Raw genomic sequence first — 189,989 nt, forward strand, 5'->3', positions numbered from 1 at the left:
ACGGCGGCAAGGCCGCCGATCTCGGCAAGAATGTCGGCGACGACTTCCGTGAAGGCAAGATCACCCTTCCCGTCATTCTCGCCTATCGCCGCGGCACTGAGAAGGAACGCGCCTTCTGGCGCGAGGCCATCGAGACCGGCAACAACAGCGACGAGAACCTGGAAAAGGCACTGGGTCTGATCACCAAATATGGCGCGCTCAACGACACGATTGCCCGCGCCGTTCACTACGGCACCATCGCCCGTGACGCGCTGGCGCCGCTTCCGGAAACGCCGTGGAAATCGGCACTCATGGAAGTGATCGATTTCTGCATCGAACGTGTGAACTGATCGGCAGCGGCCCGAATTTCTTGCACCGCCGCTTCAAAAAAGCCATCCTGTTGTGAATCAGTTGACACGAACGCTTTGTGTCGCCGGCGCCTTCGCTGGCAATCCCTTGATGAAAGGCATTCTAATGCGGCAGAGACTTGCCATCCGTTTCCTCTCGGGCGTAGCCTTGGCGGCGATCCTTTCGGTGTCGGCGCTGAATAGCGCGCGCGCGGAAGATGCTCCGGCAACGCCGGACATCAAGAACGAGGTGGTCTTCGACGCGGAAGCCGTCGACACCTTCGCGGGCGCCTTTCTCGCCGCCCGTACCGCCGACGTGGACCATGATTACGATACGGCGATCGCGCTCTACAGAAAGGCTTTGATGCTCGAGCCGGGCAATCTGGAAATCCGTCAGCGCCTGATGATCTCGTTGCTGCTCAACGGCAATCTCGAAGAGGGCGTGAAATACGCCAACGAACTGAAGAGCGACCCTTCCGTCGAGCGTGTCACCACGATCGTGCGCGGCATGGACGCCATCCGCCGGCACGAATACAAGACCGCGCAAGACATCCTCAAATATAACGGTCCGAACGATCTCGACCGGATGATGAACAATCTGCTGCTTGCCTGGGCACGCGCCGGCGCCGGTCGTGGCAAGGAAGCCATCGCTATGATCGACAAGATGAAGGGACCGGACTGGTTCAACATCTTCAAGAACTATCATGCAGGCGCCATTGCCATCACCATCGGCGACGTGAAATCGGCCCGTTCGCACCTGAACGACGCCATTCTCGACAAGGCAGGCGGTGCAACCGCCCCCGACACCTTCATGCGCGCGGTCATGGCGCTGGCACGCCTCGAAATCAAGGCTGGCGACAAGCAGAAGGCGCTGGACACGGTTTCGGTCGGCGACAACCTGATTAATAATTACGCGCCGTTGAACGCGCTGCGCGACAGCATCAACAAGGGCGAAAAGCCAGAGCAGCAGGTCACCGACGCCACGCAAGGCGCTGCGTCCGTGCTCTTTACCATCGGTGCGGCGCTGAACCGCGACGGCGCCGAAGATGTCGTTTCGCTCTATCTGCAGATCGCCAATACGCTCGATCCCAAGAGCGCCGATACGCTGGTTCTCCTCGGCGGGCTCGCCGAAAAACAGGAGCAGGTCGACCGCGCCATCGCCTTCTACAAAAAGGTGCCCGACAATTCGCCGATGGCCCGCATCTCCGAGCTGCAGCTCGGCCTCGCGCTCGCCCAGGCCGGCAAGGTCGACGATGCGCGCAAGCACCTGAAGGCGCTGATCGATTCCGACCCGAAGGATGTCCGCAGCTACCTGGCCTATGGCAGCGTTCTTTCCGACGCAAAGGACTTCCAGGGCATGGCCGACAATTACGACAAGGCCGTCGATGTCATCGGCCCCGTGCCGAAGCGCAGCGACTGGGCCGTGTTCTTCCAGCGCGGCATCGCCTATGAACGGCTGAAGAAGTGGCCGCAGGCCGAGCCGAACTTCAAGAAGGCGCTGGAGCTGAATCCCGACCAGCCGCAGGTGCTGAACTATCTCGGCTATTCCTGGGTCGACATGAACACCAACCTCGACCAGGGCCTGGACATGATCCGCAAGGCTGTCGATCTGAAGCCGGATGACGGCTACATCGTCGATTCGCTCGGCTGGGCCTATTTCCGCCTCAACCGTTTCGACGATGCGGTGACGGAACTGGAGCGCGCTGCGCAGCTGAAGGCTGGCGACCCCACGATCAACGACCATCTCGGCGACGCCTACTGGCGCGTCAACCGCAAGCTGGAAGCGGTCTATCAGTGGAACCGTGCGCTCGCCTCCAAGCCGGAGGAAGCGGATATTCCGAAGATCAAGGAAAAGGTCGAAAAAGGCCTGCCGGCGCTCGACACCGACCCTAAGACGGTCGACAAGAGCAAGCAGCCGGACCCGGCTCCGCCGCCGGCAACCGACCCCAATACGAATACTCCGCCCATCGATAAGAAATCCTAAGACCACCGATGACCATGATCTTAGCGGCGGGCGATTTCGACCTCACAGAGGAAGCGCCCGCCAAGATCAATCTGGCTCTGCATGTCACCGGCCAGCGGGCCGACGGATATCACCTGCTCGACATGCTGGTGACCTTCACGCAGCATGGTGACCGGCTTGGCTTCCGTGCCAGCGAGCGCGACGAATTCAGCCTTTCCGGACGTTTCTCCCCTCTTCTTGCCGCTGACGCGGATGCCGGCGGCAATCTGGTGCTGAAGGCGCGCGACCTGCTGCGCCGCGCCGCCCATAGTGCCGGGCTGGAAGCGCCACCGATGCATATCCATCTGGAAAAGAACCTGCCGATTGCCTCCGGCATCGGCGGTGGCTCGGCTGACGCGGCGGCGACCCTGCGCGGATTGGCGAGGCTCTGGAATCTTGCCTTGCCCCTGGACACGATGACGGCGCTGGCGCTGAAGCTTGGCGCCGATGTTCCGATGTGCCTTGCCAGCCGGCCGTTGATTGCGCGCGGCATCGGCGAGGCGATCGAATTGTTGCCGGATTTCCCGTCCTTCGCCATGGTCCTCGGCAATCCCCTGGTCGGCGTTTCGACGCCAGAGGTGTTTCGCCACCTTGCCCGCAAGGACAATCCACCTCTCGCACTCACCTCGCAAACGTCGGACGATCATGCGCCATGGATCGCGGCAATCGAAGGGTTGCGCAACGATCTGGAACCGCCGGCGCGGTCGCTCTGCCGCGAAATCGCCACGCTGTCGCAGATGATCGCCGACGAAGGAGCGCTTCTGACCCGCATGTCCGGCTCCGGCGCCACCTGTTTCGGCCTGTTTCATGATCTTGAGCAGGCAACTGCGGCGACCGCATCGCTTCACAGGCTGCGGCCGGACTGGTATTTCCAGGCGACGGAAACAATCAAGGGAGATGCATGATGGCTGGCCCAAGCGAAGCGAGACCCTTCATTCCCGTCGGCATCGCGGTGCTGACCGTTTCCGATACGCGCACGCTCGCCGACGATAAATCCGGCGACACGCTGGTCGCCCGCATCGCGGAGGCCGGCCACAGGCTGGCCGCCCGCGCCATCGTCCCTGACGACAAGGAGCGGATCCGCAGCCAGGTGGAAGCCTGGACGCGCGACAAGACCATCGACGTCGTGATCACCACCGGCGGCACCGGCTTTACCGGTCGCGACGTGACGCCCGAGGCGCTGGAGCCGCTGTTCGAAAAGCGGATGGACGGCTTTTCCGAAGTGTTCCATCGCATCTCCTACGACAAGATCGGTACGTCGACGATCCAGTCGCGGGCGACGGCCGGCGTCGCCAATGCCACCTTCATCTTCGTGCTCCCGGGATCACCCGGCGCCTGCAAGGATGCCTGGGACGGGATATTGAAGGCGCAGCTCGACTATCGGCACATGCCCTGCAATTTCGTGGAAATCATGCCGCGCCTCGACGAACATCTTAAGCGTGGCTCCGCCTCCAACTGAGATTGGCGTTTCGCTGAGATAACGCGGCCGGCCTTCTGGATTGCTATGCCTTCGGCCCGGGAAGAACAGGAATAGAATCCCAATTCTGACCAGTGAGAATGACGCAGCTGCGACCGGAGACATCGGTGATCATCATTGTCCAGCTGCCGCTTTCAGCGGCAAAGATTTCGACGATCGTCTTTGAATCGAGCTGACCGATGGCCGAGGGTTTCTCGGAATAGTGCCCATCAAGGAAAGCGACAATCTCGGCGCGCTTGGCGCAAGCGAGTGTCGCCTGTGCGGCGGCTTGATTGGGGAGAAGGATTGCCGTTGCCAAGACGGCCGTTCCGATAAGGCGGTTGAACATCGTGCGTTCCATGACGCACCTCCTTTCGCCGGAAATCCGGCAGAAGAGGAGAGTTCTGTTGACCTGTTCTGCCGCATACCGGCATCTTCATGGTCGACCGCCCGACGCGACACGCGAAAGGTGCCGCCACGAGAAAATTATGACAGCTATTCCAGTATTTACAAATGGAATCTGGATTGGCGGCAGGGCCAAGCCTACCGCGCCGCGCGCGCGACCCAGGAGGGGATGATCTCGCTCGACAGGCGGCGGCCCTTCTGTCCCTTGGCGAATTCGGCAAGCCTCATGCCTGATTTTGCGACTGCAATGGCCTGGCGCTTGGAGAGAAGCAACCCGAGCTCCAGCGGCGGCGAACTGCGGCCGATGCGCTGCAACAGGGGCCGGCGATAGCCGCGCGACGCCGTAAAGCGGGCCGGCACCTTGTTCAGCGAGACATATTCGGCGATCTCATCGATCCAGCCGGCTTGCGGTCGCGCGCCAGGCTCGACCAGAAGCAGCCACTCGCCCCGCGCCGAGCGCAATATGTCCTTGATATCCCACTGCGAATAAAAACGGCAGCCGGCGGCGTCGGCAACCCGCGAGGTGCCGTCGCGCGAGCCATGATCGAGCACAACGACATCGGAGACGAGCCCTTCGATCGCGCCCACCACCAATGCCGCCAATGTCTGTGCCAGCTCAGGTTCCTGGTCCTGGCATTCGATGATTACCGTCAACATTGCCCATTTATAGAGCGCCGCACAATTTATTGCCAGCGGCTAAGCCGAAAACCAGAGCGTTTAAGAAAAGAATCATATGCAACTTGGAAATTGCCATTCCGGCCTCCGCCCATCTCTCGAATGAGGGTAACTCTCTGCATTTTGTTCTTGCAATGTTCTCGTTTGTCAGATAGGAATTTAATCAGCCTAGACGCGGCATGCAATGTCATAAACCGCCCCCGGAGTTACCGATGAACGAGCAGTCCCTTGCAGGGCAGGCCGCGTTTGCGCCTGCCAATACGGCAGATATTGCCAATGCTTTGATCGCCGACACCGGTCTCAGGGTCGAGATCGACCGCCGGCGTGGCCGTGGCGCCGGGCTGAACCCGAGCGGCCGGTTCGAGCCGCAGCAGCGCGAGACATTCGATGACGGCTGGCAGACGCTTGAAGAGCTACCGCCCTTCAAGACAGAAGTGCAGATTGAAAAGCCGCGCACGGCAATCACCCGCAACGAATCCCCCGATATTCCCTTCGACCGCTCCATCAATCCCTATCGCGGTTGCGAGCATGGCTGCATCTATTGTTTCGCGCGGCCGACGCACGCCTATATGGGCCTGTCGGCGGGGCTCGATTTCGAAGCGAAGCTGTTTGCCAAGCCGGATGCAGCGAAACTGCTGGAACGGGAGCTGGCAAGGCCCGGCTACAAGCCGCGCGTCATCGCCATCGGCACCAATACCGACCCCTATCAGCCGATCGAGAAGGAATGGCGGATCATGCGCCAGATTCTCGAAGTGCTGAACAAGGCGAACCATCCCGTCGCGATCGTCACCAAGTCGGCGCTGGTCATGCGCGATATCGATATCCTGAAGGAAATGGCTGCCAAAAACCTGGTGCGGGTCGGTCTCTCGGTGACGACGCTCGACCGCAAGCTCGCCCGCACCATGGAGCCGCGCGCGGCGACGCCGCAGCGGCGGCTGGAGGCGATCCGGGCGCTCAGCGAGGCTGGCATCCAGACCGCAATCATGGTGGCGCCGATCATCCCTGCCCTCAACGACCATGAGATCGAGCGCATCCTCGATGCCGGCAAGGTGGCCGGCGCCATGGAGGCGAGCTATGTCATCCTGCGCCTGCCGCTGGAGGTCAGCCCGCTGTTTCGCGACTGGCTGCTGCAGCACTATCCGGATCGCTATCGCCACGTCATGTCGCTGATCCGCTCAATGCGCGGCGGCAAGGATTACGACGCCGATTTCGGCAAGCGCATGAAGGGCGCAGGCCCCTATGCCTGGCAGATCAGCCGCCGCTTCGAAATGGCGACCAGGCGGCTGGAACTCACGCGCCGCAATATCGCGCTGCGCGACGACCTGTTCGTGCCGCCGGATGGCAGCGGCGTGCAGCTCTCGCTGCTCTGACCCTTTCCTCGCGGGTTTCCCTGCCCGCTGGAAGAGCCCCCCGGTTCGCCGCCATGATCCACCGGGGGCTTGCAGGAGATCGGGTGGTGTGCGAGCGTTGCCGCATGCCACGCAGACCACCCGATTCTCCCATGCTTTTCGACGAAGGCCCGATCGTTCCGACCTTCGAACTGGAGCTGATTGCCCGACGTGCTGGACATTGGCCCGTTGCCGGTGCCGACGAGGCGGGGCGCGGCCCCCTGGCGGGGCCGGTCGTTGCCGCCGCCGTCATTCTCGATCCCGAACGTATCCCCCAAGGATTGAACGATTCCAAGCAGCTTTCCGCCGCCCGGCGCGAAGCGCTGTTTGCCGAGATCCTGGCGACAGCGACCGTCTCCATCGCCTCATCGAGCGCTGGCCGCATCGATGTCACCGATATCCGCAAGGCGAGCCTCGATGCCATGCGCCGTGCGATCTGCAGCCTTGCCATGCCGGCGAGCTACGTCTTGACGGACGGGCTGGATGTGCCAGCCGGACTTGCCTGCCCCGGAAAGGCCGTCGTCAAGGGCGATGCCCGCTCCTTTTCCATTGCAGCCGCCTCGATCGTCGCCAAGGTGACGCGTGACAGGATGATGGCGCGCGCTGGCATCGTCTTTCCCGCCTACGGTTTTGCCGCCCATGCCGGCTATGGAACGGCTCAGCATCGCGCCGGCATCGAGAAGCACGGCCCCTGCTCGCTGCATCGCATGAGCTTTCGGCCTCTTCGAAGGGATGAGGCCTGACGGCTGTCATCCGACAAGGCCGACGACGATCTTCTCCCGGTTCTCGCTGATATAGCCAATATCGTTTCGGTAAATGCGGTCATGGCCGTCCAGAAGATCGCGGCAGTATTTCTCGACGCCACGCGCCGCTTCGCTTTCCATGAAGCTAACGAGGGCATCCAGCCGTTCGATGATCATGTCAGGCAATGCCAGCCGTTGCGCCATCTCCAAGCCATAAGCGTCGAGGAAAATGCGGGCACGACCAATTTGCGTGTCCAGCCCGCCGAGGCTCTCCGCCGCAATACCGGTGGACAGAGGCGCCCAGCGATAGAGAGCATAGGCAAGATCCCAACCGCGCGGACCGGGATGGGCCGCTTCGAAATCGATGATGCCTGTTACGACGCCCTCATTCAGAACGACATTGTAGGGCGCGAAATCGCCGTGGCAGATGACTTCGATCGGCGCGCGAGGCGATAATTGCCATTGTTGCTGTGCTGCCATCTCCGGCAGAAACAGGGCCGTACAATCGTGATAGCACCGCAACAGGGACGCCGCCGACCGCAAAGCCGTCTCGGATCTCATAGCCTCGCTGTCATCCAGATCGCCGGTCATGCCGGGGAGAAAGCTCACCTTCTCCCAAACGGCGTCGTAACCGGCAGGCATCGGCGCATATGGAAAACCATGTCGATGAAGCGCCGCAAGCAATCCCTGCACGGCCGCCGTCCATGGACGAACGGGCCGGAGGATGAAATCGCCCCTACGAAACGGGCCGTCGCCCTCCTCCATCGTCAGCACCGTCTACTCCCCCGTTACCCCCCGCAATCTAGTTTCGATTGCCAGCCACCGTCAAATGCGGCGCGACAGGACCGCAAAAACAAAAAGCCCCGCTGAAGCGGGGCTCTTTAAACATCGATTGCTTAAACGCTTAGTTCAGCCGGGTCTTCACTTCGCTGACAGCATTGCTGAACAGCTCGGACTGGACCTTGCCGCCGGCCTTCTTGGCGAGCACGGATTCGGCAGCGGCGATGGCCAGATCGACGGCGGCGGAACGAACCGCCTTCATCGCATCGGCTTCCGCCTGCTTGATCTTCTGCTCGGAGAGTGCCGTACGGTTGGCGACGAATTCCTCCGTCTTCTTGCGGGCTTCCGTCGTCAGCATTTCGGCTTCACGCTCGGCAGCAGCGACGATGTTCGCCGCGTCCGCTTCGGCTTCCTTGCGCTTGCGCTGGTATTCGGCCAGCAGATGCTGGGCCTCTTCGCGCAGGCGCTTGGCTTCGGCCAACTCGTTGCGGATCTGATCGGCGCGGTCGTCGAGCGACTTCGCCATCATGCCCGGAACCTTCAGATAGACGACGAGACCGATGAACAGGAGCAGCGCAACGAAAGCAAAGAAAGTTTCGTCAAGAGCAAATGACATGATCAACCCTCCCGCTTGGCGGATGCTTCGGCAACGGCCGAAGCGACATCAGCCTTGCCAGCGACGTTGCCGACGAGCTGCTCGACGACGGCGGAAGCGGTTTCTTCCGCGATCGCGCCGACATCAGCAAAGGCTTTGGTCTTGATTTCACCGATGCGCGCTTCAGCGGTCTTCAGCTTCTGCGAAAGGCTGGCTTCGATCGCCTTGCGGTCTTCCTCAGCCTTGGCCTTGGCCGCATCGCGAGCGGTCGCACCGATCGTATTCGCCTTGGCGCGAGCAGCAGCCAATTCGCTTTCATAGGTCGCGACAGCCGCATCGGCCTCGGACTTCAGGCGCGAAGCTTCCTCGATATCCTGGGCGATACGGTCATGCCGGCTTTCCAGAATGCTACCGACACGCGGAATAACGATCTTCTGCATAGCCAGATAGAAGATGACGAAGGTGATCACCAGCCAAAGCAGCTGTGACGGATAGGTCGTATGGTCAAACGGCGGGAATACGCCTGCGTGATGGCCCTGTTCGGGCGCACCGGTTTCCGTATGCACCGCGCCGGCTGCCGGCGGTGCTTCGTCAGCGTAAGCCGGGGTCACAAACATGCTCACCTCCAGGTGGTCTGCAAATACAAAGAATCACGGCTCGCTGTCTCGCGAACCGTGATCTATTAAACGCCGCTGAATATCAGACGGCGAAGAGCAGGAGGAGAGCGATGAGCAGCGAGAAGATGCCCAGAGCTTCCGTAACGGCGAAACCGAATACCAGACGGCCGAACTGGCTGTCAGCGGCAGACGGATTGCGCAGTGCGCCGGACAAGTAGCTGCCGAAGATATTGCCGAGGCCGAGAGCCGTGCCGGCCATACCAAAGCAAGCCAAACCTGCGCCGATGAACTTTGCTGCTTCCGCGTCCATGTTGAACTCCTTTGAAATGGTTGTTGCGGTGAATGACTGACGCCCTGCAGACGCCAATGTCTTAATCCTTAGTGGCCGCCCGGATGGACCGCGTCGTTGAGGTACATGCAAGTCAGTACCGCAAAGACGTAGGCCTGAAGGAAGGCTACGAGGAACTCGAGACCGGTGAGGGCGACGGTCATAATCAGGGGAAGAATGGCGCCGCCGATACCAAGCGCGCCAAGGGTTCCGAGCGAGGCAACGAAGCCTGCGAACACCTTAAGCGTGATATGGCCAGCGAGCATGTTGGCGAAAAGACGAACGGAGAGCGAAATCGGCCGGGACAGGAAGGAGATGATTTCGATGATCACCACAAGCGGCAGAAGAATGCCGGGAACGCCCTGCGGCACGAAGAGCTTGAGGAAGCCGAAACCGTGCTTGATGAAGCCGTAAAGAATGACCGTCAGGATAACCAGAAGCGCCAGCGCGAAGGTGACGATGATCTGGCTGGTGACGGTGTAGAAATAGGGAACCATGCCGAGCAGGTTGGCCGTCAGCACGAACATGAAGAGCGAGAAGACCAGCGGGAAGAACTTCATCCCCTTGGTTCCCGCCCCTTCTTTCAGCATCGAGGCGATGAACTCGTAGGCCATTTCGGCCACGGACTGCGAGCGGCCCGGAATGACGCTGCGCGCCGAGGTCGCGAAATACAGGAAGCCGGCGGACAGCACTGCCGAAGCAACCATGAACAGCGAAGCATTGGTGAACGAAAAATCAATTCCGCCGATATCGATCGGGATAATCTTGAAGATCAGGAACTGATGGGTAGGACCGTTTGCCACCGCTTGTTCTCTTTCATTTTCCCGCTCGATCGAGCGGATGCCTCTCACCAGGAAACCGCGCCTCAGCGCCGCTTCCGCCTCATTTTTTATCAAGCCCGTGCTTCTCGAGCATGGGTGTCGCCACCTTGCCCGCGGAGCGCAGAACATTCAGCACGCCGGCACAGAATCCGAGAAGCAGCAAAATAATCATGCCCCACGGCGCCGTACCAACAAAACGGTCGAAAACATAGCCCAAAACAGCACCAACGATGATTGCAGCGATAAATTCACTGGAAAGCTTCATCGCCTGGGCATAGCCTTTGCGGCTGACCTCGGCGCGAACCTCCGCGCGTTCATCATCTTTCATCTCGGCACGCTTGCTCGCCAATTCGGCTCCCAAGTGCTCCCGTCGCTCTTCCAGACTTTCGTCGCGGTCGTCCGTCATGGTGATATCCTCCCCCTTTTCGCTGCGCGCAGTCCCATTTCCCCGGTCAACGCGTAAACGAACAGGAGGTTTCCCCACCTTTCGGCCCGTTTTGAAGTCGCGCGCAACATAGTTTTAGGAAAAAGCATAGTCAAGGCGTAGACGTCATCTGTCCAGCCATAAATTAGCCGAATTAAATCATAACCTTAGCGCGAATGTGCGGTACCGGGCGAAATCTGAGCCGAAGAATCCTCTTCAGGCCGTGCATTACCGCGGCTTTTTTGCCTGCCGCCCATCACCTGCGGTGGCGGACGCCCCGCTCCCAGCAACCACCCTCAGCTCCAGCCACCGCCATAGGTGCGATAGAAGATGTGCATGCCGATGCGACCGACCTTCACCATCTCGGCTGCCCATTTCGGCCTGACGTAGACGGCATGGTAATGCGTGGCGGATCCGACTTCCGGCAGCCAGATCTTGCCGGCGGTCACCGCCATGGCGACCTGACGGGCAATTCGCCAATGTTCCGGCGAGTTGACCCGCTCCTTGACGTTGTCGCAGGCGAAGGAGAACTGGCAGGCATTGCGCCAATCTTCGTTCTGGTAGACGACGCCGCAAATGGTTTTCGGATAGGCCGGATTGCGGACGCGGTTGAGGATGACCTGGGCGACGGCCGCCTGCCCCTTCACCGATTCCCCGCGCGCCTCGAAGTAGATGCCGGTCGCCAGGCATTGCTGCTCGTCGGAGGAAAAGACCGAGGGCGGCAGGACACTCGCGGCCCAGGCATGATCCTGTGGCCCGATCTGCGGCACGAAGCGGCCGTCATTGTCCTGATCCTTGGCGAGAATGGAATCGAAAGGTGAGACGCGGGCATAGTCCGGCGCCGGTGATGCATAGGCGGCGGCGAGAACGTCGGCATCCTGGCTGGTCACCAAGCTCGCCAGATAGGACGGCACGCTGTCGTCCGGCTTCGGCGGCTGCTTCTTATAGAACGCCGTGGCGATCTGGATTTCCTTGCCGCCAATCCTGGGTTTCAGGAAAGCGGTCCTGTCCTTGGTGTCCAATTCCGGACGGAGCAGCATGCTTTGGCGCTGCAGCACGGAACCGGCGGAGAAATCCTTCGGCGGCTGCATCGGCGCCACAGCGACCACCCGGCCCTTCTTGTCCTCACGATTGATGCGCTCTTCGTCCGGCTTGGGGTCGCTCCCCTTCTCTTCCGACAGGAAGGCGACGCGGCGGCCGTCAGGCAGGACGAGGCCACCATCGCCGATGGCGGCTGCTGTCGATGCATTCCCGAAGGCAAGCTCGGCCTGATGCGTAGATCCGGCCGGCGAATTGGTGATCACCATGCGCCAGTTGCTGCTGCCTCTATCAATGCCCGCCAAAAGGCCGGCAAGGTCGGCATAGGCCGCAGTCGACGGGAAGATCAGCCATGCGCAAAGTCCGAAGACGGCAGGAGACGTCCAGTTTTTCGGCAACAGGCCAAACTTGCGGAAAACACGACGCGGACGAAGCAATACCGGACTCCAAACGGCACTCGGGATTAGGAGCCGGAATAATCTCCCATTAACCTTGATGGATGGTTAATTCGGGCTTTTGCATGGCCGCGCGCACGTTCTGAAAATCCGCAAGCAAAAGGCCCGGCAGAAATCCACCGGGCCTCTTTTTTAAAACGATGCTCTGGTTCGCCTCAGATAATGACGTGCGAACCCAGTTCCACCACGCGGTTGGCCGGCAGGCGGAAGTAGTCGGAGGGATCGGTCGCGGCGTTGGCGAGCGCGATATAGAGCCGGTCCTGCCAGTGCGGCATACCGGACTTGGCGTCGGGCACGAGCTTGCGGCGGCCGAGATAGAAGGAGGTCGACATGATGTCGAACTTCAGGCCGGTCTTGCGCAGGGTCGCGAGCGCCTGCGAGACGTTCTGCGATTCCATGAAACCGAAGCGCAGCTCGACGCGCGAGAAGCGGTCGGAGACCTTCTCGACCGAGTAGCGGTCCTCCTGGGGGACACGCGGCTTGTTGGTGGTGCGGATCGTCAGGATAACGTTCTTGTCGTGCAGGACGTGATTGTGCTTCAGATTATGAAGCAGGGCCGCAGGCGCCGATTCCGGATCGCTGGTGAGGAAGATCGCCGTGCCCGGCACATGCGCCGGGGAGTGATCGCTCTTGCGCTCGATCGAGCTGACGAAGGACGATAGCGGGATATCCGTATGCCGCGTCTTCTCCATCAGGATCGCGCTGCCGCGACGCCAGGTCCACATGATCACCGTGAAGGCTGTGGCGATCAGCACCGGAACATAGCCGCCGTCGTGAATCTTCAGCAGGTTGGCGCCGAGGAAGACGAATTCCAGCAATAGCAGCGGCGTCAGTACGGCAATCGCCATCGGCAGCGTCCAGTTCCAGCGAACACGAACGAATTCGAAGGCCATGATCGAGGTGACGACCATGGCGCCGGTTACCGAGATACCGTAGGCCGTCGCCAGCGCATCCGAAGTCTTGAAGCTCAGCACCAGGAAGATGACGCCGAAGAAGAGTATGGCGTTGACCGACGGCAGGAAGATCTGGCCGGTATTGGTCTCGGAGGTAATGAGGATTTCCATGCGCGGCAGGAAGCCGAGATGGATGGCCTGGCGCGTCAGCGAGAAGGCTCCGGTGATGACCGCCTGGCTGGCGATGATCGTTGCCATGGTGGCGAGAATGACCACCGGCAGAAGCGCCCAATGCGGATACATCAGGAAGAACGGATCGGACATGGCGAGCGGCTCGCGCAGCACCAGCGCACCCTGGCCGAGATAGTTCAGCGTCAGCGACGGGAAGACCAGGACGAACCAGGCCCACTGGATCGGCCGCCGGCCGAAATGACCGAGGTCGGCATAAAGCGCTTCGGCGCCGGTGACGGTCAGGAAGACCGCGCCGAGCACGACGACGCCGAGAAAGCCCTCGTTCATCAGGAAGTTGACCGCATACCAGGGATTGAGAGCGGCCAGGATGCCGTAGTCATCCGCGATGTGCATGATGCCGGCAAGGCCCATGACGATGAACCAGATCGCCGTGATCGGGCCGAAGAAGCGGGCGACCGCGCCCGTTCCATGCGACTGGATGGCAAAGAGCAGCGCCAGGATCGCGACCGAGATCGGCACGATATAGTCCGACAGCGTCGGCGTGACCAGCTTCAGACCCTCGACGGCGGAAAGAACCGACAGGGCCGGCGTGATCATCGCATCGCCAAGAAACAGCGCCGCGCCCAGAAGTCCGAGCAGCATGAGAACGGCGGTGTGGCCGTTCGCCGTCTTCATCAGCAGCGCCAGAAGCGACAGCGTGCCGCCTTCGCCGTCATTGTCGGCGCGCAGCAGAAAAAGGACATATTTCATGGTGACGATGATCGTCAGCGCCCAGAACATCAGCGACACGAGGCTGATGACCTCGCCGCGCGTCAGACCATCGGCGGCCACCGGCTTCAGCGCCTCGCGAAAGGCGTAAAGCGGGCTCGTACCGATATCGCCATACACGACGCCGACGGACCCGACGGCGAGGTAGGACAGTTTGCGTATGCTCATTTTCCCGTCGGGAGAATGATGGGTTTCGTCAGACATTCAGGATCACTAGACTCTCAGAGCCAGCCTTTCCAGCGAAAAAAGAAAAACGGAACGATGGCGGACACCACCATCAGCAACAACGATGCCGGGTATCCGTAGGCAAAATGCAATTCCGGCATGAGCTCGAAGTTCATACCATAGACCGACGCCACAAGCGTCGGGGGCAGGAAAACCACGGAGGCGATCGAGAAAATCTTGATGATCGAGTTCTGCTCGATATTGATCAGGCCAAGCGACGCATCCAGGAGGAAGGTAATGTTGCCAGCCACGAAAGAGGCATGCTCGGATAGAGACTGCACATCCCGCGCGACGTTACGGCACAATTCCTTGGCCTCTTGATCCTGCTGCATGGCAGGTATGGTATTGAGGAAGACTAAAAGCCGCGACAATGAACTCAGGCTATCCCGCACCTTGCTGAGTGTACGATGGTAGCCTGCAATATCCTTCAGCTTCTCTTCCAGGTAGTTTGCCGGACGACGGATTTTCTTCACGCGGTCGCCAAATACATGCACCGACAATATATCGATGCCCGCAACCGTTTGTTCAAGAACCTCGGCCGTGCGATCGATAATTGTTTCGAGAAGTTTGGCCAGCAGCGAGGTGCCGGTCATCCGTTCGTTCGGAATCCGCTGCAGGGCAGCGATGAACAGCGCAAAGGATTTCGGCCGGGCATAGCGGATGGTAACTAGGCGGTCCCCTGTCAGGATGAAGGCGACGTCGGTCAGCATCGGTAGATTGGTATCGGCCTTCCACAGCAGCGAAGCCGTCAGAAAGACCGCGTCATTCTCGACATAGAGCCGGGCGGATGGCTCGATATCCTTCATATCCTCGCGGGTCGGAACCTCGAGCCCCAGCAGGCGCTCGATATTGGTTTCCTCTTCGCGAGACGGTTCGACCATGTCGATCCAGACGGCATTGTCCGGCAATTGGGCAAGGGTCGAAAGGTTTGTCAGTTCGAGCGAGGTACAGTCGGAACAGTAGGCCGTGATCAACGCATCGCTCCCGGCACGGCGCAGGCAAAGCTATAGCTAGGGCGCTTTATGCGCTCCGGCTGCGATCCTACCAATGGCCAATGAAGAAAACTCATAAAACTCCGGGCGTATCCCGCCAAACCGGCTGGGAATCCGTGTCCATGCTGATTGCGCTGCTGTACCAATTCTTCGCTCGTCATAAACAACGCCGATCGCTCGGGCGAGACGAAGACATCATGCGGCGGACGGCCATCATCCAATATGCCCGACCAAATTCACGCCGGCGGCGCATATGCAGCAAAGCGCGCAAAGAATCAAGCCACAACCCCTTCAATGCGCGTTTTCACCGCAGCTTTCCGATTTGCGAAGTCATAGCACATGATGCGGGCAAGGCAATCACGCCGATCGTCGCCGGCACGAACCTTCACGAATTATTCAAAGACGATGGAGGGTGCAGCGCGCAGAGGCGTGTTGCTGACCTGCGCCCAGACCTTGGCGGCGATATCGCGATAGATGCCGGCAACAATACCACTGGGGTCGGAGGCAACCAGCGGCGTGCCGGCATCGGACGTCTCGCGGATGCCCATGGTCAACGGCACCTCGCCGAGGAAGGGGACGCCAATGCGCTCGGCTTCCTTGCGCGCGCCGCCATGGCCGAAGATATCGTAACGGGCGCCGGTGTCCGGAGCGATGAAATAGCTCATGTTTTCAACGATACCGAGGAGCGGAACCTCGACCTTACGGAACATGTTGAGGCCCTTGCGGGCGTCGATCAGCGCCAGATCCTGCGGCGTCGAGACAATGACGGCGCCGGCCAGCGGCACCTGCTGCGCCATGGTCAGCTGCACATCGCCGGTGCCCGGCGGCATGTCGACCACGAGAACGTCGAGTTCGCCCCAGGCCACTTCGCGCAGCATCTGCAGCAGCGCCGATTGAACCATCGGCCCGCGCCAGATCATCGCCGTTTCCTCCTCCACGAGGAAGCCCATCGACATGACCTTGAGACCGTAATTCTCCATGGGAACGATGATGCGGCCATCGATCTGCGACGGCTTGCCGGAGATCTTCAGGAGGCGCGGCATGGACGGGCCGTAGATATCGGCGTCCAATATGCCGACGCGCAGGCCGTTGGCCAGCAATCCAAGCGCCAAATTGACCGCTGTGGTCGACTTGCCGACCCCGCCCTTGCCGGAAGCGACGGCGATAATGGCGCCAACACCGGGAACGCCGATCTTGCCGGCGCGGGGCTGCTGTTGCGGAGCAGGCGCGTACGAATGAGGATGAGCGTGCGACTGTGGTTGCGGTGGAGCGGGACGCGCAGTCGGTGCGCCGCCGGCCTTCTTGTCCGCGGTCAGCGCGACCATGGCACCCTTGACGCCGGGCATTTCCTTGATGACGCGCTCGGCCGCAAGGCGCATCGGTTCCAGATCCTTGGCGCGCTCGGCCGGAACGGTGATCGAGAAATACACCTTGGCGTCGGAGATGAAGACATCCGACACCATGCCGAGCTCAACGATATTGTGCTCCAGGTCCGGTCCGCGAACGGTCTTCAGCGTATCCAGAACCTGTTCCTTGGTGATGCCAGCCATTCCATCCTCACTGCGCGATTTCGATCCTCTGCGCGCCGCATCGGGCAAGCACTCCGGATCTCTCAGGCTTAGATAGTGGAGTGGCGGGGCTTCGCCAAACAAAATTCAGGGGGACGATCGACAAAAGTGGCTGAGTTCGTTGCGGCCGGCAGGTCCGCCGGGTTTTATAACCCTACCAGCCGCAACGCTCGCTTGGAGACGCAAAAGATTTGCGGGGGCCGAGATAAAGCAAAGTCTGGAAAGGAATAGGGCAAGTCGGCGAAAAATCGCTTCGCAATGTCCGTTGAACTCAAGGACGTGCCAAATAAGCAACAGCCGCCGTCAAGACCTGTCGCCGGGAGAAGCAACGACTATGGTATCGACGACGGCTGCCTGATCCGCGCACATTCATTGGCGCTGTTATCAAAGTCCCCTCTGGACCTCTGCATATCGCGATGCAGAAAGCATGCCAGTTTCGATGATTTTGAAAAATCATTCTTTTTCAAATGGTTGACCAGACGCTGGCAATTTCGGCCCATGGCGCGTCGCAAACAATGCAGGCAAATTTTATAGGCAGCGCACAAAATTCGCGCAGAAAACTGCCCGAATTCCGTCCGGCCTCATACTTGTTTGCATGCTATCTATTTTATCAACCCGACACGCAACGCCTTGGCGACCGCCTGGGTGCGGTTGACGGTATCCAGCTTCTTGGTTGCACGGTTCAGGTAATGATTGACCGTATGTTCCGAGAGCGTGAGGATTTCGGCGATTTCGGCGCTGGTCTTGCCGGCCGCCGTCCAGTTCAGGCAATCGAGCTCGCGGTCGGTCAGCGTATCGACGATACGGACGTCAAGGTTGCGGATTTCAGCGAGCCTGTCGAAGACATGGATCGCGATATAGCAGAGGTCCTTGGTCTCCTCAGCCGTGAAGGCTTCGCGATCGCCCGAGAGTATGACAGCGCCGCGAATGCCGGATGCGTCATGGGTCGGCAAACAGATGCTCCGCGCCATCCGAAAACGTTCGAACAAAGAAGCCCTGAGCTGAATCTTGCTGTCATCGCGATTGGTGTTTGCCGCGGTGTCGTAGACGAAGGGCAATGTCGAAACGCGCAGGCGCCGCGACACGGTGCTGTTGCGCAACAGCCCTTCCTGGTCATAGACCGTCAGCAGTTCGGCCGGCCAGTTGTTGATCACCGAATTGCTCTGCAGCTCGAATGACGTAAGCGACGGCAGGTTCACGACCATGAAAGCCCGGCAACGATAGGCATCGGTCACGCGCTTCATGAAGCGAAAAACGTCGAACTGAGTTTTCAGACCGGCGATTTCGTCAATGTAATCTTCACCACGAGGGGACCGTCCTACCTGCACCAATGCTGCCATCGTCAGTCTTCTTTACATAAAGGAGAGACAGGGGAAGAAGTTCGAACTCGCTGCCCCCACGCCTCCGGGCCATCACACAAACGTCGAAACATCGGCGCTTGATGAAATATAAATAAAGATCTCGCCCGCTGCGGCATTCTTTCCGACGGCGCCCGGTAAAGCATTTCGCCAAACTCCCCCCGAAGATGGCCCAGGTATTCGTCCAGAAGTACAGTTCATCGGCGCTTCTTTACAGAGAATACAGAATAAACGTGTAAACCGGCCAAGGTCCAGTGCACGTAAACGTAAAATCAATCGATTTCGCATGAGTATCGAGAAAAAGCGGCAAAACTAGCGCTTCGGACCCAAACGGCTGTGCATATCCTGCATGATCGAAGCCGCGGCAACCCTGACCAGAGGCGCCCATTCCTCCAACTTTTCGGGCGTGACGCGATAAGCAGGCCCGGTCACCGAGACGCCGGCCAGCATATTGCCGTCGTCCGAGCGAATCGGCGCGGCGACGCAGCATATGCCGCTCTCGTGTTCCTCGCGGTCAAAAGCGTAGCCGCGCACCCTGATGGCGGCGATATCCGCAAGAAGATCCGCCACGCCGCGATGGGTATGCTCGGTATAGGCGTGAAACTGAAGACCGGCGTGACTGGCCTCGATGGTGGCATCGTCCAGCACGGAAAGCGCCGCCTTGCCGACGCCGGTGCAATAGGCCGGCGAGGCGTTGCCGATCTGCGAATACATTCGCACGGATTGCCGTCCCTCGACCTTGTCGAGATAGATGACCTCGATGCCGCGCAGGACACCGAGATGCACGGTCTCGCCAGTCCGCTCCTGCAGAAGCCGCAGATGCGGCTCCGCAATGGTGCGGAATTCATTGCGCGCCCAGCTGCGCGAGGCGAGGCTCAAGAGCCGGATGCCGGGCAGATAACGCCCATCGCGATCGATCTCCAGCAACCCCTCCTCGACCAGGTGCGACAATTGCCGATGCAGCGTGCCACGCGGCTGGTCGGACAGCGATAAAATGTCGGTGAAGCGCATGGGATAATCAGCTAGCGCAACGAGGTCGAGCAGCGCCATAAGCTTGCCGAGCGTACCGGTCTCCCGGACGCGGCGGGCATTGCCCATAGTATCGTCCTGCTTCACATTCACGATCGCCTCATTGTGTCAGCGGCGCTCCGTCACGTCCTTGACATGGTCGAAGGGTAATCCGATAATTCCACATAGTCAAATCTGGTTCCGAATAATGGAACTATCAGCAAAGAAACACCAGAATCTATTACCGATCCAGGGAGGGAGAGGAATTTGACCGAGGCACAGGCACAATTTCCCGATCTGAAGGATCGCACCGTCCTGATCACCGGCGGTGGCTCCGGCATCGGCGCAGCACTTGTCGAGGCTTTCGCGCAACAGGGCGCCAAAGTCGCCTTCATCGACATTGCCGAGGAGCCGAGCAAGGCGCTTGCCGCCCGGCTGTCGGCGCAATCGGCGCATCCCGTCGCCTTCTATCATGCCGACCTGCGTGATGTCGGCAATATCAAAAGCACGGTTGCCGCCGTCGAATCCGATCTCGGCGCGATCGGCGTTCTTGTCAACAATGCCGCCTGGGACGACCGCCACGACTTCGACACGACGACCGAGGAATACTGGGACAACAGCCAGGCGATCAACCTCAAGCAGGTCTTCTTCGTCTCGCAGGCGGCGGCACCCGGCATGCGGGCTTCCGGCGGCGGGTCGATCATCAATTTCTCGTCGATCGTCATCAAGATGAACCAGCCGCAGCTTTCCTCCTATGCAACGGCCAAGGCAGGTGTCATTGGCCTGACCAAGAGCCTCGCCGGTCGTCTTGGCCCGGAAAACATCCGCGTCAATGCCATCCTGCCGGGCATGGTCGTCACCGAACGGCAGATGGAACTCTGGCTCACCGAGGAAGGCATCGCCAAGACAATCGAGCGCCAGTGCCTCAAGCATGTGCTTAAGGCCACCGATCTGGTCGGCCCTACTCTCTTTCTCGCATCCAACTGCTCGGGCAGCATCACCGCGCAGTCCATCATTGTCGACGGAGGCATATTCTAATGACAAGGCCCGCATATGTAGCGGTAGACTGGGGCACCAGCAGTTTTCGGCTGTGGCTGATCGGCGAGGACGATAGCATTCTCGGCGAGCGCCGCAGCGGCGAAGGCATGACATCGGCGGCGCAGACCGGCTTTGCCCAAGTGCTGCAATCGCATCTGACCGCCCTTTCCGCACCCGACAACCTTCCCGTTATCGTCTGCGGCATGGCCGGCGCGCGTCAGGGCTGGGTGGAAGCCGGCTATATCGATACGCCGACATCGCTTGCCGCCATCCTCACCGGCGCCGTCTCCGTGCCCGGTCAAGCGCGGGATGTCCGCATTCTGCCGGGCCTTGCGCAGCGCGCCAAGGATGTGCCGGACGTCATGCGCGGCGAGGAAACGCAATTGCTCGGCGCGATCCCGGCCGATGCCAAGGGCGAGCAGATCGTCTGCATGCCGGGAACGCATTCGAAATGGGTGCGCGTGGTCAATGGCCAGGTCATCGGCTTTTCGACCTTCATGACCGGCGAGCTGTTCGATGTCATCACCAAGCACAGCATCCTCTCGCACGCCGTTGCCGGCGCCGCCGAGCTGCCGGCCGATAGTGCCGCCTTCGAAACCGCGATTAAGGCTGCCTTCAAGAAGCCGTCGCTCGCCACCAACCTGCTCTTCACCGCCCGTGCCGGCCAGCTTCTGCATGGCCTGACGGCAGCCGGTGCGCAGGCGCTGATTTCCGGCACGCTGATCGGCGCCGAAATCGCCGGTGCGCTGTCATCCGCCGGCCAAGGGGCAACGATCACCCTTGTCGCCTCCGGACGCCTGCAGGCGCTCTATGAGGATGCCTTCCGCACCCTGTCCCTCACCTATACGACTGTCGACGCCGATGCCGCCGTCCGCCGCGGGCTTTCCGCCGCCGCCAAGGCAATCTGGCCGAACAACGAAAGAACACGCTGATGACGACCCGCGTCCCCTTCCCTTCCATGAAGCGCCCTCTCATTGCCATCCTCCGTGGCATCAAGCCGGAGGAGACCGCTGATATCGTCAGCGCGCTGATCGAGGCCGGCCTGACGGCAATCGAGATCCCGTTGAACTCGCCGGAGCCTTTCCGCTCGATCGAGATCGCCGCCAAGCTGGCGCCCGCCGATTGCCTGATCGGCGCCGGCACGGTGCTGACGGTCGAAGATGTCGATAGGCTGGATGCCGCCGGCGGCAAGCTGCTGGTGACGCCGAATGTCGAACCCGCCGTCATCAGCCGTGGTCGCGACAAGGGCATGGTCACGATGCCCGGCGTCTTCACCGCCACGGAAGCGCTAGCCGCGGCCCGCGCCGGCGCGACGGGCCTTAAATTTTTCCCGGCAGGCGTGCTCGGCGCCTCCGGCATCACCGCCATCCGCGCCGTGCTACCGCCGGAACTCGTGATCGCCGCTGTTGGCGGCGTTTCGGACAAGAATTTCGCCGATTACACCAAGGCCGGCATCCTCGCATTCGGTCTCGGCACCAGCCTCTACAAGCCGGGAATGACGACGGCAGAGGTTGCCGAACGCGCCAAGGTCACCATTTACGCCTATGACGCCGCCATAGGAGCTTGAGCATATGACCGCGATTCACGATTTCCAGGGCACCATTCTTTCCGACACCGCTTCGGTGCTGGGCGAAGGGCCGACCTATGATCCAGATACCGATACGGTCTGGTGGTTCAACATTCTCGGCAAGGAATTGCATGAGCTGCATCTTGCGACCGGCAAGAAGCAGGTGCACGAGCTGCCGATGATGGCGAGCGTGCTGGCCCGCATCGATGCCGGGCGGCAGTTGATCGCCACCGAAGAAGGTCTGTTTCTGCGCGACGTCGCAACCGGCGAGCTGACTTTTTATGCCGCCATCGAGGCGGACAAGCCGGAGAACCGCTCCAATGACGGGCGTACGCATATCTCCGGTTCGCTGTGGATCGGCACCATGGGCAAGCGCGCCGAAATGCAGGCGGGCGCCATCTATCACGTCGCCGGCGGCAAGGTGACGAAGATTTTCGATCAGATCAGCATTCCGAACTCGATCTGCTTTTCTCCCGACGGCACCATGGGCTACTTCACCGATACGCGCGTCAGCCAGCTGATGCGGGTAATGGTCGACCCTCTAACCGGGCTTCCGACGGGCGAGCCCATCGTTCTGGTTGACAGCATGGAGGATCCGGGTGGCATTGACGGCTCGGTCTGCGATGCCGACGGCTATATTTGGAACGCGCGCTGGGGTTCGGGTTTCGTCGATCGCTACAGCCCGGACGGCTTGCGCATCGAGCGCTATCGCGTGCCGGCCGCGCAACCCTCCTGCCCTGCCTTTGTCGGAAAGGATGCCGATCGCCTGGCGGTGACGACGGCCTGGGAAGGTCTCGATGAAGACGCCCGCTCGACACAACCACAGGCCGGAGCGCTTCTTGAGCTTGGCCCGGTGGTCAAAGGCGTTTTCGATCCGCCCTACAAGATCTGATCGAGTTTGCCGTCTCTCCAGCGGTCGCGATCACCGCGAGGACGGCACACTGGAAAACACAGGCCAGGGCGCTCGGATAGAGCCGCCCTGCGCCAGGAGCCGAAGCATCCCCGCCGCAACCGGCCTATCGGATCGCCTTCTTTTAGTTGCACCCATCCTTTCATAACAAATTGATTTTCCATTATATTTTTTCCGCCTCAGGGCAATGCAGTGCCGTTTTCTGCAACTTTTTCCGGAACCAAACCCCTCCTCGACCAGTTCCTCTACCGAACCGGCACGATGATGGTCAGCCAAAAAAGTGGCGCCGCCCGAGCCGGGGAGCATGCCCATCTGAATGAAAGGTAGGTTCACGATGACCGGCAAACTATTTACCTCCGTCGCTGTTGGCGCGGTCTTTGCCACAGCATCTGTCCTCTCACCCATGGCCTTCGCCCAGGCACAGCAACCGTCGACCGGCAACGACGCGCCGCTGACGCAGACTGCACCGGCAACGCCCGACACCACCAAGATGCCGCAGAACGATGCCCAGGCACCAGCCACGGCACCGGCAACCACGACGGCGCAGGCCGGTGGCTATCTGACCGAGCAGTCGGCGGATCAGATCAGCGCCAAGACCTATATCGGCCAGTCGGTCTATAATGGTCAGAATGAAAGCATCGGCAGCATCAACGACCTGGTCCTGCTGAAGCAGGGCGGTGTTGTCGCTGCAGTCGTCGGCGTCGGCGGTTTCCTTGGCATGGGCCAGAAGAACGTCGCCGTTCCCTTCGACAAGATCACGGCTACGCAGAATGTCGAGGACGGCAGCGTCAAGCTGACGACCACCGAAACAGCCGATGCGCTGAAGGCAGCGCCCGAGTTCAAGACGCTTGCCGCGCAGGCCTCCGAAAAGGCCGCACGCATGCCGGCGGCGGTACCCGGTACCGACAGCACGACGACCTCGTCGACGACCAATAAGTAACGCAGGTTCTCGCGCAACAGTGAAAAACGGCGGCCCTCATGGGCCGCCGTTTGGCCTTTAACGTCCCAACCTCTTATTGCGCGCCGCCAAGGTCTTCAATCGCAGCCCGTTGAGCTTGATGAAGCCCTCGGCATCGTGATGATCGTAGCTGCCCGAACCCTCCTCGAACGTTACGAGATCCATCGAATAGAGCGAATTGGAGGAGTTGCGCGCAATCACGCTGGCCGAGCCCTTATGGAGCTTTACCGTCACCTCCCCGGCAACATGGGTCTGGCTCCGGTCGATCAGCGCCTGCAGCATCTCCCGCTCCGGCGCATACCAGAAACCGTTGTAGATCAGCTCGGCATAGCGCGGCATGATCTCGTCCTTCAGGTGAGCCGCACCACGGTCGAGCGTGATCGATTCGATCCCACGATGCGCGGCGAGCAGGATCGTACCGCCAGGCGTCTCGTAAACCCCGCGCGATTTCATGCCGACAAACCGGTTCTCGACCAGATCGATCCGCCCCACCCCATGCCTGCCACCCAGTTCGTTGAGCCTGGTCAGCAGCGTCGCCGGTGATAGCTTGACGCCGTTGAGAGAAACCGCGTCACCCTTCTCGAAGCCGATGGTGATGATCTCGGGCACATTGGGCGCATCTACCGGATCGACCGTGCGCTGATAGACATAGTCCGGCGCGATATCGGCCGGGTCTTCCAGAACCTTGCCCTCGGACGAGGTGTGCAGCAAATTCGCGTCAATCGAGAATGGCGCCTCGCCGCGCTTGTCCGTGGGGACTGGAATCTGGTTCCGTTCGGCATAGTCGATGAGCTGGGTACGGGACTGAATGTTCCACTCGCGCCACGGCGCAATGACCTTGATGGACGGGTCGAGCGCGTTGACGGTCAATTCGAACCGGACCTGATCGTTGCCCTTGCCGGTGGCGCCATGGGAGATGGCATCGGCACCCACGTCCTGGGCGATCCTGACGAGATGCTTTGCGATAAGCGGACGGGCGATGGAGGAACCGAGCAGATACTGGCCTTCATACACGGTATTAGCGCGGAACATCGGGAAGACAAAGTCGCGCACGAATTCTTCACGTACATCCACGATGCGGATGTCCTTGATCGCGAGCATCTCAGCTTTCGCGCGCGCCGGCTCGAGCTCCTCGCCCTGCCCCAGATCGGCGGTGAAGGTCACAACCTCGCATTTGTAGGTCTCCTGCAGCCATTTGAGGATGATCGAGGTGTCCAGGCCGCCCGAATAGGAGAGCACGATCTTCTTGATATCTTTGATCATGAGTGATTTTCGTTCCCAGTGTTAGTATCTTGGAACGATAGGCCAAACGTTGCGCAATTGGCTTGCGAAGACAGCCTCAAGCTTGCATAATATTGGCATATTATAGCGTCTATATCGAATATAGGAGCAGATGATGCCAGTAGCGCTAGACGCCATCGACCGGCGCATACTTCGCGCGCTCCAGCGCAATGGGCGGATTCCGAATGTGGAACTGGCCAAGGAAGTAGGACTTTCACCCTCGCCATGCCTGCGCAGGGTACGGCTGCTGGAAGAATCGGGCGTCATCGATCGCTATGTTGCCGTACTCGATCCGGCAAAAGTCGGTATGGGTCTTACGGTGTTCGCGCGCGTTTGGTTCAAAACGCAGGACGCCGAGATTACCCATCAGTTTGCGGAGACGGTCAGAAAATTCCCCGAGGTCGTCGAATGCTACCTGACGACCGGTGAATGCGACGCCATCATGCGGATCGTGACCGCCGATCTCCACAGCTATTGGCGTTTTCAGGCCGACCATCTGACACGCATACCCAGCGTCCAGAGCGTCAAGACCGACGTTCCAATGGAAACAATCAAGCAGGTCCACGAACTGCCATTGCCATAGCTTCAAGACGCGCCGAGGTGCGGCACCGCTCGGCTTGTGATCAATTTCCGTGGAGATAGCGCAGGGTGGCGGTGCTATCGGCGGGCTTGCCGTAATAGTAGCCCTGCCCCATGGCGCAGCCGAGCGATTTGAGCTTTGCCGCCTCGGCGTGGTCCTCGATGCCTTCTGCGACGACTTCAAGGTCGAGCCCCTCGCACATGGCAAGGACCGCCTTGACGATGTGTTCGGAGGCGCGATCCGAATTGATGCGCGAAACGAAGGCGCGGTCGATCTTCACCTTGTCGAAGATGAATTCGCGCAGGCGGCCGAGGCTGGATTGACCGGTGCCGAAATCGTCCAGCGAAATGCGGACGCCGGCGGCCCTGAGGTCGGCAATGATGCGGTTTGCCGTTTCGGCCGAGCTCATGACGGCTGTCTCGGTGATCTCCAGCTCCAGGCGATGCGGATCGAGCCCGACGCGGCCGAGAATAGCAAGGATGCTGCTGCTCGTGCCGGGATCCATCAATTGTGCCGAGGACAGATTGAAGGAGAGGAACAGTTCGCGCGGCCAGGAGAGCGCCGCCTCGGCCGCCTTGCGCAGCAAGGTCTCGGAGAGAGCATCGATGAACCCGCGCTCCTCGGCGAGCGGCACGAAGACGGCGGGCGAGACAAAGCCGAGATCGGCGTCGTTCCAGCGCGCCAAGGCCTCGAAACCGAGAACTGCGCTGCTGGCAAGCGAGACGATCGGCTGGAAATGCACATCGATAGCGTCGGAAATGATGGCATTGCGCAGCGCCTGTTCGAGCTGCGTCGCGCGCTTCATCTCCTGGGCGATTTCCTTGGAATAGACGGTGATCTGACCACGGCCGCGGCGCTTGGAGCGATAGAGCGCGGTCTCGGTGTTTTTCAGCAGATCGTCGAATTCCTCGCCGGCGAAGGGATAGATGGCAAAGCCGAAAGAGGCGGACAGGCGAACGTTGCGATCGCCGAGATCATAGGGCGCCGACAGCACTTCTCGGATCATCTGCCCGAACTTTTCGGCACCGACACGCTCGAAGACCAGCGGCAGCACGAAGGCGAATTCGTCGCCATCATGGCGCGTCACGGTGGCGCCGTCGGGAATACAGGCCTTGAGGCGGTGGGCGACCTGACACAGGATTTCGTCGCCGGCCTCGACGCCGAAGAGATCGTTGATGGGCTTGAAGGAATCGAGGTTGACGATGCCGATGGTGAAGGGCGCGGGATCGCTGGCACGCTCGACCGAAAGCAGCCGTGCCCGATCGCGCATGCGGTGGCGATTACCCAAACCCGTCAGCGGGTCGGTATAAGCCATCGCCTGCAGCTCGTTCTGACTGACTGGCGCGAGCGGTATTTCAGCCGATTTCATGTTCAGTCCCGACATTTTCTCCACCCGCCAAAGAGCATGACAACGAAGTCTTAACAAAGGATGGCAAGACTTCGGTCATTCCATACGGGCGATATCTGTTCATTGGGGCTGGCAGTTATGAGACTTGCCTGGCCTGAGCTTTACGGCTGCCACGCATGTATTTCTGGAACACGGTTTCAAGAATATCCGGGCTGACGGGCTTCAGGATGACATCGTCCATGCCGGCATCGGCGCATTCCTTGCGGTCACGCTCGAAAGCCTGAGTCAATACGCCGATGATCGGCGTGTGTGTTCCGCTTTCCTTATCGCTGCGGCGGATCAGCCGCGCCGCCTCAAAACCATTCAGACCCGGCAGGGAAATATCCATCAGGACCAGCTCCGGGCGATGCTCGTTCCAGAGCCGCACGGCCTCATCACCGTTCGGCGCGATCATGTAGCGGTAACCGAGCCCCTCCAGGATCTGCGAGAAGACGATCTGGTTGATGTCGTTGTCCTCTGCGACCAGGATCTGCAAGCCGTGCTCTTCTCCGCCGGCCGCGATCTGCCAGTCCTCCACTCCGCCTTCAGCACTCTCCCCCGGCTTGCGGCGGATATTGCGGTTGAAGTGCCGCGCAATCAGGAAGGTGAGTTCGGAGGCGAGTTGCGAGCCGTCCAGCGACAGCGCCGGGATACTCTGACGCTCCGCCAGTTCGACGCCGCGATTGCCGAGCTGGTTGTCGACGATCACCAGGTCGATCTTGACCCCGAGAGAACTTGCGACATCCAGGAACGCCGCCTCCTCGTTTTCATTGTGGACCGAGCAGGTGTCGAAGCCGTATTTGGCGAGCATCTTCACCGCAGCCGTTTCGGCGGCGAGATCGCTGGTCACCACCAGGATCTTGCGGCCAGAGAAATTCTCGGGAACGAAGGTCTCCATGGCCGGAGGGCGGCGCGATAAGGTCTGAAGTGCTGCCATCGGCACATAGGCGCGCCGGTAGGAGCGATCGCTATTCTCCTTGATCTCCGAGGCGAGTGCGAATTCGTCGAAATCGGCTCCGTCCTTCAGCAGGTCCTGCATGGTGGCAATGAGGAAATAGCGGCCAGGCTTGCCGATGCGCTGCTTTCTGGTGACCACGTCGCGCTCGATGCCATCGCGGGAGATCTGCCGCTGATGCGTGATCGACATTTCGCCGGTCTCGATGACATGCCGGTCGCTTTCCTCGAAACGATTGGCGAGGTCGGTGGAGAAGAGATCGGCGCCCTTCCGGCCCAGCACCTCCTCCGGCGTGGTCTGGTATTTGTCGCTGAACGCCTTGTTGACTGCGACATAGACCATGTTGCAGTCCTTGACGAACAGCGGAAACGGCAGGTTATCGAGAATATCCTCGGTGAGCTGCACGCGCTCCATATCGATGCGCCACTGCTCCTCGCGTTTTTTTACCTCGGAAATGTCGGAGAGAATGCAGACGCCAAACCCCGATGGCAACCGGCGCTTGACGAAGCGGACCCAGCGATCCGCGCCGAGGCGCTCCGTCGTCTCGAACCGCTCGCGCCAATGGGAGGCAATGCGCTGCGAGATCCAATCGTCGCGCGTCACTGTCGATTTCGTCTGGCCGTTCGGATGCCGCACGCCGGTATCGAAAACCGCGCCGAGATAATCCCGCAGACGTGTCGACGGTTGCAGGAATTGCGGCGGGATCGGGAAGAAACTCAGGACGTGGCGGCTGGCAAACAGTAGCAGGTCGTTCTTGTCATAGACGAGGACGGCGCTGGAAAGCCCGTCGCAGACGGCATCGAACAGCGCCGCCTGCAGATTGCCGTCCGACGGCACATCTTCAGTCATCACTGCAAAGGCTGCCTTGCCAATCTCGGCAGTCATTCGTCCGCTTCCTACATCTATCCGATTACGGCACGCCAAAGCTTGAGAGCCGCGATAGCTCTCGAGATCAATTTGTGGAAACATCATGCTGGCATGGGTGCTTGAAACAGGCGGAAGCCGGCTCATGAAGAGATGACGGCCACCAACCTGCCGCCAAGAGCCGTATGCGCGCAAAAAGCGCGCCACCTGCAATCATTTCAAGTTTTCCAAGGGCAACCTGTCATCTTTCCCTTAATCATTGATTAAATTGGTGAACAAAGCCCCCAACCTGAATCGGGTGGATGACGAAAGGCTAATAGCGTTTTCTCTTTCCAGTTCGTCGCGAATCCACGAAAATGAAAAGATGACCATCAAACAACTCTCGGAAACCCTGATCAACCAGATCGCCGCCGGCGAAGTCATCGAGCGGCCGGCGAGCGCTGCCAAGGAACTGATCGAAAATGCCCTGGACGCCGGCGCGACCCGCATCGAAATCGCGACGGCCGGTGGCGGCAAGGCGCTGCTGAGGGTCAGCGACAACGGCTCCGGCATGGAACAGGCGGATCTTGAGCTTGCCATCAAGCGGCATTGCACCTCGAAGATTTCCGACACTCTGGACGATATCCGTACGCTCGGTTTCCGCGGCGAGGCCCTACCCTCCATCGGCTCGGTGGCGCGGCTGTCGATCGCCAGCCGCAGGGTCGGCAGCGCCGGCGGTGCCGAGATCGCGGTGGCGGGCGGCAAGGTGCTGCATCTGCGCCCGGCCGCGGCCAATCCGGGCACGATCGTCGAGGTGCGCGATCTGTTCTTTGCGACACCGGCGCGGCTGAAATTCCTGAAGACCGAAAAGGCTGAGGCAGCGGCGATCACCGAAGTCGTCAAGCGCATGGCGATCGCCTTTCCGCAGGTGCGCTTTGTCCTGTCGGGCAGCGACCGTTCGACACTGGAATTCCCCGCGACCGGCGACGACCGTCTCGCCCGCATGGCGCAGGTGCTCGGCAAGGACTTCAAGGACAATGCGATCGAGCTCGACGCCGAACGTGAAGATGTGCGCCTCACCGGCTTTGCCGGCGTGCCGACCTTCAATCGCGGCAACTCGGCGCATCAATATGCCTTCGTCAACGGCCGGCCGGTGCAGGACAAGCTGATCCTGTCGGCGATCCGCGGTGCCTATGCCGAGACCATCCCGTCTGGGCGCTATCCCATTGCCGTTCTGTCCATCACCCTCGATCCGGCCCTCCTCGACGTCAACGTGCATCCGGCGAAATCCGATGTCCGCTTCCGCGATCCGGGCCTGGTGCGCGGCCTGATCGTCGGCGCCATCCGCGAGGCTTTAGCGCGTGAGGGCGACCGCGCCGCCACGACAGGCGCCGACGGTATGCTGCGTGCCTTCACCTCCGGTTTCCAGCCGGGATGGCGGCCATCCGCTCCGAGCGCGCCCTGGACGCCCGAGGCTTCGCCATCGCGGCCCTATCAGCCGGCGGTGACCAACGGATATGGTTTCAGGGAACGGCCGCAAGCCGCCTTCGACGGCCTGACCATGCCGACCGCCCGCGCCGAGAGCACGCCATTCGTCGAGCCGACGCAGTCAGAAGAGCCGGCCCGCTTTCCGCTCGGTGCTGCCCGCGCCCAGTTGCATGAGAATTACATCGTCGCGCAGACCGATGACGGCCTCGTCATCGTCGATCAGCACGCGGCGCATGAGCGGTTGGTGTTCGAGGAGATGCGCAAGGCGCTGCATTCCAAGCGCCTGTCTTCACAGGTCCTGCTCATTCCCGAGATCGTCGATCTGCCGGAAGAGGATTGCGACCGGCTGATGGTGTTTGCCGATGAGCTGGGCGAGCTCGGCCTTGCCATCGAGCGCTTCGGCCCCGGCGCAATCGCCGTGCGCGAGACGCCGGCCATGCTCGGCGAAGTGGATGCGCAAGGGCTGATCCGGCAGTTGGCCGACGAGATCGCCGAGTGGGACACGGCCTCCGGTCTTGCCGCGAAGCTCGAATATGTCGCCGCCACCATGGCCTGCCACGGCTCGGTGCGCTCCGGCCGGCGGCTGAGGCCGGAGGAGATGAACGCGCTCCTGCGCCAGATGGAGGCAACGCCGGGCTCTGGCCAGTGCAATCACGGCCGGCCCACCTATATAGAGCTGAAGCTCTCGGACATCGAACGGCTGTTCGGACGAAGCTGAGCACCAGTATCGTCAAAAGAGCTGGAAAAGTCCGGCTTGGCGCGTTATGGCAAACAAGTGACCAATATTGAGGACGGCAGCAGATGAATCTTTTTGAGGGACATGGAAACCGCGAGGCGAAGGTTCGCTATCTCGACGGCGATTTCCAGATCCTCATGCCGGGGTCCTATGTCGTTTGCGCCATGACCGGCCAGCATATCGCGCTCGACGAGCTGCGCTACTGGAGCGTCGCCCGGCAGGAACCCTATGCCGACGTGATGTCGTCGCTCGAAGCCGACAAACGCGCCGGCGTGCTTCCGAACCAGAAGCGGTAGTCTCTACTTCTCCCCGCTGGGGAGAAGGGTTTTTCCAGTCCAACCTTCCCGCAGCCGGCGTTCCCGTGCCGCGGCGATCGCCCGGTCGATGATCAGCTCCGGCGCGTGAGGGTCATCGAAGACCATCGCGATTTCGATGACGCGGCAGCGTGCCAGGAGTTCATCGGCGCGACCGTGGTGGCCGATCAGACGGACATAGTCCTTGGAGGTGGTGACGATCTCGAGACCATCTCGATCTGCAACGTCGAGAATATCGGCGATCTCATCCTCTTCCAGATGCTCGTGATCGCCGAAAGAGCGGCGAACCGCGATACCGGCGCCCAGCGTCTCGACCGTGCGGAAGAATTTGGTGGGATCGGCAATGCCGGCGAAGGCGAGCACCTTACGCCCTTGCAGATCCTCCTGCCCCAGCGTCTTGATCGATGCGGAGAAGAATGGCTTCCCGGCTCTTGCCGCCAGCCGCACGATCCGGTCAGCGGCATTGCCATCGCCGACTTTCAATAGTCCCGAGGTGTAACCCAGCTGCGTCCGCAGCGGCGCGCGCACCGGACCGCCGGGGACGAGATGCCCGTTGCCGATGCCTCGCGTGGCGTCGATGACGACCAAGGCATAATCGATGGCGAGCTGTGCGCTCTGGAAACCGTCATCCATGATGATCAGATCGGCGCCTTCGCGCACCAGCCGCTCCGCGCCATCGGCACGGCGGCGCGCGATCACCGTCAGCGCCTCGCGAGCAAGCAGCAGCGGTTCGTCGCCGACGGCGGTCGCATGGTGATCATGGGGATCGACTACGGTCGTCACGTCGAGAGAACCGCCATAGCCGCGGCTGAGGAAGCCGGGCTTCAGCCCCTTGGTCTTGGCAGCGCGGGCAAGCGCCAGCGCCGTCGGCGTCTTGCCGGCGCCGCCAACCGTGAAATTGCCGACGCAGATAACCGGCACCGGAACGGAGGCGCGGCGGCCATGCACCATGCGATGGCCGGCCACGCGGCCGTACAGGAAGGAAAAGGGCGAAAGCCCCCAGGCCCGCCAATCCGGCTTCCGCCACCAGAACGGCGGTGCTTCCGATACCATGCTCTAATCCCGTCTCGCGTAGGCTGTTGCCCCATACGATCTCAGCAAGGCGGCAACAAAGGGCAGATCAGATGAAAAAGCAAGCCTGTGCCGAACTTACGCCGGCTGGGCGGCCGGCAACAGGCTTTCCAGCTCGGTGATGTCGTTCAGGCAATAATCGGAGGCGGCGGCCAGCGATTCGCGCGAGCCGGTGCCCGTCAACACGCCGACCTTCAGGCCCACTCCGGCATTGTGCCCCATGTGAAGATCATGATTGTTGTCACCGACGACGGCAATCTGCACGGGGGCAAGACCGGTCGCTTTCGCAAAACCGAGCACCATGCCTGGCTCCGGCTTGGTGCCGAAACCGCTATCGTAGCCGGCGATATAATCGACATAATCCAAGAAGCCGAAGCGGCGGGCCGTCTGGCGGATCGAGCGCTCATTGTCGCTGGAGGCGACGCCAAGCTTGTAGCCCCGCTCATGCAGCCGACGGAAGAACGCGGCGAGATCGGTGACTGGCGCGGAGAAATCGGCAGCATGGGAAAAGAGCGCATCGAGCTTTTCCGTCAGCTCCGCCACGTCCACCTTGGAACCAGCGGCAACGAGACCCTCCGAAATCTGGCGGGTATTGCCGGCGGCAAGCAGGCTGTCGGGCACGATATGACCGGTAACCGGATCCATGCCGCAGGCTGAAAGCAGATGATCGGCAAGCGCTGCGTCACCTTGAGCCGCGATGCGGGCAAGCTCGCGATTGACCGGCAACCAGCTCGCGTCATAATCGAGCAACGTGCCGTCCTTGTCGAACAGAATGCCCGCGATCGCCTCCAGCTTCACCGCTCCCATGGAATGCTCCCCTCTTACCCCTGCGCCATTGTCTTCGGCATCAGCCGCGCCTTCACGGTCAGCGGATTGATGTAGGGCTCCAACCCCTTGATGGTCGCGGCCAGCGCCCCGCGCATCTCATGCACCGCGATGAAGCCGGCATCGATCATGCCGCGCCGCGCCGCGTCGTTGGTCAAAAGATAGTGCACGCCGCGCGCCAGCATCTCGGTGTCGCGCACCATGCGGGCGCTGCCACGGCGGGCGAGCAATTGATAGGCGTCGCGAAAATTCTGGACATGGCCGCCCGTCAGGATGGCGCAACCGAGCATGGCCGGCTCCAGCGGGTTCTGCCCGCCTTCGTTCAAAAGCGACTTGCCCATGAAGGCAACGTCGGTCAGGCGCAGATAGAGGCCCATCTCGCCGATCGTGTCGCCGAGAAAAACATCGACATCCGGCGATAGCACATCGTTGCGGGTACGGCGGGCAACCTTCAGCCCCTGCTCGACGAGCATCGCCTCGATCGCGTCGCAGCGCTCGGGATGGCGCGGCACGATGATGGTGAGCTGGCCGTCATGCTCCGTCAGCGTCTTGTGGACGACGGCGGCGGCATTTTCCTCGCCCTCGAAGGTCGAGACGGCGGCCCAGGTCTTGCGGCTGCCGATCTGCTTCATATAGCGGGCGAGCGTCGGCGCATCATAGGGCGGCGCGTCGGTATCCACCTTGAGATTACCGGACTTGATGACCTGCAGTGCACCAAGATCGCGGAAGCGTTCGGCATCGAGATCGGATTGGGCAACGACCAGCGCGAGCTTTTCGAACAGCGCCTCGGAGAGTGACGGATGGCCGCTCCAGCGAGCAAAGGAGCGATCCGACATGCGGGCATTGACGAGGATCTGCGGAATGCGCCGGCGCTCGAGTTCCAGCACGGTTGCCGGCCAGATCTCGGATTCGGCGAAAATGGCGCAATCAGGCTGCCAGTATTCGAGGAAGCGGCTGACGGCCGGCTTCAGGTCCAGCGGCACATATTGGTGGATGACCTCGTCGCCAAGACGTTCCTTCGTCACCTTGGCCGACGTCATCGTTCCCGTGGTCAAAATGACGTGAATATCGCGGCGGCGGATTTCGCGGATCAACGGAACGACCGCCGAGGTTTCGCCGACACTTGCGGCATGGAACCAGACCAGCGGCCCCTGCGGGCGGTTGGCGCTGGCATAGCCGGATCGCTCCAGCCGGCGAGAGCTGTCTTCCTTGCCTTTGGCGGCGCGGAACGCGAGATAAGGTCCGATCAGCGGATAGATCGCAATGCCGCCAAAGCGGTAGGCACCCAAAGCGAGGCGCGCCCTGAGGCTGCTCATCTCGACTGCCTCCGATCCAAGCTGATCGTCATCGATGCCAAATCCCAATTGTTCAACGGCCGAAAGTTCGGCCGATTCTTGGTTCCGATTGCGTCAAAAATACCGTGTGATAACCGGATTGAAAGCAACAATGCCCCTCCGGACGGCAATATCAAATATTAAATGGAGCGAAACGCGGCTTTAGGATGCCTTGTCCGGATCAAGCAAACGATGCAGATGGACGATGAAATAACGCATATGAGCGTTGTCGACCGTCTGCTGCGCCTTCGACTTCCAGGCCGTCAGCGCGGTCGCATAGTCGGGATACATGCCGACAATGTCGAGCTCGTTCAGATTGCGGAACTGTACTTCTTCGAGATTTTCCAATTCCCCGCCGAATACGAGGTGCAGGAGCTGTTTTTTGTCGCTGGTAACAGTCATTTTCGTCTCTTTCTGCTGTCGTCCCCCTCCGCACTTCCTCTGCGGGATTTTGACCCAAACGTCAACTGTCTCGTCTGTGGGCAAGCTGGCGCAGGAGCTCCGACAAGTGGACAGCCGGTGCGCCGCAGAGTTCGCCGTGGGAGACATCGGCGCGGTTGTAATTGAGCGGTTGCCCTGAGAGGTCGACCAGCGCGCCACCCGCCCGTTCCAGGATAAGATCGGCGGCGGCCAAATCCCAATCGTGGGAGTTGCGCTTGACGATCGTCCCTTCAAGCCGGCCGTCGGCGACCATGGCAAGACGATAGGCGAGCGAGGGTACATGCTTCGCCCGCTCGATGGTCTTGCGAAAATCCGGGCTTACTCCGTGAAGTGCTTCTTCGGTGGTGGCCAGCCTATGAACGGCCTCCCCCGTCCGGTCGGAAACGGCGATAGGCTCGCCATTCTTCAGCGCCGGACCGTCCGTGGTTGCCACGAACAATTCGTTCAATGCCGGTGCGTAGAGCACGCCCGCGGTCGGTCGTCCATTGGTGACCACGGCGACGCTGACGCACCACAAATCAAGCCCAGACAGGAAGCCGCGCGTGCCGTCGATCGGATCGACGACGAAAACGGTCTCATGCGCCAACCGTTCGGCATCGTCGTCGGTCTCTTCGGAAAGCCAACCATAGCCGGGCCGCGCCGGGCGCAGGATGGAAGCCAGCGTCTCATTGGCAGCAAAATCGGCGGCGCTGACGGGCGACCGGCCCTCGTTCTTCCACCAGACCTCGGGCGACTGCCGAAAGAAGCCAAGAGCGACTTCGCCGGCCTGACGCGCCGCCTCGACGATCAGGTTCAGGTCGCTCAGAGCGTCACCTTTCCGGCTATCGTTCATTCCCAGATTCCAATCTCCGGCTTGCTATGTGCTGGCCATGATCCTGTCCGAAAACCACTGCGCGCTTTTCGGGATCACAGTCAACGCCCGGCCAGCGTCATGCCCTCAATGGCGAGTGTCGGCGCGGCAACGCTGAAATCGCGGTCGATATCGTTTGCCTGCGTCACGCGCATGAACATGTCCTTGAGGTTGGAGGCGATCGTCACCTCCGAAACCGCGAAAGTCAATTCACCGTTCTCGATCCAAAAGCCCGTGGCGCCGCGGCTGTACTCGCCGGTGAGCATGTTGACGCCCTGCCCGATCAGCTCGGTGACGTAGAAACCATTGCCGACATTGCGGATCAGCTCTTCCGGCGAGATGTCGCCCGGCTCCAGCGCCAGATTCGTAGAAGACGGAGACACCGAGGTACCGCCACGCGCGCCGCGACCGTTGGTCTTGAGACCACCGATTTCGCGGGCCGTCGAGGTGGACAGGAACCATTGCTTCAGCACGCCGTCCTCGATCATCACCAGCCGCTTGCCGGTTACACCTTCGCCATCGAAAGGACGCGAGGCGGAACCGCGCACGATCAGCGGATCGTCGGTGATCGACAGGCCGGCTTTCAGCACCTGTTGGCCCATCTTGTCGCGCAGGAAGCTGCTCTTGCGGGCAACGGACGCGCCGTTGATCGCGCCGGCGATATGCCCGACGAAGCCGCGCGCCACGCGCGGATCGAAAACGACGGTCACGTCCTTGCCGGTCGGAACCTGGCGCGGATTGACGCGCTTGATCACTCGTTCACCGGCGCGGCGGCCGATCTCCTCGGACGCATCCAGATCGGCAAAATAGAGGCGGCTGTCGAAATCATAATCCCGCTCCATGCCGGTGCCTTCGCCGGCAATGACGCTGACGGAGCGGCTGAACCGCGAGCCCATGTAGTGACCGGCAAAACCATGCGACGTGACAAGCACCATGCCGCCCATGCCGGCTGATGCACCCGAGCCGGAAGAATTGCTGACGCCAGGAACGGCAAGCGCCGCCTCTTCCATTGCAAGGGCCGCCTCGCGCAGCTCGGCCGACGAAACCTCGGTCGGATCGAACAGGTCGAGATCGGGATAGGTTTTGGCGAGATCAGTTTCGTCGGCGAGGCAGACGAAGGGATCTTCCGGCGAGACCGTGGCCATGGTGACGGCACGCTCGGCGAGCGCCTGCAGGTCGAAGCCGGGATTGGCCGAAACGCTGGCGACACGATTGCCGACGAACACTCTCAGCGAAAAATCATCGCTTTCGGAGGATTCGGTACCCTCGACCTTGCCGAGACGAACGCTGACGGATTGCGAACGCGAGCGTACGACGACCGCATCGGCCGCATCCGCCCCGGCTTTCCGGGCGAGGTCGATCAATTGGCTGGCGCGGGAAAGCAGAGTGGCGGAATCGATTTCTGAGGACATGATTTGGCCTTTCCTTCGCGTTCCATTTATTGTGCACTACATAAAGCTACAAGGGCGGCGAAGCCGATTCTTGTCCGAATGTCGTCACGCATGGTTGTTTCCGACGATCATGTACTGCAACACCGCCTGCCCCACAGAAAGAAACAGACGATGTCCGCGCCGAATGCCCTCTTTACCGAAACCCTTATGCTGCTCGGAGGCGCCGTCGTCACGGCGCCGATCTTCAAGAAATTGGGGCTCGGCACCGTGCTCGGCTATCTCGCCGCCGGCGTCGTCATCGGCCCGGTGCTGCACGGCATCGGTGACAGCGAAGCCGTGCTTGCGGTGGCGGAACTCGGCGTCGTCTTCCTGCTGTTCATCATCGGCCTCGAATTGAAGCCGTCGCGCCTGTGGCAGATGCGGCGCGACATTTTCGGCCTTGGCACCGCGCAGGTCGTACTCAGCGGACTGGCGCTGACGCTCGCCGCCTATCTCGCCAATATCACCGGCTGGCGTGGCAGTATCATCGTCGGCTTCGGCCTGGCGCTGTCGTCCACGGCATTCGCGATGCAGATCCTCGAACAGGAGGGCGACGTCAACACGAAATACGGCCAGCGCTCCTTCTCCATGCTCTTGCTGCAGGATCTGGCGATCGTGCCGCTGCTTGCCCTCGTCACCGTGCTCGACGGACCGAAGGAAGCTACCAATCCGATACCGGACCTTGCCATTGCCGTTGGCGCGGTCGCGGCGATGATCATTGCCGGCCGTTACCTTCTGACGCCGCTGTTCCAGGTCATCGCCCGCACCGGCGCGCGCGAGGCGATGATTGCGGCCGCCCTTTTGGTCGTCATGGGTTCGGCGACCCTGATGCAGATCGCCGGCCTCTCCATGGCCATGGGCGCTTTCCTTTCCGGCGTGATGCTGGCCGAATCCTCCTATCGCCACGAGCTGGAGGCGGATATCGAGCCCTTCCGCGGCGTGCTTCTCGCCATCTTCTTCATCGCCGTCGGCCTGTCGCTGAAGCTGGACGTCATTGTCGACAACTGGGTGCTGATCGTGCTTGCCGTGCCGGTCCTGATGGTCATCAAGGGCGTGGTCATCTACGTGCTCTGCCGCGTGACCGGCTCCTCGCACAACGACGCCATCCGCATCGCCTGCCTGCTACCGCAAGGCGGTGAATTCGGCTTCGTGCTGTTCAGCACGGCCAGCGCAAGCGGTGGGCTATTCTCGGCCAGCACAGCCTCGATGCTGATCGCAATCGTGACGCTCTCGATGGCGCTGACGCCGCTCGGCTCGGCGCTTTCCAAGCGCCTGCTCAGCGGCGATACGCATGAGGAATTGGACGAGGATTTCGAGGGTGCGGGCTCCGACGTGCTGATGATCGGCTTCTCGCGTTTCGGCCAGATCGCCGCACAAATCCTGCTGGCCGGTGGCCGTGACGTTACCGTCATCGACTTTTCCGCCGACCGTATCCGCCAGGCCTCCAACTTCGGCTTCCGCATCTATTTCGGCGATGGTACCCGCAAGGATGTGCTGCGCTCGGCCGGCATCGACCACGCCAAGATCGTCGTCGTCAGCACGCATCACCGCGAGATCACCGACAAGATCGTCGAACTGGTGCAGACGGACTATCCGCATGCACGCCTCTTCGTCCGCTCCTATGACCGCATCCACTCGATCGAACTGCGCAACAAGGGCGTCGATTACGAGCTGCGCGAGACGCTGGAATCCGGCCTGCTCTTCGGCCGCCGCACGCTGGAAGCCCTCGGCGTCAGTGAAGCCGAGGCCTTTGAGATCGGCGAGGATATCCGCAAGCGTGACGAACAGCGGCTGGTGCTGCAGGCAAGCGAAGGCCTGCAGGCAGGCCGCGACATGCTCTACTCACGGCCGGTCAAGCCGGAACCGCTCGTCAAACCCAAGCGCGCTACCGACGTCTTCAGCGACGACGACGATCTCTCGGCATTACCGGAGGAAGAGCCGGAACGGGCTTAATTCTTCGCGGTGATCACCCGGTCAAGGGCGAACTTCAACTCGTCCTTGACGCCGGCCGACATGGCGAGGATTTCGCGGGCCTTCAGGAAATCGAGCACGCCGGTGCGGCCGACGGACGGCCGCAGGAAGATTTGCGGGGCGAGCAGCCGCAGCTTCAAGGCGATGTTGGACTGCATGGTCAGCTGGCCTGCGCCGAACAGGCTCTCGATGCGGTTCGGAAACTGGGTGCCATCGCCTTCCGGTCCACCGACGACATCGATGCCGATGATGATATCGGCAAGCCCGGCCAGATGTTCGTAGGGAACCGGGTTCATGATGCCGCCGTCGATCATCACGCGCTCGCCGACCTTGACCGGCATGAAGACGGCGGGAATAGCCGCGGAGGCGGCCAGCACCGGGAAGAGCTCGCCCTTTTCGGTCACTACTTCAGTCTGGTCGTAATAATCCGTCGTCACCACCTTCAGCGGGATGTGCAGTTCGGAAAAATCCTCGGGAAAGGCCGGCGGCATGAAGGCGCGCAGGATGCGTTCGAGATTGAACTGGCCGAACCGGAATTTACGAACACTCGCCGGCCTGAGGCTCCAGATCTTGTTGAGCACGGCCGGGCGATTGCCGACGGTTGCGAGCGTATAATCGCGGATTTCCGCGCCGCTCATGCCGGCCGCCATCGCCGCGCCCATGATCGAGCCGATGGAGGCGCCGGCAATCGCAACCGGGCGAATGCCGAGTTCGTCCAGCGCCTCGATGATGTGGATATGGGCAAGACCACGCGCGCCGCCGCAACCGAAGGCGACCGCGACGCTCGGCGTGCTTGATGTCGCGAGCGTATGGTCGCTCCCGACAAAATCAGCATAATCGCCCATGGTCGTCTCCCTCCGCCGCTAGGCCTGCCGGGGCTGATAACGGAAGAAATGCATCTTGCTGTCGCCGAAGGTCCGCTCTTCGAGGAAGAGAAAATCCGGGGCGACGGTCACCGCGACATCGGCGCGTTCCTCGAGGATCGCGAGCGCCCCCGGCACCAGCCAGCGGCCGGCGGCAGCCGCCGCAAAGGCCTTCTCACCCAGCCCCTTGCCATAGGGCGGATCCGCGAAGAGAAAATCGAAAGGCTCGAGATTGCCGACGCTTCCAAGATCGGTGGCGTCGCGCCGCATCATGCGCGTGCGGCCATGAAGGCCGAGCGCATCGATATTTTCCCAGAGCAGGCCACGGCCCTCGACGCTGCTTTCGACGAAGAGGACATGACGGCAGCCGCGCGAGGCGGCTTCCAGGCCGACCGCGCCGGTGCCGGCAAAGATATCCATCATCCGGGTGCCATCGAGCGCCTCGGGATAGGCATGGGTCAGAATATTGAACAGGCTCTCGCGCGTGCGGTCCGCCGTCGGACGAATATCGTTCGACTTCGGAACCGCAAGCGACCGACCGCGAAACTCACCGCCGACGATCCGCACCGCGCGTTAACCCTTTCCGCCCTTGGGGCCGCCCTTGCCGGGGCCGCCACGGCTCGGACCACTCCGGCCAGCACCACCGGACGGACGTCCAGCGCCACCGGGCTTGCCCGAGAAGCCGCGTGCACCGCCGGGCTTTCCAGCCGGTTTGCCGCCACCAAAGGACTTGCCGCCGCCCGGCTTCTTGCCGAAAGACTTGCCGGCCGGCCGATCACCCTGCGGGCGGTCTCCACGCGGCGGCCGATCACCGAATGGGCGATCGCCGCGAGGACGTTCCGAGCGCTGCTCGCCATCGAAAGACCGGGCGCGTGGACGCTCGTCACCCTCGGCGCGCGGCCGACGGTCGCCAGTGGGACGATCGCTGAACGCACGATCGCCACGGGGCTTGTCGCCATAAGGGCGGTCACCGCGCGGCTTATCACCGAAGGGGCGATCGCCACGAGGACGTTCCGAGCGTGCTTCGCCCTGGAATGATTTCGCACGGGGGCGATCACTACCCTCTGGCCGCGAGCCGCGTTCGCCGCGCGAACGATCGCCAAATGCCTTATCTCCACGAGGTTTATCACCATAGGGGCGATCACCACGGGGCTTGTCGCCGAAAGGACGGTCGCCGCGCGGCGGGCGATCGCCACGGGGACGGTCGGAGCGCTTGCGGTCGAAACCGTCGTCATCGCCACGCCCCGTGCGCGGTGCTTCTTCGCTCGAGCGGATCCATTCCCCATCCGCCTCGGCAACGCGGTTGACGCGAACGCGCGGGCCTTCGCCCGGACGGTCGTAGCCGCTACGCTGTGGGCGCTCGGGCTCACCGCGCTTGGCGGCAGTCCTGGTATTCTTGGCCGCTTTCGCGGCAGCCTTCTCGCCGAGCGGACGGGCGCCGGGCGCCATCCAGACATTGGCGTTGCGGCGCGCGCCGAGCGGTGGCCGCTTCGGACGGTCGTCTTCCTTATGGCCGCCTTCGCGGCGTCCTTCGTCACGACGATCGTCGCGCTTGGTGTCGAGACGACCCAAGGCGCGTTCGCGCTTATCCTCGGGGCGCTCGCGGTCGCGCCTCGGGCGTTCCTCTTTCGCGGCACGCTCCGGCTTGGCCTCAGCTTCATCCTCGCCGGCGGGCGCCGAGGCGTTGTAGAGCGGCGCATCGAAATTCGCCTTGGCGTCTTCGACCAGACGGGGGCCGAGCTGATCGCGCAGCGTGCGGCCGCGCACTTCCAGCACCCGGCCTTCCGGCAAATCACCGAGCTGGAACGGGCCGTAGGAAATGCGGATCAGCCGGTTGACCTCGAGGCCGAGCGCGCCGAGCACGTTCTTGATTTCGCGGTTCTTGCCTTCGCGCAGACCCATGGTGATCCAGACGTTGGAGCCCTGCGTGCGGTCGAGCGTTGCTTCGATCGAGCCATAGAGCACGCCGTCAACGGCGATGCCTTCCTTCAACTTGTCGAGCGCGTCCTGATCGATCTCGCCGTGGGCGCGCACGCGATAGCGGCGCAGCCAGCCGGTGGTCGGCAGTTCCAGAACGCGGGCAAGGCCGCCGTCATTGGTGAGCAGCAGCAGGCCTTCGGTGTTGATGTCGAGACGGCCGATCGACATGACGCGCGGCAATTCTTCCGGCAGATTGTCGAAGACGGTCGGGCGTCCCTCGGGATCGGCATTGGTGGTCACCAGGCCGGCCGGCTTGTGGTAGAGCCACAGGCGCGTGCGCTCGATACCGCGGATCGGCATGCCATCCACTTCGATCTTGTCGGCGAGCGTCACGTTGACGACCGGGCTGTCCAGCAGTACGCCGTTCAGCCGCACACGGCCGTCCATGATCATGCGCTCGATGTCGCGGCGGGACGCCACGCCGGCGCGCGCCATCACCTTGGAAATGCGCTCGGCCTTTCCATCGCCGCCTTCGGTCTCAGCCGCCGCCTTGGCAGGCGCTGCCTTCAGCGGCTTGGCGTCGTCGCGTTTCATCGCCGGCTTCGTCTTGGTGTCGCGGGTAAAGGGTTTTGGCCCAGGCCGCTTGGGCTTGTCATTCATTGTCATTTGTTGTTTGCCTGAATTTTTAAGGCGTGTTCCTATCAGGTCACGCCCCTGCGGTTAAGTGGAAAATCTTAAATGGCGAATACAAATCACTTCATGAAGCTGGCGCTCGCCGAAGCACGCAGCGCCGGAGCGCGTGGTGAAGTGCCGATCGGTGCCGTCCTCGTGCTCGACAATGCCGTCATCGCCAAGGCTGGCAACCGCACCCGCGAGCTCAACGACGTCACCGCTCATGCCGAAATCGCCGCGATCCGCATCGCCTGCGAGGCGCTCGGCCAGGAGCGCCTGACGGGCGCCGATCTCTATGTGACGCTGGAGCCTTGTACCATGTGCGCGGCGGCCATCTCATTTGCCCGCATCCGCCGCCTCTACTACGGCGCGGAAGATCCGAAGGGTGGCGGAGTGGACAATGGCGTGCGCTTCTATCGCCAGCCGACCTGCCATCACGCGCCGGAGGTCTATTCGGGTATTGCCGAACGAGATGCGGCCGACATTCTCAGGGAATTCTTCCAACTGAAACGGCAGGAAGACTAAAAAAGCGGCGGTTCAGGCCGCCGCTTCATGCTCGGAAAGACTTATTGGAACGGCTTCCACCAGCTGCTGCTGTTGGACTGCTGCGCTGCCTCGGCGTCCTTCTTGCGCTGCTTTTCCTTCTTGCTTTCGGGCGTGCCGACATCGCTCAGCGCGGCCGGGTCGGAGACCTGGCGATACTGCTGCGGCGGATCGATCAGATAGCGGCGCTGATCGTAGGTGCCGGCCTGATCCTGACGCGCGGCACGATAGGCTGCCGTCTGCTCTACTTCCGTCTTGCGGTTGCGGCCGCTGTCGGCCTGAGCGAGCGGAGAGCGATAATTGACGTCATTCTTGTTCTGGTCGGCCTCTTCAGCCAGACGCTTGCGCGCGTCTTCCGGCGATTCGAGCCAAGCCGGGTTATCCTTGCTCGCCAGCGTCTGCTGCGGCGCGGTCAGCGCTTCCCTCTGGTTTGCAGCGGGCAGAACCAGACCGGGGCGGTTCGGGTAGGTCACGCCCTTGTCCTTCGGCGTGGCGGCCGAAACGGAGGCGATGTCGCCGAGGTCGTCGAGAAGCTGCACGCCGGCAGTCTTGTCCGTGCCGTAGCTCGGGCTGCTCAAGCAGCCGGACATCAAACCGCAGCCAACCACGAGTGCCGCCAAGCTGACGCCAACACGAACCCTATGCATCGCTCTCATGAAAACCCTTCCCAGCCATGCCGGTACATCTATAGCAGACCCCAATTCATGCCAACTGCCGCAAAAATCGGGCCATTTTCAGGCAGCTTTTACCGGATGAACGCCTCGAAGGCAATTCACCCGGCAATTTTCTTCAGTTGACGGCCGCGAGTTCACGCAGGGCCGCGGCATCGCGTGCCGAGACGTCGGGATATTCCGAATCGGACCCGACATCGGTGGTGATGCGCCAGGAACGGGCACATTTGCGACCTTCGGCCAATGCCGGCACGACGCTTACCTTGGCGGCATCATCCAGACGGAAGGCATCAGTAGGCCCTTCGCCACCATTGACGGTGATGCCGGAGGTGATGCAGATCTCGGCCAGATCCTGCCCTTCCAGCGCCTTCAGAAGCTCCTGATCGGCGACGTAGACAACAGGAGCAGCTTCCAGCGAGGAGCCGATACGCTTGTCCTTGCGCTCGATTTCCAGAGCACCGGTGACGACGCTGCGCACGGCGCGGATCTTCTTCCACTTCTCGGCCAGCGCCTCGTTCTTCCATTCGGCGGGAACGGCGGGGAACTGCTCGAGATGCACCGAGACCGCCGACAGATTGCGCGACAGCCAGGCCTCTTCCGTCGTGAACGGCAGCATCGGCGCAAGCCAGGTCACCATGCAATCGAAGATCGTGCGGATGACGGCAAGGGCCGCGCGGCGGCGCAGGCTCGACGGAGCATCGCAATAAAGCGCGTCCTTGCGGACATCGAAATAGAAGGCCGAAAGCTCGACATTCGAGAAATCGATGAGGGCGCGGGCGATGCGTTTGAAGTCGAAGGCGTCGTAGCTTTCGCGCACGAGCTCATCGAGCTCGGCCAGACGGTGCAGCATCAGCTGCTCCAGCTCCGGCATATCGGCGTAAGCGATCACCTCGCCCTTGTCGTGCGCCAGCGTGCCGAGCATCCAGCGGATGGTGTTGCGCAGCTTGCGATAGGCGTCGACATTGGTCTGGATGATGGCCTTGCCGACGCGCAGGTCTTCCGCGTAGTCCGAGGTCATGACCCAGAGGCGCAGGATATCGGCGCCGGCATCCTTCATCACCTCCTGGGGCGACGTGACGTTGCCCTTGGACTTCGACATCTTCTCGCCCTTCTCATCCATGGTGAAACCATGGGTGAGGACGGCATCGTAAGGTGCGCGACCGCGCGTCGCCGCACTTTCGAGCAGCGACGAGTGGAACCAGCCGCGATGCTGGTCGGAGCCTTCGAGATAAAGATCGGCCGGCCATTTCAGGTCCGGGCGGTCTTCCAGCGTGAAGGTATGGGTCGAGCCCGAGTCGAACCAGACGTCGAGGATATCCATGACCTGCGTCCACGGCTCGTTGGCCTTTTCGCCAAGGAAGCGCTCGCGCGCGCCTTCGGCAAACCAGGCGTCAGCCCCTTCCGCGTCGAAAGCTTCGAGGATGCGGGCGTTGACGGCATCGTCCTGCAGGATCTCGCCGTCATCGTCGACGAAGATCGCGATCGGCACGCCCCAGGCGCGCTGGCGCGAGAGCACCCAATCCGGGCGCTGCTCGATCATGGCGCGCAGGCGGTTCTGGCCAGTGGCGGGCACGAAGCGGGTATCGTCGATCGCCTTGAGCGCGCGCGAGCGCAGCGTCGTGCCGTCGGCAAGGTCCTTGTCCATATAGACGAACCATTGCGGCGTGTTGCGGAAGATGACCGGCTTCTTCGAGCGCCAGGAATGCGGATAGGAATGCTTCATGCGTCCGCGGGCGAAGAGCGTGTTCGTCTCGATCAGGGCCTTGATGACCAGATCGTTGGCATTGCCCTTCTTGCCGTTGTCGTCCATGACGCGGCCGCCGTCGAAGCCGGGGGCATCGGCGGTGTAGAAGCCGGCGTCATCGACCGGGAACGGGATACGTGGCGAGATTCCCCGGGCTTCCAGCGCGCGGGCATGGGCCATCCAGACGTCAAAGTCCTCGCGGCCGTGGCTCGGTGCGGTGTGCACGAAGCCGGTGCCGGCATCGTCGGTGACGTGATCGCCGTCGAGCAAGGGAACCTTAAAGTCGTAGCCGAGCGAGGCCAGCGGATGGGCGCAGATGATCGCACCGAAGTCCTCGGCGGTCACGTCGCCCAGACGCTTGTATTGCAGCTTTGCCTTGGTGAAGGCTTCCTCGGCGAGCTTGTCGGCGAAGACCAGCTTTTCGCCCGGACGCGGACCGAAATCATTGGCGGCTTCCGTCACTTCGTAGAGGCCATAAGAGACCCGCGACGAATAGGCGATCGCCCGGTTGCCGGGGATCGTCCAGGGGGTCGTGGTCCAGATGACGACGAAGGCGTCGGCAAGTGCTGCCGGACCTTCGACGACCGGGAACTTCACCCAGATCATGTCGCTCTCGACATCGGCATATTCGACTTCGGCTTCGGCCAGCGCCGTGCGCTCGACCACCGACCACATGACCGGCTTCGAACCACGATAGAGCTGACCGGTCTTGGCGATCTTCAGCAATTCACCGGCGATGCGGGATTCGGCGTGGAAGTTCATCGTCAGGTACGGATTGTCGAAATCGCCGACGATGCCGAGACGCTTGAACTCCTCGGACTGGATCTTGATCCAGCCGGCGGCGAAGTCACGGCATTCCTGGCGGAATTCGTTGACCGGAACCTCGTCCTTGTTCTTGCCCTTCTCGCGGTACTTTTCCTCGATCTTCCACTCGATCGGCAGGCCATGGCAATCCCAGCCCGGAACGTAGTTGCTGTCATAGCCGCGCATCTGGAACGAGCGGGTGATGACGTCCTTGAGAATCTTGTTCAGCGCGTGGCCGATGTGGATGTTACCGTTGGCATAGGGCGGGCCGTCATGCAGCACGAACTTCTCACGGCCGGCAGCCGACGCACGCAGCGCCTTGTAGAGATCCATCTCCTGCCAGCGCTTGACCAGCTGCGGCTCCTTCTGCGGCAGGCCCGCACGCATCGGGAAATCGGTCTCGGGCAAGTAGAGGGTCTTCGAATAGTCGAGTTTTTCAGCGGTATCGGTCATGGTTCAGACAATTGCCTCGGCGTCTCGGGCATATCGCGCCAAGAAGGCGCAGCCATAGGGGGATTTTTTCGGCGGCGGTAGCGCCTCGGGAACGGGCGCCAAGAACCCGGACCTTCCGGCAGCTTAAAGCGCGCGGAAGGCCGGGCCAATAATTCGTATCGATAGGCTCAGCCGAAATTGGGTCATAATGGGCGGTTCATAAGCGCTTTTTGAGCGGAAAGGAAGAGGAATCCACCGCCACAAGGCACAGAAAAGCCGCGGGCGTTTCCGCCCGCGGCCGATTGAGGAGCCGGTCCGATCAGGCGCGTGCGGTCGCCCGCGCCGGCATGACCGCATTGAGGATCACCGACACGACGATATTGGCGGCCAGCGCCAGCAGTCCCGTGTAGACGGTGAAGCTCGTATCTCCGAGGGAGACCATGTGCAGCGGCTTCCAGCCGGCATCCCAGACGAGATAGGTGCCGCCGAAGAAGCCGACGACCCAGCCGGCAAGCAGAGCCGGCGCGCGGAACCACTTGGTATAGAGGCCGAAGACCAGGGCCGGTAGCGTCTGCAGGATCCAGATGCCGCCGAGCAATTGCAGATCGAGCGCGAACTGCGTCGGCAGAAAGATGATGACGAGAAGCGCGCCGACCTTGACGACGAGCGAGGTCATTTTGGCGACCTTTGCCTCGCCGGCATCGGAAACCTGCGGATTGATGTAAGCCTTCCAGAAGTTGCGGGTGAAGAGATTGGCGGCGCCAATGCTCATCACGGCTGCCGGCACCAATGCACCAATCGCGATGGCGGCGAAGGCGAAACCGGCAAACCAGCTGGAGAACAGCGACTGGAACAGCGCTGGCACGACATCGTTGGGGCTATCCAACTTCAGGTTCGCCGCGTGGCCCATATAGCCGAGCAGGGCCAGCAGGCCGAGCAGCAGCGTGTAGGCCGGCAGCATCACCGCGTTCTTGCGGATGGTGTTGCCGCTGTTGGAGGCGAAAATGCCGGTCAGCGTATGCGGATACATGAAGGCCGCCAGTGCCGAGCCGAGCGCCAGCGTCGCATAGGCGACATACTGGTTGCCACCAAGCACCAGGCTGCCGGCCCCCTTGGCCTGGAAAGCGGCATCGGCGGAGGCGAAGACGTTGGCGTAGCCGCCAAGCTTTGCCGGGATGAGCGCAATGGCCGCGATCACCACGATGTAGATCATGATGTCCTTGACGAAGGCGATCAGCGCCGGGGCGCGAAGGCCGGCCGAATAGGTGTAAAGCGCCAGGATGATGAAGGCGACGGCGAGCGGGAATTCGCCATGAAGCCCCAGAGCCTTGAACACCGCCGTCATACCGACGAGCTGCAGGGCGATATAGGGCATGGTGGCGATGACGCCGGTCGCGGCAACCGCCAGCTCGAGCGCCCGCGAACCATATTGGCCATGCACGACATCGCCCGCCGTGACGTAGCCATGATCCTTCGCCCGCCTCCAGAGAAGCGGCATCACCATGAAGACGAAGGGATAGACGACGATCGTATAGGGCAGCGCGAAGAAGCCATAGGCACCGACCGTGTAAACCAGGGCCGGAACTGCAATGACGGTATAGGCGGTATAAAAATCACCGCCGACGAGGAACCAGGTGATCCAGGTGCCGAAGTTGCGGCCGCCAAGGCCCCATTCGTCGATATGGGCAAGGGTCTTCGGCCTGCGCCAACGCGCGGCAACAAAGCCCATGACGGTTACCAGCACCATGAAGAAGATGAAGACGGCAAGTGCCGTCGGGTCGATATTAGTCATCATGGCGCATGCTCCGGTAGGCGATCCAGGTCAGGAAAGCGGTGATGGGCACCCAGGCAAGCTGGTACCAATAGAAGAAGGGGAAACCGAAGAGAACCGGATCATGACTGTTATAGAAGGGGACCCAGAGCAGGCCGATATAGGGAATGACGAGCAGCCAGCAGGCCGCCGTCCCAAAGCGTTTATCCATTTCCGATACCTCCCAAGCGGTGCGCAGGCGCCGCCTCGTTGCAGTTGTCAGAGTGGAAGGCGGTGCGTCGGGCCGTGATCGCAGTATGGAATACTGGCGCGCCGAAGCCAATGCGCTTCTGGCTATGCGGAAACGGACTGACGGATGTAAATTCCTCCCGGCGGCGGCCATCGGCCAGCCGCTGGTGAAGTCCTAGGGCGAGCCTGCCGCTTGGACAAGATAGTCTCACATGCGAAGTACCGAGGCCTACCCATTAGTGGGTAGAGACGACCACTAGACCACTCTCGTCGCGATCCCGTGGTCAAGGGCGTAGCGGATCAGCCCGGCTGTCGTTGCAATGCCGAGCTTCCTCTTCAAGTTCTTGCGATGCGTTTCGGCCGTCGCAGGCGTGATCCCGAGCTCTTCGGCAATCTCGCGATTGCTTCTGCCTGTGACGATCAAACCCAGAATGTGATGCTCACGTGGCGTAAGAGGGCTGGCTTCCATTCCTGCCTCGTCCGCCATCAATATGTCGCGAACACCCGACGAAAAATAAGTTCCGCCACTCGCCACGGTCTCAATCGCGCAGACGACTTCGTCCGTCGACACGTCCTTGAGAATATATCCGACTGCACCGTGCATGATCGACGAGGAGATGTATTCGCGGCTATCGTGCATGGACAGCATCACGATCCGCGTATCCGGAAGCTCGCGACGAAACAGTTCGATGGCATCAATACCGCTGAGCTTCGGCATGTTGATATCCATCAAAGTCACTTGTGGGCGCCTCTGTCGCGCTATCTCCAAGCCGATTTGCGCAAGGCTTGCCGTACCAACCACCTCGATATGGTCAAAGGTCTCGAGCACAGCTTTCAGTCCATCGAGCACTACGGGATGATTGTCGATCAGGAGAACGCTGATCCTGTCTATTGTCATGCGGCATCCACCCTTGTGCCCGGCGCAGCATTGGCCGATTTTGGCAACATCGCCGTCAGTGTCGTGCCGTCAGCCGTGCTTTGAACGAGAAGGAGACCATGGAAATGCGCCATGCGTTCCTGCATGTTCCTCAGCCCAAGCCCTCCCTTGCCTTCTCCCGCAGCCTCAAAGCCCGTGCCATTGTCCGAAATCCTCAAGCGTGCACGCCCCCGCTCACTCCAAAGTTTGATCGCGAGAAGCGTCGCGCCGGAATGACGTTCGACATTGTTCAAAGCCTCCTGTGCGACACGATAGAGTGCGGTGCTGGCTTCAGGCTTTACCATGCTGGAGAAGCCTACGGATTCGATCTCCGTTGCAATCCCGGTCCGCTCAGCGAAATTGTCCGCGAGTGCGGTCAGTGCCGCTGTCAAACCGAGATCATCGAGCACGCGGGGGCGAAGATCATGCGAAAGCCGCCTGATGTCCTTGATAGCGCTATTGAGGGCATCCACCCCCTTCTCGATCGTCGTGGCGGCATCATCAACCTGGTTTCTGACCTTGCGGCTGGCGAGATCCATGACGTAGCGCACTCCAAGGAGATTCTGCGACACACCGTCGTGCAATTCGCGGGCAAGACGTGCGCGCTCCTCCTCCTGGGTATCGATCACTCTTTGCGTCAGCTCCTTGAGCCGACTATCGGCCATCCGCCGCTCGCGGAACGTCAGCAGCATGCAGGTCGTGAAAACGACCAGAACGGCAGGAACGGCAATCAGTATGACGACGATGAAGGTTCTTTTTATGTTTGCCCGCATGCCGGCATTGGCCGCCGCAGTCTGAGTGAAAATATCGTCCAGATAGACGCCGGTTCCGACAACCCAGTGCCATTTATCAAGGCTGACCACAAATGACAGTTTATCGGCAATATGGCCGCTGGAAGGCTTCTCCCATTTGTACTGGTGCAGGCCGCCGCCGCCTTTGGCCGTCTTGATAAGTTCGGCGATGACCTTGTCACCGTCCGGATCGGTCAAATCGAGCCAATTGCGCCCGTTGCGAAAACCCTCGCGCGGGTGGACGACATTGTTTCCGTCATAGTCGTAGACGAAAAAATATCCGTCCGCACCGTAGTCAAGTGACGTCAGGATCGCCGCAACCTTGTCCTTCGCCGCCTGGTCGTCCGGCTTTGCGTCCCGATAGATCACCTGGATGGCCGACACAGCGAGGTTTGTAAGGTTGACTATTTCCGCCTCTTTCGCCTTCAGCATGTTTTGTTCGAACGTCTCGATATTGCTCCTAGTGAGGTTGGCCGATTGCCAGGTAATGAAGGCGGTAATAGCCAGAATAGAAAAAACGAGAGGTACGAGCGCAAGCGCGATGATCTGATGGCGCAGTGTCAACGATTGTCCCTCCCAAGAACCGGCCACGAACCATGACCCGTGTCGGACACGAATTCAACAGCCCGTCAGCGGCGCTGCATGCACGCCCGAATTCGAGCGTAGAGCCAAGCCGCACGGGCAATGACAAAGGGCGGAAAACGATGACGGTTGACTCAAGGCAAAAAGCGGCGGCTTCGCGGTAAACTTTACCCACCCAACCCTTTGCGCAACCTCAGGAAAAGGCGATGGCCCGGTCGATGTCGCCGAGCGGACGGACGCCGGCGAGCAGCGCCCTCGCCTCTTCTTCGTCCTTCCTGATCTGCGCCACCAGCGGATCGAGGCCGTCGAACTTCAGTTCGGGGCGGAGATAGCCGAAGAAGGAAACGGAACAGATCTGGCCGTAGAGATCGCCGCTGAAGTCGAAGACGAAGGTTTCGAGCAGCGGTGCGCCGTTGTCGGTTACCGTCGGACGCCGGCCATAGCTGGCGACAGCATCGCGGATGATGCCATCGGCGGCACGGAAGCGCACGGCGTAGATGCCGGGTTTCAGCTCCACTTCGGGCGGCAGCCGCATGTTTGCAGTCGGGAAGCCGAGCGTGCGGCCAAGCTGTTCGCCGCCGATCACTTCGGCCTCGACCGTATAGCGATAACCAAGCAGGCCGGCGGCCTCGGCCACCTCCCCTTCGGTGAGCAATGTCCGGATGCGGCTCGATGAGACCACGTCGGCATTTTCATCGCGGAAGGCGTCGATCAGCGTCACGCCGAAACCATGCTTGCTGCCGGCGTTCATCAGGAAGGCCGGGCCGCCCTGACGATCATGGCCGAAATGGAAATCGAAGCCGGTAACGACTTCCGACGCATGCAACCAGTCGATTAGGATCGAATGGACGAACTCATCGGCGGAACGCTGCGAAAAGGCCCGATCGAAGGGATATTCGATGACGGCGTTAAAACCCATCGCTTCGAGGAGGCGTGCCTTCAGCGGCGCGGGCGTCACGCGGAAAACCGGATGGTCGGGCTTGAAGACGGTGCGCGGATGCGGCTCGAAGGTCAGGACCAGCGCCGGCACGCCGCGCTCCCGGGCAATCTCCAGCGCGCGATCGAGCACGGATTGATGGCCGCGATGCACGCCGTCGAAATTGCCGATGGCGATGACGCCGCCCTTCAGAGTGTCGGGCAGCGGCTCGCGGGTTTCGTTGCGATGGAAAACGGTCATCGGCTACCACTCTCCTCAGACAAGGCGCGGCATCCACCACTTCGGCGACGCCTGTTCGCGCGCCAGGAAGGCGCCAAGCGCTGCCTCGTCGGTGTGACCGTCGACGACATATTCGCGGGCATGGATGCCATGGCTGATATAAAGAAGATCGAGACCATAATCGAGCGCGCCGCGCACGTCGGTCGGCATGCCATCGCCGATAGCAACGACGCGCGACAGCGGGAACTCGCCACGCACTTCGCGGGCGGCTGCGATCGAAGCATCGTAGATCGGCTGATGCGGCTTGCCGGCAATCCGCGTCTCGCCGCCAAGGCGGTCGTAGTAAGCAGCCATGGCGCCGGCGCAAGGGATCATGCGGTGGCCGCGCTCAACCACGAGATCGGGATTGGCGCAGATCAACGGCACCTTGCGGGCGGCCCAGGCCGTCAGCATGTCGGTGTAGTCGTCGGGCGTTTCAGTTTCGTCGTCGAAGAAGCCGGTGCAGACGATGGCCTCGGCCTCCTCCGCTTCGACGCGCACCACGTCCAGCCCCTCGAGAATGCCGATATCGCGCTCAGGCCCGAGCAGGAAGACCTTCTTCGGTCCCTCAGCGATTAGCCGGCGGGTGACGTCGCCGGAGGTAACGATGCGGTCATAGGCGCTGTCGGAAATGCCGATCTGGCGCAACTGCTCGACCACTTTGGGTGCCACGCGGGGCGAATTGGTAATGAGGACGACGGTCAGGCCTTTGCCGCGTGCCGCCTCGAGCGCGGCAGGCGCGTCCGGATAGGCGGAGACGCCATTGTGCAGCACACCCCAGACATCGCAGAGCGCGACATCATAATGTCCGCCGATCTCGCGAAAGCTTTCGATACGCTTGCCCATGCAGTCCTCGCACTCAAAGAAATCAAGGGCTGACATCGCAAACCGGCCGGCAAATTACAAGAGCGCAGCGCAGGTTTTTGCATTGCACAAGCGCCGCATGCGCTTCAACCGGCAAGGCGGAGCAGACAGCCGGCCAGAGCGGAGACGCCGAGCACGGTCGCCACGCCTGCCTTCTGGCGGAAGACCAGCACGACGGCGAGCGTGAAAAGCAGCAGCGCCGAGACATCAAGCGTCGCCCAGGCCGGCCAGGCGATGCCGGCAATCGGGACATTGACGTAGTCGCCGCCCTGAACCCCGACGCGGCGGCTCCAAAGGACCAGCCGGCCGACATCGGCAAAGAGCACATGCAGGCCGAACCAGAGCGACAGATTGGCCATGACGCCGACGATCGCCGCCGTGATGGCGGCAAGGGCGGCCGACAGACCGGCGTGACCGCGCAGCCGCTCGATATAGGGCGCGCCGGCAAAGATGAAGAGGAAGCTCGGCGCAAACGTCGCCCAGGCCGCGAGACTGGCGCCGAGGAAGCCTGCCGTCAGCGGATCAAAGCCGAAGGGATTACGGAAGCCGGCCATGAAGCCGACGAAACAGAGAACCAGCACCAGAGGCCCCGGCGTCGTCTCCGCCAGCGCCAGCCCGTCCAGCATCTCGCCCGGCTTCAGCCAGGCATAGTGCTGCACGGCCGTCTGCGCCACATAGGCCAGCACCGCATAGGCGCCGCCGAAGGTAACGACCGCCATGCGGGAGAAAAAGGAGAAGATCGCGCCGAAGACATTGGTTTCGCCGCTCAAGGTTTCGGCAACGATATCCTTCGGCCCGTCCAAACCGTGGATCAGCAATAGCGGCGCCTGCCAGATCGCCAGCCAGCAAAAAAGGGTGAGAAGGGTTTTCCGCATGCGGACACTTCGCAGAAGGCTTTTGCCGGTGCCCGCAAGCGAAAACCGAGGCAATCGCGGTCGCCATTGATCGTCGCGGTAGGCGCGGTGGAGCACCCGGCCGTAGCCCGCAAGACCGGCCAGAAGCACCACAAGCGGAAACGGCAGGTCGAAGACGAACAGCAGCACGAAGCTGGCGATGGCGACACCGACGTGAAACCGCATCTTCAGCGCCCGGCTGCTCAGCCGCATCAGTGCCTGCAGCACGATTGCCAACACGCCGGCCTTGATGCCGAAGAAGACGATCGCCAGCAGGTTGGTGTCGTGAAACAGCGCATAGAAGGCCGACAGCGCCAGGATGACGGCAAAGCCCGGCAGGATGAACAGGAGCCCCGCAACCAAGCCACCGCGCCAACCATGCAGCAGCCAGCCAATATAGGTGGCAAGCTGCTGTGCCTCCGGTCCCGGCAGCAGCATGCAGTAGCTCAGCGCATGCAGGAAGCGCTCCTCATCGATCCAGCGCTTCTCGTCGACCAGAACGCGATGCATCAGCGCGATCTGCCCGGCGGGGCCGCCGAAGCTCAGAATACCGATACGCGCCCAGACGCGTATAGCCTCAGAAAAGACCGGTTTAGGCGCTATGTCGCCCGTCGTCGAAACTCCGGCCGTGCCAGTCAACGCTCTCTGCCTTCGCTTTTTGCTGAAAAATTCGTCACGAGCGTCCTTGACTCGTTTGGAGCCCAACCCTAAATCTCCGTCGCTAGCACTCGCCGAGGCTGAGTGCTAGCAAGCCCCATACGGATCCCCCGCTGATCCGTGAAGTCATTTGATCGAGGGATTAGACAATGGCAAGCACCAATTTCCGCCCCCTTCATGACCGTGTCGTCGTTCGTCGCGTCGAGTCTGAAGAAAAGACCAAGGGTGGCATCATCATTCCGGACACCGCCAAGGAAAAGCCGCAGGAAGGCGAAATCGTCGCCGTCGGCTCTGGCGCCCGCGATGAATCCGGCAAGGTCGTAGCACTCGACGTCAAGGTTGGCGATCGCGTTCTGTTCGGCAAGTGGTCCGGCACCGAAGTCAAGCTCAACGGCGAAGACCTTCTGATCATGAAGGAAGCCGACATCATGGGCATCATCGGCTAATCTAGCCGGTTCCCCTTTTCCGATACAGCTGACGGGCCATAAACCCGGACAACGCGAATTCAGGAGTTTCAAACAATGGCAGCTAAAGAAGTAAAATTCGGCCGCAGCGCCCGCGAAAAGATGCTTCGTGGCGTCGACATCCTCGCTGACGCAGTGAAGGTCACGCTCGGCCCGAAGGGTCGTAACGTCGTTATCGACAAGTCCTTCGGCGCTCCGCGCATCACCAAGGACGGCGTCACCGTCGCCAAGGAAATCGAACTCGAAGACAAGTTCGAAAACATGGGCGCCCAGATGGTCCGCGAAGTTGCTTCGAAGACCAACGACATCGCCGGCGACGGCACCACGACCGCAACTGTTCTCGCCCAGGCCATCGTTCGCGAAGGCGCCAAGGCAGTTGCAGCCGGCATGAACCCGATGGACCTGAAGCGCGGCATCGATCTCGCCGTTGCTGAAGTCGTCAAGGATCTCCAGGCCAAGGCCAAGAAGATCAACACTTCGGAAGAAGTCGCACAGGTCGGCACCATCTCCGCAAACGGCGAAAAGCAGATCGGTCTCGATATTGCTGAAGCCATGCAGAAGGTCGGCAACGAAGGCGTCATCACGGTTGAAGAAGCCAAGACCGCCGAAACCGAACTCGAAGTCGTCGAAGGCATGCAGTTCGACCGCGGCTATCTCAGCCCCTACTTCGTGACCAATCCGGAAAAGATGATCGCCGACCTCGAAGACGCGTTCATCCTGCTCCACGAGAAGAAGCTCTCGAACCTGCAGGCCATGCTTCCGGTTCTGGAAGCCGTCGTTCAGACCGGCAAGCCGCTCCTCATCATCGCTGAAGACGTCGAAGGCGAAGCTCTTGCTACGCTCGTCGTCAACAAGCTGCGCGGTGGTCTGAAGATCGCTGCCGTCAAGGCTCCGGGCTTCGGCGACCGCCGCAAGGCCATGCTGGAAGACATCGCCATCCTGACGGGCGGCACTGTCATCTCCGAAGACCTCGGCATCAAGCTTGAGTCGGTTACGCTCGACATGCTCGGCCGCGCGAAGAAGGTTTCGATCTCCAAGGAAAACACCACGATCGTCGACGGTGCTGGCCAGAAGTCCGACATCGAAGGCCGCGTTGCCCAGATCAAGGCTCAGATCGAAGAAACCACCTCTGACTACGACCGCGAAAAGCTGCAGGAACGTCTTGCCAAGCTCGCTGGCGGCGTTGCCGTTATCCGCGTTGGCGGCTCGACGGAAATCGAAGTCAAGGAAAAGAAGGACCGCATCGACGACGCTCTGAACGCGACGCGCGCTGCTGTTCAGGAAGGCATCGTACCGGGCGGCGGCACGGCTCTGCTGCGCTCCTCCGTTAAGATCACCGTCAAGGGTGAAAACGACGACCAGGAAGCCGGCGTCAACATCGTTCGTCGCGCTCTGCAGGCTCCTTGCCGCCAGATCGCTGAAAACGCTGGTGATGAAGCCTCCATCGTTGTCGGCAAGATCCTCGACAAGAACGAAGACAACTGGGGCTACAACGCTCAGACGGGCGTCTACGGCGACATGATCGCCATGGGCATCGTCGACCCGGTCAAGGTCGTTCGCACGGCTCTGCAGGACGCAGCTTCGGTTGCTTCGCTGCTGATCACCACCGAAGCCATGATTGCCGAGCTGCCGAAGAAGGACGCTCCTGGCGGCATGCCAGGCGGCATGGGCGGCATGGGTGGAATGGACATGATGTAATAAGGCCTTAGCCTTATTACGACTGTTCAATCCGGCATCCGGAATTGACGAAGGGCGGCTCTCGGGCCGCCCTTTTTATTTGAGTCAAAGCGGTTACGATACTTGCAACATAAGATTTCATACCTGTGGGAATTTACAGAGTTTGCCCCATTGCTGTTTTCGGAAAAGCTCCTATAAATCGCAGCGCAGCGATTTGAGTGGGGATTGCTGATAAAAGTATGATTTCTACTTGATTTCAGCGCATGATGCGCAATTGGGTATGATCATAACCTTTTTGATAGATAATACGCCTAGATTTATTACTTAAGTTAACTTGGTGAACTAAGTTGGCGGTCCGAAAGTACGCCTACAGCGGATGGATTTGGCGCGGAGGTGGCTTCGCCAGCCCGTAGCTGTGGCAATATGCGGAGCGCCGCTCCGCCCAATAGTGCATGGAATTTCGATTGAAGCGCGCGCAGGGGAACCCGCGCCTCAAGTTGGGGAACATCTTGTTCAAGATCGCCAAAGCCAGCCTTGCCGCACCTTTTGCTCCGGGATCTCTGGAGTTCGACGGTCACGATCCCGATCTTCTGGCGCAGTTCTGCGTCACCGAAGGCTGGACCGGCGATCTGGCGAGCGGCATCATCAAGCTCGGCCAGTGGAGCACCATGCTGCATGGGCTGACCTCATCGGAATGCGGCCTGTTGAGCCTGATGCATTGCTACGACGCCAATGACCGCGCCCGTATCCTCGACCTGTTCGAGCAGGCGGCGACCACCTCCTCCAGCTTCTGCTATTCCACCATGGTGCTTGGCAGCTCCGGGCATCGCCAGCCGATCTTCTGCGTCGGCGAGTCGATCGGTACGGAAGGGAAACACGCCGGCAGCATGGTGGGCGTCTTCCTGTTCCCGCGCTTCAAGCTGGAGCCGGGCAGCCAGCTGGCGGCTCGGCAGTAGAGGCCTGGACGCAAAAGGCCGATCCTTTCGGACCGGCCTTCGATCTCACGCAGATAAGTTCAACATCAATCCCGCTTCGGAATATTCAGCCCGCGCTGGCTTGCCGGGCGGGCAGTCGAGCGCTCGACCCAATCCATGACAGATGGGAAACTGGCGAGCTCAAGAACCTCGCGGCCGCCGTAGAAGACGTCGACGCCGCGAACCCAGGGGAAGGTGGTGATGTCGGCGATGGTGTATTCGTCGCCCATGATCCACTGACGACCCTTCAGGCGGTCTTCCAGGACGCTGAGCAGACGCTTGGCCTCATCGCGGTAGCGTTCCACCGGATAGGAATTGTTGGCGACCTTGTCGGCGGCGAATTTGAAGAAGTGACCGAATTGGCCAAACATTGGGCCGATGCCACCCATCTGGAAGAACACCCATTGCAGCACTTCGTAGCGCCCGGCAGCATCCTTGGGGATGAGCTTGCCGGTCTTTTCGGCGAGATAGACGAGGATGGCGCCGGATTCGAACAGGCCGATCGGCTTGCCGCCGGGACCATTGGGATCAATGATCGCCGGAATGCGACCGTTCGGGTTCAGCGAAATAAACTCCGGCGATTTCTGGTCGTTGGTGCCGAAGGAAATCAGATGCGGCTCGTAGGGGAGTTCGAGTTCCTCGAGCGCGATCGAAACCTTGACGCCGTTCGGCGTCGGCAGAGAGTAGAGCTGGATGATGTCAGGATTGCTGGCAGGCCAGCGCTTTGTGATCGGAAATGAGGAGAGATCGGCCATAAGGGGTTTCCTTCCGAAAATTATGATTTGGCAGTGAATTCGCGCCACCATAACCGATAGCGCGTGGATGGGAAGAGTGATCGAAGAGTGTCACTGTTCAACAATAGTGAACTAATCGTGCGCAGTTGTTTATCTTTCCAACCACAGCGAAATCGCGAATAGATGGTTCCAGAAATCGTCACTCACAGTGCCGACCACCCTTACCGGAGACCGTCATGTCCAACACCAATAATGTCATCATCCTCGTGGCGCGCATCCTGCTCGCCTTCATGTTCATCTTCGCCGGCTTCGGCAAGCTGACCGATCCGGCCGGCACCGCCGGCATGATCGCTGGCGCCGGCATGCCCGCCGCCACGCTTCTCACCTATCTCGCCGGCGCCTTCGAATTCATCACCGGCGTCTGCGTTCTCCTCGGCTTCCAGATCCGCATCGTCGGCTGGCTGCTTGCCGCCTTCTGCATCTTCACCGGCATCGTCTTCCACCTGCCGACCGTCAACGTTCCGGATTTCCCGGCCGCCGCCAATGGCTGGATCAACGGACTGAACTTCGTCAACTTCCTGAAGAACGTCACGCTCGCCGGCGCCTACATCATGCTCGCCACCAACGGCCCGGGCGTCTATTCGCTCGACGCACGCCGCGGCACCTACGCTACCGCCTGATCGCCAGATACCTCCCAGACCAAAAGAGCCCGCCGTTTCAACGGCGGGCTTTTTCGTGACTGTATCGATGAAACGAGGTTCGGCCTTGAAGCGTGATACAATCGAGACTATCTTACTTTTGTCTTACACCAAGGATTCAGGTCGATGGCGCACGCCGAACAGATCATCACGACCGTCTCGACCAAGGGACAAGTCATCTTGCCGAAAGCCATACGCCAACGGCACGAATGGGATGCCGGTACGCGGCTGATCGTCGAAGAAACTGCGGACGGCGTGCTGTTGAAGCTGGCACCCGCCTTCGCCGCGACTCGGCCGGATGAGGTATTTGGACTGCTGCCCTTCAAGGGCGAGCCGAAATCCCTCGAAGACATGGAGGCCGGCGTGCTGGCCGAAGCCCAACGCCGCCATGATCGCTATTGATACCAATCTGATCGTTCGCTACCTGACCGGCGATCATCCCGAACAATCCCCGAGTGCCCGGGGGATCGTTGACGGCCAGGCCATCTTCGTGGCCGCTACCGTCGTGCTCGAAGTTGAATGGGTACTGCGCAGCACATACGGCTATCGCCCGACCGACGTCGCTCGCGCACTGAGAGCCTTCGGCGGCCTTCCCACCGTGACGGTGGAGGACGCCGCCCTTGTCGCGGCAGCGCTCGAACTGGCCGAAAAAGGGATGGATTTCGCCGACGCGCTGCATCTCGGCCGATCAGCACATTGCGAGGGCTTCGTTACCTTCGACCGGAAATTGGTGAAGGTGGCCAAAGCGGTCGGCTATGAGAGCGTCAGGGAGGCGTGACGAATGCCAGGATGGCTCGCTATACGTCAGCCAGCGAGCTTATCGAAGCATAGGAAGCGCAATCGGAAGCAGACAAGCAAGGTGCTATTCGTCAGGTATCGCTGCTCTTCGGTCCCGCATTTTGCACCGCAGCGATAATGCGCTGAACCATGGGATCGCCCTCGTGGTTCTCCTTGCGCGCACGCACAAGGCAGGCCTCGGAGCGCAGGATGATGCCGTCGGAGAGGATCTTCAGGTGGTTTGCCTTCAGCGTCGAGCCGGTGGAGGTGATATCGACGATGATATCGGCCGAGCCGGAAGCCGGCGCACCTTCGGTTGCCCCCAGGCTCTCGACGATGCGATAGAGTTGGATGCCATGCTGGCTGGAGAAGAACTGCTGCGTCAGCCGCCAGTATTTGGTGGCAACCGTCAGCCTGCGACCATGGCGGGTGCGGAAATCGGCGGCGACGTCGCCAAGATCGGCCATGGTATCGACATCGAGCCAGATATCCGGCACGGCGACCACGACATCGGCGTGGCCGAACCCGAGGCGAGCGCAGAATTCGACGCGACGGTCGGCATCCGCGAGGCCTTCGCGCACCAGATCCTCGCCGGTAACGCCGAAATCGACACTGCCATTGCCGATCTCGCGCGAGATTTCCGAGGCAGACAGGAAGGCTACCTCGACATCATCCCAGCCTTCGATGCGGCCACGATAGGAGCGGTCATTGCCGACGGCGACGATGGGCATGCCGGCGCGTTCGAAGATCGCGGAGCAATCGTCCTTCATCCGACCCTTGGAGGGAAGCGCAATGGTGATGGTCATCAGGCCGCCCTCGCGGTTTCGATCCGGTCGAGCCAGAGCGCGAAGCCGACGGCCGGAATATGGTCTTTTGCGCCGAGCAGTGTCAGCAGCCGATCAAAACGACCGCCGCCGACGAGTACCGCCGCCGATCCCTCCACCGTCACCTCGAAAACGAGACCGGTATAATAGTCGAGCGGACGGCCGAAGGCGGCGCGATAGTCGATAGAGCCGGCGTCGACGCCGGCATTGGCAAGGGCAGCGACGCGGGCGTCGAAACGCTCAAGCGCAGTCCCGAGCTTCAGCCCGGCGGCATCGGCAAATCCGGCCAGCGCCGAGGAAGCGTCGGCGAGCGGTACGCTCAGCGACAGGAACTCTTCCAGGACGCGGAAGGCCTCGTCGTCGAGACGGGTTTCCGACAGGACCAGCTTTTCGCGCAGACGGCGGGCGATTTCCAGCGGCGAGCGGCTGGCATTGGTGGAATAGCCGGTTGCCTGCATGGTGCTGTCGATGTGCATGACCAGCCCCTGCTCGTCGCCGCGCGTCAGGAAATCGAGCGCATGCGGATCGAGGCCGGTGACCGGCTGCGGGCTTGCGAGGCGCGCCAACAGGGTTTCAAGCTGCGTCATATTTCCGAAGGCATGGATCAACCGCTTCTGCCAGCCGGACGGCAGGCCAAGCGCCTGCACGACAGCCTCGAATACGGCTTGATCGCCTAGCGTAACCGCCAGCGCCTTGCCGGGCACCAACCGGTTGAGAATGGCGATGGCATCGCCGATAGCGCGGGCATCGGCGCTGGCGATATCGCGATCGCCGAGATCCTCGATGCCGGCCTGATAGAACTCATGGCCGCCTTCGCGACGCTGGCGAAAGATCTCGCCGAGATAGGAATAGCGCTTCGGCGTGCCGGTGGCGGTCTCTATATGCTGCAGGCAGACGGGAATGGTGAATTCTGGACGCAGGCAGAGGCTGGCGCCGGTCTCGCTCTCGGTCAGGAAGATGCGGCGGCGCAGATCCTCGCCCGCCATGTCGAGAAACGGCTCGGCCGGCTGGATGATCGGCGTGTCAACCCGATCCGTCCTGCGGGCGGCAAATTCGGCAATGAGATCACCGGCGAAATCGGGAAGATCGATCAGGGGCATTTATTCCGCCCTCTTGCGATCTTCCGCCTGCGCCGCCAAAATCGCCTGCACCTTGGCGACCAGATCGGCCTCAGGCACAGTCTCCTGCGCAACGCGGGCTTCGCGCCAGCTGGCATTGTCCTCGATCTCGCCGGAGAGACGCTTGCCTTCGATCAGGTCCTTGAGCTGCACGACGCCCTCGGCACGCTCGTCGCCACCCTGGATAATGGCAATCGGGCAGCCGCGGCGGTCGGCATATTTCAGCTGGTTGCCGAACTTCTTCCAGTTGCCCTGGAACATCTCGGCGCGAATGCCGGCGGCGCGCAGCTGCTGCGTAAAGCGCTGGTAACGGCCCATGGCCTCGACATCGCCGTCCATGACGGTGACGAGTACCGGCGCGATCACCTCGTCCTGGCCGAGTTTGCCAAGGTTCTTCAAGGCTGTCATCAGGCGCGACACGCCGATAGCGAAGCCAGTTGCCGGAACCGGCTGCCCCATGAAGCGCGACACCAGCCCATCATAACGCCCACCGCCGGCGACGGAGCCGAAGACGACCTTCTCGCCCTTTTCATTGGTGACGTCGAAGGTGAGTTCGGCCTCGTAGACGGGGCCGGTATAATATTCGAGGCCGCGCACGACGGAGGGATCGATCTTGATGCGGTCGGACTGATAGCCGGCGCTGGTGACGAGGCTGCCGATGAAGTTCAACTCCTCGACGCCTTCGCCGCCTTTGGACGTGCCGGCGACCAGCTCGGCGAGCTGTGCGGCACTTTCGGCATAATCCTTGATGCCGACGAAAAAGAGCACCTTGTCGATTTGCTCGGCATTGAGCCCGGCACCCTTGGTGAAATCGCCGGACTCATCCTTACGGCCGGGACCGAGCAGCAGCGCGACTCCTTCCGGGCCGAACTTGTCGAGCTTGTCGATGGCGCGCAGCACGTTCAGGCGCTGACCGGCCTTGTCGTCGCCTCCGAGGCCGATCGCTTCGAGAACGCCGTCGAGGACCTTGCGGTTATTGACGCGGATGAGATAGTCGCCACGCTTGATACCCAGAGCCTCCAGCGTGTCGGCCATCATCATGCACATTTCGGCATCGGCCTGTACGCCGGGCGCGCCGATCGTATCGGCGTCGAACTGCATGAACTGGCGGAAACGGCCCGGACCCGGCTTCTCGTTGCGGAAGACGTAGCCGGCGCGATAGGTGCGATAGGGAAGCTGGATCTCGTTGAAATTCTCCGCGACATGACGGGCAAGCGGCGCCGTCAGGTCGTAACGAAGCGACATCCACTGCTCGTCATCATCCTGCAGCGAGAACACGCCCTCGTTCGGACGGTCGCTGTCGGGCAGGAATTTGCCAAGCGCATCGGTATATTCAAGCAGCGGTGTTTCCATCGGATCGAAGCCATAATGCTCGTAAACTGCCCGGATCTTAGCAGTCATCTCGTTGACGGCGCGAATATCGCTCGCCGAACGATCGACAAAGCCACGCGGCAGGCGGGCCTTGAGCTTTTGCGGTTTCTTCTGTTTGTCGCTCATCTGTAGGGTAATCCGGTACGGGAACAGTGGCGGTTAACTAGCGGATTGGGCGGGATGCGGCAAGGATTGTTGTATGTTGTCAGTGGTCAAATCGGACAAAACTGACGGTGACAAACCGATGCGAACTCCCTATATTTGGGATACACGCATCCCAACCCTTTCCGAGAGCCGCTTCAATGAGCAAGCAAACAGCCATCCGCCTGCCGGATGAGACCTATGAGCGCCTGCAGGCTCTGGCCGAACGCACTGGCCGCACAGCGACCTATTATATCCGTCAGGCCATCGAAGCACATCTGGACGATCTGGAAGATGTGTATCTGGCTGAGCGGGCCATGGAGCGGATCAAGAACGGCGAAGACGAGATCATAAGCTCCGAGGAATTCTGGCGTGGCTTGGACAATTGAGTATGCCCGATCGGCCCGCAAATTTGTTGAAAAACTCGACCCAAAGACTCGCAGCAGAATAAGAACGTTCCTGGAAGAGCGCCTTTCAAGCCTGCATGACCCACGCCAAGTCGGTGATGCCTTGCAGGGTGCACGACTGGGAAACTATTGGCGCTATCGGGTTGGTGACTATCGGATCATCTGCGACCTGCAGGATAGCCGGCTAGTCGTACTGGTCGTCGAAATCGGGAACCGTCGCGACGTCTATCGTTGAGCAGCAGCCTCTACGGCGTGTTCAGCGTGTTATGGTGAAGATCAAGGATAGAAAAGCCGTGGCCTACGCAATCAGCCTGAAATGCACGAACGATACGGCGACCCCCGTCCTCGATCTCTGGCGCGAAGCCAGTCGCTTTGAAACCGCCCCGTCGATGCAGGCTTTGAATTACCCACCGCATCTGACGCTTGCCATCTACGGAGATATCGCACCGGAACAGCCCCTTGAGGTCGTGCGAAAAGTCTTTCGCGACACTCCGTCAATCTCGGTGGAGTTTTCAGGCATCCACCATTTCCCAAATGAGACGCTGGTGCTTTGGGCACGGCCGGTCGATGACAGCGTCTTGCGCCGCATGCACCAGGCTATTCATCGGGAGATCGACCCGATGCTGTGTCATGAGCATTATCGTCCCAGCCATTGGCGGTCGCACTGCACGATCGCCATGAACATTCCGAAGGAGGCAGCTGCGGCGGCGCTGAGATGGGCGGCTGAAACACCGGCAAGATTTGCCGTGACGTTCGACATTGCCGATTACATCGGATTTCCCCCTGTCGAAATCCTGGAAGAGGTCAAATTACTGCCTTGATACCGCGCCAGGATCGGTTCAGTGCAATTTGCACTTGCCTTTCACAGGCATGCACTTAGGGTTTGCCCATGCGCCTCTTCGCCACTCTGACAATGCTGATTGCCTGGCTGATCTACGGCGCCATGCCGGCGTTGGCGGCCTGTCCGATTTGCGATTCCGAGATGACGATGTCGGTAACCGCCAGCATGAGCATGGATGACACTATGGCCGGCATGCATGGCATGGCCGATCATAGCGCGATGACCAAGCAAGCGGACAAGAAGCCGGACAATCCCTGCGCCGGCGGCATGGCGCATGTGCCATCCTGTGCGGCCTGTCTTGCCGTTGCGCCTTCACTGACGCTGGATGACGGCCGCGTGCTGGCATTCACCTATCCGGCACCCACGCATGGCCAACGGCTTGCCGATTCCCGTCCCGCGCCGACGGCACCGCCTCCCCGCTTCGCCTGATACGCATCTGACTTCATCCCACTTGCGAAGCGACCCTTCGCCAGAAATTCAGATACCGTTCCGAAACGGAAGGAACTCACATGTCTATTTCCAAATCCATCATCCTCGCCGGCGCTCTTGCGCTTGCGTTCTCGCTCCCCACCCTCGCCGAAGACATGAAAAGCATGGATATGAGCAAGCCGATGGGCGACCAGGGCGCATCCAGCAAAGCGTTCAACGATGCCATGGGTAAAATGCACAGCAACATGATGCTCACCTATAGCGGCGATGCTGACACGGATTTCGTCCGTGGCATGATCCCGCATCATCAGGGCGCCATCGACATGGCCAAGATCGAGCTCAAATATGGCAAGGATCCGGAACTGCGCAAACTGGCGGAAAACGTCATCAAGGCGCAGGAAGCCGAAATCAAGGGCATGAACGCCTGGCTGAAGAAGCACGGCAAATAAGCCGGATTGCAACAGATCGAGGGGCGGCATTTCCGTCGCCTCTCGTCGCGCCTAGATTTCTTCGGGTTTCGAGCGGTGAAACACCCGATCCAACCACCCGGCAACCGCCCTGATCCTGATAGCGTTGCGAAGCTCGGCATGCGTCAGCAGCCATACTTCCCGCACGGGCAAGCTCCTATCATCGGTGTCGACGCGATAAAGCCCCTCGACACGTTCGGCCAGAATTTTGGGCAACAGCGCCCGGCCCAATCCGGCGACGGCGGCCTGAAGCAGGGCTTCCGCATCATTCACGGCGAGAGCGGCGGCACCCGATTTTTCTGCCTGTTCGGCGATCCAGCGGACATGCGGCAAATGCGTCATCCCCTCCTCATAAACCAGCCAGGGAAGTCTTTCCGCATCATCCTGTTTCCCGGCCGCGACGTAGATTGCGTAGTCAAGGCTCGCGATCCGCCGCGCCACGACTTTGCTGTTGGTGATATCGGAGGGACGGGCAAGACGGATCGCCATATCCGCCTCACGGCGGGTCAGATTGAAATTGCGGGCATCGCCGATGAGTTCGAGCTGCAACCCGGAATGCTGTGACAGAAGCTCGGCCGTAGCCGGGATCAACAGGCGGCTAATGAAGGAAGGCGGCGCCGTCAGGCGTACCTTGCCGAGCGCTGTGATATCCGCCGCCTCCAGCGCCCCTGAAAGCGCCATGACCTCCGCCTCGACCGCCTCAGCCCGCGCCACGACAATGTCGCCCGCCGGCGTCGGTGTCATTACGCCACCCGCGTCGCGCTGAAAAAGCGCCGCACCGAACTTTTCCTCCAATATCCGCAAGCGGCGGCCGACCGTCGTTGCGTCCGTCTTGATCTCCCGGCTCGCCGCCGCAAAGGAGCCGCCCCGCGCCAGAGCGAGAACATAACGCAGATCGTTCCAGTCGATATCGTGCACTTTTGCAGCTTTCTTCAGCAAATTTACTGCATGTAATTGCATTATTGCAGTCATAGGCTCCGAAGGTCCAGCAAGGAGACTACGATGACATTATTCGCTGTTTTGTTTGAAGACGACCGGCAACAGGCCGCCGAGATACGGCAGAAATATCTGGAACGTCATTTCGACTTCCTGCAGGCGAATGCGGCCCTTATCAAGACGGCAGGGCCACTCAGCCGGCAGGGCGATGCATTTGCTGGCGGCCTGTGGCTGGTCGAGGCGGATGATGCAGCAGAGGTCGACCGGCTGGTGAAAGAGGATCCGTTCTGGTCAACCGGGCTCCGGAAATCCGTGCAGATCCTGGTCTGGAACCGGGTCTTTGCGGACGGCACCCGTTTGCCTCGGCAACAAATGCCGCCGCCTTCCGTCACTCCATAACCTGCGGCAGCCGCGCCGCGAGCAGATCGATGACCGCGCGGGTCTTGAGCGGCAGATGCGGCGTCTGCGGCCAGACAGCATAGGCATGGAAGGTCAGGCCGGACAGATCCGTCAGCACGGGAGCAAGATTGCCGGCCAGCACCTGGCCTCGTATCAGCCAGCAGGGTAGCAACGCGGCTCCCATTCCAGCGGCGGCGGCATCGGCCATCACTTCGAGATCGTCGAACCGCAACCGTGTCTTCGGCATATATTCGATGTCGACGCCATCGGCCCGCGGGAAGGTCCAGATCTTCACCTCGCCTGCGCGGGCATAAGCGATGAGATCATGATCCTCGAGGTCGGCGATCGCCTGCGGTGTCCCCCGCTTTGCGAGATAGGCGGGCGAGGCACAGACCACCATGCGATGCCGCGCCACCCTGCGCGTCACCAGCCCGGCGCTATCCCGCAGCGGACCGTTGCGGATGGCGAGATCGAAGCCCTCGTCGAGAAGATCGACAACACGGTCGCTGAAGGAAAGATCGAGTTCGAGGTTCGGATGAGCGCGGGCAAGCTCCATCAGCAACGGCGCGATACAGCGGCGGCCGAAAAGCACGGGCATAGAGATGCGCAAGCGTCCGGCCACCTCGCGTTTGCCGGATTCCAGCATCGCCTCGCCCGACTGTATCTCGTCCAGCGCCCTGCGGCAGCGCTCGTAGAAGGCCTGCCCCTCATCCGTCAGGCTTTGCGTGCGGGTGGTGCGGTGAAAGAGCCTGACGCTCAGGCGTCTCTCAAGCTTGGCGATGGTCTTGCCGATCGCCGAGCGCGACAGGTTCATGCGGGCCGCTGCCGCTGAGAAGCCGCCGGCCTCCACCGCCTCCACAAATTCCGGAATGCCGTTGAGCATGTCATTCATCGCTATTGTTTCCCAGAAGGAACCAGTCAGTGGAAATCATATCGCCACTGGCGACCATTTCGCAACGATATAGTGACCTCCGTGCTTTCAATTTCTCGCAGGAGATCATTATGACGAAGACCATGCGACGCTGGACACTGGACACCTTCGGCGTCAATGCCCCTTTCAGCCTCACCGAGACCGACGTGCCCTCGCCTGCCCGCGGCGAAGTTCTTGTGCGGACCAAAGCGGTTTCGCTGAACTATCGCGACAAGCTGATGCGGGAAAGCGGGATGGGACTGCCCGTCCAGTTTCCCTTCGTACCCGCATCCGACATGGCGGGCATCGTCGAAGCGGTCGGCGAAGGGGTAACGCGGTTTGCACCCGGCGACCGGGTCATCTCTACCTTTCACCCCGGCTGGATCGACGACAAGCCACCCGGCAATGCACGCAATCCGCCCTATCAGTCGCTTGGCGGCTTTTACCCCGGCGTGCTTGCCGAATATGTCGCCTTTCCCGAGGACTGGTTCGTCGCCGCGCCGACAAGTATCGACGATAGCGAGGCGAGCACCTTGCCCTGCGCCGGCCTGACGGCCTGGTTCGCACTGGTAGAACGCGGCAAGATCAAGCCCGGCGATACCGTACTCGTCCAGGGAACCGGCGGGGTGTCGATGTTCGGGTTGCAGATCGCGGCGGCACAAGGTGCCGATGTCTTCGTGACGTCATCCGGCCCCGAAAAGCTGGCACGGGCAAAGGCCCTCGGCGCCCGCCATGGCATCGATCGCAACGCTGAGGATTGGGTGGAGGCGGTCTATCGCCTCACCAATGATCGCGGCATCGACCACATCTTCGAAATCGCCGGCGGGCCGCATCTCGGCCAATCGCTGAAAGCAGTGGCTGTGCATGGCCGGATCTCGGTTATCGGCGTGCTCGAAGGATTTGACCTATCGGGGCCGGCTGGACCGGTATTACTGAAGTCTCCGGTCATTCAGGGCATCTCCGTCGGCCATCGCCGTGCACTGGAGGATTTCGTCCGCGCTGTCGACCGGATCGGCCTGAAGCCCGTCATCGATCATCGCTACACCTTCTCCGAGGTTCCCGCCGCCTTCGACCATCTCGATCACGGTGCCTTCGGCAAGATCGTCATCGAACTCTGACGATAAACGCCGCCGCCTCCATTACGAGAGGCGGCGGCGCTTTCATTCCCAGTTTAAGCCTTCGGTTCGAAAGGCTGCGGAACGCGCGCAGCACCCTGGCGGGCGAGCATCCAGCCAGGATATTCCGGAGCAAGCGCGCTGACCTCGTCCAGCTTGGCGATATCCTCGGCATCGAGCTTGAGCTTGACGGCGGCGAGGTTCTGGTCGAGCTGATCGAGGCGCTTGGCGCCGATGATAATGCTGGTGACAAAGGGTTTTGCCAAAATCCAGGCGAGTGCCACGGTGGCGACGCTGGCGCCATGCTTCTCGGCCACGTCCCGCATGGCGGCGACGCAGGCCCAGGCGCGATCCTTGTCGACCGGCGGGAAGTCGAAGCTGGTGCGACGGCCCTCGCCATTGCCCGGCGCGCCGGGGCCGAACTTACCGGAGAGCAGACCGCCGGCAAGCGGCGACCACACCATCAGACCAAGCTTCTCCTCCGCCATCAGCGGCACGACCTCGCGCTCGAGATCACGACCGGCGATGGAGTAGTAGGCCTGCACCGTCTCGAAGCGAGCAAAGCCCCGGCGTTCGGAAATGCCGAGCGCCTTGGCGATACGCCAGGCCTGCCAGTTGGACACGCCGACATAACGCACCAGTCCGCGCGAGACGAGATCGTCCAGCGTGCGCAGGGTCTCATCGATCGGCGTGACCGTATCCGTGGCATGGATCTGGTAAAGGTCGATATGGTCGGTCTGCAGCCGCTCGAGGCTGGCCTGGATCGAATCCATGATATGGCCGCGCGAGGCGCCGCGATCATTGGGCTTGTCGCCCATGACGCCATAGACCTTGGTGGCGATGATGACGTCCTTGCGCGGCACGCCGACATTCTTCAGCGCCTGGCCGAGCAGCTTTTCCGAATTTCCGAAGGAATAGACGTCGGCGGTGTCGATGAAGTTGACACCGGCGGCGAGCGAGTTTTCAACGATTTTGTCGGCCAGTGCCTGGTCGACATCGGCGATGGCGCCCCAGGTGCTGCCTGGATTGGCCTCGCCGAAGGTCATGGTGCCGAGGCAGAGTTCGGAGACGAACATGCCGGTATTACCGAGCTGATTATAACGCATCTGAGAAAATTCCCTTGTGGTCCGCCGGAAGGCGGCTTCCGGCCGGTGAATCCTGATCTCTTGGCAATTGGCCTCGGCACGACAGCCACTCATCCGTGCTGTCTTGGGGAGGTCCGGAGACGATCGTCGAGGGGCGGTCCTACCGCTACCTTGATGATATCGACATAATGCACCGGAATCTGATTTCAACGCGAGACCCGGTGCCAATCACAATACGGTTACCTCAGCTTTGCTCTTGCCTCCCCATCATCGCGCGATAGAATCCCGCCTTCATCCAATCCGCAAGGACGGACAGGCCCATGCCGCAACGCCCGCTGACCACCATCGGCTTCGATGCCGACGACACGCTCTGGCAGAACGAGCAATTCTACCGGCTCACCGAACGGCAGTTCGCCGAATTGCTCGCCGATCATGCTGAAAGCGAGAACATTTCCCAAAAACTGCTGGAAGCCGAAAAGCGCAATCTGAACCACTATGGCTTCGGCATCAAAGGCTTCACGCTTTCGATGATCGAGACGGCGATCGAGATCACCAGGGGCGAGGTGCCGGCAACGGTGATCGCGCAAATCCTCGACATCGGCCGCGATTTGCTCACCCACCCGGTCGAAACGCTTCCCGATGTCCGTGGGACACTTGAAACTCTCTCAGGCAACTATCTGCTGGTGTTGATCACCAAGGGCGATCTCTTCGACCAGGAGCGCAAGCTTGCGCAATCCGGCCTCGGCGATCTCTTCGATGCCGTCGAAATCGTCTCCGACAAGAACGCCTCCACCTATCGCCGTATCTTCTCGAAAGTCGGCGATGGCCCGGAACGGGCGATGATGGTCGGCAACTCGCTCAAATCCGACATCGTGCCGGCGCTTGCCGCCGGCAGCTATGGCGTCTTCATTCCGCACGAGCTCACCTGGATCTTCGAACATGTCGAAGAACCGACGCAGGCCCCGCGATTCCACAAGATCGGATATCTTGGGGAACTGCACGGCATCATCGAGGGACTATCCTGAGACCTTCATTGTACCGGTTTCGCCCGTGGCGGGAACAATGACGGACCTTGGTCGGCGGGCTTGTCCTGCTGCTGCGTGGCCGGCGGATTGGGATCGATCAGGATCTCATAGGGTGCGCCGAGGCCGCGGCGGCGGGTAACACGGGAATAATAAGGCTTGATCAGCCATGTCGTGTCTTCATTGACGGTGACGTCGGCGGTCATGCCGTCCTCGTCGGTGCCGAAGAAGGATTCATCATCGTTCGAGGAAAGATCGAAGATCGCCATGAAGGCATATTTGCTTTTCGAGCTGAAGGTGACGCGGACGTGCTGGCCCTTCTTCAGCGGCAGCGTATAGACCTTGCCCTTGCCGAATTTCGTCCAGCCGGTCAGCTTCTCCAGCACGGCGGGAAAGCCAAGCTTTTCCACGGTCTCGCCACGGTCGAGTTGCGGAAACTGGAGCTGCGGCTCCTCACCCCTCGGGCTGTCGTTGCTCTGGGTCGCCTGCGCATGGGCGACCTGACCGACCGGCAGAGCGAAGGCAAGCAGGGAAAAAGCAAGAACCAGACGTCTCATGGCCGCACCAATGCGCTGCGCATCGCCTCCACCTCTTTCCGGCAATAGCAGCCTTCGATGTGATCGTTGACGAGGCCCATGGCCTGCATGAAAGCGTAGACCGTGGTCGGGCCGACGAAGGTCCAGCCGCGCTTTTTCAAATCCTTCGAGATCCGCACGGAGACTGGCGTCGTCGGATTGGCGGCGATGGTCGCATAGTCGACCAAGACGGGGCGCTCCTCGGCCGTCGGCTCGAAACCCCAGAAATAGCGGGCGAGCGAGCCGAATTCGGCGCGCAGCTCGATGGCGCGGCGGGCATTGTTGATGGTGGAGACGATCTTTCCACGATGGCGGATGATGCCGGCATCGACGAGGCAGCGCTCGATATCGGCATCGCCGAACGTCGCCACCTTGTCGAAATCGAAACCGGCGAAGGCGGCGCGGAAATTCTCGCGCTTGCGCAGGATCGTCAGCCAGGAGAGGCCGGACTGGAAACCCTCCAGGCAGATCTTTTCGAACAGCCTGATATCGTCGATGACAGGGCGGCCCCATTCCTGGTCATGATAGAGCAGATATTCCGGCAGATTGCCGTGCCAATGGCAGCGGTCCTTACCGTCCTCACCGGTGATGATGCCCGTTCCGGCCATATTCGTGCTTCGTCCCCTATTTCAGAGCGTGATCGCGAAAACAGCTAAACAGCTATCGGATAAGATCAGGCCAATCAAATGCTTAAGATCGAGAGGACAATTTGAAGGCAAATCATCTCGATTCACGGTTTACCATTTGCAAACCGTCTTTCCAAACCAAGTCGTAACCCTGACAAAAGGTTTATCGGTTTCGCGGCATTTTAATGAACAGCCATTTACCATTCGCTGGCGCGCAAATGTCACCATATTCGGGACCGGGCGCAATTACGCCCATCCTCGGCCCATTTGTAGAGAGTTTGTCCGATGATGAGACAACGCATTTTATTTGCCGCGGGCGCATTGAGCCTGCTTTCATCCAGCGCCTTCGCCGATGATCGCTACCAGTCCCGCCCGCCCGTGATCGTCAGCCCTGACCTCACCGCCCCCTGGGTGATGCAGCTCGGCGGCGGCAATGTGCAGCCGGCCGTCTATCCCGTTCGCCCGGCGGCGCGGCAGGCGGCCAATCCGCAGGCACAGCGCGCAATCCAGCCGCGCGGCCTGTTCGCACGCCCCGCCGTGCAGCAGGTCGCAGTCGTCAGGCCGCAATATCCGGCAATCCGTGGCCAGCTCGATCCGCAATTCCTGCCGCAGGTGGTCGATTACCAGACCAAGGAAAAGCCGGGCACCATCGTCATCGACACCAACAATCGCTTCCTCTATCTGGTGATGGACGGCGGTCAGGCACGACGCTATGGCGTCGGCGTCGGCAAGCCCGGTTTCGAATGGGCTGGCGCCCATACCGTCACCCGTAAGCAGGAATGGCCGGACTGGACACCGCCGCGCGAAATGGTGGTGCGCGAAGCCGCCAAGGGTCACTATCTGCCGGCGCGCATGGATGGCGGCGAAGCCAATCCGCTCGGCGCCCGCGCCATGTATCTCGGCTCCACCCTCTACCGCATCCACGGCACCAATGCTCCCTGGAGCATCGGCAGCGCCGTGTCCTCCGGCTGCATCCGCCTGCGCAATGAAGATGTCATCGACCTCTACAACCGCGTGAAGGTCGGGACGCGGGTCATCGTCATGTGACGGGCAACAAGATTGCTGCGCACGGCACTGGTCGGGCGCGGCAATGCTATTGCCGGATTGCTATAACCCGATAGTAATAAGCTGGCCCTCGTCAGAATAGACAGCCGCTCCAGCGGCTCGGTCTTTATCATACGCAATTTGATCTTGATCCTCTCCCGCGTTTCGCTAGTTTCTTGGCTGGTAAACGGAGAGGGGAATCACGGATGAAATCAATACTACCGGTCGTGGCGGCGGCGGGCATCGCCGTGTCGTGTCTCACGGCGGCGTCTGATGCCGCGGCCTTCACAGCCTCTGCGCCTCATGTCGCGCAGGCGCTGCCCAGCAATGTGATCCGCGTATCGACCGCACCGCAGGGACAGGTCAAGCCGCAGTTTCAGCGGCGGGTCGTGCGGTTGGTAACCAACGAGGCGCCGGGGACGGTCATCGTCGATACGAACAACAAATTTCTCTATCTCGTCGAGGGCAGCAATCGGGCGCGGCGCTACGGCATCGGCGTCGGTCGCGACGGCTTTGGATGGTCAGGGGTCGTCAAGGTCGGCCGCAAGGCGGAATGGCCTGGCTGGACGCCACCGCCGGAAATGATCGCTCGCGAGGCCAAGAAGGGTCATAAGCTGCCCGCCTATCAGGAAGGCGGCGAGGACAATCCGCTCGGCGCCCGCGCCATGTATCTCTATCGCAACGGCAACGACACGGCGTTTCGCATTCACGGCACCAACCAGCCCTGGAGCATCGGGCTCAACATGTCGTCCGGCTGCATCCGCATGATGAACAAGGACGTCACCGATCTTTACGAGCGCGTGCCCATCGGCACCAAGGTCATCGTCGTCGGCCCCGGCAACAAGCAGGGCGAAGTCAGCTACGAGGATCGCGGCGTCGACATTCTGCGGACGATGTTCGGCGGGTAGTTAAGCGACGGAGTGGCCGCATACCAGTGCGGCCACTCCACTGTTGCGCAGGTGTAACATTCCCAAACTTATCGCCTCAGAGGGCGGCGAAATGGTCGTTCCCTTTCAGTCTGATGTCAGTTTTCGCGCCTAAGCCGAGGCAAGCCACAGCGCGCCGCAATAGAACTGTCATAGAAGCACGCTTAGATGGCGGCATTCGCATCCGGGGGCTTCATATGCGTCGTGCATTTCGCATCAAACAGCCGGCTGTTGCCGCGCTTGCGCTTTCAGCTTTTGTCTTCGCCGCCAATTCTGCTTCGGCGGAAATGCAGTTTTCAGCCTATGGGGGTATCCAGGGCGCGACCGGCAGCAACGTCAAGACGTCGGACGGCGCCAATTTCGATCCCGACTGGTCGGGAAAATCCTTCAAGATGCCACCCTATTTCGGCTTTCGCGGCATCTTCTGGCTCGACGATTTCAACAAGTCGAACTGGGGTATCTCGCTCGACTACACCCACGCCAAGGTCTACGGCAATCTCGGCAATACGCCCGGCTGGTCGCATTTCGAGTTCACCGACGGCCTGAACATGCTGACGCTGAATGCGCTCTATCGTTTCCAGGATCCGGGCCGCAAATGGACGCCCTATGTCGGCCTCGGCGCCGGCATCAACGTGCCGCATGTCGAAGTCACCCGCGCCTCCGGCCGGACCTTCGATTACCAGTTCGGCGGAGCCTCACTGCAGGCGCAGGCGGGCGTCAGCTACCAGATCAGCCAGCACTGGGCGACCTTCGTCGAATACAAGGGCAATTACAATTTCGTCGACAATGTCTCGATCGACAGCGGCGATACGCTGAAGACCAAGGTCTTCACCAACGCCATCAATTTCGGTGTGTCGTTCAATTTTTGATGTGAACGGACGGAGCATTGTCGCCCCAGGGCCGGTTCCGGCTCTGGGGTTCCTGTGCTAAGCAATAGCCCATGAGCTTTTCCTATTACCAATGCGACTGGATCCATCCGGAAAACGATGAACCGGTCATGATCTACTACGAAGTGGACGACGCGGGCGTCGTTCCCCGGCTGATCGACGTGTTCGCCGATGGACGCCGGCAATGCATGTCCGTCACTGACTTTTCCGGGCAGAAATACAAGACGGCCAGCATCACCAGCCTGGTGGAAGGCTCATTCTATGACGGTGTCGCCGGCCTACTCGACGGCACCTTCTTCGAAGAGGGACAGGACCGGATCAGTCTGACCGCCATCGGCGCAGAGATCTTCGAGATGGAATGGCAGTCGCATCGGCCGTCTTCGTCTCACTGAAAATTCTAGGCCGCCGTTAGCTCCAGACCTTTCAGTTTCGCTGGCATCTCGCCGCCATAGGCCCAGTCCAGCAATTCGACCGTGTGCAGGATCGGTATGCCCGTTCCCGTCGCGATCTGCGTGATGCAACCGATATTACCGGTGGCGATCACATCGGCCTTCGTCGCCTCGAGGTTCCTGACCTTGCGCGCCTTCAACTCGGCGGAGATTTCCGACTGCATGATGTTGTAAGTGCCGGCCGAGCCGCAGCAGAGATGCCCTTCCGCCGGCTCGCGCACGGTGAAGCCCGCCGTCTTCAACAGCAGTTTCGGCGCCATGGTGATCTTCTGGCCATGCTGCAGCGAACAGGCGGAATGATAGGCGACGGTGATGCCACGCGGCATGTGCGTGGGCAGGTCGAGACCGGAGAGATATTCGGTGATGTCCTTGGCAAGCGCCGAAATCTTTGCGGCCTTGTCCGCATAGGCCGGATCGAGGCGCAGCTTGTGGCCATAATCCTTGATCGTCGTGCCGCAGCCGGAGGTCGTCACGATGATGGCGTCGAGCCCGCCGGCCTCGACCTCGCGCATCCAGACATCGACATTAGCGCGCACACTCGCCAGTGCCTGCTCCTCGCGGCCCATATGATGCACCAGCGAGCCGCAGCAGCTCTCGCCTTGCGGCACCACCACTTCGACGCCCAGGCGAGTCAGCAGCCGGATGGTTGCCTCGTTGATGGCGGGATCGAGCACCGGCTGGGCGCATCCAGTCAGGATCGCCACCCGCCCGCGTCGTTCCGCTTGCGGCTGATGTCGCCCGGGCTTGGCAAAGGATGACGGCGCCGGGATGGATCGCGGCGCGAGATCGAGCATGGCGGCGAAGGGTTTCAGGGCCGGAATGCGTCTCATCAGACCCTTGAATGGCCGGGCCAGGCGCGCAAGGTTGAGCGCCAGACGGAAACGGCCGGGATAGGGCAGCACCGCCGCCAGCGTGTTGCGCGTCAGCCGGTCGAGCAAGGGCCGCTTGTAGGTTTCCTCGATATGAGCGCGGGCGTGGTCGATCAGATGCATGTAATCGACGCCGGAGGGACAGGTGGTGACGCAGGCGAGGCAGGACAGACAGCGGTCGATATGCGTCACCACTTCCGCGTCGGCCGCCCGGCCGTTTTCCAGCATATCCTTGATCAGATAGATGCGGCCGCGCGGGCTATCGAGCTCGTTGCCAAGCGTCACATAGGTCGGACAGGTGGCGGTGCAGAAGCCGCAATGCACGCATTTGCGCAGGATCGCCTCGGATTCGGCCACATGCGGATCGGCAAGCTGAGCAAGGGTGAAATTGGTTTGCATCAGGCAGTTTTCCCCATCACGTCATCTTCCCCGGATTAAAGATCCCGACAGGATCGAACTTTTCCTTCACGCGCGCAGACAACAGCGCCACGGCATCCGGTTGCGGCTGGAAAGCCGATGTCGTCGCGCGGGCGGCAGGCGTGGCGCGCAGCAAGGTCGCATGGCCGCCGCCAAGGGCGTGGATATAGCGGCGGACGAGATCACCTTCCGGCTCCGATTCCATCCGCATCCAGACAAGGCCGCCCTGCCAGTCGTAATAGGCATCGACGCCGGCATCGAGACGAAGGGCGGCGACGAGCTGATGACCGATGCTGGGGGCGACGGAAACGCGCCAGACAGGGCGCATCGTGCCGTCCGCATAGGGCTTCACGTCGCGGATCTCGCGCCAGAGCCTGCGGCTGTCCGCCTCGGCGAGCCGCGTAACCGAGCCGAGACGGCCCATGGCGGCAGCCAGTTTTTCGGCCCTGACCGAGACCGAACCTGAGAGGCCCTCGATGCGCAGCACGGTCGCCTCGCCTTCTGGCAGCTTGCCGTCGAGAAAGGTCCAGCGGACGGTCAAAGGCAGATGCGCGGCGCCCGATATGTCGAGCGGCAGCGCCATCACCGCCGCCATGGCATTTGCCGCCTCGGCGTCGTTCAGGCCGGAAACGACGATCGTCTCCTCGGTCTTCGGTCGTGGCGGCACGCGGAAAGTAACTTCAGTGAGGAGGCCGAGCGTACCGTGCGAACCGGCCATCAGCTTGACCAGATCGAGACCGGTGACGTTCTTCATCACCCGCCCGCCGGCCTTGACGATCTCACCCTTGCCGTTGACGAAACGGACGCCGAGCAGGCTGTCGCGGGCAGCACCGCTGATGAAACGGCGAGGACCGGAGACATTGGCGGCAAAGACGCCGCCGATCGTCGGCTCGCCCTTGGTGGCCAGCAATGGCCGGTGATCCATCGGCTCGAAGGCCATCATCTGGCCGCTCTCGGCGAGCGCCGCCTCGACTTCGGCAACGGGCGTTCCCGCCCGTACGGTCATCACCATCTCGCCCGGATTATAGGCGACGATGCCGGTCAGTCCCTGCGAACACAATGTCGCGTCAGTGGCGACGGCATTGCCGAAGCCGGCGCGCGTGTTGCCGCCGATGACCGCCAGAGCCGCACCCCGGGTCGCATGGTCGCGGATGATGGCTGCGGCCTCATCTTCCGTCTTCGGCAGAAATTTGCTCATGCTGCGTTACGTCCGTCCAGCGGGAAGACCTTGGAGGGGTTCAGGATCCAGCCAGGATCGAAGGCGGCGCGCACCGACATCATCTGGGCGAGATCGACCTCCGCATATTGATGCCGCATCAGATCGCGCTTTTCGATGCCGACACCGTGTTCCCCCGTCAGGCAGCCACCGGCGTCGACACAGAGCCGGAGGATATCGTTGCCCGCCGCTTCGGCCTTGGCCGCATCCTCGGGATCATTGGCGTTGAACAGGATCAGCGGATGCATGTTGCCGTCGCCAGCATGGAAGACATTGGCAACGCGCAGGCCGTAATGGTCGACGATCTCAGTTGTCTTCTGCAGGACATAGGAGAGCTGGCTGAGCGGCACGGTGCCATCCATGCAGATATAGTCGGCGATGCGGCCGGTGGCGCCGAAGGCGGACTTACGGCCCTTCCAGATCAGCGCCGCCTCGGTGGCAGACTGGCATTCGCGCACGGTCTTGACCTTGTGAGTGCGGGCGATGTCGACAATGCTTTTCAGCATGTCGTCCATCTCCGCTTCCGAGCCCTCGACCTCGACGATCAGCAGCGCGCCGACATCGAGGGGATAGCCGGCATGGGCAAAGGCTTCGCAGATCTCGATCGCCTGCTTGTCCATGAATTCGATGGCGACAGGTACGATGCCGGCGGCGATGATATCGGCCACGCAGGCGCCAGCCTGTTCCGACGTATCGAAGCCGAACAGTACGGGCCGCGCGCCTTCCGGTTTGGCGATCAGCCGCACCGTCGCTTCCGTGACGATGCCGAGCTGCCCCTCCGAGCCGCAGACAAGGCCGAGCAGGTCATAACCCGCCGCATCCAGCGCCTTGCCGCCGAGATCGATTACCGTTCCGTCGGTCAGCACCAGCTTGACGCCGAGCAGATTGTTGGTGGTGACACCGTATTTCAGGCAATGGGCGCCGCCGGAGTTCATGCCGATATTGCCACCGATGGTGCAGGCAAGCTGCGAACTCGGATCAGGCGCATAGAAGAAACCGTCTGCCGAGACGTTTTCGGAAATATTCAGATTGGTGACGCCGGCCTGCACCGTTGCTGTGCGATTGGCGAAATCGACGTCGAGAATGCGGTTCATCTTGGAAAGGCCGAGCACTACGGCATCTTCCTGCGGAATGGCGCCGCCGGAAAGCGAGGTGCCGGCGCCACGCGGCACGACGGGAATGCCGTAGCGATGACAGTATTTCATCACGGCGGCGACCTCGGCTGTCGAGCGCGGCAGGGCGACGGCAAGCGGCATGCGGCGATAGGAGACGAAGGCATCGGTCTCGAAGGGCATCAGCTCGCGTGGCTCGTGGATCAGGCATTCAGGGGCAAGAAGATCGGCAAGATCGGCCACGATCTCGCTACGGCGGGCAAGCACATCCGCGCGCGGCGCCAGAAATGAAATGGCCTCGGCCATGGCGTTCTCCTCCTGCATCCAAATCGGGATACAGCCTCTTTTTAACGCCATATCACGGTTATCACTTTCCCGAAATCGGCGCAAATGATAAGCATTTATGCCAAAATAGGAACAAGTTACACCATGACCAACCTCGGAGACCTCGAAATCTTCGCCAGCGTCGTCGCGACGGGCAGCATGTCGCTCGCCGGTCGGGCGCTCGGCTTCTCGCCGGCGGTCATTTCCAAGCGCATCAAGCGGCTGGAGGACAGGCTCGGCACGCGGCTCCTGCAGCGCACGACGCGGCAGATTTCGCTGACGGAGGCAGGCCAGGGCTTTTACGACCGGGTGCTCGCCATCCTTGCGGGGCTGGAGGAGGCGGAAGCTTACATCGCCGGCCGCTCGGCGCAAATGCAGGGCACGTTGAAAATCTCCGCCCCCACCTCCTTCGGCCGTCTGCACATCGCTCCGCATCTGAAAACCTTTATGCAGTCGCATCCGGACCTGGCGATCAATCTCATCCTGACTGACGAGTTCACCGATATTGTCGGCGGCGGCTATGATCTTGCCATCCGCATTGCCGAGCTTACCGATTCCAGCCTCGTTGCGCGGCGTCTGGCGCCAGTACGTCGCCTGCTCTGCGCTTCGCCCGCCTATGTCGCCACCCATGGCATGCCCGAGAATATCGACGACCTGCGCCGCCACATATGCCTGCCGGCGCATAATCACGATCCGTGGCGGCTGGATGGGCCGAAGGGTGCGCTGACCTTCCGGCCGGAGGGCATGCTGATCACCAATTCCAGCGAGGTGATCCGCGAGGCCGTCATCGCCGGCCTCGGCATCGCGCTGCGCTCCACCTGGGACATCGGCCCGGAACTAAAGGACGGCCGCCTGGTGCAGGTGCTGCCTGCCTATGAGGGCTCGCACAACGTCACGCTCTCGGCCGTCTACCCCAGCCGCCAGTTCCTGCCGGCGAAGGTTCGGGTCTTCATCGATTTCCTGGCGGAACTTTATGGGCCGGTGCCCTATTGGGAGCGATAGGGTTCCGCTACCGCGCCAAGTCGAGAAAGGCCGACGCCACCATGGCGTCGATGTCGGCCGGCACGGGGATGACGCAGGCTTCCTTGCCAAGCCCACCCTTCGCGACCCGCTCCAGGCAGCGGGCTTGTAGCGCAAAGCCGAGATCCATGGATTCGACGGTATTCCCCAGGGGACGCGGGCCGGCGAGGTTGGCCATGTGGCCGGCACCGAGGATGTGGAAAGCGCGTCCGTCCCGCATGCGAATGGTCTCGATATGCTCGACCTCGTAGCGATCGACGCCGGCAACCTCCGGGCTGTTCCGGAAAGCTTCGACATCGATCTCGAGCGGGAAATGGCCGCCATTCATCAGGATCGCGCCGTCCTTGATCAGCGGCAGATCGGTTGCGGTTATGATCGCAGGATAGCCCGTGACGGTGATCAGGATATCGGCGGAGCGGATCCCCTCGTCACGCAGCGGCGTGCCAAAGCCATCGAGATGCGCCTCGAGTGTCGTCACCGGGTCGATATCGACCACGCTGACAGCGGAAAATGCATTGCGGAAGCAGGCGGCCGTTCCCTTGCCGCAAGCGCCGTAGCCGAAGACGGCGACGCGCTTGCCGTTGGTCGAACGGTTGGTGAAGCGCAGATAGCTCTCGAACAGGCTCTGGCCGACGCCATGCTTGTTTTCGGCGAATTGCTTGATCGGGCTGTCATTGATGACAAGGATCGGCATGGCCAGCTTGTCGCGCATCGGCAGCAGTCGCGTCCGACCCGATGTTGTCTCCTCGGTACCCCCTAAGAGGTTCGCATAGGGGCGCTCGGCGGCGCGCGCGAAGAGATCGCCGCCATTGTCGAGCAGCAGGTCCGGCTTCTCCGCGAGAATGGCGTCGAGGCTGGCACCATGCTCGTCCGCGTCGGTGGTCTGGGTGGCAAAGACGGTCACGCCCTGCGCACGGAGATAGCCCACGGTTTCCGGCTGGGTGCTGTTGAGATTACCGGTGCAGACAAGGCGGGCGCCGCCGGCGCGCAATGTCATCAACAATGCCACCGTCTTCGGCTCGAGATGAATGCCGGTCCCGATCGTCAGGCCGGCGAAAGGTCGAGTCTCGCGGAATTCCGCCGCCGTGGCCGCAAGCAGCCGGCAGCTCCGGCCAACCCAGTCGATACGGGAAAGAGAGGAAGGCTGGTCCATCATGCGCTCCTGGCACCGGTCTGTCGTGTTTCGATCTCTCACGGAGAATGGCAGACTGTCGATGGACATTGGAATGAACGATAGGGCAGAAAATCTGCCATGCTCGTTTGCCGGTATTCTTAGGTCTCGCCGGGACCGTCAGGCACGGACAGCCCCTGCCTCACCAGCCATTCCACCAATCCCACAAGCGCCGCATCTTTCGCATCGCTGCTTCGGATGCTGAGGCTGTATCCCGCCGGTCTACGGATAAAGCCATAGGGTGCTATCAGACTACCACGATCGATATCCTCGCCAACGGCCGTGCGTGGGGCGATGGCAACACCGACACCGGAGCGGGCGGCACCGATCGCCAGAAGCAGGTCTTCGAACTCACGATTACGGGCGAAACGGATGGGTGCCCGGCCGCTTTCGGCAAACCAATCGTCCCAGAGACGCGGCGTAGAACGGCTTGTCAGGGCGACAGCGCCGGCAAGGGCTTCCGCGCCAGCCGCGAGACTGATGTGTGCGGCAAGGTCGGGCGTCGCCACCGGGCCGAACTCATCCTCCATGAAACGAATGGCGGTGATGTCCGGCGCCGGCCGATATTCGCCGCCCATGATCACCGCGTCGAGACCGGGATGGCGCGCCAGCGGCTCAACCGTCGTCATCGGGATGATGTCTATATCCACATAGGGAAGGGACGCCTGCAGATCGGCGACACGCGGCATCAGCCACCAGACGGCGAAGGCGGAAGGGACGCCAAGACGAATGGTGCGCCGATCATCCGCCGTCAGCGCGCTCGAAGCCCGCGTCAGAATACCGAAGGCGACGCCGACGGACTCGGCAAAGGCCCTGCCCTTCTCCGTCAGCACCAGGCGGCGACCATCACGCTGGAACAAGGCAACGCCGAAATGGCTCTCCAAGATGGCAAGCTGTTGACGCACGGCACCGCGCACGACACCGAGTTCGTCCGCCGCCTGCAATATGCTACCGCGACGAGCAACGGCATCGAAGGCGCGTAGCGCGTTCAGCGGCGGAAGGCGTTGTGGCGAGGAGTGTTCGAACATAACGAAGATTTATCTTGTTTCTCAGCATGATAGGAAGAGCCGACGAGCAATTGCACCATCTGCGGCATGTAAACTGCATCCGATGTCGCTTACAGCACAGTCACTGGCGAATATCAGAGGCCGAATCAGTTCGTTTTTTTCTACCGAACACTCAATAAAGGTGTGGGGAAGCACCATATGAATTCATAGGCAATGCATAATTTTTCCACACAATGCTAATATGTATTCGATTCTCAACTCAAGCTCTCTATGGTGATCCGACCCTTGGCCATTCTTACCCGTATTGCAAATGATGTGCAGCTCATGTTTCGGCGCCCGCCGCGACAGCAATATGCCGCGCTCTGCTATCGGGTGAAGAAGAAGACGGGCGAGCTGGAAGTGCTGTTGCTGACCAGCCGCGACACCGGCCGCTGGGTCATTCCCAAGGGCTGGCCGATGCCGGGCAAGCTGTCGCATGAAGTGGCGGCCCGCGAGGCCTACGAAGAGGCCGGCGTGCATGGAACTGTGGAAACCGAACCGCTGGGCGCATTCAACTACGACAAGGTTCTGAAGGACGGCATCCAGGTGGCCTGCCGGGTTCAGGTCTATGCGCTTGAGGTCAGCAACCTCGCCAAGAACTTCAAGGAAAAGGGCGAGCGCTCGATCGAGTGGGCGTCCTGCGATGAAGCTGCCAAGCGCGTCCGCGAACCGGAACTGCGCGACATCATCCTTGCTTTCCAGCAACGGATGACGGCAATGCCTGCCACAGCGCAGTCAAAGTAAGCTGCTAGATATTCCCAACACATAAATTGTGCCGGAACGATCGTTGGGCATTGCCCGACGCGCTGTGCAGCGTAAAACTACACGTTTCGATTCAGAGAATGGCATGCCCGAAGACCGACCGGTAACACTGACAAAACGGACGCTAGACAAGGATCTCGACAAACTCACCTATGTCGAGGATGCGGCAAACCATGTCACGAAGCGGCTGATTGCTCCCGGTCTTGGCCTGATCTTCCTTGGCCTCGCCATGTTCGTTGCCGGCATTTATGTGCTGGACCGGCCCGGCGCAACGCTGGTCATCGCCGCCGTGGCACTAGCCGGCTACATGGCCATGAATATCGGCGCGAAGGACGTCGCCAACAATGTCGGCGCGGCGGTCGGTGCCCGCGCCATCACCATGACGCAGGCCCTGGTCATGGCCGCCATCTTCGAAATTCTCGGCGCCACGATCGCCGGCGGCCCCGTTATCAAAACCGTTTCGACCCATATCGTCGATACCGACCGGATCATCAATAGCGGCAAGCTCGCCTGGCTGATGATGGCGGCGCTGCTATCGGCCGCGCTCTGGATCAATTTCGCCACCTGGCTGAAAGCACCGGTATCGACCACGCATGCCATTGTCGGTGCCGTGGTGGGCGCGGGTACCGCCGCCGTCGGGCCTGATATGGTCAACTGGCATGTGCTGGCGGCGATCTCGGCCGGCTGGGTGGTGACACCCTTTCTGGGTGGCACGATCGCCGCCGGCATGCTGTTCTTCATCAAGACCTTCATCATCTATCGCAGCGACAAGATCGCGGCGGCGAAGTACTGGATCCCCATTCTCATCGGCCTGATGGCCGGCGCCTTTACCGCCTATCTTGTCCTGCAGCTCGCGCCCAGGGACACGGTCGCCGGCCTTCCGACGCTTGCGATCGGCATCGGCGTCGGTCTGATGACGTGGTTTGGCGCAAGACCGTTGGTAGCAGCGCAGTCCGTCGGGCTGGAAAACAAGAACAGCGCATTGCGCAAGCTTTTCCGTCTGCCGCTGATCTGTTCGGCGGCGCTGATGTCCTTTGCGCATGGAGCCAATGACATTGCCAACGCCATCGGCCCGTTGGCGGCGATCGTGCGCAGCGTCCGCCAGGGCGACAACCTCAGCATCGTCGCCGGCGCCACCGGCCAGACCGTGCCCTTCTGGGTCGTGCTGATCGGCGGCTGCGGCATTTCCGTCGGTATCCTGCTTTACGGCCCGCGCCTGATCCGCCTCATCGGCTCGCAGATCACCAAGCTCAACCCGATGCGCGCCTATTGCGTGGCACTGTCGGCGGCGCTCACCGTCATCGTCGCCTCCTGGTTCGGCCTGCCCGTCAGCTCTACCCATATTGCCGTCGGCGCGGTCTTCGGCGTGGGCTTCTTCCGCGAATGGTACACCAGCCGCTCGAGACGGCGACTGGACTACATGCGACAGAAGGCCGAAGCCTCCGGAATTGTCTGGAGCGACATGGAAGAGGCCGACGAACATAATCCCGACGAAATCCATCGCCGGCGCCTCGTGCGCCGCTCACATTTCATGACCATCATCGCCGCCTGGGCCATTACCGTGCCGGTTTCGGCCCTGCTTGCAGCCACGGTATATTGGGCTATGGTCGCGCTCTTCATTTAAGAGGTTACCCATGCGCGCCAATTTCCGCATGCAGCGGCTGTTCGTGGTTTCGGATATCAAGGCAAATGCCGGCATCGAAGCCGATCAGGAACAATTCAACTATCTCGCCAATGTGCTGCGCATGGAGGACGGCGCGGAGCTGTTGATCTTCAACGGCCGCGACGGCGAGTGGAAAGCACGCATCTCCTTTCCCTCGCGCAAGCGTATCCTGATGACGCCGATCGAGGAGACACGGCTGCAGCCTGCCCCTTCCGACCTCCACTATCTCTTCGCGCCTCTGAAGGTCGGAAGGCTCGACTATCTCGTGCAGAAAGCGGTGGAGATGGGCGCCGGCCTCCTGCAACCGGTCATGACTCAGCATGTACAGGGCAAGATCACCAATCTCGACAAGGTCAGGGCCAATGTCATCGAGGCGGCCGAGCAATGCGGCATTCTCGACATTCCCGATGTCGCCGAACCGGTCAAACTTGCCGATCTCCTCGAGCGCTGGCCGAGGGAGCGCCGCATCATCTATTGCGACGAGGGCGACGCCGGGCAAAACCCACTGCCGCTTCTGGCAAAGATCACGGAGAAGCATCTGGCATTGCTGGTCGGCCCGGAGGGTGGCTTCTCGGAAGAGGAACGCGCGCTGCTGCGCAGCCTCGATTTCGTGACCGCCATTCCGCTCGGCCCGCGCATCTTGCGCGCCGACACGGCGGCGGTGGCAGCCATGGCGGTTATCCAGGCGGCGATCGGGGACTGGAATTAGGTTCATGCAAACAGGGCCGCTATCCGGTCCGCACTGGTTTTCAGCCCGATAATGCGAGAGCGGTCGTGATAATCAGCACTCCGGCCAACGAGATGTTCACGATACGTGAAATGACCGGGTTCTGAAGGAAACGAGACAGTGAAGATCCGACGAGGAGCCAGCACAGATGAATGATGACGATCATCAAGCTGAGCAGGATGATCTTGATCGCCGCATCAAGCATGCCCTGGTCCTTGAAAAGGCTTACCCCGGCGAAGACTGCGGCGATCGCGAAATATGCCTTGGGGTTGGCGACCGCCAGCAGAAAGCCGCCAGTGAATGCGGGTCTGGCGACCTGGTCGCTGCCGCGCCTAAGAGGCGGCGCTGTCGCGATCCTGAAGGCCAGATAGGCAATGTAAAGGGTGGAAACGACGGTAAGCGCCAAGGCGCCATGCGGCACCGACAGTAGAACCGTGACGACGCCGACCGCTACCGCCAGCAACACGACGATCGTCCCGGCGATTAGACCGAACACATAGCTGGACGACCGGCGGAAACCGTAGGCTGCGCCGACCGCGGTGGCACTGATGGTGGATGGACCTGGACTGCCCATAATGACCAGAGATGCCAGAAGCAATGTCAGGATCGGATAAGATCCAGCCTGTTCAAACATCGATGTGCCCTTTCCATCAATGAAAAGGCAAGACTATCCTTGAATGACCGCAGGCGTCTTGAACGCTTGTGCAAGCACGTCCGGCATCAGCAGTTACGCTCCCCGCGTGCTTGGCGGACGCACGATCCTATTTTTTTGAACGGCTCTTGAAAGAAATTCACTTGCACCGTACCTCAATTCGCTGCAATCACCCTTCCAATCGGCCCGCGTCTTGCGCGGGCTTCTTTCCGAGATCAAGGTAATACCATGGCGCGCGATACCACCGACCAGACCCCGCTCTCCTCGGTCTCGGACATGACGGCCTATCTGGCCGAAGGCAACAAGCCCAAGGAGCAGTTCCGCATCGGCACGGAGCACGAGAAATTCGTGTTCTTCCGCGCCGACAACAGCCCTGTGCCCTATGCCGGCGACGCCAGCATTTCTGCGCTCCTGAAGGGCTTGCAGGCGAAGTCCGGCTGGGATCCGATCCTGGACCGTGACAACATCATTGGACTCGCTGAACCCACAGGCATGGGCGCCATCTCCATCGAGCCTGGCGGCCAGTTCGAACTCTCGGGCGCGCCGCTCGAAACCATTCACCAGACCTGTAAGGAATCGAACCAGCATCTGGCGACGCTGCGCGAGATCGCAGAGCCGATGGGCATCCGCTTCCTCGGCATCGGCGGCAGTCCGAAATGGACACTCGCCGAGACGCCGCGCATGCCGAAATCGCGTTACGACATCATGAGCCGCTACATGCCGAAGGTCGGCACTGAAGGCCTCGACATGATGTACCGCACCTGCACGATCCAGGTGAACCTCGACTTCTCCTCGGAAGAGGACATGCGCCGCAAGATGCGCGTATCGATGAAGCTGCAATCGCTGGCGACCGCGCTGTTTGCCTCCTCGCCCTTCACCGAGGGCAAGCCGAACGGCCTTTCTTCCTGGCGCGGCGAGATCTGGCGCGATACCGACAACCGCCGCGGCGGCCTGCTCGACTTCACCTTCCGCGACGACTTCGGCTTCCATGACTATGTCGAATGGGCGCTCGACGTTCCCATGTATTTCGTCGTTCGCGACGGTCGCTATCATGACTGCACCCACGTCACCTTCCGCCAGTTCATGAACGGCGCGTTGAAGGGCGAGATCGCCGAGTGGGAACCGACCATGGGCGACTGGACCAACCATCTCTCCACGCTGTTCCCCGACGTGCGTCTCAAGCGCTTCCTGGAAATGCGCGGTGCCGACGGCGGCCCGTGGCGGCGCATCTGTGCCCTGCCGGCCTTCTGGGTCGGCCTGCTTTATGACGACGCGGCTCTTGCCGCCGCCGACGAACTGACCAAGGACTGGACCTTCGAAGAGGTCAACGCGCTGCGCGATATCGTGCCCGTGCAGGGGCTGAAGGCCGCGATCAAGGGCCATGGCCTGTTCGACGTGGCCCGCGATGTCATCGGCATTTCCCGCAGCGGCCTGAAGAGCCGCGCGCGGCTGAACGGCGACGGCCAGGACGAAAGCGTGTTCCTGGCGCCACTCGAAGAAGTGCTCGCCAAGAAGGGCACGCTTTCCGACGATCTGCTGATGCTCTATCACGGTCGCTGGAACCAGTCGGTCGAACCGGTCTTCGAGGAATATCAATACTGAGGACCGCTCCAATTCTGCGGTGACCGGTCGATAGAAACCGGTATGCGCCCTCTTTTTTCCCGCTATACTATCTGAATCAAGCGCCGCCTGATTCAGAAGCGGCCTCATTGCGGGGGAAGGAACTTCGATGCTGCCACTCTTCGACATGATGATGCAAGCACAGAACGGCGCAGCCACCGAGGCGATGGCCAAGCAATTCAACCTTGCGCAGGAGCAGGCGACCAAGGCAATGGCGGCGCTGATGCCCGCCTTTTCCTCCGGCTTCAAGCGTAGCGCGACCGACCCCTACAACTTCATGGGCGTGATGCAGGACATCACCTCCGGCAACTATGCCAAATATTTTGAGGACATGAGCAAGGCGTTCACGCCGCAGGGCATTGCCGACGGCAATAATGTGCTGGGGCGCTTGTTCGGTTCCAAGGAAGTATCCCGTGCCGTGGCCGCGCAAGCCGCGCAGATGACCGGCATCGGCCAGGACATCTACAAGCGCATGTTGCCCGTCATGGCCGACGCGCTGATGGGCGGCCTGTTCAAGGAAACCAGCGGCCAGATGCCTCAGATGGCCAATCCATTCCTCAATACGGCGATGGGCGAAATGATGCAGAACTGGCTGCAGAGCATCGGCTTTGCGCCCAAGCAGCAGCCGACGCCGCAGGCGAGCATCTTCGACAATCCCTTTACCCAGGCGATGGAACTGATGTTCGGCGCGCAGGCGGTCGAGCGCGAAAAGCCGGCGGCTACCAATCCCTTTCTCGACAATCCCTTCGCCAAGGCGTTTCAGGACATGATGCGCAACGTCTCGACGGCCCAGGAGCCGCCGAAGGAAGAGCCCAAAGCCAAGGCCGCCGCCCCCGGCGTCGACATGGCCGCCTATACCGAGATGTTCAACGCCATGTTCGACAGTGGTCTGGAAGTGCAGAAAAACTATCAGAAGAACATGGAAGCGATCTTCGACAGCTACAAGCCGGCGGAAGGTAAGCCCGCGCCGAAATAGACGTGACGTTTGGCCGATCTCGCGGGGGAAGACATGATCACAAAGTTTTTTCTGCAACGCAATCTTCGTTGGAAAAAGAGGGATGATGCGGAATTCGTCTATACGGCTGCTGATCCACACGAAGGAACGCTGGTTATCCGGCCGAACGATTTTCCTGCAGAACCACTGTATACGCTCCTATGTGACTCAGTGCCGGTTGAGAGCTTCGATGATTGGCCTCCGTCCTGGCAAGTTGATTGAGTCCGTCCGAAGCTTATAAATTTTCCTCAATTGCCTCCGCGTGCCGCCGTTGGAGTTCCGTCATCGATATCAAACGAAGTAAGCCGATGGCCAACATGCCGCTCCCTTATGGCGGTTGCAGCCGTGCGGTTGCGTATGCCGTCAGCCGAAATTCCGGCTTCACGGATTTGCATATGATTTACGCAAGAAGAGCACAAGATAAAGCAACGATACTAGTTTTCGTGCAAAACTCTTGACTTTTTCCCTGCGCAGACAACAATATTGATGAGGACAGGGAAATATACTCCAACATACTGACGGTCGCCTTTCCACCTGTGTCAGGTAATGGATTTTTAACCATGAAATTGGAGGGCAATATGGACAATTTCTTCATTACGAGAGACTTCGACTGGCAGATACGGCGATCGTCCAATATCGACAGGTTTCTTAATTTGCTCACCAGGCGGTTCGGATTTAACGCCAACACCGCCGATATGATCGACCGATCGATCTACAAATTTACCGGCCTTAAATTTTCGCCGACCCGTTCGGGAATTTCCACGAATGTGGAGCAGAGAATGAACATGTACCATCTGGTTTCACAGGCACTTGCCTATGACATAGATGGAGATCTGGTCGAGGTTGGCTGCAATGAGGGCCAATCATCCGTGCTCATCACAAAAGTCATAAACAGCTTCAGTTCCGATAAGAAACTGCATGTTTATGATAGCTTCGAGGGGCTTCCGTCCGCACGAAGCGAAGACGGAAACTCCTACAAGAAAGGCGATCTGGCAACATCTCAGGATGTGCTGATCAATAATTTTGCCGCACATGGCCTGGAGCCGCCCGTCATCCACAAAGGATGGTTTGAGGACACGCTCTCACAGGGCCTGCCGGATAAGATATGCTTTGCGTATCTGGATGGCGATCTCTACGATTCAATATTGGTCAGCTTGAAGTATGTGTATCCTCGCCTGTCCAGAGGAGCCGTTTGTCTTATTGACGATTACTGCGATCCAAGCATCAACCCGGATGGCTGGAACCATTTGCCCGGCGTCAAAAAAGCCTGTGACGAATTCATGGCGGATAAGCCGGAGAAGATTTGCTACATCTATTCCGGCTCGTTCACACATGCATATTTCCGCAAGAGCCTGAATTAGACCGCGCCGACAGCTCCAATCGACGCGAGATCCCGATATTCTCCAGAAAAACCTCATCGTGACTGACCACCAGAAGAGCGCCATCATAAGCTCGCAATCCCGCCTCGACGGCGGCGATGGAATCGATATCGAGATGGTTTGTGGGTTCGTCGAGGATCAGCAGCGAAGGCGGTGTCGAGCCGCCGAGAACGCAGGCTAGACCAGCGCGCAGCAATTGCCCACCGCTGAGCCTGGAGACAAGTTGAAGTGCGGCATCTGCCCTGAACATGAAGCGGGCAAGGGCGGCGCGGCAGGCATTTTCATCCGATTGCGGGTTTATCCGCCGGAAGTTATCGCGGATCGAGAGAGACGGATCGAGCAGGCTGACCCGCTGGTCGAGCATGGAAAACGTCGTCATGACACGCACCGTCCCCGTCCAGGATTTAATCTCTCCGGAGATCAGCGCCAGCAATGTCGTCTTGCCCGAACCATTCGCGCCGGTGACGGCGATCCGCTCCGGGCCTGTGATATCAAAGGAGAGATCGCGGATGATCGGTTGGTCCGGCCGATAGCCGGCGGTTACACTGTCGATCTTCAGGACGATCTTGTTGGCCGGCAGCCCGGTCGGCGGAAGCCTGACGGACAAAGGCTGGAGGATTTCGATACGACGGCGGGCGGCAGTGGCCTCCTCAAGCGCTTCCGTCCGCTGGCGTTCGGCAAGGCGTGCATTCTCGCCGCCCGTCATTTCGCTCCGTTCCTTCATCCCGCCCAGCAGGATACGCGGAATGCCACCCTTGGCGGCCTTCTTTTTGCCCATACGATCTTTTCGCGCCTGCCGCTCCACCGTCGCCTGCGCGGCGCGGACAACCTCGGCGACGCGCTTTTCGGCATCGGCAAGGTCGTGTTCCGCCGCTGCGAGTTCGAGTGCCTTGCGCTCGCGGTAGTGGCTCCAGTTGCCGCCATAGCGCGTGGCGCCGAGCGACGTCAGCTCGACGATGGCGTCTACCGTGTCGAGCAATGCCCGGTCATGGCTGACGACGATCGCGCCGCCGCGCCAGCTTGCGAGCAACGCGACCACAGCCTCCCTGCCCTCACGGTCCAGATTATTGGTCGGTTCGTCGAGAATAAGAAAATCGGGGTTGGTGAAGATCAGTGCGGCAAGGCCGGCGCGCGTGCGCTGGCCACCCGACAGCGCCGCAAGACGCGTCCAAGGTTCCGCATCGAGGCCGGCACGGTCGAGAGCAGAAGCCAGACGCGTTTCCAGCAGCCAATCCGCCGACGATAGCTCATCAGTCGTCGCTTCACCCGCTTCGGCGCGGTGAAGAACCGCTAGTGCGTCCCGTATCTGGAAGAGATCGGCGATGGTTTCGTCAGGCTCAACCTGAACGCTCTGGCGGAGCACACCGATGCTGCCCGCAAAGGAAATAGCCCCGGATTGCGGGGGCTGCTCGCCGGCAATGAGCTTCAAGAGCGTCGTCTTTCCGACGCCATTGCGGCCGACAAGGCCAGTGCGCTCGGCGCCGAAACTCAGATCGAGATTGGAAAAAAGCGGCCGGCCGTCAGGCGTGGACCACGAAAGATTGGAAAGTGTGATGGATGCAGGCATGGATATGGAATTCCCCGGTAACAAGGCTGGAAGGCATTGTGATCGAGTTGAAATCCATTGCGGCACACATCCTGTTGGAATGACGGATGCCGATAATTTAAGCGACAACCATTTTCAGTTCAAGCCTACCTCGATAGTGTCGAGAAAGCTGAGGACACGGCTCTTTGAAAAGAAAAAACCCGGTGTCGGCACTGAGGCCGGACACCGGGCAAGAAGCAGGGCTTATTGGCTATCACCCTGCGGGGAAACGGCTTGGCCGGCATCAGCGGCGAATGCTGTCGAGGCCGAAGAGGCGCGCGCGGTGACGCGCCGAATTGCTCAACTGACAGGACGGATCCTCGAAGAAGGTCGAGGTCGTCAGCGCTGACATCAGGTCCTGGCGTGTCAGGCCGATATCCATCAGCTGGCTGTCGTTCAGCTCATGCAGATAATTGATCTCGCGGCGGTTGCGGAATGTGCGCCAGACCTTTGCCATCTTATCGAAAGCAAGCGTCAGGCGTGCCGTCAGGGGCAGCGACGGCCTTGCGTGGCCGAGATGTAGTGTCCGGTCTGTCGTGCTCATTTCAAGGTCCTTTCCTTCAGGCACGCGCTAGCCGAGCCCCTTCCCGGTGGTGCGGGAAAGGGGTTGGCTGGGAGGAATTCAGCAGGAAGTCTGTCGATTGGTATGCTGATTTGCATTAGGAAGATGCCAAACACCTATTGATCAGTCCAACGAATGTTTCTAATGGTAAGCATCAAACTCTTTTATAGGTGAGATCATGTCCGCGCCGCTTGATAACGATCAGTTGCAGACCTTCATCGCCATCGTGGATTCCGGCAGCTTCACCAAGGCCGCCGACCGGGTGTTCAAGACGCAGTCGGCGGTGTCCATGCAGATGCGCCGGCTGGAAGAGCGCGTCGGCAAGCAGCTTTTTATCAAGGACGGCCGCGGCAACCGGCTGACCGCCGAAGGCGAAAAGCTGCTCAACTATGCCCGCCGCATCATCCGCCTGAACAATGAGGCGATCGCCGCCTTCGACGACAACCGGCTCGAGGGCACGCTGCGCATCGGCACGCCCGACGATTATGCCGACCGCTATATGCCGGAGATCATCGGCCGCTTCGCCAAGACGCATCCGAATGTCGAGCTCTATATCGTCTGCGAACCTTCCGTCGATCTCGCCGAGCGCATGCATCGCGGCGAACTCGATATCGCGCTGGTCACCCATAATCCACGTGAGAGAATGTCGGATGTGGTGCGGACCGAGCCGCTGTGCTGGGTCGGATCGGCCAATCATCCGCTCCGCGACGACGCGCCCATTCCGCTCGCCGTCGGACGACGCGACTGCCCGTGGCGTCAGCTTGCCTGCTCAGCGCTCGATGCCGGCGGCCGCGACTATCAGGTCCTGTTCACAAGCTGGTCCTGCACCGTCGTCGCGTCCGCAGTCCTTGCCGGCATGGCGGTGTCGGTGATGCCGGAATCGGCGCTGCGCACGGGCATGAAGGTGCTGACCCAGGCCGACGGCTTCCCGCCTTTGCCGCCAGTTCAGATCGGCATCATGAAGCGGCCGGGCCTTTCGGTGTCGTTGATGAACGCCATCACCGCCCATATCTCCGCCTGCCTCGACAACATCACGCCGGCAGCGATCGACGACGATCTCGATGGCGAGGTGAAGACCTTTCCGCGCGCCTATCCGCGCCTACGCGCCGGACATATTCTCCCGGGTTGGTGAGAATTATAGGCAGTAGCTAAAGCCCTACTGCCTATTGCCTGCCGTTGGCTCCGCAAACAGCGTCGCCCGGATTACCTGCTTCCATTCGTTGAGCATGCGGACCGCCAGCGCCTTGTCGCTCATGATGGCGAGGCGGACGGAGGCGCCGATCAGATGGCTGAAAAGCTGGGTGCGAGCCTGCAGATCGATGGAGCTATCGGCCGGGAGGAAGGGTTCGATACCCTTGAGAAAGATCTCGGCGACGCGATTGCTATGCTGGATGTTGAGCTTCAGCAGATCCCCGTCCATTTCCGTCCCGAGCCACACGCCCATATAGGTCGGATCGCCACGAAATTCGCGGTAGTACCAGTCGACCATGCCGCAAACCAGATCGACGGCATGGTCGAGTGACGTTACGGTGGCGAAGACTTCCTTCGTCTTCTGCTGAACGAGAACCGCGTGGCGGTCGAACAGCGCCGTGACGATCGCCGCCTTTTCAGGAAAATATTGGTAGACGGAACCAATCGGTACGCCGGCCACGGCAGCAAGCTCCGTCATTTTCATGGTGCTGACGCCTTTTTCCGCGATAAGCTGTGCCGCCGCCGCCAGGATGACATCGACGCGCTGGATGCTACGCTCCTGTTTCGGCTGCTTGCGGAATTCGATGCGGGCTGGTTTTTCCGGGCTCATGCATTTCCCGTTTCATTGTCACAAAAGCGACGCCCGAAGACGCGGGCAAGCTATGCCTCTGGCATACTCAATGGACGTAAAGGGGAAAAGTCCAATTTTACATGCAATATGTAATAGCGCACTCCCGCCGAGTCGACAAAGGCCGAAGTATGCTCCGGCCTTTGTATTCGCATGGAACGACGCTGCGGACAGTCAGGCCGGCATGGCCTGCGTAACGGCGAGCCAGACGGCAAGCCAAGCCCACATGCCGGCAAGGACGATATAGCCAAGGGCGAAGAGCGGGCTGCGATAGCGCAGATTGTTGCTGGTGACATGCACATAGGCGTGGGCGTAGCGCGTGGCGACGAAGATCCAGGCGAGGATTACGGCCGGCAGATTATCCGCCTGTGCGATGAACAGCGTGATACAGCAGGCATGAAAAAGGACGGGGAGCTCGAATTGGTTGGCGATGCTGTTGCGCACTACCAGGCTCCCCGCCGCCTCGTTGGCGGCATGGTTCTCACGAAACTGCGATAGCCGGATCTTACCCGCCTTGACGAGGTCGCGGCGGCGCAGGCCCAATAGCCCGTAGAGAATATAGACAAGCCCCGCATGGGCCACCATGGGCCACAACATTTCATAGCCGGTCACGCCGCCAACTCCTTTACGATTTCAAAGCGGCTGAAGCGACCGCTCACGACGGTCTGGATCCGCCGGGAGACAGGTAACGAAAAATCGAGAAACGGGCCAGCAGAATGATGGTGATGACAAGCGACAGGAACTTCAGCCGCACGATGATCGGCAACAGGCCCGAGAGCAGTGCCACAGTGCCGTCCGACGGCGTGGCCGGCGGATAGAGCAGCAGCCCGGCGATATTCTCCGCATAATCCACCACGCCATAGACGATCGGCAGGCAAAAGATCGCGGTAATCGCCGCCGATGGAATTGACCGGCCGAAGAAGGTTCCGCGCGGCCCGACCAGCCGCAGCAGGCAGAAGAGGAACCCGCCGAGCACCAGCGGGAAGATCAATTCAGGCCCAAGATACATGGAATGCAGGATATCAGCCGGATCGGAGTGATCCTTGAGGTAACGCACCATGGCAACGACATCTTCGGCCTCGTAGCCGCCGATGCGCGCGTCCAACATCTGCTGGCCCGCCGATGCATTGCGGAAGGCGGTGACGAAGCCCGCATAGATCCAGGCAAACAGCGCCAGCGACAGGGCCGCAAGGATCGCCGTCAGGCCCTGGATGGACCTGACATTGTCTTCAGCGCCATTCGGCATCGATCAGCCGCCGGAACCCGGATAGTTCGGGCTTTCGCGGGTGATGGTGACGTCATGGGCGTGGCTTTCGCGCAGGCCCGCGCCGGAGATGCGTACGAAGGTGGCGCGCTCCTGGAAGTCCTTGAGATCGGCGCCGCCGACATAACCCATGGCAGCCTTGAGGCCGCCGGCGAGCTGGTGCAGCACGCCCGAGACCGGGCCCTTGTAGGGCACCTGACCTTCGATGCCTTCCGGCACCAGCTTCAGCGTGTCGCGCACTTCCGCCTGGAAGTAGCGATCGGCAGAGCCGCGTGCCATGGCGCCGACGGAACCCATGCCGCGATACGCCTTGAACGAGCGACCCTGGTAAAGATAGACCTCGCCCGGGCTTTCATCGGTGCCGGCCAGCAGCGAGCCGACCATGGCGGCGGATGCGCCGGCGGCAATCGCCTTGGCCAGGTCACCAGAGTACTTGATGCCGCCATCGGCGATAACAGGGATGTTCTGATCCTGCGCGGCCTGGACCGCCGACATGATGGCCGCGAGCTGCGGCACGCCGACGCCGGCGACGATGCGGGTCGTGCAGATGGAGCCGGGGCCGATGCCGACCTTGACGGCGTCCGCGCCGGCATCGATCAGCGCTCGCGTGCCGTCATAGGTGGCGACGTTGCCGGCCATGATGCGAACCGAATTGGTGAGCTTCTTGACGCGAGTGACGGCATCGAGGACGCGCTGCGAATGGCCATGGGCGGTATCGACGACCAGCAGGTCGACGCCAGCATCGATCAGGCGTTCGGCACGCTCGAAGCCGTCGTCACCGACGCTGATGGCGGCGGCGGCGCGAAGGCGGCCCTGCGCGTCCTTGGAGGCATTCGGATTAAGCTGCGACTTTTCGATGTCCTTGACGGTGATCAGACCGATGAGGCGACCTTCGCCGTCGACAACCAGCAGCTTCTCGATGCGGTGCGTATGCAGCAGGCGCTTGGCTTCCTGCTGCTGCACGCCGTCGGCAACCGTGATCAGGTTCTCGTGGGTCATCAGCTCGTGGATCTTCTGCTCCGGATTGGAAGCGAAGCGGACGTCACGGTTGGTGAGGATGCCGACCAGGCGCTGCGACTTCTCAACGACAGGAATGCCGGAAATGCCGTGGGCCTTCATCAGGCCGAGCGCGTCGGCGAGCGTCGCGTCGGGGCCGATCGTCACCGGATTGACCACCATGCCGCTTTCGAATTTCTTAACCTGGCGGACCTCTTCGGCCTGCTGCACAGGGGTCAGATTGCGGTGGATAACACCCAGGCCGCCGGCCTGGGCCATGGCGATGGCAAGACGGCCTTCCGTCACCGTGTCCATGGCGGCCGACATGATCGGCAGGTTGAGCTCGATATCCTGGGCGATGCGGGTGGCGATATTCGTCTGGCCGGGCATGACCTCGGAGTGTCCCGGCTGCAGGAGCACGTCGTCGAAGGTAAGGGCGTCTAACCCGGTTGACGTTTCAATAATGCGAGCCATGGCCAATTCCTTCGTCTTTAAAAAACAGGACAGCTCCGGAACGAATCGTCTACCGGGCGATCTTGCAAGTGTTGCTTGGAAGTTGGCGAGGGCTGGTAACACGTCTATGACAGGAAGGGAATAGTAAAATGCGCTGGGCAGCCGCAGGCCAGCCCGAGCGCAAATGCATAGCCAATCTCAGGACGCTTTTCCCGGCATCTTTACGCTGACCATCCTCACAGATCGAACTGATAGGTCTTCGGCACATAGCGGAAACCTTCCGGCTGCTTCTCGACAAAACCGACAGCCGGGAACGGCATGTGAAAGCCGAGGAAAGGGATGCGGTCGGTAGCGATCATGTCGAAGACGCGGCGGCGGGTCCTGGCGGCCTGCGCCTTGTCCGTATCGAAGCGAACTTCCCAATCCGGGCGCCCGAGCGACAGAATATAGTGGTTGGCCGTATCGCCGGTCATGACCAGCTGCTTGCCCTCCGATTCGAGATGGAAGACGAGATGGCCGGGCGTGTGGCCCGGAGCAAGCATCGCGGTCATGCCGCTGACGATCTGGGCGCCCTCCTTGAGGAAGGTCATCTTCTCGGCAAAGGGTACGACATTGGCAAGCACCGCCTTGTGGCCGCCCTCTGCCGGTGTTCCCTCGCGGGCCTTGTTGGTCCAGAATTCGTATTCGATCTCGCCGGTGACATAGCGGGCATTCGGGAAGGCGGGCGCGCCCTCCTCCAGCAGCCCGTTGATATGGTCGCCATGCAGATGCGTTAGGGCGACCACAGTCACCTGCTCCGGCGTATAACCAGCGGCCTTCAGGCCTTCACGGAGCCGACCCAAGCCGCGGGCGCGGCCGGCGGCACCGAAGCCGGTATCGACGACGATGAGGTCGGAGCCGGTGTCGATGATGGCGGGCGCATAGCTGTTGACGAATTTCTCGGTCGGCAGGAAGTTCTGCGCCAGGAGCTTGCGCACCGTATCCGGCGTCTGGTTCGAACCGAAGGTTTCCCAGGGATTGTCCATGACGTTTGCGCCATCCTTGACGACGGTGACGGTGCAGGATCCCAGTTTGAACCGATGGGTTTCGGGCGGCAGAACAACACTCATGATCTCATTCTCTCCAATGGTGGCAACGTAAGCCGCGCCTGTCATCGTCATCGGTCGTTGCAGGCTGAAACACGATCTTTCACGGCTGGCAATTTGGCCATGACATATCCAGCCAAATCCGCTAATAGACCGAATGACGTTTTATGCGTTTAGCATTTACATGCGCTTAGCATATGTCAAACCTGGTAACCTATACCGGGCCATATCAGGCATCACGAAGACGTGATGCCCGGGAGGCCACGCGGTAGATTCGGGGATTGGCAGAGACAGTACATAGGACTACAGAGCGAGTGCCCGCCGCAAGCGGCGCCCTTTCCCGAAGACACCACCCATCAAGGCATCTGCCTATGAATCGCATCGTTCCCCTGATCCTTGCCGTTGCGCTCTTCATGGAACAGATGGATTCCACGGTGATCGCAACCGCGCTGCCGGCGATTGCGAATGATCTCCATGTCGGTCCAATCACGCTCAAGCTGGCGCTGACCTCCTACATGGTGTCGCTGGCGGTGTTCATCCCGATCAGCGGCTGGATGGCGGATCGCTTCGGGGCGAAGAACATCTTCCGGATTGCCATCGGTGTCTTCGTCGTCGGCTCGATCCTGTGCGCCGTCTCGGGCGGGCTCCTGGAATTCGTTGCCGCCCGCTTCCTGCAGGGTGTCGGCGGATCGATGATGACGCCGGTCGGGCGTCTGGTTCTGGTGCGTACGACACGGAAGAGCGACCTGGTCTCCGCCATGGCGCTGCTGTCCATCCCTGCCCTTGTCGGGCCACTGGCCGGCCCGCCGCTCGGCGGCTTCATCACCACCTACGCGTCCTGGCACTGGATCTTCCTGATCAACGTTCCCGTCGGCATCCTCGGCATTATCCTGTCGTCGATCTACCTGCCGGAGGTCGAGGCGACGAAGCCGCCGAAGCTCGATTTCATCGGCTTCCTGCTGACATCCTTCGCGGCCGCTGGCGTCGTCTTCGGCATGTCGGTCATCAGCCTGCCGGCACTGCCGCCGGCAATCGGCATCTCGGCCGTCACTATCGGCTTCGTCTGCGGCTTCCTCTATGTCGGCCATGCGCGCCGTCACCCGGCGCCGATCCTTGACCTGACGCTGTTGAAGAACGCCACCTTCCGCGCCTCCGTTACCGGCGGCACGCTGTTTCGCATCTGCATCGGCGCCATGCCGTTCCTGACGCCGTTGATGCTACAGCTCGGCTTTGGGCTCAATCCGTTCCAGTCGGGCCTGATCACCTTTGCCGGCGCCATCGGCGCCATCTCCACCAAGTTCATCGCTCGCCGCGTCTTTACCGCCGTCGGCTTCAAGACGGCGTTGTTGTCGGCAGCCGCCATCACGACAGTGACGACGATCTGCACCGGCCTGTTCGAGCCCACCACATCGCATCTCGTCATCATCGGCGTGCTGCTGGTCGGCGGCTTCTCTCGCTCGTTCTTCTTCACCGGCATCAATGCGCTCGCCTTTGCCGACATCAGCGACAAGCAGGCAAGCCAGGCGACATCGATGAGCTCGGTCATGCAGCAAATCAGCCTGGCGCTCGGCGTTGCCGTCGCCGCGATGATCCTGGAAACCTCGACCTTCTTCAGCGGCACGGAGCTGCAGGTCAGCGACTTCCACATCGCCTTCTACTGCATATCGATCCTGACCGTGCTTGCCACCATTCCCTTCATCCGCATGGACCGCAATGCCGGCGCCACGGTCTCTGGCCACAAGGCCGGCCTGAAGCGCGTCGCAGCGACGGAGCCGCAGCAGTCGGTGGTGAAGTAGTTTCTTCTACACGCCGGGGAGAAACGAAAACCTATTCAGGCTTCTCGCAGACGGCGCTGAGCTTGTTGCCATCGGGATCGCGCACGTAGGCCGCATAGAAATTGGCATGGAACGACCGCAGGCCAGGCTTGCCCTCATCGGTGCCGCCATGGGCGAGCGCCGCCGCGTGAAAAGCATCGACATCGGCGCGACTTTCCGCATGCAGGGCGACCATCGAGCCGTTGCCGATCGTCGCGGCGCGGTGATCATAGGGAACCACCACCCAGAACCGGCAACGGACGTCGCCATCGGCGGCATAGCCGATTTCCTCGTCCGATTCGCGTTGGCGCCGGTAGCCGAGGATAGGCAGAACCGCGTCATAGAAGCTGCCGGCGCGCGGAATATCGTTGGAACCGAGCGTGACGTAAAGAAGCATGGTGATGATGTGCCGCCTTCAGTATCGAGGGGACTGCATCATCGACCAAAAGCCACTGCTAAATCAAGCGCTTATTGTGCCATGCTCGACATTGCGTCCCTTGAAGCCTTTTGCCAGCAGGAACATTTCGACCGATTCCGCCCTGGATGCGCCCGGCTTCACATGAACGACCTGGCGGAAATTCTGCTTCAGCAGGTTCAGGAGGTCGCGCTCCGTGCCGCCCTGGAAGGTCTTGGCGAGGAAATGCCCGCCCTCGGCCAGAACTTCGATTGCGAAATGCGCGGCGACCTCGCAGAGATGCATGGTGCGCAAATGGTCGGTGCGGTGATGGCCCGTCGTCGGCGCAGCCATATCTGACATCACCAGGTCCGGCTCGCCGCCGACGGCATCGACCAGCCGCTGCGGCGCGTCAGGGTCGAGGAAGTCGAGCTGCAGAATGGTAACGCCCGGCAAATGCGCCATTTCCAGAAAGTCTATGGCCGCGACGCGAATATCGTCTTCCGTCGAACCGGTCACCTTGGCCGCGATCTGCGACCAACTTCCCGGTGCCGCACCCAGATCGATGATGCGGCGCGCGCCCTTCAGGATCTGGTGCTTCTCGTCGATCTCCAGCAGCTTGAAGGCGGCGCGGGCGCGATAGCCTTCAAGCTGGGCGCGCTGCACATAGGGATCGTTGATGTGCCGATGCAGCCACTCCCGCGAGGAGGCCTTCAGCTTCTTTTTCTTGACGCGCTGACCGAGCTTACGGCCCGTGCGATTACCGGCGATGGTTGGCTTGGTCATGCCTGCGGTCCCTTTGTATCCCTCGGTCGATGGCCGCGGCGCGAGCGGCCACGCCGCCACACACCGTCATCCGCCATCATATCGGTAAGCAGTCCTTCGCGCAGGCCGCGATCGGCGACGCGCATGCGCGGGCTCGGCCAACGGCGGCGGATCGCCTCCAGAATGGCGCAGCCCGCCAATACGAGATCGGCGCGATCCGGTCCGATGCAGGGATTGGCGGCGCGGCCGGCAAAATCCCAGGAAAGCAGCTTGGCCTGCATCGCGGTCACTTCGTCGTCCGACAGCCAGACACCATCGACCCGGCGACGGTCGTAGCGCGGCAGGTCGAGATGGACGCCGGCCAGCGTCGTCACCGTGCCCGACGTGCCGATCAGATGGAAATCGGCGCTGTCGCGCGTGGCCCCATGCACCGGCGGGCAATCAAAGCGTTCGAGCATACCTTCGACTTCGCGAACCATGGCCTCGAACAATTCCGGCGTGACATCGCGGCCGCCATGACGTTCCGAGAGCGTGACCACGCCGACCGGTAGCGAGGTCCAGTGGGTGATATGGTTGGCAAGCCGGCTGGAGCGGTTTTCGCCGATGCGGATGATGGCGATTTCCGAGGAGCCGCCGCCAATATCGAAGAGCACGACGGAGCGCGCCTCGGGACCCACCAGCGACGAGCAACCGGACACGGCAAGCCGCGCCTCGGTTTCGCGATCGATGATTTCAAGCTGCAGCCCGGTTTCTTCAATGACGCGGGCGAGGAAGACCTCGCCGTTTTCCGCCGCGCGGCACGCTTCGGTCGCGATCAGCCGCATGCGGCGGATCTCGCGGGTCTTCAGCTTGGCGGCGCAGATACGCAGGGCCTCGACGGCCCTGTCCATGGCGTCACCCGACAGCCTGCCGCTGGCGCCGAGCCCCTCGCCGAGGCGGACGATGCGGGAAAAGGCATCGACGACGCGGAATTGCCCCGGGCGCGTCGGCTGCGCGATCAACAGACGGCAATTGTTGGTGCCGAGATCGAGCGCCGCATAGAGATCCATGGGGCGGGAATCGGGATCGGCTTGCTGATGCGACGCTGAGCCCTCGCGGCGCTGCTGCGGCTGAAGACGATGATCGTTGTGGGCAGGAGCGCGCTCTGCCGCAATGACGGCGGCGGGAGCGACGAGCTGCGCCGTCTTCTCATGCGCCAGCGGCCGGCCCTGCAGGCCGCGCTTGCTGCGGTGCTTGCGCCTGTTCTTGCCACTTTTGTTCGACGAGGCATGGCCATGCTCATCCGCAGCGCGCTGGTCCGGCGCGGCGGAGGCCTGTGGCTGCTGTGACTGGGAGGAATGCTGCGCGCCATCCTGCGCTCCGCCACGAGAACGGCGTCTGCGCTTGCGCTTCTTGGCCGGGAAACCGGCGTCCTGATCTGCTGGGCGTGTCGCCACCGCGCCGGACTTGCCGGTCTGGTTGGCCTCCGCAGACAAAGCGTTCGGACGGGCTTGACCGCCACGCTTACGCTTAGCGCGCCGGGAGGATTTACCCTTCCTGCGCTCTGCTACCGACGCCCCGTCTGCCTGCGGCGCTCTGCCGCTGTCGGGGTCACTCACGTATCTTTTCCACCGCGCCGCGCAAGGCCAACCGGCATGCAGCAGGCGCTCATTTGATTTTCGTTGGGCGGAGAATACCAGCAGGAACAGTTTTCGCCAAATTCTTTTTGAATCGCACGATTTTAGGCTACCGGATCACAACTCTACCAGCGGCTCCTCCAGCCCGAGATGGCGGCCATTAGGGACGAAACAGATTTTCCGCCATGAACTTTACGAAGGCTTGTATTTTCGGTGACAGCTGACGGCTCGACGGCCAGAGGACGCGGAATTCGCCGACATCCTCGACATGGTCGGCCAAAACGGAAACGAGCGTTCCATCGGCGATTTGCCCGCCGATGGTAAAGAGCGGCAGACAGGCAACGCCAAGCCCAGCCTCGGCCATATTGATCAGCGGTTCGAGCGTGCTTGCCATCGACGATACAGGCAGTTCCAGTTTTCCCGCGCCGGCATCGTGGCGCAGTGGCCAGCGTTCCAGCTTGCCGGTCGATGGATATTTGTGGTGAAGACACAGATGCGCGGACAGGTCTTCCGGCACTTTGGGGATTCCGAAGCGGTCAAAATATTCCTTCGACCCGACGATGCGATGGGAAAACCTCCCCAATGTTCGCACCATCAGGCGGCTGTCGGTGATTTCGCCCGTTCGCACCACGGCGTCGAACCCTTCCTCGATCACATCGACCAGCCGATCGGTAAAATCGAGGTCGATCATCACGTCCGGGAAGGCCCGCATGAATTTGGTGATCGTCGGCATGAAGAGCATGCCGGCAAGGGGCAGGCTCACGCGGAGCCAGCCGCGCGGCGCGGCGATGGTTTGCGAAAGCTCCTGTTCCGCCGCTTCAATCTCGGAGAAAATTCGCCTGCAACGCTCCAGGAACATGATGCCCTCGGCGGTGATCGCGATATTGCGGGTGTTTCGGTGAAACAGGCGCACACCGAGCCTTTTCTCCAACCGGGCCATGGTCTTGCCGATGGCCGACGCGGAAACACCAAGTACCTCTCCAGCGCGGACAAAACTGCGGGTTTCCGCTGCAATCACGAAGACATTCAACGCGGCGATATTGTCCATGGTGAGAAATCCATTGCGGACGTCAGTGTCCGTTATCTGCGGATTTCTAGCCCATTTTTTCGGCCTCTGTCGCGGGCTATCTCTCGCAACGACGGCAAATTCCGCCGGACAATCCTTTGAACGGAGATCGCGTGACCCATCCCCAAAAAGCCGAATTCCAATTCGCCTCCCAGCCCACCGTGTTCGTCGTAAACGTCATACATGCCCATCCGGGCAAGCAGGAAGAAGCATTCAAAATCATCCAGGACGTCGTGCACTATGTCGCGGAACGGAAGGAAGGATTTCTGTGGAGTAACCTGTCGAAAAGCACCGACGGCCAAACCGTCGTGAATATCGAGGCGATCCGCGACGAGAACAATGTCGACGAATTCTTTTCCGATCCGGCCTTCGTGGAAAAATTCAAGAAACTGGATACCGTCTCGAAAAGCGAGTTTCACATCTACAAGGTTTCCGACCTCGTGCTGCCGCGCCAGATCATAGGATAGCCGTCCCGGATTCTTCCGATCAGGCATCAACCACCGGAAGAGACGACACCATCAGCGCAAGACTGCGGCTTGCGCTGAAGGGCAGCTCTTCACTGCAAGGCAGGATTGATCTCAGGCCGTCAGCCTGCTCCGGACGTCGTCCGCCAGCGCCTTCATCCGGTCGATCGGCAAATGGCCGATCAGCATGAAGGCGTGTGCGGTATCCGACCAATAGACGACATTCATGCCACGGCGGTTTTCCATATCCGGAGTGGAAGCGCCCGTGGTCGAAGGGGTGATGCAAAGCGCCATCGGCCCGCTCTCGGGATCGAGATAAGCGATCTGTGCCAAGGGCTTGCTATCGTAGTTCAGCAAGATGGCGCGCTTGAAATCGATACCTGGGATCGCGACGGCTTCTGGCGTCAGGGCGAGACCCACCTTCGAGCCGACCTCGTTCAATTGCGCAACCTGCTCAGTCCGGTCCCCAGCGGGTCCGCTCAGCGTATCCGGCGTATAGAGGGAAAGATATTCTGCCACGACGGCGCGCCATTCGCTGCCCTCATCCGGCTTGGCAAGGCGATGGCTGATGCCGATCACAGCGCGGTCGATGGCGATGCCCACGACCAGGCAAGCGGCAATTGCACCCAGGAAGCCACGGCGGCTGACGCCGGACGCGGCATTCTTCTCTGCATCGGCGGAGGGGATTGCGGCAAGCATCGCATCCAGCTTGGCACCCGGGGCAGCGGCAAGCAGCGGTTCGAATGCCTCGTGGAAGGGGAGATCGCTGCGCAACAGGAGATCGAAGCGTTCCGCCACCTTGGCGTCGCTTTCGATCAGTCTTTCGATCCTGTCATGCTCGGCAGCCTCCAGTTCGCAGTCGATGAAGGCGGTGAGCTGTTCGTCCGAGGGCATGTTTCTGTTGTCCTGTTCACTCATGTCCGTTCCCCAGTCGCCCATCCCCGAGCCGCGCCCCATCCGCCGGCCCCATGCCATCCGCGAGCTTCGCCCGCGCCGCCGCCAGCCGGCTCATCACCGTTCCGATCGGCACATCCAGAACCTCCGCCACCTCGCGGTAGGACAGTCCTTCGACATAGGCGAGGAAAACTGCGGTGCGTTGCGCCTCCGGCAGCGCCTGCACCTGCTTCAGCACCTGGCCCGCCAAAATATGCGTCTCCGTCTCGCGCGCGCCGTCGAAAACCAGCGCCTCGTCGGCATCGACGAAGCCCTGCCCCATACGCACCCGGCGGGACCGGATCTCGTTCAGCCAGATCGAGTGCAGGATCGAAAACAGCCAGCGGTCGAGCCGCGTCCCCGCGATGAACTGATGCGCGCGCTCCAGCGCCCTGACGCAGGTTGCCTGCACCAGATCATCCGCCACGTCGCGCTGGTGCGACAGCACGACGGCATAGCGCCAGAGTCGCGTCAGATGCTGCGACAGGCCTGCCCTGATATCCTCTTCGCTCGCTATGGCACCCTCCGCGAGGTTCCGTTCTTCGGGAGCCGCCGGCCTTGCCGACGGCTCCGATCGTGTCCGACTATAAGCAGAAATCGTGGAATGAGCGACTGACACCCGGATATCCCTTTCGATGCTCACTGCTTATGCCGGCCATCTCAAGTCCGACCAGACATCAGAGGCTCGACGGATTCTGGATGGCCTCGTTCAAATCCTGATATTCTTCGCAGGTCGTATTGCCGCAGAGCGCCTTGATGGTGCTGAGCTGATCCTTGGCGAGATCAATCTGGCCCTTGATGACGTAGGCTTCGCCGAGATATTCGCGAACCAGCGTGTATTTCGGGTCCATGGCAACGGACTTCTTATAGTAGGAGATACCTTCATCCGTGCGGCCGAGCTTGCGGGTGACATAGCCGCGATAGTTCAGCGCTTCCGCCGTATCCGGATTCTGCAAGGTGTTGAGAACGGCCAGCGCTTCTTCATAGCGATGATCCTTCTTGGCCAGCGAATAGGCATAGTCGGCGCGGTTTTCGTCGGTGATGTTGGCGCCCTGCTGCTTCACGCATTTCTTGGTCTTCTGGTCATAGATCTCGCCCTTCTTGCAGGTCGGCGTCGTGCTCGAATCGTCGCCGGCGGCGAACACCGGAACAGCGAAGGTGCCGAGGGTGAGGCAGGCGCCGAGAGCGGCCGAGGCCAGACGGAAAGCGGTGGTGGTCATGGAATTGCTCCTTGGCAAAATGAACGTTGCGATGGGAGAACACGCCATCCGTTCATTTTATTCGAAGCCATCAGATATTTTTTCTCGGGCTCGGATTCGTCTCTCATCGTCACTCTTTCGTGACCGGCAGGCTCCGAATAAGTGCTGACGATGGCGTGTTTCCTCCTGCGTACCCCGCCGAGGGTCGCAAGGAGAAGAATGTGACCGATACCGTCAAGCTTGTCAGTCTGGCCGTTGCCACACCCGACAATATCATCCACCAATCGGAAGCCACCGAGACCGCCGGCCGCCTGTTTTCAGATCGATTCCGCGATTTCAAGCATCTTGCCCGCGTGTTCGAAAGCGCTGGCATCCGCAAACGCCATGCCGCCCGTCCGCTCTCATGGTTCGAACAGCCGCATGGCTGGCAGGACCGCATGGAAGCCTATGCCGAGGTCGCAAGCCAGCTTTTCAAGGAAACAACGACCAAGGCGCTGGACCGCGCCGGTGTTCGGGCCGAAGAGGTCGATTGCATCGTCACCGTATCCTCGACCGGTTTTGCGACGCCGAGCCTCGAGGCGCGGCTAGCCCGCGAAATGGGCTTCCGTTCCGATATCGAGCGCGTGCCGGTCTTCGGGCTGGGTTGCGCCGCCGGCGTCTCTGGCCTTGCCATCGCCTCACGCATGGCGAAGAGCCGTCCAGGCGCCATCGTGCTCTTCGTCTCCATCGAACTCTGCTCCCTCGCCTTCCGGCTGGACGAGCTGACGCGGCCGAATATCATCGCCACGGCGCTGTTCGGCGACGGCGCGGCTGCCTGCATCCTGCGGACCGGCAGCGAGGGTCTTGCCGAGATCGAATCGACGGGGGAACATCTCTTCCCGGATACGCTCGGCATCATGGGCTGGAAGATCGACGACACCGGCTTCGGCATCATCCTGGAACAATCGCTGCCGCCCTTTGCCGAGGCGAATATCAAGCCCGCCGTCGCCGGCATTCTCGAGCGCGCGGGCCTTGCGATCCCGGATATCGACCGCTTCATCTGCCATCCCGGCGGCACCAAGGTGCTGCAGGCGCTGGAGACGGCCTTCAGCCTTGAACCCGGCTCGCTCGATATCGAGCGCGAGGTGATCGGTGACTACGGCAACATGTCGTCGCCGACGGTGCTCTTCGTGCTGGAGCGCGCCATTCTTGCCGGCCTACCAAGCCGCTCGGCGATGATCGCCATGGGGCCTGGCTTTACGGCAAGCTGCATCACACTGAAGAGGGTCGCCTGATGTTCTGGCCGTCCATCGCACTTCTGACCTTCGTCACCCTGCAGCGGCTTGCCGAACTGATCTATGCCCGGCACAACACCGCTGCCCTTCTCGCACAGGGCGGCCGGGAAATCGCGCCGGGGCATTACCCCTATATGGTGGCGATGCATACCGCCTGGCTCGTCAGCCTATGGCTCTTCGCGACCGGGCGGCCGGTCGTCCCGGTCTGGGTTGTCATCTTCATGGTACTGCAAGGCTTGCGCGTCTGGGTGCTGGCAACGCTGAAAGGTCGCTGGACGACGCGGATCATCGTGCTGCCGGGAGCACCGCTGGTAACGGGCGGCCTCTACCGCTTTCTCAGCCATCCGAACTATGCGGTGGTGGTCGGCGAGATCGCCGTATTGCCGCTTGCCTTCGGCCTGCCGCTCCATGCCGTCGTCTTCTCGCTGCTCAACGCCGCCATCCTGACGATACGCATCCGCGCCGAGAATGCGGCCCTGGATCAGGCCATGGCGTGATCGTATTTTTCATTTGCACCGCAGCATTTTGGCAGGCATTTTCGATGCTTGAAGCATGATCCCGGAAGGGGCTGAGCGCCTTTCGGGATCGGGTGAAAAAACACGCATGCGGATAGCAGGGGATCATGACAAAAGACGCAATCGTGCTCGGCGCGGGCATTGTCGGCGTATCGACAGCCATCCACCTCCAGCGGCGTGGGCGTCAGGTGACCCTCGTCGACCGCAAGCCGCCCGGTCAGGGAACCTCCTTCGGCAATGCCGGCCTGATCCAGCGCGAGGGCGTCGTCCCTTATGGTTTTCCGCAGCAATTCGGCCTGCTGCTGCGCTACGCCTTCAACAACCGCATCGACGCGCATTATCACCTCAAGGCGCTGCCGAGCCAGATCGCCTTCCTCGCCCGCTACTGGTGGAATTCCAATACCAAGCGACATGAGATGATCTCGCGCGCCTATGCGCCGCTCATCGCCCATTCAATCAGCGAGCATAACGACCTCATCGAGGCCTCGCATGCCGAGGAACTCATCCGCAAAGACGGCTGGATCGAGCTCTACCGCTCGAACGAGAAACGCGATGCGGAATTTGCCGAGGCCGAGCGTCTCAATCGCGAATTCGGCATCGCCTCCGACGCTTTGACCGGCGCGGACGTGGCGACATCGGAGCCGCATCTGAAGGACAGTTTCTCAGGTGCCCTGCGCTGGCGCGATCCTTGGTCGGTGCTCGACCCGCACGGCTTGACCGCCGCCTATCGCAAATATTTCGAAAGCATCGGCGGCCGCGTGACGACCGGGGACGCCGTCTCGCTCGGCCTGTCCGGCTCAAGCTGGAAAATGGTGACGGCGGAGGGCTCGATCGAAGCCGAGGATGTTGTCGTCGCGCTCGGTCCCTGGGCGGACCAAGTGACGAAGCGTTTCGGCTATGCCTTCCCGCTCGGCGTCAAGCGCGGCTATCACATGCATTACGCCGCCGAGGGCAACGCCGTCCTCAACAATTGGGTACTGGATGCGGAGCGCGGCTACCTGATGGCGCCGATGAGCCGAGGCATCCGGTTGACGACCGGAGCCGAGTTCGCGCGCCGTGACGCGCCGAAGACACCGGTGCAGCTCGACCGCGCCGAAGCCGTCGCTCGCACCGTCTTTCCGCTCGGCGAGCGGCTCGATGCGGAACCCTGGATGGGCGCCCGCCCCTGCACCCCGGACATGATGCCGATCATCGGCAAGGCGCCACGCCATAACGGCCTATGGTTCGCCTTCGGCCATGCCCATCACGGCCTGACACTCGGACCGGTGACCGGCCGCGTTCTTGCCGAACTCATCACCGGCGAAACGCCCTTTATCGATATCTCGGCCTATGCGCCGGACCGGTTCGCGCCCTGATATCGAGGGAATTCAACGGATCGCGGCGAGGCCCTTGAGCGCGGCCTCAACAATACCGTCGATGGTATCGTCGATGCTGACCGTGACGACGCCGGGCTCGCCGGTCGGCACTTCCAGCGTGCGGAGCTGGCTTTCCAGCAGCGACGACGGCATGAAGTGGCCCTTGCGTTCGCCCATGCGCCTGGTCAGCAATTCCTTCGAGCCGTCGAGATAGATGAAATAGAGATGCCCGCCTGCGGCACCCCGCAGGCGCTCGCGATAGACAAGTTTCAATGCCGAGCAGGAAACGGCGATGCCCTCGCCTTTGGCGAGGCTCGCGGCAATCTCCTGACCGATCACGTCGAGCCAGGGCCAGCGGTCCTCATCCGTCAAGGGAATGCCTTTGCTCATCTTCTCGACATTGGCAGCGGGATGCAACGCGTCCCCCTCGACATAGCGCAGGCCGAGCCGAGCAGCCGCCTTTTCGCCGATCGAGGATTTGCCGCTGCCGCTGACGCCCATGACGATAATGGCGAGAGAGGTGCTTTGTGTGTCGTGCATTGAGTCCGCCCTGAACGAATGGCCATGAATCAGGCAAAGCCGCCAAGGCCCTGCCTGATTCGCAACTTGGATCAATCCAGCGGGAAGAAGCAAGAAAACTTGTGTGTTCCCTCGCCCGTCAGCTCCGGCATGACCTGACGACATTTATCCTGAGCACGCCAGCAGCGCGGATTGAAATGACAGCCGGTCGGCGGGTTGAGCGGCGACGGCAGCTCGCCCTGCAGGCGGATACGGTTCTTCTCGCGATCCGGATCGGCGATCGGCGTCGCCGACAGAAGGGCTGCGGTATAGGGATGGCGCGGGCGGGTGAAGACCTCTTCCGCCGTGCCGGTTTCCACAGGGCGGCCGAGATACATCACCATGACGTCATCGGCGATGTGACGTACCACCGAGAGACCGTGCGAGATGAAGAGATAGGCAAGGCCCATCTCCTTCTGCAGATCCATCAGGAGATTCAGCACCTGTGCCTGGATCGAGAGATCAAGCGCCGAAACCGGCTCGTCCAGCACCAGCACCTTCGGCCGCAACATCAGCGCGCGGGCAATGGCGATGCGCTGGCGCTGGCCGCCGGAAAACATGTGCGGATAGCGATCGTAATGCTCCGGACGCAGGCCAACACGCGCCATCATGGCCTCGGCCTTGCTGCGGCGAGTGGCGGCATCGTCATCGGTGTTGATCTTCAGCGGCTCCTCAAGGATGGAACCGACCTTCTGGCGCGGGTTGAGCGAACCGTAAGGATTCTGGAAGACGATCTGCACGGCGCTGCGCAGGCTGCGGTCGCCAATCTTCGCCGGCTTGCCGTCGATCAGCAATTCGCCTGACGTCGGGTGTTCGATCATCGTCACCAGACGGGCAAGCGTCGACTTGCCGCAACCGGATTCGCCGACGACGGCGAGCGTGCGGCCAGACTGCAGGCTGAAGCTGACGCCGTTCAGCGCCTTGACGGTCGCCTCCGGTTTGAAGCTGCCGCGCTTGACGGTGTAGAAGCGGGCGAGATCGCGCCCTTCGAGAACAGCGCCGGTCATGCGGCACCTCCTGCTGTTTGCGTGGCGACAAGGCCGGGATGACCGAGCGGCTTGCCGTGTTCCAGCGGATAGTTGCAGAGCGTTACGCCGAGTTCGATGCCCTGACGCTTGACGCCGCGATCGCAATCGGGCGTCGCGAACGAACAGCGGGGCGCGAAAAGACAGCCCGTGGGACGATCATGCTGGCCGGGCACGACGCCGGCGATCGACGGCAGGCGCTGGCCGACAATCGCACGCTCCGGCAGAGCCGAAAGAAGTGCGGCCGTATAGGGATGATGCGGATCGCGGAACAGCGCCTTGACCGGCTGCTCCTCGACCTTCTGGCCGGCATATTGCACCTGAACGCGCTCGGCGGTCTCGGCCACCACGCCCATGTCATGGGTGATCAGCACCAGCGCCATGCCCTGCTCCTGCTGCAGGCGCACGAGCAGATCAAGGATCTGCGCCTGGATGGTCACGTCGAGCGCGGTGGTCGGCTCGTCGGCGATCAGCAGTTTCGGATTGCAGGCAAGCGCCATGGCGATCATAACGCGCTGGCTCATGCCGCCCGACATCTGGTGCGGGAAGTTCGACAGGCGATCTTCAGGCGCCGGGATGCCGACGAGATTCAGAAGCTCGATCGAGCGCTCGCGGCGGGCCTTGCGGTCGAGGCCCATGTGGATGCGCAGGGTCTCGCCAAGCTGGAAGCCGACCGTGAAGCACGGATTGAGGCTCGACATCGGCTCCTGGAAGATCATCGCCATGTCTTTGCCAACGATCTTGCGGCGCTGCCGCGGGGAGATACCGCGCAGGTCCTTGCCGTCGAACATCATGCGGTCTGCGGTGATCTTCGCCGTCCAGGGCAGAAGCCCCATCAGAGCGAGCATGGAGACGGACTTACCGGAGCCGGATTCGCCGACGATCGAGAGGATTTCCCCCTTGTCGCAGGTGAGCGATACGCCGTCCACCGCCCGGAACAGGCCGGAAGCGGTCTGGAATTCGACGGTGAGATTTTCAATATCGAGAAGTGCCATTACGACCTCTTCAGCTTCGGGTCGAAGGCATCGCGCAGGCCGTCGCCCATCAGATTGATGGCGAGAACCGTGATCAGGATGCAGAGACCGGGAAAAGTGACCAGCCAGGGGTTGCTCTGGAAGAATTCGCGCGAATCCGCCAGCATCGTGCCCCATTCCGGCGTCGGCGGCTGCGCGCCCTGGCCGAGAAAGCCGAGAGCGGCGGCATCGAGGATCGCGGAGGAGAAGGCAAGCGTCGCCTGCACGATCAGCGGCCCGAGACAGTTCGGCAGGATGGTCTTGAACATCAGGCGCAGCGGGCCGGCGCCGGAAACGCGCGAGGCGATGACATATTCCTTGTCGCGCTCGGCCATCACCGAGGCACGCGTCAGGCGGACGAAATGCGGCTGGTTGACGATCGAGATCGCAATCATCGCGTTGGTCAGGCCCGGCCCCAGGATCGCCACCAACACGAGGGCGAGCAGCAGCGAGGGGATGGCGAGGATGATGTCCATGACGCGCATGATGATCGTATCGGTGCGGCCGCGGACATAACCGGCGACGAGGCCGATCAGGATGCCGGCAAGCGCCGAAAGCGAGGCGACCACGAGGCCGATGAACAGCGAGAACCGCGTGCCGTAGATCAGACGCGAGAGAAGGTCGCGGCCATTGGCATCGGTGCCGAGAAGAAAGCTGCTGTTGCTGCCTTCCGACCAGAACGGCGGCAGGCGCTGCATGGCGCTGCCATAGGCGGCATCCGGGTCATGCGGGGCGACGATGCCGGCGAAGATCGCCAGGAACAGGACGAAAACGAAGATCGCCAGTCCGATGACGGCACCCTTGTTTCGCGAGAAATAATACCAGAACTCCGCAAGAGCGGAGGGGCGGTCGGACTTGACACTGACCGTGCTCATGGGCCGCTCCTAGTGACGAATACGTGGATTGATGAAGCCGTAGAGCAGGTCGACGGCGAGATTGACGAGCATGACGATGCCGGCGATCAACAGCAGGCCGCCCTGCACCACGGGATAATCGCGCTTTGAGACGGCGTCGATCATCCACTTACCGATTCCCGGCCAGGAAAAGATGCTTTCCGTCAGGATGGCGCCGCCGAGCAGCACGCCGACCTGTAGGCCGATGGTGGTAACGACCGGGATCATGGCGTTGCGCAGCGCATGCACGGAGACGACGCGCAGCGGCGAGAGACCCTTGGAGCGCGCCGTGCGGACATAATCCTCGCCCAGCACTTCGAGCATCGCCGAGCGCGTCTGCCGCGCGATGACGGCGAGCGGAATGGTGCCGAGCACGACCGTCGGCAGGATCAGCGAGTTGAGCGCCGAGGCGAAGGCGCCCTTCTGACCGGACAGGAGGCTGTCGATCAGCATGAAGCCGGTGATCGGCTTGAAGAAATAAATGAGGCCGATGCGGCCCGAAACCGGCGTCCAGTGCAGATAACCGTTGAAGACGATGATCAGCAGCAGGCCCCACCAGAAGATCGGCATGGAATAGCCGATGAGGGCCACACCCATGACGCTCTGGTCGAACCATGTCCCCCGCTTAACGGCGGCGAAAACGCCGGCCGGGATGCCAAGACAGATCGCCAGGATCATGGCGCAGATCGACAGTTCCAGCGTTGCCGGGAAGAAGGTGAAGAAGTCGGTCAGTACATCACGCTTGGTGGTGATCGAGGCGCCGAGATCGCCGTGCAGCGCCTTCCAGATGTAACTGCCGTACTGGACGACCATCGGGCGGTCATAGCCGAGATCGTGCGTGATCTGGGCGTGCCGCTCCGGCGACATGACCCGTTCGCCCGACAGCAGCATGACAGGATCGCCCGGAAGCAGGCGGATGAGGGAGAAGGCGATAATCGATACGCCGAGGAATGTCGGGATCAGCACCGCAAGGCGGCTGAAAAGAAATCGCAACATGACAGGTGTCCAAATTTTTCCGGCGGTCAGGCAAAGTGCCTGACCGCCGGGTCGCCCGGTCTTAGCCGGGCATTCTCACAGATTTTTTGTTATTCGGCGATATCGACGCCGTCAAAGCGGTGAACGCCGACCGGGTCCTGAACGTAACCGGAGACATTCTTCGTCATCGGGATGAATTCTTCCGAATGGTCGATGGTCATCCACGGTGCTTCGCGCTTGAAGATGACCTGGGCTTCTTCATAGAGCTTGGTGCGCTCCTTGACGTCAGCGGTCTGCTTGGCCTTCTTTACCAGATCGTCAAATTCCTTGTTGCACCACTGAGCGCGGTTGTTGCCGCCGACGGCGTCGCAGCCGAGCAGCGTATCAAGGAAGTTGTCCGGGTCGCCGTTATCACCGGTCCAGCCGAGGATAGCCGCACCATCGCGGTCCTTGGCGGAGGAGAGCTTCAGGTACTGAGCCCAGTCATAGGTGACGATCTCGACCTTGACGCCGATCTTGGCAAGGTCCGCCTGCATCAGCTCGGCGGCGCGGCGCGCGTTGAGCATGTAGGGACGCGATACCGGCATCGCCCAGATCTTCATGCTGAGATCCTTGACACCGGCCTTTTCAAGCAGCTTCTTAGCTTCGTCTGGGCTGTAGGCGTCGTCCTTGACGTCCTTGTTATAGGACCACATGGTCGGCGGGATCGGGTTGGTTGCAACCGTGCCCGAGCCCTGGAAGACGGCGTCGACGATCGCCTGCTTGTTGACGGCCATGTTGATGGCCTTGCGTACTTCGACCTTATCGAACGGTGCAACCAGCGTGTTGTAGGCGAGGTACGAGACGTTCAGGCCGGCCTGCTCGAGAACCTTGAGGTTCGGATCGGCCTTCAGGTCCTTGATGTCGGCGGCGTTCGGGTAAGGCATGATGTTGCATTCGCCGGACTTCAGCTTCTGCGCGCGGACGGAAGCATCGGGCGTGATCGCGAAGACGAGATCGTCGATCTTTTCCTTGCCCTTGAAATAGGTTTCATTCGCCTTGTAGCGGATGACGGCGTCGGGCTGGTAGGCGACGAAGGTGAACGGGCCAGTGCCGAGCGGTTGCTGGTTCATCTGCGCCATCTTGCCGTCGGCCTGGAGCTTGTCCGCATATTCCTTCGACAGGATCGAGCTGAAATCCATCGCGAGGTCGGCGATGAACGGTGCTTCCGGACGGTTCAGCACGAACTTGACAGTGAGGTCGTCAACCTTGTCGATCGACTTGATCAGCTTGGGGAAGCCCATGCCGTCTGCATATTCGTAGGAACCACCGGCGACATACTTGGCCCACGGGCTGTCTTCCTTGAGCTGGCGCTCGAAGGAGAAGATGACGTCGTCGGCAGTAAGATCGCGCGTCGGGGTGAAGAAGTCGGTCACCTGGAACTTCACGCCCTTGCGGAGCTTGAAGGTGTATTCCTTGCCGTCGGGGGAAACCGTCCAGCTTTCGGCCAGGCCCGGCTCAACTTCGGTGCTGCCATGCTTGAATTCGACGAGACGGCTATAGACCGTACGCGAAGAGGCATCGAAAGTGTTGCCGCCAGTGTAAATTCCCGGGTCAAAACCCTCCGGCGAGCTTTCCGAGCAGTAAACAAGCGTTTTCGACCAGGCGGACGTCGCCATGACGGAAGCCAAGGCGGTCACTGCCAAGAGGACAGAGATCTTTTTCATGATGTCGTTTCCCAGGTTTGTTCTTCTTTTGAAGCCGTGGTTCCCAGAGGTTCCTATCCGGATCGGGCCGATGGAACGCTATTTAATGTATGAAAGCAACATGGGCCGCCTAAAATTTTTCCAAATCGTGGAGTTTGGAAATTTTTGCACAAAAAATGCCCTGCATAGGCAACAATCTGGATATTACGCGCGTATCTGGGATACTTTTTCGAAGAATCTCACGTTTTCCTCTTCGAGATTACCAACGGCTCGTTACAATATTGTGCAACTATACAAAGGAAAATCCGCGGCTGCCTCAGGCAACCGCGGATTGAAAATACACGCGACTTAAAAAGCGGGATCAGGCGGCCGGTGCCGTGATCGGCATCTTCTTGGCGATGCCCCTGTGATCCAGCTCGTCCAGGCCGAGCAGGAAGTTGATCTGCGGGCGGGCCTTGACGAGGTCGTCGATGGAATATTCCGTCAGCACGTCGAAAAAGGCGTTGAGCGCCTTGCGCAGCGCCGAATTCAAGCCGCAGCTATCGACCAGCGGGCACTCGACGGCACCGTCTTCGAAGCATTCCGCCATGGCGAAGCTGTCTTCGGTCACCCGGACGACGTCGAACAGGCTGATATCGGTCGGTGGCTTGCCCAAGCGCACGCCGCCATTGCGGCCACGCACGGTTTCCACAAGGCCCGCCTTGGTCAGCGGCTGCAGAATCTTGAACAAAAACAGCTCGGAAACACCATAGGCCTTGGCAATTTCCGGGATGCGGCTCAAGTAGCCTTCGTTGGCGGCGCAATACATGAGCATACGCACTGCGTAGTTGGTCTGCTTGGTCAGGCGCATGCCGATCTCCTGGAATCGAAGCCGCAAAGTGCGGGTCGAGAGCTATATAGTGCGTTTCTTAGTTTGGAACAATTCCAAAATATGAAATTTACATTCACGTTATTCTGATGCTGCCAACCAGATCAAGACCGGTTTTCAGGACTGCACTTTTTTGTCGTTGAGCTCCCTGGCATAGTCGAGGATAGCCTGTTTACGTTCCGGCGTGCCCGGATGGGTCGACAGCATGCTGGTGTCGGAGTGATCGTTGAGTTTGGTCTCCAGGAAATCGAAGAAACGCGACAGAGCTGTTGGATCCATGCCGGCCGCCTGCATCAACTCGACCGAACGACGGTCGGCCTGGGCTTCTGCCGAACGGGAATAGGAAAGCGCCAAGAGACCACCGCCCTGGGTCAGCACATCCTGAACGCCGGAGCCGACATCGCCGGCAATCAGCATCACCAGGCCGGCAACGCCGGCGGCGCGATACAGCTGGCGGAGACTGTGCTTGTATTCGACATGGCCGATCTCGTGGCCGAGAACGGCGGTGATCATTTCGGTATCGCTGCCGGCAAGATCGACCAACTGATCGGTGAGGACGAGATTTCCGTCCGGCAGCGCGAAGGCGTTCGGGCCAATGATACCGCCATCGCGGAAGTTCAGCTTGTAGCGACCGGCGCCGCCCTCGGCCTGGGCCGCAATCTTTTCGAACCGATCCGAGATGTCCTTGCGCCTGTCCTCGGAAAGCTTGCTCGGGCTGAGAGCCGTCTGGTCCAGCGTCTTCAGCGTGCCCGCCGACATGATTTCCGGCACCACCGGCGGCGTCACCAGCACCGCGACCTCCACCAGCGCCGGCAAGGCATAGTGATAGATCGTCGATGCAAGCACGATCGTCGCGACGGCAAAAGCGATCATCCGCGGACGGACAATCTCCAGCCGATGCACGAAACCGCTGCGCTTCTCGCCTCGACCCTGGAGATAGACGTCGATCGCGTCATTGTCGCGCGTTTCGAAAACGGATTCGTTACCGAACACGATACGGCGGGGAATCGAGCCGACGCGCGGGCTGATCTCAATGTCGGAGCGGATGCCCCAGGCGAGACGCTTGTCCTTCTCATCCTCCTCGTCCGACAAGACGGTCAGCGAACCGCCCATATCAACCAACCGCGCCGGAATGGCGCGGCTGGAATGCGGCGGATGCCAGAGGCCCGCCGCGATCACTGGTCCATCAGAAGCCAAAGTCGAAACCATCGACATCGAGATATTCCGCGCTGATGGCGTTGCCGCTCGAGCGGACCTGATCGATCACCACGCCGATGTCACCGTCGACATGGATGGCGGTATGCTCTGCGAGATAACGTTGCAGGCGCACCGCCGCCCAGGGGCGCATCAGGCCGAGGGTTGCAAATGTGACGATCACATTGGAGATCGCAATCCATGCATAACGCCGGCGACCAAGATCGCTAAGGAGACTGTGACGGCGGTCGATCATGGTCGCCGACCACACGATGTTGCGCACCATGGCCCGATAGAAAAGCCCGGCGATGGCATAGACGAGCACAAATCCAATGATGGCCCAATGCCAGACACTTACCGTACCCATCGATCCGGACATGGCAGCCTCGGGCGATGTCCCTGAGATCGCGAAAGCCAAGCCGGCGAGAACAACGAGGCCAATCAGAGCGACCGCAATGGCAATACCGAGCGCCTTGTAGAATCCGCCCAATGTCAGGTTGGTCGAAAATGGCCGGTCGCCGTAACGCAGATTGTCGAAAACATACCGATAGAACCAGCGGGCAGCGACGGGCGCAAGAATTCCGACCGAGACGATCGTAACGAGGCCGCCTAGAAAGATAGCCTTGAAAGCGCCGCCGTAGGTGCCGACGAAATCGAACCGCACGTTGCGATAACTCGTCACGCGGGCGTTGAAGCGCAGACCGCGCATGAGAAACCAGGGGAAAGCGAGGATCAGCAGCGGCGTGACGATCAGCGCCGCGAGCGGCGCGACAGTCGTGACGATCTGCGAGATAATCAGAAACCCGAAGACGATCAGGCGGCCAATGAAAATCTGCTTGCCCTTGGCGTGATATTCGAATGTATGCCCGAGCAACGCTGTATTGCCACAGAAATAGCGGTTGCGCCGAACCTTCGCCCAGGCGGAGTAGATGCCCAGGGTGATGATCGTCAGCAAAACATTGACGATCCAGATACCGAAATATTCCTTGGCGTTGCCGGTGAACGACGCACGTTGAAACGTCTGTCCGCCGTCGAACGGGCGCAAATTTTCTGCCAGAGCCATATCCAACCATCCCCCTTGGTAGACCAGTGTTGCGGATGGTGCCGATCATCCCCAATCAGCGCGCGAAACCATCCGACGCGTTAATCTACCGCGAGACGCAGGAAAGTCGATCCCATCCGGCGCAATTTATAAGCGCCCGAATAGAAGCGTGCCGGCCTCACGGCACCGAAACCCAGACCGCCATCTCGCAACCGCCCGGCTCGCGGAAGTGAAAGCGTCGGCCGCCTGGAAAGTCGAAGGCGGGGCGGGTCACCACACCGCCGGCAAGCTCGACCGCACGCTGCGCCGCTTCCAGATCGGTCGCGCGCACGACCGGCAGCGGGGCGCCGGCGGCGTCCCCGGCATCGCCATCAATCCCGGCGTCGATCCCGGCCGCCTCGATGACGTGATAGGTCGGCCCGTAGCTGACGAAGCTCCAGTCGAAAGCCTCCGCGAAAAAACGGCGGGTCTTCAACGCATCGGTCGATGGGAATTCGAGATAGTCGATCTGATAGGTCGCAGGCATTGTGCTGCCCTCCAATTGTTCTTGTTTTGTTCTAATACAAAACAAGATCTCCGGCAAGACGACGGAGCGGGAAATAACCGCAACAAAAAACCGCCGCCCAACTCAACATCGGGCGGCGGCGGATTTCAAGCAAGAACGACGAAGATCACTTCATCGTCGGCATGACGAATTCAGCACCATCCTTGATGCCGGACGGCCAGCGAGCGGTGATCGTCTTGGTGCGGGTCCAGAACTTGATCGAGTCCGTGCCGTGCTGGTTGAGGTCGCCGAAGCTCGAGGCCTTCCAGCCGCCGAAGGAATGGTAGGCGAGCGGAACCGGGATCGGAACGTTGATGCCGATCATGCCGATGTTGATGCGCGAGGCGAAATCGCGGGCTGCGTCGCCGTCACGGGTGTAGATGGCAACGCCGTTGCCATATTCGTGCTTCATCGGCAGTTCGAGCGCGTCTTCATAGTTCTTGGCGCGGACGACCGAGAGAACCGGTCCGAAAATCTCGGCCTTGTAGATATCCATGTCCGCCGTGACGTTATCGAACAGGCTGCCGCCGACGAAATAGCCGTCCTCATAGCCCTGCAGCTTGAAGCCGCGACCGTCGACGAGGAGCTTGGCGCCCTCTTCGACACCGCGATCGATCAGGCCATTGATACGGTTATAGGCATCCTTGGTGATGACCGGACCCATGTCGGCCTTGTCGTCGGTATAGGGGCCGATGCGCAGCGATTCGATCTTCGGGATCAGCTTTTCGACCAGGCGGTTCGCCGTGTCTTCGCCGACGGGAACAGCGACGGAGATCGCCATGCAGCGCTCACCGGCCGAGCCATAGCCAGCACCCATGAGGGCGTTGACGGCCTGGTCCAGATCGGCGTCCGGCATGATGATCATGTGGTTCTTGGCGCCGCCGAAGCACTGAGCGCGCTTGCCGTTCGCCGCCGCCGTGCCATAGACATAGCGGGCGATCGGCGTCGAGCCGACGAAGGAGACGGCGCCGATATCCGGATCCGTCAGGATGGCGTCGACCGCAGCCTTGTCGCCGTTGACGACGTTAAGGATGCCCGCCGGCAGGCCGGCTTCGATCATCAGCTCGGCAAGGCGGATCGGCAGGGAGGGATCACGCTCGGACGGCTTCAGGATGAAGGCATTGCCGCAGGCGATAGCCGGCGCAAACATCCACATCGGGATCATGCCCGGGAAGTTGAACGGCGTGATGCCGGCGCCGATACCGACCGGCTGGCGGATGGAATACATGTCGATCGCCGGGCCGGCGCCTTCGGTGAACTCACCCTTGGCGAGGTGCGGAATGCCGCAGACGAATTCGCAGACTTCCAGGCCGCGAATGACATCGCCCTTGGAGTCTTCAACCGTCTTGCCGTGCTCCTTGGAGAGCATGGTCGCCAGCTCGTCCATGTGCTTGTTCAGAAGCTCGACGAACTTGAAGAAGACGCGGGCGCGGCGCTGTGGATTGGTGGCCGCCCACTTCGGCTGCGCTGCCTTGGCGTTTTCGACGGCGGCGCGGATTTCCTCGACGCTGGCGAGCGCGACCGTCGACTGGACTTCGCCGGTTGCCGGATTATAAACGTTGGCGGTGCGTCCGCTGGTGCCGGCGACGTGCTTGCCGCCGATAAAATGACCAATCTCATGCATGGGTGTGCCTCCTCGTTTTCTTGGATGACTGCAGGATCGCACTTCAATTTGCACAAATCAATGAGCTGTTATAAGCAACCGTTGTGCAAAAATTGAAGTCCGGGGTGTGCATATGGATTGGGATGACGTCCGCATGTTCCTCGCCGTGGCCCGTACGGGGCAGATCCTGGCGGCCTCGAAGCGGCTTGGGGTCAACCATGCGACCCTGTCGCGGCGGGTGACGACACTGGAGGAACGGCTGAAGACGCGGCTGCTGGTGCGCCGCACCAATGGCTGCGAGCTGACGGCCGAGGGCGAAATCTTCCTGCACGCGGCCGAACGCATGGAAACCGAGATGCTGCGGGCGCAGGCGAGTGTCGGTCATCTCGACAGCGCCATTACCGGCACGGTGCGTATCGGCGCGCCGGACGGTTTCGGCGTATCCTTCCTCGCGCCGCGCCTGGGGCGGCTGATCGCGCGCTATCCGGAACTGCGCATTCAGTTGGTGCCCGTCCCCCGCTCCTTCTCGCTGTCGCAGCGCGAGGCCGATATCGCCATTACGCTGGAGCGCCCGGAACAGGGCCGGCTGGTCTCCTCGAAGCTTACGGACTATACGCTCGGCCTCTATGCCTCGAAAGCCTATCTCGACAAGGCCGGCCTGCCCGACAGCGTCGAGGCGCTGAAGCTGCATCCGCGCATCGGCTATGTCGAAGACCTGCTCTTCACCGCCTCGCTGAACTTCTCCGGTGAGATCATGCGCAGCTGGGACGCGTCCTTCGAAATCTCCACCTCCATCGGCCAGACCGAAGCCGTGCGCTCCGGCGCCGGCATCGGCATCCTGCATGACTACATCGCCCGGCAATACCCGGAACTGACCCGCATCCTGCCCGATATCTCGATCAAGCGCGCCTATTGGACCACCTACCACGAAAGCGCCCGCGATCTGGTGCGGGTGCGCACTGTCGCGGACTTTCTGCAGGAGCTGGTGAGCGAGGAACGGCGGATGTTTTTGTAACGCTGCCCCCGGCCCTACGCATGCTTCGGCGGCTCCTCGTTCTCATCGGGATTGGGAACGGGAATTTCATCCGGCAATCTGTCGGGATCCGGCTCCTCTATCGGCGGCTTGGGTATCCAGCCTGGATCGGGCGTCGGTGGTGTCTCGGGAATCGGCTCGTGTGGCACGGACATGCCAGTTCCTTCCGTCTTGTTGCTGATACTGGCTAACGGTCGGGAGCAGGCAGGGTTCCCGGAAAAATGCCGCAGGCAGGCCGAACGAAACTGGACAAGGGGCAGCCAAGGCCTAGTATCTTAGGGAGATCTCAAGGAGCGAAAATGATGGCTGAGAAAAAGAAAACGAAGCAAGCCGAGAAAGAGCACAAGGAGCAGGACGACTATCTCGAAGAGGCGCTCGAGGAAACCTTTCCCGCCAGCGATCCGATCTCGCCGGGGCATGTCGTCAAGAAGCCCGAAGACAAGAAATAGCCCACGGCCCGAGCCGGGAGAGCTATGATGTCTGATCTATCTAAAGAGTGGAAATGGTACGGTTGGGGGGTCTCGAACCTCCGACCTCAGGTGCCACAAACCTGCGCTCTAACCAACTGAGCTACAACCGCACATGCTCGCGTCGCCGCGAACGGGGGTGACATACGAGGACTTTGAAATTATTTCAAGTCCTATCTCCCCGCAATATGAAAAAGCTGGGCTTGATACCCAGTTCTTGAGGCACAGCACCTTCGGATGAAGGCACGAGGGCCGCTTTCCCTTGAATCAGAAACGTCCCGCCTTCAGAGCTTTCACCTGAAAACGGGACGTCTTGGCCTTGGGAGGCATTTTGGGATTAGGCTGCCTTGAAGGTGGACATGGCCTTTTCAGCCGCGTCCTTGGCCGGCTTTGCCAGCTTTTCGGCAACCTGCTTGGTGGTTTCCTGAATGGATTTGGCCTGCTCGACGGTCACTTCAGCCTGCTTGCGGATGAAGGAGGTCTGCAGTTCGAAGAGTTCGGCAACGGACTTGACACGAAGCAGGGCTTCCATGTGCGCCAGCGAGCTCTCGGCATTGGTGCGCAGCGCGTCGATGGCCTTGAGGCCGATCTCGACGGAGCCAGCCTGGGCGGTCTGCACGGTTGCTTCAACGGTCTTGCCGGCTTCTTCAGCGGCAGTCTTCATCTTGGCGAAGGCTTCCTTGGACTGGGCCGCGCCCTTTTCCGCGAAGTCGCGGAAGGATTCGGAGAGCTTGGAAGGGTCGAATGCAGCCGTTGAAAAAACGTCGTCTTTCTTTACAGTAGCCATGATAACGCTCCTAGTGTGGGCCCTCCTCCGAGCGCCCTTCGTGAATGTGAGTGAGGCTTATATAATATAGATTATTGTGCAGTGCAACATAATTGTGCGACGCACAACGCGTTAACCCTGCCAGCCGAAAAACTGGTCGTTCGCTGGACCTGAAACCGGGGTGCCGGTATTAATAAAGCGTTAAAGCAAGAGAGGCGGTCACGCCCGCAAAGCAGGTTGGAACATGCCCGCAGTCCAGTATCCATTCATCGACATCGCCGTGCACCCCCGCGTTCGGGAACGCTTTGCGCGCGGCGAGGCGATGGTGATGTTTTCGGCAGGCATGGATCGCGTTCTCTGGGCCAACGGCGCCGGGGCCAATCTCTTTGGCTATGACATTATTTATGATTTTCTCGATCAGGGGCCTAAGGCCGGCGATGTCTCTTTCCGCCAGATCGAAGCGACGGCACGCGGCCTTGGCGCCGTCGGCGACCAGCGCACCTTCCTGATCCGCATGGCCTCCGGTTTCCAGCGTGCCGTGGTTAACGCCGCTGTCGAAATCATCCGCGTCCAGGCGGGCGAAGAGGCGATCCTGTTTTCCTCGCCGGTCTCGGTCAAGCCGATGGCCGCGGCCGAAAGCGCCAAGCGGATGATCGACGGCTTCGATGATCCCGATACGCATATGGCTGTGATCGGCCGCGACGGCGACGTCATCGCTGCCTCCACCGGTTTCGAGGCTCTTGGCGTGACGCCGCACACCGCGAAAATGTTGACGACCATGGCTGGAGCGCTGCCGGAACGGCTGATCAAGCGGCCGATCCCGACCGGCCGTGGCTATCTGCCCGCCGCCGTCGGCAAGCTATCGGAAATCCCCGCCCTGCACCTGCTCTTCGTCGTCGAGACCGTGCTCGGCCATCTTGATCCGACCGAAAGCCCTGACGCGCCCGCCCCGCCGGCGGCAATAACCAAGGTCGAGCCGGAGGCGGAAGAAGCCCGCAACGAGCTTGAGGCCGCAGTGGTCGAGCCGACATTCGCTCCCGACACCGCCCCTGTCGCGAATGCCGCCTCTCCTTCCGCAGACGTTCTCGATGCCGTGGCGGGTATCGAGGAAGTTGAAGACACACCGGAAGACGACGCCGCCATCCGTGAGGCGATCTCCGTACAATCCGATGCCGCGAGCGAAGATCTCGGCCAACTGGCGACCATGGATGGCGCGAGCGAGGAACAGATCGACGCGGCTGCGTATGTCGACGAACTGACAGATGAAGCCGATGACATGGTTGCACCAGCCGTCGTCGAAAGTCCGGTGGAGCATGAGGAAATCAGCCCCGAGCCGGCTGCTCCCGAACACGATGCAGTCGCGGACGGCCAACCGGGAGAATTCACCTTCAAGCGCAACGGCCGCGCCACCCGTTTCGTCTGGAAGATCGATGCCGAGGGCCGCTTCAGCGAGGTTTCGCGAGAATTCGCCGAAGCCGTCGGCCCGCATGCCGCCAAGGTGACCGGCACGGCCTTTACCGATGTTGCCGCACATTTCAATCTCGATCCCGATGGCAAGATCGCGGAGCTTCTCGCGCGGCGCGACACATGGTCCGGCCGGACGATCTACTGGCCGGTGGAAAACACCAGCCTGATCGTGCCGGTCGACCTCGCCGCCTTGCCGACCTATACGCGCAGCCGCGACTTCGACGGCTTCAGAGGCTTTGGCGTCGTCCGCCTTTCCGACGCCATCGAAGATCCGATGAAGCTCGGATTGACGCTGGGCGCGGAGGAAGATCAGTCCGCTCGGACGCCGGACGCTACGGAAGAACCAGCGGCGACCGAGACGGATGCGACGGATCCGGCAATTGCCGAGGAAACGTTGCAGTCCGCAGCGGAAGAGCATATTGCCGAAGAAGAGAACACTATTCCCGAGACGGCGGATGAACCCGCACCCGCGAATGAAGAACCGCCGGCGCTGACGATTGCCGAGACGCCGAACCGCCGCGAAACCGACAAGATCATTCAGCTCCACGAGCGCCGTTCGGCGATGCCGGGCGGCCTGTCGCTAAGCGAACAGGCAGCCTTCCGCGAGATCGCCCGCCAGCTCGAACCTTTCGGCAAGCGCACCGAGACGCCCGAAGAGGGCACGCAGACCGAAGAAGATGCCGATACCTCTCCGAAGCCGAATGCGGCGGACGAGATCCTGTCTGGGGCAACCGAAGACCAGCCGGTGGAAGAAGCTGCTCCCGACGCAGAACTATCCAAGCCGGAAGAGCATCTCGATCCGCTGGGCGTCTTGAACACCGCCATTCCGTCGCGCGTGAAAATGCGCAATGGCCTGTCGGACGAGATCGTCGATCAACTGCCGCTTGCCATTCTCATCCACGCCGGCGACCGGCTGATCCATGGCAATCCGGAATTCCTGCGGCTGACGGGCTATGAGAGCCTTGCGGACCTCGACCATGTCGGCGGCCTCGATGCGCTGTTGCAGCGTCATGATCTCGAAGGCAAGACCGAGCAGCCGGGCACGATGATGGTGGTGCGCGCCGACGACACGCTGGTGCCGGTCACCGCACGGCTGCAGTCGATCCGCTGGGAAGACGGCACCGCCTTGATGCTGGCGCTGATGCCGCTCGAGAAGAGTGACGTCTCGACGCCGGCGGAGCCCGTGCCCGAGGAAGCGCGGCCGGAGCGCATGATCGAAAAGCTTGCCAAGCTTCAGGTCGAAATCGAGGAATTGCAGTCGACGCTGGAAACGGCGACGGACGGCGTCGTCATCATCGGCCAGGATGGCGACATCCGCTCGATGAACCGCTCGGCGAGCGCCCTCTTCAATTTTGACGACCAGGAAACCCGCGGCAAACCCTTCGTCATGCTGTTTGCACATGAGAGCCAGAAGGCCGTGCTCGACTACCTCAGCGGGCTTTCAGGCCATGGCGTGGCAAGCGTGCTGAACGATGGCCGCGAAGTCATGGGCCGTGAAGCATCGGGCGGCTTCGTGCCGCTGTTCATGACCATGGGGCGACTGAATTCCTCCAACGGCTATTGCGCCGTCATTCGCGACATCACGCAATGGAAGCGCACCGAGGAAGAGCTGCGCAACGCCAAGCGCGCGGCGGAAACCGCCAATGCCCACAAGACGGATTTCCTCGCCCGCGTCAGCCATGAAATCCGCACGCCGCTCAACGCCATCATCGGCTTCTCCGACATGATGGCCGGCGAGCGCTTCGGGCCGATCGGCCATTCCCGTTATGTCGAGTACGCGACCGACATCGGACGCTCCGGCCGGCATGTGCTCGATATCGTCAACGATCTCCTGGATATTTCCAAGATCGAAGCCGGTGAGATGGACCTGGAATTTGCCTCCGTCGGCCTCAACGAGGCAATCGCCGAGGCCGTGTCGCTGGTGCAGCCGCAGGCCAACAGCCAGCGCGTCATCATTCGCACCGCGCTGTCACAAGCCGTACCGAACGTCGTCGCCGACCTGCGCTCGATCAAGCAGATCGCGCTGAATATCCTGTCGAACGCCATCCGCTTCACGCCGTCCGGCGGCCAGATCGTGGTTTCCACCTCCTATGAGGGGAATGGCAGCGTCGTCATGCGTATCCGCGACACCGGCGTCGGCATGACGCGTTCGGAGCTGGAACAGGCAATGAAGCCCTTCCGCCAGGTCTCGACCAACTCCCGCAAACGCGGAGATGGCACCGGCCTCGGCTTGCCGCTGACCAAAGCCATGGTCGACGCCAATCGCGCGACCTTCGCGATCAATTCCTCGCCGAACGAGGGGACGCTGGTGGAAGTCACCTTCCCGTCCCCCCGCGTGCTGGCGAATTGATTTTTGATCTGTGAAATTAGCTGACGGCTGCTGCAAATACGACCAACGGCAATTTTCTGCCCGAAGCGGACACGTCGACCATTCAGGCGCGCAAAATAGCTTGGTTAGGCTGGAGAAAGACGGCTTGCCTCTTATTTCATTTCAGGAGGGAATGGGACACAGGAGCAAAAGGAGGATTACCCAATGGCAAAGAACACAATCTGCGTATGGTATGACAAAGACGCCGAGGCCGCCGCCCACTTCTACGCCAAGACCTTTCCCGACAGCGCAGTGGGCGCCGTCATTCGTGCACCCGGAAACTATCCCGAGGGCAAGCAGGGAGACGTGCTGGTTGTTGAATTCACCGTTGCGGGCATTGCTTGCATAGGCCTCAATGGCGGTCCCGCAATCAAGCACAGCGAAGCCTTCTCATTTCAAATCGCAACTGACGACCAGGAAGAGACGGACCGCTACTGGAACGCCATTGTGGGCAATGGCGGCCGGGAAAAGGCTTGTGGCTGGTGCGAGGACAAATGGGGCATCTCCTGGCAGATCACACCGCGCGTGATGACCGAAGCGCTGGCGGCAGGCGGTGATCAAGCAAAACGAGCTTTCGATGCGATGCTAACCATGAAGAAAATCGACGTCGGGGCGATCGAAGCCGCTCGGCGTGGCTGAGGCAAATGCCGATTGAGCCCGCGTCACCCCCCTCTGTCAGCTACGCTGACATCTCCCCCACGAGGGGGGAGATTGGGAACGCGTGGCACACTCTCTCACAAAACAAATATCGCATCTGCTGGGATTGAACCTATTGCTCTCGCAAGAGCCTCGGCAGGCTCCCAACGATCTCCCCCCCTTGTGGGGGAGATGTCACGAAGTGGCAGAGGGGTGCTGCACTCTCAGCGAGCTCAGCAGTTCGAGACTATTCGCCGCGAGCTTTCTCAGCCTTGCGCTTGGCCCGCGAATTCGGCTTGCCGGCCGGCGAACCCGCATCGCTCTTGGCGAAGTTCGGCTTGCCCGGCTTCTTCGCCCAGGGCTTCTTGTCGGAAGCGCCCTCGCCGGCCTGTGCCCGTTCCGGCTTGCGGTCGGATTTCCATTTCGGCTTGCTGTCGTCGTATGGGCGAGCGCTCTTCTCGGCGAAGGGCTTTTTGCCGTAGCCTCCCTCGCGCTTGGCCTGCGAAAAATCAGGGATGCCGTCGAGCGGCTTGACGCGGATTCCGCGCTCCAGGGTCTTGTCCGGGCCGATGGCTGTCAGGAAGCGCTCGGCGCCTTCGGCGGAGAACTCGACGAAGGTTTCTTCCGGCTGCATCTTGATCGCGCCGATGTCGCGCTTGGTGAGGTTGCCGTTGCGGCACAGCATCGGGATCAGCCAGCGCGGCTCGGCATTCTGCTTGCGGCCTACCGAGAGCGATACCCAGACACCATCGGTGAAATCGTTGCGGCCAGCGCCGGCGGGCGCTTCGTCATACCGCGTGACCGGAAAATCGTCGCGGCGAGGCTTCTTGCGCTCGCCTTCGGCCGGTACATCCTGCAGGTCTTCCGGCGCGGAATGACCGGCGCGGTATTGACGCAGGAAAGCGGCGGCGACCTGTTCGGCGCCATGGGTCCGCAACAGCTGCTGCACCAGCGACTGTTCGTCCTCGCCCAACGGCGCGGAGAAGATCGGATCGGCGAGAAGACGCTCGTCGTCACGCTGGCCGACCTCATCGGCCGATGGCGGCTTTGCCCAGGTGGCGCGAATGCGGGCGGCTTCCAGCAGGCGTTCCGTGCGGCGACGGCCGCTGAGCGGCACGATCAGGGCGCTGACGCCCTTGCGACCAGCACGACCGGTGCGACCGCTGCGATGCAGCAGCGTTTCCGGATTGGTCGGTATGTCAGCGTGGATCACCAGATCGAGGCCCGGCAAGTCGATGCCGCGGGCGGCGACGTCGGTGGCGATGCAGACGCGGGCGCGACCATCGCGCATGGCCTGGAGCGCATGCGTACGCTCGCTCTGGCTAAGCTCGCCGGAGAGGGCAACGACGGAGAAACCGCGATTGTTGAAGCGTGCCGTCAGATGGTTGACCGCGGCGCGAGTCGAGCAGAAGACGATCGCGTTCTGCGCTTCGTAATAGCGCAGAACGTTGATGATGGCGTTTTCCCTGTCGCTCGGCACGACCGTCAGCGCGCGATAGTCGATATCGACATGTTGCTTGGCTTCTGTGGCGCTGGCAATGCGGACGGCATCACGCTGGTAGTTTTCGGCAAGCTTGGCGATCGAACGCGGCACGGTCGCCGAGAACATCAGCGTCCGCCGTTCGGTCGGCGATGTCTCGAGGATGAATTCGAGATCCTCACGGAAGCCGAGATCAAGCATCTCGTCAGCCTCGTCCAGCACGACCGCCTTCAGCTTGGAAATATCGAGCGAGTTGCGGCGGATATGGTCGCAAAGACGGCCCGGCGTGCCGACGACGATGTGCGCGCCGCGCTCCAACGCCCGCTTTTCGGTCCGCATGTCCATGCCGCCGACGCAGGAGACGATGGTGGCGCCGGTCAGCTCATAGAGCCATTCCAGTTCGCGCTGGACCTGCAGTGCGAGTTCGCGGGTCGGCGCGATCGCCAGCGCCAGCGGCGTGCCGGCGCGGCCGAAGCGTTCGGCGCCGTCCAAAAGGGTCGGGGCCAGCGCCAGGCCGAAGGCAACCGTCTTGCCGGAGCCGGTCTGGGCCGAAACCAACGCGTCCTTGCCAGCAAGGTCGGGATCGAGCATCGACTTTTGTACCGGCGTCAGCGTTTCGTAACCACGCTTTGCCAAAGCCTGGGCAATCGCAGGAACGATGCCTTCGAATTCGGTCATGTCTTGTCTTTCGGAATTCTTCACGCGCCAGGAGGCACGGATCATCGTGGCCCGCACGTCGCAGGCCTCTTCTTCAAGCGTGCACATACTTGGTCGGCGCGGCAATGTACAGAGCGGGCGCGTATTTGTGCAGCGCGAACGAAAAAAAGGCAGCGAATCGTGCTGCCTTTGGAGTTGATGCTGCCTAACAAAAGCTCGAGTCGATCAACGTCATGTTACGGGAGCCTCACGGCTCCAAGCCGCTCCGAGTTCATGCGAGCGGCCCCAAGTTGGATTTACCTTTGACCAACCTCTCTTAACGCCGGGTTACCATTCCGAGGTGATCGTTCGCCCGTGAGTTTTAGGGGAGCGATCAGCTCTTAAGCTCCTCCAGCCCTGCAAAGAGATCCAGCGCTTCCGGATTGGCGAGCGCTTCCTTGTTCTTCACTGTCCGGCCATGAACGACATCGCGGACGGCAAGCTCGACGATCTTGCCGGATTTGGTGCGCGGGATGTCCGTGACCGCGATGATCTTAGCCGGCACATGCCGCGGCGAAGCGCCGGTGCGGATGCGGGTCTTCATCGCCTTGACGAGGTCCTCCGTCAGAGCGGCACCCGCTGCCAGGCGCACGAAGAGCACGACGCGCACGTCGTCATCCCAATCCTGGCCGATACAGAGCGCTTCCAGAACCTCGGGCATCTGCTCGACCTGATTGTAGATCTCCGCCGTGCCGATACGCACGCCGCCGGGGTTCAGCGTCGCGTCCGAGCGGCCATGGATGATCAGGCCGCCATGCTCGGTCCATTCGGCAAAATCACCGTGGCACCAGACATTGTCGAAACGCTCGAAATAGGCGGCATGGTATTTGGCGCGGTCGGGATCGTTCCAGAACATCACCGGCATCGAGGGGAATGCCTTGGCGCAGACCAGCTCGCCCTTTTCGCCGCGCACCGGATGGCCATCCTCGTTCCAGACATCGACGGCAAGACCGAGGCCCGCTCCCTGGATCTCGCCGCGCCAGACCGGCTGCAGGGGGTTGCCGAGCACGAAGCAGGAGACGATGTCGGTGCCCCCTGAGATGGAGGCCAGCTGGATATCGTCCTTGATGCCCTCATAGACGAAGGTGAAGCCTTCCGGCGACAGCGGCGATCCGGTGGAGGTCATTAGTCGCAGGCTGGTGAGATCATGCGAGGTCTTCGGCGTCAGGCCGCTCTTGCGCACCGCATCGATATATTTGGCCGAGGTGCCGAATACGGCGAAACACTCCTCCTGCGCATAATCGAAGAGAATGTTGCCATCGGGCGCAAAGGGCGAGCCGTCATAGAGGCAGAGGGTGGCGCCGGCGGCAAGCCCCGTTACCAGCCAGTTCCACATCATCCAGCCGCAGGTGGTGAAATAGAAGACTTTTTCGCCGGGAACGACGCCGCAATGCAGGCGATGCTCCTTGATGAGCTGCAACAGCGCACCGCCGGTGGAATGAACGATGCATTTCGGCACGCCGGTCGTGCCCGAAGAAAACAGGATGAACAGCGGATGCGCAAATGGCAGGGGCGCAAATTCGATGGCCTTTGCTTCGAAGGGCGCGATGAAGGCGGACAGCGTCTTTGCACCTGGGGTCGCCGCTGCGACCGCATCGGCATCGCCGGCGTATGGCACGATAACCGAGGGAGCGCCGAGGCGCTGCGCGATGGCGCCAACCTTTGTCGTCACATCCTGCAATTTGCCGCCATACCAATAGCCTGCGCAGGCAATGAAGAGTTTCGGTTCGATCTGGCCAAAGCGGTCAAGCACGCCCTGCTCGCCGAAATCGGGGGAACAGGAGGACCAGATGGCACCGATCGAGGCGGCGGCCAGCATGCAGGCAATGGTTTCCGGCATGTTCGGCATCATCGCGGCGACACGGTCACCCTTCCCTATACCAAGGGCGATATAGGCCTGTTGCAGGCGTGACACCGTGGCCGAAAGCCGATCCCAGGACCAGCGATCGCGCACCTTGTCCTCCCCCCAGAAGACCAAGGCATCGCCCTCGCCGCTGTTCGACAGCAGATTCTCGGCGAAGTTCAGTTCGGCGTCGGGAAAGAAACGCGCCTCCAGCATCTGATCGCCATTGATCAGCGCCCTTTCGCCGCGTTTTCCCTTGATGCCACAGAAATCCCACACTGCTGTCCAGAAGGTCTCACGCTCGGTGATCGACCAGGCGTGCAGGCTGCCGAAATCGGAGAGCGACAAGCCGAAGCTCCGGTTGCATTCCTGCATGAAGGCAAACATCGGGCTGTGTCGGCGAAACTCGTCCGACGGGGTCCAGAGCGGTTGAATGTCTTGCATATGATCTCCCCCTACTTTCGGCTTATATACCATGCTGCAGCGCATTATAAAGTCACAGAGTCGCCGGTCCTCCCGCTGTACAACGTTTGCATCCGCCGATCATTTCCTATATCCGGCAAACACAGGCATATCAGCGCTATGAGTATGAAAGTCTCCGTGAGATCATGAGCACGTCGAGGAATAGGAAGTGGCGATTGACGATGCGATCGGCCTCGCGCTGGCTGCCGACTGTCGCGCGCACTTCCGGCATCGTGCTCTTGACCATCCTCATCGTCTTCGCCGTCTTCAGGGCGACCGCCCCGTTCCTGATCTCCAGCGGGCTGGTGCGCTCCGGCATCGAGAAAGCGCTGTCGGACTGGACCGGATATCGCGCTCAGATCGAGGGGGACCCGACCCTGGAATTCTGGCCGACGCCGCGCGTGACACTCAATCAGGTCAACATCCGCGAGCCAACGAAGAACGGCAAGGTGCTCGGCCATATCGACAGCCTCTCGGCGGACTTCTCGCTGTTTGCAGCGCTGCGTGGACGCGCGCATTTCCATGAGTTCCATTTCCTGCGGCCGACGATCTATATCCGCCGCGACGAGACCGGCCTGATCGACTGGACGAACGAAGGACTGCTGTCCAAGGCGATCGAGCGGGTGGAAACATCCGCCAACCAGGGCATGCCGATGCGGCGGGAGCAGGATGCGGATATCGGCACCCTGACCATCGAGGACGGCACTGTGGAGATGGCCGATGAGCGCACCGGCAACATCTACAAGATGAACGGCATTAATGCGGACATTACCTGGCCACGGCTGTCGCGTCCGATGACGGCCGTCATCCTGGCGCGGCTCAACGGCCAGGACGTCAAGATTGATTTCAATTCCACCCAGCCGCTGCTGCTGTTTGCCGGCAAGAGCGTGGATGCAAGGACGAGCTTCTCCTCGCCGCTGATCAGCTGGACGTATTCCGGCGTCAGCAGTATCTCCGATTTCTCGACGCTCGCCGGAAATCTGGATCTGAGCGTGCCGAACGTGCCGTCATTCCTTGCCTGGAGCGGGGAGCATCTGCCGGTTGCCAATACGCTGCAGAACGTCTCGCTCAACGCCGATATCGTCGCGATCCAGAATGGCCTGCGTTTCAACAATCTGAACTTCAAGGTCAATGATTCCGCCGCGTCCGGCGTCATGGACCTCAACTACACGGCAGCCGGCAAGCCAAAGATTTCCGGCACGCTCGCCTTCGACCAGATGAATCTCAATCCGTTCCTGACGGCATTCTCCATGCGGCTGGCGGCCGATACCGCCATCGACGCGCTGCTCAACGGCAACCCGTTGCAGCGCCTCGACCTGGATATGCGGCTCTCGTCGAACAAGGCCTGGCTCGGTCCCTTCCAGTTCGACAATATCGGCGCCAGCCTACTGGTGGCCGGTGGCAAGGCGAAATTCGACATCGGCGACAGTGGCTTCGAGGGCGGGGATCTGACCGCGCATCTGGAGGTCACGCAAGGCGACTTCGATGGTGGCGGCAAATTGCAGATATCCATCCGCAACGCCGATTTCGGCGGACTTTTCTCTCGTCTTAAGCTCGTTGGTCCGCTGCCGATGACTACGGGATCGCTGGATCTCGCGCTCAGCACGTCGAAGCCGATCTGGGCCGCCAATCTCGGTGATGTCGCCGGCAAGATGAGTTTTTCCGCGCAAGCGGGCTCCTTCCGGCAATTCAACATCTCCGCCTTCCGCGCGCTTGCCGCCGACAAGACTTTCTTCCGGATGAGTGATATTGCCGACACGGCCTTCGATTTCGACAGTCTCAATGTCGATGCAAGCTTCGCCAAGGGATCGGCCGAGGTTCACAGCGCCAAGATCACAGGGCGCAACGAGACGGTGACGCTGAACGGCGTCGTTCCCTTCCGCAGCAACGGGCTGGCGCTTTCAGGCGCCATAGAGGCGAGCAGCCCCGCCGACACGTCGGACCTGCCGATGCTGCCCTTCTTCATCGGCGGCACCTGGCCGGACCCGGTGATCTCGCCTGTGACGACACTGCTGCAGAAGCCCGACCAGCCGCAGCAATAAAGCCCTCAGCCAGCCGCCGCAGCGTGCTCGTCCCTCTGCCGCTGCACCTCGCGGCGCTTGGTGGCGATGGAAGCGCAGATGACGCCGATGGCGACGACGCCGACCAGGATGGTGCAGATCGCATTGATTTCGGGGGTCACGCCAAGCTTGACCTGACTGTAGATCAGCATCGGCAAGGTCTTGGCGCCGGCGCCCGAGGCAAAGGTGGCGATCACCAGATCATCGAGCGACAGCGTCAGCGCCAGCACCCAACCGGAAAACACTGCCGGCGCAATGATCGGCAATGTGATCTCGAAGAAGGTGCGCAGCGGCGGCGCACCAAGATCCAGCGCCGCCTCCTCGATCGAACGGTCGAAGGTCAGAAGCCTGGATTGCACGACGACGGCGACGAAGCACATGGTCAGCGTCGTATGCGCCAAGACGATCGTCCAGAAACCACGGTCGATGCCAGCAGTGACGAAGAACAGCAACAGCGACAGGCCGGTGATGACATCAGGCATGACCAACGGCGCGTAGATCATACCGGAAAACAGGATGCGACCGCGAAAGCGCGTGTAGCGCACTAGCGTCAGCGCCGCCAGCGTGCCGAGCACGGTGGCGACCGTCGCCGACAGGAGCGCGATACGCACCGTCAGCCAGGCGGCATTCAGCATGGTATCGTTGCTGAAGAGATGCACATACCATTGCGTCGAGAAGCCGCCCCAGACCGTGACCAGGCGCGAGGCGTTGAAGGAATAGATGACCAGCAATAGGATCGGCAGGTAGAGGAACGCCAGGCCGAGCGTGACCGAGACGATGTTGAAACGGGACCAGCGGGTCATGGCCTATCTCCCTCTCTCTTCGGCTTTCGCCTGGAAATGCTGGAAGAAGACGATGGGCACCACCAGCACAAGCAGCAAGATCGTCGCTACGGCGGAGGCCAGCGGCCAGTCGGTGTTGCCGTAGAACTCACTCCACAGCACCTTGCCGATCATCAGCGTTTCAGAACCGCCGAGCAGATCCGGGATCACGAATTCGCCGACGGCCGGAATGAAGACCAGCATGCAGCCGGCGATCACGCCGGGGATCGACAGCGGGAACGTGACGCGCCAGAAAGCGCCGATCGCCGTGCAGCCGAGATCCTGCGCCGCCTCGATCAGCGTGCCATCCATCTTCTCCAGCGCGGAATAGAGCGGCAGCACCATGAAGGGTAGGTAGGAATAGACCATGCCGATATAGACGGCAGTGTTCGTGTTGAGGATCACCAGCGGCTCGTGGATGATACCGAGCCCCATCAGCAGCTGGTTCAAGAGACCGGTGGTGCTGAGGATCGACATCCAGGAATAGACGCGGATCAGAAAGCTCGTCCAGAACGGCAGGATGACCAACATCAGCAGTGTCGGACGGATGGTGCGCGGCGCCTGCGCCATGCCGTAGGCGATCGGATAGGCAATGAGCAGCGTCAGCAGCGTCGAGATGCCGGCGATCTTCAGGCTGCCAATATAGGCGTTCATGTAAAGCGGGTCGCCTGCCAACCATGTGTAGTTGTCGAACGACATGGTCTGCAGCTTGTCCCACCAGTCGCCGAAACTGTCCGACCAGTTGAAGGACGGATCATAGGGCGGGATGGAAAGCGCCTTCGTCGACAGCGAGATGCGGAAGACGATCAGGAACGGCACGAGGAAGAAGAGCAGCAACCAGACATAGGGGATGATGATGACAAGGCGCTGGTAGAGGGAGGAACCTAGCGTTTTCATCATCAATCCTTCAGCAGTACGCCGGCGTTTTCGTCGAAGGAAACCCAGACATTCTGGTCGTAGGCGAAAGGCTCTTCCACCGCGCGGACCGCGTTCAGCGACGAGGCCTTGACCACCTGGCCGTTCTTCAGCTTGACGTGAAAGACGGTCATGTCGCCGAGATAGGCGATATCCCAGATCTCGCCCTCGGCGGCGTTGACCGAGGCATTGGCCGGCGGACGCGGGGTGATCCTGAGTTTCTCCGGCCGAATGGCGAGACTGGCGCGGCTCCCCTCCACCGGCGTGTCGCTGGATGCGATGCGCAGCATGATGGCGGGATCGATGGAGATCTCTATGATCCCCGAACGGACCGAGGTGACATTACCCTCGAGAATATTCACATCGCCGATGAAGTCGGCGACGAAGCGCGAATTGGGAGCCTCATAGATTTCCGCGGGCGTCGCTATCTGCGCCACCTTGCCATGGCTCATTACGGCGATGCGGTCGGCCATGGTCATCGCCTCTTCCTGGTCGTGGGTGACGACGACGAAGGTGAGGCCGAGGCTCTGCTGCAGGTCCATCAGCTCGAACTGGGTTTCCTCGCGCAGCTTCTTGTCGAGCGCGCCAAGCGGCTCGTCGAGCAGCAGCACCTTCGGGCGCTTGGCAAGCGAGCGGGCAAGCGCCACGCGCTGACGCTGGCCGCCGGAAAGCTGATGCGGCTTGCGCTTGGCGAATTGCTCCAGCTTGACCAGCTTCAGCATCTGCGCGACGCGCTCGGCAATCTCCGCCTTCGGCATACCGTCCTGGCGCAGCCCGAAGGCAATGTTCTTTTCGACACTCATATGCGGGAAGAGCGCATAGGACTGGAACATCATGTTGACGGGACGGCGATAGGGCGGCGTGCCGGCAAGGCTCTGGCCGTCGAGGATGATCTCGCCCGTCGTTGGCTCCTCGAAGCCCGCCAGCATGCGCAGCAACGTGGACTTGCCGCAGCCGGAGGCGCCGAGCAGGGCGAAGAATTCACGGTTGTAGATATCCAGCGAAAGATTGTCGACGGCGACGAAATCGCCGAACTTCTTCGTGACGTTCTTGAAGGAAATGTAAGGCTTTGCCGAAGGGTCGGTCCACGGAGCAAAGGAACGCCGGATATTCCCGAGAGACTTCATCATTTATCCCCAAATGAAAGGATGTTGCGCCGGCTCTTCCCCATTCCGGCGCGGTCCTGATCTTTACGCTATGCCGTCAGAAAAAGGCCCGGACGTTGCCGTCCGGGCCTGCTTTGAAATTATTGGCCAGTGGTGACCTTCGTCCACAAGCGCGTCGCCACGCGCTGCGTTTTCGGGTCCCAAGGCTTCAAGGTATAAAGGCTCTTCGTAACCTCTTCCGTCGGATAGACGGATGGATCCTCCAGCACTTCCTTGCTCACGAACTGCTGCGACGCCTTGTTGCCATTCGCGTAAGTCGTGAAATTGCTGGCCTTGGCGATGACTTCCGGCCTCATCATGTAGTTGATGAAGGCATGCGCTTCGGCGACATGCGGCGCATCGGCCGGGATCGCCATCACGTCGAACCACATCTGCGCACCCTTTTTCGGGATCGAATAGCTGATATTGATGCCATTCTTGGCTTCCGCCGCGCGGTTGCGCGCCTGCAGCACGTCGCCGGAGTAGCCGAAGGTCAGGCAAATGTCGCCATTGGCGAGCGCGTTGATATATTCCGACGAATGGAATTTGCGGATATTGGGGCGGACTGCCGTCAGCAGCTCCTCGGCCTTCTTGAAGTCTTCCGGCTTGGTGGAGTTCGGATCGAGGCCGAGATAGCGCAGCGCCGCCGGGATGACGTCGGTCGGAGAGTCGAGCACGTAGATGCCGCAATCCTTGAACTTGGCGGCAAGCGCCGGATCGAAGATCACGTTGATATCCGGCGCCTCGTCGGTGCCGAGGATCTGCTTCACCTTATCGACATTGTAGCCGACACCGCTGGTGCCCCACATATAGTCGACGGCATATTGGTTGCCGGGGTCATAGGCCGCGATCCGCTGCTGCACCGTGTCCCACATGTTGGAGATATTCGGCAGCTTCGACTTGTCGAGCTTCTGGAAGACGCCGGCCTTGATCTGGCGCTGCAGGAAATAGGCGGTCGGCACGACGACGTCATAGCCGGTCTTGCCCGCGAGCAGCTTGGTCTCCAGTGTTTCGTTGGCGTCGAAGGTGTCGTAGACGACTTTGATACCGGTTTCCTTGGTGAAATCGGCCAGGATCGAATCATCGATGTAATCCGACCAGTTATAGACGTTGACAACCTTGTCTTCCGCCTGGGCAGCCGTCACCAGCGAAACAGCCGCAAAGGCGGTTGCCGCGAGCCGTGCGAACATGGACTTCATGGTCTCTCCTGTTTTGTTCAAGGGCATCCTCGCGACACCCAACCCTCTGTTTTTCCCGCCAGACTAGAAAGGAATCCCGAAGGCCACAAGGGGGAAAAGCAAGCCCCATGAGCTTTCACGGATTTACGCGAAATCGGGGGATGATGCGGCTCACCGACCGGAGACGGACCACACCGTCCTCGGCTTGCGGTTTTCAAACATAGGTCGGACGGTTGCCCGCGAAGAGATCGGCATGGCTCTTCAGCAGCCGGGCCATGCGGTCGACCACAGTGCGGATCTCGCGGCGATGGCGGTCGGTGTCGTTCATGACGATCCATTGCCCGTGGCGCAGGGAAGCGATTTCCTCCCCCACCCGCTCCAACCGAGGCTCCAGGTCGCCGACGAAACAGGGAAGAACGGCGATGCCCGTCCCTGAAAGAACCAGATCATGGAGCGAGCGCGGGCGGGTGACCGTCACCGCGATCGCCTCGCGCTCGTTCTGATGCGGCCAGCGCAGATAGGCGGAGATCGCCTCTTCTTCCGCAACCGCGATCCAGCGCTTAGGCCCGGCGAAGCGCATGTTGCGCGCCTGATAGGCGGCATAGGCGACATCGCCGGTCTTGATGGCCGCAAGATTGGCTTCTTCCGGTTCGAAAGCGCGGATGCCGATATCGCTTTCGCGATGGGCAAGACTGGCGCGGCGTTCGGCGATTTGCAGATCGATGCGGAAGCCGTCCCGCTCGGAGCAGATCGACGGCATGTTCTGGCTGAGCACCCAGGCAACCCAGGTGCCTGCGGTAATCCGGACGATGGCCGCGCCCTGCGCCTCGCGCTGCCAGCTATCCACCTTGCGGGCGGCCGCCTCCATGTCGAGCAGTTGATCGAACAGCTCCTGGCCGTCGCCGGTCAGCGCATAGCCGGTCTGGCTGCGCTGGAAGAGCGGGCGGCCGACCTGGCTTTCCAGTTCCAGCATGCGCCGGCCGATCGTCGCTGGGCTCAATCCGCTCGACGAAACGGCGCCTGTCAGCCCGCCGCCACGGGCAACATCGAGGAAAAGCTGATAGGCATCCCAGGTCGAATTTTTCATAATTGAAAAACATAAGCTGAAAATAACTGTATATAAAGCAATTTTTTATGCGTAATTGAAGGGATGCCTTTCAACGTGGAGACTTCCCATGCTCGACAGCATCATTATTGCCAACGTCATCCAACTTCGGGACCAATACCGTCTTGGGCGGTCGAGCCCTAGCGAGGACGAGTTCTACGAGGAGCATGGTCACAACTCCTACGTCGCGTTCACCTGGTTCGGAAACATCCTCGACCGCACCTATGCATGGCTCAAAACGAAAAAGGCGGACCGGCCCAATGTGGACCGATCCGCCTGTGATAGTGACGCTTGCTGCGGTCAGGCAGCGTCCGCCCGCTGATAGCTATGGACGACCTGGCCACTTTCGATCTTGAACTGCTGGATGAGATAGAGCAGCGCGTCCGCCTCGGAGGCCAGTTCCCGGCTGGCTGCCGTGGTTTCCTCGACCATGCCGGCGTTCTTCTGGGTCATCTGGTCCATATGATTGACAGAGGCGTTGACCTCCTGCAGCGCGCTTGCCTGATCGTGGCTGGCGCGGGCGATCATCTCCACATGCTGGCTGATGGTGACGATCTGGCCGCTGATCTGCGCCAGGACCGAGCCGGCCTGCTGCACGAATTGCGAGCCGGAATTGACCTCCTGGGTCGATTTGTTGATCAGCCCCTTGATCTCCTTGGCCGCGGCGGCAGAGCGCTGAGCCAGCTCGCGCACTTCCATGGCAACGACCGCAAAGCCCTTGCCGGCGTCGCCGGCGCGGGCGGCTTCGATGCCGGCATTCAGCGCCAGAAGGTTGGTCTGGAAGGCGATCTCGTCGATGACGCCGATGATCTGCTCGATCTTGCGCGACGCATCCTCAATGCGCGTCATGGCGTCGATGGCGTTGCCGACGACGACGGAGCTGTCATCGGCGCTGCGCTTGGCTTCGCGCACGATCGCATCCGCGTCCTTGGCACGCTCGGCGGATGAGCGAACCGTAACGGTGATTTCGTCGACGGCGGCGGCAGTCTGTTCCAGCGAGGCGGCCTGCTGTTCGGTGCGTTTTGACAGGTCCTCGGCGGAGGCGGCCATCTGGTTGCCGTTGGACTGAATCATCTCGACATTGTCGCGCACCTGGCTGATCGTCTGCTGCAGGCGTGACAGCGAGCTGTTGAAATCCTGGCGGAGCTGCTCGAGACGACCGATGAAGGGTTTCTCGATCGTCGAGGAAATGTCGCCCTGCGCCAGACGCTCGAGACCGGCGGCAAGTTCGCTGACGGCAAAGTCGATCTGACGATCAAGTTCGCGCTTTTCGGCGTCGTTGCGCTGGCGTTCGTGCTCGGCGGCGGCGCGCTCCTCATCGCTTTGTTCCTCGATGCGGATTTTCGAGATCGCATTTTCCTTGAAGATGCCGAGCGCGCGGGCCATGTCGCCGATTTCGTCATGGCGCTTTTCGCCGGAGATCGTGGTCTCCAGCATGCCATCGGCAATGCGGCGCATGGCGGCGGTGATCTGGCCGATGGGACGCTGCAAGGTCAGCACCAGAGCGATGCCGCCGGCGACGGAAAGAATGATGCCCAGAATGGTGGCAAGGATCGAGATGTAATTTGCCTGCTCGCGCTCGGTGCCGGCGCTCTGCTTCTGCGTTTCGGCGAAGGCTGTGAGCTGGCCCCAGACCTGATCGAGCTGCTGGCGCGCGGCGGCATATTCCGCAACGCGCTGGGTCGACGTGTTGACCAGCTGGTCGCCGCCGTCCTCGATCGCCTTGAGGGCGGGCCGGATAGCCGCATCGATGCCATCGATGAAATCCATGCCCTTGGCGCTTTGCTTCATCGTGTCCATGGCGCCGCGAAGCTTGAAGACCTCCTGGCGCAGACGAGTGAGATTATCCTTGCTGGTATTGGCCAGGAATTCGCCAAGCACGAGCTGCAACGAATAGATCGAACCCTGGAGGCGGCGGGTATCCTGAAGAACGGAGTTGGTTTGAACAACCTTGGCGTCCATATCCACGAAGGTCGTCGTCGCCTGGCGCATCATTTGCGTCGCGGCCAACTGCGTATAGGTCGAGGTCTGGCGGAAACGGGAGAGAAGCCGGGTGATGCCGGCAATCGTATCGTCGGTCGGAACATCCGTGCTTTCAGTGAAGGCGGTCAGATCCTTGATCGTGCCGACAAGGGATTGCACGACGCTCTTCTGGTTTTGCGGAAGAGCGAGATTGATCGAGCGTTGCGCCTTGTTCAGATCAGGCAGCCGGTCCTTGAGCAGCTTGACCTTATCGACAGGAGTTGCAGCCTTATTGAAATCCTCGGCAACGGCAACGAGCTGATCGCCGCCCTTCAGTAGGCGGTCGGCCGACCGCAGCGTCGATGTCGCGGCCGCCTGGTCCTGGCGCATCTGGTCTTCCAATTGCTGACCGTTGAAATCGACGTTGAAGCGAGCCTTGATCAGCGCCTTCTGAGCATCGTCGATCGCCTTGCGGAAATCGACTTCCTGTTCGTGCAGCGTCCAGAGCTTGGCGACCTCATTCGCCATGGCGGCGGTCTTGGTCGTCGCATCGGTCAGATTGTCACGGCCATCCGCATCTTTGCCGAGCTGATCGAGCGTCGAGGCCAGGACACCCTGCTGCGATTTGATGTCATCATATAGCTTGTCACGCTGCTGCTCGTTGGTGATGCGCAGGAAGTCATCCATCGAACCATAGAGATTCTTGAAGCCCGTCAGCGATTGCAGCACGCTGTTGGAGATTTCCATGCGCCCCTGTAACAGGCCGGAAGCATAGAGCCCGGTGAGGCCGACGGCGGAAATGCTGATGACGAATGGCAGGACGAAGAGGAGAACCTTCGTCTTGATCTTGAAACGGGACAGGATCTTGTCAATGAACATCGTAGCTCGGGCCTCTCACAACTGCTCCCCCCTTGCCGGCGCCTTCACAGCGCTGACCGGATGCATAATCTTCAATCTTGAGATGTTCGCAGACGGGGTCCTGAACGATGTCAGGCGGCAATCATTGCTTCTGCTTCACGTTGTGGAAGCGGCCCCAGAAAATCTGCGCAGATTGTGAGTTTGATAGATTAATTTTCGGATAAGGGGCGATGGCAGCCCTTGGCACGAGGAAGAGCACAAGAAAACAGCTGATGCGACGGGTCAGCCGAAACAAGACGTGGCGCGTTTGCGCAAGTCGTTCGCCGGGGGAAACGGCGAAATCAGCCGATCGGGCCGATGATATCAGAAGCCGCGCACCGCGAGGTAAGCGATGCAGGCCGCCGTGGCGCCTGTTGCGAGCATCAGCAGCCTGACGGCCACCAGCTTGGCGTTGTCACGGGTTTGAGCAATTGCAATGGCGCGAGCGCGACGTTGTGTTCTGTTCATGAGCCTATATCCCATTTTCGCACTGACACGATAACCGGCAACAGGCCGTTCCGGCAACAGGCAATGTAGAAAATAAAGATGTAGGAAAAGAAAACGCCAAAACCAGAGGTTAGTCACAATTGCCGCACCTTTCGAACATTTGCCCGAAAAGTGCGGACCTCCGTGGGGTGTAATTCTACTTCAGCAACGCCGCAATCGTGGGATCGGTCGCCATTTCAGCAGCGGTCTTGCCGGAAGAGGACTTGATGGTCTTGTCGGCTCCATCCTTCAAGAGCGCCTTGACGATGGTCGGATCTTCCTGCTGTGCCGCCATATGCAGCGGCGTCCAGCCATCATAGTCACCGCGCACATTGACGTCGGCGCCCTTGGAGACCAGCAGATCCACCATGCTGGCCGGGCCGTAATAGGCGGCTGTGTGAAGCGGATACCAGCCTTCGGTGGTCTTCATGTCCAGCTTGGCGCCGCAGGCGAGCATCTTCTTGACGATATCGCCCTTCTTGTCGCGGATCGCCAGCGCGAAATTGGTGTCGCCGCCCGCGTCCTGGCCGTTCGGATCCAGCTTCTTGCATGCCGCAGACGCAGCGCCAGCGTCCGGCGCCGTGACGGCGATGAAGCCGAGGGACAGCATCAAGGCTGCCGCCACGCCAGGAAGAGTTGCGGATCGGAATGTCCGGGTCTTGAACGTCATTATCGCCTCCATCGAATATGTTCGTCGCTGGAGACGCTCCTTGCCTGCTTCCGGATCCATTGGCAAGGCCACGTCAGGCCGCCTCGCCGGCAACATGGCCGGTGGCCCAGGCCCATTGGAAATTATAGCCGCCGAGCCAGCCGGTGACATCAACGCATTCGCCGATGAAGAAGAGGCCGGGGATGGTTTTCACCTGCATCGTCTTGGAATCGAGGCAGGTCGTGTCGATACCGCCGAGCGTGACCTCGGCCGTTCGATAGCCTTCCGAGCCTGAGGGCTTGACCGGCCAGGCCTGGACGGCAGCGGCAAGCTGCTGCAGCCGCTTGTCGCCCTGGTCGGCCATATTGCCCGACATGCCCTCTCCCTCGGCGAAATGCTGCGCCAGCCGCTTCGGCAGGATTTCCGCCAGAGCGGTCTGCGCCGATTGGCGGCCATTGGCCTGCCGCGCCGCCTTCAGCATGACAAAAACATCCACATCGGGCTCGATCGCCACCGTGATCTCATCCCCTTCCCGCCAATAGGAGGAAATCTGCAGGATCGCCGGACCGCTGAGGCCCCGATGGGTAAAGAGCAGAGCTTCACGGAACGCCGTCTTGCCATGGCGGATTTCGACGGGCGCGGCGATACCGGAGAGCGGCGCCAGGCGCAGGAGAAGCTGGGGATCGAGGGTCAGCGGCACCAGGCCAGGACGCGTCTCGATGAGCGGCAGGCCGAATTGTTCGGCGATACGATAGGCAAAGCCGGTGGCCCCCATCTTCGGGATCGACTTGCCACCGGTGGCGATGACCAGCGAAGCCGCTTCGAAGGTGCCTTCCGAGGTCACGACGCGATAGCCTCCGCCAGCGACAGGCTCGATCGTATTGATTTCGGTGCGCAGCCGCAAATCCGCGCCGGCCGATCGCATCTCGTCGGTCAGCATGCGGATGATGTCCTTGGCGCTGTTATCGCAGAAAAGCTGGCCGAGCGTCTTTTCATGCCAGGCAATGCCATGGCTCTCGACCATGGCGAGAAAATCCCTCGGCGTGAAGCGCGCCAGAGCCGACTTGGCGAAATGCGGATTGGCGGAGAGGAAATTCTTCGGGCCGGCATGGATGTTGGTGAAATTGCAGCGCCCGCCGCCGGAAATGCGGATCTTGTCGCCCGGTGCGGCGGCATGGTCGAGCACCAGCACGGAGCGCCCGCGTTGGCCGGCACGAATGGCGCACATCATGCCCGCGGCGCCCGCGCCGAGAACGATCACATCATATTTGCCGGCCAAGTTTCATTCCTTCATCGATTATCGCGCTGCGTGACTATTTTTCCATCATATGGCGAAAGCCGGAGCGGTCCCCCCTCGCCAATTGGCAAACTGCCGTTATGATGCAATCTCCGATCCACGCAAATACGGTGTTTTATGCCTTCGAAAAAGACCCCGCTGAAAGCTTCTAAGCCGGTCTCGAAAGTCGCTACAGTTCCCCGCAGTCTACGATCGGCACGCGGCGTGGCAAATTGGAAGGAAGCAACCCAGTGGCTGCGGGCGCGTGGCATCGAAGATATTGAATGCATCACGCCGGACCTTGCAGGCGTTCCGCGCGGCAAGATGATGCCGACCTCGAAATTCACCTCCAACACCTCGCTTGCCTTGCCCTCGGCGATCTATCGCCACACGATCTCGGGCGAATATCCCGAAGAAACCGAAAACTTCCGCTATGAGCCGCGCGACAGCGACCTGAAGCTGGTGCCCGATCTCTCGACGCTCTCCGTTGTGCCCTGGGAAACCGATCCGACGGCGCAGGTGATCTGCGACATCGTCAATTCCGAGGGCGAGGCGGTGTCCTACACGCCGCGCAACCTGCTGAAGCAGATCATGAATCTCTACAAGGAGCGCGGCTGGAAAGCAGTGGTGGCGCCGGAGATCGAATTCTATCTCGTCGCCAAGAATGACGACCCGGACTATCCGCTTCATCCGCCGAAAGGCCGCTCCGGCCGTTCGATCCTCGGTGGCCAGGGCTATTCGATCGCCGGCATCAACGAATTCGACGAGCTGATCGACGATATCTATCACTTCTCGGAAAAGCAGGGCCTGGAGATCGACACGCTGATCCATGAAGAGGGTCCGGCACAGCTTGAAATCAACCTGCGCCATGGCGATCCGATCGAGCTTGCCGACCAGGTCTTCATGTTCAAGCGCACCATCCGCGAAGCGGCGCTGAAGCACGGCATCTATGCCACCTTCATGGCCAAACCGATGCAGAGTCAGGCGGGCTCGGCGATGCATATCCACCAGTCGGTGGTCGACATCGAAACCGGCAAGAACGTCTTCACCAATCCGGACGGCAGTCCGTCGCAGGAATTCTTCCACTTCATCGGCGGCATGCAGCGCTATGTCCCGAATGCGCTGGCGATGCTGGCACCTTACGTGAATTCCTATCGGCGTCTGGCGCCGAACATGTCCTGCCCGGTCAACAATGCCTGGGGCTATGACAACCGCACCACGGCCTTCCGCGTGCCGGTCTCCGATCCGCAGGCCCGCCGCGTCGAGAACCGGCTGCCGAGTTCCGACGCCAATCCGTATCTCGCGCTTGCCGCCTCGCTCGCCTCCGGCCTGCTCGGCATCATGAAGAAGGTGGAGCCGACGGCGCCGACCGAGGATTCGGCCAACGAAGGCTCGATCGACCTGCCGCGCGGCCTTCTTGAAGCAATTGCGCTGCTGGAGGGCGAGCCGGCCTTCCATGAAGTCCTCGGCAAGGACTTCATCGACATCTACGCCGGCGTCAAGCGCGGCGAGTTCGAGACCTTCATGCAGGTGATCAGTCCCTGGGAGCGGGAATTCCTTCTGCTCAACGTGTGAGGGAGGACCACCCATGACATCGCAGGACGCATGGCAGAGCCCGATTGCGCCGGGGCTTTCCTGGTATCAGGCAACCGTCGGGCCTCGCCCGGCCTATCCCAAGCTCGACGGCTCGCGCCGCGCCGACGTCGCCATCATTGGCGGCGGCTATACCGGCCTGCAGGCCGCCTATAATCTCGCCAAGGGCGGTGTCGATGTCGTGCTGATCGACGCCAACCGCTTCGGCGACGGCGCCTCCGGACGCAATGGCGGCCAGCTCGGCACCGGCCAGCGCTGGTGGCCGGAGGAGCTGGAAGAGAAGATCGGCTATGAACGCTCGAAGGCGCTCTTCGACCTTGCCGAGGATGCCAAGCGGCATCTGCTCGATTTCGCCACCGAGCATGGCATCGACATCGACTTCATGCCGGGCCAGATGAATGTCACGCACAAGCCGAGCTACAAGCGCGCCTATATGGAGAACGCGGACATCGCCGCGACGCGCTACGACTATCCGCATGTCAGCTTCATGGACACGGCGGAGACCCAGGAGCGGCTGGGCTCGAAGCGCTATCTCTATGGCGTCAGAGACATGGGCACCGGCCATATCCACCCGCTGAAGCTGCTTATCGGCTTGGCGCGTGTGGCTGCGGCCGCCGGCGCTTCCCTCTTTGAGATGACGCCGGCAAAGGCGATCAGACAATCGGGCGGCAAGACGCTGATCGAGACCGATGGCGGTGTGATCACCACCGATCGCGTGCTGATCGCCTGCAACGGCTATATCGGCAATCTGGAGCCGGTGACCGCAAGCCACGTCATGCCGATCCGCTCCTTCATCGGCGCGACGGAGCCGCTGGATAAATTTCCCGATGTGCTGCCCGGCGGCGAGGCGGTGGCGGATTCACGATTCGTGGTGCGTTATTTCCGCAAATCGAAGGACGGGCGGCTGCTGTTCGGCGGCCGCGAGGCCTACACGGCCGACAATCCGCGCGACATAACGGAGCATATCCGCCGCCAGATCGCCGAGATCTATCCCGCACTCGACAAGATCGACATCACCCATGCCTGGGGCGGGTCGGTCGGCATCACCATGCCACGCCAGCCTTTCGTGCGCGACGTCATGCCCGGCGTGACCTCTATCGGCGGCTATTCCGGACACGGCGTCATGCTGTCAAACTATTGCGGTAAACTCTATGCGAAAACGGTCCTCGGGAACGCCGACGATCTCGCGCTTTTCAGGGCGCTGAACATCCCGCCGTTTCCCGGCGGTGCCCGCATGCGGGCGCCTCTGCTGTTCCTGGCGCTCTCGTGGTTTGCGTTGCGCGACAGGTTTTAGATACGGAACGGATTTCCTCTTTCGGCAATCCGCTCTAAAAACCGAGTCTGAATTTTGCGATGCACACTGGCCTTTTTAAATCGATTAGATTAAAAGGGGCCTCAACCAAGACCGATTGAGAGATACCTCATGAGCAGCCAAATCATTCCCGTTGAACCTTTTGACTATGTCGTTTTCGGCGGCAGCGGCGACCTTGCCGAGCGCAAGCTCCTGCCCGCTCTTTATCATCGCCAGATCGAAGGCCAGTTCTCCGAGCCAACCCGTATTATCGGCGCATCGCGCAGCGCGCTGTCGAATGAAGAATACCGCAAATTCGCCGACGCCGCCCTCAAGGAACACCTGAAGAAGGGCGAATATGACGAGGCGGAAGTCAAGAAGTTCCTCGCCCGCCTATTCTATGTTCCGGTCGATGCCCGCAGCGACGCCGGCTGGGATCAGCTGAAGAAGATCCTCGACGAAGGCAAGGACCGCGTGCGCGCCTTCTATCTCGCCGTCGCTCCCGGCATTTTCGGCGACATCTCGCAGAAGATCCACGACCACAAGCTGATCACCAAGCAGACCCGCATCGTCGTTGAAAAGCCGATCGGCCGCGATCTCGCCTCGGCCCTGCAGCTCAACGACACGATCGGCAAGGTCTTCAAGGAAGAACAGATCTTCCGCATCGACCACTATCTCGGCAAGGAGACGGTGCAGAACCTGATGGCGCTGCGCTTCGCCAATGCCCTCTACGAGCCGCTGTGGAACGCCAATCACATCGACCACGTCCAGATCACGGTTGCGGAATCGGTCGGCCTCGAAGGCCGTGCCGGCTATTACGACACCGCCGGCGCGCTGCGCGACATGGTGCAGAACCACATCCTGCAGCTCCTTTGCCTGACCGCGATGGAAATCCCCTCCTCGATGGATTCCGAAGCCGTCCGCGACGAGAAGCTGAAGGTGCTGCGCGCACTGAAGCCGATCAACGCCTCCAATGTCGAGCAGGCGACGGTTCGCGGCCAGTACCGCGCCGGCGCATCCTCGGGTGGTCCGGTCAAGGGCTACCTCGATGAACTCGAAGGCGGCGTTTCCAACACGGAAACCTTCGTCGCCATCAAGGCCGAGATCGGCAACTGGCGCTGGGCCGGCGTTCCCTTCTACATCCGCACCGGCAAGCGTCTTGCCGGCCGCATGTCGGAGATCGTCATCACCTTCAAGCCGATCCCACACAATATTTTCGACCAGGCCGCCGGCCGTACCGTCGCCAACCAGCTAATCATCCGCCTGCAGCCGGACGAAGGCGTCAAGCAGTCGCTGATGATCAAGGATCCGGGTCCGGGCGGCATGCGCCTGCGCAACGTCTCGCTCGACATGAGCTTCGCCTCGGCCTTCAACGTCCGCAATCCGGACGCCTATGAACGCCTGCTGATGGACGTTATCCGCTCGAACCAGACGCTGTTCATGCGCCGCGACGAAGTCGAAGCCGCATGGGATTGGGTCGACCCGATCCTCAAGGGTTGGGAAGAAGCCGGCCAGCAGGTGCAGGGCTATACCGCCGGCACCTGGGGTCCGAGCCAGGCCATCGCTCTGATCGAGCGCGACGGCCGCACCTGGCATGACGATATCTAGGACGGTGACGATGACAGCGAACATGCATGCTTTCGCCAATGGCGCCGAACTCGCCGGCAAGCTCGCGGACAAGGTGGTCGAGGTTCTCTCGGCCGCCATCAGCGCCCGCGGCTCCGCAAGCATCGCGGTCTCCGGCGGCTCGACGCCGAAGGCCTTCTTCCAGGCGCTGTCATCGCGTCCGCTCGACTGGGGCAAGGTGACGATCACCCTCGTCGACGAACGGTTCGTGCCGGCGGACAATCCGCGCTCGAACCACCTGCTCGTCCAGGAAAACCTGCTGAAGGACAAGGCCGCATCGGCGCAGTTCCTTCCGCTCTACCAGGCCGCGGCGTCCGCTGAGGAAGCCACCGTCATCGCCACGGAAAAAACCAGGGGCGTCGGCCATCCCTTCGATGTCGTCATCCTCGGCATGGGCAATGACGGACACACGGCCTCGTTCTTTCCGGGCGGCAGCAATCTTGCGACCGCCCTTGATCCGAAGACCCCGCGCGGCATCATCACGATGGAAGCCGAGGGGGCCGGCGAGCCACGGCTGACCTTCACCTTCTCCAGCCTTCAGGATGCCCGATTGCTGGTGCTCCATATCGAGGGAGAGGGCAAGAAGGACGTTCTCGCCAAGGCCGAGGCACCGGGAGAAGAGACCGAAATGCCGATCCGCGCCATGCTGCGCCGGGCCGCTTCTCCGGTCGAGATTTACTGGGCTCCCTGACACGACCGAACGGTCGTCATCGGACCCTGAATGACACAGCAACGGCTGCTGCGCCACGCGCCCGAAAGGGCGTGCCGGCATAGCAGTGACATTTCAAGCCTGCGCTTGATCCTTTCCCTAGACAAGATCGAAGGTGATCTTTCGGGACCAAGCGCAAGAACAGCCGGAGGCAGATCGACCATGGCCGCTGACGCCCGCATATCCGCGATTACCGCACGTATCGTCGAACGTTCGAAACCAACGCGCGAGCTCTATCTGGAGCGCCTGCGCAACGCCGCAACCAAGGGCGCGCAGCGCTCCGTGCTCGGTTGCGCCAACCTTGCCCACGGCTTCGCAGTCTGTTCCCCCTCCGAGAAGGAGGCACTGGCGGGCGACCGCGTGCCCAATCTCGGAATCATCACCTCCTATAACGACATGCTCTCGGCGCATCAGCCCTTCGAGACCTATCCCGCGATCATCCGCGAGGCGGCGGCGCAGGCCGGTGGCATCGCGCAGGTCGCCGGCGGCGTGCCCGCCATGTGCGACGGCGTCACCCAGGGCCAGCCGGGCATGGAGCTGTCGCTGTTCTCTCGCGACCTGATCGCCATGTCGGCCGGCGTCGGCCTGTCGCACAACATGTTCGACGCGGCCGTCTTCCTCGGCGTCTGCGACAAGATCGTGCCCGGTCTTGTGATTGCTGCCCTCTCCTTCGGCCATCTGCCGGCCGTCTTCATTCCGGCGGGACCGATGACCACGGGCCTGCCGAACGACGAGAAGTCGCGGGTGCGTCAGCTCTTCGCCGAAGGCAAGGTCGGCCGCGCCGAGCTGCTGGAGGCGGAATCGAAGTCCTATCACGGCCCCGGCACCTGCACCTTCTACGGCACGGCCAATTCCAACCAGATGCTGATGGAGATTATGGGCTTCCATATGCCCGGCGCTTCCTTCGTCAATCCCGGCACGCCACTGCGCGAAGCGCTGACCCGCGAGGCGACGAAGCGGGCGCTTGCCATCACCGCCATGGGCAATGAATTCACGCCCGCCGGCGAGATGATCGACGAGCGCTCGATCGTCAACGGCGTCGTCGGCCTGCATGCAACCGGTGGCTCGACCAACCACACGATGCATCTGGTCGCCATGGCGCGCGCGGCCGGCATCGCCCTCACCTGGCAGGATATTTCAGAGCTGTCGGACATCATTCCGCTGCTCGCCCGCGTCTATCCGAACGGTCTTGCCGATGTGAACCATTTCCATGCCGCCGGCGGCATGGGCTTCCTGATCAAGGAGCTCCTGAAGAAGGGAATGCTGCACGACGACGTCCGCACCGTCGCCGGCCAGGGGCTTTCCGCCTATTCGATCGAGGTGAAGATCGGCGCCGATGGCGGCGTGGTTCGCGAACCGGCACCGGAAAAGAGCGGCGACCCGAAGGTCTTGTCGACCATCGACGCGCCGTTCCAGGGCAATGGCGGGCTGAAGATGCTGCGCGGCAATATCGGCAAGGCGGTAATCAAGATCTCCGCCGTCAAGCCGGAGCGTCATATCATCGAAGCGCCCGCCGTCATCTTCCACGACCAGCTGGAGATGCAGCAGGCTTTCAAGGACGGCAAGCTGAACCGCGATTTCGTCGCCGTCGTCCGCTTCCAGGGGCCAAAGGCCAACGGCATGCCGGAACTGCACAAGCTGACACCTGCCCTCGGCGTGCTGCAGGACCGCGGCTTCCGCGTGGCGCTTCTGACCGACGGGCGCATGTCTGGCGCGTCGGGCAAGGTTCCGGCCGCAATCCACGTCACGCCGGAGGCCATCGACGGCGGCCCGATCGCCCGCATCCAGGAGGGTGACATCATCCGTATCGACGCGATTGCCGGCACGCTGGAAGTGCTGGTCGACGCCGCCACCATGGCCGAACGCCAACCTGTTGTCGCCGACCTCTCCGAGAACGAGTTCGGCATGGGCCGCGAACTCTTCGCCCCCTTCCGCCGTGCCGCCGGCCCGGCCGATCAGGGCGCCAGCGTCCTGTTCCATCACTAAAACCTACCCGCTTTCAGGCGCTATCGCCTGAAAGCGGGTAAAATGCTTACGAGGCGTTCGGCGCAGTTTTGTCCGTCCATTTTGGCGGAAGCCCTATCCGTTCCCCGATGAAGCCGGCAACGCCCGGCGACTTTCCGAACACCTTGCACGCCTCGTATTTCGGCGCGCGCCCGACGAGGCCTGCCAGCTTCGCCCGGGATGGAAAAGGCATTGTTCCGAACGGCGTCCTGCCCTTGACGAGCATCTTGCTAAAATCGCTGCCGAACTTCGCGGCGAGGCTATAGGCATCCCCCTCCTTGGCGACGGTTCCCGAATCGAAAAACGCGTTCGCACCGCGCCCCCAGATCATCACCGCCTTCTGCGCGCCTTGACCGTCGATCGCCTCGGCCTCGAGTGACAGGTTGCCCATTCCGATCGGGATCCGGGGAACAGGAACGGGCACGCCCGGCAGCAGCACGCTTTTCGCCACCGACGCCACTTTCGACGCGCCGACCGCCGTCGTGTTGGTCGGCTTGACCTGCGTGACCACGGCACGAACGGTCAAATCCGCCGGCTCCGACAGGCCGACGATGACGAAGCGCTCGCTCAATCCCGAGCAAAGCGTTCTATCAACAGCATTGGTGACGAGGTTTCGCTGCGCGGGCGTGAAAGCAGCGCTTTCAGCCCGCATGGAAAAGGCGGTCGGAATGATCTTTACGGTCTTCGCCGCAAGGATCTCATCCTTGTTCACCTTGAGAAGCGAGCGGGTTACCATCCCGTCCGATTGTTTCAGTCCATCATAGGATCGCAGGGAACCCGCGCGGTCCAGGGGTGCCGACGCACAGCCGGCAACCATAAAACTGAGAGACGCGACCGTCGGCCAGACGGCGAGCAGTCCCGCTCGACGTGCTCTGGAGGGGATCGGACCATGCACTGCTGTCGTATCGCAATTGGAAATCGGGTTGACTGGCATGGCGTACCGGTTCTCCTTTGCCTGCTTCAGGCATCTCGAGTTAACATTAATTATTACACTTGGTGTAAAAATTAATGTTGGCAACTTTGCGGCAACCATCGAGCGAGACGGACGAATTATTTCACCTGGAATGAAAGTGGCAAAAAGCCGGGAGCAAGTCCCGACAGGTTTGTGTGTCGCGACAACTTATGACAAAATATTTCAATGCATGACGCCCCCTCAAAACCGGAAGGCCTGCGCGAGCGAAAACGCCGCTTGACGTTTCAACGCATCGCGGATGTCGGAATGAAATCCTTTCTTGCAAAAGGCTATCAGGAGACGACCCTCGACGAGATCGCGGCCGCAGCCGGCATTTCCCGGCGGACCTTCTTTTATTATTTCAAAAGCAAGAACGAGATTCTTCTGGCGCATCAGCGCGGCTATATAGAAGCCCTCAAGACGTCGGTCTTGGAGAGCGCATCGGCCGGGCGACCGCTTGAGATCGTGCATCAGGCGCTGCGCAAGCTCATTGAACGTGTCCAGACCTCCCAGCTCCTCGCAGTTGCCCGACTGCTGCGACAAAGCGATGCGTTGCGTGTCCGCACGCGTAGCGACTATCTGGGACTTGAACAGGCCGTCTACGAGAGCCTATGCGAGCTGTTTCCAGCTATGGATCGTGACGAACTACGGCTGATTTCCATGATATCGGTGAGCCCCCTTCGCCTTGCCGTCAACAAATGGCTTCAGGAGGATGGCCAACACCCACTGATGGGTTATCTTGAGGACGCGCTCAGAAAATTCCGGACGGCGGTCTGACCGACCGAATACCGCTTGGACGCCTCTAGCTGACTTTGATCAGGCGCGGATATCGAGCACGCGGTCGCGATGCGCCGGATGCGTGCTGTAGACGAAGATCTTGTTCATCTCCTTCTCCGACAGCAGCCGTAGGAAGCGGACCTCCACCGTATTGTTGGAAAAGATCTTCATCAGCACGCAGCCAATCTTGCTGATGCGGGCATCGGGGATGTCGAGATAAAATTGCTTCGGCAGATTGAACTGCGTGAGGATCGCCAGAATCGCGCTGGTCTGCGAGATGCGAATAATGTCGCAACGGCGCGAGGCCAGATTCATGACGCCTTTTTGGGTGTACTCGATCCGTGCCGCGTTCATCGTGTCCTGCATCCTGTACCGCACCTCACGGTCGTACATGAAGGACTCTTCCTTATTGAGAAAATGCTGGCCTGAATTCGCTGCGCCGCGAGCTGCCATTGCCGTAAATCCCTAGAGTAGCTTACGGATCACACGCTACCAGCGGGTATTTAACAGAAGGTTTGGAAGCGCTAGCCCAAGTTGCGTTTATTTTATGAATTTGATCGGGCTAGCGCAGCTGCACCCTTGGCAAGGTGCCTTATTGCTTACGATAGGTATGGCCTTCGGCATCGAAGAGATGCAGCTTCTGCCGGTCGGCCGCAAAGCGCATCTTCTGCCCGCGCTTGACGTCCGCGATACCAGGGATCTTAACGATGATCGGCTCGCCATCCACCAGGCCCTCGATATAGAGCTGCGTGACTTCCCCAAGCGCTTCGACGATAGAGACCTCACCTTCGAAGAGGTAGTTGTCGTCGGTGGCGACCCGCAGGTCTTCCGGGCGAACACCGAAGCTCGCGGTCTTGCCGCGCTCGGAGGCTACCGTCGAGATATCGAGGGTCACCGACTTGCCGCCCGTCAGCCTCACCGTCGTCTTTTCGCCAGCCTCGGTCATCGTCGCCGGGATGATGTTCATGGCCGGCGAGCCGATGAACTTTGCGACGAAGAGGTTGGCCGGATGCTCGTAAAGCTCAAGCGGTGCGCCCACCTGCTCGACCCGGCCGGCCGACAGCACGACGATGCGATCGGCAAGCGTCATGGCTTCGACCTGGTCGTGGGTGACGTAAATCATCGTGGTCTCGGGCATGGATTCGCTGAGCTTGGCGATTTCGATGCGGGTCGCGACGCGCAAGGCCGCATCGAGGTTCGACAACGGCTCGTCGAAGAGGAAGACCTTCGGGTTGCGGCAGATGGCGCGGCCAATGGCAACGCGCTGGCGCTGGCCGCCCGAAAGTGCCTTGGGCAGGCGCTCGAGATATTGCGTCAGCTGAAGGCTCGCCGCCGCAGCGCGAACGCGGCGGTCGATCTCCTTCTTGTTTTCCTTGGCGATCCGCATGCCGAAGGCCATGTTGTCGTAGACCGTCATATGCGGATAGAGGGCATAGGACTGGAAGACCATCGCGATGCCGCGCCTGGAGGGCGGCACTTCGTTGACCTTCTGCCCCGCGATGAGCATGTCGCCGGCGGTGATGCTCTCCAGACCGGCGATCATGCGCAACAAGGTGGATTTGCCGCATCCGGAGGGTCCAACGAAGACGATGAACTCGCCTTGCTGGATCTCCAGATCGATGCCGTGCAGGACGTGCACGCTTCCGTATGACTTACGGATGTCCTTTAGAACCAGTCCCGTCATCTCTGCCCTCCTCCCAGGCACTCAGGCCAGACGCGCGAAATAAGCGCCCCAGGCCGGAATATCGATCTTGTTGCCGTAATTGTTGCTTGCAAAACCATGGCCGGTCAGGGCCTGCCAGTTCCCCTCGGGCAGGGCCGCGGCCGCCTCCGTGGCGCTCATGTTGAAGACGCAGAGAATGGTCTCGTCGTCATGGCGGCGCGTATAGATCAGCACGTCGTCCTGCGGCTCGACGAAAGCAATCTCGCCCTTGGCAAAGGCCGGATGCTGCTTTCGGAAGGCCAGGAAACGGCGGTACTGCTCCAGCACCGAATTCTCGTCGCCCTGCTGCACGCTGACGGCGCGCAGAATGTGTTCCACCGGCACCGGCAGCCAGGGCTTCACCGTCGAGAAGCCGCCCTGCGCCATCTGGCTGTCCCAGACCATCGGCGTGCGGCAACCGTCACGGCCCTTGAATTCCGGCCAGAACTGGATACCGTAGGGATCCTGCAGATCTTGATAGGAGAGCTCGGCTTCCGTCAGGCCGAGTTCCTCGCCCTGATAGATGCAGACCGAGCCGCGCAACGTCAGAAGCAGGGCCGCATATTGCTTGGCGAAGGCATCGCGGTCGGCAACCAAGTTGCCCCAGCGGCTGACATGGCGCACCACATCATGGTTCGAGAACGCCCAGCATGCCCAGCCGTCCGGCGCAGCCGCGCCGAAATCGTCCATGACCTCTTCGACACGGTCCGGCGACAGCGCATCCGGCGACAGGAACTCGAAGGCGTAGCACATATGCATCTTATCATCGCCGGCGGTATATTCGCCGACGATCTCAAGGCCGCGCTGACTGTCGCCGACTTCGCCGACAGCGGCGATTGCCGGGTATTCATCGAGCACGGCGCGGAAGCGCTTCAGGAATGCCAGGTTCTCCGGACGGTTCTTGTCGTAGAGATGCTCCTGGAAATTATACGGATTGACCGCCGGTGCGGTCGAAGCGTTGCGGCGCGCCGGCTCGAGCGCCGGGTTGTCGCGCAGTTCCCTGTCGTGGAAATAGAAATTGATGGTGTCGAGGCGGAAACCGTCGACGCCGCGATCCAGCCAGAAGCGCACGACATTGAGCAGACGATCCTGCACTTCAGGATTATGCAGGTTCATGTCCGGCTGCGAAGTCAGGAAGTTATGCATATAGTACTGCATACGGGTCGGATCCCACGCCCATGCCGAGCCGCCGAAGATCGACAGCCAGTTGTTGGGCGGCGTACCGTCCGGCTTGGCATCGGTCCAGACATACCAGTCGGCCTTGGGATTGTCCTTGCTGGAACGGCTCTCGACGAACCAGGGGTGGCGGTCGGAGCTGTGCGACAGCACCAGGTCGATCATCACCTTGATACCGAGACGATGCGCCTCGCTCATCATCACATCGAAATCGGCAAGCGTGCCGAAGATCGGATCGACATCCTCGTAATCGGAAACATCGTAGCCGAAATCGCGCATCGGCGAGGTGAAGAACGGCGAAATCCAGATTGCGTCGACGCCGAGGGCCGCGACATGCGGCAGACGGGCGGCAATGCCCTTGAGGTCGCCGATACCGTCGCCATTGGAGTCCTGATAGGAGCGCGGATAGATCTGATAGATCACGGCTCCCCGCCACCAGTCCTTGTCCACGGTCGCAATCGATTGAGAGGCAATGCTCATTCTGTATAGGTCCTGTATGAATACTTAAGCTGAGGTCTTTGATCAGCCCCCCTTCACCGACCCGGAGAGCAGACCACGCACGAGGTAGCGCTGCAGACCGAAGAAGACGAGGAGCGGGATCAGAATGGTGACGAAGGCCGAGGCCGTCAGGATCTCCCAATTGCCGCCGCGCGAGCCGAGCAGCGCGTTCAAGGCGGCAGTGAGAACCAGGTGATCCTTGTCGGTGCCGAGGAACACCATGGCGATCAGAAGGTCGTTCCAGACCCAGAGGAACTGGAAGATCGCGAAGGAGGCGAGCGCCGGGAAGGATAGCGGCAGGATGATCTTGACGAAGATGTCGAAGTCGCTGGCGCCGTCGACGCGGGCGGATTCGATGATCTCCTTCGGCAGGCCGGCGATATAATTGCGCAGAAGATAGATGGCGAGCGGCAGACCGAAGGCCGTATGCGCCATCCAGATGCCGGGATAGGTCTTCGACGGCACGCCGAACATCTGGCCGATCTCGTTATAGATGCGCAGCAACGGGATCAGCGACATCTGCAACGGCACGACGATGAGGCCGACCACAAGTGCGATCAGCAGCGCGCGGCCGGGAAACTCCATCCAGGCGAGCGCATAGGCCGCGAAAGCCGCGATCAGGATCGGGATAACCGTCGCCGGAATGGTAACCGTCAGCGAATTGATGAAGGACTGGCCGACGCCCTCGCCCGTCAGAACGTTGCGATAATTCTCCAGGGTGAATTGCGGCGGTGTGGCGATGGTCAGATAGATGCGCTTGGCGCGCGCATCCGCCTCGAAAGCCCCGTTCTTCTGGTAGCGGTAGCTGCCGTCGGCATTGACGATGAGCGTCTCGCCATTGCCGAGGTCGGCGGCCGAGCCGACCTTGTAAGCCGCCGGTTCCTGTACGCGCATACCGAAGGCTTCGATCCTGCCGTTACCGCTATTGCCTTCGCCGGCAACCGTACCGGCGATGACGTAATTGGGGCCATCCTGCACCGCCTTGTCGGGGCCGGCCAGGCGCACTGCCGCCGTCTGCGATGAGCCAGAGAAACCCGTCCACCAGCCGGAGACGACGATCTGGTCCTTGTCGCGGAGCGCGGTGACGAAGATGCCGAGCGTCGGCAGCAGCCAGAGAAGGACGATGACCAGAACACAGAAGTGAACGAAGAGGCGGGCGGGGCCGATGCGGCCGAGGTTTCCAATCATGTCAGCGCCCCTTCGTTTCGGCGTTCGCACGACGGATGTTCCAGATCATAATCGGCGTCACCGCCGCCATAATGACAAGCGCGATCACGGCACTGCGGCCGGAATCGCCGCCGCCGCGGAACATCCAGTTGAACATCAGATTTGCCAGAACCATCGTGTTCCACTGGCCGTTGGTCATGGTCAGCACGATGTCGAACACCTTGAGGACGAGGATGGTGATCGTGGTCCAGACGGTGGCGATCGTGCCCCAGACCTGCGGCACCATGATCTTCCAGAAGATCTGCCAGCCATTGGCGCCATCGATGACGGCCGCTTCGATGGTTTCCTCGGAAATGCCGCGCAACGCCGCCGACAGAATGACCATGGCAAAGCCGGTCTGGATCCAGATCAGCATGACCATCAGGAAGAAATTGTTCCAGAAGGGGATGGTGATCCAGACTTCCGGCGTGCCGCCGAAAAGCTGCACGACCGCGTTCAGGAGGCCGATCTGCGTGTCGGTGCCGCCGCGATACTCGTAGATGAATTTCCAGATGACCGACGCGCCGACAAAGGAGATCGCCATCGGCATGAAGATGACCGCCTTGGCGATGTTGCCCCACCAGATGCGGTCGGTCATCACGGCGATCACCAGGCCGAAGAAGGTGCAGGCAGCCGGCACGACGGCAAGCCACAGGATGTTGTTGAAGATCGACTGGCGGAATTCCGTGTCGTTGAAGGCCCAGACATAGTTGGCTGCACCGACGAACTTACTGCCGTCAGGACCATAGAAGGACAGGATGAAGGTCGCGACCACCGGATAGACCAGATAGACGGCAAGCAGCAGGAGTGCCGGCCCGAGGAAAAGCCAGGGACGGATCAGTCCGCGACGACGCAGATTGACTGCGACCCGGTGGACATCGTCACCCTCTTTTGCCGGGAAAATCAGGTCCAGCAACTTGTTGGAAAACAGAAAATACGCGGCACAGACGGCAACGCCGAATATCATGGCTCCGACCGCCGACAGGATCTGCGAAATCATCTTTCCCTCCCGATTTTTTTGCTTGCTCGAAGCCATCCGCCCGGCATCGTCGGCGCTCTCCAGGGCACCGATCGTCGCAAGGCAGATCGGCATCGCCGAGAGATACCGGCGATGCCTTTGCGCAATGTCAGACTACTTGATGCCGTCCCAAGCCTTCTGGATCGCGTCAGCCGAGTCCTGCGCCGACTTGCCGCCGACGAAGTCCACCATGCCGGTCCAGAACGCGCCCGCACCGATCTTGCCCGGCATCAGGTCGGAACCGTCGAAGCGGAAGGTCGTGGCGGTCGTCAGCAGTTCGCCTTCCTTCTTCATCGTATCGTTGGCGTAGGTGGCCGTGTTGACGCCCTTATACGGAGTCAGGAAGCCGGACTGCGCCATCCAGACTTCCTGGGCGATCGGCGTCTGCAGGAACTGGATGAAGGCGCGCGCAGCCTTCGAGTCCTTGGTGATCGCCGCCAGCGTGCCGGCACCGAGAACCGGCTTGCCGAGCTCCGGATGCGCTGCATAGGGCGGGAAGTAGAAGAAGTCCGCATCCTGGCCGAGCTTCGTGCCCTCCGGGAAGAAGGACGGAATGAAGGAGGCCTGCTTATGCAGATAGCACTTCGGCGGAACCGCGAAGAGGCCCTTCGGGCTATCGCGGAAGTCGGTCGAGGCGACGGCGGCGACACCACCGTTCACGTATTTGGCATTCTTGGCAAACTTGCCGAATTCGTCGATGGCGTTGACCACCTTCGGATCGTTGAACTTCAGGCTGTTATCGACCCAGCCGTCATAATCCTGCGGCGATACGGTACGCAGCATCAGGTCTTCGACCCAGTCGGTCGCCGGCCAGCCGGTGGCGCCGCCCGAACCGAGGCCGATGCACCAGGGGGTGCCGCCGTCCTTGACGATCTGGTCGGAGAGCTTGAACAGGTCTTCCATGGTGGTGGGGACCTTGTAACCGGCTTCCTCGAAGTTTTCCGGCACGTACCAGACGAGCGACTTCAAGTCGGCCTTGTACGGGAAGGCATAGAAGGCATCCTTGCCATCCTTGCCCTTATAGGTGCCATAACCGACCCAGCTATCGCCGGCGCCGTAGTTTGTCTTGACCCAGGAGGCCAGATCGTCACCGAGCGGCGCCAGATAACCCTTGCTGGCGAGGTTGGCGAGCAAACCCGGCTGCGGCAGGATCGCGACGTTCGGCGGCGAGCCGGCCTGGGTGTCGATGACGATCTGCTGCTCATAGTTTTCCGAAGATGAATATTTTACGTTCGCGCCGGTCGCCTCGGTGAAATAATTCAGAACGCTGGTGAAGAGTGCTTCATCCTCGCCACGCCAAGGACCGAAGATGGTCAGCGTCTCGCCCTTCAGATCCGCGTGGGCGGACTTGAAGTCGTCATAGCTCTTCCAGTTGAACTTCGCATCCTGACCGGGCTGGAATTTCAGATCGGCCGACATCGCCGTTCCGGCCGCCAGGGCGGCAGCGGCAACTGTCATCAAAAACAACTTCTTCATGTGGTTGTCCTCCCAAATACAAATCTTACGAGCCGAGCACATCCCGCGTGCTGTGCGCTCATTTTCTCAAAGCGCTTTGGCTACTCACTCATCCCATTGCAGCCGACGCGGAGTCAAGCGATTTTGCGTATTTGGCCGCAATGCACAGCATATCTCGCGTTGCAGCATGAAATGGATGGCAATATTTTGCTATTTGTCTTGTTTCAAATGCGTGTCTTGCTACATAGTTAAAAGCGCTTTGGAAGCCGGTCGCCTGGCGGGAGGGATTTGGGCGTCATCGCGGCGGGGGAGATGGAGGAGCCAAATCAAGTGAATCTGAAGCAGCTATCGCAAATGCTCGGCCTGTCGCAGACCACGGTCAGCCGCGCGCTGAATGGGTATCCGGAAGTCAACCGCGAGACCCGTGAGCGCGTGCTCAAGGCGGTTCAGGAAACGGGTTATCGGCCCAACAAGGCAGCGCAACGGCTGGCAACCGGCAAGGCCGGCTCGATCGGCCTGGTCATGCCAACCGCACCAGGCAACCCCACCGACCTGCATTTCGGCGAGTTCCTGACCGGGCTTGGCGAAGAGGCGCTGCGGCACGATTTCCATTTCGTCGTGACGCCCGCCGATCCGAACGACGAGGTCGGCGCATTGAAGCGGCTTGCCGTCAGCGGCAATGTCGACGCCCTGTTCGTCAACTATATGCGCGGCCACGATCCTCGCCTCGACATGCTGAAATCGCTCTCCATGCCCTTTCTCGTGCATGGACGATCCATCGGCTCGGAACCGGACTACCCCTTTCTCGACATCGATAACGAAGCGGCCTTCTACGACGCCACCAAGCTGCTGCTACAGCTTGGTCACAGGCGTTTCGCGCTGCTGAACGGCCCCATGTATCTCGATTTTGCGATCCGGCGTAAAAGCGGCGTGGACGCCGCCCTTGCCGAGCGCGGGCTGGCGCTGGACGAAGCCTGTATCAGCCATACGGCAATGACCGATGAGCAGGGCCTGCTCGTCATGGAGCGCATTCTGCAACTCGACAAGCGGCCGACCGCCATTCTTTGCTCCAGTACCGTGCTGGCGCTGGGCGCGGTGCGCGCCATCAACCAGGCAAAACTGAAGCTCGGCGAGGATATCTCGCTGATTGCCCATGACGACGTGCTGACGCTTCTGAAACCAGAGAATTTCACCGTGCCGCTGACGACCACGCGCTCGTCGCTGCGCGCCGCCGGCGTACGCATTGCCGAGCGGCTGATCGCCGGGATCAAGCATACGGAGACATTCCCCGAACAGGAGCTTTGGAAGACCGAACTGATCGTTCGAGCCTCGACCGGCGTGGCGCCGGCCGAATAGTTCAAATCAGAATTTCGGCGCACTCTTGCCGGCTGCCCGATACGCGGCAATGACGGTATTGGCCATCAGCATGGCGATGGTCATCGGCCCGACACCGCCCGGAACCGGTGTGATCACAGCAGCAACGTCGGAGGCTTCAGTAAAGGCGACATCGCCAACCAGCCGCGTCTTGCCCTCGCCGCGCTCAGGAGCCGCAATGCGGTTGACGCCGACATCGATCACCGTCGCGCCCGGCTTGATCCAGTCCGCCTTCACCATCTGCGGCTGGCCGACAGCCGCCACCAGAATATCGGCCGTGCGGGCGATGGTCGGCAGATCCCTCGTCCTTGAGTGTGCCGTCGTCACCGTCGCATTAGCGTTGAGGAGAAGCTGCGCCATCGGCTTGCCGAACAGGTTGGAACGGCCGATGACCACGGCGTTCAGACCCGACAGGTCCTCACCGTGGATGCGGCGGACCAAAAGCATGGCACCGGCCGGCGTGCAGGAGATCAGACCGGTTGCCAGATCGCCGGTGGCAAGCTTGCCGGCATTGACCACATGCAGTCCGTCGACATCCTTTTCCGGCCGGATCGACTGGATGATCGGCTCCGAGTTCAGATGCTTCGGCAAAGGCAGCTGCACCAGGATGCCATGGATGGATGGGTCTTCATTCAGCGACTGCACCAGCTTTGCCAGTTCCTCTTGCGTCGTCTCGGCCGGCAGCGTGTGCTGGATGGACTTGAAGCCGCACTCCTTGGCCATCCTGCTCTTCGAAGTCACATAGCTGTGGCTGGCTGGATCATCCCCGACGATCACCACCGCAAGACCGGCCTTCGTTCCGGTATCTCTTTCCAGCGCAGACGTTGCCGTCTTCACCGCCTCGATCACCGAAGCCGCCACCTGCTTGCCGTCGATCACAGTCGTCACGCGTCTCTCCCGATATAGTTCGGCGGCAATCTACAAGCCGTCGGCCCGGCAGATTTGCCTACGAACGCCCTATGATATCTGAAAGCGGTAATTGCAAGGAGAAATCAGCCGCGCCCGGTCCGCCGGTGTGCGGCATAAGTTTGCACCTTCGCACGCAGCAGCGCCAATTCCCGCTGGATCTGCGTGAGTTCGTCGGTGACGATGGGATAATCATCGGCTACGGGAATGGCCTCGTCGAGGTGCGGTTCCGGGAAGTCTGAGACCGAATCGGCTTCGGGATCGAAAAGCAGCTCCCCGCCGACCCATTTCCTGAGGAAAACCAGGCAAAGTGCTACGCCGAGACCGATCAGGAAACCCGCGATCTGGCTGCCGGCAAGATCGTCATCGAGCGGCGCCTTTGCGGCCGTGGCCGGGGCAAGGACGGTGACCGGCGGCGCGACCTCGGGTGGAGTAGCATCGACGCTTTGCAGGTCGGCATCATAGCGGCTTTGTGCCGCCACCACATCGTCCTGCAGTTGGGCGAGCCGCGCCATATCGACGTCGACGGTCTTTTGACCGAGGGCACTCATCCGCGCGGTAAGCTTTGCTTGATCCTCAAGCGCCGTCTTCAGGGCCGCATCGCTGCTGGCGACCAGACGCTGCAATTGATTGCGGATGTCGCCGGCAAGACTATCGACCGTTGCCTGCTGCGCCAGCAAGCGGGGATGCCGTGGGCCGAGCTGCGTGGAAAGCTGAGACAGGACGATCTTTGCGGCGCTGTAGCGGCTGCGCAGATCATCGAGACCGGCGGACGACAGATCGCCCGGAAGCGCGCCACTCATGACAGTGGCGGGGGTCGCGGATCTGGCGGCCGATGCACGGCCTTTGGCGCTCAACACTGCGGTCTCGGAGGCTTTGATCTCGCCATCCAGCCGCTGCCGCTGTGCTTGGAGATCCAAAGCCGCCGCGATCTTGTCGTCGCCGTATTGCGCCTTAAAATCGGCCAGCGCGGCCTTTGCCTGCTCGAGGTTTTTGAGGCTCCGATCTGCCGGGGTATTGCTTTTGCCGGTGAGACCCACGCCTTGTGCAACCATGGCATCATAGATTGTCGCATCGGCCAGACGATTGGCGATCTCGGCCGCCCTCGTTGGATTGCCGGTGGTGACCGTGAGATGCAAGGTACCGCTCTGCGCATCGGCGGTGACGGCGATGTCGTTGCGAAGAGTGGCCTGCGCGCGAGACGGCGCGTCGGAGGCGTTGCCATTGCCGGACAGCAAGTCCATGGCAACACCGAAAGCACCTGCATGGCCGCCGGTAAACTCCGGATCACGGTCCAGCTTCAATCTGGCGACGAGATCGGAAAGCAGGGACGGAGCGACGATACGTTTGGTGGCTACGTCCAGGAACCCCTGCCCCTCCACCCGCAGGACAGCCTGCGAGGCATAGCGTGGCGGCGAGGCCAGCATCGTCGGAACGAAAGCACCGACCAGCGAAGCGGCGACGACAAAAGCGATGGAACCGAGCCCGAATGCCCGGCGGCGCGGCGGCGCAGGCGCGACTGCCGGAATGGCCATGGGAGAAGACAGAGGAACCGCTGCGTCATCCACATGAAGGGCGAGAGGAGGGTCATAGGCAGCCGGCGCCGGCTCGCCGTCCGCGATTGCTTCATCGACGGCCGGGCGGTTTCTCAGGATATCGCGAATGCGGTCGGGCAACGGCTGCGGCTGTTCGGCTTCCACAGCCAGGGATTTGGCCTGCCCCGAGACCGGATAGGGGTCGCCGTCCAGCATCTTCTGGATGATCGTCAGCAGCTGAGCATCGCTCATCGCATGGCGATCGGCGGGCTGGAGATTGGCCGCAATCAGATAGCCATCCTCGCCACGGTCGAGATAGGCATGACGGACCGCTTCGCCGGAAGCCTCCAGGGCTTCCGTCTCGACACGATGAGGTCTGGTCCTGGCCTTGTTTTCGAACATGGCGGGTTATCTCGCGCGCACGGTCAGCAACCGATGCAGATGGTTAACCCATTCTAAATTTTCATAGCGAAGAAAAGGTTAACAACCGCCCGAAAGGGGATCAGCCGGCTCACCGGCACGCAGGATGCGCTGCTTGCGGCCGAACTGGTGCCGGACGACCTGATAGAGGAAGAGCGGCACGCCGAGCATGTAGCGCCGCCACAGCCGGCCCGGCTCCTGTGCCAGACGATAGGCCCATTCGAAGCGCGTGGCGCGCACCAGGGCAGGCGCGCGCGGCACGGTACCGGAGACGAAATCGAACAGGGCACCGACCGTCATCACCAGCCGGGCATGCTGCGGCTTGATATGCTCGGCAACCCATTTTTCCTGCAGCGGCGTTCCCATGCCGACGATCAGCACGTCGATCTGTCGGCGGCTGATCTCCGCTGTCACCAGATCGTTCCCCGCCTCGCCGAAAAAGCCGTCGGCGATGACGATGAATTCATGCCAGGGCGCGTGCTTGCGGAAATTTTCAGCAGCCTTCTCGATGACATGGCGGCGGCCGCCGACGAGGCCGATGCGCTTCGGCCGATCCATGAAGGTCAATAGCGCCGGTACGAAATCGGTGCCGTTCAGATTGGCGGGAAAGGGATCGCCATGGGCAATCCGCGAGGCGATATCCAGGCCGACGCCATCGGGCAGAACCAGATTTTGCGCCAGGACGTCACGATAGTCGTCGTCGCGCAGCATCATCAGCATGTTGTGGGCATTGACGAAGGAGATCACGGTCTGGCCGGTGGGATGGGAGGCCAGTTCGTTGATAAAGGCGAGCGTATCTTCCCAACCGAGATCGCAGACCGGCAGGTCGAAAATCATTCGACGCGATGCGTGCACGGCAAAATTTGCGACCAGATTCACCCAGGACCTCCTGCCTCGAACGCTCGACGGACCCGGCGCCGGCAAAATTTGCGACGCAGATCTCGCCTACCTGCCGGTTGGAAGACATCAGAAACGTCGCTAGAGGAGCTTATAACAAGGCCGCCCCAAGCTTCCGTTAGAGAAATCGATTGCAATTGCGGAGGAAAAGCAAGGTTTCATTAATGCTGTTTCGGCCGGACGATGAGTACAGCCGCCCCTGAAATGGAGCGACCGGATCAATGGCCTCGAATAAAGCTAATGCGCCGGCTTCGGCGGTGCGTCCGATGCTGAATCGCCCTGGACGATCTTCACGGGCTTGGCGGTTCTCTTGCCGGAACCCTCGCCGTTACCGATTTCGTTCTTCGAGAGATAATCGAGCTGTTCGACCAGTACATCGCCGACATAGTCGCCGCCGAGCCGCTCGTTCATGCTCTTTTTGATCTCGTCGCGAAAGGCGGCGACGTTGAAGGTTTCGACATGGGCGATGTCAATCGCCTTGTTGCCCACCAGCAGCGAATAAAGCTCGTCGGTCGTCAGCGCCGCCAGCGGCGGCTGCAGCGCACTCGCCTTACCCTTATCCATCATAAAGGAGATGCGGGTGAGAAAATAGCCGGTCACCTGGCCGTTGGCGATGACGGGCACGTTGATCGCTTCGCCCTTGACGAATTCCTGCTGCGCCTTCTTGGCATCATCAGGACTGGTCGCGGGCGCCGTCGCCGTCTGCACCGAGAAATAGACCGAAGCCAATGTCACGACGCAGACCCATAGGCCGGTGAGGACGAGCTTGATCATCCGGCCTCGCGGACACGAAATTGCTCCTGCGAATAGGTGCCGTCCGCATCGGCGTTCTGCACGGCATTCTTCAGGATATCCGCGACAGCGCGGACAGCCTCGAGATGGGCTTCAACGCGACGCGCGTTCAAGGTCAGCTTCTTCTTGAGCCCATGCAGCTGCTCGATATGGGTGACGGCAAGCTCTGCCGGATTGGTATCGCGAAACAGCATCGTCAGTTCGTAAAGGCAGCGGCTCTTGTGAGCGTTCGATACCTTAAGATCGAATTCCGGATCGCTGCCGATCCGGTTATTCTCGTTGTCGATGATCATTTCCAGGCGTCCGAGGACCGACTTGATCCGGTAGTCGTTCGAAATTACTTCCATGTCTTCCCCCAACTCATGCTTTCTTGGATGTCAACGCGTCTTGATTGGTGACGGTGGTATCGCCGTCACCATCGGTCTCGGACGCAGCGAGCGTCTTGCGCTGAAAATCGGCGACAGCGCTCAGCGCCATCTTCTTGTCATTCTCGTTGGTCGCCGAGTTGATGGCGCCGGTGTTGCGCATCTTGGAGACCTCATCCTGATACATTTTCTCGGCGATGCCGACGCCGCCGTTCTTTGCGAGCGTATTGCCCATCTGCTCGGCCATCATGCCCTTCCAGATTTCGCCGGCGGAGCCCTTGCCGTAGAGCGTCTCGCTATTCGGCAGCATGTTCTTCACGAAGTTCTGCAGCACCATGGCCTCGAACTTGCGATAGACCTGCGGCACTTTTGTCGGCCCCGTATGAGTGCTGGCATTGGCGAGGCCAGCCTGGGTCGCGGCGCTGTTGAGCGCGTCCACGGTCGAGCCGAAGCCATTGCCGTTTTCCGCCAGGCTGGTGGCGGCGAAGGCAGCCCTGTTGGCCGCGAGCTTTTCCTGAGCGGCCTGAACGTCGGTCGGACTGGCGGCCTGGACGACATCCAGCACCAAATCACTCGGAGGCGAAATAGCCACGTCTCGTTTCCTTTCACTGTCGCCTGATCCCTGGACGCGCAAAGCAGCCTCCAAGCGGGATCATGCCGAATCGAACGGTTGGAGGAAGCGGGCGACTCGACGACGCGCCATTTCCTCCAAGATCCTAATGATTATGGTTTTTGAACCTTGCTGGAGGCTGGCGTAATATCCGCAAAGCGCTGATCGATGATGTCGTAGACGGCATTGTCGTCCGTCTCGCGCGTTTCGAGCTCGCGGGCATCCTTCATATGCTCTTCCAGCCGCTCCGCCTTAGTGCGCTCCTGCAGGACCTTCATTTCGATCAGTTCCTGGATGCCCTGGAGCTGCTGGTCCCGGAGCGTCAGGCGTCCATAACGCTGAGCATATTGCATCGAAAATACCGCATGCACCGGATCGGCCGAGCTGATCGCACCGATCACCCTTTCCATCGAATCGCTAACCTCGGCGCGCTGGCGAGTGGTGTCGGCGAGCTCGTTTTCGGCGATCCGCTCCAGATGGCGCTGCACAGCGACAAGGCGCTTCAATTTTTCGGACCGGCTCTTCTCCGCCATCTCGCTAATGTCCGTTGAAGACGGTGAGGAAAGCACCGGAGAACTGGCTGATCATGGCCGCGATACTGAGATAAAGCATGAAAAGCCCGCCCATCAGCAGATAGGGCGTGGAGATGAAGTAGATCGGGATCTGCGGCGCGAGCTTGTTGATGAAGCCGATCGAAATCTGGAACATCAGGCCGTAGAGCAGGAAGGGGCTCGCCAGCCGCAGCATGATGAAAGTGGTGGTCGCCAGCGTGTCCGTCACCGAAATCAGCGAGGCGCGCACATCGACGTGGCCACCGAAGGGGATGACCGAATAGGACTCGACCAGCGCCTGCAGCACGTAATGATGGAAATCCAGGACGAACAATATCATCAGCCCGCAGAAGCTGATCAGGCTGGTGAGCGACGTCTCGTTCGAATCCTCGATGACGTCCATGCCCCCCGGCGCGTTGAAGCCGATCAACATCGAAATGACCGTGCCGGCGAATTGCAGCCCGAGTGTGTAGAGCCGCGCCATCATGCCGTACATCAGGCCGATCACCGTCTCGGTGAAGATCAGGCTGATATAGGTGGCGCTGCTCTTGGATACCTCGGGATAGATCGTGTTCCAGAGCAGCGGCAGGATCGCCATCGACAGCGCCGCTGCCAGCAATAGCCGGATCTGTGGCGGCACGCGGCCGGACGAGAACCCCGGAAGCACCATGACGCAGCCGCCGATGCGGCAGAAGGCGAGAAACAACGCCAGAATGGTGCCCTGGGGATCGGATATCATGAAATGGAACCTAGAATCTTGATCTCGATCCCCTTGGCCAGTTCCACATGCGACAGGACCGGAAGGGTCGCGAACAGGCGTTCGATGATCATACGCACATAGGAGCGCGTTTCCGGCGACGTGACAAGGACGAAGGGCATGCCGCGATCCATGTATTCACGGATAACTTTGCCCGCCTGCTCGCTGAACTCCTCCAGGCTGCGCGGATCGATGTCGAACTCGACGATCTCGCCCTTCTGGTCGCGCTTCAGCGCCTGATGGAAGATCAGGTCCCACTTGCTGCCGAGACGCAGCACGCGCAGCACGCCATTATCCGCAAGATCGCCGCAGAGCTGTTGCGCCATGCGTACGCGCACATGCTCGACGATCTGTTCGGTCTTGCGCACATGCGGCGCGAGTTCGGCCACGGCTTCCAGAATGAGATGCAGGTTGCGGATCGAGACGCGCTCGGCGAGCAAGAGCTTGAGCACCGCCTGCAGGCCGGAATAGGACATGTGCGACGAGCAGATCTCGTCGGCTAGCTTCTTGTATTCGGGGTCGAGGCGATCGATCAGGATCTTCACGTCCTTATAGGAGAGAAGCGCCGGCAGGTTGTTGCGGATAACCTCGCTCATATGGGTCAGCACGACGGAGACATTGTCGATCGGCTGGAACCCTTCACGCTTCAGATCGTCGGTGAAGGCTTCGAGGACGGAGACAGCGGGCATGCCGAAGGCGGGCTCGCGGATCTCGTCGCCGGGAACGGTCGGCTTGCGGCCCGAGCCGGTGACGACGAGCACCTCGCCGACACGCAAAGTATTGGAGGCGATCGTCGTACCGTGGATGCGGATCTGGTAGGACTTGTCGGCAATGGCGATGTCGTCCGTCACCTTGATTTCCGGCACGACGAAACCGTATTGCGTCGCGAATTTCTTGCGCATCTTGCCGACGCGGAAGGCCAGCTCCTGATGGGCGCCGAGCAGGCGGGTCGAAACGATCTTGCCGAGCGCCAGTTCGATTTCCGAGGTTTTTAGGACCGACTTGACCGAGTCCTTTTCCATTTCCTTCGTCTGCATCACCTTCTTTTCTTCCGCGTCGCGCAGAAGCTTGTTTTCAGCTGCGACCTGACGCGGAATGAGCCATGCGCCCGACGCCAACAGGCCGCAGAGAGTGATGAAGGGGAAGAACGGCATACCCGGCATGACGGCCAGGATGCCCATGAGGACCGCCGATACCGCAAGCGCGCGCGGATAGCCGCTCAGCTGATCCATGACAGCCTGATCGGTGGAACCGGCAGTGCCGCCGCGCGAAACGAGGAGGCCGGCGGCGAGCGAGACGATGAGCGCCGGCATCTGCGACACCAGACCGTCGCCGACGGACAGCTTGACGAAGACATCCGCCGCCTGGCCGATCTGCATGCCGTGGCGGAAATAACCGATGATGATGCCGCCGAAGATGTTGATGCAGGTGATGAGCAAGCCGGCGACGGCATCGCCACGCACGAATTTCGAGGCACCGTCCATGGCACCGAAGAAGGAGCTTTCCTCCTCCAGTTCCTTGCGCCGCCGCTGCGCTTCCTTCTCGTCGATCAGGCCGGCCGACAGATCGGCGTCGATCGCCATCTGCTTGCCGGGAATGGCATCCAGGGTGAAACGCGCGCCGACTTCGGCGATACGCGTCGCACCCTTGGTGATGACGATGAAGTTGATGGTGATCAGGATCAGGAAGACGATCAGACCGATGACGAAATCGCCGGACATCACTAGGCTGGCAAAGCCCGCAATGACCCCGCCCGCCGCATCATGACCTTCATAGCCATGCGAAAGAATGACGCGCGTCGTCGCGATGTTCAGCGACAGACGGATCATGGTCGCGATCAGAAGGATGGTCGGGAAGGACGAGAATTCGAGCGGCTTCTTGATCCACAGCGCCACCATCAGGATCAATACCGAGAGCGCGATCGAAAAAGCCAGGCCCATGTCGATAAGGAACGGCGGGATCGGCAGGAACAGCACACACAGGATGACCATGATACCGAGGGCAAACCCGATATCACGGACGCTGGGATTGACTTTGGGAAGCGCTAATGCGGGTGGTTGTGCCATCGACCGGTTCCGTCTCTTCATGAGAGGAGGCAAACGGCTGAACCGTCTGCCCTATTCGAACCGATCAATAGAAGGCGAAGCTTGCGCGAGAGTGGCTTGACCCCACACCGGCACGGGATCCGGAAGCCATTTCAGGCTTTCGGATCGACCCTAAAATCCCGATTGGATGCGGGAAAAGACCAGATTGGTGAAGATCGAGATCTGCGAACCGACGAAGGGCGCGCTGATCCCGACCGTCACCATGACGGCGACAATCTTCGGCACGAAGGTCAACGTGGCCTCCTGCACCTGGGTCAGCGCCTGGATCAAGGCGATCACCAGACCGACAACCATGGCAGCGAGAACGGCCGGGCCGGAGGCGACAAGCACCGTCCAGATAGCTGCCTGGAAGATATCCAATGCATCGGCTTCGTTCATGGCCTCATCATCCTCTGCTCAGCCGGCTCCTCATGAGCTGCTGGTCGTGTCGATACTACTCGGTCGTCGAATCACTGGTGGTAGTATCGCTCGTCGTGGTCGGCGCGACAATCGTCGTTCCCGCCGGCGCGACGGTAACGCCTGCCTGCAACAGGATCTTATCCCCTGCTTCCGTTTGCGCAATGATACCGTCCGAATAGACGGTTACTTCCTTGATGGTACCGGTGGTCGTGCCGTCGGCGCTCATGATCTCCTTGCCGATGTAATCCGACGCCTGCGAGATCCACTGGTTCTGCAACACCGTTTCCAGGTGCGAGTTCGTCTGGATCTGCTGCTCGACCTGCGAGAAGCTGGCGAGCTGCGAAATCTGCTGGGTGGCATCCATCGGATCGGTCGGATCCTGCGTCTTCATCTGCGCGATGAGAAGCTTGAGAAAGTCGTTGTAGTTCAGGCTGGCGCTCGCCGCTGCCGTCGCTGCGCTGCTCGAGGAGCTGCTGGTACTGGTGCTGCTTGTAACTGCATCTACCGCCACGGTGCGATCTCCCGACGAATATGCTCGATCGTTGCTGCCGGCATTTCCTGGTTGTTGAGGATAGTGTCCTCGATCGCGTAGAGGCCGCGGATCGCCTTCAGCGCGTCGAAGGCGCGGCCGGTGGCGACGAGGCCGTCGATGCGCTTCAGCTCGGCGAGCACTTCCTCGTGACGGAAGCACGAGAGCAGCATGACGATGGACTTGCGGAACATCGCCGTCGATTGTTCCTTGCCTTCCGGATTGATGAGGATCATCTGCGCGATAAAATAGAGCTGGCGCAGCGGCGTTGTCGCCTCCTCCGGCTGAAGAACGTGGTTCTCAAGCAGGAAGGTCACATCATTCAGGAATTCCAGGGCAACCTTGCGATCAACGCGCAGCACGGCCCCGTTGATGAAGATCTTTTCCCCGGCTTTAAGCGATATGCGAAGCGTACTTTTCATTTAAGTCCATCCCTGATGATGGTGGTGACATCGATGATGCCTTGATAATTCTCCGACTGGCGCCTCCGAATCCTGTCGCATTCCTTCAGGATCCAAAGTGCGATGGAGATGAGATTGGCGCGCAGCTCGACGTTAAGCTGGTTGTCCGGACTTTTCAGATCCTCGATGAAGCTGACCCAGACGCGCCTCGTGTAGAACAGCGCCTCGATGGCTTCGCGGCCGTATTTCTCCTTGTCACGAGCCGCGGCGAGAAGAGTAATCGACCGGTCCAGAACCTGACGTTCTCGCTCCTTGGCGTCGGCCACTGCATCCTGCATGACTTCCGCATATGAGAACTGATACATTCATGCATCCTTCCTGGTCATTCCATCCCTTTGATCATCAAAGGTAATTTACAAGACTTAGCTGCTGGATCTTGGAGACGATGGTGTAAGCGGTCTCGAGCTGAGTCTGGAGACTGTTGACCTTCGTCGAAGCCTCGTAAGCGTCGACCCCCGTCAGATCGCTGATATTGGTGTTGATGATCGTCTTCTGCGCATTCAGCGAGGTGTTGGCATCGGTCAGGCGCGCCTGCGACAGGCCGAGCTGGCTTGCCTGATTGTTGAGCCCGTCGATCGCCTGGCGTGCATAGCTCGTCGCCTGATCGGTGACCGCGTTCAGCGCGTCCTGGCTCAAACCCTGCCCCATCAGCGCGTTGGCGACGGTGGTGGAAAGCGCCAGATAACGCATGCCGGTCGCATTGGCATTGGTCGAGGACTCGATGACCTCGGAATTGCTGATGCGGCTCGACATGTTCTGATCCGACGCGCTCGACCAGTCCGACCAGCTGCTGTCCGACGTGACCAGCGGCTCGGCGACGTTCGTGATGAAATCCTTCATCTGATCGCCCGTCAGGTCGCTGATTGCGACCCCTTGCGCAGTCGCATAGTCGCTCAAGGCACTCTGGATCGCCGTGGTCGCCGCCGTGGAATTATCGGTCATCGGCTGCACATCGGTATTGGTGCCGGCGAAGAGATATTCGCCGTTGACCATGGTGTTGGCATCGGCAACGAAGCTCGACATCGTCGCGGTCGCCGTCTGCTGGGTCAGCTGTATGCTGCTGTCATCGCTGTTGCCGCGCAGCGCCACCAGCTGGTCCATGAACTTCTGGGCCTGGGAAGACATGTCGCTCAGCGCCGTCTGCGACGAGGTCATTCGCTGGTTGACGACCGAGTTGCTGCTGAGGATGGAATCGATCCGCGTCACATCCCGTGTGAGATTGACGTTGCTTGCGGTACCGCTGCCGAGCGAGACGCCAATGTCGGCATAGACGCCGGTCGTCGCTTCGGTCGAGGCATCCGTCATTTCATTCTGCGCCTGACGGATCGTCTGGCGCATTGAATTCTGAATGGCTGTGCTCGAAATGAAGGATAGTTTCATGGCTTAGCTCGCAATATCCAGTACCGATTGAAGCATCTCGTTGACGGCATTCAATATTTTGGTTCCCGCCTTGTAGGACTGCTCGATATCCATCATCAGCGTCAGCTCCTCGTCGAGGTTGACGCCAGTCTCGTTCGAATAGGCGGTCGAGGAGCGCGAAAGCGCCGCCGAGGTATTTTCCGCCGCTGTCGTTGCAGTGCTGCGTTGGCCTTCAAGCCAACCGATGGAAGACGACGCGTAATCCATGAGGCTGGCACTGGCGTCGGAACCAGCGGTCGGATCGAAGTCCATTTTCGTGCTCATGCCGGTGATGTAGGCATCAAGCTGATCGGAATAGCCGCTGGCGCCGGTGGTATTGACGACATAGTCGGAACCGTTGATACCCCCATCGCGCAGGAGCGTCGGGTCGCCGGTCTGGGTCGAGGTGGTCAGCAGCGCCGGATTGACCGCAATCGAGCCGGCCATGCCAGTGACCACGGTAGCGCTGTCGGGAACCGTGCCGCCGCTCCAGGTGAACAGGCCGGGCGCCGTGGTGGAGTCGGTCTGGTTGGTTTCCGCAAACGTCGTCACCAGGCCGCGCGCGATCTCGTCGAGCTGCTTCTGGTAGGTCGGAGCGACGTCGTCGCGAACCTGCAGCGACGCCTGAAGGCTGCCCTGCGCCGTCGTGCTCGCACCCTGCCCCGCCGTGAGCGCGACCCCGTCTATATAGACGTTGTTGCCGGATATACTGGCCGTATAGGACGTCGTCGGAGTGAAGGTCACCGAGCGCGGGATCGTCTCGAACAGCGTCGCGCCGCCGGTGGTGTAAAGTGCCACGTCGTTGTTGTCGCGGGTTACCGTCGTGACGCCGACGATCTGCGAAATCTGCTTCAGGATCGAATCGCGCTGGTCGAGCGCATCGGAAAGGGTCGTCGACGTGGGACTGGAAGCCGCGGTCGCACTCTTGACCGCGTCATTCGCCGTCTGGAACTGATTCAACAAACCGTTCAGCGTATCGACATCCGACGCGATCTGCTTGTCGGCATCGGTGCGAACGCTCTGAACCGCCGTAGTGGCGTTATTCAGCGCGGTTGCGAGGCTCTGCGCCGCATTGACGGCGGATTGCGCCGCCGTCGAGCTGGACGGCGAGCTCGCATAGGTCTGCATCGCCGTCTGCAAATTCGACAGGTAGGTGGCCGGCGCAACCTCGTTGTCGTTGCCGCCGAGCGTTGCGGATTGAAGGCTGGTATAGGCCTTCAGCAGACTTTGCTGTGCCGCATCGCTCGACGTGCTGGAGAGGAACGTCTTCTGCAGGGCCGGCTCATTGGCGCGGGCGATCTTCACGACCTGCGCGCCAGACATGTCGGTCGTCAGCATCGCTTGGCGACGGGAATAATCCGTATTGCCAGCATTGGCGATATTGTTCGACACGACACTGCTTTGCGTGCCGCTATTGTTGAATATCGCTTGCGCGTTGTTGAGAGCTGTAGTGAGCGACATGACTGACCCGGTACCCTATCGTGTTTAACGCTGCAGGTTGACGAGAACGTCCAGAAGGTCGGAACCAGCCTGGAACACCTTGGAATTTGCGGTGTAGCTCTTCTGCGCAGTGATCATGTTTGTCAGCTCGGTGGCGAGGTCGACGTTGGATTCTTCCAGCGCGCCGGACTGAATGTAGCCCAACCCCCCACTCTGCGGCCAACCGGTGACCGTGACGCCGGAGTCGCCATTGGCTGAATAGACGTTGCCGCTTTCCAGCGTCAGGCTGTCGGGGCTTGCCACCGTCGCCAGTGGAATGCGGTAGAGTTCCTTGGTCGAACTGTCCTTGTAGACCGCGCTGACCGTACCGTCCTTGGCGATCGTGACGCTTGTCACCGGATTGGGAGCCTGACCGTCCATCTTGCCCGTGGCGCTGAAGTCGGTGGCAACCTGGGTGAAGCCTGTCATATCCATCGCGATGCTCTGCGTCGTCGATCCGCTCGTGAAGCTGAGGTCGAACGTTCCGCCAGATACCAGGGCGCCGTCGTCGTCAAACGTCATTTCCGTGCTGCCGACGGCGGCGCTGCTATAAAGAGGACCACCAGACGTCGGGCTGGCGACCAGATCAGCCTGATTGTAGACCTGCACGTCCCAGGTGTTATCAGCTGTCTTGGTATAGTAGATGTCGAAGGTGACGGCATTGCCCTGGCTGTCGTAACCCGTGATCGAACTCTTGCTGGTGTCGGTTGTCACCGGATACGTATTTTCAGACGGCAGATAACCGGTCGAACTGCTGGTCGCGATTGTAGCATTCGAATTGAGGTTACCCGTCATGCTGCCGACTGTCGTCGCAGCCACGCTTGTGCCACTCGGCGTGACATTGATCGGCACCATACCGCTAAAACCGTTGACGACCACCGACGGGGCGCCGGAGGCACTGGAATAACCCATCAGCGTGAAACCGGCGGCATTGACCAAGTTGCCGGAAGCATCAGCCGAGAAGTCGCCCGAGCGGGTCAGGAACGTTTGCCCGGCGGCGCTCTGGACGACGAAGAAGCCGTTGCCCTGGATGGCGAGGTCGGTGCTCGATGTGGTGGCGGACACAGTGCCCTGCTGCGAGATCGCATAGCGAACCGTCGTCTCGACGCCACCGGAATTGTAGTTGCCGCTGGAAGACGGCAACACGAGGGACGAGAAGCTCGTCGACGCTTGTTTGTAGCCAGTCGTGCTGGAGTTGGCGATATTGTCAGAAACAGTCGCCAGACGGTTCGCCTGGGCATTCATCCCTGAGATCGCGGTTTTCATGCTGCCGAAAATGCTCATCTGGAATCCTCGTTATTCCTTATAGGGCTGAGAGTAGGGACCGGGCCTTGCGTGAAGCTGTCTGAAAAGAGGAAAAGCCGATCGTCCTGAAACAGCGTCTCGAATTTTGCCGCGTACCCCGCTGGAATGCCTGAAGAACTGGGAATGGTAAGCATTAACGCACATTCTGGCAGGCGCGTTTTAAGCCGAGGTCGAGGTCGTGAAAAAGCCCGAGAATCGGAAGATTCTCGGGCTCGTTCATTCGTCTCAAGGCGCCATCGCGCCAAGCCTCGGTGGACGCATCAAGTCCAATCGATGCAGTAGCCGAGGAAGCGCTTGGAATCGACCGGATCGAAACCGAGCCTCTTGCGCAACTTCTTGCGCAGCTTGGAGATGTGGCTTTCGACGACGTTCTCTTCGACCTCTTCGTCGAAAATGCCATAGATCGCGTTGAAGATCTGCGTCTTGGTCACGCGCCGACCGCGGTTGGAAATCAGATATTCCAGGATACGCCGCTCGCGCCGTGGCAAAGCGAAGACCTCGCCATTGACCTCCGGATCACGGCCATCCGAGAAAACGCGGATGGGGCCGATATCGGTGTAGTTGGAGATCGCCTTCAGCCTGCGACGGATCGCTGCCGCACGGGCCAGGATTTCTCTTGGATGCACCGGCTTGCGCACGACATCGTCGACGCCGCAGTCAAAGAGTGCCAGCGTCGATTCAAGCGATGGTTGATCACTGACGGCGATGACCGGTGCAGCCGAACGGTCGCGAATCGCCCGAGGCAATTCGTGCACGTGCTGGCCCTGTCCGATCAGGAATGCCTCGACCGCAGCAATATCGCCATCCGCGGCCGTCACAACCCATTCGCCGAATTCCCGGGGATCAAACCCCGTCGACGGGATACCTTCCCGTCCAAAAAGTGAAGTATAGCCGTCCTTAACGAGCTCGCGCTCATCAACCACTACGATCATTCGTCCGCCTCCGAATCAGTGTGGTGTTTCGATGACCTATGGGTACGAATCGGGCGAATCACGAACAACTGTCGGAAATGAGTGACGGGAATTAATAATTGATTAAGATTTAGGGTGCGATTTGCACTAGATGTAGTGGCTAATCTTGAATTTCCACCTAAAAAAAATTGTTAATTAGCACATTATGAATATACGCTATTCATCTCATTCGGCCGCTGTCAACCATGCGAAGGCGGATAGCTGCGGCGACAATATGACGGCATGCAATCTATAGGTTGCTCAATCGTGACAAAAGTTTGCTGCGTTGGGCGTCCATTTTCCGTAGCCGGTGGCCACCAGATTGGCGATGACGCGGCAAACATAGACCTTCTGAGCGGGGTCGTTGTTCGGCCCGGCATGGTATCGTGCTACCGCCATCGTCCAGGTCTCATGCCTGTCATGAAGGGCTCGGAGAAACTTTGCGGCGTATTCGACATTGCTATGGGGATCGAACATAGCGGCGACGGATGCGAAATTCTCTCCGTGAAAATACTGATTGATCTGCATGCAGCCGATGTCGATTAATTTTGCGCCGTTCTGTTTTGCGGCTGCGAAGGTCAGCAAGGCAGCGTTTTGAGACGCCGGAAAATACGGTTTGCCTTCGATGTTGAGTGCGTAAGGATAGAGTGACCCCTTGCGTCCCGTCTCCGTCAGGCCGACCGAATAGAGGATCCCTTCCGGTATCCCGTACTTAGCCGCAGCCGACTGGATCTCGCGTTCGCAAAGGCCGGCCGCGCCATTATCCGGCGACGCCGCATTTCCCGACGCAAGGGCGTCAGAGGTAAACGTCGCCAGAGCGCAGACGCTGAGCATAGCCCGCAGCACTGTCATCCACGCCGCGTTCGCCCGTGCTGCGATTGCCGTCATTGCCATTTGCCTGCTGCCCCGAATAGTTCTGTCCCTTTGGCCGTGCGTCCCCACCCTGTCCCTGATTCATCAAGGATTGCTGTTGAGACTGCCCCTGGAAACCGGATTGCCGGTTGCTGTCCGACGACTGATCGCCGCTCGCGGCCATGGTGACGGTGATGCTATCGACCTGATAGCCTTGGGCGCGCAGGGCATCGACCATGTGGCTCTGATCGGCGTGGAGCTGGCGGTAAGCCTCTCCGGTCTGCACCTTCAGATCGACGCTCAACTGATCGCCCGAAAGCCGCATGGTCGCGGTGACTTCGCCGAGGTTGTTGGGATTGAGCTGAATCTTCAATGTGTTGACGACCTTGCCGGTGCTCGTCCAGCTCGCCGCATTGGCGAGCGCCGAGCCCGGCTGCATGGCCCCTGACCAATCCTTGTTTCCGCCAAGGACGGAGGTGACGAGTGCCGAATTGGAATTGGCCGCAAGACCGAGATAGCGGCGGGAATCGAGGACCGTGACGGTCTGCGCGTTGCCGCCGCCCGATAGCGTGATGTCGGCCTGCGCCGTGTCATCGCTGCCCTTGATCACCGACATGTCGAGCGAACCACCACGCCCATCGGCACGCACCAGCCGGAAGGTCTGTGCCGCCGCCGTATCGTCGCCGGCGCTCGGAAGGGCTGCCATGGTATCCTCGGCGTCCGCCGACGCATCCTTCGTCGCCACATTGGCAACCTTCGGCAGGGACTGATCGGGCGCTGCTTGCGTTTTCACGTCAGTTCCAGTGAAGACAGCCGCCGCGTTCTGCGGCGCGACCGCCGTCTGCTGCGCATTCAAGAGCGACAGCACGTCCGATACGGCACTGCCGGTTTGAGCGCTCTGCGTCGGCAATGACTTACCATCATCGGTCACCGCCGGAGTTTTTCCGGCCTTGACGGGCGTCGTTTTGCCGCCGCCGTCGGTCTCCGCAGACGGATCGTCAACGACAACTGCCGCCAATTGCCCGGCGAGATCATCGAGCTGATCGGCAGCCAGAGCCTGGGGCTGCGCCGCATCCGCATCACCGGCTGTCTTGGTCGCATCGGCTGTTGCGGTGTCGTCGGGGACTGCCTGCTGGAGATCCATCAGCGATTTGGAGAGATTGGCCGCACTCGCTTCTTGCGGAAACTTGGTGCCGACCGGTGGCTTGGCGCCCTTGGGCAGCGTTGCGGGATTGGTAAGGTTCGCCAGGGACGGGTCGATCATCTCGGCGCCGGTATCAATACTATCCCCCGTGGCGGAGGCGATCATAGCAAGATCAGTGGGCTGGGTAGCAGCGCCGTCCGCGTTGATATCAGCATCGGCACCCGGCTCAACCGTGCCTGCATCGCCATTGGCATTCGCGCCGGACTTGCTTCCGTTGCCGAGCGAGCTGGTCAGCGCATCCTGGAATCCCTTGCCGGCGCCGTCATCCTGCTTTGCCGAACGTCCACCCTTGGCGACAGCAATGAGATCGGCCCCGGACGGGGCACTGGAGATACCGATATCCTGCATGATCAATTACTTTCCTGCTTTCAACAGGCCGTCGATGGCATCAAGCTTCGAGCGGCTCGTCGTGACGAATGCGTTGAACGAAGGATCGGCCTCCTGCCTTCCTTCCTCCGGGGTGTGAGCCGCATTCACCGCGGCTCCCGCCTCAACACCCGCCGTGCCGGGGGATTGGGCCCCGGATTGGTTCGTCACAGCAGCATCGTGTTCAGTATGTTCTTGATTAAGCAGATTAAGCGGCGAGCCTTGCTTCAGGCTTGTCGGGTCGGGCGCGCGCAGAATCTCATCCGCCACCAACCTGGCAGCTTCGCGCAAAGCGCGGTCCTGCTGGTTCAATTCACCGGCGGGCATCTGATCAATTTTGCGGATCGCCGTTCCCATATTGGGTGTCGATACCCCGGCAACGCCGCCATAGAAGCCCGCCAGCGCGCTGAACGCATCGCTGCCGTCATTGGTGATGGCCTGGGCGCGGCCGGAGGCGAGCGCTGCAAGATCGGCCTTGCCGGCGATGGCGGCACGGCGCGCCATGCGCAGATAGACTTCCCGCTGCCGTGGCGGGTCCATGAAGGACAGGATATCGATGATGTCCTGCTGCTTGACGTCCGCATCATGATCGACGACGAGCTGGACGAAGAGATCGGCGAACTGGCTGGCATAGGGCGAGTGCAGGAAACGCCGCGTGTAGCGCGCCGCATAGCCAAGCCCCTGCGGTACCATGCCGGCATCGGCGCTCAGCGCCAGGGAGCGGCGCAGGGCCGATTCCTCGACAATGGTGCCCGGCGACGCCAGACGCGCCCAATCGTAAAGCTTCAGGGCTTCCTTCGGATTCTTGGCGGACATGACATTGGCGGCGACAAGCGAGAGATAGGGACCGATCTTCTTGTCGCGATATTCCCTGGCGATATCGGCAAGCGTGTTGACCACCAGCAGTCCCTTGCCGTTCAGATATTTCCGAAGGACATCGGCAACGCGATTGTCGAAATTGCCGTTGACGTCGCGCGACATCAGATATTCCAGCGTATCCGGATTGCCGCCGCTCATCGCGTAGATCAGCGCGGCATCGACGTTGCGGCTATCGTCGAAGACGGACTTGTCCGCGTTGCGCAGGCGTTCGTCGATGGTCGACAGCATGAAACGCTGCATCTCGCCGGCCGAACTGTCGCCCGCCACCACGGAATCCTGGATGAATTCGAGCGAGCGCAATATCTTGTAGGGCGGCAGGCCATCCTGGCTCTCGGCGCGAAGCCCCCCCGGCATGAGCATGCCGAGGGTGAACGCAAGCGCGAGGCGATGACGATGCTGAATGCGCGCCATGAACTATCCCTGTTTGCCCTGGGTTTGCTTGCCCTGGCCCGGCTTGCCGGCGCCCGGCGTCGTCGGGGCCTGGCCACCTGACTGGTCCTTGGCATCCTCGATCAGAATCTCGATGCGGCGGTTGGCGTCGTTGAAGGGATCGTTGGGCAGCTTTAGGCGGCGATCCGCAAAGCCGGAAACCTGCTCGATCCGCTTCTCGTCCAGCCCGGTACTGGTGAGCATGTAATAGGCGCTCTGGGCACGATCGAGCGACAGACGCCAATTGTCGTTGTGACCGCCGACCATATAGGGCCGGCCGTCGGTATGGCCGCGGATCAGGATCACGCCCTTGCGATTGGCCAGGATCTTGCCGATCTTCCCCATTGCCAGCACCATTTCCCGGCGCGGCACGGCCGAGCCGATGTTGAACATCGGATCATTGGACTGGTCGGAAATCGTCACGAGAAGACCGCCCTCGGCCGATGCGACCTGAACGCCCTCGGCCAATTGGCCGGCAACACCGCTGATCTCGGCCTGGATCGCCTGCTGCAGCTCCTTGGCGCTCTGCTGCTGGTCTTTGGGTGGTGCGATGTCCTTGCTCTGCGTCGCCGAGGAAATTTTTTCATCAGCGCCCTGCCCCTTCTGCCGCTGGTCGCTCAGCGTCGGCTGGTCTTCCGGCGTCTGGGGCTTGTCGGTCGGCTCACCGGAATCGGCAGCTGTGGCCTTGGAGAGAGCGATCACTTCGCCCTTCGCCGACTGATCGGATTTGGCAGCCTGTTCTTCGTTCGCCTTCTTCGAGGCGCTGGAAACCTGAACCTGCTTGGTCCAGAAATCGGGATCGAACGGATCGCGATAGGCTTGGCCGCCATCTGCGCCAGTCGCCGGACCCGACTGGGCGGCTCCGCCCTCGCCCTTGGCGCTGACATTGGCCTGCTGGCCGACCTGCTGGGCGATCTCGGCCAGAACCGAATAGGGATTTTCGAAGAAATCGGCTTCGGAATAGCTGGTCTGGTCGCCCGAGGTCGAGGTCTGATCCTCGCCGGTCTTGGCCGACTTGCCGTTGTTCGGATTGGTTTCCTCGTTCTGCGACTTCGCCTCGTTCTTCTTCCCATCGGCCTGATCGACGGGCTTTTTCAGCCCCTTCTCAGTCGGCTTTTCGTCGGCGAGCTTGATCGGATTGAAATAGGAGGCGACCGAGGCCTTGGTCTCTTCGTTTGCGGCATTCACCAGCCACATCACCAGGAAGAAGGCCATCATCGCCGTCATGAAGTCGGCATATGCGATCTTCCAGGCGCCGCCATGGCCGCCTTCATGCTCGTTGGCACCATGCCGCTTGACGATGATGATCTCGTGCTTGCCTTGATTTTGATCGCCATCATTCATTTCAGTATCTCTCTCAGGCTAGCGGCCCAGGCGGACATGCGGGTCACGAGGACGCTCTCGCCGATCGTCACGGAGAGATCGACATCGTCGGCCTCGACATGGCGCAGCAGGGCGCCATGATCGTCGAGACGAGCATGGAGGATATCGAAGAGATGGCGGGGGCCGCTGACGGTCACCGGGCCGACGGCGCCATCGAGAATGGATGCGGCCACCAGATCGGCAAGATCGGCGACAGCCTTGGCCGTCAGCGCTTCCGTCATGATCGGCGCAAGCACGGCGGCGGCTTCGATGCTGACCGTCTGTCCAAGTATGGTGGCGATCTGCGTCATATCAGCGGCGATCCTTTCGGCGGCCTGTTCCTCGTATCGAGTGCGAAGCGTGTCCATCTCGCCTCGGTGGGCTTCGGCCATCGCCTCGAGCGCCTGCTGTTGCCTCAGTAACAATTCCTGTGTCGCAGCCTCATGGCCCTGCGCATAGGCGTCACGGCGCTCGGCTTCGATATCGATCGGCGGTTCCACGGGACTGTCGAGAAAGGCCGGCGTCTCGTCGAAAATCAAGTCCGGGAGAGCGGCGGACGGGGGCAATTCCGCACTGAAATCCTTGAGATAGCGGGATAGCGTCGGGCTCATGAGAACATTCCCTCGCCTTTGCCGGCCGAAAGCCGCAAGTGGATGCCTCGACAGGCCCGTTGAATTCCCATGCTCAAAACGTCGATCATCACGCTTCCGGTTTCCGTCCTGCGGCCGCACCCTCCCGGCCTGACGCCGACCGTCTCCGGGATAAGGTGCAACCCTGCCATTGCGAGGGACCGTAGGGGGTCAAACTTGTGCGAGGATGAATGCGGCAGGCGCGGCGACCCTCGCCGCGCCAATGCAAAATCAGCTCGACTGCAGGAGGATCAGCACCTTGCTCGCCATGGTATTGGCAATCGACAGCGACTGGATACCCATCTGCTGTGCCGTCTGCAGCGCGCTTTGACGTGCCGAGGCCTCTTCCATATTGGTATCGACAAGATCGCCGACGCTGGTCTTGATGCCATCGCTAAGCTTCGAGATGTAGTCCGACTGATCGTCGATACGCGACTTCATCACGCCCAGCGTCGAATCCGCAGATGTCACCGACGTCAAAATCGAGTTGGTGACATTGATCATGTCGGTCAGTTCGGCATCCGTGGTGCTGTCGGAAATAGAGATCTCAGTGCCATCGGTCGGAGCCGTACCGGAATCGGCGGCCAGGAGGTAGTAGTTGCGGGCTGTCGACGTGCCATCTGAAGTGCCCAGCGTGTTGGCATCGATATTCTTCGTCAGCAGTCCGCGGCTCGCATCGGCGGTATCGATCATCAGGGTCTGCGAACTGTCGTAGTTGATCGACACCAGGCTGATCTGCCCACTCGAACCGCGCGTGAAATTGCTGATCACCGATTTCTGGGTGTCGGCCTGCGTACTGGTATTATAGAGCCAGTTTTCCCCGGAGAAGGCGGCGGATTGCGTCACCGATTGCAGTTGATCCTTGAGCTGCTGAATATCGGTGTTGACCGCGCTCTTGTCCGTGCCCGCTTCCTGCGCCGATACGAGCTTGGCGCGGATCTGGCTTACGATGCTGACAACCGTGTCCATGGCGGTGGAAGCGGTGTCGACCTTCGAGGCGCCAAGACCAAGTGCGTCGGTGATGGTGGAAAGGCTGCTCTGGTCCGAGCGCATGGTCGTCGCCATCGACCAATAGGTCGGGTCATCACTCGCGCTTCCCACGCGAAAGCCGGATGTCACCTGTTGCTGCACGACGCCAAGATCTTTGTTGACTCCACGCAACACAGTCAGCGCCGCCGAGGTGGCGCGGTTCGTCGTCACATTGCTCATCTGAAAACCCGTAATTCCATTGGGACTGGCAAACCGGACCAAACCGGCAGCAACGATCGGCCTCATGCCCGCCAGCGGGAATGATCCCCACGCGGCCCGTCGCTCAAGCAGGGCCTTGAAACGGCTCCGACCAAATCGGTCGGACGCCAAGCCCTGCGCAGATATTGCAAATCAGTTACCCAACAGGGTTAGCAAAAGCTTATGGGCGGCGGCAAGAAAGAAATGCCGCCGCCGGATCGCGACGCAAGCTTCGGTCAAGGCTTACTTAAAGAGCGCGAGAACGTTCTGCGCGCTGCTATTGGCGATCTGCAGCGACTGGATGGCCAACTGCTGCTGTGTCTGCAATGCTGTAAGTTTGCTCGATTCCTCTTCCATATTGGCATCGACAAGCTTGCCGACGCCAGAATCGATTGTGTCGCTGAGCGCAGAGACAAAGCTCGTCTGCAGGTCGATGCGGGTCGACAGAGAACCGAGCTGCGAAGCCGTGCTGGTCATCGTGTTGAGAGCCGATTGTACCAGGTTCATCGCCTGGGCGATATCACCGCTCGTCATGTCGGTGATATCGAGGCTGAAGACGGAGTATGATGTGCCGTTGATGTCCTGCTTCGTGCCGAGGATGCCAGACGTCGTGTCGATCGTGCCGCTGGCGTCGGCACCGAACATGACGTTGCCCGCCGATCCCGTATCGAACGAGTAGCTGGTGCTGTTGACCGCGACCGAACCGTCATTGTTGCGGACAAAGGACGATACGACCGATGCGGACGCGCCGTCGGCGGCGATCATCCAGTTCTGTCCGGAGAAGGATGCGGACTGCGCAATGCTCTCGAGCTGCTGCTGAAGCTGCGAGATTTCTTCCTGGACGTCAGCCTTGTCGACACTGTTTTCCGTTGCCGCGACAAGCTTGTCCTTGATCTGCTGGACGATGGTGATGGAATTGTCCATGGCCGTATAGGCGGTATCGACCTTGGCGGCGCCGAGGCCGAGCGCGTCGGAGACGGCCGAGAGCGCGCTGTTGTCGGAACGCATCGTGGTCGCGATCGACCAGTAGGCGGCGTTATCCGAAGCCTTGGCGACACGATAGCCGGAGGAAACCCGGTTCTGTGTATCTTCCAGGTTGGTGCTGATCGAGCGCAGAGTCTGGAGGGCGGACATTGCCGCGTCATTGGTCAGGATGCTTGTCATCGAAGGGTGCCCCTTATGGCTGAAATGGGAAGGGACATTCCGGTCTGCGGCCGGGAACGGCAATCAGCGTCATGCCTGTTAACCGGCTCTTAGGAGAGGTTAACCAACCGTTGCGTTAGTCGCAAATGACAGCATCAGGCTTAACAAAGAGTTAATGCACGCCCGAAAAGTTAACGAACATTACCGCGCATAGGCTTGCCGACAGGAAGCCGAACAAGCGGATGGCCGCCGGGCAAGCCCTTCAGGTCAGCTTCGCGCCATCTTGGGCGGCGTAAGATTACAGGCATAGTCAGTAAGGCGCGGAGTCGAGATGTTAGATTTGCAAGGCGGCGGATTGTCGGGGGAGGACCCTCGCCAACGGACGAGCCTCGACCCCGATGGCTGGCAGGCCCTGCGCCGGCAAGGCCACCGGATGCTCGATGACATGCTCGACCATCTGGAAACGCTTGCCGAAAAGCCCGTCTGGCAACCGGCGCCACCGTCGGCGCGCGCGCTCTTCAATGCTCCCCTGCCTATCGAGCCCACAGAACTCACCGATGTCCACGCCACCTTCCGCGATAATGTCCTGCCCTATGGCAGCGGCAATATCCATTCGGGATTCATGGGCTGGGTGCAGGGCGGCGGAACGGTTGTCGGCATGCTGGCGGAGATGCTGGCCGGGGGATTGAACGCCAACCTCGGCGGACGCGACCACATGCCGATCGAGGTCGAGCGCCAGATCATCCGGTGGACGCAGCAGATATTCTCATTTCCGGACACCGCCGGCGGGGTCTTTTTGACCGGCGCCTCTCAGGCCAATTTTGTCGCCCTGCTGCTCGCAAAAACGAGAAAGCTCGGCACCGGCGTCCGCGCGAAAGGGCTTCCCGGCGAACCGCGGCTCATGGCCTACGCCTCGAGTGAAGTGCATGGCTGCGTACCCCGCGCGGTCGAGATGTCCGGCATCGGCAGCGATCATCTCAGGCGCATCCCGGTCAACGCCGCCGGTCAGATCGACATCGAAGCCCTCGAGCGCACCATCATTCGTGACAAGCAAGAGGGACATGCGCCCTTTCTGCTCGTCGGAACGGCGGGAACGGTGAATACGGGTGCCGTCGACGATCTTATCGCCCTGCGGCGCATCGCCGACGCCCATGATCTGCATTTCCACGTCGACGGTGCATTGGGGGCGCTGGGTATTCTCTGCGACGATCTCGCGCATCTGTTCACGGGCATCGAGTCCTGCGATTCGCTCGCATTCGATTTCCACAAATGGGGCCAGGTGCCCTATGACGCCGGCTTCCTCCTCGTGCGGGACAGCGCCTGGCAGCGCCAGACATTTGCCTCGGAGGCCGCCTATCTCAGCCGCGCGGCCACGGGCCTGGCGGGCGGCGACTGGTGGCCCTGCGACTACGGTCCCGACCTGTCGCGCGGGTTTCGCGCGCTCAAGACCTGGTTCACCCTGAAGACCTACGGCATCAAGGCGCTGGCGGATTCGATGGCCGCCAACTGCACTCTTGCGCGCAATCTCGCCCATAGGATCGAGCAGGAACCCACTCTGCGGCTGCTCGCCCCAGTCGCCCTCAACATCGTCTGCTTCGCCTATGTAGGCCCGACCGGCGATGCGCCGGCGGAGATCAACGCGCGGATCGTCGAACATCTCCACGCCGAAGGACGCGTCGCCCCGTCCCTGACCCATATCAACGGACAACCGGCTATCCGCGCGGCAATCGTGAACCACCGCACGCGGCAGACGGATATCGACGCGCTGATCCAGGGCGTCTTGAAACTCGGTTCCCGACAGGATTTGCTCCCATGCTGATGACACGCAGCCTTGCTGCCGACCACACCCCCGAGACCGCCGAAAACTCCAGCCAAATCATCGGAATGCAGAAGATCGTCTCGCTTATCTATGCCGGCGGCGACGTGGCGCCGATGTGGAACGAGCTGACGCAGCGCATCCGCGCTGACGCCACCGATGCCGCCGCCTTGTTCGACCTGGCGACGATCCTGCAAACCATGGGTCGCGCCGATGAAGCGCGCCAGATGTTCCGGAGCGCGGTGGATCTGAGGCAGGATTTTTGCGTGGTTCACGGAAATGGACAGGGGCCGCGATTGCTGGCCTTTGTGACGCCGGGCGATTTCATGGCGAACACACCGCTGGATTTCCTCCTGGTCGACAGCGACTGCGTTCTCTGGCTGCATTATGTGGATGCCGAGACGACTGAGCTTGGCGATTTGCCGGCACACGACGTCGCCTTCATGGCGATCGGCGAATCCACCGAGAATGCCCCTGTGCTTGAACGGATGCGGACGTTGCTGGCCGATTTCGACGGCCCTATCATGAACGATGACCCCGAGCTGGTCAGCCGGCTGACGCGCGATGGCGTGAGCGCCATGCTGGCCGGCGAGCCCTCTATTCTGTCGCCAAGCACCTATCGCGTGTCGCGCGAGGATCTTGTCGCCGTCGGCGCAGGCACGAAGCCGCTCTATAAATGTGCCCCTGGGCTTACCTTCCCGCTCGTCGTTCGGCCGATCAGCACCCATGCCGGCCATGGAATGGACCGCATTGCCGACCCCTCGGGATTGTCGGCCTGGCTCGAAACGCAGCCGGTTCCGGAGATCTACGTCGCGCCCTTCATCGATTTCCGCGGCACGGACGGCTTGTACAACAAGCAGCGCATCGTGTTCATCCAGGGCAAGGCTTTCGCCAGCCACATGGCGCTGTCCGAGCATTGGATCGTGCACTATCTCAGCGCCGGCATGGCGGAAAGCCCGGCAAAACGGGCGGTCGAGCAGGCGTGGATGGAGGATTTCGACACTGATTTCGCGATCCGTCACAAGGATGGTTTCGACGCACTTTACCGTCGCATCGGGCTCGATTACTTCGGCATCGACTGCGCGGAACTTGCCGACGGGCGTCTGCTGGTGTTCGAACTCGACGTGGCAATGGTCGTCCACAACATGGATAGCGTTACCACCTATCCCTATAAGCAGGTGGCCATGCGCAAGCTGTTCGATGCCTTCATCGCCGCACTGCGGAACAAGGCGGCAGGTTAAGCCCCCTGCCCCAAAAGAAAAACCGCGCCTCCAGGGAAGGCGCGGTGAACTTTTTGCTTGGCTGTTGCCACCGGCGCGGAGCGCCGGTCCTTCCGCTTAACGGAAGAGCGACAGGATCGACTGGCTCGAAGAGTTGGCGATCGAGAGCGACTGGACGGCCAGCTGCTGCTGCGTCTGCAGAGCGGAAAGCTTGCTGGATTCTTCTTCCATGTCTGCATCGACCAGCTTGCCAACGCCCGATTCGATCGAGTCGGAGAGCGAGGAAGCAAAGCTCGTCTGCAGGTCGATGCGGGTCGAGATCGAGCCCAGGCGCGAACCCATGCTGGTCATGGAGTTCAGAGCGGTCTGAACCATGTCGAGAGCGCTGGAGATCTGGCCGCCGGTCATGCCGGTGATATCCAGGCTGAACACCGAGTAGGAACCGGTGACAGTACCGAGAATGCCCGAAGCAGTGTCGATCGTGCCGGAGTTCGCACCGAACAGAACGTTGCCGGTTGCGCCGGAGTCGAACGCGTAGGACGTGGTGCTGACCGAAACGGTGCCGTTGGTGCCGCGGATGAACGAGGAAACGACCGAAGCGGAGTCGCCGCTGGCAGCCATGACCCAGTTCTCGCCGTTGAACGAAGCGGACTGAGCGACGCTCTTGAGCTGTGCCTGAAGCTGGCCGATTTCTTCCTGAACGGACGACTTGTCAACCGAATCTTCCATGGCGGTGACAAGCTTGGACTTGATCTGGCTGACGATGTCGAGAGCGCTGGTGACGGCAGTGGTTGCCGTGTCGACCTTGGCAGCACCGAGGCCGAGGGCGTCGGAAACGGCGCCGATGGCGCTATCGTCGGACTTCATCGAGGTGGCGATCGACCAATAGGCGGCGTTGTCGGAAGCCTTGGAGATGCGCAGGCCGGACGAAACGGCGTTCTGCGTGCTTTCGAGATTGCTGTTGATGCCGCGCAGCGTCTGGAGAGCGGCTGTTGCTGCATTGTTGGTAAGAATGCTCGTCATAGTATTTGCCCCTTTGGCAGTGGTTAAATAAGGGACATTCCGGACCTAAAAACCGGTAACGGCATTCAGCATCATGCCTGTTAACCCCATTTGGTTATGGTTAACTCGCCGTTTCAATGGCTCTAGAAAACAGCAATATAGTTAAGAAAATCTGAACCATGAAACAGCAAAAAATATAAAAAAAACCGCGCCTTAGACAGGCGCGGTTAACTCATTGTTTAGGAATTTCGGCTGGCGTGGAGCGCCAGTCCTACTTCTTAACGGAAGAGCGACAGGAT

Annotated in this window: 182 protein-coding genes and 1 tRNA gene; 62 read left to right on the forward strand and 121 right to left on the reverse strand. The window is 61.0% G+C overall.

Translation table 11 applies throughout. The features are described 5' to 3' along the window. From PMI03_RS24230 to moaB, 4 genes are all read left to right on the forward strand, one after another. Positions 1 to 329, forward strand: a 329-nt coding sequence (locus tag PMI03_RS24230; RefSeq protein ID WP_007699660.1) for a polyprenyl synthetase family protein, incomplete at its 5' end; no start/stop codon positions are given. A 124-nt stretch (positions 330 to 453) separates the two neighbouring features. Further along, complete coding sequence (locus PMI03_RS24235) at positions 454 to 2,310, forward strand: tetratricopeptide repeat protein (protein ID WP_007699664.1); 1,857 nt, start codon at positions 454 to 456, stop codon at positions 2,308 to 2,310. An 8-nt stretch (positions 2,311 to 2,318) separates the two neighbouring features. Further along, positions 2,319 to 3,233, forward strand: a complete 915-nt coding sequence (locus tag PMI03_RS24240; protein WP_007699667.1) for a 4-(cytidine 5'-diphospho)-2-C-methyl-D-erythritol kinase — start codon at positions 2,319 to 2,321, stop codon at positions 3,231 to 3,233. Further along, entirely contained in the window at positions 3,233 to 3,787 is a 555-nt protein-coding gene (gene moaB / locus PMI03_RS24245; RefSeq protein WP_007699669.1) for a molybdenum cofactor biosynthesis protein B, read from the forward strand. The genes PMI03_RS24240 and moaB overlap by 1 nt, the downstream gene beginning before the upstream one ends. A 43-nt stretch (positions 3,788 to 3,830) precedes the next feature. Here the strand turns inward: moaB and PMI03_RS24250 are convergent, their stop codons facing one another. After that, the gene (locus PMI03_RS24250) at positions 3,831 to 4,145 is read right to left on the reverse strand and encodes a hypothetical protein (RefSeq protein ID WP_007699674.1); all 315 of its coding nucleotides are present in this window, start codon (positions 4,143 to 4,145) and stop codon (positions 3,831 to 3,833) included. Between the two features lie 182 nt (positions 4,146 to 4,327). Beyond that, the gene (locus tag PMI03_RS24255) at positions 4,328 to 4,846 is read right to left on the reverse strand and encodes a glycosyltransferase family 2 protein (RefSeq protein ID WP_007699677.1); all 519 of its coding nucleotides are present in this window, start codon (positions 4,844 to 4,846) and stop codon (positions 4,328 to 4,330) included. Between the two features lie 230 nt (positions 4,847 to 5,076). Between PMI03_RS24255 and PMI03_RS24260 the strand changes: the two genes are divergently transcribed. Next, positions 5,077 to 6,234: a PA0069 family radical SAM protein gene (locus PMI03_RS24260; protein ID WP_007699680.1), complete on the forward strand. Its 1,158-nt coding sequence runs from the start codon at positions 5,077 to 5,079 to the stop codon at positions 6,232 to 6,234. A gap of 104 nt (positions 6,235 to 6,338) precedes the next feature. Further along, positions 6,339 to 6,995, forward strand: coding sequence for a ribonuclease HII (locus tag PMI03_RS24265; RefSeq protein WP_007699682.1), 657 nt, complete (start codon positions 6,339 to 6,341; stop codon positions 6,993 to 6,995). A gap of 6 nt (positions 6,996 to 7,001) precedes the next feature. On the opposite strand, the gene PMI03_RS24270 is transcribed toward PMI03_RS24265, so the two are convergent. The 12 genes from PMI03_RS24270 to PMI03_RS24325 form a co-directional block, all read right to left on the reverse strand. Next, positions 7,002 to 7,760: a phosphotransferase enzyme family protein gene (locus PMI03_RS24270; protein ID WP_012651027.1), complete on the reverse strand. Its 759-nt coding sequence runs from the start codon at positions 7,758 to 7,760 to the stop codon at positions 7,002 to 7,004. 139 nt (positions 7,761 to 7,899) lie between these two features. Further along, on the reverse strand, positions 7,900 to 8,391 hold the full coding sequence (locus PMI03_RS24275; protein WP_007699689.1) for a F0F1 ATP synthase subunit B: 492 nt from the start codon (positions 8,389 to 8,391) through the stop codon (positions 7,900 to 7,902). Between the two features lie 2 nt (positions 8,392 to 8,393). Beyond that, positions 8,394 to 8,987: a F0F1 ATP synthase subunit B gene (locus PMI03_RS24280; RefSeq protein WP_007699693.1), complete on the reverse strand. Its 594-nt coding sequence runs from the start codon at positions 8,985 to 8,987 to the stop codon at positions 8,394 to 8,396. 82 nt (positions 8,988 to 9,069) lie between these two features. Then, the gene (locus PMI03_RS24285; protein ID WP_004109844.1) at positions 9,070 to 9,297 is read right to left on the reverse strand and encodes a F0F1 ATP synthase subunit C; all 228 of its coding nucleotides are present in this window, start codon (positions 9,295 to 9,297) and stop codon (positions 9,070 to 9,072) included. A gap of 68 nt (positions 9,298 to 9,365) precedes the next feature. Further along, positions 9,366 to 10,118 carry a F0F1 ATP synthase subunit A gene (locus PMI03_RS24290; protein ID WP_012651026.1) on the reverse strand — a complete coding sequence of 251 codons (753 nt, stop codon included), beginning with the start codon at positions 10,116 to 10,118 and terminating at the stop codon, positions 9,366 to 9,368. Between the two features lie 79 nt (positions 10,119 to 10,197). Continuing rightward, positions 10,198 to 10,542 (reverse strand): AtpZ/AtpI family protein, encoded by a 345-nt coding sequence (locus tag PMI03_RS24295; protein ID WP_007699702.1) that lies wholly within the window; start codon positions 10,540 to 10,542, stop codon positions 10,198 to 10,200. Between the two features lie 314 nt (positions 10,543 to 10,856). Then, entirely contained in the window at positions 10,857 to 12,035 is a 1,179-nt protein-coding gene (locus PMI03_RS24300) for a cell wall hydrolase (protein ID WP_007699704.1), read from the reverse strand. Between the two features lie 173 nt (positions 12,036 to 12,208). Next, positions 12,209 to 14,074 carry a potassium transporter Kup gene (locus PMI03_RS24305; protein WP_007699710.1) on the reverse strand — a complete coding sequence of 622 codons (1,866 nt, stop codon included), beginning with the start codon at positions 14,072 to 14,074 and terminating at the stop codon, positions 12,209 to 12,211. A 53-nt stretch (positions 14,075 to 14,127) separates the two neighbouring features. After that, positions 14,128 to 15,105, reverse strand: coding sequence for a magnesium transporter CorA family protein (locus PMI03_RS24310; protein WP_007699712.1), 978 nt, complete (start codon positions 15,103 to 15,105; stop codon positions 14,128 to 14,130). A gap of 410 nt (positions 15,106 to 15,515) precedes the next feature. Further along, positions 15,516 to 16,673, reverse strand: a complete 1,158-nt coding sequence (locus tag PMI03_RS24315; RefSeq protein ID WP_007699713.1) for an Mrp/NBP35 family ATP-binding protein — start codon at positions 16,671 to 16,673, stop codon at positions 15,516 to 15,518. 620 nt (positions 16,674 to 17,293) lie between these two features. Next, positions 17,294 to 18,031, reverse strand: a complete 738-nt coding sequence (locus tag PMI03_RS24320; protein WP_007699714.1) for a LuxR family transcriptional regulator — start codon at positions 18,029 to 18,031, stop codon at positions 17,294 to 17,296. A gap of 330 nt (positions 18,032 to 18,361) precedes the next feature. Then, positions 18,362 to 19,147 (reverse strand): IclR family transcriptional regulator, encoded by a 786-nt coding sequence (locus PMI03_RS24325; RefSeq protein WP_007699717.1) that lies wholly within the window; start codon positions 19,145 to 19,147, stop codon positions 18,362 to 18,364. A 177-nt stretch (positions 19,148 to 19,324) separates the two neighbouring features. Here PMI03_RS24325 and PMI03_RS24330 point away from each other — a divergent pair, with 177 nt between their 5' ends. The 5 genes from PMI03_RS24330 to PMI03_RS24350 all read left to right on the forward strand — a co-directional run bounded on the left by PMI03_RS24330 (position 19,325) and on the right by PMI03_RS24350 (position 23,512). After that, a complete protein-coding gene (locus tag PMI03_RS24330; RefSeq protein WP_007699719.1) occupies positions 19,325 to 20,095 on the forward strand; it encodes an SDR family NAD(P)-dependent oxidoreductase in 771 nt (256 codons plus the stop codon). Beyond that, the gene (locus PMI03_RS24335) at positions 20,095 to 21,027 is read left to right on the forward strand and encodes a 2-dehydro-3-deoxygalactonokinase (RefSeq protein WP_007699725.1); all 933 of its coding nucleotides are present in this window, start codon (positions 20,095 to 20,097) and stop codon (positions 21,025 to 21,027) included. The genes PMI03_RS24330 and PMI03_RS24335 overlap by 1 nt, the downstream gene beginning before the upstream one ends. After that, positions 21,027 to 21,662 carry a 2-dehydro-3-deoxy-6-phosphogalactonate aldolase gene (locus tag PMI03_RS24340; protein ID WP_007699727.1) on the forward strand — a complete coding sequence of 212 codons (636 nt, stop codon included), beginning with the start codon at positions 21,027 to 21,029 and terminating at the stop codon, positions 21,660 to 21,662. Before PMI03_RS24335 ends, PMI03_RS24340 begins: the two co-directional genes overlap by 1 nt. Before the next feature lie 4 nt (positions 21,663 to 21,666). Next, entirely contained in the window at positions 21,667 to 22,554 is an 888-nt protein-coding gene (locus PMI03_RS24345; protein ID WP_007699729.1) for an SMP-30/gluconolactonase/LRE family protein, read from the forward strand. A gap of 352 nt (positions 22,555 to 22,906) precedes the next feature. Beyond that, positions 22,907 to 23,512, forward strand: coding sequence for a PRC-barrel domain-containing protein (locus tag PMI03_RS24350; protein WP_007699734.1), 606 nt, complete (start codon positions 22,907 to 22,909; stop codon positions 23,510 to 23,512). Between the two features lie 57 nt (positions 23,513 to 23,569). Here the strand turns inward: PMI03_RS24350 and PMI03_RS24355 are convergent, their stop codons facing one another. Beyond that, entirely contained in the window at positions 23,570 to 24,790 is a 1,221-nt protein-coding gene (locus PMI03_RS24355) for an argininosuccinate synthase (RefSeq protein WP_085946437.1), read from the reverse strand. A 136-nt stretch (positions 24,791 to 24,926) separates the two neighbouring features. Here PMI03_RS24355 and PMI03_RS24360 point away from each other — a divergent pair, with 136 nt between their 5' ends. Continuing rightward, a complete protein-coding gene (locus PMI03_RS24360; protein ID WP_007699740.1) occupies positions 24,927 to 25,394 on the forward strand; it encodes an Lrp/AsnC family transcriptional regulator in 468 nt (155 codons plus the stop codon). A 40-nt stretch (positions 25,395 to 25,434) separates the two neighbouring features. On the opposite strand, the gene PMI03_RS24365 is transcribed toward PMI03_RS24360, so the two are convergent. Next, positions 25,435 to 26,760: a bifunctional diguanylate cyclase/phosphodiesterase gene (locus PMI03_RS24365; RefSeq protein WP_007699742.1), complete on the reverse strand. Its 1,326-nt coding sequence runs from the start codon at positions 26,758 to 26,760 to the stop codon at positions 25,435 to 25,437. Between the two features lie 115 nt (positions 26,761 to 26,875). Further along, complete coding sequence (locus tag PMI03_RS24370) at positions 26,876 to 28,618, reverse strand: response regulator (RefSeq protein WP_007699744.1); 1,743 nt, start codon at positions 28,616 to 28,618, stop codon at positions 26,876 to 26,878. Between the two features lie 343 nt (positions 28,619 to 28,961). Between PMI03_RS24370 and mutL the strand changes: the two genes are divergently transcribed. Together mutL and PMI03_RS24380 are read left to right on the forward strand one after the other, a co-directional pair. Next, positions 28,962 to 30,782, forward strand: a complete 1,821-nt coding sequence (gene mutL / locus PMI03_RS24375; RefSeq protein WP_007699746.1) for a DNA mismatch repair endonuclease MutL — start codon at positions 28,962 to 28,964, stop codon at positions 30,780 to 30,782. A gap of 83 nt (positions 30,783 to 30,865) precedes the next feature. Further along, the gene (locus tag PMI03_RS24380) at positions 30,866 to 31,096 is read left to right on the forward strand and encodes a DUF2093 domain-containing protein (protein ID WP_007699749.1); all 231 of its coding nucleotides are present in this window, start codon (positions 30,866 to 30,868) and stop codon (positions 31,094 to 31,096) included. Positions 31,097 to 31,099: 3 nt separating this feature from the next. Here PMI03_RS24380 and lpxK read toward each other — a convergent pair whose 3' ends face one another. The 6 genes from lpxK to PMI03_RS24410 form a co-directional block, all read right to left on the reverse strand. Beyond that, the gene (gene lpxK, locus PMI03_RS24385; protein ID WP_007699761.1) at positions 31,100 to 32,167 is read right to left on the reverse strand and encodes a tetraacyldisaccharide 4'-kinase; all 1,068 of its coding nucleotides are present in this window, start codon (positions 32,165 to 32,167) and stop codon (positions 31,100 to 31,102) included. A gap of 96 nt (positions 32,168 to 32,263) precedes the next feature. After that, positions 32,264 to 32,992, reverse strand: coding sequence for an HAD family hydrolase (locus PMI03_RS24390; protein WP_007699766.1), 729 nt, complete (start codon positions 32,990 to 32,992; stop codon positions 32,264 to 32,266). Between the two features lie 14 nt (positions 32,993 to 33,006). Then, positions 33,007 to 34,326 carry a lipid IV(A) 3-deoxy-D-manno-octulosonic acid transferase gene (gene waaA / locus PMI03_RS24395; RefSeq protein WP_007699769.1) on the reverse strand — a complete coding sequence of 440 codons (1,320 nt, stop codon included), beginning with the start codon at positions 34,324 to 34,326 and terminating at the stop codon, positions 33,007 to 33,009. A 180-nt stretch (positions 34,327 to 34,506) separates the two neighbouring features. After that, complete coding sequence (locus tag PMI03_RS24400; protein WP_007699772.1) at positions 34,507 to 34,746, reverse strand: DUF4170 domain-containing protein; 240 nt, start codon at positions 34,744 to 34,746, stop codon at positions 34,507 to 34,509. Positions 34,747 to 34,807: 61 nt separating this feature from the next. After that, complete coding sequence (locus PMI03_RS24405; protein ID WP_007699775.1) at positions 34,808 to 35,617, reverse strand: 3'(2'),5'-bisphosphate nucleotidase CysQ; 810 nt, start codon at positions 35,615 to 35,617, stop codon at positions 34,808 to 34,810. Positions 35,618 to 35,697: 80 nt separating this feature from the next. Continuing rightward, positions 35,698 to 37,047, reverse strand: coding sequence for a TldD/PmbA family protein (locus PMI03_RS24410; RefSeq protein WP_007699778.1), 1,350 nt, complete (start codon positions 37,045 to 37,047; stop codon positions 35,698 to 35,700). 150 nt (positions 37,048 to 37,197) lie between these two features. On the opposite strand from PMI03_RS24410, the gene PMI03_RS24415 reads away from it, so the two are divergent. Next, positions 37,198 to 39,018, forward strand: coding sequence for a monovalent cation:proton antiporter-2 (CPA2) family protein (locus tag PMI03_RS24415; protein WP_039974653.1), 1,821 nt, complete (start codon positions 37,198 to 37,200; stop codon positions 39,016 to 39,018). Here the strand turns inward: PMI03_RS24415 and PMI03_RS24420 are convergent. The 3 genes from PMI03_RS24420 to PMI03_RS24430 are packed head-to-tail and all read right to left on the reverse strand — an operon-like array spanning position 39,015 to position 42,485. Continuing rightward, the gene (locus PMI03_RS24420; protein ID WP_007699784.1) at positions 39,015 to 39,881 is read right to left on the reverse strand and encodes a patatin-like phospholipase family protein; all 867 of its coding nucleotides are present in this window, start codon (positions 39,879 to 39,881) and stop codon (positions 39,015 to 39,017) included. The genes PMI03_RS24415 and PMI03_RS24420 overlap by 4 nt on opposite strands. Before the next feature lie 18 nt (positions 39,882 to 39,899). Next, positions 39,900 to 40,466: a 16S rRNA (guanine(966)-N(2))-methyltransferase RsmD gene (rsmD, locus tag PMI03_RS24425; protein WP_007699787.1), complete on the reverse strand. Its 567-nt coding sequence runs from the start codon at positions 40,464 to 40,466 to the stop codon at positions 39,900 to 39,902. A gap of 6 nt (positions 40,467 to 40,472) precedes the next feature. Then, positions 40,473 to 42,485: a pseudouridine synthase gene (locus PMI03_RS24430; RefSeq protein WP_007699790.1), complete on the reverse strand. Its 2,013-nt coding sequence runs from the start codon at positions 42,483 to 42,485 to the stop codon at positions 40,473 to 40,475. A gap of 72 nt (positions 42,486 to 42,557) precedes the next feature. Here PMI03_RS24430 and PMI03_RS24435 point away from each other — a divergent pair, with 72 nt between their 5' ends. Continuing rightward, positions 42,558 to 43,016, forward strand: coding sequence for a nucleoside deaminase (locus PMI03_RS24435; protein ID WP_007699793.1), 459 nt, complete (start codon positions 42,558 to 42,560; stop codon positions 43,014 to 43,016). Positions 43,017 to 43,057: 41 nt separating this feature from the next. On the opposite strand, the gene PMI03_RS24440 is transcribed toward PMI03_RS24435, so the two are convergent. The 9 genes from PMI03_RS24440 to chrA all read right to left on the reverse strand — a co-directional run bounded on the left by PMI03_RS24440 (position 43,058) and on the right by chrA (position 54,564). Then, positions 43,058 to 43,690: a hypothetical protein gene (locus PMI03_RS24440; protein ID WP_007699796.1), complete on the reverse strand. Its 633-nt coding sequence runs from the start codon at positions 43,688 to 43,690 to the stop codon at positions 43,058 to 43,060. A 133-nt stretch (positions 43,691 to 43,823) separates the two neighbouring features. Further along, positions 43,824 to 46,706 (reverse strand): isoleucine--tRNA ligase, encoded by a 2,883-nt coding sequence (gene ileS / locus PMI03_RS24445; protein WP_007699799.1) that lies wholly within the window; start codon positions 46,704 to 46,706, stop codon positions 43,824 to 43,826. A 298-nt stretch (positions 46,707 to 47,004) separates the two neighbouring features. Next, positions 47,005 to 48,480, reverse strand: coding sequence for a monocarboxylate uptake permease MctP (gene mctP / locus PMI03_RS24450; protein WP_007699802.1), 1,476 nt, complete (start codon positions 48,478 to 48,480; stop codon positions 47,005 to 47,007). Further along, the gene (locus PMI03_RS24455) at positions 48,470 to 48,667 is read right to left on the reverse strand and encodes a DUF3311 domain-containing protein (protein WP_007699805.1); all 198 of its coding nucleotides are present in this window, start codon (positions 48,665 to 48,667) and stop codon (positions 48,470 to 48,472) included. Before PMI03_RS24455 ends, mctP begins: the two co-directional genes overlap by 11 nt. Positions 48,668 to 48,940: 273 nt before the next feature. After that, on the reverse strand, positions 48,941 to 49,582 hold the full coding sequence (locus PMI03_RS24460; RefSeq protein ID WP_007699807.1) for a response regulator transcription factor: 642 nt from the start codon (positions 49,580 to 49,582) through the stop codon (positions 48,941 to 48,943). Further along, positions 49,579 to 50,955 carry a cache domain-containing protein gene (locus tag PMI03_RS24465; protein WP_007699811.1) on the reverse strand — a complete coding sequence of 459 codons (1,377 nt, stop codon included), beginning with the start codon at positions 50,953 to 50,955 and terminating at the stop codon, positions 49,579 to 49,581. The genes PMI03_RS24460 and PMI03_RS24465 overlap by 4 nt, the downstream gene beginning before the upstream one ends. Before the next feature lie 211 nt (positions 50,956 to 51,166). Beyond that, complete coding sequence (locus PMI03_RS24470) at positions 51,167 to 52,150, reverse strand: bifunctional riboflavin kinase/FAD synthetase (RefSeq protein WP_007699815.1); 984 nt, start codon at positions 52,148 to 52,150, stop codon at positions 51,167 to 51,169. Positions 52,151 to 52,165: 15 nt separating this feature from the next. Continuing rightward, a complete protein-coding gene (locus PMI03_RS24475) occupies positions 52,166 to 53,014 on the reverse strand; it encodes a TIGR01459 family HAD-type hydrolase (protein ID WP_007699819.1) in 849 nt (282 codons plus the stop codon). A 104-nt stretch (positions 53,015 to 53,118) separates the two neighbouring features. Continuing rightward, positions 53,119 to 54,564 carry a chromate efflux transporter gene (gene chrA / locus PMI03_RS24480; protein ID WP_007699821.1) on the reverse strand — a complete coding sequence of 482 codons (1,446 nt, stop codon included), beginning with the start codon at positions 54,562 to 54,564 and terminating at the stop codon, positions 53,119 to 53,121. A gap of 167 nt (positions 54,565 to 54,731) precedes the next feature. Here chrA and groES point away from each other — a divergent pair, with 167 nt between their 5' ends. The 3 genes from groES (at position 54,732) to PMI03_RS24495 (ending at position 57,679) form a co-directional block, all read left to right on the forward strand. Next, positions 54,732 to 55,028 (forward strand): co-chaperone GroES, encoded by a 297-nt coding sequence (groES, locus tag PMI03_RS24485; protein ID WP_004109735.1) that lies wholly within the window; start codon positions 54,732 to 54,734, stop codon positions 55,026 to 55,028. A 75-nt stretch (positions 55,029 to 55,103) separates the two neighbouring features. After that, positions 55,104 to 56,744, forward strand: a complete 1,641-nt coding sequence (gene groL, locus PMI03_RS24490; protein WP_007699824.1) for a chaperonin GroEL — start codon at positions 55,104 to 55,106, stop codon at positions 56,742 to 56,744. A gap of 431 nt (positions 56,745 to 57,175) precedes the next feature. Beyond that, positions 57,176 to 57,679 (forward strand): hypothetical protein, encoded by a 504-nt coding sequence (locus PMI03_RS24495; protein WP_007699833.1) that lies wholly within the window; start codon positions 57,176 to 57,178, stop codon positions 57,677 to 57,679. Positions 57,680 to 57,744: 65 nt separating this feature from the next. Here PMI03_RS24495 and PMI03_RS24500 read toward each other — a convergent pair whose 3' ends face one another. Continuing rightward, positions 57,745 to 58,452, reverse strand: a complete 708-nt coding sequence (locus PMI03_RS24500) for a glutathione binding-like protein (protein ID WP_007699836.1) — start codon at positions 58,450 to 58,452, stop codon at positions 57,745 to 57,747. Between the two features lie 215 nt (positions 58,453 to 58,667). On the opposite strand from PMI03_RS24500, the gene PMI03_RS24505 reads away from it, so the two are divergent. The 3 genes from PMI03_RS24505 to PMI03_RS24515 all read left to right on the forward strand — a co-directional run bounded on the left by PMI03_RS24505 (position 58,668) and on the right by PMI03_RS24515 (position 59,907). Then, positions 58,668 to 59,111 (forward strand): DoxX family protein, encoded by a 444-nt coding sequence (locus tag PMI03_RS24505; protein WP_007699838.1) that lies wholly within the window; start codon positions 58,668 to 58,670, stop codon positions 59,109 to 59,111. 144 nt (positions 59,112 to 59,255) lie between these two features. After that, positions 59,256 to 59,531, forward strand: a complete 276-nt coding sequence (locus tag PMI03_RS24510) for an AbrB/MazE/SpoVT family DNA-binding domain-containing protein (RefSeq protein WP_007699840.1) — start codon at positions 59,256 to 59,258, stop codon at positions 59,529 to 59,531. Next, a complete protein-coding gene (locus PMI03_RS24515; RefSeq protein WP_007699842.1) occupies positions 59,518 to 59,907 on the forward strand; it encodes a type II toxin-antitoxin system VapC family toxin in 390 nt (129 codons plus the stop codon). The genes PMI03_RS24510 and PMI03_RS24515 overlap by 14 nt, the downstream gene beginning before the upstream one ends. Before the next feature lie 91 nt (positions 59,908 to 59,998). Here the strand turns inward: PMI03_RS24515 and hisG are convergent, their stop codons facing one another. From hisG to hisS, 3 genes are read right to left on the reverse strand one after another with little or no spacing between them, the layout of a single operon-like run. Beyond that, entirely contained in the window at positions 59,999 to 60,712 is a 714-nt protein-coding gene (gene hisG / locus PMI03_RS24520) for an ATP phosphoribosyltransferase (RefSeq protein ID WP_007699845.1), read from the reverse strand. Continuing rightward, complete coding sequence (locus PMI03_RS24525) at positions 60,712 to 61,830, reverse strand: ATP phosphoribosyltransferase regulatory subunit (RefSeq protein WP_007699848.1); 1,119 nt, start codon at positions 61,828 to 61,830, stop codon at positions 60,712 to 60,714. The genes hisG and PMI03_RS24525 overlap by 1 nt, the downstream gene beginning before the upstream one ends. Next, complete coding sequence (gene hisS / locus PMI03_RS24530) at positions 61,831 to 63,345, reverse strand: histidine--tRNA ligase (RefSeq protein ID WP_007699851.1); 1,515 nt, start codon at positions 63,343 to 63,345, stop codon at positions 61,831 to 61,833. A 176-nt stretch (positions 63,346 to 63,521) separates the two neighbouring features. On the opposite strand from hisS, the gene PMI03_RS24535 reads away from it, so the two are divergent. The 5 genes from PMI03_RS24535 (at position 63,522) to PMI03_RS24550 (ending at position 65,486) form a co-directional block, all read left to right on the forward strand. Continuing rightward, positions 63,522 to 63,749 carry a DUF6290 family protein gene (locus PMI03_RS24535; protein ID WP_007699854.1) on the forward strand — a complete coding sequence of 76 codons (228 nt, stop codon included), beginning with the start codon at positions 63,522 to 63,524 and terminating at the stop codon, positions 63,747 to 63,749. After that, entirely contained in the window at positions 63,733 to 64,002 is a 270-nt protein-coding gene (locus tag PMI03_RS31195; RefSeq protein ID WP_007699858.1) for a type II toxin-antitoxin system RelE/ParE family toxin, read from the forward strand. Before PMI03_RS24535 ends, PMI03_RS31195 begins: the two co-directional genes overlap by 17 nt. Positions 64,003 to 64,033: 31 nt before the next feature. Continuing rightward, positions 64,034 to 64,588: a 2'-5' RNA ligase family protein gene (locus PMI03_RS24540; RefSeq protein WP_178132482.1), complete on the forward strand. Its 555-nt coding sequence runs from the start codon at positions 64,034 to 64,036 to the stop codon at positions 64,586 to 64,588. A gap of 68 nt (positions 64,589 to 64,656) precedes the next feature. Next, a complete protein-coding gene (locus tag PMI03_RS24545; protein ID WP_007699863.1) occupies positions 64,657 to 65,037 on the forward strand; it encodes a hypothetical protein in 381 nt (126 codons plus the stop codon). A gap of 80 nt (positions 65,038 to 65,117) precedes the next feature. Continuing rightward, positions 65,118 to 65,486, forward strand: a complete 369-nt coding sequence (locus PMI03_RS24550) for a DUF305 domain-containing protein (RefSeq protein ID WP_007699866.1) — start codon at positions 65,118 to 65,120, stop codon at positions 65,484 to 65,486. Positions 65,487 to 65,537: 51 nt separating this feature from the next. Here the strand turns inward: PMI03_RS24550 and PMI03_RS24555 are convergent, their stop codons facing one another. Continuing rightward, positions 65,538 to 66,443 (reverse strand): LysR family transcriptional regulator, encoded by a 906-nt coding sequence (locus PMI03_RS24555; RefSeq protein WP_234905323.1) that lies wholly within the window; start codon positions 66,441 to 66,443, stop codon positions 65,538 to 65,540. A 63-nt stretch (positions 66,444 to 66,506) separates the two neighbouring features. On the opposite strand from PMI03_RS24555, the gene PMI03_RS24560 reads away from it, so the two are divergent. Then, on the forward strand, positions 66,507 to 66,839 hold the full coding sequence (locus tag PMI03_RS24560; protein WP_007699873.1) for a YciI family protein: 333 nt from the start codon (positions 66,507 to 66,509) through the stop codon (positions 66,837 to 66,839). On the opposite strand, the gene PMI03_RS24565 is transcribed toward PMI03_RS24560, so the two are convergent. Next, complete coding sequence (locus tag PMI03_RS24565; protein WP_007699876.1) at positions 66,829 to 67,731, reverse strand: LysR family transcriptional regulator; 903 nt, start codon at positions 67,729 to 67,731, stop codon at positions 66,829 to 66,831. The genes PMI03_RS24560 and PMI03_RS24565 overlap by 11 nt on opposite strands. Before the next feature lie 110 nt (positions 67,732 to 67,841). Between PMI03_RS24565 and PMI03_RS24570 the strand changes: the two genes are divergently transcribed. Next, positions 67,842 to 68,867, forward strand: coding sequence for an NAD(P)-dependent alcohol dehydrogenase (locus PMI03_RS24570; RefSeq protein WP_007699878.1), 1,026 nt, complete (start codon positions 67,842 to 67,844; stop codon positions 68,865 to 68,867). Positions 68,868 to 68,920: 53 nt separating this feature from the next. Here PMI03_RS24570 and PMI03_RS24575 read toward each other — a convergent pair whose 3' ends face one another. After that, positions 68,921 to 69,970 carry an aldo/keto reductase gene (locus PMI03_RS24575; RefSeq protein ID WP_007699879.1) on the reverse strand — a complete coding sequence of 350 codons (1,050 nt, stop codon included), beginning with the start codon at positions 69,968 to 69,970 and terminating at the stop codon, positions 68,921 to 68,923. Between the two features lie 299 nt (positions 69,971 to 70,269). On the opposite strand from PMI03_RS24575, the gene PMI03_RS24580 reads away from it, so the two are divergent. Continuing rightward, entirely contained in the window at positions 70,270 to 70,974 is a 705-nt protein-coding gene (locus tag PMI03_RS24580) for an HAD family hydrolase (RefSeq protein ID WP_007699890.1), read from the forward strand. Positions 70,975 to 70,979: 5 nt separating this feature from the next. Here the strand turns inward: PMI03_RS24580 and PMI03_RS24585 are convergent, their stop codons facing one another. Continuing rightward, positions 70,980 to 71,528 carry a hypothetical protein gene (locus PMI03_RS24585; protein ID WP_007699893.1) on the reverse strand — a complete coding sequence of 183 codons (549 nt, stop codon included), beginning with the start codon at positions 71,526 to 71,528 and terminating at the stop codon, positions 70,980 to 70,982. Continuing rightward, entirely contained in the window at positions 71,525 to 72,154 is a 630-nt protein-coding gene (locus PMI03_RS24590) for a DNA-3-methyladenine glycosylase I (RefSeq protein WP_007699907.1), read from the reverse strand. Before PMI03_RS24590 ends, PMI03_RS24585 begins: the two co-directional genes overlap by 4 nt. Positions 72,155 to 72,460: 306 nt before the next feature. On the opposite strand from PMI03_RS24590, the gene PMI03_RS24595 reads away from it, so the two are divergent. The 4 genes from PMI03_RS24595 (at position 72,461) to PMI03_RS24610 (ending at position 75,421) form a co-directional block, all read left to right on the forward strand. Further along, positions 72,461 to 73,219 (forward strand): L,D-transpeptidase, encoded by a 759-nt coding sequence (locus PMI03_RS24595; RefSeq protein ID WP_374188762.1) that lies wholly within the window; start codon positions 72,461 to 72,463, stop codon positions 73,217 to 73,219. A gap of 203 nt (positions 73,220 to 73,422) precedes the next feature. Then, positions 73,423 to 74,124, forward strand: a complete 702-nt coding sequence (locus tag PMI03_RS24600; RefSeq protein ID WP_007699912.1) for a L,D-transpeptidase — start codon at positions 73,423 to 73,425, stop codon at positions 74,122 to 74,124. Between the two features lie 215 nt (positions 74,125 to 74,339). Then, positions 74,340 to 75,011 (forward strand): outer membrane protein, encoded by a 672-nt coding sequence (locus tag PMI03_RS24605; protein ID WP_007699913.1) that lies wholly within the window; start codon positions 74,340 to 74,342, stop codon positions 75,009 to 75,011. Positions 75,012 to 75,082: 71 nt separating this feature from the next. Then, the gene (locus tag PMI03_RS24610; RefSeq protein ID WP_007699914.1) at positions 75,083 to 75,421 is read left to right on the forward strand and encodes a DUF6881 domain-containing protein; all 339 of its coding nucleotides are present in this window, start codon (positions 75,083 to 75,085) and stop codon (positions 75,419 to 75,421) included. Positions 75,422 to 75,426: 5 nt separating this feature from the next. Here PMI03_RS24610 and glcF read toward each other — a convergent pair whose 3' ends face one another. From glcF to PMI03_RS24625, 3 genes are read right to left on the reverse strand one after another with little or no spacing between them, the layout of a single operon-like run. Further along, positions 75,427 to 76,746 (reverse strand): glycolate oxidase subunit GlcF, encoded by a 1,320-nt coding sequence (gene glcF, locus PMI03_RS24615; RefSeq protein WP_007699915.1) that lies wholly within the window; start codon positions 76,744 to 76,746, stop codon positions 75,427 to 75,429. Between the two features lie 16 nt (positions 76,747 to 76,762). Then, a complete protein-coding gene (locus tag PMI03_RS24620) occupies positions 76,763 to 77,962 on the reverse strand; it encodes an FAD-binding protein (RefSeq protein ID WP_007699916.1) in 1,200 nt (399 codons plus the stop codon). After that, on the reverse strand, positions 77,959 to 79,398 hold the full coding sequence (locus PMI03_RS24625) for an FAD-binding oxidoreductase (protein WP_007699918.1): 1,440 nt from the start codon (positions 79,396 to 79,398) through the stop codon (positions 77,959 to 77,961). The genes PMI03_RS24620 and PMI03_RS24625 overlap by 4 nt, the downstream gene beginning before the upstream one ends. Before the next feature lie 123 nt (positions 79,399 to 79,521). On the opposite strand from PMI03_RS24625, the gene PMI03_RS24630 reads away from it, so the two are divergent. After that, positions 79,522 to 80,418, forward strand: a complete 897-nt coding sequence (locus PMI03_RS24630) for a LysR family transcriptional regulator (protein ID WP_007699922.1) — start codon at positions 79,522 to 79,524, stop codon at positions 80,416 to 80,418. Positions 80,419 to 80,425: 7 nt separating this feature from the next. Here PMI03_RS24630 and PMI03_RS24635 read toward each other — a convergent pair whose 3' ends face one another. Together PMI03_RS24635 and PMI03_RS24640 are read right to left on the reverse strand one after the other, a co-directional pair. Next, entirely contained in the window at positions 80,426 to 81,589 is a 1,164-nt protein-coding gene (locus tag PMI03_RS24635; protein ID WP_007699926.1) for an adenosylhomocysteinase, read from the reverse strand. A 119-nt stretch (positions 81,590 to 81,708) separates the two neighbouring features. Continuing rightward, complete coding sequence (locus PMI03_RS24640) at positions 81,709 to 82,635, reverse strand: LysR substrate-binding domain-containing protein (protein WP_007699927.1); 927 nt, start codon at positions 82,633 to 82,635, stop codon at positions 81,709 to 81,711. A 249-nt stretch (positions 82,636 to 82,884) separates the two neighbouring features. Here PMI03_RS24640 and PMI03_RS24645 point away from each other — a divergent pair, with 249 nt between their 5' ends. From PMI03_RS24645 to PMI03_RS24655, 3 genes are all read left to right on the forward strand, one after another. Further along, entirely contained in the window at positions 82,885 to 83,397 is a 513-nt protein-coding gene (locus tag PMI03_RS24645; RefSeq protein ID WP_007699928.1) for an NUDIX hydrolase, read from the forward strand. A 103-nt stretch (positions 83,398 to 83,500) separates the two neighbouring features. Continuing rightward, positions 83,501 to 85,039: an inorganic phosphate transporter gene (locus PMI03_RS24650; RefSeq protein ID WP_007699929.1), complete on the forward strand. Its 1,539-nt coding sequence runs from the start codon at positions 83,501 to 83,503 to the stop codon at positions 85,037 to 85,039. Between the two features lie 10 nt (positions 85,040 to 85,049). After that, on the forward strand, positions 85,050 to 85,787 hold the full coding sequence (locus PMI03_RS24655) for a 16S rRNA (uracil(1498)-N(3))-methyltransferase (RefSeq protein ID WP_007699930.1): 738 nt from the start codon (positions 85,050 to 85,052) through the stop codon (positions 85,785 to 85,787). A 40-nt stretch (positions 85,788 to 85,827) separates the two neighbouring features. On the opposite strand, the gene PMI03_RS24660 is transcribed toward PMI03_RS24655, so the two are convergent. Continuing rightward, positions 85,828 to 86,439 carry a LysE family translocator gene (locus PMI03_RS24660; RefSeq protein WP_007699931.1) on the reverse strand — a complete coding sequence of 204 codons (612 nt, stop codon included), beginning with the start codon at positions 86,437 to 86,439 and terminating at the stop codon, positions 85,828 to 85,830. A gap of 246 nt (positions 86,440 to 86,685) precedes the next feature. On the opposite strand from PMI03_RS24660, the gene PMI03_RS24665 reads away from it, so the two are divergent. The 3 genes from PMI03_RS24665 (at position 86,686) to PMI03_RS24675 (ending at position 90,432) form a co-directional block, all read left to right on the forward strand. Further along, positions 86,686 to 88,059, forward strand: coding sequence for a glutamate--cysteine ligase (locus PMI03_RS24665; protein ID WP_007699932.1), 1,374 nt, complete (start codon positions 86,686 to 86,688; stop codon positions 88,057 to 88,059). Between the two features lie 127 nt (positions 88,060 to 88,186). After that, positions 88,187 to 89,053: a DUF937 domain-containing protein gene (locus PMI03_RS24670; protein ID WP_007699933.1), complete on the forward strand. Its 867-nt coding sequence runs from the start codon at positions 88,187 to 88,189 to the stop codon at positions 89,051 to 89,053. 596 nt (positions 89,054 to 89,649) lie between these two features. Then, entirely contained in the window at positions 89,650 to 90,432 is a 783-nt protein-coding gene (locus PMI03_RS24675; protein WP_007699939.1) for a TylF/MycF/NovP-related O-methyltransferase, read from the forward strand. On the opposite strand, the gene PMI03_RS24680 is transcribed toward PMI03_RS24675, so the two are convergent. Both PMI03_RS24680 and PMI03_RS24685 read right to left on the reverse strand, forming a co-directional pair. Then, entirely contained in the window at positions 90,398 to 92,017 is a 1,620-nt protein-coding gene (locus tag PMI03_RS24680; protein ID WP_007699943.1) for an ABC-F family ATP-binding cassette domain-containing protein, read from the reverse strand. The genes PMI03_RS24675 and PMI03_RS24680 overlap by 35 nt on opposite strands. Positions 92,018 to 92,279: 262 nt before the next feature. Continuing rightward, entirely contained in the window at positions 92,280 to 92,579 is a 300-nt protein-coding gene (locus PMI03_RS24685) for a DUF1127 domain-containing protein (protein WP_007699945.1), read from the reverse strand. Positions 92,580 to 92,775: 196 nt separating this feature from the next. On the opposite strand from PMI03_RS24685, the gene PMI03_RS24690 reads away from it, so the two are divergent. Continuing rightward, the gene (locus PMI03_RS24690; protein WP_007699948.1) at positions 92,776 to 93,729 is read left to right on the forward strand and encodes a LysR substrate-binding domain-containing protein; all 954 of its coding nucleotides are present in this window, start codon (positions 92,776 to 92,778) and stop codon (positions 93,727 to 93,729) included. Between the two features lie 24 nt (positions 93,730 to 93,753). Here PMI03_RS24690 and PMI03_RS24695 read toward each other — a convergent pair whose 3' ends face one another. The 5 genes from PMI03_RS24695 to PMI03_RS24715 form a co-directional block, all read right to left on the reverse strand. Continuing rightward, positions 93,754 to 94,398, reverse strand: coding sequence for a TetR family transcriptional regulator (locus tag PMI03_RS24695; RefSeq protein ID WP_007699950.1), 645 nt, complete (start codon positions 94,396 to 94,398; stop codon positions 93,754 to 93,756). 192 nt (positions 94,399 to 94,590) lie between these two features. Continuing rightward, complete coding sequence (locus PMI03_RS24700) at positions 94,591 to 95,028, reverse strand: MAPEG family protein (RefSeq protein ID WP_007699953.1); 438 nt, start codon at positions 95,026 to 95,028, stop codon at positions 94,591 to 94,593. Positions 95,029 to 95,071: 43 nt separating this feature from the next. Continuing rightward, complete coding sequence (locus PMI03_RS24705; RefSeq protein ID WP_007699956.1) at positions 95,072 to 95,662, reverse strand: hypothetical protein; 591 nt, start codon at positions 95,660 to 95,662, stop codon at positions 95,072 to 95,074. 3 nt (positions 95,663 to 95,665) lie between these two features. Then, complete coding sequence (gene guaB / locus PMI03_RS24710; RefSeq protein ID WP_007699958.1) at positions 95,666 to 97,150, reverse strand: IMP dehydrogenase; 1,485 nt, start codon at positions 97,148 to 97,150, stop codon at positions 95,666 to 95,668. Between the two features lie 215 nt (positions 97,151 to 97,365). Next, a complete protein-coding gene (locus PMI03_RS24715) occupies positions 97,366 to 98,238 on the reverse strand; it encodes an MBL fold metallo-hydrolase (protein WP_085997461.1) in 873 nt (290 codons plus the stop codon). A gap of 347 nt (positions 98,239 to 98,585) precedes the next feature. Between PMI03_RS24715 and PMI03_RS24720 the strand changes: the two genes are divergently transcribed. Next, positions 98,586 to 100,010: an MFS transporter gene (locus PMI03_RS24720; protein ID WP_007699962.1), complete on the forward strand. Its 1,425-nt coding sequence runs from the start codon at positions 98,586 to 98,588 to the stop codon at positions 100,008 to 100,010. Between the two features lie 31 nt (positions 100,011 to 100,041). Here the strand turns inward: PMI03_RS24720 and PMI03_RS24725 are convergent, their stop codons facing one another. From PMI03_RS24725 to PMI03_RS24740, 4 genes are all read right to left on the reverse strand, one after another. Then, positions 100,042 to 100,425, reverse strand: a complete 384-nt coding sequence (locus PMI03_RS24725) for a VOC family protein (RefSeq protein ID WP_007699966.1) — start codon at positions 100,423 to 100,425, stop codon at positions 100,042 to 100,044. Positions 100,426 to 100,488: 63 nt separating this feature from the next. Next, positions 100,489 to 101,208, reverse strand: a complete 720-nt coding sequence (locus PMI03_RS24730; protein ID WP_007699969.1) for an RlmE family RNA methyltransferase — start codon at positions 101,206 to 101,208, stop codon at positions 100,489 to 100,491. Next, the gene (locus PMI03_RS24735) at positions 101,205 to 102,785 is read right to left on the reverse strand and encodes a Ppx/GppA phosphatase family protein (RefSeq protein ID WP_007699971.1); all 1,581 of its coding nucleotides are present in this window, start codon (positions 102,783 to 102,785) and stop codon (positions 101,205 to 101,207) included. The genes PMI03_RS24730 and PMI03_RS24735 overlap by 4 nt, the downstream gene beginning before the upstream one ends. Positions 102,786 to 102,963: 178 nt before the next feature. After that, on the reverse strand, positions 102,964 to 103,851 hold the full coding sequence (locus PMI03_RS24740) for a LysR family transcriptional regulator (protein ID WP_007699973.1): 888 nt from the start codon (positions 103,849 to 103,851) through the stop codon (positions 102,964 to 102,966). Positions 103,852 to 103,982: 131 nt separating this feature from the next. On the opposite strand from PMI03_RS24740, the gene PMI03_RS24745 reads away from it, so the two are divergent. Next, positions 103,983 to 104,336, forward strand: coding sequence for an antibiotic biosynthesis monooxygenase (locus tag PMI03_RS24745; protein ID WP_007699976.1), 354 nt, complete (start codon positions 103,983 to 103,985; stop codon positions 104,334 to 104,336). Positions 104,337 to 104,447: 111 nt separating this feature from the next. Here PMI03_RS24745 and PMI03_RS24750 read toward each other — a convergent pair whose 3' ends face one another. The 3 genes from PMI03_RS24750 to PMI03_RS24760 are packed head-to-tail and all read right to left on the reverse strand — an operon-like array spanning position 104,448 to position 106,486. Next, the gene (locus PMI03_RS24750) at positions 104,448 to 105,227 is read right to left on the reverse strand and encodes an anti-sigma factor (RefSeq protein ID WP_007699979.1); all 780 of its coding nucleotides are present in this window, start codon (positions 105,225 to 105,227) and stop codon (positions 104,448 to 104,450) included. A gap of 16 nt (positions 105,228 to 105,243) precedes the next feature. After that, positions 105,244 to 105,885 carry an RNA polymerase sigma factor gene (locus tag PMI03_RS24755; RefSeq protein WP_007699982.1) on the reverse strand — a complete coding sequence of 214 codons (642 nt, stop codon included), beginning with the start codon at positions 105,883 to 105,885 and terminating at the stop codon, positions 105,244 to 105,246. A gap of 58 nt (positions 105,886 to 105,943) precedes the next feature. Continuing rightward, positions 105,944 to 106,486 carry a M48 family metallopeptidase gene (locus PMI03_RS24760; protein ID WP_007699986.1) on the reverse strand — a complete coding sequence of 181 codons (543 nt, stop codon included), beginning with the start codon at positions 106,484 to 106,486 and terminating at the stop codon, positions 105,944 to 105,946. A 200-nt stretch (positions 106,487 to 106,686) separates the two neighbouring features. Between PMI03_RS24760 and PMI03_RS24765 the strand changes: the two genes are divergently transcribed. From PMI03_RS24765 to PMI03_RS24775, 3 genes are all read left to right on the forward strand, one after another. After that, positions 106,687 to 107,739 (forward strand): type III polyketide synthase, encoded by a 1,053-nt coding sequence (locus PMI03_RS24765; protein WP_007699990.1) that lies wholly within the window; start codon positions 106,687 to 106,689, stop codon positions 107,737 to 107,739. Continuing rightward, entirely contained in the window at positions 107,739 to 108,236 is a 498-nt protein-coding gene (locus tag PMI03_RS24770; RefSeq protein ID WP_007699993.1) for an isoprenylcysteine carboxyl methyltransferase family protein, read from the forward strand. Before PMI03_RS24765 ends, PMI03_RS24770 begins: the two co-directional genes overlap by 1 nt. A gap of 125 nt (positions 108,237 to 108,361) precedes the next feature. After that, entirely contained in the window at positions 108,362 to 109,609 is a 1,248-nt protein-coding gene (locus PMI03_RS24775) for an FAD-binding oxidoreductase (protein ID WP_007699996.1), read from the forward strand. 12 nt (positions 109,610 to 109,621) lie between these two features. Here PMI03_RS24775 and PMI03_RS24780 read toward each other — a convergent pair whose 3' ends face one another. The 11 genes from PMI03_RS24780 to PMI03_RS24830 form a co-directional block, all read right to left on the reverse strand. Next, positions 109,622 to 110,149, reverse strand: a complete 528-nt coding sequence (locus PMI03_RS24780) for a gluconokinase (RefSeq protein WP_007699999.1) — start codon at positions 110,147 to 110,149, stop codon at positions 109,622 to 109,624. A 71-nt stretch (positions 110,150 to 110,220) separates the two neighbouring features. Further along, positions 110,221 to 111,174, reverse strand: coding sequence for a peptide ABC transporter ATP-binding protein (locus PMI03_RS24785; protein WP_007700004.1), 954 nt, complete (start codon positions 111,172 to 111,174; stop codon positions 110,221 to 110,223). Further along, positions 111,171 to 112,187 carry an ABC transporter ATP-binding protein gene (locus PMI03_RS24790; protein WP_007700008.1) on the reverse strand — a complete coding sequence of 339 codons (1,017 nt, stop codon included), beginning with the start codon at positions 112,185 to 112,187 and terminating at the stop codon, positions 111,171 to 111,173. Before PMI03_RS24790 ends, PMI03_RS24785 begins: the two co-directional genes overlap by 4 nt. Continuing rightward, a complete protein-coding gene (locus PMI03_RS24795) occupies positions 112,187 to 113,080 on the reverse strand; it encodes an ABC transporter permease subunit (RefSeq protein ID WP_007700011.1) in 894 nt (297 codons plus the stop codon). The genes PMI03_RS24790 and PMI03_RS24795 overlap by 1 nt, the downstream gene beginning before the upstream one ends. Before the next feature lie 9 nt (positions 113,081 to 113,089). Next, the gene (locus PMI03_RS24800; protein ID WP_007700014.1) at positions 113,090 to 114,094 is read right to left on the reverse strand and encodes an ABC transporter permease subunit; all 1,005 of its coding nucleotides are present in this window, start codon (positions 114,092 to 114,094) and stop codon (positions 113,090 to 113,092) included. Positions 114,095 to 114,183: 89 nt separating this feature from the next. Then, the gene (locus PMI03_RS24805; RefSeq protein ID WP_007700016.1) at positions 114,184 to 115,779 is read right to left on the reverse strand and encodes an ABC transporter substrate-binding protein; all 1,596 of its coding nucleotides are present in this window, start codon (positions 115,777 to 115,779) and stop codon (positions 114,184 to 114,186) included. Positions 115,780 to 116,119: 340 nt separating this feature from the next. Then, positions 116,120 to 116,608 (reverse strand): iron-responsive transcriptional regulator RirA, encoded by a 489-nt coding sequence (rirA, locus tag PMI03_RS24810; RefSeq protein WP_007700019.1) that lies wholly within the window; start codon positions 116,606 to 116,608, stop codon positions 116,120 to 116,122. 135 nt (positions 116,609 to 116,743) lie between these two features. After that, entirely contained in the window at positions 116,744 to 117,841 is a 1,098-nt protein-coding gene (locus PMI03_RS24815; RefSeq protein ID WP_007700022.1) for a M48 family metallopeptidase, read from the reverse strand. Next, positions 117,813 to 118,883 carry a YjgN family protein gene (locus tag PMI03_RS24820; RefSeq protein ID WP_007700025.1) on the reverse strand — a complete coding sequence of 357 codons (1,071 nt, stop codon included), beginning with the start codon at positions 118,881 to 118,883 and terminating at the stop codon, positions 117,813 to 117,815. The genes PMI03_RS24815 and PMI03_RS24820 overlap by 29 nt, the downstream gene beginning before the upstream one ends. Positions 118,884 to 119,040: 157 nt before the next feature. Continuing rightward, on the reverse strand, positions 119,041 to 119,388 hold the full coding sequence (locus tag PMI03_RS24825) for a VOC family protein (protein ID WP_007700029.1): 348 nt from the start codon (positions 119,386 to 119,388) through the stop codon (positions 119,041 to 119,043). A gap of 145 nt (positions 119,389 to 119,533) precedes the next feature. Further along, positions 119,534 to 121,030 (reverse strand): CoA-acylating methylmalonate-semialdehyde dehydrogenase, encoded by a 1,497-nt coding sequence (locus PMI03_RS24830; RefSeq protein WP_007700032.1) that lies wholly within the window; start codon positions 121,028 to 121,030, stop codon positions 119,534 to 119,536. Between the two features lie 112 nt (positions 121,031 to 121,142). On the opposite strand from PMI03_RS24830, the gene PMI03_RS24835 reads away from it, so the two are divergent. Next, positions 121,143 to 122,024 carry a LysR family transcriptional regulator gene (locus PMI03_RS24835; protein ID WP_012650969.1) on the forward strand — a complete coding sequence of 294 codons (882 nt, stop codon included), beginning with the start codon at positions 121,143 to 121,145 and terminating at the stop codon, positions 122,022 to 122,024. Between the two features lie 14 nt (positions 122,025 to 122,038). Here the strand turns inward: PMI03_RS24835 and PMI03_RS31380 are convergent, their stop codons facing one another. Further along, positions 122,039 to 122,197 carry a hypothetical protein gene (locus tag PMI03_RS31380; RefSeq protein ID WP_007700037.1) on the reverse strand — a complete coding sequence of 53 codons (159 nt, stop codon included), beginning with the start codon at positions 122,195 to 122,197 and terminating at the stop codon, positions 122,039 to 122,041. A gap of 147 nt (positions 122,198 to 122,344) precedes the next feature. Here PMI03_RS31380 and PMI03_RS31895 point away from each other — a divergent pair, with 147 nt between their 5' ends. Next, positions 122,345 to 122,491, forward strand: coding sequence for a hypothetical protein (locus PMI03_RS31895; RefSeq protein ID WP_165586812.1), 147 nt, complete (start codon positions 122,345 to 122,347; stop codon positions 122,489 to 122,491). A gap of 54 nt (positions 122,492 to 122,545) precedes the next feature. On the opposite strand, the gene PMI03_RS24840 is transcribed toward PMI03_RS31895, so the two are convergent. Both PMI03_RS24840 and PMI03_RS24845 read right to left on the reverse strand, forming a co-directional pair. Then, a tRNA-His gene (locus tag PMI03_RS24840) sits at positions 122,546 to 122,622 on the reverse strand. A gap of 224 nt (positions 122,623 to 122,846) precedes the next feature. Then, positions 122,847 to 123,296, reverse strand: a complete 450-nt coding sequence (locus tag PMI03_RS24845; protein ID WP_007700051.1) for a phasin — start codon at positions 123,294 to 123,296, stop codon at positions 122,847 to 122,849. A gap of 223 nt (positions 123,297 to 123,519) precedes the next feature. Here PMI03_RS24845 and PMI03_RS24850 point away from each other — a divergent pair, with 223 nt between their 5' ends. Both PMI03_RS24850 and PMI03_RS24855 read left to right on the forward strand, forming a co-directional pair. After that, on the forward strand, positions 123,520 to 127,092 hold the full coding sequence (locus PMI03_RS24850; RefSeq protein WP_007700053.1) for an ATP-binding protein: 3,573 nt from the start codon (positions 123,520 to 123,522) through the stop codon (positions 127,090 to 127,092). Between the two features lie 183 nt (positions 127,093 to 127,275). Then, a complete protein-coding gene (locus tag PMI03_RS24855; protein ID WP_007700056.1) occupies positions 127,276 to 127,749 on the forward strand; it encodes a VOC family protein in 474 nt (157 codons plus the stop codon). A 244-nt stretch (positions 127,750 to 127,993) separates the two neighbouring features. Here PMI03_RS24855 and PMI03_RS24860 read toward each other — a convergent pair whose 3' ends face one another. Both PMI03_RS24860 and PMI03_RS24865 read right to left on the reverse strand, forming a co-directional pair. After that, positions 127,994 to 129,904: a DEAD/DEAH box helicase gene (locus tag PMI03_RS24860; protein ID WP_039974656.1), complete on the reverse strand. Its 1,911-nt coding sequence runs from the start codon at positions 129,902 to 129,904 to the stop codon at positions 127,994 to 127,996. 352 nt (positions 129,905 to 130,256) lie between these two features. Then, on the reverse strand, positions 130,257 to 132,209 hold the full coding sequence (locus PMI03_RS24865; RefSeq protein ID WP_007700063.1) for an acetoacetate--CoA ligase: 1,953 nt from the start codon (positions 132,207 to 132,209) through the stop codon (positions 130,257 to 130,259). A 164-nt stretch (positions 132,210 to 132,373) separates the two neighbouring features. Here PMI03_RS24865 and PMI03_RS24870 point away from each other — a divergent pair, with 164 nt between their 5' ends. Then, positions 132,374 to 134,269 carry an AsmA family protein gene (locus PMI03_RS24870; protein WP_012650964.1) on the forward strand — a complete coding sequence of 632 codons (1,896 nt, stop codon included), beginning with the start codon at positions 132,374 to 132,376 and terminating at the stop codon, positions 134,267 to 134,269. Between the two features lie 5 nt (positions 134,270 to 134,274). Here PMI03_RS24870 and PMI03_RS24875 read toward each other — a convergent pair whose 3' ends face one another. The 5 genes from PMI03_RS24875 to PMI03_RS24895 all read right to left on the reverse strand — a co-directional run bounded on the left by PMI03_RS24875 (position 134,275) and on the right by PMI03_RS24895 (position 139,433). Then, complete coding sequence (locus PMI03_RS24875) at positions 134,275 to 135,090, reverse strand: ABC transporter permease subunit (protein ID WP_007700069.1); 816 nt, start codon at positions 135,088 to 135,090, stop codon at positions 134,275 to 134,277. 3 nt (positions 135,091 to 135,093) lie between these two features. Next, entirely contained in the window at positions 135,094 to 136,005 is a 912-nt protein-coding gene (locus tag PMI03_RS24880; RefSeq protein WP_007700072.1) for an ABC transporter permease subunit, read from the reverse strand. A gap of 2 nt (positions 136,006 to 136,007) precedes the next feature. After that, the gene (locus PMI03_RS24885) at positions 136,008 to 137,150 is read right to left on the reverse strand and encodes an ABC transporter ATP-binding protein (RefSeq protein ID WP_007700075.1); all 1,143 of its coding nucleotides are present in this window, start codon (positions 137,148 to 137,150) and stop codon (positions 136,008 to 136,010) included. 119 nt (positions 137,151 to 137,269) lie between these two features. Beyond that, positions 137,270 to 138,358, reverse strand: a complete 1,089-nt coding sequence (locus PMI03_RS24890; RefSeq protein WP_085946436.1) for a polyamine ABC transporter substrate-binding protein — start codon at positions 138,356 to 138,358, stop codon at positions 137,270 to 137,272. A 202-nt stretch (positions 138,359 to 138,560) separates the two neighbouring features. After that, on the reverse strand, positions 138,561 to 139,433 hold the full coding sequence (locus PMI03_RS24895) for a LysR family transcriptional regulator (protein WP_007700080.1): 873 nt from the start codon (positions 139,431 to 139,433) through the stop codon (positions 138,561 to 138,563). 88 nt (positions 139,434 to 139,521) lie between these two features. On the opposite strand from PMI03_RS24895, the gene PMI03_RS24900 reads away from it, so the two are divergent. After that, positions 139,522 to 139,773 carry a hypothetical protein gene (locus PMI03_RS24900; RefSeq protein WP_007700083.1) on the forward strand — a complete coding sequence of 84 codons (252 nt, stop codon included), beginning with the start codon at positions 139,522 to 139,524 and terminating at the stop codon, positions 139,771 to 139,773. On the opposite strand, the gene PMI03_RS24905 is transcribed toward PMI03_RS24900, so the two are convergent. The 4 genes from PMI03_RS24905 to PMI03_RS24920 form a co-directional block, all read right to left on the reverse strand. Then, entirely contained in the window at positions 139,752 to 142,292 is a 2,541-nt protein-coding gene (locus tag PMI03_RS24905; protein ID WP_007700086.1) for a methyl-accepting chemotaxis protein, read from the reverse strand. The genes PMI03_RS24900 and PMI03_RS24905 overlap by 22 nt on opposite strands. A 342-nt stretch (positions 142,293 to 142,634) precedes the next feature. After that, positions 142,635 to 142,778 (reverse strand): hypothetical protein, encoded by a 144-nt coding sequence (locus PMI03_RS31900; RefSeq protein WP_007700089.1) that lies wholly within the window; start codon positions 142,776 to 142,778, stop codon positions 142,635 to 142,637. Between the two features lie 175 nt (positions 142,779 to 142,953). Beyond that, on the reverse strand, positions 142,954 to 143,466 hold the full coding sequence (locus PMI03_RS24915; protein WP_007700092.1) for an ankyrin repeat domain-containing protein: 513 nt from the start codon (positions 143,464 to 143,466) through the stop codon (positions 142,954 to 142,956). A 73-nt stretch (positions 143,467 to 143,539) separates the two neighbouring features. Continuing rightward, the gene (locus tag PMI03_RS24920; RefSeq protein WP_007700095.1) at positions 143,540 to 144,724 is read right to left on the reverse strand and encodes an NAD(P)/FAD-dependent oxidoreductase; all 1,185 of its coding nucleotides are present in this window, start codon (positions 144,722 to 144,724) and stop codon (positions 143,540 to 143,542) included. A gap of 135 nt (positions 144,725 to 144,859) precedes the next feature. On the opposite strand from PMI03_RS24920, the gene PMI03_RS24925 reads away from it, so the two are divergent. From PMI03_RS24925 to edd, 5 genes are all read left to right on the forward strand, one after another. Beyond that, a complete protein-coding gene (locus tag PMI03_RS24925) occupies positions 144,860 to 146,296 on the forward strand; it encodes a glutamine synthetase family protein (protein WP_007700098.1) in 1,437 nt (478 codons plus the stop codon). A gap of 13 nt (positions 146,297 to 146,309) precedes the next feature. Then, positions 146,310 to 147,608 (forward strand): FAD-binding oxidoreductase, encoded by a 1,299-nt coding sequence (locus PMI03_RS24930; protein WP_007700101.1) that lies wholly within the window; start codon positions 146,310 to 146,312, stop codon positions 147,606 to 147,608. Between the two features lie 129 nt (positions 147,609 to 147,737). Beyond that, on the forward strand, positions 147,738 to 149,213 hold the full coding sequence (gene zwf / locus PMI03_RS24935) for a glucose-6-phosphate dehydrogenase (RefSeq protein ID WP_007700104.1): 1,476 nt from the start codon (positions 147,738 to 147,740) through the stop codon (positions 149,211 to 149,213). Between the two features lie 10 nt (positions 149,214 to 149,223). Continuing rightward, positions 149,224 to 149,922, forward strand: a complete 699-nt coding sequence (gene pgl / locus PMI03_RS24940; RefSeq protein ID WP_007700106.1) for a 6-phosphogluconolactonase — start codon at positions 149,224 to 149,226, stop codon at positions 149,920 to 149,922. A 180-nt stretch (positions 149,923 to 150,102) separates the two neighbouring features. Then, a complete protein-coding gene (gene edd / locus PMI03_RS24945) occupies positions 150,103 to 151,926 on the forward strand; it encodes a phosphogluconate dehydratase (RefSeq protein ID WP_007700108.1) in 1,824 nt (607 codons plus the stop codon). Positions 151,927 to 151,972: 46 nt separating this feature from the next. Here edd and PMI03_RS24950 read toward each other — a convergent pair whose 3' ends face one another. Then, positions 151,973 to 152,878: a DUF3313 domain-containing protein gene (locus tag PMI03_RS24950; protein WP_007700110.1), complete on the reverse strand. Its 906-nt coding sequence runs from the start codon at positions 152,876 to 152,878 to the stop codon at positions 151,973 to 151,975. A 204-nt stretch (positions 152,879 to 153,082) separates the two neighbouring features. On the opposite strand from PMI03_RS24950, the gene PMI03_RS24955 reads away from it, so the two are divergent. Further along, on the forward strand, positions 153,083 to 153,673 hold the full coding sequence (locus PMI03_RS24955) for a TetR/AcrR family transcriptional regulator (RefSeq protein WP_012650955.1): 591 nt from the start codon (positions 153,083 to 153,085) through the stop codon (positions 153,671 to 153,673). A gap of 39 nt (positions 153,674 to 153,712) precedes the next feature. Here PMI03_RS24955 and PMI03_RS24960 read toward each other — a convergent pair whose 3' ends face one another. From PMI03_RS24960 to PMI03_RS24985, 6 genes are all read right to left on the reverse strand, one after another. Further along, positions 153,713 to 154,066, reverse strand: coding sequence for a hypothetical protein (locus tag PMI03_RS24960; RefSeq protein WP_007700115.1), 354 nt, complete (start codon positions 154,064 to 154,066; stop codon positions 153,713 to 153,715). A 199-nt stretch (positions 154,067 to 154,265) separates the two neighbouring features. After that, positions 154,266 to 155,357 carry an ABC transporter ATP-binding protein gene (locus PMI03_RS24965; RefSeq protein ID WP_007700118.1) on the reverse strand — a complete coding sequence of 364 codons (1,092 nt, stop codon included), beginning with the start codon at positions 155,355 to 155,357 and terminating at the stop codon, positions 154,266 to 154,268. A gap of 21 nt (positions 155,358 to 155,378) precedes the next feature. Then, a complete protein-coding gene (locus PMI03_RS24970) occupies positions 155,379 to 157,031 on the reverse strand; it encodes an alpha-glucosidase family protein (RefSeq protein ID WP_007700121.1) in 1,653 nt (550 codons plus the stop codon). A gap of 42 nt (positions 157,032 to 157,073) precedes the next feature. Further along, positions 157,074 to 158,237 (reverse strand): carbohydrate ABC transporter permease, encoded by a 1,164-nt coding sequence (locus PMI03_RS24975; RefSeq protein WP_007700124.1) that lies wholly within the window; start codon positions 158,235 to 158,237, stop codon positions 157,074 to 157,076. A gap of 1 nt (position 158,238) precedes the next feature. Then, complete coding sequence (locus PMI03_RS24980) at positions 158,239 to 159,255, reverse strand: carbohydrate ABC transporter permease (protein ID WP_007700127.1); 1,017 nt, start codon at positions 159,253 to 159,255, stop codon at positions 158,239 to 158,241. A gap of 132 nt (positions 159,256 to 159,387) precedes the next feature. Continuing rightward, entirely contained in the window at positions 159,388 to 160,749 is a 1,362-nt protein-coding gene (locus tag PMI03_RS24985; RefSeq protein ID WP_007700130.1) for an ABC transporter substrate-binding protein, read from the reverse strand. 309 nt (positions 160,750 to 161,058) lie between these two features. On the opposite strand from PMI03_RS24985, the gene PMI03_RS24990 reads away from it, so the two are divergent. Further along, a complete protein-coding gene (locus tag PMI03_RS24990) occupies positions 161,059 to 162,084 on the forward strand; it encodes a LacI family DNA-binding transcriptional regulator (protein ID WP_007700133.1) in 1,026 nt (341 codons plus the stop codon). Positions 162,085 to 162,090: 6 nt separating this feature from the next. Here the strand turns inward: PMI03_RS24990 and folD are convergent, their stop codons facing one another. The 24 genes from folD to PMI03_RS25110 all read right to left on the reverse strand — a co-directional run bounded on the left by folD (position 162,091) and on the right by PMI03_RS25110 (position 185,673). Beyond that, entirely contained in the window at positions 162,091 to 162,990 is a 900-nt protein-coding gene (gene folD / locus PMI03_RS24995) for a bifunctional methylenetetrahydrofolate dehydrogenase/methenyltetrahydrofolate cyclohydrolase FolD (protein WP_007700140.1), read from the reverse strand. A gap of 104 nt (positions 162,991 to 163,094) precedes the next feature. Beyond that, positions 163,095 to 164,945 carry a succinoglycan biosynthesis protein ExoP gene (locus PMI03_RS25000; protein ID WP_007700143.1) on the reverse strand — a complete coding sequence of 617 codons (1,851 nt, stop codon included), beginning with the start codon at positions 164,943 to 164,945 and terminating at the stop codon, positions 163,095 to 163,097. Between the two features lie 78 nt (positions 164,946 to 165,023). Further along, a complete protein-coding gene (locus PMI03_RS25005; RefSeq protein ID WP_007700147.1) occupies positions 165,024 to 165,842 on the reverse strand; it encodes a WecB/TagA/CpsF family glycosyltransferase in 819 nt (272 codons plus the stop codon). A gap of 255 nt (positions 165,843 to 166,097) precedes the next feature. Further along, a complete protein-coding gene (locus PMI03_RS25010) occupies positions 166,098 to 166,634 on the reverse strand; it encodes a hypothetical protein (protein WP_007700150.1) in 537 nt (178 codons plus the stop codon). Beyond that, on the reverse strand, positions 166,631 to 166,999 hold the full coding sequence (locus tag PMI03_RS25015) for a hypothetical protein (RefSeq protein WP_007700153.1): 369 nt from the start codon (positions 166,997 to 166,999) through the stop codon (positions 166,631 to 166,633). The genes PMI03_RS25010 and PMI03_RS25015 overlap by 4 nt, the downstream gene beginning before the upstream one ends. Positions 167,000 to 167,012: 13 nt before the next feature. Then, positions 167,013 to 167,609: a rod-binding protein gene (locus tag PMI03_RS25020; RefSeq protein ID WP_007700161.1), complete on the reverse strand. Its 597-nt coding sequence runs from the start codon at positions 167,607 to 167,609 to the stop codon at positions 167,013 to 167,015. A 131-nt stretch (positions 167,610 to 167,740) separates the two neighbouring features. Further along, positions 167,741 to 168,160, reverse strand: coding sequence for a hypothetical protein (locus tag PMI03_RS25025; RefSeq protein WP_007700165.1), 420 nt, complete (start codon positions 168,158 to 168,160; stop codon positions 167,741 to 167,743). 4 nt (positions 168,161 to 168,164) lie between these two features. Next, entirely contained in the window at positions 168,165 to 168,917 is a 753-nt protein-coding gene (fliR, locus tag PMI03_RS25030) for a flagellar biosynthetic protein FliR (protein WP_007700169.1), read from the reverse strand. Continuing rightward, positions 168,914 to 171,001, reverse strand: coding sequence for a flagellar biosynthesis protein FlhA (flhA, locus tag PMI03_RS25035; RefSeq protein WP_007700172.1), 2,088 nt, complete (start codon positions 170,999 to 171,001; stop codon positions 168,914 to 168,916). The genes fliR and flhA overlap by 4 nt, the downstream gene beginning before the upstream one ends. A 150-nt stretch (positions 171,002 to 171,151) precedes the next feature. Next, a complete protein-coding gene (fliQ, locus tag PMI03_RS25040; protein WP_007700174.1) occupies positions 171,152 to 171,418 on the reverse strand; it encodes a flagellar biosynthesis protein FliQ in 267 nt (88 codons plus the stop codon). Positions 171,419 to 171,473: 55 nt separating this feature from the next. Further along, complete coding sequence (gene flgD, locus PMI03_RS25045; RefSeq protein ID WP_007700176.1) at positions 171,474 to 171,950, reverse strand: flagellar hook assembly protein FlgD; 477 nt, start codon at positions 171,948 to 171,950, stop codon at positions 171,474 to 171,476. Next, complete coding sequence (gene flbT / locus PMI03_RS25050) at positions 171,941 to 172,390, reverse strand: flagellar biosynthesis repressor FlbT (RefSeq protein ID WP_007700179.1); 450 nt, start codon at positions 172,388 to 172,390, stop codon at positions 171,941 to 171,943. The genes flgD and flbT overlap by 10 nt, the downstream gene beginning before the upstream one ends. Beyond that, positions 172,387 to 172,734 (reverse strand): flagellar biosynthesis regulator FlaF, encoded by a 348-nt coding sequence (gene flaF / locus PMI03_RS25055; RefSeq protein WP_007700180.1) that lies wholly within the window; start codon positions 172,732 to 172,734, stop codon positions 172,387 to 172,389. The genes flbT and flaF overlap by 4 nt, the downstream gene beginning before the upstream one ends. A 37-nt stretch (positions 172,735 to 172,771) precedes the next feature. Next, entirely contained in the window at positions 172,772 to 173,809 is a 1,038-nt protein-coding gene (locus tag PMI03_RS25060; RefSeq protein ID WP_007700182.1) for a flagellar hook-associated family protein, read from the reverse strand. 3 nt (positions 173,810 to 173,812) lie between these two features. Next, positions 173,813 to 175,288 carry a flagellar hook-associated protein FlgK gene (gene flgK / locus PMI03_RS25065; RefSeq protein WP_007700184.1) on the reverse strand — a complete coding sequence of 492 codons (1,476 nt, stop codon included), beginning with the start codon at positions 175,286 to 175,288 and terminating at the stop codon, positions 173,813 to 173,815. Positions 175,289 to 175,312: 24 nt separating this feature from the next. Then, positions 175,313 to 176,590 (reverse strand): flagellar hook protein FlgE, encoded by a 1,278-nt coding sequence (locus tag PMI03_RS25070; protein WP_007700185.1) that lies wholly within the window; start codon positions 176,588 to 176,590, stop codon positions 175,313 to 175,315. 281 nt (positions 176,591 to 176,871) lie between these two features. Further along, the gene (rem, locus tag PMI03_RS25075; protein ID WP_007700189.1) at positions 176,872 to 177,543 is read right to left on the reverse strand and encodes a transcriptional activator Rem; all 672 of its coding nucleotides are present in this window, start codon (positions 177,541 to 177,543) and stop codon (positions 176,872 to 176,874) included. A 279-nt stretch (positions 177,544 to 177,822) separates the two neighbouring features. After that, complete coding sequence (locus tag PMI03_RS25080) at positions 177,823 to 178,395, reverse strand: transglycosylase SLT domain-containing protein (protein WP_080515853.1); 573 nt, start codon at positions 178,393 to 178,395, stop codon at positions 177,823 to 177,825. Continuing rightward, on the reverse strand, positions 178,358 to 179,965 hold the full coding sequence (locus tag PMI03_RS25085; RefSeq protein ID WP_007700194.1) for a flagellar hook-length control protein FliK: 1,608 nt from the start codon (positions 179,963 to 179,965) through the stop codon (positions 178,358 to 178,360). The genes PMI03_RS25080 and PMI03_RS25085 overlap by 38 nt, the downstream gene beginning before the upstream one ends. 6 nt (positions 179,966 to 179,971) lie before the next feature. After that, positions 179,972 to 181,273: a chemotaxis protein MotC gene (motC, locus tag PMI03_RS25090; protein WP_007700196.1), complete on the reverse strand. Its 1,302-nt coding sequence runs from the start codon at positions 181,271 to 181,273 to the stop codon at positions 179,972 to 179,974. A gap of 3 nt (positions 181,274 to 181,276) precedes the next feature. Further along, the gene (locus PMI03_RS25095; RefSeq protein WP_007700199.1) at positions 181,277 to 182,635 is read right to left on the reverse strand and encodes a MotB family protein; all 1,359 of its coding nucleotides are present in this window, start codon (positions 182,633 to 182,635) and stop codon (positions 181,277 to 181,279) included. Then, entirely contained in the window at positions 182,632 to 183,264 is a 633-nt protein-coding gene (locus PMI03_RS25100; protein ID WP_007700201.1) for a hypothetical protein, read from the reverse strand. Before PMI03_RS25100 ends, PMI03_RS25095 begins: the two co-directional genes overlap by 4 nt. Positions 183,265 to 183,513: 249 nt before the next feature. After that, complete coding sequence (locus tag PMI03_RS25105) at positions 183,514 to 184,491, reverse strand: flagellin (RefSeq protein ID WP_007700204.1); 978 nt, start codon at positions 184,489 to 184,491, stop codon at positions 183,514 to 183,516. 261 nt (positions 184,492 to 184,752) lie between these two features. Next, positions 184,753 to 185,673 carry a flagellin gene (locus PMI03_RS25110; RefSeq protein WP_007700207.1) on the reverse strand — a complete coding sequence of 307 codons (921 nt, stop codon included), beginning with the start codon at positions 185,671 to 185,673 and terminating at the stop codon, positions 184,753 to 184,755. Between the two features lie 310 nt (positions 185,674 to 185,983). On the opposite strand from PMI03_RS25110, the gene PMI03_RS25115 reads away from it, so the two are divergent. Together PMI03_RS25115 and PMI03_RS25120 are read left to right on the forward strand one after the other, a co-directional pair. Then, a complete protein-coding gene (locus PMI03_RS25115) occupies positions 185,984 to 187,471 on the forward strand; it encodes a pyridoxal-dependent decarboxylase (RefSeq protein ID WP_007700210.1) in 1,488 nt (495 codons plus the stop codon). Beyond that, complete coding sequence (locus PMI03_RS25120; RefSeq protein WP_007700213.1) at positions 187,465 to 188,709, forward strand: RimK family alpha-L-glutamate ligase; 1,245 nt, start codon at positions 187,465 to 187,467, stop codon at positions 188,707 to 188,709. The genes PMI03_RS25115 and PMI03_RS25120 overlap by 7 nt, the downstream gene beginning before the upstream one ends. A 96-nt stretch (positions 188,710 to 188,805) precedes the next feature. Here PMI03_RS25120 and PMI03_RS25125 read toward each other — a convergent pair whose 3' ends face one another. Beyond that, positions 188,806 to 189,711 carry a flagellin gene (locus PMI03_RS25125; protein WP_007700216.1) on the reverse strand — a complete coding sequence of 302 codons (906 nt, stop codon included), beginning with the start codon at positions 189,709 to 189,711 and terminating at the stop codon, positions 188,806 to 188,808. Positions 189,712 to 189,989: the final 278 nt, after the last annotated feature.

Origin of the sequence: Rhizobium sp. AP16, from assembly GCF_000281735.1 — a bacterium.
Classification (GTDB): Bacteria; Pseudomonadota; Alphaproteobacteria; order Rhizobiales; family Rhizobiaceae; genus Rhizobium; species Rhizobium rhizogenes.

Excerpts from the sequence above, each read along its gene's own strand:
- PMI03_RS24235 (WP_007699664.1), top strand. The coding sequence starts at position 454 with ATGCGGCAGAGACTTGCCATCCGTTTCCTCTCGGGCGTAGCCTTGGCG.
- PMI03_RS24240 (WP_007699667.1), top strand. The coding sequence starts at position 2,319 with ATGACCATGATCTTAGCGGCGGGCGATTTCGACCTCACAGAGGAAGCG.
- moaB (WP_007699669.1), top strand. The coding sequence starts at position 3,233 with ATGGCTGGCCCAAGCGAAGCGAGACCCTTCATTCCCGTCGGCATCGCG.
- PMI03_RS24250 (WP_007699674.1), bottom strand. The coding sequence starts at position 4,145 with ATGGAACGCACGATGTTCAACCGCCTTATCGGAACGGCCGTCTTGGCA.
- PMI03_RS24255 (WP_007699677.1), bottom strand. The coding sequence starts at position 4,846 with ATGTTGACGGTAATCATCGAATGCCAGGACCAGGAACCTGAGCTGGCA.
- PMI03_RS24260 (WP_007699680.1), top strand. The coding sequence starts at position 5,077 with ATGAACGAGCAGTCCCTTGCAGGGCAGGCCGCGTTTGCGCCTGCCAAT.
- PMI03_RS24265 (WP_007699682.1), top strand. The coding sequence starts at position 6,339 with ATGCCACGCAGACCACCCGATTCTCCCATGCTTTTCGACGAAGGCCCG.
- PMI03_RS24270 (WP_012651027.1), bottom strand. The coding sequence starts at position 7,760 with ATGGAGGAGGGCGACGGCCCGTTTCGTAGGGGCGATTTCATCCTCCGG.
- PMI03_RS24275 (WP_007699689.1), bottom strand. The coding sequence starts at position 8,391 with ATGTCATTTGCTCTTGACGAAACTTTCTTTGCTTTCGTTGCGCTGCTC.
- PMI03_RS24280 (WP_007699693.1), bottom strand. The coding sequence starts at position 8,987 with ATGTTTGTGACCCCGGCTTACGCTGACGAAGCACCGCCGGCAGCCGGC.
- PMI03_RS24285 (WP_004109844.1), bottom strand. The coding sequence starts at position 9,297 with ATGGACGCGGAAGCAGCAAAGTTCATCGGCGCAGGTTTGGCTTGCTTT.
- PMI03_RS24295 (WP_007699702.1), bottom strand. The coding sequence starts at position 10,542 with ATGACGGACGACCGCGACGAAAGTCTGGAAGAGCGACGGGAGCACTTG.
- PMI03_RS24305 (WP_007699710.1), bottom strand. The coding sequence starts at position 14,074 with ATGAGCATACGCAAACTGTCCTACCTCGCCGTCGGGTCCGTCGGCGTC.
- PMI03_RS24315 (WP_007699713.1), bottom strand. The coding sequence starts at position 16,673 with ATGGCTGGCATCACCAAGGAACAGGTTCTGGATACGCTGAAGACCGTT.
- PMI03_RS24320 (WP_007699714.1), bottom strand. The coding sequence starts at position 18,031 with ATGGCAGCATTGGTGCAGGTAGGACGGTCCCCTCGTGGTGAAGATTAC.
- PMI03_RS24325 (WP_007699717.1), bottom strand. The coding sequence starts at position 19,147 with ATGGGCAATGCCCGCCGCGTCCGGGAGACCGGTACGCTCGGCAAGCTT.
- PMI03_RS24335 (WP_007699725.1), top strand. The coding sequence starts at position 20,095 with ATGACAAGGCCCGCATATGTAGCGGTAGACTGGGGCACCAGCAGTTTT.
- PMI03_RS24340 (WP_007699727.1), top strand. The coding sequence starts at position 21,027 with ATGACGACCCGCGTCCCCTTCCCTTCCATGAAGCGCCCTCTCATTGCC.
- PMI03_RS24345 (WP_007699729.1), top strand. The coding sequence starts at position 21,667 with ATGACCGCGATTCACGATTTCCAGGGCACCATTCTTTCCGACACCGCT.
- PMI03_RS24350 (WP_007699734.1), top strand. The coding sequence starts at position 22,907 with ATGACCGGCAAACTATTTACCTCCGTCGCTGTTGGCGCGGTCTTTGCC.
- PMI03_RS24360 (WP_007699740.1), top strand. The coding sequence starts at position 24,927 with ATGCCAGTAGCGCTAGACGCCATCGACCGGCGCATACTTCGCGCGCTC.
- PMI03_RS24365 (WP_007699742.1), bottom strand. The coding sequence starts at position 26,760 with ATGAAATCGGCTGAAATACCGCTCGCGCCAGTCAGTCAGAACGAGCTG.
- PMI03_RS24370 (WP_007699744.1), bottom strand. The coding sequence starts at position 28,618 with ATGACTGCCGAGATTGGCAAGGCAGCCTTTGCAGTGATGACTGAAGAT.
- mutL (WP_007699746.1), top strand. The coding sequence starts at position 28,962 with ATGACCATCAAACAACTCTCGGAAACCCTGATCAACCAGATCGCCGCC.
- PMI03_RS24380 (WP_007699749.1), top strand. The coding sequence starts at position 30,866 with ATGAATCTTTTTGAGGGACATGGAAACCGCGAGGCGAAGGTTCGCTAT.
- lpxK (WP_007699761.1), bottom strand. The coding sequence starts at position 32,167 with ATGGTATCGGAAGCACCGCCGTTCTGGTGGCGGAAGCCGGATTGGCGG.
- PMI03_RS24390 (WP_007699766.1), bottom strand. The coding sequence starts at position 32,992 with ATGGGAGCGGTGAAGCTGGAGGCGATCGCGGGCATTCTGTTCGACAAG.
- waaA (WP_007699769.1), bottom strand. The coding sequence starts at position 34,326 with ATGAGCAGCCTCAGGGCGCGCCTCGCTTTGGGTGCCTACCGCTTTGGC.
- PMI03_RS24400 (WP_007699772.1), bottom strand. The coding sequence starts at position 34,746 with ATGACTGTTACCAGCGACAAAAAACAGCTCCTGCACCTCGTATTCGGC.
- PMI03_RS24405 (WP_007699775.1), bottom strand. The coding sequence starts at position 35,617 with ATGAACGATAGCCGGAAAGGTGACGCTCTGAGCGACCTGAACCTGATC.
- PMI03_RS24410 (WP_007699778.1), bottom strand. The coding sequence starts at position 37,047 with ATGTCCTCAGAAATCGATTCCGCCACTCTGCTTTCCCGCGCCAGCCAA.
- PMI03_RS24415 (WP_039974653.1), top strand. The coding sequence starts at position 37,198 with ATGTCCGCGCCGAATGCCCTCTTTACCGAAACCCTTATGCTGCTCGGA.
- PMI03_RS24420 (WP_007699784.1), bottom strand. The coding sequence starts at position 39,881 with ATGGGCGATTATGCTGATTTTGTCGGGAGCGACCATACGCTCGCGACA.
- PMI03_RS24430 (WP_007699790.1), bottom strand. The coding sequence starts at position 42,485 with ATGACAATGAATGACAAGCCCAAGCGGCCTGGGCCAAAACCCTTTACC.
- PMI03_RS24435 (WP_007699793.1), top strand. The coding sequence starts at position 42,558 with ATGGCGAATACAAATCACTTCATGAAGCTGGCGCTCGCCGAAGCACGC.
- PMI03_RS24440 (WP_007699796.1), bottom strand. The coding sequence starts at position 43,690 with ATGAGAGCGATGCATAGGGTTCGTGTTGGCGTCAGCTTGGCGGCACTC.
- ileS (WP_007699799.1), bottom strand. The coding sequence starts at position 46,706 with ATGACCGATACCGCTGAAAAACTCGACTATTCGAAGACCCTCTACTTG.
- mctP (WP_007699802.1), bottom strand. The coding sequence starts at position 48,480 with ATGATGACTAATATCGACCCGACGGCACTTGCCGTCTTCATCTTCTTC.
- PMI03_RS24455 (WP_007699805.1), bottom strand. The coding sequence starts at position 48,667 with ATGGATAAACGCTTTGGGACGGCGGCCTGCTGGCTGCTCGTCATTCCC.
- PMI03_RS24460 (WP_007699807.1), bottom strand. The coding sequence starts at position 49,582 with ATGACAATAGACAGGATCAGCGTTCTCCTGATCGACAATCATCCCGTA.
- PMI03_RS24470 (WP_007699815.1), bottom strand. The coding sequence starts at position 52,150 with ATGACCGTTTTCCATCGCAACGAAACCCGCGAGCCGCTGCCCGACACT.
- PMI03_RS24475 (WP_007699819.1), bottom strand. The coding sequence starts at position 53,014 with ATGGGCAAGCGTATCGAAAGCTTTCGCGAGATCGGCGGACATTATGAT.
- groES (WP_004109735.1), top strand. The coding sequence starts at position 54,732 with ATGGCAAGCACCAATTTCCGCCCCCTTCATGACCGTGTCGTCGTTCGT.
- groL (WP_007699824.1), top strand. The coding sequence starts at position 55,104 with ATGGCAGCTAAAGAAGTAAAATTCGGCCGCAGCGCCCGCGAAAAGATG.
- PMI03_RS24495 (WP_007699833.1), top strand. The coding sequence starts at position 57,176 with ATGGAATTTCGATTGAAGCGCGCGCAGGGGAACCCGCGCCTCAAGTTG.
- PMI03_RS24500 (WP_007699836.1), bottom strand. The coding sequence starts at position 58,452 with ATGGCCGATCTCTCCTCATTTCCGATCACAAAGCGCTGGCCTGCCAGC.
- PMI03_RS24505 (WP_007699838.1), top strand. The coding sequence starts at position 58,668 with ATGTCCAACACCAATAATGTCATCATCCTCGTGGCGCGCATCCTGCTC.
- PMI03_RS24510 (WP_007699840.1), top strand. The coding sequence starts at position 59,256 with ATGGCGCACGCCGAACAGATCATCACGACCGTCTCGACCAAGGGACAA.
- PMI03_RS24515 (WP_007699842.1), top strand. The coding sequence starts at position 59,518 with ATGATCGCTATTGATACCAATCTGATCGTTCGCTACCTGACCGGCGAT.
- hisG (WP_007699845.1), bottom strand. The coding sequence starts at position 60,712 with ATGACCATCACCATTGCGCTTCCCTCCAAGGGTCGGATGAAGGACGAT.
- PMI03_RS24525 (WP_007699848.1), bottom strand. The coding sequence starts at position 61,830 with ATGCCCCTGATCGATCTTCCCGATTTCGCCGGTGATCTCATTGCCGAA.
- hisS (WP_007699851.1), bottom strand. The coding sequence starts at position 63,345 with ATGAGCGACAAACAGAAGAAACCGCAAAAGCTCAAGGCCCGCCTGCCG.
- PMI03_RS24535 (WP_007699854.1), top strand. The coding sequence starts at position 63,522 with ATGAGCAAGCAAACAGCCATCCGCCTGCCGGATGAGACCTATGAGCGC.
- PMI03_RS24540 (WP_178132482.1), top strand. The coding sequence starts at position 64,034 with ATGGTGAAGATCAAGGATAGAAAAGCCGTGGCCTACGCAATCAGCCTG.
- PMI03_RS24545 (WP_007699863.1), top strand. The coding sequence starts at position 64,657 with ATGCGCCTCTTCGCCACTCTGACAATGCTGATTGCCTGGCTGATCTAC.
- PMI03_RS24550 (WP_007699866.1), top strand. The coding sequence starts at position 65,118 with ATGTCTATTTCCAAATCCATCATCCTCGCCGGCGCTCTTGCGCTTGCG.
- PMI03_RS24560 (WP_007699873.1), top strand. The coding sequence starts at position 66,507 with ATGACATTATTCGCTGTTTTGTTTGAAGACGACCGGCAACAGGCCGCC.
- PMI03_RS24565 (WP_007699876.1), bottom strand. The coding sequence starts at position 67,731 with ATGAATGACATGCTCAACGGCATTCCGGAATTTGTGGAGGCGGTGGAG.
- PMI03_RS24570 (WP_007699878.1), top strand. The coding sequence starts at position 67,842 with ATGACGAAGACCATGCGACGCTGGACACTGGACACCTTCGGCGTCAAT.
- PMI03_RS24575 (WP_007699879.1), bottom strand. The coding sequence starts at position 69,970 with ATGCGTTATAATCAGCTCGGTAATACCGGCATGTTCGTCTCCGAACTC.
- PMI03_RS24580 (WP_007699890.1), top strand. The coding sequence starts at position 70,270 with ATGCCGCAACGCCCGCTGACCACCATCGGCTTCGATGCCGACGACACG.
- PMI03_RS24585 (WP_007699893.1), bottom strand. The coding sequence starts at position 71,528 with ATGAGACGTCTGGTTCTTGCTTTTTCCCTGCTTGCCTTCGCTCTGCCG.
- PMI03_RS24590 (WP_007699907.1), bottom strand. The coding sequence starts at position 72,154 with ATGGCCGGAACGGGCATCATCACCGGTGAGGACGGTAAGGACCGCTGC.
- PMI03_RS24595 (WP_374188762.1), top strand. The coding sequence starts at position 72,461 with ATGAGACAACGCATTTTATTTGCCGCGGGCGCATTGAGCCTGCTTTCA.
- PMI03_RS24600 (WP_007699912.1), top strand. The coding sequence starts at position 73,423 with ATGAAATCAATACTACCGGTCGTGGCGGCGGCGGGCATCGCCGTGTCG.
- PMI03_RS24605 (WP_007699913.1), top strand. The coding sequence starts at position 74,340 with ATGCGTCGTGCATTTCGCATCAAACAGCCGGCTGTTGCCGCGCTTGCG.
- PMI03_RS24610 (WP_007699914.1), top strand. The coding sequence starts at position 75,083 with ATGAGCTTTTCCTATTACCAATGCGACTGGATCCATCCGGAAAACGAT.
- glcF (WP_007699915.1), bottom strand. The coding sequence starts at position 76,746 with ATGCAAACCAATTTCACCCTTGCTCAGCTTGCCGATCCGCATGTGGCC.
- PMI03_RS24620 (WP_007699916.1), bottom strand. The coding sequence starts at position 77,962 with ATGAGCAAATTTCTGCCGAAGACGGAAGATGAGGCCGCAGCCATCATC.
- PMI03_RS24625 (WP_007699918.1), bottom strand. The coding sequence starts at position 79,398 with ATGGCCGAGGCCATTTCATTTCTGGCGCCGCGCGCGGATGTGCTTGCC.
- PMI03_RS24630 (WP_007699922.1), top strand. The coding sequence starts at position 79,522 with ATGACCAACCTCGGAGACCTCGAAATCTTCGCCAGCGTCGTCGCGACG.
- PMI03_RS24635 (WP_007699926.1), bottom strand. The coding sequence starts at position 81,589 with ATGGACCAGCCTTCCTCTCTTTCCCGTATCGACTGGGTTGGCCGGAGC.
- PMI03_RS24640 (WP_007699927.1), bottom strand. The coding sequence starts at position 82,635 with ATGTTCGAACACTCCTCGCCACAACGCCTTCCGCCGCTGAACGCGCTA.
- PMI03_RS24645 (WP_007699928.1), top strand. The coding sequence starts at position 82,885 with ATGGTGATCCGACCCTTGGCCATTCTTACCCGTATTGCAAATGATGTG.
- PMI03_RS24650 (WP_007699929.1), top strand. The coding sequence starts at position 83,501 with ATGCCCGAAGACCGACCGGTAACACTGACAAAACGGACGCTAGACAAG.
- PMI03_RS24655 (WP_007699930.1), top strand. The coding sequence starts at position 85,050 with ATGCGCGCCAATTTCCGCATGCAGCGGCTGTTCGTGGTTTCGGATATC.
- PMI03_RS24660 (WP_007699931.1), bottom strand. The coding sequence starts at position 86,439 with ATGTTTGAACAGGCTGGATCTTATCCGATCCTGACATTGCTTCTGGCA.
- PMI03_RS24665 (WP_007699932.1), top strand. The coding sequence starts at position 86,686 with ATGGCGCGCGATACCACCGACCAGACCCCGCTCTCCTCGGTCTCGGAC.
- PMI03_RS24670 (WP_007699933.1), top strand. The coding sequence starts at position 88,187 with ATGCTGCCACTCTTCGACATGATGATGCAAGCACAGAACGGCGCAGCC.
- PMI03_RS24675 (WP_007699939.1), top strand. The coding sequence starts at position 89,650 with ATGGACAATTTCTTCATTACGAGAGACTTCGACTGGCAGATACGGCGA.
- PMI03_RS24680 (WP_007699943.1), bottom strand. The coding sequence starts at position 92,017 with ATGCCTGCATCCATCACACTTTCCAATCTTTCGTGGTCCACGCCTGAC.
- PMI03_RS24685 (WP_007699945.1), bottom strand. The coding sequence starts at position 92,579 with ATGAGCACGACAGACCGGACACTACATCTCGGCCACGCAAGGCCGTCG.
- PMI03_RS24690 (WP_007699948.1), top strand. The coding sequence starts at position 92,776 with ATGTCCGCGCCGCTTGATAACGATCAGTTGCAGACCTTCATCGCCATC.
- PMI03_RS24695 (WP_007699950.1), bottom strand. The coding sequence starts at position 94,398 with ATGAGCCCGGAAAAACCAGCCCGCATCGAATTCCGCAAGCAGCCGAAA.
- PMI03_RS24705 (WP_007699956.1), bottom strand. The coding sequence starts at position 95,662 with ATGCCGAATGGCGCTGAAGACAATGTCAGGTCCATCCAGGGCCTGACG.
- guaB (WP_007699958.1), bottom strand. The coding sequence starts at position 97,150 with ATGGCTCGCATTATTGAAACGTCAACCGGGTTAGACGCCCTTACCTTC.
- PMI03_RS24715 (WP_085997461.1), bottom strand. The coding sequence starts at position 98,238 with ATGAGTGTTGTTCTGCCGCCCGAAACCCATCGGTTCAAACTGGGATCC.
- PMI03_RS24720 (WP_007699962.1), top strand. The coding sequence starts at position 98,586 with ATGAATCGCATCGTTCCCCTGATCCTTGCCGTTGCGCTCTTCATGGAA.
- PMI03_RS24725 (WP_007699966.1), bottom strand. The coding sequence starts at position 100,425 with ATGCTTCTTTACGTCACGCTCGGTTCCAACGATATTCCGCGCGCCGGC.
- PMI03_RS24730 (WP_007699969.1), bottom strand. The coding sequence starts at position 101,208 with ATGACCAAGCCAACCATCGCCGGTAATCGCACGGGCCGTAAGCTCGGT.
- PMI03_RS24740 (WP_007699973.1), bottom strand. The coding sequence starts at position 103,851 with ATGGACAATATCGCCGCGTTGAATGTCTTCGTGATTGCAGCGGAAACC.
- PMI03_RS24750 (WP_007699979.1), bottom strand. The coding sequence starts at position 105,227 with ATGCCCTCGGACGAACAGCTCACCGCCTTCATCGACTGCGAACTGGAG.
- PMI03_RS24760 (WP_007699986.1), bottom strand. The coding sequence starts at position 106,486 with ATGACCACCACCGCTTTCCGTCTGGCCTCGGCCGCTCTCGGCGCCTGC.
- PMI03_RS24770 (WP_007699993.1), top strand. The coding sequence starts at position 107,739 with ATGTTCTGGCCGTCCATCGCACTTCTGACCTTCGTCACCCTGCAGCGG.
- PMI03_RS24775 (WP_007699996.1), top strand. The coding sequence starts at position 108,362 with ATGACAAAAGACGCAATCGTGCTCGGCGCGGGCATTGTCGGCGTATCG.
- PMI03_RS24780 (WP_007699999.1), bottom strand. The coding sequence starts at position 110,149 with ATGCACGACACACAAAGCACCTCTCTCGCCATTATCGTCATGGGCGTC.
- PMI03_RS24785 (WP_007700004.1), bottom strand. The coding sequence starts at position 111,174 with ATGACCGGCGCTGTTCTCGAAGGGCGCGATCTCGCCCGCTTCTACACC.
- PMI03_RS24790 (WP_007700008.1), bottom strand. The coding sequence starts at position 112,187 with ATGGCACTTCTCGATATTGAAAATCTCACCGTCGAATTCCAGACCGCT.
- PMI03_RS24795 (WP_007700011.1), bottom strand. The coding sequence starts at position 113,080 with ATGAGCACGGTCAGTGTCAAGTCCGACCGCCCCTCCGCTCTTGCGGAG.
- PMI03_RS24800 (WP_007700014.1), bottom strand. The coding sequence starts at position 114,094 with ATGTTGCGATTTCTTTTCAGCCGCCTTGCGGTGCTGATCCCGACATTC.
- PMI03_RS24805 (WP_007700016.1), bottom strand. The coding sequence starts at position 115,779 with ATGAAAAAGATCTCTGTCCTCTTGGCAGTGACCGCCTTGGCTTCCGTC.
- rirA (WP_007700019.1), bottom strand. The coding sequence starts at position 116,608 with ATGCGCCTGACCAAGCAGACCAACTACGCAGTGCGTATGCTCATGTAT.
- PMI03_RS24815 (WP_007700022.1), bottom strand. The coding sequence starts at position 117,841 with ATGTCGATGGTTTCGACTTTGGCTTCTGATGGACCAGTGATCGCGGCG.
- PMI03_RS24820 (WP_007700025.1), bottom strand. The coding sequence starts at position 118,883 with ATGGCTCTGGCAGAAAATTTGCGCCCGTTCGACGGCGGACAGACGTTT.
- PMI03_RS24825 (WP_007700029.1), bottom strand. The coding sequence starts at position 119,388 with ATGCCTGCGACCTATCAGATCGACTATCTCGAATTCCCATCGACCGAT.
- PMI03_RS24830 (WP_007700032.1), bottom strand. The coding sequence starts at position 121,030 with ATGCATGAGATTGGTCATTTTATCGGCGGCAAGCACGTCGCCGGCACC.
- PMI03_RS24835 (WP_012650969.1), top strand. The coding sequence starts at position 121,143 with ATGGATTGGGATGACGTCCGCATGTTCCTCGCCGTGGCCCGTACGGGG.
- PMI03_RS31380 (WP_007700037.1), bottom strand. The coding sequence starts at position 122,197 with ATGTCCGTGCCACACGAGCCGATTCCCGAGACACCACCGACGCCCGAT.
- PMI03_RS31895 (WP_165586812.1), top strand. The coding sequence starts at position 122,345 with ATGGCTGAGAAAAAGAAAACGAAGCAAGCCGAGAAAGAGCACAAGGAG.
- PMI03_RS24845 (WP_007700051.1), bottom strand. The coding sequence starts at position 123,296 with ATGGCTACTGTAAAGAAAGACGACGTTTTTTCAACGGCTGCATTCGAC.
- PMI03_RS24850 (WP_007700053.1), top strand. The coding sequence starts at position 123,520 with ATGCCCGCAGTCCAGTATCCATTCATCGACATCGCCGTGCACCCCCGC.
- PMI03_RS24855 (WP_007700056.1), top strand. The coding sequence starts at position 127,276 with ATGGCAAAGAACACAATCTGCGTATGGTATGACAAAGACGCCGAGGCC.
- PMI03_RS24860 (WP_039974656.1), bottom strand. The coding sequence starts at position 129,904 with ATGACCGAATTCGAAGGCATCGTTCCTGCGATTGCCCAGGCTTTGGCA.
- PMI03_RS24865 (WP_007700063.1), bottom strand. The coding sequence starts at position 132,209 with ATGCAAGACATTCAACCGCTCTGGACCCCGTCGGACGAGTTTCGCCGA.
- PMI03_RS24870 (WP_012650964.1), top strand. The coding sequence starts at position 132,374 with ATGAGCACGTCGAGGAATAGGAAGTGGCGATTGACGATGCGATCGGCC.
- PMI03_RS24875 (WP_007700069.1), bottom strand. The coding sequence starts at position 135,090 with ATGACCCGCTGGTCCCGTTTCAACATCGTCTCGGTCACGCTCGGCCTG.
- PMI03_RS24880 (WP_007700072.1), bottom strand. The coding sequence starts at position 136,005 with ATGAAAACGCTAGGTTCCTCCCTCTACCAGCGCCTTGTCATCATCATC.
- PMI03_RS24885 (WP_007700075.1), bottom strand. The coding sequence starts at position 137,150 with ATGAAGTCTCTCGGGAATATCCGGCGTTCCTTTGCTCCGTGGACCGAC.
- PMI03_RS24890 (WP_085946436.1), bottom strand. The coding sequence starts at position 138,358 with ATGTTCGCACGGCTCGCGGCAACCGCCTTTGCGGCTGTTTCGCTGGTG.
- PMI03_RS24895 (WP_007700080.1), bottom strand. The coding sequence starts at position 139,433 with ATGAAAAATTCGACCTGGGATGCCTATCAGCTTTTCCTCGATGTTGCC.
- PMI03_RS24900 (WP_007700083.1), top strand. The coding sequence starts at position 139,522 with ATGCTCGACAGCATCATTATTGCCAACGTCATCCAACTTCGGGACCAA.
- PMI03_RS24905 (WP_007700086.1), bottom strand. The coding sequence starts at position 142,292 with ATGTTCATTGACAAGATCCTGTCCCGTTTCAAGATCAAGACGAAGGTT.
- PMI03_RS31900 (WP_007700089.1), bottom strand. The coding sequence starts at position 142,778 with ATGAACAGAACACAACGTCGCGCTCGCGCCATTGCAATTGCTCAAACC.
- PMI03_RS24915 (WP_007700092.1), bottom strand. The coding sequence starts at position 143,466 with ATGACGTTCAAGACCCGGACATTCCGATCCGCAACTCTTCCTGGCGTG.
- PMI03_RS24925 (WP_007700098.1), top strand. The coding sequence starts at position 144,860 with ATGCCTTCGAAAAAGACCCCGCTGAAAGCTTCTAAGCCGGTCTCGAAA.
- PMI03_RS24930 (WP_007700101.1), top strand. The coding sequence starts at position 146,310 with ATGACATCGCAGGACGCATGGCAGAGCCCGATTGCGCCGGGGCTTTCC.
- zwf (WP_007700104.1), top strand. The coding sequence starts at position 147,738 with ATGAGCAGCCAAATCATTCCCGTTGAACCTTTTGACTATGTCGTTTTC.
- pgl (WP_007700106.1), top strand. The coding sequence starts at position 149,224 with ATGACAGCGAACATGCATGCTTTCGCCAATGGCGCCGAACTCGCCGGC.
- edd (WP_007700108.1), top strand. The coding sequence starts at position 150,103 with ATGGCCGCTGACGCCCGCATATCCGCGATTACCGCACGTATCGTCGAA.
- PMI03_RS24950 (WP_007700110.1), bottom strand. The coding sequence starts at position 152,878 with ATGCCAGTCAACCCGATTTCCAATTGCGATACGACAGCAGTGCATGGT.
- PMI03_RS24955 (WP_012650955.1), top strand. The coding sequence starts at position 153,083 with ATGCATGACGCCCCCTCAAAACCGGAAGGCCTGCGCGAGCGAAAACGC.
- PMI03_RS24960 (WP_007700115.1), bottom strand. The coding sequence starts at position 154,066 with ATGTACGACCGTGAGGTGCGGTACAGGATGCAGGACACGATGAACGCG.
- PMI03_RS24965 (WP_007700118.1), bottom strand. The coding sequence starts at position 155,357 with ATGACGGGACTGGTTCTAAAGGACATCCGTAAGTCATACGGAAGCGTG.
- PMI03_RS24970 (WP_007700121.1), bottom strand. The coding sequence starts at position 157,031 with ATGAGCATTGCCTCTCAATCGATTGCGACCGTGGACAAGGACTGGTGG.
- PMI03_RS24975 (WP_007700124.1), bottom strand. The coding sequence starts at position 158,237 with ATGATTGGAAACCTCGGCCGCATCGGCCCCGCCCGCCTCTTCGTTCAC.
- PMI03_RS24980 (WP_007700127.1), bottom strand. The coding sequence starts at position 159,255 with ATGATTTCGCAGATCCTGTCGGCGGTCGGAGCCATGATATTCGGCGTT.
- PMI03_RS24985 (WP_007700130.1), bottom strand. The coding sequence starts at position 160,749 with ATGAAGAAGTTGTTTTTGATGACAGTTGCCGCTGCCGCCCTGGCGGCC.
- PMI03_RS25000 (WP_007700143.1), bottom strand. The coding sequence starts at position 164,945 with ATGTTCGAAAACAAGGCCAGGACCAGACCTCATCGTGTCGAGACGGAA.
- PMI03_RS25010 (WP_007700150.1), bottom strand. The coding sequence starts at position 166,634 with ATGATCAAGCTCGTCCTCACCGGCCTATGGGTCTGCGTCGTGACATTG.
- PMI03_RS25015 (WP_007700153.1), bottom strand. The coding sequence starts at position 166,999 with ATGGAAGTAATTTCGAACGACTACCGGATCAAGTCGGTCCTCGGACGC.
- PMI03_RS25025 (WP_007700165.1), bottom strand. The coding sequence starts at position 168,160 with ATGGCGGAGAAGAGCCGGTCCGAAAAATTGAAGCGCCTTGTCGCTGTG.
- fliR (WP_007700169.1), bottom strand. The coding sequence starts at position 168,917 with ATGATATCCGATCCCCAGGGCACCATTCTGGCGTTGTTTCTCGCCTTC.
- flhA (WP_007700172.1), bottom strand. The coding sequence starts at position 171,001 with ATGGCACAACCACCCGCATTAGCGCTTCCCAAAGTCAATCCCAGCGTC.
- fliQ (WP_007700174.1), bottom strand. The coding sequence starts at position 171,418 with ATGAACGAAGCCGATGCATTGGATATCTTCCAGGCAGCTATCTGGACG.
- flbT (WP_007700179.1), bottom strand. The coding sequence starts at position 172,390 with ATGAAAAGTACGCTTCGCATATCGCTTAAAGCCGGGGAAAAGATCTTC.
- flaF (WP_007700180.1), bottom strand. The coding sequence starts at position 172,734 with ATGTATCAGTTCTCATATGCGGAAGTCATGCAGGATGCAGTGGCCGAC.
- PMI03_RS25060 (WP_007700182.1), bottom strand. The coding sequence starts at position 173,809 with ATGAAACTATCCTTCATTTCGAGCACAGCCATTCAGAATTCAATGCGC.
- flgK (WP_007700184.1), bottom strand. The coding sequence starts at position 175,288 with ATGTCGCTCACTACAGCTCTCAACAACGCGCAAGCGATATTCAACAAT.
- PMI03_RS25070 (WP_007700185.1), bottom strand. The coding sequence starts at position 176,590 with ATGAGCATTTTCGGCAGCATGAAAACCGCGATCTCAGGGATGAATGCC.
- rem (WP_007700189.1), bottom strand. The coding sequence starts at position 177,543 with ATGATCGTAGTGGTTGATGAGCGCGAGCTCGTTAAGGACGGCTATACT.
- PMI03_RS25080 (WP_080515853.1), bottom strand. The coding sequence starts at position 178,395 with ATGCTCAGCGTCTGCGCTCTGGCGACGTTTACCTCTGACGCCCTTGCG.
- PMI03_RS25085 (WP_007700194.1), bottom strand. The coding sequence starts at position 179,965 with ATGCAGGATATCGGTATCTCCAGTGCCCCGTCCGGGGCCGATCTCATT.
- motC (WP_007700196.1), bottom strand. The coding sequence starts at position 181,273 with ATGGCGCGCATTCAGCATCGTCATCGCCTCGCGCTTGCGTTCACCCTC.
- PMI03_RS25095 (WP_007700199.1), bottom strand. The coding sequence starts at position 182,635 with ATGAATGATGGCGATCAAAATCAAGGCAAGCACGAGATCATCATCGTC.
- PMI03_RS25100 (WP_007700201.1), bottom strand. The coding sequence starts at position 183,264 with ATGAGCCCGACGCTATCCCGCTATCTCAAGGATTTCAGTGCGGAATTG.
- PMI03_RS25105 (WP_007700204.1), bottom strand. The coding sequence starts at position 184,491 with ATGAGCAATGTGACGACGAACCGCGCCACCTCGGCGGCGCTGACTGTG.
- PMI03_RS25110 (WP_007700207.1), bottom strand. The coding sequence starts at position 185,673 with ATGACAAGCATCCTGACCAATGACGCGGCAATGTCCGCCCTCCAGACT.
- PMI03_RS25115 (WP_007700210.1), top strand. The coding sequence starts at position 185,984 with ATGTTAGATTTGCAAGGCGGCGGATTGTCGGGGGAGGACCCTCGCCAA.
- PMI03_RS25120 (WP_007700213.1), top strand. The coding sequence starts at position 187,465 with ATGCTGATGACACGCAGCCTTGCTGCCGACCACACCCCCGAGACCGCC.
- PMI03_RS25125 (WP_007700216.1), bottom strand. The coding sequence starts at position 189,711 with ATGACGAGCATTCTTACCAACAATGCAGCAACAGCCGCTCTCCAGACG.